The 228,902-nt window shown below is 62.0% G+C and carries 206 protein-coding genes, 7 tRNA genes, 1 pseudogene and 1 riboswitch (1 of these 215 running past the window's edge); of the genes and pseudogenes, 74 read left to right on the forward strand and 140 right to left on the reverse strand.

From position 1 onward, the window contains the following. From tssI to CQ007_RS02570, 3 genes are all read right to left on the reverse strand, one after another. A partial coding sequence (gene tssI, locus CQ007_RS02560) for a type VI secretion system tip protein TssI/VgrG (RefSeq protein WP_146114531.1) occupies positions 1-1,124 on the reverse strand: 1,124 nt, incomplete at its 3' end. A gap of 233 nt (positions 1,125-1,357) precedes the next feature. Continuing rightward, positions 1,358-3,073, reverse strand: a complete 1,716-nt coding sequence (locus CQ007_RS02565; protein ID WP_105643370.1) for a nitrite reductase — start codon at positions 3,071-3,073, stop codon at positions 1,358-1,360. Between the two features lie 52 nt (positions 3,074-3,125). Further along, on the reverse strand, positions 3,126-5,174 hold the full coding sequence (locus tag CQ007_RS02570; RefSeq protein ID WP_105643371.1) for a TonB-dependent siderophore receptor: 2,049 nt from the start codon (positions 5,172-5,174) through the stop codon (positions 3,126-3,128). A gap of 279 nt (positions 5,175-5,453) precedes the next feature. Here CQ007_RS02570 and CQ007_RS02575 point away from each other — a divergent pair, with 279 nt between their 5' ends. The 6 genes from CQ007_RS02575 to CQ007_RS02600 all read left to right on the forward strand — a co-directional run bounded on the left by CQ007_RS02575 (position 5,454) and on the right by CQ007_RS02600 (position 11,068). Continuing rightward, positions 5,454-6,302 carry a CbbQ/NirQ/NorQ/GpvN family protein gene (locus tag CQ007_RS02575; RefSeq protein WP_105643372.1) on the forward strand — a complete coding sequence of 283 codons (849 nt, stop codon included), beginning with the start codon at positions 5,454-5,456 and terminating at the stop codon, positions 6,300-6,302. Positions 6,303-6,340: 38 nt separating this feature from the next. Then, a complete protein-coding gene (locus CQ007_RS02580; protein ID WP_105643373.1) occupies positions 6,341-6,787 on the forward strand; it encodes a cytochrome c in 447 nt (148 codons plus the stop codon). A gap of 40 nt (positions 6,788-6,827) precedes the next feature. Further along, the gene (locus CQ007_RS02585; protein WP_105643374.1) at positions 6,828-8,231 is read left to right on the forward strand and encodes a cbb3-type cytochrome c oxidase subunit I; all 1,404 of its coding nucleotides are present in this window, start codon (positions 6,828-6,830) and stop codon (positions 8,229-8,231) included. 133 nt (positions 8,232-8,364) lie between these two features. Beyond that, positions 8,365-10,203, forward strand: coding sequence for a nitric oxide reductase activation protein NorD (locus CQ007_RS02590; RefSeq protein ID WP_105643375.1), 1,839 nt, complete (start codon positions 8,365-8,367; stop codon positions 10,201-10,203). Next, positions 10,203-10,811 (forward strand): cytochrome c oxidase subunit 3, encoded by a 609-nt coding sequence (locus CQ007_RS02595; RefSeq protein WP_105643376.1) that lies wholly within the window; start codon positions 10,203-10,205, stop codon positions 10,809-10,811. The genes CQ007_RS02590 and CQ007_RS02595 overlap by 1 nt, the downstream gene beginning before the upstream one ends. Positions 10,812-10,822: 11 nt before the next feature. Further along, complete coding sequence (locus CQ007_RS02600; protein ID WP_105643377.1) at positions 10,823-11,068, forward strand: cytochrome C oxidase subunit IV family protein; 246 nt, start codon at positions 10,823-10,825, stop codon at positions 11,066-11,068. A gap of 205 nt (positions 11,069-11,273) precedes the next feature. Here the strand turns inward: CQ007_RS02600 and CQ007_RS02605 are convergent, their stop codons facing one another. The 4 genes from CQ007_RS02605 to CQ007_RS02620 form a co-directional block, all read right to left on the reverse strand. After that, positions 11,274-11,768, reverse strand: coding sequence for an SCP2 domain-containing protein (locus CQ007_RS02605; RefSeq protein WP_105643378.1), 495 nt, complete (start codon positions 11,766-11,768; stop codon positions 11,274-11,276). Beyond that, positions 11,762-12,652 carry a U32 family peptidase gene (locus CQ007_RS02610; RefSeq protein ID WP_105643379.1) on the reverse strand — a complete coding sequence of 297 codons (891 nt, stop codon included), beginning with the start codon at positions 12,650-12,652 and terminating at the stop codon, positions 11,762-11,764. The genes CQ007_RS02605 and CQ007_RS02610 overlap by 7 nt, the downstream gene beginning before the upstream one ends. A 10-nt stretch (positions 12,653-12,662) precedes the next feature. After that, complete coding sequence (locus CQ007_RS02615; RefSeq protein WP_105643380.1) at positions 12,663-13,658, reverse strand: peptidase U32 family protein; 996 nt, start codon at positions 13,656-13,658, stop codon at positions 12,663-12,665. A 227-nt stretch (positions 13,659-13,885) separates the two neighbouring features. Continuing rightward, positions 13,886-15,145, reverse strand: coding sequence for an acyl-CoA dehydrogenase family protein (locus CQ007_RS02620; protein ID WP_105643381.1), 1,260 nt, complete (start codon positions 15,143-15,145; stop codon positions 13,886-13,888). 310 nt (positions 15,146-15,455) lie between these two features. Between CQ007_RS02620 and ahpC the strand changes: the two genes are divergently transcribed. Both ahpC and ahpF read left to right on the forward strand, forming a co-directional pair. After that, complete coding sequence (gene ahpC / locus CQ007_RS02625; protein WP_105643382.1) at positions 15,456-16,019, forward strand: alkyl hydroperoxide reductase subunit C; 564 nt, start codon at positions 15,456-15,458, stop codon at positions 16,017-16,019. A gap of 98 nt (positions 16,020-16,117) precedes the next feature. Continuing rightward, positions 16,118-17,704, forward strand: a complete 1,587-nt coding sequence (ahpF, locus tag CQ007_RS02630; RefSeq protein WP_105643383.1) for an alkyl hydroperoxide reductase subunit F — start codon at positions 16,118-16,120, stop codon at positions 17,702-17,704. 94 nt (positions 17,705-17,798) lie between these two features. Here the strand turns inward: ahpF and CQ007_RS02635 are convergent, their stop codons facing one another. The 3 genes from CQ007_RS02635 to purU all read right to left on the reverse strand — a co-directional run bounded on the left by CQ007_RS02635 (position 17,799) and on the right by purU (position 20,665). Next, the gene (locus CQ007_RS02635) at positions 17,799-19,274 is read right to left on the reverse strand and encodes a helicase HerA-like domain-containing protein (RefSeq protein ID WP_105643384.1); all 1,476 of its coding nucleotides are present in this window, start codon (positions 19,272-19,274) and stop codon (positions 17,799-17,801) included. A gap of 70 nt (positions 19,275-19,344) precedes the next feature. Further along, entirely contained in the window at positions 19,345-19,764 is a 420-nt protein-coding gene (locus CQ007_RS02640) for a CBS domain-containing protein (protein ID WP_105643385.1), read from the reverse strand. Positions 19,765-19,813: 49 nt separating this feature from the next. Further along, positions 19,814-20,665 carry a formyltetrahydrofolate deformylase gene (purU, locus tag CQ007_RS02645; RefSeq protein WP_105643386.1) on the reverse strand — a complete coding sequence of 284 codons (852 nt, stop codon included), beginning with the start codon at positions 20,663-20,665 and terminating at the stop codon, positions 19,814-19,816. A gap of 256 nt (positions 20,666-20,921) precedes the next feature. On the opposite strand from purU, the gene mvaT reads away from it, so the two are divergent. Further along, positions 20,922-21,296 (forward strand): histone-like nucleoid-structuring protein MvaT, encoded by a 375-nt coding sequence (mvaT, locus tag CQ007_RS02650; RefSeq protein ID WP_105643387.1) that lies wholly within the window; start codon positions 20,922-20,924, stop codon positions 21,294-21,296. Positions 21,297-21,363: 67 nt separating this feature from the next. Here the strand turns inward: mvaT and sbcB are convergent, their stop codons facing one another. Next, positions 21,364-22,821 carry an exodeoxyribonuclease I gene (sbcB, locus tag CQ007_RS02655; RefSeq protein WP_105643388.1) on the reverse strand — a complete coding sequence of 486 codons (1,458 nt, stop codon included), beginning with the start codon at positions 22,819-22,821 and terminating at the stop codon, positions 21,364-21,366. A 69-nt stretch (positions 22,822-22,890) separates the two neighbouring features. Next, complete coding sequence (locus CQ007_RS02660; protein ID WP_256582198.1) at positions 22,891-23,292, reverse strand: PilZ domain-containing protein; 402 nt, start codon at positions 23,290-23,292, stop codon at positions 22,891-22,893. A 331-nt stretch (positions 23,293-23,623) separates the two neighbouring features. Here CQ007_RS02660 and CQ007_RS02665 point away from each other — a divergent pair, with 331 nt between their 5' ends. Continuing rightward, the gene (locus CQ007_RS02665; protein WP_105643389.1) at positions 23,624-24,559 is read left to right on the forward strand and encodes a universal stress protein; all 936 of its coding nucleotides are present in this window, start codon (positions 23,624-23,626) and stop codon (positions 24,557-24,559) included. Positions 24,560-24,576: 17 nt separating this feature from the next. On the opposite strand, the gene CQ007_RS02670 is transcribed toward CQ007_RS02665, so the two are convergent. Genes CQ007_RS02670 through edd form a run of 3 tightly spaced genes read right to left on the reverse strand, consistent with a single transcriptional unit; the run spans position 24,577 to position 27,763 of the window. Further along, a complete protein-coding gene (locus tag CQ007_RS02670; RefSeq protein WP_105643390.1) occupies positions 24,577-25,218 on the reverse strand; it encodes a bifunctional 4-hydroxy-2-oxoglutarate aldolase/2-dehydro-3-deoxy-phosphogluconate aldolase in 642 nt (213 codons plus the stop codon). Next, entirely contained in the window at positions 25,218-25,934 is a 717-nt protein-coding gene (pgl, locus tag CQ007_RS02675) for a 6-phosphogluconolactonase (RefSeq protein ID WP_105643391.1), read from the reverse strand. The genes CQ007_RS02670 and pgl overlap by 1 nt, the downstream gene beginning before the upstream one ends. Continuing rightward, positions 25,931-27,763: a phosphogluconate dehydratase gene (edd, locus tag CQ007_RS02680; protein WP_105643392.1), complete on the reverse strand. Its 1,833-nt coding sequence runs from the start codon at positions 27,761-27,763 to the stop codon at positions 25,931-25,933. Before edd ends, pgl begins: the two co-directional genes overlap by 4 nt. 109 nt (positions 27,764-27,872) lie before the next feature. On the opposite strand from edd, the gene pyk reads away from it, so the two are divergent. Next, positions 27,873-29,321 carry a pyruvate kinase gene (gene pyk / locus CQ007_RS02685; protein WP_105643393.1) on the forward strand — a complete coding sequence of 483 codons (1,449 nt, stop codon included), beginning with the start codon at positions 27,873-27,875 and terminating at the stop codon, positions 29,319-29,321. Between the two features lie 61 nt (positions 29,322-29,382). Here pyk and CQ007_RS02690 read toward each other — a convergent pair whose 3' ends face one another. Next, positions 29,383-30,906 (reverse strand): fumarate hydratase, encoded by a 1,524-nt coding sequence (locus CQ007_RS02690; protein WP_105643394.1) that lies wholly within the window; start codon positions 30,904-30,906, stop codon positions 29,383-29,385. Positions 30,907-31,162: 256 nt separating this feature from the next. On the opposite strand from CQ007_RS02690, the gene CQ007_RS02695 reads away from it, so the two are divergent. Beyond that, positions 31,163-32,290 (forward strand): GGDEF domain-containing protein, encoded by a 1,128-nt coding sequence (locus tag CQ007_RS02695; RefSeq protein WP_256582183.1) that lies wholly within the window; start codon positions 31,163-31,165, stop codon positions 32,288-32,290. A 4-nt stretch (positions 32,291-32,294) separates the two neighbouring features. Here CQ007_RS02695 and CQ007_RS02700 read toward each other — a convergent pair whose 3' ends face one another. Further along, the gene (locus CQ007_RS02700; RefSeq protein WP_105643396.1) at positions 32,295-33,452 is read right to left on the reverse strand and encodes a phosphatidylserine/phosphatidylglycerophosphate/cardiolipin synthase family protein; all 1,158 of its coding nucleotides are present in this window, start codon (positions 33,450-33,452) and stop codon (positions 32,295-32,297) included. 262 nt (positions 33,453-33,714) lie between these two features. Here CQ007_RS02700 and CQ007_RS02705 point away from each other — a divergent pair, with 262 nt between their 5' ends. Together CQ007_RS02705 and CQ007_RS02710 are read left to right on the forward strand one after the other, a co-directional pair. Then, positions 33,715-34,473, forward strand: coding sequence for a GNAT family N-acetyltransferase (locus CQ007_RS02705; RefSeq protein ID WP_105643794.1), 759 nt, complete (start codon positions 33,715-33,717; stop codon positions 34,471-34,473). After that, positions 34,473-35,255 carry a 1-acyl-sn-glycerol-3-phosphate acyltransferase gene (locus tag CQ007_RS02710; protein WP_105643397.1) on the forward strand — a complete coding sequence of 261 codons (783 nt, stop codon included), beginning with the start codon at positions 34,473-34,475 and terminating at the stop codon, positions 35,253-35,255. Before CQ007_RS02705 ends, CQ007_RS02710 begins: the two co-directional genes overlap by 1 nt. Here CQ007_RS02710 and CQ007_RS02715 read toward each other — a convergent pair. The 3 genes from CQ007_RS02715 to CQ007_RS02725 are packed head-to-tail and all read right to left on the reverse strand — an operon-like array spanning position 35,189 to position 37,716. Then, positions 35,189-35,824 (reverse strand): ACP phosphodiesterase, encoded by a 636-nt coding sequence (locus tag CQ007_RS02715; protein ID WP_105643398.1) that lies wholly within the window; start codon positions 35,822-35,824, stop codon positions 35,189-35,191. The two genes, CQ007_RS02710 and CQ007_RS02715, sit on opposite strands and share 67 nt — an antisense overlap. Beyond that, complete coding sequence (locus tag CQ007_RS02720; RefSeq protein ID WP_105643399.1) at positions 35,824-36,720, reverse strand: ATPase; 897 nt, start codon at positions 36,718-36,720, stop codon at positions 35,824-35,826. Before CQ007_RS02720 ends, CQ007_RS02715 begins: the two co-directional genes overlap by 1 nt. Before the next feature lie 57 nt (positions 36,721-36,777). Continuing rightward, positions 36,778-37,716, reverse strand: coding sequence for a LysR family transcriptional regulator ArgP (locus CQ007_RS02725; protein WP_105643400.1), 939 nt, complete (start codon positions 37,714-37,716; stop codon positions 36,778-36,780). 91 nt (positions 37,717-37,807) lie between these two features. Between CQ007_RS02725 and CQ007_RS02730 the strand changes: the two genes are divergently transcribed. The 3 genes from CQ007_RS02730 (at position 37,808) to CQ007_RS02740 (ending at position 41,344) form a co-directional block, all read left to right on the forward strand. Next, a complete protein-coding gene (locus CQ007_RS02730; protein ID WP_105643401.1) occupies positions 37,808-38,431 on the forward strand; it encodes a LysE/ArgO family amino acid transporter in 624 nt (207 codons plus the stop codon). Positions 38,432-38,592: 161 nt separating this feature from the next. Continuing rightward, complete coding sequence (gene sodB / locus CQ007_RS02735; protein ID WP_105643402.1) at positions 38,593-39,174, forward strand: superoxide dismutase [Fe]; 582 nt, start codon at positions 38,593-38,595, stop codon at positions 39,172-39,174. A 115-nt stretch (positions 39,175-39,289) separates the two neighbouring features. Next, positions 39,290-41,344 (forward strand): bifunctional diguanylate cyclase/phosphodiesterase, encoded by a 2,055-nt coding sequence (locus CQ007_RS02740; protein WP_105643403.1) that lies wholly within the window; start codon positions 39,290-39,292, stop codon positions 41,342-41,344. Here CQ007_RS02740 and CQ007_RS02745 read toward each other — a convergent pair. Both CQ007_RS02745 and CQ007_RS02750 read right to left on the reverse strand, forming a co-directional pair. Further along, a complete protein-coding gene (locus CQ007_RS02745) occupies positions 41,341-42,270 on the reverse strand; it encodes a GIDE domain-containing protein (protein WP_105643404.1) in 930 nt (309 codons plus the stop codon). The two genes, CQ007_RS02740 and CQ007_RS02745, sit on opposite strands and share 4 nt — an antisense overlap. Then, positions 42,267-42,848, reverse strand: a complete 582-nt coding sequence (locus tag CQ007_RS02750; RefSeq protein WP_105643405.1) for a LemA family protein — start codon at positions 42,846-42,848, stop codon at positions 42,267-42,269. Before CQ007_RS02750 ends, CQ007_RS02745 begins: the two co-directional genes overlap by 4 nt. A 147-nt stretch (positions 42,849-42,995) precedes the next feature. On the opposite strand from CQ007_RS02750, the gene CQ007_RS02755 reads away from it, so the two are divergent. Both CQ007_RS02755 and CQ007_RS02760 read left to right on the forward strand, forming a co-directional pair. After that, the gene (locus tag CQ007_RS02755; RefSeq protein WP_105643406.1) at positions 42,996-44,108 is read left to right on the forward strand and encodes an efflux RND transporter periplasmic adaptor subunit; all 1,113 of its coding nucleotides are present in this window, start codon (positions 42,996-42,998) and stop codon (positions 44,106-44,108) included. Between the two features lie 11 nt (positions 44,109-44,119). Beyond that, entirely contained in the window at positions 44,120-47,176 is a 3,057-nt protein-coding gene (locus tag CQ007_RS02760) for a multidrug efflux RND transporter permease subunit (RefSeq protein WP_105643407.1), read from the forward strand. Positions 47,177-47,259: 83 nt separating this feature from the next. Here the strand turns inward: CQ007_RS02760 and rpoS are convergent, their stop codons facing one another. From rpoS to CQ007_RS02805, 9 genes are all read right to left on the reverse strand, one after another. After that, positions 47,260-48,258 (reverse strand): RNA polymerase sigma factor RpoS, encoded by a 999-nt coding sequence (rpoS, locus tag CQ007_RS02765; RefSeq protein WP_105643408.1) that lies wholly within the window; start codon positions 48,256-48,258, stop codon positions 47,260-47,262. A 166-nt stretch (positions 48,259-48,424) separates the two neighbouring features. Next, positions 48,425-49,225 carry a peptidoglycan DD-metalloendopeptidase family protein gene (locus tag CQ007_RS02770; RefSeq protein ID WP_105643409.1) on the reverse strand — a complete coding sequence of 267 codons (801 nt, stop codon included), beginning with the start codon at positions 49,223-49,225 and terminating at the stop codon, positions 48,425-48,427. An 86-nt stretch (positions 49,226-49,311) separates the two neighbouring features. Continuing rightward, complete coding sequence (locus CQ007_RS02775; RefSeq protein WP_105643795.1) at positions 49,312-50,205, reverse strand: DUF368 domain-containing protein; 894 nt, start codon at positions 50,203-50,205, stop codon at positions 49,312-49,314. 41 nt (positions 50,206-50,246) lie between these two features. After that, entirely contained in the window at positions 50,247-50,882 is a 636-nt protein-coding gene (locus CQ007_RS02780) for a protein-L-isoaspartate(D-aspartate) O-methyltransferase (RefSeq protein WP_371919791.1), read from the reverse strand. A 25-nt stretch (positions 50,883-50,907) separates the two neighbouring features. Next, positions 50,908-51,672 (reverse strand): 5'/3'-nucleotidase SurE, encoded by a 765-nt coding sequence (surE, locus tag CQ007_RS02785; protein WP_105643410.1) that lies wholly within the window; start codon positions 51,670-51,672, stop codon positions 50,908-50,910. Next, entirely contained in the window at positions 51,672-52,736 is a 1,065-nt protein-coding gene (gene truD / locus CQ007_RS02790) for a tRNA pseudouridine(13) synthase TruD (RefSeq protein WP_105643411.1), read from the reverse strand. The genes surE and truD overlap by 1 nt, the downstream gene beginning before the upstream one ends. Next, the gene (gene ispF / locus CQ007_RS02795; protein ID WP_105643412.1) at positions 52,733-53,206 is read right to left on the reverse strand and encodes a 2-C-methyl-D-erythritol 2,4-cyclodiphosphate synthase; all 474 of its coding nucleotides are present in this window, start codon (positions 53,204-53,206) and stop codon (positions 52,733-52,735) included. The genes truD and ispF overlap by 4 nt, the downstream gene beginning before the upstream one ends. 488 nt (positions 53,207-53,694) lie before the next feature. Further along, positions 53,695-54,546 carry an S-formylglutathione hydrolase gene (gene fghA / locus CQ007_RS02800; protein ID WP_105643413.1) on the reverse strand — a complete coding sequence of 284 codons (852 nt, stop codon included), beginning with the start codon at positions 54,544-54,546 and terminating at the stop codon, positions 53,695-53,697. A gap of 99 nt (positions 54,547-54,645) precedes the next feature. Further along, positions 54,646-55,758: an S-(hydroxymethyl)glutathione dehydrogenase/class III alcohol dehydrogenase gene (locus CQ007_RS02805; RefSeq protein ID WP_105643414.1), complete on the reverse strand. Its 1,113-nt coding sequence runs from the start codon at positions 55,756-55,758 to the stop codon at positions 54,646-54,648. A 127-nt stretch (positions 55,759-55,885) separates the two neighbouring features. On the opposite strand from CQ007_RS02805, the gene CQ007_RS02810 reads away from it, so the two are divergent. Further along, positions 55,886-56,806, forward strand: coding sequence for a LysR substrate-binding domain-containing protein (locus CQ007_RS02810; RefSeq protein WP_105643797.1), 921 nt, complete (start codon positions 55,886-55,888; stop codon positions 56,804-56,806). Positions 56,807-56,877: 71 nt separating this feature from the next. Here CQ007_RS02810 and CQ007_RS02815 read toward each other — a convergent pair whose 3' ends face one another. Next, the gene (locus CQ007_RS02815; RefSeq protein ID WP_105643415.1) at positions 56,878-57,258 is read right to left on the reverse strand and encodes a DUF4168 domain-containing protein; all 381 of its coding nucleotides are present in this window, start codon (positions 57,256-57,258) and stop codon (positions 56,878-56,880) included. Positions 57,259-57,449: 191 nt separating this feature from the next. On the opposite strand from CQ007_RS02815, the gene CQ007_RS02820 reads away from it, so the two are divergent. The 6 genes from CQ007_RS02820 to CQ007_RS02845 all read left to right on the forward strand — a co-directional run bounded on the left by CQ007_RS02820 (position 57,450) and on the right by CQ007_RS02845 (position 65,611). Further along, the gene (locus CQ007_RS02820) at positions 57,450-58,946 is read left to right on the forward strand and encodes a sensor histidine kinase (RefSeq protein WP_158256708.1); all 1,497 of its coding nucleotides are present in this window, start codon (positions 57,450-57,452) and stop codon (positions 58,944-58,946) included. Then, complete coding sequence (locus CQ007_RS02825) at positions 58,943-60,319, forward strand: sigma-54 dependent transcriptional regulator (RefSeq protein ID WP_105643417.1); 1,377 nt, start codon at positions 58,943-58,945, stop codon at positions 60,317-60,319. The genes CQ007_RS02820 and CQ007_RS02825 overlap by 4 nt, the downstream gene beginning before the upstream one ends. A gap of 222 nt (positions 60,320-60,541) precedes the next feature. Next, positions 60,542-61,759 (forward strand): efflux RND transporter periplasmic adaptor subunit, encoded by a 1,218-nt coding sequence (locus tag CQ007_RS02830; protein ID WP_105643418.1) that lies wholly within the window; start codon positions 60,542-60,544, stop codon positions 61,757-61,759. Between the two features lie 2 nt (positions 61,760-61,761). Then, entirely contained in the window at positions 61,762-63,711 is a 1,950-nt protein-coding gene (locus CQ007_RS02835) for a MacB family efflux pump subunit (protein ID WP_105643419.1), read from the forward strand. Positions 63,712-63,718: 7 nt separating this feature from the next. Then, positions 63,719-65,074 carry an efflux transporter outer membrane subunit gene (locus CQ007_RS02840; RefSeq protein WP_158256709.1) on the forward strand — a complete coding sequence of 452 codons (1,356 nt, stop codon included), beginning with the start codon at positions 63,719-63,721 and terminating at the stop codon, positions 65,072-65,074. A gap of 99 nt (positions 65,075-65,173) precedes the next feature. Further along, complete coding sequence (locus tag CQ007_RS02845; protein ID WP_105643421.1) at positions 65,174-65,611, forward strand: hypothetical protein; 438 nt, start codon at positions 65,174-65,176, stop codon at positions 65,609-65,611. 11 nt (positions 65,612-65,622) lie between these two features. Here the strand turns inward: CQ007_RS02845 and CQ007_RS02850 are convergent, their stop codons facing one another. Beyond that, entirely contained in the window at positions 65,623-68,496 is a 2,874-nt protein-coding gene (locus CQ007_RS02850; protein WP_105643422.1) for an HD domain-containing phosphohydrolase, read from the reverse strand. 203 nt (positions 68,497-68,699) lie between these two features. On the opposite strand from CQ007_RS02850, the gene CQ007_RS02855 reads away from it, so the two are divergent. The 3 genes from CQ007_RS02855 to ligB all read left to right on the forward strand — a co-directional run bounded on the left by CQ007_RS02855 (position 68,700) and on the right by ligB (position 72,499). Beyond that, positions 68,700-69,671: an alpha/beta fold hydrolase gene (locus CQ007_RS02855; protein ID WP_105643423.1), complete on the forward strand. Its 972-nt coding sequence runs from the start codon at positions 68,700-68,702 to the stop codon at positions 69,669-69,671. Between the two features lie 211 nt (positions 69,672-69,882). After that, on the forward strand, positions 69,883-70,536 hold the full coding sequence (locus CQ007_RS02860; RefSeq protein ID WP_105643424.1) for a 7-cyano-7-deazaguanine/7-aminomethyl-7-deazaguanine transporter: 654 nt from the start codon (positions 69,883-69,885) through the stop codon (positions 70,534-70,536). Positions 70,537-70,834: 298 nt separating this feature from the next. Continuing rightward, positions 70,835-72,499, forward strand: a complete 1,665-nt coding sequence (gene ligB / locus CQ007_RS02865) for an NAD-dependent DNA ligase LigB (RefSeq protein WP_105643425.1) — start codon at positions 70,835-70,837, stop codon at positions 72,497-72,499. Here the strand turns inward: ligB and speA are convergent. After that, positions 72,481-74,397 (reverse strand): arginine decarboxylase, encoded by a 1,917-nt coding sequence (gene speA, locus CQ007_RS02870; protein WP_105643798.1) that lies wholly within the window; start codon positions 74,395-74,397, stop codon positions 72,481-72,483. The genes ligB and speA overlap by 19 nt on opposite strands. Positions 74,398-74,720: 323 nt before the next feature. On the opposite strand from speA, the gene ectA reads away from it, so the two are divergent. From ectA to CQ007_RS02895, 5 genes are read left to right on the forward strand one after another with little or no spacing between them, the layout of a single operon-like run. Continuing rightward, the gene (ectA, locus tag CQ007_RS02875) at positions 74,721-75,257 is read left to right on the forward strand and encodes a diaminobutyrate acetyltransferase (RefSeq protein WP_105643426.1); all 537 of its coding nucleotides are present in this window, start codon (positions 74,721-74,723) and stop codon (positions 75,255-75,257) included. Then, positions 75,254-76,540: a diaminobutyrate--2-oxoglutarate transaminase gene (gene ectB, locus CQ007_RS02880; RefSeq protein WP_105643427.1), complete on the forward strand. Its 1,287-nt coding sequence runs from the start codon at positions 75,254-75,256 to the stop codon at positions 76,538-76,540. The genes ectA and ectB overlap by 4 nt, the downstream gene beginning before the upstream one ends. A 14-nt stretch (positions 76,541-76,554) precedes the next feature. Next, on the forward strand, positions 76,555-76,959 hold the full coding sequence (locus tag CQ007_RS02885) for an ectoine synthase (protein WP_105643428.1): 405 nt from the start codon (positions 76,555-76,557) through the stop codon (positions 76,957-76,959). Positions 76,960-76,970: 11 nt separating this feature from the next. Then, positions 76,971-77,897, forward strand: coding sequence for an ectoine hydroxylase (gene thpD, locus CQ007_RS02890; protein WP_177424261.1), 927 nt, complete (start codon positions 76,971-76,973; stop codon positions 77,895-77,897). Positions 77,898-77,924: 27 nt separating this feature from the next. Next, entirely contained in the window at positions 77,925-79,355 is a 1,431-nt protein-coding gene (locus CQ007_RS02895) for an aspartate kinase (RefSeq protein WP_105643429.1), read from the forward strand. Positions 79,356-79,524: 169 nt separating this feature from the next. Here the strand turns inward: CQ007_RS02895 and CQ007_RS02900 are convergent, their stop codons facing one another. Next, positions 79,525-80,397, reverse strand: a complete 873-nt coding sequence (locus CQ007_RS02900) for an alpha/beta fold hydrolase (RefSeq protein ID WP_105643430.1) — start codon at positions 80,395-80,397, stop codon at positions 79,525-79,527. 127 nt (positions 80,398-80,524) lie between these two features. Between CQ007_RS02900 and CQ007_RS02905 the strand changes: the two genes are divergently transcribed. Beyond that, positions 80,525-81,322 carry an alpha/beta fold hydrolase gene (locus tag CQ007_RS02905; RefSeq protein ID WP_105643431.1) on the forward strand — a complete coding sequence of 266 codons (798 nt, stop codon included), beginning with the start codon at positions 80,525-80,527 and terminating at the stop codon, positions 81,320-81,322. On the opposite strand, the gene CQ007_RS02910 is transcribed toward CQ007_RS02905, so the two are convergent. The 12 genes from CQ007_RS02910 to CQ007_RS02965 all read right to left on the reverse strand — a co-directional run bounded on the left by CQ007_RS02910 (position 81,307) and on the right by CQ007_RS02965 (position 89,885). Beyond that, complete coding sequence (locus CQ007_RS02910; RefSeq protein ID WP_105643432.1) at positions 81,307-82,023, reverse strand: SIMPL domain-containing protein; 717 nt, start codon at positions 82,021-82,023, stop codon at positions 81,307-81,309. The two genes, CQ007_RS02905 and CQ007_RS02910, sit on opposite strands and share 16 nt — an antisense overlap. Positions 82,024-82,450: 427 nt before the next feature. Then, positions 82,451-83,584, reverse strand: a complete 1,134-nt coding sequence (flhB, locus tag CQ007_RS02915) for a flagellar biosynthesis protein FlhB (protein WP_105643433.1) — start codon at positions 83,582-83,584, stop codon at positions 82,451-82,453. Beyond that, positions 83,584-84,360: a flagellar biosynthetic protein FliR gene (gene fliR, locus CQ007_RS02920; protein ID WP_105643434.1), complete on the reverse strand. Its 777-nt coding sequence runs from the start codon at positions 84,358-84,360 to the stop codon at positions 83,584-83,586. Before fliR ends, flhB begins: the two co-directional genes overlap by 1 nt. Further along, positions 84,360-84,629, reverse strand: a complete 270-nt coding sequence (gene fliQ, locus CQ007_RS02925) for a flagellar biosynthesis protein FliQ (protein WP_105643435.1) — start codon at positions 84,627-84,629, stop codon at positions 84,360-84,362. The genes fliR and fliQ overlap by 1 nt, the downstream gene beginning before the upstream one ends. Positions 84,630-84,638: 9 nt before the next feature. Beyond that, entirely contained in the window at positions 84,639-85,391 is a 753-nt protein-coding gene (fliP, locus tag CQ007_RS02930) for a flagellar type III secretion system pore protein FliP (protein WP_105643436.1), read from the reverse strand. Continuing rightward, on the reverse strand, positions 85,388-85,816 hold the full coding sequence (fliO, locus tag CQ007_RS02935) for a flagellar biosynthetic protein FliO (RefSeq protein WP_105643437.1): 429 nt from the start codon (positions 85,814-85,816) through the stop codon (positions 85,388-85,390). The genes fliP and fliO overlap by 4 nt, the downstream gene beginning before the upstream one ends. A 1-nt stretch (position 85,817) precedes the next feature. Then, positions 85,818-86,282, reverse strand: coding sequence for a flagellar motor switch protein FliN (gene fliN, locus CQ007_RS02940; RefSeq protein WP_105643438.1), 465 nt, complete (start codon positions 86,280-86,282; stop codon positions 85,818-85,820). Positions 86,283-86,336: 54 nt separating this feature from the next. Continuing rightward, positions 86,337-87,308 (reverse strand): flagellar motor switch protein FliM, encoded by a 972-nt coding sequence (gene fliM / locus CQ007_RS02945; protein ID WP_105643439.1) that lies wholly within the window; start codon positions 87,306-87,308, stop codon positions 86,337-86,339. Between the two features lie 10 nt (positions 87,309-87,318). Then, positions 87,319-87,753: a flagellar basal body-associated FliL family protein gene (locus CQ007_RS02950; RefSeq protein ID WP_371919784.1), complete on the reverse strand. Its 435-nt coding sequence runs from the start codon at positions 87,751-87,753 to the stop codon at positions 87,319-87,321. 239 nt (positions 87,754-87,992) lie between these two features. Beyond that, a complete protein-coding gene (locus tag CQ007_RS02955; protein WP_105643441.1) occupies positions 87,993-89,618 on the reverse strand; it encodes an FMN-binding glutamate synthase family protein in 1,626 nt (541 codons plus the stop codon). Positions 89,619-89,719: 101 nt separating this feature from the next. Beyond that, positions 89,720-89,796, reverse strand: a tRNA-Asp gene (locus tag CQ007_RS02960). A 13-nt stretch (positions 89,797-89,809) separates the two neighbouring features. Beyond that, a tRNA-Val gene (locus tag CQ007_RS02965) sits at positions 89,810-89,885 on the reverse strand. Positions 89,886-90,205: 320 nt separating this feature from the next. Between CQ007_RS02965 and CQ007_RS02970 the strand changes: the two genes are divergently transcribed. The 3 genes from CQ007_RS02970 to CQ007_RS02980 are packed head-to-tail and all read left to right on the forward strand — an operon-like array spanning position 90,206 to position 93,356. Continuing rightward, positions 90,206-90,652 carry a TadE family protein gene (locus CQ007_RS02970; RefSeq protein ID WP_105643442.1) on the forward strand — a complete coding sequence of 149 codons (447 nt, stop codon included), beginning with the start codon at positions 90,206-90,208 and terminating at the stop codon, positions 90,650-90,652. A gap of 31 nt (positions 90,653-90,683) precedes the next feature. Continuing rightward, positions 90,684-92,867 carry a pilus assembly protein TadG-related protein gene (locus tag CQ007_RS02975; RefSeq protein WP_158256710.1) on the forward strand — a complete coding sequence of 728 codons (2,184 nt, stop codon included), beginning with the start codon at positions 90,684-90,686 and terminating at the stop codon, positions 92,865-92,867. Positions 92,868-92,879: 12 nt separating this feature from the next. Continuing rightward, positions 92,880-93,356: a TadE/TadG family type IV pilus assembly protein gene (locus tag CQ007_RS02980; protein WP_105643444.1), complete on the forward strand. Its 477-nt coding sequence runs from the start codon at positions 92,880-92,882 to the stop codon at positions 93,354-93,356. A gap of 104 nt (positions 93,357-93,460) precedes the next feature. Here the strand turns inward: CQ007_RS02980 and CQ007_RS02985 are convergent, their stop codons facing one another. The 4 genes from CQ007_RS02985 to CQ007_RS03000 form a co-directional block, all read right to left on the reverse strand. Next, complete coding sequence (locus CQ007_RS02985; RefSeq protein ID WP_105643445.1) at positions 93,461-94,477, reverse strand: Rpn family recombination-promoting nuclease/putative transposase; 1,017 nt, start codon at positions 94,475-94,477, stop codon at positions 93,461-93,463. A 192-nt stretch (positions 94,478-94,669) separates the two neighbouring features. After that, a complete protein-coding gene (locus CQ007_RS02990) occupies positions 94,670-95,407 on the reverse strand; it encodes a response regulator transcription factor (protein WP_105643446.1) in 738 nt (245 codons plus the stop codon). A 235-nt stretch (positions 95,408-95,642) separates the two neighbouring features. Continuing rightward, on the reverse strand, positions 95,643-96,026 hold the full coding sequence (locus CQ007_RS02995) for a response regulator (protein ID WP_256582185.1): 384 nt from the start codon (positions 96,024-96,026) through the stop codon (positions 95,643-95,645). Between the two features lie 127 nt (positions 96,027-96,153). Then, positions 96,154-98,877 (reverse strand): PAS domain-containing sensor histidine kinase, encoded by a 2,724-nt coding sequence (locus CQ007_RS03000; protein WP_105643448.1) that lies wholly within the window; start codon positions 98,875-98,877, stop codon positions 96,154-96,156. A 557-nt stretch (positions 98,878-99,434) separates the two neighbouring features. Between CQ007_RS03000 and CQ007_RS03005 the strand changes: the two genes are divergently transcribed. Beyond that, entirely contained in the window at positions 99,435-99,929 is a 495-nt protein-coding gene (locus CQ007_RS03005) for a prepilin peptidase (protein WP_105643449.1), read from the forward strand. Between the two features lie 140 nt (positions 99,930-100,069). On the opposite strand, the gene CQ007_RS03010 is transcribed toward CQ007_RS03005, so the two are convergent. Genes CQ007_RS03010 through cpaB form a run of 8 tightly spaced genes read right to left on the reverse strand, consistent with a single transcriptional unit; the run spans position 100,070 to position 107,925 of the window. Beyond that, positions 100,070-100,351, reverse strand: coding sequence for a DUF3613 domain-containing protein (locus tag CQ007_RS03010; protein WP_105643800.1), 282 nt, complete (start codon positions 100,349-100,351; stop codon positions 100,070-100,072). 8 nt (positions 100,352-100,359) lie between these two features. Beyond that, positions 100,360-101,508, reverse strand: coding sequence for a tetratricopeptide repeat protein (locus CQ007_RS03015; protein WP_105643450.1), 1,149 nt, complete (start codon positions 101,506-101,508; stop codon positions 100,360-100,362). Next, complete coding sequence (locus tag CQ007_RS03020; protein ID WP_105643451.1) at positions 101,505-102,383, reverse strand: type II secretion system F family protein; 879 nt, start codon at positions 102,381-102,383, stop codon at positions 101,505-101,507. The genes CQ007_RS03015 and CQ007_RS03020 overlap by 4 nt, the downstream gene beginning before the upstream one ends. Beyond that, entirely contained in the window at positions 102,380-103,255 is an 876-nt protein-coding gene (locus CQ007_RS03025; RefSeq protein ID WP_105643452.1) for a type II secretion system F family protein, read from the reverse strand. Before CQ007_RS03025 ends, CQ007_RS03020 begins: the two co-directional genes overlap by 4 nt. Continuing rightward, positions 103,252-104,514, reverse strand: coding sequence for a CpaF family protein (locus CQ007_RS03030; protein WP_105643453.1), 1,263 nt, complete (start codon positions 104,512-104,514; stop codon positions 103,252-103,254). The genes CQ007_RS03025 and CQ007_RS03030 overlap by 4 nt, the downstream gene beginning before the upstream one ends. Next, positions 104,511-105,683, reverse strand: coding sequence for a pilus assembly protein (locus tag CQ007_RS03035; RefSeq protein WP_105643454.1), 1,173 nt, complete (start codon positions 105,681-105,683; stop codon positions 104,511-104,513). The genes CQ007_RS03030 and CQ007_RS03035 overlap by 4 nt, the downstream gene beginning before the upstream one ends. A gap of 11 nt (positions 105,684-105,694) precedes the next feature. Next, positions 105,695-106,948 carry a type II and III secretion system protein family protein gene (locus CQ007_RS03040; protein ID WP_177424263.1) on the reverse strand — a complete coding sequence of 418 codons (1,254 nt, stop codon included), beginning with the start codon at positions 106,946-106,948 and terminating at the stop codon, positions 105,695-105,697. 20 nt (positions 106,949-106,968) lie between these two features. After that, the gene (cpaB, locus tag CQ007_RS03045; protein ID WP_105643455.1) at positions 106,969-107,925 is read right to left on the reverse strand and encodes a Flp pilus assembly protein CpaB; all 957 of its coding nucleotides are present in this window, start codon (positions 107,923-107,925) and stop codon (positions 106,969-106,971) included. 240 nt (positions 107,926-108,165) lie between these two features. On the opposite strand from cpaB, the gene CQ007_RS03050 reads away from it, so the two are divergent. From CQ007_RS03050 to CQ007_RS03070, 5 genes are all read left to right on the forward strand, one after another. After that, positions 108,166-108,372 (forward strand): Flp family type IVb pilin, encoded by a 207-nt coding sequence (locus CQ007_RS03050; protein WP_305888509.1) that lies wholly within the window; start codon positions 108,166-108,168, stop codon positions 108,370-108,372. A 500-nt stretch (positions 108,373-108,872) separates the two neighbouring features. Further along, the gene (locus CQ007_RS03055) at positions 108,873-110,438 is read left to right on the forward strand and encodes a PAS domain-containing methyl-accepting chemotaxis protein (protein WP_105643456.1); all 1,566 of its coding nucleotides are present in this window, start codon (positions 108,873-108,875) and stop codon (positions 110,436-110,438) included. A 195-nt stretch (positions 110,439-110,633) separates the two neighbouring features. After that, on the forward strand, positions 110,634-111,290 hold the full coding sequence (locus tag CQ007_RS03060) for a TIGR04211 family SH3 domain-containing protein (RefSeq protein WP_105643457.1): 657 nt from the start codon (positions 110,634-110,636) through the stop codon (positions 111,288-111,290). Positions 111,291-111,414: 124 nt separating this feature from the next. Then, positions 111,415-111,600: a carbon storage regulator CsrA gene (gene csrA / locus CQ007_RS03065; RefSeq protein WP_105643458.1), complete on the forward strand. Its 186-nt coding sequence runs from the start codon at positions 111,415-111,417 to the stop codon at positions 111,598-111,600. Between the two features lie 98 nt (positions 111,601-111,698). After that, positions 111,699-112,640, forward strand: a complete 942-nt coding sequence (locus tag CQ007_RS03070) for a peptidoglycan-binding protein (protein ID WP_105643459.1) — start codon at positions 111,699-111,701, stop codon at positions 112,638-112,640. Between the two features lie 200 nt (positions 112,641-112,840). Here the strand turns inward: CQ007_RS03070 and CQ007_RS03075 are convergent, their stop codons facing one another. The 5 genes from CQ007_RS03075 to CQ007_RS18755 all read right to left on the reverse strand — a co-directional run bounded on the left by CQ007_RS03075 (position 112,841) and on the right by CQ007_RS18755 (position 124,298). Then, positions 112,841-115,180 (reverse strand): hypothetical protein, encoded by a 2,340-nt coding sequence (locus CQ007_RS03075; protein WP_146114533.1) that lies wholly within the window; start codon positions 115,178-115,180, stop codon positions 112,841-112,843. A gap of 4 nt (positions 115,181-115,184) precedes the next feature. Next, entirely contained in the window at positions 115,185-116,450 is a 1,266-nt protein-coding gene (locus tag CQ007_RS03080) for an HlyD family type I secretion periplasmic adaptor subunit (protein WP_256582186.1), read from the reverse strand. After that, positions 116,447-118,615 (reverse strand): type I secretion system permease/ATPase, encoded by a 2,169-nt coding sequence (locus CQ007_RS03085; RefSeq protein ID WP_105643461.1) that lies wholly within the window; start codon positions 118,613-118,615, stop codon positions 116,447-116,449. The genes CQ007_RS03080 and CQ007_RS03085 overlap by 4 nt, the downstream gene beginning before the upstream one ends. Then, positions 118,612-120,516: a TolC family outer membrane protein gene (locus CQ007_RS03090; RefSeq protein ID WP_218278819.1), complete on the reverse strand. Its 1,905-nt coding sequence runs from the start codon at positions 120,514-120,516 to the stop codon at positions 118,612-118,614. Before CQ007_RS03090 ends, CQ007_RS03085 begins: the two co-directional genes overlap by 4 nt. A 146-nt stretch (positions 120,517-120,662) precedes the next feature. Further along, complete coding sequence (locus CQ007_RS18755; protein WP_256582187.1) at positions 120,663-124,298, reverse strand: hypothetical protein; 3,636 nt, start codon at positions 124,296-124,298, stop codon at positions 120,663-120,665. Here CQ007_RS18755 and CQ007_RS19145 point away from each other — a divergent pair. Further along, positions 124,242-125,243, forward strand: coding sequence for a hypothetical protein (locus tag CQ007_RS19145; RefSeq protein WP_256582188.1), 1,002 nt, complete (start codon positions 124,242-124,244; stop codon positions 125,241-125,243). The two genes, CQ007_RS18755 and CQ007_RS19145, sit on opposite strands and share 57 nt — an antisense overlap. On the opposite strand, the pseudogene CQ007_RS19325 reads toward CQ007_RS19145, so the two are convergent. From CQ007_RS19325 to CQ007_RS03110, 4 genes and pseudogenes are all read right to left on the reverse strand, one after another. Further along, a pseudogene (locus tag CQ007_RS19325) lies at positions 125,166-125,429 on the reverse strand (BapA prefix-like domain-containing protein); the annotation flags it as partial. The gene CQ007_RS19145 and the pseudogene CQ007_RS19325 overlap by 78 nt on opposite strands. A 127-nt stretch (positions 125,430-125,556) precedes the next feature. Then, on the reverse strand, positions 125,557-126,363 hold the full coding sequence (locus tag CQ007_RS03100) for an OmpA family protein (protein ID WP_158256711.1): 807 nt from the start codon (positions 126,361-126,363) through the stop codon (positions 125,557-125,559). A 299-nt stretch (positions 126,364-126,662) separates the two neighbouring features. After that, a tRNA-Asp gene (locus CQ007_RS03105) sits at positions 126,663-126,739 on the reverse strand. A gap of 15 nt (positions 126,740-126,754) precedes the next feature. After that, positions 126,755-126,830: transfer RNA gene (locus tag CQ007_RS03110), tRNA-Val, on the reverse strand. A 188-nt stretch (positions 126,831-127,018) separates the two neighbouring features. Between CQ007_RS03110 and rdgC the strand changes: the two genes are divergently transcribed. Further along, entirely contained in the window at positions 127,019-127,936 is a 918-nt protein-coding gene (gene rdgC, locus CQ007_RS03115) for a recombination-associated protein RdgC (protein WP_105643463.1), read from the forward strand. Positions 127,937-128,319: 383 nt separating this feature from the next. Here the strand turns inward: rdgC and bamD are convergent, their stop codons facing one another. The 26 genes from bamD to dapA all read right to left on the reverse strand — a co-directional run bounded on the left by bamD (position 128,320) and on the right by dapA (position 157,857). Beyond that, entirely contained in the window at positions 128,320-128,934 is a 615-nt protein-coding gene (bamD, locus tag CQ007_RS03120) for an outer membrane protein assembly factor BamD (protein WP_158256712.1), read from the reverse strand. A 35-nt stretch (positions 128,935-128,969) separates the two neighbouring features. Further along, a complete protein-coding gene (locus CQ007_RS03125) occupies positions 128,970-129,725 on the reverse strand; it encodes a type II secretion system protein N (RefSeq protein WP_105643465.1) in 756 nt (251 codons plus the stop codon). Next, a complete protein-coding gene (gene gspM, locus CQ007_RS03130; RefSeq protein WP_105643466.1) occupies positions 129,725-130,210 on the reverse strand; it encodes a type II secretion system protein GspM in 486 nt (161 codons plus the stop codon). The genes CQ007_RS03125 and gspM overlap by 1 nt, the downstream gene beginning before the upstream one ends. Beyond that, positions 130,207-131,442: a type II secretion system protein GspL gene (gene gspL, locus CQ007_RS03135; RefSeq protein ID WP_158256713.1), complete on the reverse strand. Its 1,236-nt coding sequence runs from the start codon at positions 131,440-131,442 to the stop codon at positions 130,207-130,209. The genes gspM and gspL overlap by 4 nt, the downstream gene beginning before the upstream one ends. Positions 131,443-131,467: 25 nt before the next feature. After that, complete coding sequence (gene gspK, locus CQ007_RS03140; protein WP_105643468.1) at positions 131,468-132,271, reverse strand: type II secretion system minor pseudopilin GspK; 804 nt, start codon at positions 132,269-132,271, stop codon at positions 131,468-131,470. Further along, positions 132,268-132,900 (reverse strand): type II secretion system minor pseudopilin GspJ, encoded by a 633-nt coding sequence (gene gspJ, locus CQ007_RS03145; protein WP_105643469.1) that lies wholly within the window; start codon positions 132,898-132,900, stop codon positions 132,268-132,270. Before gspJ ends, gspK begins: the two co-directional genes overlap by 4 nt. Continuing rightward, complete coding sequence (gspI, locus tag CQ007_RS03150) at positions 132,897-133,295, reverse strand: type II secretion system minor pseudopilin GspI (RefSeq protein ID WP_105643470.1); 399 nt, start codon at positions 133,293-133,295, stop codon at positions 132,897-132,899. The genes gspJ and gspI overlap by 4 nt, the downstream gene beginning before the upstream one ends. Continuing rightward, a complete protein-coding gene (gene gspH, locus CQ007_RS03155) occupies positions 133,276-133,824 on the reverse strand; it encodes a type II secretion system minor pseudopilin GspH (RefSeq protein WP_105643471.1) in 549 nt (182 codons plus the stop codon). The genes gspI and gspH overlap by 20 nt, the downstream gene beginning before the upstream one ends. Positions 133,825-134,059: 235 nt before the next feature. Beyond that, on the reverse strand, positions 134,060-134,536 hold the full coding sequence (gspG, locus tag CQ007_RS03160; protein ID WP_105643472.1) for a type II secretion system major pseudopilin GspG: 477 nt from the start codon (positions 134,534-134,536) through the stop codon (positions 134,060-134,062). Position 134,537: 1 nt separating this feature from the next. Beyond that, on the reverse strand, positions 134,538-135,749 hold the full coding sequence (gene gspF, locus CQ007_RS03165; protein WP_105643473.1) for a type II secretion system inner membrane protein GspF: 1,212 nt from the start codon (positions 135,747-135,749) through the stop codon (positions 134,538-134,540). Positions 135,750-135,751: 2 nt separating this feature from the next. Beyond that, entirely contained in the window at positions 135,752-137,248 is a 1,497-nt protein-coding gene (gspE, locus tag CQ007_RS03170) for a type II secretion system ATPase GspE (protein WP_371919792.1), read from the reverse strand. Positions 137,249-137,280: 32 nt separating this feature from the next. After that, a complete protein-coding gene (gspD, locus tag CQ007_RS03175) occupies positions 137,281-139,335 on the reverse strand; it encodes a type II secretion system secretin GspD (protein WP_218278820.1) in 2,055 nt (684 codons plus the stop codon). A 7-nt stretch (positions 139,336-139,342) separates the two neighbouring features. Further along, positions 139,343-140,206: a type II secretion system protein GspC gene (gspC, locus tag CQ007_RS03180; RefSeq protein ID WP_105643476.1), complete on the reverse strand. Its 864-nt coding sequence runs from the start codon at positions 140,204-140,206 to the stop codon at positions 139,343-139,345. 382 nt (positions 140,207-140,588) lie between these two features. Next, a complete protein-coding gene (locus CQ007_RS03185; RefSeq protein WP_105643477.1) occupies positions 140,589-142,706 on the reverse strand; it encodes a PhoX family phosphatase in 2,118 nt (705 codons plus the stop codon). Positions 142,707-142,843: 137 nt separating this feature from the next. Next, a complete protein-coding gene (locus CQ007_RS03190; protein ID WP_105643478.1) occupies positions 142,844-144,619 on the reverse strand; it encodes a bifunctional protein-serine/threonine kinase/phosphatase in 1,776 nt (591 codons plus the stop codon). Next, complete coding sequence (locus CQ007_RS03195) at positions 144,616-145,440, reverse strand: formate/nitrite transporter family protein (protein ID WP_105643479.1); 825 nt, start codon at positions 145,438-145,440, stop codon at positions 144,616-144,618. Before CQ007_RS03195 ends, CQ007_RS03190 begins: the two co-directional genes overlap by 4 nt. 22 nt (positions 145,441-145,462) lie before the next feature. After that, complete coding sequence (gene nirD / locus CQ007_RS03200) at positions 145,463-145,861, reverse strand: nitrite reductase small subunit NirD (protein ID WP_105643480.1); 399 nt, start codon at positions 145,859-145,861, stop codon at positions 145,463-145,465. Beyond that, a complete protein-coding gene (nirB, locus tag CQ007_RS03205) occupies positions 145,861-148,419 on the reverse strand; it encodes a nitrite reductase large subunit NirB (protein WP_105643481.1) in 2,559 nt (852 codons plus the stop codon). Before nirB ends, nirD begins: the two co-directional genes overlap by 1 nt. Before the next feature lie 379 nt (positions 148,420-148,798). Then, the gene (locus tag CQ007_RS03210) at positions 148,799-151,207 is read right to left on the reverse strand and encodes a mechanosensitive ion channel family protein (protein ID WP_256582189.1); all 2,409 of its coding nucleotides are present in this window, start codon (positions 151,205-151,207) and stop codon (positions 148,799-148,801) included. Between the two features lie 1,113 nt (positions 151,208-152,320). After that, positions 152,321-152,941: a hypothetical protein gene (locus CQ007_RS03220; protein ID WP_105643483.1), complete on the reverse strand. Its 621-nt coding sequence runs from the start codon at positions 152,939-152,941 to the stop codon at positions 152,321-152,323. Positions 152,942-153,045: 104 nt separating this feature from the next. After that, positions 153,046-153,720 carry a hypothetical protein gene (locus CQ007_RS18995; RefSeq protein ID WP_177424265.1) on the reverse strand — a complete coding sequence of 225 codons (675 nt, stop codon included), beginning with the start codon at positions 153,718-153,720 and terminating at the stop codon, positions 153,046-153,048. Positions 153,721-154,181: 461 nt separating this feature from the next. Next, positions 154,182-154,271, reverse strand: a tRNA-Ser gene (locus CQ007_RS03230). A 44-nt stretch (positions 154,272-154,315) separates the two neighbouring features. Further along, the gene (gene purC / locus CQ007_RS03235) at positions 154,316-155,029 is read right to left on the reverse strand and encodes a phosphoribosylaminoimidazolesuccinocarboxamide synthase (RefSeq protein WP_105643484.1); all 714 of its coding nucleotides are present in this window, start codon (positions 155,027-155,029) and stop codon (positions 154,316-154,318) included. Further along, positions 155,029-155,829 (reverse strand): MBL fold metallo-hydrolase, encoded by an 801-nt coding sequence (locus CQ007_RS03240; protein ID WP_105643485.1) that lies wholly within the window; start codon positions 155,827-155,829, stop codon positions 155,029-155,031. The genes purC and CQ007_RS03240 overlap by 1 nt, the downstream gene beginning before the upstream one ends. 13 nt (positions 155,830-155,842) lie before the next feature. After that, positions 155,843-156,949 (reverse strand): outer membrane protein assembly factor BamC, encoded by a 1,107-nt coding sequence (gene bamC / locus CQ007_RS03245; RefSeq protein WP_105643486.1) that lies wholly within the window; start codon positions 156,947-156,949, stop codon positions 155,843-155,845. Between the two features lie 32 nt (positions 156,950-156,981). Further along, the gene (dapA, locus tag CQ007_RS03250; RefSeq protein WP_105643487.1) at positions 156,982-157,857 is read right to left on the reverse strand and encodes a 4-hydroxy-tetrahydrodipicolinate synthase; all 876 of its coding nucleotides are present in this window, start codon (positions 157,855-157,857) and stop codon (positions 156,982-156,984) included. A gap of 189 nt (positions 157,858-158,046) precedes the next feature. Here dapA and CQ007_RS03255 point away from each other — a divergent pair, with 189 nt between their 5' ends. Both CQ007_RS03255 and CQ007_RS03260 read left to right on the forward strand, forming a co-directional pair. Then, positions 158,047-158,604 carry a glycine cleavage system protein R gene (locus CQ007_RS03255; protein ID WP_105643488.1) on the forward strand — a complete coding sequence of 186 codons (558 nt, stop codon included), beginning with the start codon at positions 158,047-158,049 and terminating at the stop codon, positions 158,602-158,604. A 19-nt stretch (positions 158,605-158,623) separates the two neighbouring features. Continuing rightward, positions 158,624-159,091: a peroxiredoxin gene (locus CQ007_RS03260; protein ID WP_105643489.1), complete on the forward strand. Its 468-nt coding sequence runs from the start codon at positions 158,624-158,626 to the stop codon at positions 159,089-159,091. A 251-nt stretch (positions 159,092-159,342) separates the two neighbouring features. Here the strand turns inward: CQ007_RS03260 and CQ007_RS03265 are convergent, their stop codons facing one another. Beyond that, positions 159,343-159,600, reverse strand: coding sequence for a sulfurtransferase TusA family protein (locus CQ007_RS03265; RefSeq protein WP_105643490.1), 258 nt, complete (start codon positions 159,598-159,600; stop codon positions 159,343-159,345). An 84-nt stretch (positions 159,601-159,684) separates the two neighbouring features. Between CQ007_RS03265 and CQ007_RS03270 the strand changes: the two genes are divergently transcribed. Continuing rightward, the gene (locus CQ007_RS03270) at positions 159,685-161,142 is read left to right on the forward strand and encodes a M48 family metalloprotease (RefSeq protein WP_371919785.1); all 1,458 of its coding nucleotides are present in this window, start codon (positions 159,685-159,687) and stop codon (positions 161,140-161,142) included. A 13-nt stretch (positions 161,143-161,155) separates the two neighbouring features. Here CQ007_RS03270 and nadA read toward each other — a convergent pair whose 3' ends face one another. Next, positions 161,156-162,190 (reverse strand): quinolinate synthase NadA, encoded by a 1,035-nt coding sequence (gene nadA, locus CQ007_RS03275; RefSeq protein WP_105643491.1) that lies wholly within the window; start codon positions 162,188-162,190, stop codon positions 161,156-161,158. Between the two features lie 142 nt (positions 162,191-162,332). Here nadA and CQ007_RS03280 point away from each other — a divergent pair, with 142 nt between their 5' ends. Next, entirely contained in the window at positions 162,333-162,971 is a 639-nt protein-coding gene (locus CQ007_RS03280) for a Yip1 family protein (protein ID WP_105643492.1), read from the forward strand. On the opposite strand, the gene CQ007_RS03285 is transcribed toward CQ007_RS03280, so the two are convergent. From CQ007_RS03285 to aspS, 15 genes are all read right to left on the reverse strand, one after another. Beyond that, a complete protein-coding gene (locus CQ007_RS03285) occupies positions 162,963-164,021 on the reverse strand; it encodes a DNA topoisomerase IB (RefSeq protein WP_105643493.1) in 1,059 nt (352 codons plus the stop codon). The two genes, CQ007_RS03280 and CQ007_RS03285, sit on opposite strands and share 9 nt — an antisense overlap. Positions 164,022-164,037: 16 nt before the next feature. Beyond that, a complete protein-coding gene (locus CQ007_RS03290) occupies positions 164,038-164,496 on the reverse strand; it encodes a PA2169 family four-helix-bundle protein (protein WP_105643494.1) in 459 nt (152 codons plus the stop codon). Between the two features lie 236 nt (positions 164,497-164,732). After that, positions 164,733-164,808, reverse strand: a tRNA-Lys gene (locus tag CQ007_RS03295). Positions 164,809-164,874: 66 nt separating this feature from the next. Next, positions 164,875-165,684, reverse strand: coding sequence for a tol-pal system protein YbgF (ybgF, locus tag CQ007_RS03300; RefSeq protein ID WP_105643495.1), 810 nt, complete (start codon positions 165,682-165,684; stop codon positions 164,875-164,877). An 8-nt stretch (positions 165,685-165,692) separates the two neighbouring features. Then, positions 165,693-166,196 (reverse strand): peptidoglycan-associated lipoprotein Pal, encoded by a 504-nt coding sequence (pal, locus tag CQ007_RS03305; RefSeq protein ID WP_105643496.1) that lies wholly within the window; start codon positions 166,194-166,196, stop codon positions 165,693-165,695. A 44-nt stretch (positions 166,197-166,240) separates the two neighbouring features. Further along, positions 166,241-167,530 carry a Tol-Pal system beta propeller repeat protein TolB gene (tolB, locus tag CQ007_RS03310; protein WP_105643497.1) on the reverse strand — a complete coding sequence of 430 codons (1,290 nt, stop codon included), beginning with the start codon at positions 167,528-167,530 and terminating at the stop codon, positions 166,241-166,243. A gap of 8 nt (positions 167,531-167,538) precedes the next feature. Next, positions 167,539-168,570: a cell envelope integrity protein TolA gene (gene tolA, locus CQ007_RS03315; RefSeq protein WP_371919786.1), complete on the reverse strand. Its 1,032-nt coding sequence runs from the start codon at positions 168,568-168,570 to the stop codon at positions 167,539-167,541. Next, positions 168,567-169,013, reverse strand: a complete 447-nt coding sequence (gene tolR / locus CQ007_RS03320; protein WP_105643498.1) for a protein TolR — start codon at positions 169,011-169,013, stop codon at positions 168,567-168,569. The genes tolA and tolR overlap by 4 nt, the downstream gene beginning before the upstream one ends. 2 nt (positions 169,014-169,015) lie before the next feature. Then, on the reverse strand, positions 169,016-169,690 hold the full coding sequence (gene tolQ / locus CQ007_RS03325; RefSeq protein WP_105643499.1) for a protein TolQ: 675 nt from the start codon (positions 169,688-169,690) through the stop codon (positions 169,016-169,018). Positions 169,691-169,694: 4 nt separating this feature from the next. Further along, the gene (gene ybgC / locus CQ007_RS03330; protein ID WP_105643500.1) at positions 169,695-170,159 is read right to left on the reverse strand and encodes a tol-pal system-associated acyl-CoA thioesterase; all 465 of its coding nucleotides are present in this window, start codon (positions 170,157-170,159) and stop codon (positions 169,695-169,697) included. Between the two features lie 90 nt (positions 170,160-170,249). Beyond that, positions 170,250-171,290, reverse strand: coding sequence for a Holliday junction branch migration DNA helicase RuvB (gene ruvB / locus CQ007_RS03335; RefSeq protein WP_105643501.1), 1,041 nt, complete (start codon positions 171,288-171,290; stop codon positions 170,250-170,252). 50 nt (positions 171,291-171,340) lie between these two features. After that, positions 171,341-171,943, reverse strand: a complete 603-nt coding sequence (gene ruvA, locus CQ007_RS03340; RefSeq protein ID WP_105643502.1) for a Holliday junction branch migration protein RuvA — start codon at positions 171,941-171,943, stop codon at positions 171,341-171,343. 13 nt (positions 171,944-171,956) lie between these two features. After that, positions 171,957-172,484, reverse strand: a complete 528-nt coding sequence (gene ruvC, locus CQ007_RS03345) for a crossover junction endodeoxyribonuclease RuvC (protein ID WP_105643503.1) — start codon at positions 172,482-172,484, stop codon at positions 171,957-171,959. A 76-nt stretch (positions 172,485-172,560) separates the two neighbouring features. Then, positions 172,561-173,307: a YebC/PmpR family DNA-binding transcriptional regulator gene (locus CQ007_RS03350; protein WP_105643504.1), complete on the reverse strand. Its 747-nt coding sequence runs from the start codon at positions 173,305-173,307 to the stop codon at positions 172,561-172,563. Positions 173,308-173,516: 209 nt separating this feature from the next. Then, positions 173,517-175,292, reverse strand: coding sequence for an aspartate--tRNA ligase (gene aspS / locus CQ007_RS03355; protein WP_105643505.1), 1,776 nt, complete (start codon positions 175,290-175,292; stop codon positions 173,517-173,519). Positions 175,293-175,538: 246 nt separating this feature from the next. Here aspS and CQ007_RS03360 point away from each other — a divergent pair, with 246 nt between their 5' ends. Together CQ007_RS03360 and CQ007_RS19330 are read left to right on the forward strand one after the other, a co-directional pair. Further along, entirely contained in the window at positions 175,539-176,009 is a 471-nt protein-coding gene (locus CQ007_RS03360) for a Dps family protein (RefSeq protein WP_105643506.1), read from the forward strand. Positions 176,010-176,158: 149 nt separating this feature from the next. Then, positions 176,159-176,752 carry a cold-shock protein gene (locus CQ007_RS19330; RefSeq protein ID WP_371919787.1) on the forward strand — a complete coding sequence of 198 codons (594 nt, stop codon included), beginning with the start codon at positions 176,159-176,161 and terminating at the stop codon, positions 176,750-176,752. Between the two features lie 15 nt (positions 176,753-176,767). On the opposite strand, the gene CQ007_RS03370 is transcribed toward CQ007_RS19330, so the two are convergent. Together CQ007_RS03370 and CQ007_RS03375 are read right to left on the reverse strand one after the other, a co-directional pair. Further along, positions 176,768-176,980 carry a SlyX family protein gene (locus CQ007_RS03370; RefSeq protein WP_105643507.1) on the reverse strand — a complete coding sequence of 71 codons (213 nt, stop codon included), beginning with the start codon at positions 176,978-176,980 and terminating at the stop codon, positions 176,768-176,770. Beyond that, positions 176,980-177,411 (reverse strand): HIT domain-containing protein, encoded by a 432-nt coding sequence (locus CQ007_RS03375; RefSeq protein WP_105643508.1) that lies wholly within the window; start codon positions 177,409-177,411, stop codon positions 176,980-176,982. Before CQ007_RS03375 ends, CQ007_RS03370 begins: the two co-directional genes overlap by 1 nt. Before the next feature lie 281 nt (positions 177,412-177,692). Here CQ007_RS03375 and CQ007_RS03380 point away from each other — a divergent pair, with 281 nt between their 5' ends. The 4 genes from CQ007_RS03380 (at position 177,693) to CQ007_RS03395 (ending at position 182,122) form a co-directional block, all read left to right on the forward strand. Next, on the forward strand, positions 177,693-178,958 hold the full coding sequence (locus CQ007_RS03380) for an OprD family porin (RefSeq protein ID WP_105643509.1): 1,266 nt from the start codon (positions 177,693-177,695) through the stop codon (positions 178,956-178,958). A 149-nt stretch (positions 178,959-179,107) separates the two neighbouring features. Next, on the forward strand, positions 179,108-180,841 hold the full coding sequence (locus tag CQ007_RS03385) for a proline--tRNA ligase (protein ID WP_105643510.1): 1,734 nt from the start codon (positions 179,108-179,110) through the stop codon (positions 180,839-180,841). Positions 180,842-180,852: 11 nt separating this feature from the next. Next, the gene (locus CQ007_RS03390; protein ID WP_105643511.1) at positions 180,853-181,542 is read left to right on the forward strand and encodes a hypothetical protein; all 690 of its coding nucleotides are present in this window, start codon (positions 180,853-180,855) and stop codon (positions 181,540-181,542) included. Position 181,543: 1 nt separating this feature from the next. Continuing rightward, a complete protein-coding gene (locus CQ007_RS03395; RefSeq protein ID WP_105643512.1) occupies positions 181,544-182,122 on the forward strand; it encodes a lytic transglycosylase domain-containing protein in 579 nt (192 codons plus the stop codon). Between the two features lie 7 nt (positions 182,123-182,129). On the opposite strand, the gene CQ007_RS03400 is transcribed toward CQ007_RS03395, so the two are convergent. Beyond that, positions 182,130-182,567: a TlpA disulfide reductase family protein gene (locus CQ007_RS03400; RefSeq protein WP_105643513.1), complete on the reverse strand. Its 438-nt coding sequence runs from the start codon at positions 182,565-182,567 to the stop codon at positions 182,130-182,132. Next, positions 182,564-183,820, reverse strand: a complete 1,257-nt coding sequence (locus CQ007_RS03405) for a YihY family inner membrane protein (protein WP_105643514.1) — start codon at positions 183,818-183,820, stop codon at positions 182,564-182,566. Before CQ007_RS03405 ends, CQ007_RS03400 begins: the two co-directional genes overlap by 4 nt. Before the next feature lie 103 nt (positions 183,821-183,923). Between CQ007_RS03405 and arsC the strand changes: the two genes are divergently transcribed. The 3 genes from arsC to CQ007_RS03420 are packed head-to-tail and all read left to right on the forward strand — an operon-like array spanning position 183,924 to position 185,279. Continuing rightward, complete coding sequence (gene arsC / locus CQ007_RS03410; protein ID WP_105643515.1) at positions 183,924-184,277, forward strand: arsenate reductase (glutaredoxin); 354 nt, start codon at positions 183,924-183,926, stop codon at positions 184,275-184,277. Then, positions 184,274-184,891, forward strand: coding sequence for an NAD(P)H:quinone oxidoreductase (gene wrbA / locus CQ007_RS03415; protein ID WP_105643516.1), 618 nt, complete (start codon positions 184,274-184,276; stop codon positions 184,889-184,891). The genes arsC and wrbA overlap by 4 nt, the downstream gene beginning before the upstream one ends. Beyond that, positions 184,878-185,279, forward strand: coding sequence for a DUF2069 domain-containing protein (locus CQ007_RS03420; RefSeq protein WP_158256714.1), 402 nt, complete (start codon positions 184,878-184,880; stop codon positions 185,277-185,279). The genes wrbA and CQ007_RS03420 overlap by 14 nt, the downstream gene beginning before the upstream one ends. A 62-nt stretch (positions 185,280-185,341) precedes the next feature. Here the strand turns inward: CQ007_RS03420 and hda are convergent, their stop codons facing one another. Together hda and CQ007_RS03430 are read right to left on the reverse strand one after the other, a co-directional pair. After that, positions 185,342-186,055, reverse strand: coding sequence for a DnaA regulatory inactivator Hda (hda, locus tag CQ007_RS03425; protein ID WP_105643517.1), 714 nt, complete (start codon positions 186,053-186,055; stop codon positions 185,342-185,344). Positions 186,056-186,102: 47 nt separating this feature from the next. Next, entirely contained in the window at positions 186,103-187,275 is a 1,173-nt protein-coding gene (locus CQ007_RS03430) for a DUF2066 domain-containing protein (protein WP_158256715.1), read from the reverse strand. Between the two features lie 268 nt (positions 187,276-187,543). Here CQ007_RS03430 and purM point away from each other — a divergent pair, with 268 nt between their 5' ends. The 3 genes from purM to CQ007_RS03445 are packed head-to-tail and all read left to right on the forward strand — an operon-like array spanning position 187,544 to position 190,034. After that, on the forward strand, positions 187,544-188,608 hold the full coding sequence (gene purM / locus CQ007_RS03435; protein WP_105643519.1) for a phosphoribosylformylglycinamidine cyclo-ligase: 1,065 nt from the start codon (positions 187,544-187,546) through the stop codon (positions 188,606-188,608). A 3-nt stretch (positions 188,609-188,611) separates the two neighbouring features. Further along, a complete protein-coding gene (purN, locus tag CQ007_RS03440) occupies positions 188,612-189,283 on the forward strand; it encodes a phosphoribosylglycinamide formyltransferase (protein WP_105643520.1) in 672 nt (223 codons plus the stop codon). Then, entirely contained in the window at positions 189,276-190,034 is a 759-nt protein-coding gene (locus CQ007_RS03445) for a DUF3108 domain-containing protein (RefSeq protein WP_177424267.1), read from the forward strand. The genes purN and CQ007_RS03445 overlap by 8 nt, the downstream gene beginning before the upstream one ends. 199 nt (positions 190,035-190,233) lie before the next feature. Here CQ007_RS03445 and CQ007_RS03450 read toward each other — a convergent pair whose 3' ends face one another. Further along, positions 190,234-191,454 carry a 3-hydroxyacyl-CoA dehydrogenase gene (locus CQ007_RS03450; RefSeq protein WP_105643521.1) on the reverse strand — a complete coding sequence of 407 codons (1,221 nt, stop codon included), beginning with the start codon at positions 191,452-191,454 and terminating at the stop codon, positions 190,234-190,236. 357 nt (positions 191,455-191,811) lie between these two features. Between CQ007_RS03450 and CQ007_RS03455 the strand changes: the two genes are divergently transcribed. Beyond that, complete coding sequence (locus CQ007_RS03455) at positions 191,812-192,774, forward strand: endonuclease (protein WP_105643522.1); 963 nt, start codon at positions 191,812-191,814, stop codon at positions 192,772-192,774. A gap of 6 nt (positions 192,775-192,780) precedes the next feature. Here CQ007_RS03455 and CQ007_RS03460 read toward each other — a convergent pair whose 3' ends face one another. After that, on the reverse strand, positions 192,781-193,656 hold the full coding sequence (locus CQ007_RS03460) for a YihY/virulence factor BrkB family protein (RefSeq protein WP_105643523.1): 876 nt from the start codon (positions 193,654-193,656) through the stop codon (positions 192,781-192,783). Positions 193,657-193,872: 216 nt separating this feature from the next. On the opposite strand from CQ007_RS03460, the gene CQ007_RS03465 reads away from it, so the two are divergent. Genes CQ007_RS03465 through CQ007_RS03475 form a run of 3 tightly spaced genes read left to right on the forward strand, consistent with a single transcriptional unit; the run spans position 193,873 to position 197,386 of the window. After that, positions 193,873-196,044, forward strand: coding sequence for a TonB-dependent siderophore receptor (locus CQ007_RS03465; RefSeq protein WP_256582190.1), 2,172 nt, complete (start codon positions 193,873-193,875; stop codon positions 196,042-196,044). 11 nt (positions 196,045-196,055) lie between these two features. Continuing rightward, positions 196,056-197,201 carry a PepSY-associated TM helix domain-containing protein gene (locus CQ007_RS03470; RefSeq protein ID WP_371919788.1) on the forward strand — a complete coding sequence of 382 codons (1,146 nt, stop codon included), beginning with the start codon at positions 196,056-196,058 and terminating at the stop codon, positions 197,199-197,201. Beyond that, entirely contained in the window at positions 197,198-197,386 is a 189-nt protein-coding gene (locus CQ007_RS03475; RefSeq protein ID WP_105643525.1) for a hypothetical protein, read from the forward strand. The genes CQ007_RS03470 and CQ007_RS03475 overlap by 4 nt, the downstream gene beginning before the upstream one ends. A 23-nt stretch (positions 197,387-197,409) precedes the next feature. Here CQ007_RS03475 and CQ007_RS03480 read toward each other — a convergent pair whose 3' ends face one another. The 3 genes from CQ007_RS03480 to CQ007_RS03490 form a co-directional block, all read right to left on the reverse strand. Beyond that, entirely contained in the window at positions 197,410-198,372 is a 963-nt protein-coding gene (locus tag CQ007_RS03480) for a D-glycerate dehydrogenase (RefSeq protein WP_105643812.1), read from the reverse strand. 94 nt (positions 198,373-198,466) lie between these two features. Further along, positions 198,467-198,904 carry a CBS domain-containing protein gene (locus CQ007_RS03485; RefSeq protein WP_105643526.1) on the reverse strand — a complete coding sequence of 146 codons (438 nt, stop codon included), beginning with the start codon at positions 198,902-198,904 and terminating at the stop codon, positions 198,467-198,469. A 95-nt stretch (positions 198,905-198,999) separates the two neighbouring features. Then, positions 199,000-199,704: a 2'-5' RNA ligase family protein gene (locus CQ007_RS03490; RefSeq protein ID WP_105643527.1), complete on the reverse strand. Its 705-nt coding sequence runs from the start codon at positions 199,702-199,704 to the stop codon at positions 199,000-199,002. Positions 199,705-199,831: 127 nt separating this feature from the next. Further along, positions 199,832-200,051: riboswitch (cobalamin riboswitch) on the forward strand. A 114-nt stretch (positions 200,052-200,165) separates the two neighbouring features. On the opposite strand from CQ007_RS03490, the gene CQ007_RS03495 reads away from it, so the two are divergent. The 5 genes from CQ007_RS03495 to CQ007_RS03515 all read left to right on the forward strand — a co-directional run bounded on the left by CQ007_RS03495 (position 200,166) and on the right by CQ007_RS03515 (position 205,144). Continuing rightward, entirely contained in the window at positions 200,166-202,034 is a 1,869-nt protein-coding gene (locus tag CQ007_RS03495; protein WP_105643528.1) for a TonB-dependent receptor domain-containing protein, read from the forward strand. Positions 202,035-202,180: 146 nt separating this feature from the next. Further along, positions 202,181-202,900 carry an ABC transporter substrate-binding protein gene (locus tag CQ007_RS03500; RefSeq protein WP_105643529.1) on the forward strand — a complete coding sequence of 240 codons (720 nt, stop codon included), beginning with the start codon at positions 202,181-202,183 and terminating at the stop codon, positions 202,898-202,900. Next, on the forward strand, positions 202,888-203,874 hold the full coding sequence (locus CQ007_RS03505) for an iron ABC transporter permease (RefSeq protein WP_105643530.1): 987 nt from the start codon (positions 202,888-202,890) through the stop codon (positions 203,872-203,874). Before CQ007_RS03500 ends, CQ007_RS03505 begins: the two co-directional genes overlap by 13 nt. Continuing rightward, the gene (locus tag CQ007_RS03510; RefSeq protein WP_105643531.1) at positions 203,865-204,593 is read left to right on the forward strand and encodes an ABC transporter ATP-binding protein; all 729 of its coding nucleotides are present in this window, start codon (positions 203,865-203,867) and stop codon (positions 204,591-204,593) included. Before CQ007_RS03505 ends, CQ007_RS03510 begins: the two co-directional genes overlap by 10 nt. A 5-nt stretch (positions 204,594-204,598) precedes the next feature. Beyond that, positions 204,599-205,144, forward strand: a complete 546-nt coding sequence (locus tag CQ007_RS03515) for a cobalamin adenosyltransferase (protein WP_105643532.1) — start codon at positions 204,599-204,601, stop codon at positions 205,142-205,144. A gap of 159 nt (positions 205,145-205,303) precedes the next feature. Here the strand turns inward: CQ007_RS03515 and CQ007_RS03520 are convergent, their stop codons facing one another. From CQ007_RS03520 to CQ007_RS03565, 11 genes are all read right to left on the reverse strand, one after another. Beyond that, positions 205,304-206,107, reverse strand: a complete 804-nt coding sequence (locus tag CQ007_RS03520) for an energy transducer TonB (protein ID WP_105643533.1) — start codon at positions 206,105-206,107, stop codon at positions 205,304-205,306. Then, positions 206,104-206,538 (reverse strand): TonB system transport protein ExbD, encoded by a 435-nt coding sequence (gene exbD / locus CQ007_RS03525; RefSeq protein ID WP_105643534.1) that lies wholly within the window; start codon positions 206,536-206,538, stop codon positions 206,104-206,106. Before exbD ends, CQ007_RS03520 begins: the two co-directional genes overlap by 4 nt. After that, positions 206,538-207,512 carry a tonB-system energizer ExbB gene (exbB, locus tag CQ007_RS03530; RefSeq protein WP_105643535.1) on the reverse strand — a complete coding sequence of 325 codons (975 nt, stop codon included), beginning with the start codon at positions 207,510-207,512 and terminating at the stop codon, positions 206,538-206,540. The genes exbD and exbB overlap by 1 nt, the downstream gene beginning before the upstream one ends. A 67-nt stretch (positions 207,513-207,579) precedes the next feature. Continuing rightward, positions 207,580-207,951, reverse strand: a complete 372-nt coding sequence (locus tag CQ007_RS03535) for a YbaN family protein (protein WP_105643536.1) — start codon at positions 207,949-207,951, stop codon at positions 207,580-207,582. Next, positions 207,951-208,580, reverse strand: coding sequence for a biliverdin-producing heme oxygenase (locus tag CQ007_RS03540; RefSeq protein ID WP_105643537.1), 630 nt, complete (start codon positions 208,578-208,580; stop codon positions 207,951-207,953). The genes CQ007_RS03535 and CQ007_RS03540 overlap by 1 nt, the downstream gene beginning before the upstream one ends. 752 nt (positions 208,581-209,332) lie before the next feature. After that, positions 209,333-210,640, reverse strand: a complete 1,308-nt coding sequence (locus tag CQ007_RS03545; RefSeq protein WP_105643538.1) for a TolC family outer membrane protein — start codon at positions 210,638-210,640, stop codon at positions 209,333-209,335. Beyond that, on the reverse strand, positions 210,637-211,995 hold the full coding sequence (locus CQ007_RS03550) for an HlyD family type I secretion periplasmic adaptor subunit (protein ID WP_105643539.1): 1,359 nt from the start codon (positions 211,993-211,995) through the stop codon (positions 210,637-210,639). Before CQ007_RS03550 ends, CQ007_RS03545 begins: the two co-directional genes overlap by 4 nt. Beyond that, positions 211,992-213,776 carry a type I secretion system permease/ATPase gene (locus CQ007_RS03555; protein WP_105643540.1) on the reverse strand — a complete coding sequence of 595 codons (1,785 nt, stop codon included), beginning with the start codon at positions 213,774-213,776 and terminating at the stop codon, positions 211,992-211,994. The genes CQ007_RS03550 and CQ007_RS03555 overlap by 4 nt, the downstream gene beginning before the upstream one ends. Then, positions 213,773-214,147 carry a hypothetical protein gene (locus CQ007_RS18765; RefSeq protein ID WP_146114535.1) on the reverse strand — a complete coding sequence of 125 codons (375 nt, stop codon included), beginning with the start codon at positions 214,145-214,147 and terminating at the stop codon, positions 213,773-213,775. Before CQ007_RS18765 ends, CQ007_RS03555 begins: the two co-directional genes overlap by 4 nt. Before the next feature lie 134 nt (positions 214,148-214,281). Then, positions 214,282-214,890: a heme acquisition protein HasAp gene (locus CQ007_RS03560; protein WP_105643541.1), complete on the reverse strand. Its 609-nt coding sequence runs from the start codon at positions 214,888-214,890 to the stop codon at positions 214,282-214,284. A 125-nt stretch (positions 214,891-215,015) separates the two neighbouring features. Continuing rightward, positions 215,016-218,024: a TonB-dependent receptor gene (locus CQ007_RS03565; protein WP_105643542.1), complete on the reverse strand. Its 3,009-nt coding sequence runs from the start codon at positions 218,022-218,024 to the stop codon at positions 215,016-215,018. A 540-nt stretch (positions 218,025-218,564) separates the two neighbouring features. On the opposite strand from CQ007_RS03565, the gene azu reads away from it, so the two are divergent. Beyond that, positions 218,565-219,014, forward strand: coding sequence for an azurin (gene azu, locus CQ007_RS03570; RefSeq protein ID WP_105643543.1), 450 nt, complete (start codon positions 218,565-218,567; stop codon positions 219,012-219,014). A gap of 205 nt (positions 219,015-219,219) precedes the next feature. Here azu and CQ007_RS03575 read toward each other — a convergent pair whose 3' ends face one another. The 7 genes from CQ007_RS03575 to CQ007_RS03605 form a co-directional block, all read right to left on the reverse strand. Further along, positions 219,220-220,209: a FecR domain-containing protein gene (locus tag CQ007_RS03575; protein ID WP_158256716.1), complete on the reverse strand. Its 990-nt coding sequence runs from the start codon at positions 220,207-220,209 to the stop codon at positions 219,220-219,222. A gap of 87 nt (positions 220,210-220,296) precedes the next feature. Continuing rightward, on the reverse strand, positions 220,297-220,803 hold the full coding sequence (locus tag CQ007_RS03580) for an RNA polymerase sigma factor (protein ID WP_105643545.1): 507 nt from the start codon (positions 220,801-220,803) through the stop codon (positions 220,297-220,299). Positions 220,804-220,898: 95 nt separating this feature from the next. Further along, positions 220,899-221,216 (reverse strand): DUF2149 domain-containing protein, encoded by a 318-nt coding sequence (locus CQ007_RS03585; RefSeq protein ID WP_105643546.1) that lies wholly within the window; start codon positions 221,214-221,216, stop codon positions 220,899-220,901. Next, positions 221,216-221,692: a MotA/TolQ/ExbB proton channel family protein gene (locus CQ007_RS03590; RefSeq protein ID WP_105643547.1), complete on the reverse strand. Its 477-nt coding sequence runs from the start codon at positions 221,690-221,692 to the stop codon at positions 221,216-221,218. Before CQ007_RS03590 ends, CQ007_RS03585 begins: the two co-directional genes overlap by 1 nt. Continuing rightward, positions 221,689-225,588, reverse strand: coding sequence for a cobaltochelatase subunit CobN (gene cobN, locus CQ007_RS03595; protein ID WP_105643548.1), 3,900 nt, complete (start codon positions 225,586-225,588; stop codon positions 221,689-221,691). Before cobN ends, CQ007_RS03590 begins: the two co-directional genes overlap by 4 nt. A gap of 2 nt (positions 225,589-225,590) precedes the next feature. Then, positions 225,591-227,546: a TonB-dependent receptor domain-containing protein gene (locus CQ007_RS03600; protein WP_105643549.1), complete on the reverse strand. Its 1,956-nt coding sequence runs from the start codon at positions 227,544-227,546 to the stop codon at positions 225,591-225,593. A 271-nt stretch (positions 227,547-227,817) separates the two neighbouring features. Continuing rightward, positions 227,818-227,908 (reverse strand) — tRNA-Ser (locus CQ007_RS03605). Between the two features lie 289 nt (positions 227,909-228,197). Here CQ007_RS03605 and dksA point away from each other — a divergent pair. Continuing rightward, a complete protein-coding gene (dksA, locus tag CQ007_RS03610; protein ID WP_105643550.1) occupies positions 228,198-228,602 on the forward strand; it encodes an RNA polymerase-binding protein DksA in 405 nt (134 codons plus the stop codon). Between the two features lie 9 nt (positions 228,603-228,611). After that, positions 228,612-228,902, forward strand: the 5' end (the start) of a protein-coding gene (zigA, locus tag CQ007_RS03615; protein ID WP_105643551.1) for a zinc metallochaperone GTPase ZigA. 915 nt of this gene lie beyond the right edge of the window; only the first 291 of its 1,206 coding nucleotides appear in the window; it begins with the start codon at positions 228,612-228,614; the stop codon falls past the right edge of the window.

The raw sequence follows: 228,902 nt of genomic DNA on the forward strand, positions 1-228,902 counted from the left end.
CAGGGGGTGGCGGTGAAGTGGTTGCGGTAGCCTTGGGTGAAGTTGTTGTCGGTTTCCCCCTCTCCCCAGCCCTCTCCCGCAAGGGGAGAGGGGGTTAGAATGTGCGCTCTTGAGGTATTGGTGCCTGATGGATCGGTGATGGACTCTTCGAGCACCTGGGGTTGTTTGCCCTGGTGGTGGATTTCGGTGAGTAGCCACAGGTCGTTCCATTGGCTACAGGGGTGGCCTTGCAGTTCCAGGAAGTGGCCGCTGCGCAGGATGGGTTGGTCGCTGTGGCCGTGGGCCAGGCGGTAGTCGCTGCGGTGGCGTTCCAGATGACGGCGGGCCAGGTGCTTGCCGCGGGTGCGGTCGGTGAACTGGCCGGGGTAGTCGTAGTCTTCCAGGTCCGGCAACTGCTCGCTGCGGGCCTCGCTTTCCAGCAGCAGGCGGGCTTTGTCGTGGTCGTAGTCGCGGCGGGTGACGCGGCTGGTGCGGGCTTCCAGGCGTACGCCGAAGCGCTTGACCACCGGCTCGTCGGCGACCAGGCCGTTGCCCTGATCGAAGCCCGTCGGGTCGAGACGCGGAAAGCCGGTCTGGTCATCGCCGAAGACCAGCAGGTGACCTTCGGGGGCATGACGGAAGTGATAGTGAATGCCCTCTTCCTCGCATAGGCGCTGGATAAAGTGCAGGTCGGTCTCATCGTACTGGGTGCAGTAGTCACGCTCAGGATAGTCGCTGCCGAGCTGGAACAGGAAGGCATCGGACTGGATGCCGTGGTCGTCGAGCACGCGGGCGATGATCTGCGGCACACTGAGGTGCTGGAAGATACGCTGGTTGTGTCGCAGGTCGAGGTACTGCAGCTGGGGAACCAGCTCCAGGCGGTAACGGGTCAGGCGCTTGCCGGATTCGCCGATGGCGGCGTGGTGGATCAGGCCGTGCAGGCCGGTGCCGTTGCCCAGGTCGAGCCAGGCGGTGTGGTGCAGCAGGCTTTCCAGGTCCAGGTCGGGCTGTTCACTGACCAGTTGCAGTTCGATGCGATAGCAATGGCTGATCGCCTCGCGGGCCTGGAAGGCCAGTACCTTGAAGTCGTGCTCGAGGCCGTGCAGGCTCAGGGTGAAATGGGCTTGATTGGCCGGGGCAAACATCCGCTGTCCTCATCTACTTTCGCCAAGGGCAACCAGTAACCGGTTGCCCCATGTGATGGGCAGGCATTGTCACAGAATCATGCTCGGCTGGATGTGCGCCAGTTGGCAGAACCCGCATCTCCGGTGCAATTCACACCCTACAGCTAAACAGTCATCATGAAAAAAGCCCGGACCAAAGGGCCCGGGCTTGTCATTGAATGAATGGGAGCGCCTGGCGCTCCCGTTGATCCAGCTCAATACACGTCGTGCTGAGTGTTGTGGACGTTGAATTTGCCGGTTGGCGTGATCAAGCGCTTGTCACGAATCACCTTCTTCAACTCCAGGGTCTTGTCGTCTACCACCACGATGGCGGATTCCTCGTCTTGGCCACTCCACACCGAGAACCAGACTTCATCGCCCGCCTCGTTGTATTCAGGCTGCACCACACGGCGCGAACCACCCTCGATGCCGGACCACTCGGCGATCGGCAGGACCTTGTAGCCTCCATCCAGGTTGTTGATATCGAATACCGCCGCCGACTGGGCGATATCGGCGCTCGGGTTGAAGGTGGTATCCACATACAGGTTGGTGGATTTCGGGTGGGTCTTGATGAACAACGAACCACCACCCTGCCCTTTCAGCGTCGACACCACCTTCCAGGCATGCTCGGGATGGTTCACCGGATCGGTACCGATCAACGAGATGGTATCGTCACCCAGGTGACTGGTGCCCCAGACCGGACCGAACTGGGGATGCACGAAGTTGGCACCACGCCCCGGGTGCGGGATCTTGCCCACATCGACAATCGCCGCCAGCTTGCGTTCCTTCGAGTCGATCACCACCACCTTGTCCGAGTTGTTCGCTGCGGTCATGAAGTAGCGGTGCGAGCTGTCCCAGCCGCCATCGTGCAGGAACTGCGCGGTACCGATGCTGGTCACGGTCAGGTTGTCCAGGTCCTCGTAGTTGACCAGCAGCACCTGGCCGGTTTCCTTGACGTTGACGATGAACTCCGGATGCGCGTGCGAGGCGATGATCGCCGCGACACGCGGCTCCGGGTGGTACTCCTGCTCATCAACGGTCATGCCTCGGGTCGACATGATCTTCAGCGGCTCCAGCGTCTCGCCATCCATGATCACGTATTGCGGCGGCCAGTAATCACCGGCGACCACATACTTGTCCTCGAAGCCTTCGAACTTGGAGGTCTCCACCGAACGCGCCTCGATACCTACCTTGATCTCGGCCACCTTGATCGGCTCCTTCGCCCACAGGTCGATCATGTCGATCTTGGCGTCACGGCCGATCACCAGCAGGTAGCGCCCGGAGGCGGACATGCGCGAGATGTGCACCGCATAACCGGTGTCGATGGTCTTGACGATCTTCTTGCTGTTGCCGTCGATCAGCGCGATCTTGCCGTCGTCACGCAAGGTCACCGAGAACAGGTTGGGCAGATCCAGTTTGTTCATCTGCTTGCTCGGCCGGTCTTCGGGCTTGACCAGCACGGTCCAGCTGTCACGCATCGCCTGCATGCCCCACTCCGGCGGCGTCGGCGGCTCATGCTGGATGTAGTTGGCCATCAGGGTGATCTCCTCGGGCGTGAGTTCGCCGGAGGTTCCCCAGTTCGGCATGCCGGCGGGCGAGCCGTAGGCAATCAGTGCTTCCAGGTAGGCCTGGCCGCGCTCCTGGGTGATATCCGGGGTCAGCGGCTTGCCGGTGGCGCCCTTGCGCAGCACGCCATGGCAACCGGCGCAGCGCTGGAAGTAGATTTCCTTGGCCTTGTCGAACTCGGCTTCGCTCAGGTCGGGCGCACCCGGGGTACGCATCACCCTGGCCAGGGATGGATCAACGGCGGAGGCTTCACCCTGGTAGGCGGCGGCGGCCTTCTCCGGGTCCGAGCCCTGTGCCAGCGCGGAGGCGGTGATCGTCAGCGCCAGGATACTGATTGCGGCGGTCAACGGTTTGGTCATTTTCATGGTCTGGTCCTTTCCTCGACAATGTAATCGGCTCATCAGGTACAGCAGTGGGTCAGAAGGTCAGTGTTATCTCCGTATCGATGTGGCGTTTCAGTCCGGGCAGCTCATCCAGAGGCCGGTAGGAACGGTTGAGCAGATTGCCCAGCAGCAGCCGGACACCGACCCGCTCCTGATAGTCGAGCGTCCAGGCCAGGTTGAGGGTGGCGTAGCCGCCCTCGCGGTCCTCGACGCTACGATCCGCTCCCTTGCGCTCGGCGCCGCTGGCGGTGCGTACAAAGAAGTCGAATTCATTGCTCACCTGGCCAAGTTGCGCATAGGAGCGCAGCCCCAGGGTGCCCATTGCGGCGGGCAAGCCGCTGTCCCGGGTGGAATAACCATTGCCATAGTCAAACTCACGACGGCTCAGGCTGAGCGCAGCGTGGGGCTGGACCAGCCAGTCCGGGCGCCACTCGAGGGACACCTCCAGGCCGGTGGTGTTGGCTTCGTTGACGTTGGTGTATTGCCACTGTTCAAGAGCGGAGTTGCCGGGCGGCAGGTAGCCATCCGGGGTGGCTCCAATCCGCTGACGGTCGATGTAATCCTTCGCGATGGTGTGAAACAGCACCACATCGGTGGTCACCAATGGCACTTCATAACGCCAGCCCAGCTCCACGACCCGCGCACGCTCGGGCTTGAGGTCGGGATTACCGTAGAAGATGCGTTCCCTCGCCGGGGACACTGAGTACAGCTGGGCCAGCGTCGGGTAGGAGTAACCCTGAGCCAGATTGGCTCGCAGCGCCCAATGTGGCGCCGGACTGTAGACTATCCCTAACGAGCCAAGCACTCGCTCATCAGCACTGTCGACCGCTGTTCGCTCGGTGCTGCGCGCCAGCTCCGATTCAACCCGGTAATAGCGGCCACCCAGATAGGCGGTCCAGCTTTCGGCAAACTGCCACTCCTGCTGGGCGAAGGCCGAGAGTGTCTGCTGATCGGCTTTCTGGCTCGCCGAAGCAGGGGTAACGACGGTGCCTGCCGGCGTGATCCGTGTGGTACTGCCGAACTTGTCACTGTCCAGCTCGTCATCCATGTATTCCAGACCAATCAGCGTGGTCTGCTCGCTGAACAGCTCCAGCTCGGCCTGTAACCCCAACCCGCGGGTGAGCTGCTCATCCAGCGAATTGTTATCGACCATCACCGTTACCGGCAGCACCCGTGTCAGGACATTGTTATTGAAGTCCCGGTCCACCGTCCGCCGATAGGCATTGGCGGACAGCTTCTTCACCACGGGATTCAGGTCGGTTGCCTCATAGAACAACGCATAGTGGCGCTGATCACGCTTGGGAAAGTCCAGATTGAACTCGGAACCCGGCTGGGGCTCCACCCAGCTGCCGGCACTCAGGTCGAAGCGCTCAGCCTTGAACGCCACATAGTGATTATCCCGGCGATATCCCAGGTGCAGCGCCGCCGACTGATTGTCATAGGCGGAGTTGTCCAGTTCGCCATGCCCCCGGGTGCGCCGATCGCCGTGCTCACTGCGTGACAGGCCCAGACGGTAGTCGAAGCCGCCGCTGCTGCCGGACAGGCCGGCATTGCTGCGGTAGCCCTGGGTGGCGGAGTAATAGCCACCGCCAACGTAGCTTTCCAGAGGTACATCGCTACCACGCCGGGTAATGATATTGACCACCCCACCGATGGCGTTCGAGCCGTTGATCACCGACGCCGGACCACGCACCACCTCAACCCGTTCGATCATTGCAGGGTCGATCAACAGGGGCGTACCGTAATCGGTATGGTCAGTCACGGTCTGGCCATCAATACGAATGGTCACCCGCCGTGAACTTTCGCCACGAATCGAAATACGCTTCATGCCGGGGGTATCCGAGTCGGACAGCACCACGCCGGGGATATCACGGAACAGATCAGCGACATCCGCCAGGCTACGGCGGCGAAGATCATCTTCACCAATACGCGTAACGGAGCCGGGGCTCATGAGGCTGGCTACCTCAAAGCCCGTACCCGTAATCACGGTATCGGCCAGGCGTACGGACGGGCCGTCCAGCGCCGCTTGCGCTACCGACAGGCTCAGCAGTGACAACCCGCCGATGAAAATCCTGGCTTTCATCCTGATCGCTCCTCATGACATATCAGCATGATGGAGCGTCTGGGAAGCGGAGTGCTTGACCTCTGTCAAGCGGATATGCGTCATGCTGACGCACCAGACTGGGTGCGACATACCATCGCACCCAAAATCAGGTAAAAACAACCATTATCGGTTTTTTTAACCTACACCAGTCACGGTAATTTCAACCAATATTAAAAATAACCCATTAAAATCAATAAGTTAATAATTGGCACGTTCCTTGATAGAGAAACAGCGAACGCAACTATCAAGGAAGCACCAATGAACGCACCCCGGTTAGACCTTCATCCGCAACAGCAAGGTGGGCTTTTCTACCATGCCAGTGGTGCCGAGGTTGAACTCTTCGAGCAGGCCGACCGCTTCGGCATGCCGGTCCTCATCAAGGGACCGACCGGCTGTGGCAAGACGCGCTTCATCCAGCACATGGCCCAGCGCCTCGGGCGCAAGCTGTACACCGTTGCCTGCCATGACGACCTGACCACCGCCGATCTGGTCGGCCGCCACCTGATCGGCAGCCAAGGCACCTTCTGGCAGGACGGCCCGCTGACTCGCGCGGTCCGCGAGGGTGCCATCTGTTATCTGGACGAGGTCATCGAAGCACGCAAGGACATCACCGTGGTACTGCACCCGCTGGCGGATGATCGGCGCATCCTGCCGCTGGAAGCCACCGGCGAGGAACTGCAGGCCGCGCCGGGGTTCATGCTGGTGGTTTCCTACAACCCTGGCTATCGCAACCTGCTCAAAGGCCTCAAGCCCAGCACCCGCCAACGTTTCGTGGCCATGGCCTTCGACTATCCCGAGGCCGCGGTGGAAACCCGTATTGTGCAGCATGAGTCCGGTCTCGATCCGGTCAACGCCGGCCACCTGGTCAGCCTGGGCAACGCCCTGCGCCACCTTGGCCAGCACGACCTGGAAGAGGCCCCCTCGACCCGCCTGCTGATCCATACCGGCCGCCTGATCGCCGCCGGCATGGACCCGCGCCAGGCCTGCGAAGCCTGCATGGCACAACCGCTTACCGACGAGCCGGTCGCCCAGGCGGCGATCATGGATGTAGTCAGAGCGCACTTTGCCGAACCCGGACAACAACAAGCCAACAGAAGATTCGCCTGACCGGCGAGCATGCTTCCGCACAACCTGAGGAGATCAACATGTCGGAGCGCTTTACCAAGGGCATGGCCCGCAATATCTACTACGGTGGCGGCATGTTTTTCATGCTGCTGTTCATTGGCCTGACGGTCGATACGGTCACGGCAATTCCGGAACGGGAAAACCGCGACCAACTCACCGCCGAAGTCGCCCACGGCAAACACCTGTGGGAGAAAAACAACTGCGTGGGTTGCCACTCGCTCATGGGCGAAGGTGCCTACTTCGCACCAGAGCTGGGCAACGTGTTCGACCGTCGTGGCATGGGTAACGAAGCCGCCTTCAAGGCCTACTTCGGGGCCTGGATGAAGGCCATGCCCACCGGTGTGGAAGGCCGTCGGCAGATGCCGCAATTCAACCTGACAGATGAAGAGCTCGATGCCATGGCGCAGTTCCTGATCTGGTCGTCGCGCATCGATACCAACAACTGGCCGCCGAACAAGGAAGGCTGAGTACGACCGACCCGACTCTGACAGCATAAGGAATCACATCATGAAATACGCTTCACAGGCGGTGGCAAAACCCTACTTTGCCTTTGCCATGCTCTTGTTCGTCGGTCAGATCCTGTTCGGTCTGATCCTCGGCACGCAGTACATCATCGGCGACTTCCTGTTTCCGGAAATCCCCTTCAACGTGGCCCGTATGGTACACACCAACCTGCTGGTGGTCTGGTTGCTGTTCGCCTTCATGGGTGCCACCTACTACCTGATCCCGGAGGAAACGCAAACCGAGCTATGGAGCCCAAAACTGGGCTACGCGCTGTTCTGGATCTTTGCCATAGCTGGCGTACTCACCATCCTTGGCTACCTGCTGGTGCCCTACGCACGACTGGCGGAACTGACCGGTAACGATTACTTCCCGACCATGGGCCGGGAGTTCCTCGAACAGCCGACCATCACCAAGATAGGTATTGCCCTGGTATGTGTAGGCTTCATCTTCAACATCCTGATGACAGTGCTCAAGGGTCGCAAGACCGTCATCAACATGGTGCTGATCACCGGCCTGATCGGCCTGGCGGTATTCTGGATGTTCGCCTTTTATAACCCCGTGTCGCTGGTCATGGACAAGTACTTCTGGTGGTGGGTTGTACACCTGTGGGTTGAAGGCGTATGGGAACTGATCCTGGGTGCAATTCTGGCCTTCATCCTGATCAAGACCACCGGGGTCGACCGTGAAGTGGTAGAAAAATGGCTGTACCTGATCATTGCCATGGCGCTGATCTCCGGCATCCTGGGTACCGGTCACCACTATTTCTTCATCGGTGCACCCGAGTACTGGCTGTGGATCGGTTCGATCTTCTCCGCCATCGAACCGCTGCCCTTCTTCCTCATGGTGCTGTTCGCCCTCAGCATGCTCAAGCAGCGTCGTCGTGAGCACCCGAACAAGGCTGCCGTCACCTGGGCAGTGGGTTGCACCATCATGGCGTTCCTCGGTGCCGGCGTGTGGGGCTTCCTGCATACCCTGGCTCCGGTGAACTACTACACCCACGGCACTCAGCTCACGGCTGCCCACGGTCACCTCGCGTTCTTCGGTGCCTACGCGATGATTGCCATGGCGATCATCTCCTACGCCTGGCCGAAGTTGCATGGCCGTGAGTGCAACAGTCTGCAGGCGCAACGCATGGAGATCTGGTCGTGCTGGGTGATGAGCATCAGCATGCTGGCAATCACCTTGCTGCTGACCTGGGCTGGCTGGATTCAGATCGAGCTGCAACGTCTGCCTTCTGACGCCGGCGCGCTCGGCTACATGCAGACTCAGGACGCCATCATGCATGTGTACTGGATGCGCCTGTTGGCGGGTGTCGGCTTTGCCGTCGGCCTGGGCATGTATCTGTACAGCTTCGTTGTGGCGCGCGCCACCCGCGAGGAATCTCCAGAGCTGATGATAGCTTCCTGAAGCAAACCCGGTGTCGGGAGTAATCTCGACACCCCTTCTCTGCCCGCTGCTGCGCGGATTCCGCCCAGCAGCACCCTTTCTCCGGTTCTGGCCCTTACAGCCAGAACCGACCCTGACCACGGAGCGCAATGCAATGGAAGAAGCCGTAGGCATTCGCTGGCACCGGTTGATCACCCGCCTGGCCGGGGATGGTTTCCCCCAGGCGCGGGTCCGGCTGGAAGACGAAGGTCCACGCCTGGCCATGGTCTTCCGCGCCCTGAGTGGCGACCCCGGCCTGACCATCAAGGCCAGCACCGAGCGCAGCCTCAACACCTGGCGCCCCCTGGCCCACCGCCTGGCCGGCACCGGTCGCCGCCATACGCTGGCCTGGCGCGAGGCCGAGGCCCTGCGGGTACCGCACAGCCTGGAGGTGTTTCCCGAGCAGGCAATGAACCGCGACCTGTATCTGTGGCTCGCAGCCATGGCCAGTCAGGCTGGCGAAGACAGTTCCGGCGACTGGTTGCAGGACAACCAGCAACTGGTAGTGAGAACGCTGGATGCCTTTCCCGGCCTGTACGATCTGTATCGGACCCTGGCCCGCTGCCTGGTGGATATCCGCCGCCAGCGCAAGCTGCCACCGGCCCAGGCGCAACAGGAAGCGTGCCTGCAGGCTGCCCTGCTCGATCCAGGCAGCCTCCGTGAGTGGCCCGATGCATCCGCCGAGCCCTGGCCGGTGCCCTTGTGGCTGTATCCTCTGCCGGAGCAGCCCCTGACGCTGGCGGCGGCCAATGACAGCGACGCGGACGCTGAAGGCCATGGCGGCGGTAAGGTCCGGCAGAGCAAACAGCGTAAGCAGGGTCGTTATGTGGATGATCCGAACAAGCGCAACGGACTGATGATCTTCCGCCTGGAAAGCCTGTTCTCCTGGTCGGAGTTTGTACCAGTGGACCGCTGCGAAGATGACCAGGACGATGAGGATGCCGAACGCATCGCCGAAGATCTGGATTACCTGACCCTGTCGCGCAACCCCAGTACCAGCGCCTCGCGCATCAAGCTGGACATGGACCTGCCCTCCGCCTCGGAGGATGACATTCCGCTGAGCGATGGCTGCCTGTTCCCCGAGTGGGATTGGAAGAAGCAGCAGCTAAGGAGCAATCATTGCCGGGTCATTCCCATGTTGCCACGGGATGCCGAGCCAGCGCCGCTGCCCGAGCGCCTGCGGTCCCTGGCCAGTAACCTACGCCAGCGCTTCCAGGGCCTGCAGCCGCAACGGGTATGGCAGAAGCGCCAGGCCAGCGGCACCCTGCTGGACCTGGATGCCTGCCTGCATCACGCCGCCGACCTGCGCCGCGGCTGCGCCACCTCGCAACCGGCCCTATGGCGCCGCGAGACCGCCCGTCATCGTGACCTGGCGTGCCTGGTGCTCGCCGACCTGTCGTTGTCCACCGAGGCCTGGGCCGACAACCAGCATCAGGTGATCGATGTGATCCGCGACAGCCTGCACCTGCTGGGCGAGGCGCTGGACGCCGGCCAGGATGACTTCGCCATGTACGGCTTTTCCTCGAGACGCCGGGATCATGTGCGTTTCAATCTGATCAAGAACTTCGCCGAGCCCTGGGGCAATGCCATTCATGGACGCATCAAGGCGCTCAAGCCGGGTTACTACACACGCATGGGGGGCGCCATCCGTCAGGCCACCGAAGTGCTCAAGGACAAGCCCGCCGAGCAGCGCCTGTTGCTGCTGCTGACCGACGGCAAACCCAACGACCTGGATGTCTACGAGGGTCGCTACGGCATGGAGGATACCCGTCAGGCATTGCTGGAAGCACGGCAGGCCGGCATCCAGCCGTTCTGCGTGACGATCGACCAGCAGGCCGCCGACTACCTGCCCTACCTGTTCGGCCAGCAGCGCTACCAGTTGATCCGCCAGGCCGCCGAACTGCCTGGCCTGCTGCCGAAACTCTATCTGCTGCTGACCGGGAGAACCACCTGATGCACAGTCCCGAATCCGTACTGGACGACACCAAAAGCCTGGAGCAACCGCGCCAACTGCCCGGTGACCTGGCCATGTGGTGTTTCATCCTCGCCGAGCTGCTGGCCTTCCTGTTGCTGCTGGGCAGCATGGCCTTCGCTCGCGGTCACTGGAGCGAGCTGTTCAGCGCCGGCATCGCCACCCTGCACCCGGAGGCTGGGCTGATCAATACGGTCTTTCTGCTGACCGGCAGCTACTTCGCCGCCAACGCGGTACACCAGGCGCAGGCCGGCAACCGCAAGGCGCTGGTCTGGGGTTTCATCCTGGCCTCGGCCTGCGGCCTGCTGTACGTCGGCGTCAAGGTCACCGAGTACAGCATGCTGTTCGCTGATGGCTACAATCTGCGCAGCAGCACCTTCTATTTCTTCTACTTTTTCACCACCTTTTTCCACATGGCCCATGTACTGATCGGCATGCTCATCCTGCTGGTGGTCGCCTGGCGCTGCCACAAGGGACACTACGCCAACCAGGAAAAAGCCAGGATGGCCAGCGAGTCGGCCGCCAGTTACTGGCACATGGTCGACCTGGTCTGGCTGGTGCTGTTCCCCCTGCTATATGTGTTGCCCTGAGGAGGCTGCTGATGAAACGCTGCGCATTGGAAATCGGCCTGTTCGGCCTGCTGTTGCTGACCGTCGCTGCCTGGCTGCTGGGACACAACTTTGCCGGGAGCTGGGTAGTGGGCTGCGTACTGGCGCTGACCTTCGTCAAGGGCCAGTGGTTGATCGACCAGTTCATGGGTTTGCGTCGCGCGCCGCAGTGGCTGCGCTGGATCGTCAGCGGCTGGTTGCTGCTGGTGGTCGGGATGACCGCGCTGTTCAATATGTGACCGGGCTGACCTGAAACACCGCTGGCCGGGATGGAACCCGGCCTTCCACGGCTCCCAGGAAACCTCTGAACAAGTCAAAACACCGTCATTGCGAGCCCGTAGGGCGCGGCAATCCAGGGCTGGCCGGCAGCTCCGAGCCTGTGGATTGCCACGTCGGCGGATGGCCGCCCCCCCTGCTCCTCGCAGTGACGACGTATTCAGAGGTTCATACCGGGTGAGCTGGCGCCCTGTGTGGCTCCTTCGCCGCCGCCCCCAGCCAACTGATCAGTTGCCACAGGCGCGGCGGCATCAGGTCCGAATCCAGACTGTCGACCAGATTCTTGATCGCCAACCCCAGGTCGGTATCCCCTTCGATCACCAGGCGGCGCCTGAAGAACAGGGTATCGGGGTCTTCCTGTCGGCTGGCCAGCAACAGGAACTCCTTCCAGTTACCGCGAATGCACACATCCACCGGCGAGTCCTTGGCCAAACGCAGCCCCAGCGCATCCCGCGTCAGGCTCCAGGCCATGCCCAGGTCGCTGACCTCGATACGCAGCCAGCGCCCCTGCAACACATCGAATTCGCCGTCCTGCAACGGCTCGGCGAACAGCCGCGCCATGGCCTTCTCGATAACCAGCTTCTGCAGCATGAAAGGTACATGCCGACCCAGCGGCAGTAGTGGACCACCGGCGCGCAGAACCAGATTGCCGATATTCAGCATAACCCCACCTCCTCAACCGTCAGCATGCCCGGTTGGCCATGCCAATAACCATTGCAGCCATCCACCGCCAGCGGCGGATGGCCGCCACGACGCACCTTATCGAACAATTGCACTATCTCACCCATGTTCCCGGCCCGCGGGCTCAGGCGCAGGGCATCGATGCCCATGCGTGCCATGCGCGGATGCTCGGCCAGCAGGTTGCTGATGCCGCCGGACATGGTCTGGATACCATTGAGGGTAAACAGCACCTGGCCTTCCTGGGTGGTCATGGGAATACCCTCGGGGTAGTTCTGGCAGATGAAACCGCAGTCATCCTTGGGCAGGTTCTCCGCCCGGGCAGTGAAGCAGCGCGCCGAATAGGCCAGCGGCAGGTGCCCCCAGGCGAAGACCTCGATTTCCGGCAACGGCACATCCGCCTCCCGCGCCTGCTCCATCAGCGCCGCGAGCAGGTCCGCTGAGCATTCCACCGGTGGCACCCAGCGCGACATCCCGCGACTGACCAGTTCATGCAGCGCGTAGGCGTTGTAGATATTCAGGGCCGGCCCGCCGACGAACTCCACTCCGCGGCTGCTGAGAAACTGCACCGCGGCCATGTCGTTGGCCTCGACCTTGATCTCGCCGTTCTCGCACAATCGGCGCAGGCTGGACAGCTCGGAGGCCGCCTCGATCAGGGTCAGGCCCGACAGTACCACTTCCGCATCGCAGGCACTGCGTACATCCTGGGCCAGACCAATCCAGTCATCCAGCGACAGCGCGCGACGCTTGGAGCAGACGGTCTCGCCCAGATAGATCACCTCCAGCGGCTGTTCCGCCATGTCGGCATAGAAGTCCATGATCTGCTGGCGCTGCCAGTAGAACAGGATCGGCCCCAGGGTCAATTTCATCATCTTTCTCCTACTGCCAGGCGCGGTGATAGGCGCCCAGGGTGGTCTGGCTGCCCTCGGACACGGTGTCCAGTACCCGGCGCCAGCTATCCTGTACGGTGAAGCGTTGCGGGTTGGCCTTGTAGCTGTCCAGCGCCTTGCGCCAGACCCCGGCAACCTGCTCGACATAGGCCGGGCTGCGCTGGCGGCCCTCGATCTTGACCGCCTCCACGCCGATCTCGGTGAGTTGCGGAATCAGGTCCATGGTATTCAGGCTGGTCGGCTCCTCCAGCGCGTGAAAGCGCTTGCCATGCACCATGAAGCGGCCCTTGCACAGGGTCGGGTAGCCTGCCGCCTCACCTTCGGCGTAGCGGTCGATCAACACATCGTTGAGCCGCGAACTGAGGCCATCGGCGCCCTCGCTCCAGCGCACCGCACTGGCCGGCGAACAGACCCCGCACAGGTTCGGCGACTCGCCGGTGACATAGGAGGACAGATGACAGCGGCCCTCGGCCATGATGCACAGGCTGCCGAAGGCGAATACCTCCACCGGCACCGGGCTGGACGCTGCCACCTGGCGCACCTGATTGAGCGACAGCACACGCGGCAATACCGTGCGCCGGATGCCGTACTGCTCGTGATAGAAGCGCAGTGCCGCGGCATTGGTGGCCGAGCCCTGCACCGACAGGTGCAGGGACAGCTTCGGGTGGTGCTTGCTGGCATAGGCCAGCACGCCGGGATCGCCGGCGATCAGTGCATCGGCGCCCAGCTCGGCGGCGCGGTCGACGGCGCGCTTCCAGCGCGCCCAGCCATCGGGCAGCGCATAGGTATTGACGGCGATATACAGCTGCCGCCCTTCCCGGCGGATCAGCTCCAGACCGCTTTCCAGCTGTTTATCGGTGAAATTGAGTCCGGCGAAATGGCGGGCGTTGGTATCGTCGCGAAAACCGGTGTAGATGGCATCCGCACCTTGGCGTACCGCCGCCTTGAGGGCAGGCAGACTGCCTGCGGGACAGACCAGTTGCATGGAAACTCCCTGTGATCGATGTCAGCCAGGGACTGTGCGCCAGTGGGCGGAAAAGGTCATTGATCAAGGTCAAGGCCCATGCAGTCCGGGTTGTCGAGCCTCAGTTCGACGACTGCGCCCCCTGGCAGCCAGCGGCGTAGCGCAGGCGCGCTACACCCCAACTTCCATACCGGGTTGTCGAGCCCCTGCTCAATGTATGACACACCCCGGGGTTTCGCTCCTGCGTGTCAGTGAGGCCGCAGCACATCCGGCGGGGTCAGGTAGTCGCTGCTGCTGCCACGGCGCTCGTGGGCATCACCGATCTCCAGTCGGGCGATACTGCGCAGGTGTACCTCGTCCGGCCCGTCCGCGATGCGCAGGCAGCGCGAGCTGATCCACAGATCGGCCAGGGGCGTATCGGGGGTCAGGCCCATGGCACCGAACACCTGCATGGCCCGGTCCACCACCTTGTTCAACATGCCGGGCACCACCGCCTTGATCATGGCGATTTCCTTGCGCGCCCCGCGGGCCCCGACATTGTCGATCATCCAGGCGGTTTTCAGCACCAGCAGCCGGGCCTGCTCGATTTCCATCCGGGAACGGGCGATCCACTCCGAGATACTGCCATGCTGGTGCAGGTAACGCCCGAAGGTCTTGCGTTCCTGGGCACGGTCGATCATCAGCTCCAGCGCCAGCTCGGCCATACCGATGGCGCGCATGCAATGGTGCACTCGGCCCGGTCCCAACCGCGCCTGGGCCATCATGAAACCGTCGCCCTCGCTGCCCAGCAGATTGCTCACCGGCACTCGAACGTTACGCAGCACCAGCTCGCTGTGCCCTTCGGGGGCGATGTGATGCATCACCGGAATATTGCGCACCAACTCCACACCGGGCGTATCGAAGGGCACGATGACCATACTCTGCTGGCGGCGTGGCTCGCCGTCGGGATCGGTCTTGCCCATCACGATCAGAAAAGCGCAGTCGGGATGCGAAGCATTGGTGATGAACCACTTGCGCCCGTTGATCACATACTCATCGCCTTCACGGCGGATCAGGGTCTGGATGTTGCTGGCATCCGAAGAGGCCACATCCGGCTCGGTCATGGCGAAGGCCGAACGGATATCGCCATTGAGCAGTGGGTCGAGCCAGCGCTGGCGCTGCTGCTCGCTGGCGAACATGTGCAGCAATTCCATATTGCCGGTGTCTGGCGCATTGCAGTTGAATACCTCCGAGGCCCAGCTGACGCGCCCCATGATTTCCGCCAGCGGTGCGTACTCGAGATTGCTCAGGCCCTGCCCCGGCTCATCGGCCCGCAGTGACGGTAAAAACAGATTCCACAACCCCTCTGACCTGGCCAGTGCCTTGAGGTCCGCCATGAAGGACACCGGGAAACTGTCGGCAGCCACCTCCTGTTGCCACTGCCCAAGACGCGGTACGATGTGCTGGTCGAGAAAATTCCGCACCTGCTGGCGCAGAGCTTCGGTTTTGGCGCTATAGGCAAAGTCCATCTGTCATCTCCTCGAAAAGGTATCCGCATTCATTCAACCGACATGTTGCGGGCTTACCTTCAAGGCTAGGTCTGCGTTAAGATTCTGGCTATCTTGTATGAAGAGCTGAATCCATACCATTCACCCAGTGAATGAAAAAATTGATCCAAATCAATTTTATTGATTTTACTTGAATTGCTCCCATACAGATCAGATATAGACAAAAGCTATCCGCCGCTTAGACTAAATTTATTTTTAATATCCATCAGACGGTTCTACTATACGTCCTGTTTCCAACCCCCAAGACACAAAGCTCAACAAGGAGTCTTCAATGTCCGTTATCAACACCGAAATCAAGCCGTTCACCGCTCAGGCGTTCAAGAACGGTGAGTTCATCCAGGTCTCCGACACTGACGTAAAAGGCAAGTGGGCCGTATTCTTCTTCTATCCGGCTGACTTCACCTTCGTTTGCCCGACCGAACTGGGTGACGTTGCCGACCATTACGAAGAGCTGCAGAAGCTGGGCGTGGAAGTCTACTCCGTCTCCACTGACACCCACTTCACCCACAAAGCATGGCACGACAGCTCCGAGACCATCGGCAAGATCAAGTACACCATGATCGGCGACCCGACCATGCAGATCAGCCGCAACTTCGAAATCCTGCGTGAAGCCGAAGGTCTGGCTAACCGCGGTACTTTCATCGTTGACCCCGAAGGCGTCATCCAGGCTGTTGAAATCACCGCTGAAGGCATTGGCCGTAACGCTGCCGACCTGCTGCGCAAGATCAAGGCTGCCCAGTACGTAGCCGCCCACCCGGGTGAAGTCTGCCCAGCCAAGTGGGAAGAAGGCGAAGCCACTCTGGCTCCCTCGCTGGACCTGGTCGGCAAGATCTAAGCCCGACTGACAACCCGGCCCGCCGCGGCGCTTTGCGCCCGGTTGGCGGGCCGGGTTTTTTTTACCCAAAATTCACCACTTTTACAGGACACGCACTTATGTTGGACGCCAATCTGAAGAAGCAACTGGACACGTACCTGCAGAACATCGTTAAGCCGATTGAGCTCAGCGTGTCCGTCGATGACAGCCCCAAGGGCAAAGAATTGCATGAACTGGCGGTCGAAATCGCCGAGATGTCGAGCAAGATCGGTCTGGTCGCCGTAGAGAACCAGCGTACCCCGAGCATGGGCGTGGCCGAAGCCGGCCAGAGCCCCCGCGTGCGCTTTGCCGGCATCCCGATGGGCCACGAGTTCACTTCCCTGGTTCTGGCTCTGCTGCAGGCCGGCGGTCACCCGTCCAAGGCTGACCCGGCGCTGCTCGAGCAGATCCGCAATCTCGAAGGCAAGTTTCACTTCGAGACCTATATCTCCCTGTCCTGTCAGAACTGCCCGGACGTAGTGCAGGCCCTGAACCTGATGGCCACACTGAACCCGAACATCACCCATGTGATGATCGACGGCGCACTGTTCCAGGATGAGGTCGAGAGCCGCCAGATCATGGCCGTACCGACAGTGTTCCTCAATGGTGAACACTTCGGGCAGGGCCGCATGACCCTGGCCGAGATCGTCAACAAGGTCGACTCCGGCGCAGCGCAGCGCAAGGCCGCCGAACTGAACGAGAAAGCGCCCTACGAAGTATTGATCGTCGGCGGTGGCCCGGCCGGTGCCGCAGCAGCCATCTACGCCGCCCGCAAGGGCATCCGCACCGGTCTGGTTGCCGATCGTTTCGGTGGCCAGGTAATGGACACCGTGGGCATCGAGAACTTCATTTCCGTGCCCTACACCGAAGGCCCGAAACTGGTAGGCAGCCTGGAGCAGCACGTCAAGGAGTACGACGTGGATGTGATCACCGAGCAAACCGCCAGCAAGCTGTCCAGCAACGGCCTGGTCGAGATCGCCCTGGAAAGTGGCGCTACCCTGCGCAGCCGTTCGGTGATTCTGGCCACTGGCGCCCGCTGGAGGGAAATGAACGTACCGGGCGAGCAGGAATACCGCGGCAAGGGCGTCGCCTACTGTCCGCATTGTGACGGCCCGCTGTTCAAGGGCAAGCGCGTCGCAGTGATCGGTGGCGGCAACTCCGGCATCGAGGCAGCCATTGACCTGGCGGGTATCGTCGAGCACGTTACCGTGCTGGAGTTCAGTGATACCCTGCGTGCCGACGAGGTACTGCAACGCAAGGCCCGTTCGCTGTCGAACGTCAACATCATCATGAACGCAGCCACCACGGAAGTACGCGGTGACGGCAACAAGGTAGTAGGTCTGACCTACACTGACCGGGTATCCGGTGAAAGCGCCAATGTGGATGTAGCCGGTATCTTCGTGCAGATCGGCCTGGTACCCAACACCGACTGGCTGAAGGACAGCGAGGTCAACCTGACCCGCTTCGGTGAGATCGAGATCGACGCCCGCGGCGCCACCTCGGTGCCCGGCGTATTCGCCGCTGGAGACGTGACCACTGTGCCGTTCAAGCAGATCGTCATCGCCATGGGCGCCGGCGCAACTGCTTCGTTGGCGGCCTTCGATCACCTGATCCGCACCTCGACCGAGAGCGAAGCCGAAGCCGAGCAGGAAAAGGCCAGCGCCTGATCCCGCCGGCAGGCTGTAAACAACAACCGCACCCCTGGGTGCGGTTGTTGCGTTATGGGATAGCGGTAACGGCTGAACCCATACCGCCCGGCTGTCACTTGCGGCCGGTGAGTGATCCCAGCAGGCCCCGCGCCAGCTCCCGACCGATCTGCCGCGCCAGGGTCTGCACCGCCGACCGCACCGTGGTATTGATCAGACCATCAGTCACACTCTTGCCGGAAGCTGTCTTGCGGCCGCCACCTGCACCTCCCTTGCTGTCAGTCTCCGGCTGTGCTGCCCGAGCCGCCTGCTGGGCCCGCTGCGCCAGTATCTCGTAGGCCGACTCGCGATCGATGCCCCGCTCGTAACGCCCGGCCAATGGCGAAGCCTGGAACAATCCGCTGCGCTCGCCCTCGGACAGCACACCGATACGCGACCGGGGCGGTGCGATAAGCGTTCGTTCTACCACCGCGGGACGCCCCTTCTCATCCAGGACACTGACCAGGGCTTCGCCCACTGCCAGTTCGGTCAGGACCTCACGGGTGTCAAAGGCTGGATTGCTGCGAAAACCATCGGCCACCGCCTTCAGCGCCTTCTGCTCCTTCGGTGTGTAGGCGCGCAATGCATGCTGAATGCGCAGTCCAAGCTGGGCCAGCACCGGATCAGGCAGATCGCCAGGGGATTGGGTGACGAAGAAGACGCCCACGCCCTTGGAACGAATCAACCGCACCACCTGCTCGATGCGCTCGTGCAGCGCCTTGGGCGTACGCTCGAACAGCAGATGCGCCTCATCGAAGAACAACACCAGCCTGGGCTTGTCCGCATCGCCCTGCTCCGGCAACTGCTCATGCAGTTCCGACAGCAGCCATAGCAGGAAGCAGGCATAGACCCGGGGCGACTCCTGGATCAGCTTGCCCGCCTCCAGCAGATGGATATAGGCCCGACCGGACAGGTCCCGCTGCATCAGGTCGGCCAGTTGCAGCGCCGGCTCACCGAACAGGCGCTCGGCGCCCTGCTGTTGTAGGATCACCAGCCGGCGCTGGATGGCCTGGATACTCGCTGCGGCAATACCACCGCTGACGCTGGCCAGTTCCTGGGGATGCGCCAGCAGCCAGTCCATCAGCGCATGCAGATCCTTGAGGTCCAGCAACAACAACCCCTGCTGATCCGCCCAGGCAAAAATGCCATACAGCGCAGCCAGTTGGTTATCGTTCAGGTCAAGCAGGCTGGCCAACAGCAAAGGGCCCATCTCGCTGATGGTGGTACGCAACGGGTGGCCCCGATCACCAAGAATGTCCCAGAACACCACCGGCACCGCGCCCGGCTGCCAGGCCAATTCAGGCATCTGTGCCAGACGCCTGTCGATAGCCTCCGATGCGGTGGCCGCTACCGCCACCCCGGACAGGTCGCCCTTGATATCGGCGGCGAACACCGGCACGCCAGCGTTGGCAAAGCTTTCCGCCAGGACCTGCAGTGTGACGGTCTTGCCGGTGCCGGTGGCGCCAGCGATCAGGCCGTGGCGATTGCACATGCGCAGCGGCTGGCCGATCAACCGGCCGCCGGCGCTCCCCAACTGCAGGTAGGTTTCCATCGTTCCCTATTCCCCTGGGTCTGTTCCCGTTTCATTTGCCGCCGCGTCAGCACCTGGCCGGAAGAAAGCATCAACCTTTCTTCGGTGCGCCGTGCTCGTTGAAACTTTTCAGTGCCCGCAGCAGATCCTGCCGGCTGATCTGCCCGACCAGGCGGCCATACTCCATCACCGGCAGGCGCCGTCGGCCACGCTCCACGAAATGCGCCGCAGCCTTGAGTATGTCAGCATCGGCATCGATGGTTTCAACCACCTCGCTCATGAATGCGCCGACCGAACCGCAGGCCTCTTCGAAATAGCTGCCACTGAGGATACCCCGCAGACAGTCGCTTTCCGAAAGAACCCCAACCAGATAACCCTGCTCATCTATTACCGGCGCCCCGGAAATGCGGTGCGCCACCAACAGGTCGATTGCCTTGAACAGATCCATATGCGGAGAGAATGTCACTGGTTCGGTATGCATGTAGTCACGTACTTTCACTGATTTGAACATGCCGTCTGCTCCAATCCATTGTTACCGCAGCATCAGGCAGTCCATGAACTCAGCCGAACACCACGGTCTTGTTGTCGTGTACCAATACCCTGTCTTCCAAGTGATAGCGCAAACCGCGGGAAAGCACCATTTTTTCGACATCCTTTCCCAGTCGAACCATATCATCAGCATTGTGTCTATGACTGATACGCACGACATCCTGTTCGATGATCGGGCCGGCATCAAGTTCTTCTGTCACATAGTGGCAAGTCGCACCGATGAGTTTAACTCCCCGGGTGGCAGCCTGATGATATGGTCGGGCGCCAACAAATGAGGGCAGAAAGCTGTGATGAATATTGATTACCCGTCCGGCATATTGCTCGCACAGGCTGGCCGGCAATATCTGCATGTAGCGCGCCAGCACAATGCAATCAGCCTGCTGCTCATTCACCAGCCGAGTAACTTCATCGAAGGCCGGCTTTTTATCCTTTGCATCGACTGGCACATGATGAAAAGGTATTCCATGCCATTCCACCATGCTACGCAAATCATCATGATTGGAAATAACGCTGGTTATTTCGCAATCCAGTTCGCCACTATGAAAACGGTGCAGCAAGTCAGCCAGACAATGGGATTCGCGACTGGCCATCAGCACTACCTTCTTGCGCTGCGCCGAGTCGCTGACCCGCCACTCCATGCCGAATTCGGTAGCGATCGGCGCGAATACCGTACGCAGACCGTCGGCATCGAAGGGCAGCGAATCAGCACGTATCTCATGGCGCATGAAGAACCAGCCGGTCAGGTTGTCCGAGTGGTGATTGGCTTCGGTGATCCAGCCATTGTAGGTAGCCAGCAGGTTACTGACCTTGGCCACAATCCCCACACGGTCGGGACAGGCAATTACCAGGCGAAAGGTACGCATCAAATCAACTCCAGATGGCCACTGTAATCTGTAACCCACGCCGCGCTCGGCGGCAGCATACAAACCCATGGCGGTTCGAAAGCTGCGTATTCTACTCCGAGCCCGGGGAAATTTCAGCCAGATCACCGCAATGGGAGAAGTTAACAAAAAGAATCACTAATCGACCCAATGAAGCCGGTAACTTCTTGTGCAATTAGCTGGTTATAAACTACCATTAGTCCCACTAATCAGTACCATTAAAAAAGGGGAAACAAACATGTCCATGCTGCAGGAATACCGGCAGATCGAAGATACCATCCGTGAACTGTCCGAGCGTCTCAAATCATTGTCCAATGATGACAAATTGAAGAAAGAAATCGAATTTGAGAAAAAGCTCAACACCTTGATGGAACAGTACGGCAAAAGCCTTAGGGACGTTGTGGCTATTCTTGATCCGGACCATAAGCTGTCCGCTCCAAGCAAGACTGTCAAGGCGCCGGTTGCCAAACGTGCTCGCAAAGTAAAGCAATACAAGAATCCGCACAACGGTGAAGTAATCGAAACAAAAGGCGGGAATCACAAGACCCTGAAAGCCTGGAAAGAACAGTACGGCGCAGAGACAGTGGAAAGCTGGTCCACCATTCTGGATTAAATCCCTGCCCCAACTGGTTGATACCAGAGAAAAAGCCCCAGCAATGGATAAGTGCCGGGGCTTTTCATCAAGATGTAATAATTTCCAGTTTCACCGCCAGCTCAATGGCATATTCACGCCACTGTCCCAGTAATAGGCGCTGCGCTTCATCCGTCTGCGTCAATGCCTGTTGCAAGTCCTGCATGAACCCATCGAAAGTAAGCGCCGCTCCCGGTATCTGCCCCGTCAACTTCTGCCGGCAGAACTGCAGCCACTCCTGCCGCTGCGTCATATCCAGGGATTCGGGAAAGTTGCGCGCACGGTAACGTGGCAACATGTCCGCCAGGCGCTGGTCCGCCAGCGGCCACTGGGCAGCGTTCAGACTCGCGCCGTCCGCTTCGCGGATTCCCGGCAGCAGATTACGATCCCGATCCGAGGTGAAGCCATCATAAAGCCGGGTTTCCGCATCAGCCTCGGCACCCGGCTCCCCTGCAGCCCCTGCTCGGTCGGCGTATATCGCCGCCAGTTTGTCCTGCCCCGATACCCGCCATTGCGCCAGGCGCTGGGCATGCTCGAGCAGCATCGGCATATCCAGCTGTAACCGTTCGATATCCTGCTGGCGCAGCACCTTGGCATCCGCCAGCACCGGGCATTTGTTGATATGCACCAGTTTGAGACCGGGTCTCTGTTCACCTGGGGCCAGGTCCTCGGTCCGCGTGTACAGCCGCTGACACAACTGCTCCGCGGAAAGATCCTGCAGCAGCCCGGGCTCCACTTCCAGATCCCATACGATCAGCGCATTGCGGTTGCTCGGATGCCAGCCCAACGGCAGGACCAGCGCCAGGCCGTGACGTTCGCGGCCGAAACGGCCGGAAACGTGCACCAGCGGGCGCGGGTTCTGCAGGTCGATCAATTCGCTGACCCGGTGTTTACTGCGTAACTCGTAGAGATAGCGGTACAGGCGCGGCTGCGCCTGTTTCAACAACCTGGCCACGGCGATGGTCGCCCGCACATCGGCCAGCGCATCGTGCGCCTGGCCGTGGTCGATACCATTGGCTGCCGTCAGCAGCTCCAGCCGCAAACTGGTAAAGCCATCCTGCTGTGGCCACTCGATGCCATCAGGTCGCAGCGCATGCGCCGTGCGCAGTGCATCCAGCAGATCCCAACGGCTGTTGCCGCCTTGCCACTCACGCGCGTAAGGGTCGTAGTAGTTGCGATACAGGGCGAAGCGTGTCATCTCATCGTCATACCGCAGGTTGTTGTAACCGGCGGTACAGGTGCCCGGAGCGGCCATCTGCTCGTGCAACAGGCGCATGAACTGCGCTTCGGGCAGACCACGCCTGGCCCGATCAGGGTCGATACCGGTTACCAGACAAGCCATGGGGTGCGGCAACACATCCTCGGCGATGCGGCAATCAATGCACAGCGGCTCGCCTACCTCCCGCAGCTCGTCGTCCGTACGGATGCCGGCCACCTGCAACGGGCGATCACGCCGCGGGTCGATGCCGGTGGCTTCGAAGTCGTACCAGAAAATGCTCTTGCTCATGAATCCCCCGATAACCTGCCGTGGCAGGTGCAAACCATGCTGGCATGCAGGGTAACCCAAGGGGCTCGGTCAGGCATCAACCGGGTGCATGAAACTGAAGTAGTGCTGCAGGGCGACCGCGAGGTTGGCGAAGATATGCGCATTATCGAGGATGCTGAATCCAGCGTCGTAGTGACCAGGAGTCAGATCCGGGCGGCACCAGCGGCTGACCGCACGAAAAGGCAGCGTCTGCACTCCATCCCCTGCAGCCGAAGGCAGATGCAACTGCAGGTCGTATTCGGCGCCGAGCATGATCGGCAACGGGCTGAGCAGCATGAAGCCATTGCACGATACATTGCCCAGAGTGCCCATGAAACTGCCTGTATGGCTGTTGTATACGTTCAGGTAGGCGTGCAACTGATGCCGCGCTATACGACGATTGAACTGCTCGGAATGTTCGGGTTTTGCACCCTCGAAAGGCATGCCTTGCATAGTCAACGGTGCTCCTGTTCGTAGGTCAGCGCAGCTCGATGCTGGGGAGCGCGACGAGGTTTCGACTGGTGATCGAATCGCACCACAGCGCCAGTGAGTGGCCATGGGGCGGATCTGTCCGGAGAATAAACATAGCTGAGCGCCTCATGCCGCTTCCCTGTGCCGGCTCATCCCTGGGGTCTGTTGCCACAGAATAGACCAGCGATTTCACCAGGCCAAGCCCTGGCTGACAAAATGCCATCCCCCATTCGAATGATTTGATCTGCATCAGCGCTATACTGCGGAAAGTGGCTTACGCTGAAGAAAACCATCGGCAACCAGGGGACAGCGAATGAACATCCAGCACATCATGGTGGTGATCGACCCCACCAGCGACACCGACCAGCCCTGCCTGCGACGCGCTGAGCAGCTGGCGACATACTACCCTTCGGCCCGTTTCACCCTGTTTGTCAGCGATTATATCGCCGCACTGGACCGCGGCCAGCTGTTCGACAGCGAGTCTCTGGCCAAGGCCCGCAGCTCTCTGCTCGGTCATCGCGAGGAGCTACTCGACCGCCTGGCCAGGCCCCTGCGTGAGCGCGGCTTCACGGTCAACACCCAGGCGGTATGGGGCAAGCGCTACGAGCGCCACATCCTCCGGGCCATCCACGAACAACAGCCGGATCTGGTGCTCAAGACCACCCATCATCACGGGCTGCTGAAGCGGCTGGTGCTGAGCAACAGCGACTGGTATCTGATCCGCCATTGCCCGGCACCGCTGTGGCTGGTCAAGCAGCCGGACAACGCGCTGAAGGTATTCTGCGCCAGCGTCGATCCGCTGCACGAGGCCGACAAGCCGGCGGCGCTGGACAACAAGTTGCTGACCACCGCCCGCTCGCTGGCCGAGGCAACCAGTGGCGAATTGCAGGCGGTGCATTGCTACAATCCCCTGCCCCACACCCTGGCTTTCGATACCGGCCTGGTCGCCGACTATGACGGCTACGCCGCCGAGGTGCACAAGCACCATGCCGAGGCCTTCCGCGAGTTTACCAGCCAGGCCCAGGTGGCGCCTGACGCACAGCATCTGCTGCGGGGCTATCCGGAACAGGCGATTCCCGAGTTCGCCCTGCAGCACCGGGTCGACCTGCTGGTGATCGGGGCGATCTCCCGCTCACGGCTGGAAAGCGCGCTGATCGGTCATACCGCCGAGCGCCTGCTCGACCATGTGCCCTGCGACCTGCTGATCGTCAAGCCCGACGGCTTCGTCGATCCCTCCAAACCGTCCTGAGCGATACGCCCCGCCGTTCAACCGTGCGGGGCGAACTGCCGACACAGACGGGTGATGCCAGCCCAGTCACCGGCCTCCATCAGCGCGGGCGGTGCCATCCAGCTGCCGCCTGCGGCCACCACATTGCCCAACGCCAGGTAATCGGCCAGTTTCGCAGGGGTTATTCCGCCAGTGGGGCAGAAACGCACATCGTGAAAAGGTCCGGCAAAGGCCTTGAGCAAAGCCACGCCACCGCAGACCTCGGCCGGGAACAGCTTGAAGCATCGATAGCCCATGCGGTATCCACGCATGATCTCCGATGCCGTGGCCACCCCAGGCAACAAGGGCACCGGGCTGTCCAGCCCCAGGGTCAGCAACTCGTCTGTGCAGCCGGGGCTGACCACGAAGCGCGCTCCGGCATCCAGCACCGACTGGAATTGCCGACCATCCAGTACCGTACCGGCACCGACACACAACTGCGGACGCTGTTCGGCCAGCAGGCGAATCGCCGCCAGGCCCAGCGGTGTGCGCAGGGTGATCTCCAGGTTGGTGATACCGCCAGCAGCGAGCGCATCGGCCAGGGGCAGCACATCACTTTCACGGTGAATGCTGAGCACCGGCAGGATGCGTTGGCCACTGAAGATACTATCCAGGTTGCTGCTGTTTTCAGCCAATCTCATTACGGTTGCTGTTCCTTGGTGAAAAAAATGTCCATGGGTGGGGTGAGGAAGGCTGCAATCGGCCAGCTCAGCGGGTCCGCCGCCTGCACCGCAGCGCCCAGCGTCTGTCGCTTATCCTCACCGGCAAAGACCAGCATCTTCAGCCGCGCGCTCTGGATCGCCCGTGCCGTCATGCTCAGCCGTGCCACCCGCTCGCCTTCGGCAGGCACCGCGATGCAGACAGCAGGGGTCTGCGCGGAAAGATATTCGCTCAACCCCGGCATGTGCGGGAACAACGAGGCGGTATGGCCGTCCGGCCCCATGCCCAATACCACCACATCCAGCGGCAGCAGCGGCTCCAGCATGGCGTGACAGTGCTGCGCATCCGCTTCCAGCCCGCGGCCCTGATACATCGGCAACCAGGTGGCGCGCTGCAGCACCCTGGGCATGCACTGCTGGATCAGCCGCGCATTGCTCTGCGCATCCTGCGGCGGCACCCAGCGCTCATCCACCTGGGTGACGGTGACCTTCTCCCAGGCGAGGTCAAGCTGTTCCAGGCACCGCAGGAACAATGCCGGCCCTCGCCCTCCGGACAGTGCCAGGCTGGCACGACCACGTTGGGCGATGGCCTGCTGCAGCGCCATCTGAATATGCACTGCGACCGCCCCGGCCTGCGCCTGAGCCGATTGGCTGTCCTCCCAGCCCAACCCGCGCTCTGCAATCCACGTTTCGATCACACTGCACCTCCATCAGCCTGGATCAGACTTTCAGTAAAACAACTGGCGCCCTGCTCAGCCGCGCTGGCGCCCTGCCGGGCGAAGGCGAACAGCTCGCGTCCCCAACCACGCCGTACCGGCTGGGCATGTGTGGCTGCCGTGCGCGCCTGCCATTCGGCCTGCTCGACATGCACCTGCAGCACACCCCGCCCGGCATCCAGGCTGAGCCGGTCGCCGTCGCGCAGATAGGCCAGCGGCCCGCCCGCCTGTGCTTCGGGGGTAAGATGAATCACTGCGGGAACCTTGCCCGAGGCGCCGGACATGCGCCCGTCGGTCACCAACGCTACCCGCTGGCCGCGGTCCTGCAGGATGCCCAGGTAGGGGGTGAGCTTGTGCAGCTCGGGCATGCCGTTGGCGGCCGGCCCCTGAAAACGGACGACGACGATCACATCGCCTTGAAACTCGTTGTTCTGGAATGCCTCGACAAAGGCCTCCTGGGTCGCGAACAACCGGCATGGCGCACTGACCTGCCAATGCTCCGGCTTGACCGCTGACACCTTGATCACGCCACGCCCGAGCATGCCATCGACCACCCGCAGGCCGCCATCGACGCTGAAGGGGGCGTGCCGGCTGCGCAGGATGCTCTCATCCAGGCTGGCGTTCGGCCCATCACGCCATGCCAGCCGCCCCTCCCGCAGCATCGGTTCGTGGGTGTAGCGCTGCAGGCCCGGTCCGGCGATGGTATTGACATCGGCGTGCAGCAGGCCGCTGTCGAGCAACTGGGCAAACAGAAAAGCGGTACCGCCGGCGGCCTGGAAGTGATTCACATCAGCCCGCCCGTTGGGGTAGATCCGCGCCAGTATCGGTACCACCTCCGACAGCATGGCCATGTCATCCCAGTTCAGTTGCAGGCCGGCGCACTGGCCGATGGCAACCAGATGCAGGGTCAGGTTGGTCGAGCCGCCGGTTGCCAGCAACAGCACCAGGGCATTGACCAGTGCCCGCTCATCGAGGATCGACGCCAGACTGCCTTCTCCCGTGCGCGCCAGACGGGCCGCCTGTTCGGCCACCGCCACCGTCAGCGCATCGCGCAGCGGTGTGTTGGGGTTGATGAAGGAAGCACCTGGCAACTGCAGGCCCATGGCTTCGAGCAGTATCTGGTTGGTATTGGCGGTGCCGTAGAAGGTACAGGTACCCGGGGCATGATAGGCCTGACATTCGGCGTCGAGCAGCTCTTCCCGGCTGGCCAGCCCTTCGGCGTAACGCTGGCGCACCATGGCCTTTTCGCTGTTGGGCAGCCCCGAGGGCATCGGTCCGGCGGGCACGAACAGCACCGGCAGGTGGCCGAAACGCAGCGCGCCCATCAACAACCCCGGCACTATCTTGTCGCAGATACCCAGGCACAGCGCCGCATCGAACATGTTGTGCGACAGCGCCACTGCCGTGCCCATGGCAATGACATCGCGACTGACCAGCGACAGTTCCATGCCCGGCTCGCCCTGGGTGATGCCATCGCACATCGCCGGCACACCGCCGGCGACCTGCCCGGTGGCGCCCACGGCACGCAGCGCTTCACGGATCCGCGTCGGGAAGACTTCGTAGGGCTGGTGCGCCGACAGCATGTCGTTGTAGGCGGTGACCATGCCGACGTTGACTTCATCAGGCAGGCGCAGGCGCTGTTTGTCAGTCGCCGGACACCCGGCGATGCCATGGGCGAAATTGCTGCATGACAGGTCCCAGCGGCCACGCGGGCGCGCCGCCGCCTCGGCCATCTGTTGCAGATAGGCTGCACGCGATAGCCGGCTGCGCTGGCGCAGACGCTCGGTTACCTCTATTACCCGGGGGTGCATTCCAAGGTCCTCCTGCGGAGCGGGTGAATCGTCCGCTTCTGCCTGTCATGAATAAAGGGGTATGATCTCATTGTAAGCCACTGAATTGTCATTGAAGGGGAAAACATTCATGACCCTGCGTCGTACCAAGATCGTCGCCACTCTCGGACCCTCCAGCAGCACCCCGGAACGTATCGAAGCACTCATCAAGGCCGGCATGAACGTCGCCCGTCTGAATTTCTCCCACGGCACCCACGACGAGCACCGCGCTCGTGCCAACCTGGTACGCGAGACTGCTGCCCGGCTGGGCACCCATGTGGCACTGCTCGGCGACCTGCAGGGCCCGAAGATTCGTATCGCGCGCTTCAAGGACGGCAAGATCCAGCTGAATGTCGGCGACAAGTTCCGCCTGTCCACCAGCCACCCGCTGGATGAGGGCAACCAGCAGGTGGTCGGCATTGACTATCCCGAACTGGTCTCCGATTGCCGCGCCGGTGACGAGCTGCTGCTCGATGACGGCCGCATCGTGTTGCGCGTGGATGCCATCACCCAGGATGAAGCGCAGTGCACGGTGACCGCCGGCGGCGCGCTGTCCAACCACAAGGGCATCAACCGCCGCGGTGGCGGCCTCTCCGCTGCAGCGCTGACCGACAAGGACCGCGCCGATATCGTGCTGGCTGCGGAAATGGCAATGGAGTACGTAGCGGTGTCCTTCCCGCGTGACGCCAAGGATATGGACCTGGCGCGCAACCTGCTCCAGGAAGCCGGCTCCCAGGCCTGGCTGGTGGCCAAGATCGAGCGCGCCGAGGCGGTGGCCGACGAGGCACTGGATGGGCTGATCGATGCCAGCGACTGCGTGATGGTGGCCCGTGGCGACCTGGGTGTGGAGATCGGCGACGCTGAACTGGTCGGCATCCAGAAGATCATCATTGCCCGTGCCCGGCGCAAGAACAAGACGGTGATCACCGCCACCCAGATGATGGAATCGATGATCAACAGCCCGCTGCCGACCCGCGCGGAAGTCTCTGACGTAGCCAACGCGGCACTGGACTATACCGATGCGGTCATGCTCTCAGGGGAAACCGCCGCCGGCGACTTCCCGGTGGAGGCCGTCGCTGCCATGGACCGTGTCTGCCGCGGCGCCGAGAAGAACCCCACCAGCCAGCAGTCCAGCCACCGGCTGCACATGGAGTTCGGTCGCTGCGACGAGACCATCGCCCTGGCCGCCATGTACGCCGCCAACCACTTTCCCGGCGTCACCGCGGTGATCTCCCTGACCGACAGCGGCTACACTCCGCTGATCATGTCGCGCATCCGCTCGCATCTGCCGATCTACGCCCTGTCGCCCAACACCCAGACATTGGGTCGCGTGGCATTGATGCGTGGAGTGCAGAGCATCGCCTTCAACCCCACCGAGATGCCCTCCAGCGAGGTGAACCAGCACGCGGTCAACAAGCTGCTGGAGCTGGGACATGTGAAGCCCGGAGATTGGGTGATACTGACCAAGGGTGATGTCTACAACTCGCGTGGCGGCACCAACTCGATGAAGCTGCTGCACGTGGGTGAAGCGCTGGTGTGATCCACAGGCAATAAAAAACCCGGTTCACACCGGGTTTTTTGTTTCTACCGAAAGCGGAAAGTCACTGCACTTCCACCGCCAGGCTGTCGGCGATCTTCTTCTGCCAGATCTGCGGCCCGGTGATGTGCGCCGACTCACCCGTGGTGTCCACCGCCACGGTGACCGGCATGTCCTTCACCTCGAACTCGTAGACGGCTTCCATACCCAGTTCCGGGAATGCCAGTACCTCGGCCTTCTTGATCGCCTGGGCCACCAGATAGGCCGCACCACCCACCGCCATCAGATAGACCGCCTTGTAATCCTTGATCGCTTCGATGGCGATAGGACCACGCTCGGACTTGCCGATCATGCCCAGCAGGCCGGTCTGGTCGAGGATCTGGCGGGTGAACTTGTCCATCCGGGTGGCAGTGGTGGGACCAGCCGGCCCGACCACCTCGTCACGAACCGGATCGACCGGACCGACGTAGTAGATGAAGCGGCCCTTGAGGTCCACCGGCAGTTGCTCGCCCTTGTTCAGCATGTCGACCATGCGCTTGTGCGCCGCATCACGACCAGTGAGCATCTTGCCGGACAGCAGTACGGTTTCGCCGCTCTTCCAGCTCTGGACCTCTTCCGGGGTCACGGTGTCGAGGTTGACCCGGCGCACACCGCTGCCGACCTCCCAGGTGATGTCCGGGTAGGCGTCCATCGGCGGCGCTTCGAGCACGGCCGGACCACTGCCATCCAGTACGAAATGCGCATGGCGGGTGGCTGCGCAGTTGGGGATCATGCACACCGGCAGGCTGGCGGCATGGGTCGGGTAGTCCTTGATCTTGATATCCAGCACCGTGGTCAGGCCACCGAGGCCCTGGGCGCCGATGCCCAGCGCGTTGACCTTGTCCATGATCTCCAGGCGCAGTTCCTCGACGCGGTTCTGCGGGCCGCGCTGGCGCAGCTCGTGGATATCGATGGGGTCCATCAGCGACTCCTTGGCCAGTACCGCAGCCTTCTCCGCGGTACCGCCGATACCAATGCCGAGCATGCCCGGCGGGCACCAGCCAGCGCCCATGGTCGGTACGGTCTTGACCACCCAGTCGACGATCGAGTCGGAGGGGTTGAGCATGACCATCTTCGACTTGTTCTCGGAGCCGCCACCCTTGGCCGCAACATGGAACTCGATGGTATCGCCGGGGACCACCTGGTAGTGGATCACCGCCGGCGTATTATCCTTGGTGTTGGTGCGCTTGCCTGCCGGATCGGCAAGGATCGAGGCCCGCAGTACGTTTTCCGGGAGCTGGTAGGCACGCCGTACGCCCTCGTTGATCATGTCGTCGAGGCCCATGGTGGCCCCATCCCAGCGAACATCCATGCCGACCTTGACGAACACGGTGACGATACCGGTGTCCTGGCAGATGGGCCGGTGGCCAGTGGCGCACATGCGCGAGTTGATCAGGATCTGCGCCATGGCATCGCGCGCCGCCGGGGACTCTTCACGCTGGTAGGCTTCGTGTACCGCCTGGATGAAGTCTACGGGGTGGTAATAGGAGATGTATTGCAGGGCATCGGCAACGCTCTGGATCAGATCATCTTGCTTGATTACGGCCATTCTCGGACAGGCTCCTCTATAGGCTTGCTGGCCGCAGAATTACCGGTGCAAGGCAATGCGGCCAGGTTCACGGAATGCTTAGGCCGGGCCGAAAAGACCCTGGCAGAATGAAAGCAGGCGACAAAGTATACCCGAGCTTGCGAATCCGGGTCAGCCGTTCGGCTGATAGCTTTGCGCTATCGGCTGACAAAAGGGTGGGCAAACCCCTTGGCGACAGCTACAGTGATATCATCGTGACATCAATGGAAAGTGTATCGTGACCGACACGGACTTCGAGCAGCAGGCCCGTTTCCAGGCGCTGCGCCTGCAACGATTCTACCTTGCGCAGACGACCTATCTGATTGCCTATGTGGTGATTGCCGTGGCTTGGGCCACCGGCAGCTATATCGGCAGCAATGCCATGGCGCTGAGTCATTATCTCATCGGTTTCGTCACCCAGGTGGTCTTCTTCCTGATCTTCAGCAGCGGCTTCAACCTGCGCTTCAGTGACCCCAGCCTGACCAGTGCCCAGATCATCGTCGCCCTGCTGTTGCAGACCTACCTGCTGGCGCTGGTCGGACCGATTCGCGGTACCGTGCTGGTGGCCTACTGTCTGATCCTGCTGTTCGGCGTCTTCCAGCTGTCACGTTTGGCCTATCTGGTGCATGCGACCCTGGCGCTGCTGTGCTACGGCAGCCTGATCGTGTTCAACCAGCTGTTCCACATCTATCCCCAGGAGCTGTCCCTGGCTTTGCTTGAATGGTTCGTGCTGGCCTGTTTCCTGCTCTGGTTGACCATTCTGGGCAGCTATATCCGGGAGTTGCGCGAGCGCCTGCAGCAACGTCACAGCACACTCCAGCAACACCAGCAGACGCTACGCAGCATGATGGATCAGTTGCAGAACCTGGCTGCCACCGACGTACTGACCGGCCTGCCCAACCGCCGCCATTTCATCGACGAGGCGCAGCGCCGCATGACGCTGCTGGGCAATGGCCAGACCCTGGGCCTGGCACTGATCGATCTGGATCACTTCAAGCGCATCAATGATCTCTATGGCCACTCCGCCGGGGACGAGGTGCTGCAGGGCTTCGCCCGCATCGTACGCTCCAGCCTGCGCGGCGAGGACATCGTGGCGCGGTTCGGCGGGGAGGAATTCATTCTGCTGCTGAGTCATTGCGACCTGCCCACACTGCAGCATTGCGTCGAGCGCATTCGCTTGGCATTGGCCGCCTTCCGCTTCCCGGCGCTGCCCGAGGAGGTGTACTGCACGCTGTCAGCTGGGCTCTGCCTGATTCATCCGGAGGATGATCTGGAGTGGCGCATCAGCCAGGCCGATGAAGCCCTGTACCGGGCCAAGGCCGGAGGTCGCAATTGCACCCAGACCCACCATGAGGCCTATGCCTGAGCGATCAACTGCGGATATCCAGCCAGAGAATGGCGATCCGGTTGATGGTGCCCCACAGCCGTATCTTCATGCGGTGCGTCCAGGGCAGGGCCAGCCAGTCGTTCAGGGTCCATTCCCGTGACTCGGCAAAGTCGGCGGTGAAGCTCTGCTCCACCACCAGGGTCAGGCGGCTGTCGACGATGTTCTGGTTGGCTTCCAGATTCCAGTGCAGGGTCCAGTGATCGAAGTTGGACGAGCCCAGGCTCACCCAATCATCCACCAGTACCGTTTTCAGATGCAGGAAGCGCGGCTGATACTCGAAAATGCGTACGCCAGCCGCCAACAGGCGCCGATAGTAGCGCTGACCGGCGTAGCGCACCGGTGGATGATCGGTTACCTCACCACACAACAGCAGGCGCACATCCACGCCACGCCGGGCGGCCCGGGCCAGGGCCCGGCGGATGCGCCAGGTCGGTGCGAAATAGGGCGTGGCCAGCCAGACCTGGCGCTTGGCGCGGGCGATATTGGCCAGCAGCGCCTGCACCAGCTCCCGGTGGGTGCGGCCATCGGTCAGTGACACGCGCGCCAGGCCGTCGCTGCCGGACGGGTGTGGCGGCAGGCGTACCCGGCGCAGCCTTGCCGGCTGCCGACCGCCACGACGTTCGGTGACCTGCCACTGGCGCTCGAATATCGCCACCCAGTCCGCCACCACCGGCCCCTGCACCTCCAGCATCTGTTCGTGCCACAGACAGCGCCCTTCGGTTCCGGGAATACAGAAGGCATCGGTGAAGCCCGCACCACCGATGAACACCACACCGCCATCGACGATGACCAGCTTGCGGTGATCGCGATGCAGGTTGGAGCGGCCGCCCAGCAGGTTCAGTGGGTTGTAGAAGCGCAGATCGACACCACCCTGCAGCAACCGCTGGCGGTCGCTCTCCTGCAGTTCGCGACTGCCCAGGCTATCGAAGCGGCAGCGCACCCTCACTCCACGCGCCACCGCCTGCAGCAGGATATCCATGACCTTCTGCGTGCTGTTGCCGGACTCGACCAGATACAGTTCGATATCGATGCTGCAGACGGCCTGCGCCATGGCCTGCAGCATCCGCGGGAAGAAACGGTCCCCGTCCATCATCAGTTCAAAGGTGTTGCCTTCACGCCAGGGATAGATCGGGGTTGCCATGGGTACCTTTGCTGTCAGGGTCTGTTGCCATTTCATTGCAAAGCGCGTTGCAGCTGACTGATCCAGTCGAGAAACTCAGTGAGCATAGCAGTCTCGACAAACGCCCGAGCATGCTGCGGCTCATCATCGTGAACACGGGCCGGCGACAGGCGTCTGTCAAACACCCACCGGTGTCATCCAAACGCCACCAATACGTCATGCAGGTGACATGGCCTCTGGTCAGCATAAGCCTCAGATCAAGGATGCTGCGCTGGAGGTATCGATGACATATTATGTAGCACAGGCAACACAGCAGATCAGCCAGTCTCCGCTGGTGGTCGAGCTGACCACCGCCCCCGCCGCCCTGAGGGAAGCCCAGGCGCTGCGCTACCGGATCTTCGCTGAAGAATGCGGCGCCCGGCTCGACAGCCCCGTCGAAGGACTCGACCTCGATGCGTTCGACGCCCACTGCGAACACCTGCTGGTCCGCGACCGTGATAGCGGTCAGGTGGTCGCCACCACCCGCCTGCTCGACAGCAATGGCGCGGTACAAGCCGGTGGCTTCTACAGCGAGAGCGAGTTCCACCTTGTCGGTCTCACCCACCTGCGCGGGCCGATCCTGGAGATCGGTCGCACCTGCGTGCATGCCGATTATCGCAACGGCGCCACCATCGCCGTGCTCTGGTCAGGGCTGGCGCAACTGATGAACGAGCGCAATTACAGCTTCCTGATGGGCTGCGCCAGCATCGGCATGGGCGATGGCGGCATCCAGGCCCACGCCATCATGCAACGCCTGCGCGAACGCTACCTGAGCCGGGAATGGCTGAATGCGGTGCCACGCCTGCCGTTGGCGGACATCGATCTGCCGGCCAACGTCACCGCGCAGATACCGCCGCTACTCAAGGCTTATATGCGCCTCGGCGCGAAGATCTGCGGCGAACCCTGCTGGGACCCCGCATTCAACGTCGCCGATGTCTTCATCCTGCTGCGCCGGGAACAACTGTGCCCGCGCTACGCCCGCCATTTCAAGGCGGTCAGTTGATGCCCTGGCGGCGCCGGCTATGGCGCGTGCCGGCGGTCGCCGGCTGGGTGGTGCTCGGTCTGCTGTTGGCCAGCCTGCTGCAATTGATACCCATGCGCTGGCGCACCGGCCCGCGCCAATCCCTCACCAGTTGGTGGATGCGCAGACTGCTGCGCCTGTTGCCGCTGCGTATTCGTTGCCACGGCCAGCCAACCCGCGAGAGTGCGCTCTGGGTCGGCAACCATGTTTCATGGCTGGATATCATCCTGCTCGGCGCCCAGGCACCGGTACGTTTCGTTGCCAAGGCCGAGGTACGCCAGTGGCCGCTGCTGGGCTGGCTGGCGCACAGTGCCGGCACCCTGTTCCTGCGCCGGGGCCAGGCCAGCGGGGAGAATGCCAGTCAGCAGATGGCTGCGGTGCTGGAACGGGGGCAAAGCCTGGTATTGTTCGCTGAAGGTACCACCACAGCGGGAGATCAGGTACGTACCTTCCATGGGCGCCTGCTGGGTTGGGCAGCTGAATGCAAGGTGCCCATCCAGCCGGTCGCAGTGGCATACCGCCGCCATGGCCGGGTGGATACCATCGCGCCCTTCATCGATGACGATGAATTTTCCCGACACCTGTGGCGTCTGCTGGGCTCCGCCACAATCGATGTACAGCTGCATTTCCCGCCGCTGATTGACAGTCATGGCCTCGAACGCAACCAACTGGCCCGTCGCGCCCGCCATGCAGTGGTTCAGGCATTGGGGCTGGAGGACAGCAGCGACCGCCAATCCGCTGCCTCCCTGAGCGCCGCCGCCTGAGACTCGGCAAACTCGATCACCTCGGGCATGAACGCCAGGAAATCGTTCTCGAAGCCCTGATAATCCCGCTCCAGTTCGTCGACCGCACCCGGCAGAGGATTGCCTGGCCGCAGCCGGCGGGCCATATTGTCCAACGCCTGGTGCAGGTTCTGCAGTTCGGCGTAACTGCCCAGCCAATCCTGCTCGGCCATACGCACCAGCACCGCCCTCGCCCGCTCCGGCATCAACGCCTGCTGGCTCAGCACCGCCTGATACATCTGCGCGGTAAACATCGCCAGCGGCTGATCAGCGAATTGTGTCCAGTTACGGGCCAGCAGATGGTCATAGAACATATCGACCATGATGCCGGCGTAGCGCCGCCGCTCGCCGCTGATTCGCGTCTTGCTGCGCAGCACCAGCGGATGCCGATCGGTGAACGCATCGATACGCCGGTGCAGCCAGATACCCTGGCGCACCGGGTCCGGCAAGGCAATGGAGACCACCGGTCCCCTGACGAAATCGCCCAGCAGGCCACCCAACGCCTGCTGCGGATCGGCGGGGCCCAGGCGCAGGTGCGCGAGGAAGTTCATCAGCGCTGATTCATCTGCTGCTGCAGATTGCTGAGCTGGCTCTGCAGGGTGGAAATGTTGCGATTGGCCTGCAGGCGGAAGCTGTCGATCGCCCGCAGTGAATCCTCGGTACTGGCCAGCCGCTGATCGATCTCGCTGCGCAGTACCAGCATTTCCTGCTCCACGCTGGTGCCGGAAGAAGCTTGCAACAACGCCTGTAACTCGCCGCGCTGGCGTGCCAGTTGGGTACCCTGCTCCTCCAGCTGACGCTCCAGCTCGGCCAGCCCCTGCAGCCGCTCAGAGGCCTGCGTCAGATCGTTGCGCAGACCGGCCTGGGCTTCGCTGGTCGACTCGACCTGCAGGGTCAGCTCGGTCAATGACTGCTGCTGCCGCTCAACCTGTTCACCCAGCGTGCCGGCCAGCCCATCCAGGGTCGTCAGCCGCTGCGTGTGGGTTTCCATCGCCTGCTGCAATCGCTGTTGCTGCTCCTGTAGCGCCTCTTGCTGTGTCTGCTGGATGGCTGCCAGTTGCTCCACCTTCTGCTCCAGCTGACTGAGTTGCTGTGCCCGGCTCTGCTCACCCTGGCTGAGATTGGATTCAGTGGCGATGACCTTGCCACTGATGTCCTGCAGACGACCCGCTGCCTCCTCGCTGATCCGCGCGAAACTCTCCTGGGTTGCCACCAGTTGGCGTTGCAATCGACTCTGCTGCTGGTGACTCCAGTAACCAAGCCCGACCAGCGCGATCAGCAGGCTCAGGCATACCGCCCACAGCGCGCCGTTGCGCTGGCGGCGCGGCGTGGGTTCACGCACCGCACGCACCACAGGTGGCTCCGCCGCGCCGGGGCGTTCCGTCACCCGGTCATCGTCGGTCGCCCGGATCCGCGGCAGGTCCCCGTCGATATCATCATTGCGCATACATTCCCCCCTGTTAGCCAAAATGTCGTTGACCGCGCTGGTAGTTGAAAGTGGCAATCATTCTGCGTCCTGGCCAGGCCACTGACCAGTGGCAATCCGCCCGTCATGGATGGGCCCGAGGCTGTGCGGAGCCTGCTGCTGCAACTGTCGAGTCAATTGCTCCAGCAACTGTCCGCCGCTGCGCCAGTAATGCCAGTACAGCGGCACATCCACATGCTGACCGGGCAGCAACTGCCGCAGCCGCCCGTCAGCCAGCTCGGCACTGATCTGCAGCGCCGGCACCATGCCCCAACCCAGGCCGGCACACAACAGACGGACGAAGCCCTCCGACGAGGGGCACAGGTGATGCGGAAAGTCCCCGCTGAAGCCACAGCTCGCCAGAAACCGATGTTGCAGACGGTCATCCGGACCGAACACGATCGCTGGCGCCTTGCTCAGGGTAGCCTCGGTCACTCCACTGGCGAAATAGTGCTCGATGAAGTCGGCGTGGCCCACCGCGAGATAACGCATGGCGCCCAGCGGTATCGCACGGGCCCCGGCCACTGGCTGCTCGCTGGCACAGACGCAGCCCACCACCTCTCCGGCACGCATGCGGCGCAGCCCCACATCCTGATCGTCGACCAGCAGTTCCAGCAGCAATTCCTGACGCTGGCACAACCCGGCCACGGCATCGGCCCACCAGGTCGCCAGGCTGTCGGCGTTCAATGCCACCCGTAGCCGCGGCGGGGCATCGCCTTCTCCCTGCATGGGTACATCGTGCTGCAGATCGCGCTCCAGCAGGCGCACCTGCTGAACGTGGTTGAGCAGACGCTGGCCGGCCTCGGTCGGCATCGGCGGCGAGGCTCGGAGCAGTACCGGCGCGCCCACCCGCGCTTCCAGCAGCTTGATGCGCTGGGACACCGCCGACTGGGACAGGCCCAGCAGCCGCGCCGCACGTTCGAAGCCGCCCTGTTCGACGACACTGGCCAGCGCCTGGAGAAGCTTGTAGTCCAGCATCAGTTAAGCTTATACCCCATTAGTAACATTTGTTTCTCTTATACCCGTCCTGCCCGCAGACTACCAGCCTTTCCCTGGCCGGAGCCATTGCATGAACTATCTCGCAAGTTACCTGAACGGGCTGCTGGTCGCCGCCGGGCTGATCATGGCCATCGGTGCGCAGAATGCCTTCGTGCTCGCCCAGGGGCTACGCCGTGAGCATCATGTGAGCGTGGCCGTGGTCTGCATGAGTTGCGACGCCTTGCTGATCGTGGCCGGCACCTTCGGCCTGGCGGTACTGTTGCAGCAGCATCCGCTGGCAATGGAGGTGACCCGCTGGGGCGGGGTTATCTTCCTGGTTGGTTATGCGCTGCTGGCCATTCGCCGCGCGTTCGGTACCCAGGCCCTGGCCACCCACGCTGCCAGCCGTCCGCAGCGCACCCGCCGCACCGTACTGCTGGCAACCCTGGCGATCACCCTGCTCAATCCCCATGTGTATCTCGATACCCTGGTGCTGATCGGCTCGGTCGGCGCGCAGCAGAGCCTGCCGGTATTGTTCGCCCTGGGCGCCGCCAGCGCCTCGATCCTGTGGTTCTTCAGTCTGGCGCTGGGAGCAGCCAGACTGGCGCCCGTCCTGCAACGCCCGATGACCTGGCGACTGATCGACCTGGCGGTTGCCGCGATGATGCTGAAGGTGGCATGGACACTGCTATCACCGGCATTGCAGAGCACATGAGCGTAGCCAACTGCGGTTGCAACATGGCTAGCCCCGCCACAGAATGCTATGATCTTGCTGCTAAATAGAGGGGCGGCGCCCGCAGTCATCATCTGGCGCAAGAGACCCCAACCGGGACTGCTCACCCAACCGCCCTGATAACCTGAAGATGGAGAGAGACCATGCCTTTCGAACTACCCGCACTTCCCTATGCCCAGGACGCTCTGCAGCCGCATATCTCCGCCGAGACTCTGGAATACCACTACGGCAAGCACCATAACACCTACGTGGTCAACCTGAACAACCTGATCGCCGGTACCGAGTACGAAGGCAAGACCCTGGAAGAGATCATCAAGACCTCCAGCGGTGGCCTGTTCAACAACGCCGCCCAGGTCTGGAACCACACCTTCTACTGGAACTGCCTGAGCCCCAATGGCGGCGGCGAGCCTACTGGTGAACTGGCCGAAGCCATCAACAAGGCATTCGGTTCCTTCGACGCGTTCAAGGACGAGTTCAGCAAGGTTTCCATTGGCACCTTCGGCTCCGGCTGGGGCTGGCTGGTGAAAAAGGCTGACGGTTCCCTGGCCCTGGCCAGCACCATCGGCGCCGGCAACCCGATCACTTCCGGTGACACCCCGCTGCTGACCTGCGACGTATGGGAGCATGCCTATTACATCGATTACCGCAACGCTCGTCCGAAATACGTAGAGGCGTTCTGGAATCTGGTCAACTGGGATTTCGTGGCGAAGAACTTCGCTGGCTGAAGCCTGGCTTGATACCGACAAGACACCCCGCTACTGCGGGGTGTCTTGTTTTCAGCTGTTGCGCCGTATCATTTCCGAATGCATGATGCGATAAACGGAGAAAAGGACGGCCCGAGTGAAAGTGGATCCACGGCACAGTCTTTCGGTCAAGCTGTTGCAGTTGGTGCTATTGTGGGCGCTGCTGGCGGGCATGTTGCTGAGCCTGGCACAGATATTGTTCGACTTGCGCACCGTGCGCACATCCATCACCCAGGATGCCGACGAAATTCTGACGATGTTCCATGACCCGGCCAGCCAGGCCATCTTCAGCCTGGACAAGGAAATGGCCACCCAGGTCATCGAAGGTCTGTTCGCCAACCGCGCCGTGCACTTCGCCGCTATCGGCCATCCCGACGAAGCGCCGCTGGCCAGCCGTGAACGCCCGTTGAGCAAATTTCCCTACCGGTATCTCACCGACCCGCTGTTCGGTATCGAGCAGCGCTTCAGCATTCCCCTGCTTGGCCGCGCGCCCTACAACGAGTATTACGGCGATCTGCAGCTGACCCTGGAAACCGCACCCTATGGCCAGACCTTCCTGCGCAACTCGCTGATCATCCTGATCACCGGCCTGCTGCGCGCCCTGGTGATGGCCGGTGCGGTCTATCTGGTCTATCACGTGCTGCTGACCCGGCCGCTGGCCCGGATCATCGAGCACATCAGTGAGATCAATCCGGAGCAGCCCGGCAAAATGATGGTGCCCATGCTCCCCGGCCAGGAAAAGAACGAACTGGGGCTGTGGATCACCAAGATCAATGAGCTGCTGGACGCTATCGAGCGCAACCGCAGCCAGCGCCACGAGGCGGAGGCCAGCCTGCTGCACATGGCCCAGCATGACCAACTGACCGGCCTGCCCAACCGCAGCATATTGCTGGAACAGCTGAGCCGGGTGCTGGCCGATGCCCGGCGGCGCCAGCGCAGCGTGGCGGTGCTGTGCTGCGGGTTGGATGATTTCAAGGAGGTCAATGAGAAATTCAGCTACCAGGCGGGCGATAAACTGCTGGTAGCGGTCGCCGAGCGCCTTCAATCGCATAGCGGACGCCTGACCAGCGTGGCGCGCCTGGGCGGCGACCAGTTTGCGCTGATCGTCACCGACGTGGCTGAGCCCTATGAAGTAGCCGAACTGGCGCAGCAGATACTGGATGAGTTGAGCCAGCCGTTCCCGCTCGATGATGCCAGCGTGGTTCTGCAGGCCACCATCGGCATCACCCTGTTCCCGGAAGATGGTATGGACGCCAGCAAGCTGCTGCAGAAAGCCGAACAGACCATGATGCTGGCCAAGATCCGCTCGCGCAATCGCTACCAGTTCTATATCGCCAGCGTCGACAGCGAGATGCGCGTGCGCCGCGAGCTGGCCTCGAGCCTGCGCGAGGCGTTGCTGCGCAACGAGTTCCACCTGGTGTATCAACCACAGATCAATCTCACCGACCGCCGGGTGGTGGGCGTCGAGGCGCTGCTGCGCTGGCATCATCCCGAGCGTGGGCTGGTACCACCGGATCTGTTCATTCCGCTGGCAGAACAAAGCGGGGCGATCATTGCCATCGGCGAGTGGGTACTGGACCAGGCCTGTCGGCAATTGCGCGACTGGCAGCAGGCCGGCAGACCGGACCTGCGTATGTCGGTCAATCTCTCGACCGTGCAGCTGCATCACCCCGATCTCAGCGCGATGGTCACCCGTGTGCTGCAGCGCTACGCCCTGCCGCGCAACAGTCTGGAGCTGGAAGTCACCGAAACCGGCCTGATGGAAGATATCCAGGCCGCCGCACGGCACCTGAACGAGTTGAAGCGTACCGGCGTACAGATTGCCCTGGACGACTTCGGCACCGGCTACTCCTCGCTGAGCTACCTGCGCGGTCTGCCGCTGGACAAGATCAAGATCGACAAGAGCTTCACCGGTGACCTGCTGGTCGATCATGATGACCGCAATATCGTGCGCATCATCATCCAGTTGGGGCGCAACCTGAACATGCAGGTAATCGCCGAGGGCGTGGAGTCGGCAGAGCAGGAAGCCTATCTGAGCGCCGAGGGTTGCCATGAGGGCCAGGGCTACTTCTACAGCCGCCCGCTGACAGCGGCGGCGCTACTGGAGTGGATGCGCAACTACGAACAGACACTCAGCAGCGTAAGCGATTAGCCTCGGATCAGCGCCAGCCACAGCCAACCGGCCACCCCGCCCGCCAGCAGCATGCCGGCCAGACTCCAGCCCGACTGGCGCCGTAGCCGACGACTCAGATGCTCCTCATGATGATCGGACAGTAGAAACGGCAGGCCCCGGTGCGGCGGCTTGCCCAGCACATGCACCGCCGGCGCCTGGGCGGCGCTGTGCATCTGCCGCTGCGCCTCGCTGGCTGCAGCGGCGCGCACCTGCTCCCATTCCAGTTGATCGAGCTGCCCATCACGGTTGCGGTCAAAGCGCGCCAGCAGGTCGGCATAATCGGCCTTCCAGCTACTGATGACCTGCCGCGCGATCCGCTGTGGGTCCATGGCCTCGCGCCCGCCGCCGCGACTCTCGAACCAGCCCAAGGCATAGAGCACATCATCCTGCTGCAGCCATTCCTCGGTATAACGGTAGCGGCGTCCGAGCAACGCGCCCAGTACGCCGGTCTGCGCCCCGGTCGACAGCGGCCAGCGGCGGCGGCCCTCCCAGCGACGGCGCAGGCGCGGATGTATCTCCGCGTCCCTGGGCTGTATCCAGCACTGGCCGGTATCATCGCGCAGCAGAAATGGTCGATCGGACACCCCGCGCTCGACGGTACGCCACTCCCGGCTGCGGCCACTGCGCCGATACTCCTCCACGGTGAAGCGGTACCACAGGCAGCTACGTCCGCCCAATGGCGATATCAACGGCGCATGTCCATCGGCATCCACCCGGCCATTCAGCTCAACCAGCCCCTGTGCCGCGGAACGGATCTTCGAAGTCGGCGTATCCTCTACCCAGCGGGCACGGCGCAGCCGGCTGAACATGCGATACAGCAACCACAGGGTCAGCAGCGAGGTGAGACCGGTGGCGATGGCATGGAAGGTGCTGGACAGGACCAGCCCACCGGGCAGCTCGATCATGAAAACAGCTGGCGAAGATTCACGTCGGCCTTTTCCGCCTCGGAGAACTGCAGCAGCTCGGCGGGCCGAAAGGAGAACAGACGCGCCACCAGCACATCGGGGAACTGTTCGATACGCACGTTGTTGATGTTCACCGCGGCGTTGTACAACTCACGCCGGTCGGCAATACCGCTTTCCAACCCGGAGATGCGCTGTTGCAGATGCTGAAATGAGCTATTGGCCTGCAATTGCGGATAGTTCTCCGCCAGCGCGAACAGTTGACCCAGACCGCTGCGCAGTGCGGTCTCGGCCTGGCCGAGCTGTTTCAGATCGGAGCGGTCGCGCGCCTGGCCGACCGCATTACGCGCACTGATCACTCGTTCCAGCGTCGCCTGCTCGTATTGCATGTACTGCCGGCAGGCCTCCACCAGCTTGGGCAGTTCCTCATGACGCTGGCGCAACAGCACATCGATATTGGCCCAGGCGCGGCTGACGCCATGCTTGAGATTGACCAACTGGTTATACAGAGTGATGCCATAGATCAGCAGTACCACCAGGGCTGCCACCAGCACAAATCCCGTTACATCGCTCCAGTCCATTTCACCGCACTCCTTTTTTTTGTGGCCAGAGACATTCCAGCGCTTTGTTTCAAATGCCAGACCCGGTAATCTTCGCACATAATTCAACAATAGCTGTACGGGGCGAAGGCAGATTTCGCTACCGTCATCATTGCAGGGCTGCTCTTCATGCTGCGTAGACTCATCTTGATGCTGGTCGTGTTCATCCTTGTCGTGGCCGCCCTCGGGGCCTGGAAATTCTGGTCGATCAAGCAGCAGATAGCCGCTTTCACCGCTCCCAAGCCACCCATTCAGATCAGCGCCGCGCCAGCCGAGACCCTCGACTGGCAAAGCCGCCTGCCAGCCATTGGCACCTTGACCGCCCACCTCGGGGTGGAACTGACCGCGGAGATCTCCGGTACCGTCGAGCAGGTGCTGTTCGAGTCCGGCCAGCAGGTGCAGGCGGGGCAGAAACTGCTGGTCATGCATAACGCTGTCGAGCAGGCCAGCCTGGCCACCGCCGAGGCGCAGGTCACCCTGGCGCGCCTGGATTTCGACCGTCAGCAGAACCTGCTGCAGCGCCAGAGCATCTCCCAGGCACAGTTCGACCAGGCCAGCTCAACCCTGCGCCAGGCGCAGGCCCGGGCCGATGAGCTGCGCGCCATCCTGCAGAAGAAAACCATCAGCGCACCCTTCTCCGGGCGCATCGGCATCAGTCGGGTCGACCCCGGCGACTACCTTTCCCCCGGTACACTGATCGCCACGCTGCAGGACCTGTCCAGCCTGTATGTGGACTTCAGCCTGGCGGAAAAGCACTACCCGCAGTTGACCACCGGGCAGCAGGTGGAACTGAGCGTGGCCGCCTTTGCCGATCAGACCTTCAGCGGTGAGATAACCGCCATCAACCCGCGTGTCGATACCAGCACCCGTACACTGCTGGTGCGCGCCCGGGTGAGCAATCCCGAGGAGCAATTGCTGCCGGGCATGTTCGCCGAACTGAACGTCCTGCTGCCGGATATCCAGCCCCGGATCGTGATCCCGGAGACCGCGGTCAACTTCAGCCTCTACGGTCATTCGCTGTATGTGATCAAGCCAGCACCGGAGGCTGCCGAACAAGGTGAGCAGGATGCCGAACAGCCGGCCCTGCAGGTCGAACGGCGCTTCGTCACCACCGGTGAGCGACGTGCCGGCCAGGTTGTCGTGCTGCAAGGGCTGGAGGATGGCGAGCAGGTGGTCAGCGCCGGGCAACTGAAGCTGGATGACGGCTCAGCGGTCATCATCAATAACAGCAACCCCCTGTAAGGCTTCCGGACATGGCATTTACCGATATCTTCATCCGCCGTCCGGTGCTGGCCTCGGTGATCAGCCTGCTGATCATCCTGCTCGGCATGCAGGCCTTCAACAGCCTCACCGTGCGCCAGTATCCGGAAATGGAAAACGCGCTGATCACGGTTACCACCTCTTATCCGGGTGCCAATGCCGAAGTGATCCAGGGCTATATCACCCAGCCGATCCAGCAGAGCCTGGCCAGCGCCGAAGGCGTCGACTACATCAGCTCGGTGAGCCGGCAGAACTTCTCGGTGATCCAGATCCATGCCCGTCTCGGGGTGGACACCGACCGGCTGTTCACCGATGTGATGTCGAAGACCGCCGAGGTGCGCAACCAGCTGCCAGCCGAGGCCCAGGAGCCGGTGATCAGCCGCCAGGCGGCTGATACCACCTCGCTGATGTACATGAGCTTCTACAGCGAGACCCTGAGCAATCCGCAGATCACCGACTACCTGTCGCGCATCGTGCAACCGCGGCTGGCGACCCTGCCCGGCATCGCCGAGGCCGCCATCCTTGGCCGCCAGACCTTCGCCATGCGCCTGTGGCTGGACCCGGTGCGCATGGGCGCTCTGGGGGTGACCGCCAGCGACGTCAATCAGGCAGTCCGACGCTACAACTTTCTCGCCGCCGCCGGAGAGACCAAGGGCGAGTATGTGGTTACCAGCGTCAACGCCTTCACCGACCTGCAGGACCCCGAGGAGTTCGCCGCTATCCCGGTACGCACCGATGGCGACAATCGGGTCCTGATCGGCGATATCGCACGGGTCGAGATGGGCGCCGAAAGCTACGACGCCATCAGCTTCTTCAATGGCGTGCCGTCGGTGTATATCGGCATCGAGGGCACCACCACCTCCAACCCGCTGGATGTGATCGCCGAGGTGCGCGCGGCGCTGCCGGAGATCGAGGCGCAACTGCCACCTGAGTTGAAACTGTCGATCGCCTACGATGCCACCGTCTTCATCCAGGCCTCCATCGACGAGGTGATCAAGACCCTGATCGAGGCGGTGATCATCGTCATCATCGTGGTGTTCCTGTTCCTCGGCTCGGTGCGCTCGGTGATCATCCCGGTGGTAACCATTCCGCTGTCGATGATCGGCGTGCTGTTCTTCATGCAACTGATGGGTTACTCGATCAACCTGCTGACGCTGCTGGCCCTGGTGCTGGCCATCGGGCTGGTGGTGGATGATGCCATCGTGGTGGTGGAGAACATCCACCGGCATATCGAGGAGGGTCAGCCGCCCTACCAGGCAGCGCTGCATGGTGCGCGGGAGATCGCCATGCCGGTGGTGGCGATGACCATCACCCTGGCGGCGGTGTATGCGCCGATCGGTTTTCTGCAAGGCATCACCGGCGCGCTGTTCAAGGAGTTCGCCTTCACCCTGGCCGGTTCGGTGATCATCTCCGGCATCGTCGCCCTGACCCTGTCACCGATGATGTGCTCGCGCCTGCTGCGCCCGGCGCATGCCTCGCGCGGCCTCGCAGCCCGCCTGGACCATCTGTTCAATGCCCTGCAGCAGCGCTACCAGCGCACCCTGCACAGCAGCATGGATACCCGCGGCGTGACCATGACCTTCGGCGTGCTGGTACTGCTGCTGATTCCGGCATTGCTGATGTTCACCCGCAGCGAGCTGGCGCCCGAGGAAGACCAGAGTTTCATCTTCATGCTGGCCAACGCGCCGAAGACCGCCAACCTGGAGTACCTGACCCATTACACCGATGAACTGAACCGGCGCCTCAAGGAGTTCGACGAATACGAGGGACATTTCCAGATCAACGGTATCGACGGTGTCCAGAGTGGCGTCGGCGGCTTCATTCTCACCCCCTGGGACCAGCGTGAGCTCGGCCAGAAGGAGTTGCTGCCGAAGGTCCAGAGCAGCCTGGATGAAATCGCCGGCCTGCAGGTGTTCGCCTTCAACGTGCCGGCGCTGCCCGGAGCCGGTGAGGGCCTGCCCCTGCAGTTCGTCATCGGTACCCCGGGCGATTACGAAACCCTGCTGCAGGTCACCGAACGCGTTGCCGAACGGGCCACGGAAAGTGGCAAGTTCGCTTTTCTGGATGTGGACCTGGCCTTCGACAAGCCGGAGATCGCCCTGGAAATATCCCGCGAGAAGGCCGCACAGATGGACGTGGCCATGGAAGACATTGGCATCACCCTGGCGTCGCTGCTCGGCGAGGGCGAAATCAATCGCTTCAGCATCGAGGGCCGCAGCTATCGGGTCATCGCCCAGGTGGAACGGGCCTACCGGGACAACAGCAGTTGGCTGAACCAGTATCAGGTGCGTAACCGTCAGGGTGAAATGTTGCCACTGGGCTCTCTGATCAGTGCCAGCGAACATGCCCGCCCCACTCAGCTGAACCAGTTCCAGCAGCTCAATGCCGCCCGCATCCAGGGCGTACCCCTGGTCAGCATGGGTGAAGCGCTGGCCACCCTGGAGCAGATCGCCAGGGAGGAACTGCCGCTGGGCTACACGATGGACTATGCCGGCGCCTCACGGCAATTCAAGCAGGAAGGCGCCGAACTGTATGTCACCTTCGCCCTGGCGCTGGCGTTGATCTACCTGGTACTGGCTGCGCAGTTCGAAAGTTTCCGCGATCCGCTGGTGATCCTGGTCACCGTGCCACTGTCGATCTGCGGCGCGCTGGTGCCGCTGTTCCTGGGAATCTCCAGCATGAACATCTATACCCAGGTCGGGCTGGTAACCCTGATCGGAGTCATCAGCAAGCACGGTATCCTGATCGTCGAGTTCGCCAACCAGTTGCAGCGCGAGAAGGGCCTGGGTGTGCGCGAGGCGGTGGAGGCGGCGGCGGCCATCCGTCTGCGGCCGGTACTGATGACCACCGCGGCCATGGTGTTCGCCATGGTTCCTTTGCTGTTGGCGCGGGGCGCCGGTGCGGTGAGCCGATTCGATATCGGCGTGGTGATCGCCAGCGGCCTGACCATAGGCACGCTGTTCACCCTGTTCGTGCTCCCAGCGGTGTATGTGGCGATCAGTGGCAAGGCCAAGACGCAGCAGCTGGATGCACCTCAGGTGGCGCCATGAGTGAGTGTCGCGGATAACGCAGCGCCATGAACGACAACGGGAATCCACTGGATTCCCGTTGTCGGATGCTCAGACCGAGCGAGTCACTGGAACAGCGACTCCCCGCTCAGGCCGTGCTGCTCGAAGATATCGCGCAGCCGCTTGAGCGCCTCGACCTGAATCTGCCGTACCCGCTCACGGGTCAGGCCGATCTCCCGGCCCACCTCTTCCAGGGTGCTGCTTTCATGTCCGCGCAGACCAAAGCGCCGGGTAACCACCTCACGCTGCTTTTCGCTGAGCTCCGACAGCCATTTGTCGATACTGGCGTTCAGATCCTCGTCCTGCAGCAGATCGCTGGGATCGCCGGCCATCTCATCCGGCAGCGTATCGAGCAACGTCTTGTCCGAGTCGGCGCCCAGCGGCACATCCACCGAAGCTACCCGCTCGTTCAGCCCGAGCATGCGCTTGACGTCCTCTACCGGGCGATCGAGCAAATGGGCGATCTCCTCAGGGGTAGGCTCATGGTCGAGCTTCTGGGTCAACTCACGGGCGGCGCGCAGGTAGATATTCAGTTCCTTGACCACATGGATCGGCAACCGTATGGTCCGGGTCTGATTCATGATCGCCCGTTCGATGGTCTGGCGAATCCACCAGGTGGCATAAGTGGAGAAACGAAAGCCGCGTTCGGGGTCGAACTTTTCCACCGCGCGGATCAGGCCGAGGTTGCCCTCTTCGATCAGGTCCAGCAGGGCCAGGCCGCGGTTGACGTAGCGGCGGGCAATCTTGACCACCAGCCGCAGGTTGCTCTCGATCATGCGCTTGCGGCCGGCGGCATCGCCCTTCTGGGCCAGCCGGGCGAAGTAGACTTCCTCCTCTGGCGTGAGCAGAGGCGAGAAACCGATTTCGTTGAGGTACATCTGGGTGGGATCGAGTTGTCGGGTGAACTCGAATGCGTTTTCGCGCTGATGATTGCGAGGAGTCGTCACCCGGGTCCGGGCTGGTTCGTGCGTATCGTCGCAGGTATCGAGCCTGACCTGGTCCACTAGCTCCGTATCGTCGCTGGTGTGCCGATCAGGTGCATTATTATTAACTGCCATGTGCATGCCCCATCTTCAGTCGAAACACGATCGGATTGCGCCATGCAATCCGGTGCGCGTCAGTCTCCGCTGACTACCGCCGGGAATGACAACCCCGCCTCGCCATTCCGATGCTTCCTGCAGTGTGCCTGGAAACTATGACAATGCTGATACAGTTTTGTTTTGAACAAGTTCACAATTTGGGCAAATAGCCAAGCGGATCCACGGGTTGACCACGACGACGGATTTCAAAGTGCAACTTGACCCTGTCGGTGCCACTGCTGCCCATTTCAGCGATCTGCTGCCCAACCTTGACCTGCTCTCCTTCCTTTACCAGCAAACGGCTGTTGTGAGCGTATGCGCTGAGATAATTTTCATCATGCTTGATGATGATCATGTCCCCATAACCGATCAGCCCTCGCCCCGCGTACACCACCGAGCCGTTTGCCGCGGCTTTCACAGGCTGACCCAATTGACCGGCAATATCAATCCCTTTATTCAAACTGGCGTTCGACTGGAAACGCGCAATCAACGGGCCTTGGGCAGGCCATTGCCAGCCGGTAAGCGCAGCGGGGGCAGCAGTGGTTGCCGGATTTTTTGTAACAGCTTGTGTCTGAGCGGGACGGGAACTGGGCGCCGGAGCAGGTGCCGGCGTGGCCGGACGCGACTGTACCGGGGTTCCGGCAGGCGGCCTCGAGGCGGTGACCGGCGTGCCAGGGCGGCTGGCACTGGCATGGGTAGCGCCTGAGCGACTTGCCAGGCTGATGCGCTGCCCGGGATAGATGGTGAACGGCTCGCGCAGACCATTATTCGCGGCCAGCGCTTTCCAGTCCCAACCATAGCGGAAGGCGATCGAATACAGCGTCTCACCACGCTGAACGACATGGGCGCCACTGGTGACCTGTGCGGCGCGGTTGCTGCCGCGGCTGCGGTCGTCCACCGGCACCGTGCCCGCGGGACCCGCGCAGCCAGCCAGCAGCGCCACCACGAGCATGACTGCGGGTAATCCAGCGCTGCCGATACTCCATTGCCTCACAGTCGTCCCCCCTGTTCGGTTCGGGCAAATCCCTGGCCGGTCATTCAGTGCTGACGCATACGCTGACCGATCCACTCCAGGGCCAGCACCAGGATAATCGCCAGCAGCATCAAACCCAAGCCAGCGACCCAGTAGGAAGGCTCCCCGGTCAGGCTTTCATAGTTGCCCGGCAGCAGGTTGCTCTGCTGCATCGGCTCCATCAGACCCTTGCTGTTTTCGCGCCAGCTCAGCGTCTGCTTCCATGGCCAGACCTTGTTCAGTGAACCTATCAGCAGGCCGGTGGCCACGGCCATGGTGGCATTGCGCGCACGCAGCAACAACCAGGACACCAGCCGCGAGAAACTCAGCAACCCCACCACACAGCCCAGCGCGAACACCGCCAGCAGCGCCAGATCGAAGGATCTGACCGCCCCCAGTATGGTCGCATACAGCCCCAGCAGCACCAGCACGAAGCTGCCCGAGATGCCCGGCAGGATCATCGCACAGATGGCAATCGATCCCGCCAGGAAGATCATCAGCGGCGTTACCGACCATTGCAGTGGCCCAGCCACGGTGATCATGTAGGCAAAGCCGGCTCCCAGCGCTGTCAGCAGCAGCATCCAGACATTCCAGCGCCGCACTTCCCGGCCGACCACATACACCGAGACCAGGATCAGTCCGAAGAAGAATGACCAGATCAATCCCGGATGCGCTTCAAGCAGGTAGCCGATCAGGTTGGCAAAGGCGGCAATGCTGGTCAGGATACCGGCCAGCAGCGATACCAGAAAAGTACCATCGATGGCCTGCCAGGCTTCCCGCACCCGCCCGCGCACCAACCACAGCAACTTGTCCGGGGTGCAGGCGCTGATCGCCGCCAGCAGGCGCTCATAGACACCGGCGATCAGCGCGATGGTGCCACCGGAAACACCCGGCACCACATCGGCGGCGCCCATGGCCATGCCCTTGAAGAAGATCAGCACATATTCCGAGAAGAGGCGATTCAAAAGCGTATGGCTCCTGTCAGTAAAGGGACAAAACGTACCGGTTCGACCTGCTGGCGGATGAATTGATCCCCTTCCCGGGTCACCAGGGTGAGAAATTGTTCGCGCTCACCCACTGGAATCACCATGCGCCCGCCTTCGGCCAGTTGCCCCAGCAGTTCATTGGGCACCTCGGCCGGGGCTGCGGTGACCAGGATCGCGTCATAGGGGCCGTACTGCGGCCAACCCCAGTTGCCGTCGGCATGGCGGAACACCACATTGCGGATGTCGATATCCTTCAATACCGCCTTGGCCCGCTCCTGCAGCGGCAGAATGCGCTCGACACTGAACACCCGCTCCACCACCTGGGCCAGGATCGCTGTCTGATAGCCTGAACCGGTGCCGACCTCCAGCACCTTGTCCAGCGGCCCACCGCCCAGCAGCAGCTCGGTCATCCGCGCCACTATGTAGGGCTGCGACAGCGTCTGGTTATGCCCTATGGGCAGCGCGGTATCCTCATAGGCGCGGTGCGCCAGCGCTTCATCGACAAACAGGTGCCGGGGTGTACGGCGAATGGCTTCCAGTACATGCAGATTGCGGATGCCCTCTTCGAACAGCCGTTCGAGCAACCGCTCGCGGGTGCGCTGCGAAGTCATGCCGATACCGCTTTTCATCAGGTCTTCACGCACCGTGCAACACCCTCAGATCGCCCAGCCAGCCATCCAGGTGATCGAACACCTCATAGTGCGTCTTGTCGATACGCAACGGTGTCACCGAGACATAACCTTGCATCACCGCATTGAAATCGGTTCCCTCTCCGCCATCCTCGGCGTCCCCGGCCACCGATATCCAGTAGCCCTCCTTGCCCCGCGGGTCGGTCCACTTGACCGGCTTGGCGGCGCGCTCGCGGTGCCCCAGGCGGGTCAGCACTATGCCCTTGATGCGTTCGAGCGGCAGGTTGGGAATGTTCACGTTGAGGATGGTACGCGGCGGCAGTTCCAGCTGGCCGTGGGCCTCGACCAGGGTACGAGCAATGGCGGCGGCCGCGGGCAGGTTGTCCGGTTGCCGGCTGACCAGCGAGAAAGCCATCGCCGGCTGTGCCAGGAAACGCCCTTCCAGCGCCGCCGCTACGGTCCCCGAATACAACACATCGTCACCCAGGTTGGCACCCAGGTTGATACCGGAGACCACCATGTCGACGCTGTCGGCGAACAGCGAGTTGACGCCCAGGTGCACACAGTCGGTGGGCGTGCCATTGAGGCCGACGAAGCCGTTCTCCAGATAGAACGGCCGCAGCGGCTTGTCCAGGGTCAGCGCGCTGCTGGCGCCGCTGCGGTCTTCGTGGGGGGCGACCACCACGCAATCCGCATAGTCATCCAGGGCACCATGCAGGGCCTTCAGGCCCGGCGCCAGAACACCATCATCATTGGCAATGAGAATACGCATCAGATTTCGCTTTCCAGTCCGCCGCCCGGCTCATCAGTCAACAGCACCAGCTCGTGCAGTACCGCCGTGGCAAAACAGCCGGTGGGCAGGGTGAATTCAATTTCAAGGCTATCCGGTGCGGGATAATGCCACGTCAGGCCGGTAATGGGGAGCCGAAGAATACGCCGCTGCTGCTCCAGTCCGGCACTTTCCAACCATTGACACAGCTGCGGCTCGGCTACTGCCAGGCGCTGCTCCAGCTGCAGCACCTCGGCAGCCACCGGCGCAGCCCCCGTGCCCCACAGGGGGCCGGTAGCATGCACGTCCAGTTCGTCGAAGCGCCGATCGTCGGCAGCCAGACGCTCGGCAGCGAAATGGCTGCGACTGTCGGTGAAGGCCAGACAGTCGCCGGGTAGCATGCGATTCCAACTGCCATCGGCTACCCGCTGTGCCAACAGCTGATTGAACAGCAGACTGCGCGCCGTGGACAGCAACCGCGAGCGGGTACCACGGGCCGGCGGCAAGGCACCGCGCTCGGCCCACTGCCGCGCCTGCTGGACATTACCGCCATCACGACCGAAGCGCTGCGGGCCAAAATAGTTCGGCACACCGAGTTCGGCTATACGCCGCAACCGCACATCCAGCAGCTCGGAGTCGGCCTGCAAGCTGCTCAGGCGGATGACGAAGCGATTGGCCCGATGGGCGCCGCGTTGCAGCTTGCGCGAATGGCGACCGCTGGCCAGACAGCGCAGGTTTTCATGCCACACGGCAGACAGATCCGGATCGGCGCGACCCGGCAGTTGCAGGCTGAACCACTGGCTGGTGACGGCACGACGGTCCTTGAGCCCGGCATAGCTGACATCCTTGAGCTTGATGCCCGCCTGGCGGGCCAACAGCCTGGCGACCTCCTCGGTATTCAGGTCACACTTTTCGATCAGCAACCACAGGTGCTCGCCCTGCCCACTCAACTCGATATCCAGCACCTCGGTGACCCGAAAGTCCGCCGGCTGCGCCTTGAGCACCGCCTGCCCGCAGGGTTCACCGTGGGCCCGCGGCCCCAGCCATTGGCTGTCGCTATCGCTCACAGCGCCAGCAGCAGGGCTACCGCATGTACGGCGATCCCCTCCTGGCGACCGACGAACCCCAGTTTCTCGGTCGTGGTGGCCTTGATGTTGACCTGATCCAGTTCCACCTGCAGGTCGGCCGCCACCCGCTCACGCATCGATTCGATATGCGGTGCCAGTTTTGGTGCCTGTGCCGCAATGGTGACGTCCACATTGCCGACCTTCCAGCCCTTGGCATGCACCAGCGACAGTGCGTGGCGCAACAACACCCGGCTGTCGGCACCGGCAAACTGCGGGTCGGTATCGGGAAAATGCCGGCCGATATCCCCCAGCGCCGCAGCGCCGAGGATCGCATCGGTCAGCGCGTGCAGTACCACATCACCATCGGAATGGGCCACCAGCCCGCGGTCGTGCGGGATCTGCAGCCCGCCCAGGGTGATGAAGTCGCCATCACCGAAACGGTGAACGTCGTAGCCGTGACCAATACGCATGAAAGACCTGCCCTGCTGAAAACGAAGGACAGATCTTACAGTGTGCAGATGACGGGCAGAAGCACTTTGCTCAGGCTGAGGTGATCCCTGATAACTGGCCATGCTGTTCGCCCAGGTTTGGACGCTCACTTGATCCGCGGCATGTTCCGAGTGTCCTATGCACCGGGAACCACCTGTCTGCGACACGCCGTGAACCCATCCCTGGGGGCTCGTTGATGCCATCCCTGGCATCAAACGGTCGCAGACAGGTGGTTCCCGGCGCATAGGTGCAAGCATTGAGTGGCTGAAGGTTTGAAAACCATCAGCAGCATGAAATTTTGCGGAACAGGTTGGCCGGCAGGGTTGGGCCGACCGTCTGCCGCCAGGGATGGCGGCAGCGAGCCTACAGGGATGTATTCACGGCGTGTCGGCACGGCCCTGCCGGCCAACCTGTTCCTTGCAGGTTCTGGAAACAACCAAGCCTGGAATGAACGATATTACCAACCACCCTACCCCTTGAGCGCCCGGGCGTGATGGCGCAGGTGATCATCGATAAAGCTGGCGATGAAGAAGTAGCTGTGGTCGTAACCGGGCTGGCGTCTCAGGGTCAGCGGGTAGCCGGCAGCTTCCGCGGCGGCCTCCAGCACCTCCGGCTTGAGCTGCTCGGCAAGGAAGTTGTCGGCCTCGCCCTGGTCGATCAGCAGCGGCAGGCGCTCGCTGGCGGTGGCGATCAGCTCGCAGCTGTCCCACTGCTTCCACTGCTCGCGGCCATCACCCAGGTAGTTGCTAAAGGCTTTCTGGCCCCAGGGGCAGTTGATCGGATTGACGATCGGCGCGAAGGCCGATACCGACCGGTAGCGTCCCGGGTTCTTCAAGGCGCAGACCAGCGCACCGTGGCCGCCCATGGAGTGGCCGCTGATGGCGCGCCGGTCCGACACCGGGAAGTTGGCCTCGACCAGCGCCGGCAGCTCGTCGACCACATAGTCGTACATCTGGTAGTGCCGGGCCCAGGGCTGCTGGGTGGCGTTGACATAGAAGCCGGCACCCAGGCCGAAGTCCCAGGCCGCCTCGGGGTCATCCGCCACGCCTTCGCCCCGCGGGCTGGTATCGGGCGCTACTATGGCCATGCCCAGTTCCGCCGCCAGACGTTGGGCGCCAGCCTTCTGCACGAAGTTCTCATCGTTGCAGGTCAGCCCCGACAGCCAGTACAGCACCGGCAGCGGCTCGCCCTGGTCCGCCTGCGGCGGCAGGAAGATCGCGAAGACCATGTCGCACCCCAGCACCTGCGAGCGGTGCCGGTAGCGCTTCTGCCAGCCACCGAAACACTTGTTGGCTGACACCAGTTCAATAGCAGAGTCCATCTTCAAACTCCTCAGCAAAATGCAGCAACCCATTGGACGTACGGCACGTTGCCGCCGCCCCCGGCCAGGGCGGGCCAGCGGCCCGCCCTGCAGCTCGGATCAGAAATGGATCACCGAGCGGATGCTCTTGCCTTCGTGCATCAGCTCGAACGCCTTGTTGATGTCCTCCAATCCCATGGTGTGGGTAATGAAGGTATCCAGCGGTATCTCGCCCTTCTGCGCCTTTTCCACATAGCCGGGCAGCTCGGTACGCCCCTTGACGCCGCCGAAGGCGCTGCCGCGCCAGACACGACCTGTGACCAGCTGGAACGGACGGGTGCTGATTTCCTGGCCGGCACCGGCCACGCCGATGATGGTCGATTCGCCCCAGCCCTTGTGGCAGCACTCCAGCGCCGCACGCATCAGTTGCACGTTGCCGACGCATTCGAAGGAATAGTCCACGCCGCCGTCGGTCATCTCGACGATCACCTGCTGGATCGGCTGTTCGTGATCCTTCGGGTTGACGAAGTCGGTGGCCCCCAGATCGCGGGCGATATCGAACTTGGACGGATTGATATCGATGGCGATGATGCGACCAGCCTTGGCCATCTTGGCGCCGATGATTGCCGCCAGACCGATGCCGCCGAGCCCGAAGATCGCCACTGTGGCGCCCTCTTCCACCTTGGCGGTGTTGAGGACCGCACCAATACCGGTGGTGACACCGCAGCCGAGCAGGCAGACCTTTTCCAGCGGCGCCTCCTTCGGGATCTTCGCCAGGGACACTTCCGGCAGCACGGTATATTCGGAAAAGGTCGAGCAGCCCATGTAGTGGTAGATCGGCTGGCCCTTGTAGGAGAAGCGGCTGGTACCGTCGGGCATCAGGCCCTTGCCCTGGGTCTCGCGCACCGAGCTGCACAGATTGGTCTTGCCGGATTTGCAGAATTTGCACTGGCGGCATTCGGCGGTATACAGCGGAATCACGTGGTCACCGACTTCCAGCGAGGTGACGCCCTCGCCCACCGCTTCGACGATGCCCCCGCCCTCATGGCCGAGGATCGCCGGAAACACGCCTTCCGGATCCTCCCCGGACAGGGTAAAGGCATCGGTGTGACAGACGCCGCTGGCAACGATGCGCACCAGCACCTCGCCGGCCTTCGGCGGGGCCACGTCCACTTCAACGATTTCCAGGGGTTTGCCTGCTTCGAACGCCACAGCGGCGCGGGACTTGATCATGGGACCCTCCGTCTCCTGATGAATGAAACACCAGAGAGGAGTGTAGTTGACCAGCCAGGTATGGATAATAGGCCTCCAGACAAAACATTAATGCTACATGGGGATAATCAATGCGGGTTTCGCAAACATGAGCCGCTGGAGCGGGCTGGATGAATTCGTCTGCGTAGCCGAGCTCGGCCATTTCAGCGGCGCAGCCACCAAGCTTGGCGTCTCCTCCTCGCATGTCAGTCGGCAGATCGCCCGGCTGGAAGATCGCCTGCAGACCCGGTTGTTCTACCGCAGCACCCGCCGGGTAACCCTGACCGAAGCCGGGCAGACCTTCCTGCAACATTGCCAGCGTCTGCAGGATGCACGGGACGAAGCCGTGCAGGCGGTCACCGACCTGTCCAGCGAACCCAAGGGGCTGCTGCGCATGACCTGCTCGGTGGCCTATGGCGAGGAGTTCATCATGCCGCTGGTCAACGATTTCATGCAGCAGCATCCCCAACTGCGCATCGAGATGACACTGACCAACCAGACCCTGGATCTGCTGCATGGCCAGTTCGACCTGGCCATCCGCCTGGGGCGACTGCAGGATTCGCGACTGGTCGCGACCCGCCTGGCGCCGCGACGCATGTTCCTGTGCGCGGCACCCGCTTATCTCGAGCGTCATGGCGCGCCACACAGCCTCTCCGAACTGCCGCGGCACAACTGCCTGATCGGCAGCAGCGATACCTGGAGCTTCGCCGAATCCGGACGCGAGGTGCCGGTACGGGTCCAGGGCGACTGGCGTTGCAACAGCGGTCGTGCGGTACTGGATGCGGCACTTCGTGGCTTCGGCCTGTGCCAATTGCCCGACTATTATGTGCAGGAACATCTGCGCAGCGGCGCATTGCGCGCCCTGCTCAGCCACCACCAGCCACCGCATACGGCGGTCTGGGCCCTGTATCCGCAGCAGCGGCACCTGTCACCCAAGGTCAGGAAGCTGGTGGAGCATCTGAAAAACGGACTGGGGCAGCGGCTGGAGTATCAGCTCCTGCCACCGGCGACGGTCCCGACCACAAAATAGCGCAGGCCATGGCCTGCGCGTAACACAAAAAAGGGAGCCCGAAGGCTCCCCTTGTACTGTACTGTTCGACCTTACTTGAGGTCTTCAGCACGCTGCTGCAGTTCCGGGTCGGTCTGCATGCGAGTGGCGATTTCGTTATAGGTAGGCACGTCCAGGTCGGCGTCCTGTACCGCTTCGACCATCTTTTCCTGTGCTTCGAGCTGCAATTGCTGCGCTTCTTCCTGATCTTCGGCCTTGCTCAGCTTCTCGGAGAATTCGTCACGGATCTCCGATACCTCGTCATCGGCCTTGACGAACTTCTTCAGGTTGTCATCGCTGATGGGGGCAGCAGCGGGCTGACCCTGTTCGTATTGCTGAGGAGCAGTACCCTCGGCCTGGGCCATGACAGCGGGCGCACCGATACCGAAGGTGGCAAAAGCGATGGCGGCGGTCAGTGTCTTGAGGTTGTTCATGGGTGCATCTCCTTCTGTTGAAAGTAATCTGATCTATCCATGAACCGTGCCAGAATGCATGAAAAACCTGTAACACATTGATTTATAAATATATAAACTCAAATAAGGGAAATTTAAAGCTGCATCAAAGCTGCGTCTTCCGCAAATAATGTGTATACATACTGCACATGAGCAAAAAAGACCCGGTCAAAATGAACACATCTTCGACCTCCCGCTATCACTTCGGCATCAGTGGCCTGCAGCGAACCCTGCTGCTGTTCGTGGTGCTGCCGCTGGTACTGTTCACCGCCCTGGGTATTCGCTTCGGTCTGGGGCAGGCCAGCCAGTTCCAGGAACAGCGCCTGAAGAACGATCTGGAGCTGATCGGCCGGGCCATCAGCATCCCGGTCGGCACCGCCCTGGACAAGGGCGACATGCACGCCGTGGAGCTGGCACTGGGCTCGGTGTTCGTGCTCGGCGAGGTCTACGGTGCCTCGGTGTTCGATGTTGCCGGCAACCGCATCGCCTCGGCCGGGATTACCGAAACCGACCTGACCGGCACCACCATTCCCGATCGCATCCGTACCACCGGGGAAGGCCAGGAAGCCTTCAGCCGGGTCGCCGGACGCAGCCTGTTCTCCCACTTCCTGCCGCTATTCGATGCCGCCGGGCAGATCCAGGGGCTGATCCAGATCACCCGCCGGGCCAGCGATTTCGGCCATGCCCTGCAACAGCTGACCATCATTGCCTGGCTGGTATGGGGCTCGTTCAGCCTGGTGATCCTCGCCGGCGTACTGCTTGGCCATTACGGCGGTGTCGGCCGCCATGTCGATAAGCTGCTGAAACACATGCAACGTGTTGCCGGTGGCGACCTGTCGCACCGCGCCGCACTGGACGGACCGAGTGAAGTGGCCAGTCTCGCCCGCGGCCTGAACCATATGCTCGACAGCATCGAGCAGGCGCACCGCGACCTGGACGAGCACCGCGCCGCAGAAACCCAACTGGTGGCGCGACTCAAGGATAACGAGAAGATGGTTGCCATCGGCAGCATGGCCCGCGGTATCGCCCATGAACTGGGTGCCCCCCTGAGTGTGATCGATGGTCGGGCCCGGCGCCTGGAACGCTCCGGCAGCCTGGATGAACAGCAACTGCGCAATGTTGCCGGCATCCGTAGCCAGGTCGGGCGTCTGACCCGTACCGTGCGTCAGTTGCTGGACTACTGCCGGCCCGCCGCCACCCAGCCCCGGGAGTTGACCCCGCAGGTACTGATCGAGGGCGTCATCGAAGCCATCCGTCCGGAACTGGAAGCCGGTGACCGCAGCCTGCAGACTCGCATCCCTGCGGACCTGCCCGCCTTCTGTGGGGACGCCGGACGCCTGGAACTGGCGCTGTTGAACCTGCTGCGCAATGCCCTGCAGGCCTCGACCAGCCAGATCGGGATCGCTGCCGAGGCCGACGCCCAGAGCCTGACCATTCGCGTCAGCGATGACGGCCCCGGCCTGCCAGCGGAACACGACCTGTCCACCCTGCTCGAACCCTTCTTCACCACCAAATCACCCGGTGAAGGTACCGGCCTGGGCCTGGCCATAGTGCAAGCGGTCGCCGAAGAGCATGGCGGCCATCTCAGCCTGGCCAACCAGGCCGGCGGTGGTTGCGAAGCACGCCTGCAACTACCACTGACCGGCAATACCAAGGAAGCCACAGCATGACCCATAGCGAACATATATTGCTGGTCGAGGATGATCGCGGCCTGCGCGAATTGCTGCAGGAGGAGCTGGAAGCCGAAGGCTACCGGGTCAGCGCCTGCGCCGACGCCGAAACCGGGGTGCAACTGCTGCACAAGCAGACTCCCGATCTGCTGGTCAGCGATCTGCGCCTGCCCGGTGCCGATGGCCTGAGTCTGCTGCCGGCCTTGCGCCAATGCAGCATGCCACCGGCGGTACTGATCATCACCGCCTTCGGCTCGGTACAACAGGCGGTCAAGGCACTGCAGGCCGGCGCCGATGACTTCCTGACCAAGCCACTGGAAATGGACCACTTCCTGCTGACGGTCGGCCGCCTGCTGGAGAACCGCCGGCTGCGCAACGAGGTTCAGCACTATCGCAGCCTGCTGGCGGTGGAGCAGTTCAATGGCATCATCGGTCAGAGCCCGGCCATGCAGCAGCTGTTTCACCAGATCCGCCAGATCGCCTCTGCCGATGGGCCGGTGCTGGTGCAGGGTGAAAGCGGTACCGGCAAGGAGCTGGTGGCCCGCGCCCTGCATGACCAGAGCGCCCGCCGGGACGGCCCTTATATGGTGGTCAATTGCGGGGGCATTCCCAGCGAGCTGATGGAAAGCGAATTCTTCGGCCACGCCGCCGGCGCCTTCACCGGTGCCCGTAACCAGCGCGCCGGACTGTTCCAGCAGGCCGATGGCGGCACCCTGCTGCTCGACGAGCTGGGCGAAATGCCGCTGGCGCTGCAGGCCAAGCTGCTGCGGGTACTGCAGGATGGCAAGCTGCGCCCGGTCGGCAGCGACCATGAGATGCAGGTGGATGTACGCATCATCGCCGCCACCAATCGCAACCTGACCGAGGCGGTGGCCGATGGCAGCTTCCGAGAAGATCTGTTCTACCGCCTGGAAACCTTCGCCCTGCAGGTACCACCGCTGCGTGCCCGCGGCGACGATGTCCAGCGCCTGGCGGAATTCTTCCTGACCCGCTTCAATGCCCGCCAGCAACGCCGTATCCAGGGCTTCAGCGACGCGGCACTGGCGGCGCTGCAGCGCTATGCCTTTCCCGGCAATGTACGCGAATTGCAGAATGCCGTGGAGCGCGCCGCGACGTTCTGCGACACGACGCTGATCGAGGTGCGCCACCTGCCCCAGCGCATCGTCGAACATCCCACGGAGCAGCCGGCCATGCCGCTGGCCGAAGCCACTCCAACGCTGCCCGGCGACGGCGAGGCGGGCGATCTGCCAAGCCTGGAAACCGTGCAGCGCAACTATATCCACCAGGTGCTGCAGGCCACCGGCGGCAACAAGCGTCGCGCCGCCGACATCCTCGGCATCACCCGCCGCACCCTGTATCGCTGGCTGGAATGAGGTCGGGCAGCTCGCTCAGCCACCATTCCGGGCACTGATTGCCAGTTCGCTGGCGCGCCACACCCCATACCGGGTTGTCGCGCCCCTGCGCAATGACATCCAGGGCACCGCCCCATGGAATGGGTGGGCTTTACAGTTTCTTTACCCAGCCGGCGCCCCGATTGACACTCGCCCTCGGTACACTGTGCGCCATTGCCCCAACTGCAGCTAAGGAATCTCTGTATGGCACCTTCCCGGCGTTTTCTCTGGTTGCTCGCCGCCCTGGCGATCATTGCCGGATTGCTCTGGTATTTCTGGCTTGGCGCCAACAACAAGACACCCGAGCTGGTCAGCGCCCCGGTCGAGCGTACCGATATAGAAGACAGTGTCACCGCCCTCGGCACCCTCGAGCCGCTCAACTATGTCGACGTCGGTACCCAGGTCTCCGGTCAGCTCAAGGTGCTGCACGTGATCGAGGGTGAACAGGTCGAGGAAGGTCAGTTGCTGGCGGAGATCGATCCGACCATCTATCTGGCCAAGGTCGAGGCGACGGAAGCCCAGCTGGAAAACCTCAAGGCCCAGCTCACTGACCGCGAAGCCACCCAGGTGCTGGCGCGCCTGCAGGCCGAGCGCCAGCGCAACCTGATCAAGCTCGATGCCACCAGCCAGGAGTCGGTCGAGCAGGCCGATGCCAGCCTGCGCTCGGCCACCGCCCAGATCGCCGCGCTCAAGGCACAGATCCGTCAGCTCGAATCCCAGCTCAAGGAAGCCCAGGCTGACCTCAGCTATACCCGCATCTATGCCCCGATGAGCGGCACCGTGGTCGACCAGTTGGCCAACCAGGGCCAGACCCTGAACGCCAACCAGACCGCCCCGATCATCGTGCAGATCGCCGACCTGAGTACCATGACCGTGCGTACCCAGGTGTCCGAGGCGGACATCACCCAGCTGCGGGTCGGCATGCCGGTGTGGTTCACCACCCTCGGTCAGCCGGACGTGCGCCGTGAGGGCATACTGCGGCAGATCCTGCCAACTCCGGAAGTGGTCAATAACGTGGTGCTGTTCAATGCCCTGTTCGATGTACCCAACCCCGATGGCAAGCTGCTGCCACAGATGAGCGCCCAGGTCTTCTTCGTCAAGGCCGCTGCCGAGGGCGTGCTCAGTGTGCCGGTCGCCGCCCTGCAACCAGCCAGCCGGCGGCCGGGGCAAGCCCCCGCCTCTGGCGCCGCGCGGGGTGCCAATGCCGAACGTGCCGCCCCCCCTGAAACCGGCAGACGCTACCGGGTGCAGGTACTGGAGAATGGCCAACCGCAGGAACGCATGATCACCGTCGGGGTCATGACCCGGGTCAGTGCCGAGGTGCTCGATGGCCTGGAGGAAGGTGAAGAAGTGGTGATTGCCGGCGGTAGCCCGGGCCCTTCGGCGCCACAGGCCAACCGTATGCCGCGGCCGAGATTCTGAGCATGGACCAACCCCTGATCCGCCTTGAAGGCATCGGCAAGACCTACCGCAACGGCGAACTGTCGACCACAGTGCTACAGGATGTGTCACTGGATATCCATGCCGGCGAATTCGTCGCCATCATGGGCGCCTCCGGCTCCGGCAAGTCGACCCTGATGCATCTGCTCGGCTGCCTCGACCAGCCGAGTACCGGCCGCTATCTGTTCGAAGGCGAGGACATCGCCCGGCTCGACAGCGACCAGTTGGCCAGCCTGCGCAGCCGCACCTTCGGCTTCATCTTCCAGAGCTACCACCTGATCTCCTCGGCCAACGCCACCGAGAACGTGGAAGTGCCGGCGATCTATGCCGGATTGCCCCGCGACGCACGCCATGCCCGCGCCGAGGAACTACTCACCGGACTGGGTCTGGGCGAGCGCCTGGGCAATCGGCCCAACCAGTTGTCCGGCGGCCAGCAGCAACGCGTATCCATCGCCCGTGCGCTGATGAACGATGCGCGCATTCTGCTCGCCGACGAACCCACCGGGGCACTGGACAGCAAGAGCGGCAGCGACGTGCTGCAATTGCTCAAGGACCTGCATGCCCGTGGCAAGACCGTCATCGTCATCACCCACGACCGCGAAGTGGCCAACCACGCCGATCGCCTGATCGAGATCCGCGATGGCCGCATCATCCATGACAGCGGGCGCAAGACCGGCTCCCAGGTCAGCGCCGAGACCGCCCCGCCCCGCCCACCGCGTAAGCAGGGGCTGGCTGCGTTCGACGATACCAACGAAGCGATCCGCATGGCCCTGCGTGCTCTGCGCGCCAATCTGTTTCGCACCATCCTGACCCTGCTCGGCATCGTCATCGGCGTGGCCTCGGTGGTAGTGATGCTGGCGGTCGGCAACGGTGCCCGCCAGGATGTGATCGAGCGCATCAGCGACATGGGCACCAACCTGCTGCTGGTACGCCCCGGCGCCCCGAATACGCGTCGCTCCGCCGATGGCAGCACCAACACCCTGACCCCGGAAGATGCGCTGGTCGCGGCGCGCATCGACAATGTCATCGCCGCCGTGCCGGAAGCCGATACCCGTGCCACGGTGCGCGCCGGCAATACCGATGCGCAGACCCAGGTCACCGGCACCACCGCCGACTACGTGGTGGCCAAGAACTGGCCGCTGGCCTCGGGTGTGTTCATCAACGACGAGGACAACAGCCGCTACGCCGCGGTGGCAGTGATCGGCCGGACCGTGGCCACCAACCTGTACGGTGACAGCGATCCGCTGGGCCAGTACATGCTGATCCGCAACGTGCCGTTCCTGATCATCGGCGTGATGCAGGAAAAGGGCGCCACGCCCTGGGGGCAGGATCAGGACGATATCGTCTTCGTCCCCCTGAATACCGCCAGCAACCGGCTGATCGGCTCGCGTCATCTGAGCAACATCAGTGTGCTGATCGACGACCTGAGCCTGTCCGATGCCACCCAGGAAGCGGTGCGCCAGGCGGTCATGGCCAACCATGCCGGGGTCGAGGACTTCCAGATCCGCAACATGGCGTCGCTGCTGGAGAACGTCGCCAGCACCCAGAACACCTTCACCGTCCTGCTCGGCTCGATTGCCGCGATCTCGCTGCTGGTCGGCGGTATCGGGGTGATGAACATCATGCTGGTGAACGTCTCCGAACGCACCCGGGAGATCGGCATCCGCATGGCTACCGGCGCACGCACGCGTAACATCCTGCAGCAGTTCATCGTCGAGGCCATGGTGGTCTCGGCCATCGGCGGCGCCATCGGCGTGGTGGTCGGCCTGGGCTTCGGCAGCATGCTGCAATACTTCGGCACGCCGATACAGTTCACTGCCGGCCCGGTGCTGCTTGCCTTCGGCTGCGCCTTCGCGACCGGCCTTATTTTCGGTTTCATGCCTGCCCACAAGGCAGCACATCTTGACCCAGTGGTGGCCCTCAGTGCGGACTAGAACCTCCTTGACCCTGGCCCTCGGCATCGCCCTGCTGAGCGGCTGCAGCCTGTCCACGCCGGTACCGCAGAGCACGGTGCAGGCACCCAGCCAATGGAATAGCACAGCCGACTCGCTAGTCTGGCCGCAAGCGCGCTGGTGGGCTGAGTACGATGCTCCTCAACTGTCCAGGCTGATGGCCCAGGCACGTACCGGCAACCTCGACCTGGCCACTGCCGCCACCCGCCTGCTGCAGGCCGATGCACAGCTGCGCCAGAGCGGCGCCAGCCTGCTACCGAGCGTGGATGGCGGCGCCAGTGGTCGCCGCGGGGGCAACAGCGGCGACGGCGATGTCAGCAACAGCTTCGGCGCTACCCTCAGCGCCAGCTATGAGGTGGACTTCTGGGGTCGTAACCGCGCCACCGTGGCAGCGGCTGCCGCCAACCTGAATGCCAGCCGCTACGACCTCGAGGCACTGGCCATCAGCACCGATGCCAGCGTCGCCAGCAGCTGGTTCCAGCTGGTGGAGAATCAGGCCCGCCTGCAACTGGCCCGGGACAACCTGGCCGCCGCCGAACGGGTGCTGACGATCGTCGAGGCGCGCTACCGCTACGGCGCCGATGACAGCCTGGCGCTGAGTCCGCAGCGTGCCCTGGTCGCCCAGTTGCGCGCCAATCTGCCGGCGCTGGAACAGCAGACCCTGCAACTGCGCAACAGCCTGGCCCTGCTGCTGGGCCAGGGGCCGGACTTCGCACCAGGTACCCTGCCGGACATGGCAGCCATCCGGGTCCCGGAGCCAGGTGCAGGCCTGCCCTCGGAATTGCTCAACCGGCGTCCGGATATCCGCGCCAGCGAACAACGCCTGCTGGCAGCCAATGCCAACCTGACCGCCGCCCGCGCCGCACTCTATCCGAGCATCCAACTGACCGGCAGCTACGGTGCGCAGAGCTCGGTACTCTCCGAGCTGGTCAGCAATCCGCTGAACCCCTGGAGCCTGGCCGCCGGGCTGACCCAGCCGATCTTCGATGGTGGCCGTCTGCGCGCCCAGGTCGAGATCAGCGAAGCCAGCCAGCAGGAAGCGCTGATCGGCTACCAACGCGCGATTCTCGACGCGCTGATCGATGCCGATACCGCGCTCGGCGCATTGCAGCAGGCCCGGCTGCAGTATCAGCTGCAACAGGCCGCCACCGAGGAGGCGCAACTGGCCTTCGAGCTGGCGGAAGCGCGCTACAAGGCCGGTGCCATCGACCTGCAGAACCTGCTCGACACCCAGCGTTCGTTCTTCCAGAGCCAGGACAGCCTGGTGCAGCAACGTGCCGCCTGGCTGCAGGCGACCATCGACCTGTATCGGGCACTGGGTGGCGGTTGGCAGGACTTTGCCTGACCACGCCACTCGCAACACCACCCGGCAAATTGGCCAATCCCCTGCAAAAGCCAGTACCATGGGCACCGAATCATCCGCATCAGCCTACGGGAGTGCCCATTGTCCGCCCTGCGCCTTGCCACCCTGGAACAACGCCATTTCCACCTGCACAACACACCGCTGCAGCAACTGACCGAGCACATGACCGGCCTGGACACCCTGTGCAGGACACTGGGGGTCACGCCGCTGAGCCGCTTTGTCGATGTCACGGCGCTGGAGTTTTCCGAAGCCAGCAGACTGTTGCCCGCCGAGGACTTGCCGCTGCAGGCAGACCCGGAAACCGGTCTGCCGTGGAGCATCGAGGACATGGCCTGGTTCCCTGCCAGTACCGGCATGACCACCCTCGAAGCCCTCAGCGGGCACCTGCAACGCAACCGTCCGCGGGAAGTGTCCGGCGCCAATCATGGGCAGTTGCTCGACGCGCTGGCTTTCTGCGAGAGCCACCTGCGTCCGCTGGAAGCCGAAGGCGGGCAGTTTCATCTGGCGGCCGGGCACTGAGCCGCCTCCTCTCAACTTTGCTCGACCGCTTCACAGCCGCGTAGCTGCGCCAGGCAACCGTCGATGTCTACCTGATCGATCTGCTGCGGCTGCAGATACTGCCGGGCGTAGTGCAGGTAGGCCCCCGAGGACAGGAACAGCGCGAACAGTTCCGCATCGATGTGCTGCTCGTGGGCCATCCGCATCATGATCGCAATCGACTCGGACAATGTCTTGGGCGTCTTGTAGGGCCGGTCCGCCGCGGTCAGCGCCTCGAAGATATCGGCAATCGCCATGATCCGCGCCGGAATGCTCAACTGGCTTGCCCCCAGCCGCCGCGGATACCCGGTGCCATCGAGTTTCTCATGGTGGTTGGCGGCGATATCCGGCACCTGCCGCAAGGCCCTGGGAAATGGCAGGGTGCTGAGCATCACCAGGGTGTGCACGATGTGTTCATTGACCTTGAAGCGCTCCTCGACGGTCAGCGTGCCGCGGCGCACACTGAGGTTGTGCAGCTCACCGAGATTGTAGGCATACTCCGGCAGCTGCATGTCGAAACCCCAGATATTGCGCGGGTCCCCTCGCTGCACCGGCGGTTTGCGGCTGCCCCAGGCGATCAGCTGTTCCGGCCGGTCCGCCAGCAGACATTCCTCGGCAGGCAGCGCAGCCGATGGCTGCTCCGCCAGGCGCAGACACTCCTCGGCTGACAGCCCCAGGCGATTGTCGAAATGCCGCAACCAGGTTTGCCCGCCGATGCGCTGCAGCTCCGCCACAAGCTCGTCGGACATGGTCTCGCGGCCGATATTGGCCGAGGCGACAATGGCGAAATCGCGCTGCAATTGCTGCTGGCGCTGCTGCAGCGCGGCGCCCAGCCGCTGCTCGTCATCCCCGGCACAACGCCCCTGCCAGTACAGCAGTTGCGCATCGCGGTGCAGCACCTCGAAGCGGGTGCGTATCTCATGGATGCGGTTGTACAGGGTCTCCAGTTTGGTCGCCTTGTCGACCACGTATTCCGGGCTGGTGATCTTGCCGCAGTCATGCAGCCAGGCGGCGATGCGAAAGGCATAGCGCTCTTCCTCATCAGGCTGATAATCGGCAAGCGAGCCGCTCTGCGCCGCGGCCGCCTGCGCCAGCAGCAACTCGGCCAGTTGCGGTACCCGTTCACAATGCCCGCCGGTATAGGGCGACTTGGCGTCCACCGCATGGGCCAGGACCTTGATCACCGACTCCAGCAGCGCCTGCTGCTGGTCGAACAGCTGCCGGGTTTCAATGGCCACCGCCAGCGCACCGGACAAGCTGTGCAGGAAGTGTTGCAGATAGTCCTGACCATGCGCATCGATCTGCTCGCTCAGGCGAATCGACAGCACTCCGAGCAGCACCTGCTTGCGGTCATGCAGGGGCAGAATCAAACGCTTCGGGTAGCGCTTCAGTACCTCGGCCAGGGCCTGTTCGATACTGCCAGGCAGCGCCTCGGAGAGCACGAAGCTGGCCGGATAGCGGTCTTCACCATATACCGCGGCACGTTCCAGCCGATCATTTTCCTCGTCGCACAGGTACACCACCCCGCTGATACCCTCGGCCACCTCAACCAGATGCTGGAGTACCACCGGCAACATGCGCTCCAGCTCCAGTTCACGACTCAGACACAAGGTGATCGCCTGAAAATGCCCGATGGCTTGCGCCAGATGGGCAGTGGTCTGCTGCAGATCATTGACCTCGCGAATATGCGAGCGCAGCCGTGGTGCCGGGGAGAAATCGAAGTTGCCCAGCGCCTCTACGCGGCCGGCCAACTGCTTGATGGAACGGCCGAGCCGGTGACCCAGGGTCAGGCCCAGCAGCAGCACGGCGCAGATCAGCATGCCTGCCCAGATAGCCTGGCGCACCAGCAGTTCCCGTGCCTCGCTGAGCAGCTCCCAGGCCGGGATGGCAATCAGGATACGTGCCTCGGAGTGGTCGAAGCCGCGCAGTGGCAGATTCAGGCCGTACCAGATGTCGCCATCGATGGCGAACGGCACCGGCCCGTCGCCAATCGGCATCCCGGCCAGCCGCTCCAGTGGTGCCACACCCAGCTCCTGCAGGCTGGCCAGGCGGAAACCGGGTCCCTCGCGCCGGATGATGCGCTGCGGCTCCGGATAGGCGATCACTCCCACCTGCTCATCGAAGATGGCCAGCTCGGTCCCGGAAGTCAGGCGCAGGTCGCGCACCTCGCTGGTCAGGTCGTCGACCGCCGCATCCATGCCGATCACCGCCGCACCGGCATGACTCCGCATAGCCAGGCTCATGCCTATCTCGCCAGTGGTGAAGAACACATAGGGATCGGTCATCGCCACCTGTCCCGGCGTTTCGACCTGCTGGTACCAGGGACGCTGCCGCGGATCGAACCAGTAGTCAGGCGTGCTGCGTTCGGAATGCAGTTGCAGTTCAGCATCGAGGAACAGCCAACGGCCGTGCAGTTGTCCCTGCTCATCGAAGGCGATGCTCTGCAACAGGAACTCGGCATCCTCCGGCGCGTCGGCAATCCGGGGCGTCTCACGTTGCAGCGGGCGCAGCAGCAGGAACTCGCCGTTGTCGTAGCCGATGTAGACGGCACTGAGCATGGGGTTGGAGCGCAATGTCTGCGCCAACACCGGCAGTTGCAAGCGCCGTTCCTGCAACGTGCCCGCCGCCCCGATACGATCATGCGCCAGCACATGGATGACATTCTCGGCGGGCACGATCAGCCGCCTCGCACGTTCATTCAGCAGCGCCGCCAGTTGCCGCGCCGAATCGTCCGCCGCCGAGACCATCGCTGTGCTGACACCGCGATACCCCTGGACTATCACCACCGACAGCATGGCCAGCAGGCACAGGATGATGGTCGACGCCATGAGCCATTGAATGGGTATACCCTTGCCCGATCTGTGCATGCCTGCCCCGCCTGGTTGTCGGTCGTCCGATGAAGTCACATTGACATCAGCTTAGCCGATACTGGCCGAAACGCAGGTAATCCGGCTTAACCATCATGGTGGATAAGCCGGGGCACTCGGGCGGTATTTATCCGGCCAATGGGCAAGCCAGTATCCAACGAATTTGTCATAGTGAGCGCACGACAAGAGCGGAGAACATCGCCATGCTGCAGACCGAACAACGCATTCTGGATGTCAATGACATTCAGCTGAGCATTCACATCGCAGGACCGAAGCAGGGCCAGCCGGTATGGCTGCTGCATGGTTTCCCGGAATGCTGGTACTCCTGGCGCCACCAGATGCAGGCCCTGGCCGACGCCGGCTACCGGGTGTTCGCACCGGAGATGCGCGGCTACGGCCGCAGCAGCGCTCCCGCCGCGATCGAGGCCTACGACATCATCACCCTGTGCGGCGATATCCAGGCCGCCATGGACGAGTTCGGCCATACGCAGGTGGCCATGGTCGGGCACGACTGGGGGGCGAACCTCACCTGGTACCTGGCCCTGCTGGAGCCCGAGCGGGTCAAGGTGGTCTGCGGCATGTCGGTACCCTTCGGCGGCAGGCCGAAACGACCAGCCATCGACATGATGCGCGAGCGGTTCAAGGACAGGTTTCTCTACATCCTGTATTTCCAGACGCCCGGCCCGGCCGAGGCCGAGCTGGAAGCCGATATACCGCGCACCCTGCGCATCCTGATGCACGGACGGCCCATCGCCGGCAACGGCCTGATCTCGGATAAGCCGGCCAACTCACGCTGGCTGGATGACTACATCGATCCAGAGGTACCGCCGGCGTGGTGCCCACCGGAGGCGTTCGACGTCTATGTGGAGACCTATATCGACAACGGCTTCCACGGCCCGCTGAACTGGTATCGCAACTATGAACGCAACTGGGAACGCACCGCCGACCTGGCCGGCAAGCAGATATTGCAGCCCGCCCTGTTCGTGATCGGTGACCGTGATCCGGTGGCGAAACTGGAGAGCTACACCATCGAGCGCATGCCCACGGTGGTGCCCAAGGTCGAGCAGCACGTCATCGAGCGCTGCGGGCACTGGGTCCAGAGTCAGAAGCCGGAGGAAGTGAATCCGCTGCTGCTGGACTTTCTCGAGCGTCATTATCGCCTTGAGCTGCCTTGAGGGCATTGTTGCGAGGCTGTTGGATAACCCTGCTGAACATCGCCGAGCCCCCGGTGCGTCCTGCGGACGCGGTCGGGCCGGATCGACCCTCCCACACAGACACAGCCCCCAGCGTCGGGCTGGCCCCGCTTCTCGCTGTCCGGTATAGTACGCGCCGTCGTCATTCCGGCGGCATGGGTTCCCTAACCCCATCCATCAAAAAGGTGACATCATGCATTTCGCATCGCCCGCGCGCTGGCGCATGGCTCTGTCGAGCCTTATCGCCTTCCATATCGCCATCATCATTGCCAGCAACTATCTGGTACAGCTGCCGATAACCCTGTTCGGCTGGCATACCACCTGGGGCGCCTTCAGCTTCCCGTTCATCTTCCTGGCCACCGACCTGACCGTGCGTCTGCTCGGCAAACAGGCTGCCCGCCGGGTCATCGCCCGGGTCATGCTACCGGCACTGGTGGTGTCCTATATCGTCTCGGTACTGTTCCAGGAAGGCGCCTTCCGTGGCTTCGAGGCGTTGGCGCAATTCAACTCCTTCGTCCTGCGTATCTCGCTGGCGAGCTTCATGGCCTATGTTGTCGGGCAGTTGCTGGATATCCAGGTGTTCGACCGCCTGCGCAGACTGCAGCACTGGTGGGTAGCCCCCAGCGCCGCGATGATCGTCGGCAACCTGATCGATACCTTTGTGTTCTTCTCCGTGGCCTTCTGGCGCAGCAGCAATGACTTCATGGCGGCCAACTGGATCGAGATCGCCACTGTCGACTACGTCATCAAGCTGGCCATCAGCCTCATGCTGTTCGTGCCGCTGTACGGCATCGTGCTCAACGCCATCCTGCAAGTGCTCGCCGGGCGCAAGGCCACTGCTGCCTGAGAGCCTTCCCGGGGCTGCTTCGGTGGACTGCCAGACCCCAGGCGTAGCGCAGGCGCGCTACACCCCGATATTGCGCCCGGATCACTGGACCGGAGCCCTTCGGGAGATCCGGGTCGTGCTGGAGTGCCGCTATCGGGAACTTCATGGGGTGTAGCGCGCCTGCGCTACGCCTGCGGCTTCACAGCGACAAAACAGTCCGCGCAGAATGCCACCTGCGCCACAATTCCCGCCGCCTCCGCTTGTCTGAACGGCCCGACTTCCTACACTGCGATGGTGTTCAACCAGCAGGGAAGCGGTCATGGCATACAGCAGGTACTTGTGGATTCTCTGGATCTGGGCCGGGGCCGCGGGTGCCCAGTGCCCGGAGTGGCCGGAGAAACAGGTGCGCATCGAACTCGACCGCCTCGCCAGCCAGATCGAACACTGGGACCGGGCCTATCATGAACAGGGCCATTCACAGGTCCCCGACGAGATCTACGACCAGGCGCTGATCCAGCTGCAGCAATGGCAGGCCTGCTTTGCCCATCAGCCAGTCACCGCCTACCAGCCACCTGCCGGCAAGCAGGCCCATCCGGTGGCGCAAACCGGACTGGCCAAGATCCACACTTCCGACCAGGCGCAGGCCTGGATCGCCCGCCGCCAGGATCTGTGGATACAGCCCAAGGTCGATGGTGTGGCGGTCACCCTGGAATATCGCCGGGGCCGCCTGAGTCGTGCCATCAGTCGCGGGGATGGCCGGCAGGGACAGGACTGGACCGCTACCGCGCGTCTGCTGCCTGGCGTGCCGCAACACTGGCCGCAACCCCGCGATCTGGTACTGCAGGGCGAGCTCTACTGGCGACTGTCCGAGCATGTGCAATCCCGCGATGGCGGCGTCGGCGCGCGCAGCCGCGTTGCCGGCTTGATGAACCGCCTGCAGTTGAGCGAGGCAGAACGGGAACAGATTGGCCTGTTCGTCTGGGATTGGCCAGACGGCCCGGCGCAGATGCCGCAGCGGCTGGCGCAACTGACCGAGGCTGGCTTGGACAGCGCCCGCTACACCCTGCCGATCAACGACCTGTCCAGCGCCCAGGCCCTGCGTCAACAGTGGTTCAGCCAGCCACTGCCCTTCGCCACCGATGGCGTGGTGCTGCGCCAGGGCCAACGGCCAGCAGGCAATCAGTGGCAAGCCGCGCCGCCACTCTGGGCAGTGGCCTGGAAGCATCCACCGCAGCTGACACTGGCCCGGGTGCAGGAGATCGATTTCGGTATTGGTCGCAGTGGCCGTATTACCCCGGTGCTGCGCCTGCAGCCGGTGCAACTGGATGACCGCCGTATCAGCCGGGTCGGCCTGGGCTCGTTGCAGCGCTGGAAGCAGCTTGATGTGCTGCCCGGTGACCTGGTGTCGATACGGCTGTCCGGACAGGTCATTCCGCAACTCGAACAGGTGATCAGTCGCCCCCCCAACCGGTCGTTGCCGAGCGTGCCGGATCCCGGGCGTTATCACTTTCTCAGTTGCTGGAACATGGAGCACGGCTGCCGCGAGCAGTTCCTGGCGCGCCTGGCCTGGCTGGGCGGCCGCCAGGGGCTGGACCTGCCAGGTATCGGCCCCGGTACCTGGGAATGCCTGCTGGAAGCCGGCCAACTGCGGGGACTGCTCGATTGGCTGACGCCGCAGGGATTGCCGCGCCAGTGCGGTACGCAGCTGGCCGAGCGCCTGCAACCGGCACGTAAGCGGGACTTTCATCAATGGCTGCGGGCGCTCGGCATGCCGTCTGCCGGCACTGCCGAGCTGGCGGCGGATTGGCCCAGCCTCGCCGCGCGCAGCCCAGCCGACTGGCAGGTGCAACCGGGTATCGGCCCGCAGCGCGCCCGCCAGTTGGCCGCGTTCTTCAACCACCCGTCACTGGCGGCACTGCGTGAGCAACTGGCGGAAGCCGGTGTGGACGGCTTCGCCGGGGCCGACTACTCGGCGGTGAGATAGGAGGAACGCGTCAACCCCAGCCGCAGGATATCCAGGTAGCGTGCCCGTTCCGCCGCGCTCAGCCGCGCCCCGGCAACCTTGTCGCGGTAACGCGAGACCAGCTCGTCCGGCTCGAAGTGCACATAGCGCAGCATGTCCTCGATGGTGTCATGGGTCTCGATACCACCATGCACCACCCGGCCATCCTCCAACTGGTAGATGTTCACCGAGTCGGTATCGCCGAACAGGTTGTGCATGTCACCAAGAATCTCCTGGTAGGCACCGACCATGAAGATCCCCAGCAGATAGTCCTCGCCCTCGCGCAACTCGTGCACCGGCAGGCTGTTCTCGATGCTCTGTTCATCCACGTAGTGACGGATCTTGCCATCGGAGTCGCAGGTCAGATCCTGCAGCACCGCGCGGCGCAGCGGCTCCTCGTCCAGGCGGTTGAGCGGCACGATCGGCAGCACCTGGTCGATCGCCCAGGTATCGGGCAGGCTCTGGAACACCGAGAAGTTGCAGATGTACTTGTCCGCCATCTTGTCGTTGAGCTCGTCCAGTACCTGGCGGTGCGAGCGCTGACGGGCCTTGAGCAGCGCATGCAGCCGGTTGCACAGGGCGAAATAGCACTGTTCGGCCAGCGCCTTCTGTGACAGCGTCAGCTTGCCCTCGGCGTACTGCCCGGCCACATCGCTGAGGTAATGGGTGGCGCGCCAATAGGTTTCGGTGACCATCTCGATATCGGTCTGGCCCAGCAACCCGACCAGCGCCCGCACCACCTGCGGCAGCTGCTCCAGATCATCGATCGGCGGCACCGTATCGTTATGCCGCTCGACGTCGGTCACCTGCACCACCAGCAGCGCATGGTGGGCGGTCATCGCCCGTCCGCTCTCGGAAAAGATATGCGGATGCGGCAGGCCCTGCTCCTCGCAGAACTCGCGCAGCATCAGCACCACGGTGCGGGCGTACTCCTGGATGTCGTAGTTGATCGAACTGGCGTTGCGTGAATGGGTGCCGTCGTAGTCCACCCCCAGTCCGCCACCGACATCGATATGGTCAACCGGCAGCCCCAGCGCACGCAACTCGCCGAAGTAGCGGATCGCCTCGCGAAAGCCATGCTGGTAGTCCGCCAGGTTGGCGATCTGCGACCCCATATGGAAATGCAGCAGGCGCACCCCGGATTCCAGCCCCGCCGTACGGAACTGCTCCACCACGCGCAACAGCTGCGCGGCGGACAGGCCGAACTTGGACTTCTCACCGCCGGTGTCAGCCCATTTGCTCGAGGCCAGCGAGGACAGCCGCACCCGCAAGCCGACCTGCGGCGTCAACGCCAGCGCAGCGGCCTCCTCGATCACCAGCGCCACCTCGGATTCCTTCTCGATGACGATGAACACGTTATGGCCGAGCTTCTGCCCGAGTAATGCCAGGCGGATGAACTCCCGGTCCTTGTAACCGTTGCAGACAATGGTCCCGCCCTTGGGCGCCAGCGCCAATACAGCCATCAGCTCCGGCTTGGAGCCGGCCTCCAGACCGATGGCCACGTCCTCGGTGGCGATGATGTTCTCCACCACCGCCTCCTGCTGATTGACCTTGATCGGATACAGGGCAGTGTAGCCATTGTCATAGCCCAGTTCGGCAATGCTGTGATCGAAGGCGCCAGTCAGTTGCCGCACACGATCCTGGAGAATATCCGGGAAACGCAGCAGCAACGGCAGATCCAGCCCGCTATCACGTAGCTGGGCGACCAACTGGTGCAGATCGATCGGCGCATCCACCCCGGCCCGCGGCCGGACCTCGACATTACCGCTGTCATTCACATTGAAATAGCCCGCGCCCCAGTGGCGAATGCCGTAGATACTTCGACTGTCTGCAACCGTCCATGCGGACGCATCCTCTTTGCGCGAACGCCGCGGTGACACCATGAAAAGCTCCTCGGACCGTAGTTATGCTTCTCAGCATAAACCAGTTTCCTCTCGTGGACCGCTTTTCCCCCCGGTGCGTTCACCGAAGAAATTTTTTTGTTCGAATAAAACGCCCAGTCGGCAGTCAAAAAGGCAACCTGCAGGACTTGCGCAACGCCTATCAGCATAGGGGTTACAGCGGAATACAGTGCAAATACATAACAGCTGTAAATATCACCGCATAACGATACCTGGCGCACAAGCCATGTAAATTGCGGGTTGTTCTCATTTTTTGGATGTGTTTATTATAAAAATGAATTTACAAGTAAACATTAGAGAACATGTCTTCCAAACCTTTTTCGCTACGCAAACCGCGGGCGACCGATGGATACGCCCTCAACCAACTGGTCGAGCGCTGCCCTCCCCTGGATACCAACTCCGTCTACTGCAACCTGCTGCAATGCACCGATTTCTCCGCCACCTCGATCGCCGCTGATAACAGCCAGGGCGAACTGGTGGGCTTCATTTCCGGTTACCGGCCCCCTGCCCGTCCCGACACCCTGTTTATCTGGCAGGTGGCAGTGGACAGCAGCATGCGCGGCCAGGGGCTGGCGCTGAGCATGCTGCTGAACCTGGTTGAACGGGCCGCCGCCGACGGCGTGCGTTGGCTGGAAACCACCATCTCCCCGGGCAATACCGGCTCCGAAGCACTGTTCGCCAAGGCCTTCCGCCAGCTCGGCGTAGACGCCCAGACCCAGGTGCTGTTCAACCGCGCCACCCATTTTCACGGCCAGCATGATGATGAAGTGCTGTATCGCGCCGGTCCTTTCGCCCCCTTTGCACAACTTGCTCATTCCAAGAATCAGGAGACTGCATGAACACCTTCGCCCAGTTTGAACAACACGAGTCCGGTATTCGCAGCTACTGCCGTTCCTTCCCCGTCATCTTCAACCAGGCCCGCGGTGCCGAGCTGATCACCCGCGACGGCAAGTCCTATATCGACTTCCTCGCCGGTGCCGGCACCCTGAACTACGGCCACAACCATCCGGTGCTGAAGAAGGCGCTGATCGAATATCTGGAAAATGACGGCCTGACCCATGGCCTGGACATGTACTCCGATGCCAAGGAGCGTTTCCTTGAAACCTTCAACCGGGTCATTCTCGCGCCCCGCGGCCTCGGCGATTATGTCGTCCAGTTCAGCGGCCCGACCGGGGCCAACTCGGTCGAGGCGGCGCTGAAGCTGGCGCGCAAGGTCACCGGCCGCAGCAATGTCATCAGTTTCACCAATGGCTTCCATGGCTGCACCGTGGGCGCACTGGCCGCTACCGGCAACCAGCATCACCGCGGCGCCGCCGGCGTACCGCTGACCGACGTCAGCCGCATGCCCTACGCCAACTACTTCGGTGACAAGGTCAACACCATCTCGATGATGGACAAGCTGCTCAGCGATCCGAGCAGCGGCGTGGACAAGCCCGCCGCGGTAATCGTCGAAGTGGTCCAGGGCGAAGGCGGCCTCAACGCCGCATCGGCCGACTGGATGCGCAAGCTGGAGAAACTCTGCCGCAAGCACGACATGCTGCTGATCATCGATGACATCCAGGCCGGCTGCGGCCGCACCGGGACCTTCTTCAGCTTCGAGGAAATGGGCATCAAGCCGGACATCATCACCCTGTCCAAGTCGCTCAGCGGCTTCGGCCTGCCGTTCGCCATCGTGGTCATGCGCCGCGAGCTGGACCAGTGGGAGCCGGGTGAGCACAACGGTACCTTCCGTGGCAACAACCACGCTTTCGTCACCGCCGCCGCCGCGCTGGAGCACTTCTGGACCAGCGACGAGTTCGCCGCCAGCATCAAGGCCAAGGGCACCATGATCCGCGAGCGCATGCAGAAGATCGTCCGCCGCCACGGCCCCGACTCCCTGTTCGTCAAGGGTCGCGGCATGATGATCGGCATCAATTGTCCGGACGGTGACACCGCAGCAGCTATCTGCGCCGAGGCCTTCGCCAACGGTCTGGTCATCGAGACCAGCGGCAATCACAGCCAGGTGGTCAAGTGCCTGTGCCCGCTGATCATCAGCGAGCAGCAGATCACCCAGGCCATGAACATTCTCGATGCGGCCTTCGCCAAGGTCATGGCCGCCGACGTCACCAACAAGGCATCCTGAGGAATTCGAAGAACATGATCGTACGTCAACTGAAAGACTGTGAAGCATCCGAACGCAAAGTCGTTACCGAGACCTGGGACAGCACCCGGCTGATCCTGAAGGAAGACAAGATGGGCTTCTCCTTCAACATCACCACCATTTACGCCGGCAGCGAAACCCACATCCACTACCAGAATCACCTGGAGTCGGTGTACTGCATGAGCGGCAACGGTGAGATCGAAACCATCGCTGACGGCAAGATCTACAAGATCGAGCCGGGCACCCTGTACATTCTCGACCAGCACGACGAGCACCTGCTGCGCGGCGGCACCGAGGACATGAAGATGGCCTGCGTATTCAACCCGCCGCTGACCGGCCGCGAAGTGCATGACGAAAATGGTGTTTACCCCGCCGACCTCAGTGTGGCCGAACCCGCATAACAGGAGAAATAATGTCTAGCGTGCAAGCTGACCTTTACCCGTCACGCCAGCACAATCATCCCCGCTGGCAGGAACGGTTAGACCCGATCACCTACGGCAAGGATACGCACAACGCGCCGCTGAGCGCCGAGCAACTGTCGCGCTTCGAGCGCGACGGCTTCCTGGTGCTGGAGAATGTCTTCAGCATCGAGGAAGTGACGCTGTTCAAGCAGGAACTTGAGCGCATGCGCCACGACCCCGAGGTCCTGCAATCTCCGACCGCCATCCGTGAACCCGACAGCGGCGCGCTGCGCTCGGTGTTCGCCATCCATCGCAGCAATCCGCTGTTCGCCCGGGTGGCACGGGACGAGCGCACCGCCGGACTGATCCGCCATCTGCTCGATGGCGACATCTATGTCCACCAGTCCCGACTGAATCTCAAGCCGGGCTTCAAGGGCAAGGAGTTCTACTGGCACTCCGACTTCGAGACCTGGCATACCGAAGATGGCCTGCCGCGCATGCGCACCATCAGTTGTTCGGTGCTGCTGACCGACAACCACCCCTGGAACGGCCCCCTGATGCTGATCCCCGGCTCGCACCGGCACTACATCAGCTGCATCGGCAAGACCCCGGAAAATCACTACGAGAAGTCCCTGCGCCGCCAGGAATTCGGCATTCCGGATGACGACAGCCTGGCCCGACTGGTCGAGCGCTACGGCATCACCCAGGCGACCGGCATGGCCGGCAGCGTGGTGCTGTTCGACTGCAACACCCTGCACGGCTCCAACAGCAACATCGCCCCGAGCCCGCGCAGCAACCTGTTCTTCGTCTACAACCACGTGGACAACCGACCCACCGCGCCGTTCGACGGCATGCCGCCGCGCCCCGAGTTCGTGGCCGAGCGCGGTCCGGTCGAGCCGCTGCAGATCAGCCCGCAGCAGTATTGCGAGAGCAGCTGACATTCATTAGAAAAAGACATGAGAACTATGCATACAGTAGAAAAGATCGGTGGCACTTCGATGAGCCGCTTCGATGAAGTACTGGATACCATCTTCACCGGCCAGCGCCGCAACAATGACCTGTACAACCGCATCTTCGTGGTCTCGGCCTACGGTGGCATGACCAATCTGCTGCTGGAACACAAGAAGAGCGGCGAACCCGGCGTGTATGAACGCTTTGCCGATGCGCATAACGAAGACGCCTGGCTTGAGGCCCTGGAGCAGGTCAGGACCAGCATGCTGGCGAAGAATGCCGAGCTGTTCACTGACGACTATGAACGCCAGGCCGCCAACCGCTTCATCGGCGGGCGCATCAATGACGCCCGCGACTGCATGCTCAATCTGCAGCAGCTGTGTTCCTATGGCCATTTCCAGCTCGGTGGGCACCTGATGAAGGTGCGCGAGATGCTCGCTTCCCTGGGCGAGGCGCACAGCGCCTTCAATACCGTGCTGGCCCTGAAGAAGAGCGGTGTGAGTGCTCGCCTGGTCGACCTGACCGGCTGGAACCAGCAGGAGCCCAAGACCTTCCAGGACATGATCAACGACAGCTTCGCCGGCATCGACTTCAGCCGCGAACTGGTGGTCGCCACCGGTTATACCCATTGCAGCGAAGGCCTGATGAACACCTTCGATCGCGGCTACAGCGAAATCACCTTCGCCCAGATCGCCGCCAGCACCGGCGCCGCCGAAGCCATCATCCACAAGGAATATCACCTCTCGAGTGCTGACCCGAACCAGGTGGGCGTCGACAAGGTGGTGACTATCGGTCGTACCAATTATGACGTCGCCGATCAGCTGTCGAACCTGGGCATGGAGGCCATCCATCCCAAGGCGGCGCGCACCCTGCGCCGGGCCGGCATCCAGCTGCGCATCAAGAATGCCTTCGAACCCGACCACGGCGGCACCACCATCAGCCAGAACTACTGCAGTGAAAAGCCCTGCGTGGAGATCATCGCCGGGCGCAAGGATGTGTTCGGGCTGGAGGTCTTCGACCAGGAGATGCTCGGCGACGTCGGCTACGATATCGAGATCACCCGCCTGCTCAAGCAACTGAAGCTGTACGTGGTGAACAAGGACTCCGATGCCAACAGCATCACCTACTACGCTTCCGGCTCACGCAAGATGATGAACCGCGCCATCCGGCTGATCCAGGAGCGCTATCCGATGGCCGAGGTGCATGTCCACAACATCGCCATCGTCTCGGCCATCGGCTCCGACCTCAAGGTCAAGGGCATCCTGGCCAAGACCGTGGCAGCGCTGGCCGAAGCCGACATCAGCATCCAGGCCATCCATCAGTCGATCCGCCAGGTGGAGATGCAGTGCATCATCAACGAGGAAGACTACGACGCCGCCGTGGTCGCACTGCACCGTGCACTGATCGAGCCGGAGAACCACGGGGATGTGATAGTGGCTGCCTGATGGCAGCCAGTGGAGCTTCTGATAGCCCCCATTGCGGCGAGGCGCCGCTCCTACCCCAGGGTTGTCGAGCGCCTGCTCGACGACGGGGTTGATGTACTTGTCCCAGTGGGAGCAGCGTCGGACCGCCTGCCGCGATAGCACAGCCAGAGGTACGACCAGCCCCCCCGACTCACTCCCCGGCGAGCAGAAACGCCCTCACCCGCTGCGCCGTCAATTGCGAATGCTCCTGCATGAAGCAATGCCCGCCTGGCAACTGTTCGACGCTGACATGGGCATTGGCTGCCGCCAGCCGGGCGGCGGACTGGCGGACGAAGGGATAGGTATGATCACCATGGATCAACCGCACCGATGTGCGTATCCGCCCCAGTGCTTGCCACAGACCACGCGGCCAGGACTCGAATACCTCGGCCTCGCGGCCGGGCTCGCACCGGAGGACCACGCCCTGCCCCGGCTCGTCACGCAGCGCATGCTGGATATGCGCCTGCAATGCCGCCGTCTCCCAACCGCGGAAGATGCCACGCCCCTGAAAGCGCTCGAATACTGCCTCGCGGTCCGGCCAGTGCCGCCGCCGGTTCCGGGCGCCTTCGGCCATGGGGTTGCGCAGCAGCCAACCGAGCATATGCCGCAGCAGGAGCTGGCGGCGCGGGAACAGCACCGGGTCCAGCAATACCGCACGCTGAAACAGTTCGGGATGCTCGGCCAGTATCAGACTGCTCAACACGCCGCCAAAGCTGTGGCCGCAGGCATACCGCGGTACCTCACCGAATATTCCGCGCCCGGCGGTAAATGCCTCCACCGCCAGTTCCGCATTGCGGTTCCAGCCAACGAAGGCGCCACCATGTTCGCTTTCGCCATGGCCCTGCATGTCACACAACCAGAGATCGAAATGCTCAGCCAGCTGTGCCAGCATCGGCTCGTAGGTGCGGCAGCAGAAGCCGTTACCGTGAATGAAATGCAGCAGCGGCTTGCCACTGGGGGCCGAGTGCCAGCCACGCAGGGTGAAGCCGGCGGAGGATGGGTGAGACCAAGGCAACAACGTCATGTGCAGAACATTCCTGAAAACGAGGTGGCCCAGTCTATTACGCACGGCCAGCGCTGTCAGTTCACGCTGCGCTTATTGATGCCATGGATTATGCTGGCCAACTCTGACATCAATCACTGGAGCATCCATGCTGCATAGCGTCATACAGGGACAAGGCTGGCCGCTGATCTGGGGGCACGGGCAGATGGGCAGCATCGCCCTTGAGGATGCCAGCGGCTGGTTCCACCACTCCGGAACGCAACTGATCCGCCGTATACGCTATGACGCCTGCGGCCATGGCCGCTCCACCGGCAGCAGCGAGGCAGCCCGCTACCGCTGGCCGCGGTTGGCGCAGGACATGCTGGAGATTGCCCAACTACACAGCGGTCAGCCGCGCTTTGCCCTGGGTGGGCAGTCGATGGGGTGCGCCACCGCGTTGCACGCCACTGTCATGGCGCCTGAGCAGGTCAGTCATCTGGTGCTGGCGCTGCCACCCTGTGCCTGGGAGCAGCGCCCCGGACAGGCACGGCGTTCGCGGCAGATGGCAGAGCTGATCGATCGGCGCGGCCTGGCTTCGCTGGTGCGTCTGGCGGCAGGCGACTCTACCCTGCCCCCGTGGCTGCGTCAGGCTCAGCCCCAGATGGGCGAGTTGAGCCGCATAGCCATGGCCGGGTTCGATGCCCAGGTGTTGCAGGCGGTACTGCTCGGCGCCGCGGAATCCGATTTGCCCCCACTGCAGCGCCTGGCCGAACTGTCGATACCGACACTGATCCTGGCCTGGCATGACGACCCGTTGCACCCGATGCGCGGCGCCGAACTGCTGGCCGAGCATCTGCCGCAGGCGCAGTTGGTGGTCGCCGAAAACATCCAGCAACTGAGCGACTGGCCCGAACGGATCAGCCGCTTTGTCGCCTCAGTGCCGGAGCCAGCTCAGCGCAGGATATAGTCGACGCTGGTCACTACCCGCACCTTCTTGGTTTCGGGCGTGTAGGGATCGACATCCTCGATGCTGAAGTAGCCCTGGGAAGCGCGGCGGATACTGCCCACCTCGGCCCCGGCATCGCGGGCGAACTGGTCCGCCGCGGCACGGGCTTCCTGGGTGGCCAGGGCGATCATCTCCGGCTTGATCGCATTGAGCTGGGTGAAGATGAACTGCGGTTGGTGCTCATAACTCTGCGTCAGCGCGACACCGGACTTGACCAGGTCCCCCACGCTTTGCATGCCGCTCTTGACCCGTTCGATATCCCCGGTGCGCACCAGTACGGTCACTTCGGCGCGGTAGCGCTGCGGCGGCATGTTCGAGCCGTACAGGTTGGCGTGCTGATCGGTGATCTTCGGCATCGATAACTGTAGATCGCCTTCCTCGAAGCCCTTGAGCAGCAGGAAGGAGCGAATCAGGTCCTGCTGGGTCTCAATATCTCCCTGCAGTGCATCCAGGCTGTCGCCCATCACCGTGAAATTGATCGGCCACAGCGCCAGATCCGCCTCCACGGTACGCTCGGCCAGGCCCTTGACGCTCACCACCCGGTCGGCATCGCGGAACTGCAGCAGGCCGGTCTTGATGCTCACCGCCATGAAGGCCAGCGCCAACGCCAGCAGGGCCGCCGCGATAACGGCGAACAACGAAACCCGCGAACTCTCGGACATCAATCTGCTCCTGTTTATTGAGGATCACCTACGGATGATAAACCTGTTCCGAATATAGCGCGCTCGCGCTACGCCTGCGAACTCCCAGCCAGCACCATCCTGTCGCCGCGCGGCGGCGCGATAACCCGAGCCAAGGCGCATACTTTCGGGGTGTAGCGCCCCTGCGCTACGCCTGCAACCTCCCAGCCAGCGCCACCCTGTCGTCGCGCGGGGCGCGACAACCCGAACCAAGGCGCATACTTTCGGGGTGTAGCGCCCCTGCGCTACGCCTGCGACCTCCCAGCCAGCACCACCCTATCGTCGTGCGGGGCGCGACAACCCGAGCCAAGGCGCATACTTTCGGGGTGTAGCGCCCCTGCGCTACGCCTGCAACCTCCCGGCCAGCACCACCCTATCGTCGTGCGGGGCGCGACAACCCGGAGCTTTCTCACTCATCCCGACGCAGATCATCCGGAATCGGCGGCTCCGGCATCGGGCCGGGGCGCTTGCCCTTGCCCTCCTGGAATTGGCGCACCTGGTAAACATAGGCCAATACCTGGGCCACGGCCAGATACAGGCCCGCCGGAATCGGCTGCTCCAGCTCGGTGCTGTAGAATACCGCCCGCGCCAGCGGCGGCGATTCCAGCACGATCACCTCATGTTCGGTAGCGACCTCGCGGATCTTCTGCGCCAGAAAGTCCGCCCCCTTGGCCACCACCACCGGCGCGCCGGAGTGCACCGGGTCGTATTTCAGTGCCACCGCGTAATGCGTCGGGTTGGTGATGACCACATCGGCCTTGGGCACTTCACCCATCATCCGCCGCTCGGCCATCTCCCGCTGCAGCTGGCGCACCCGCGACTTGACCTCGGGCTTGCCCTCGGAATCCTTGTACTCGTCGCGCACTTCCTGCTTGGTCATGCGCGTCTTCTGCTTGTTGTCCCAGATCTGGAATGGCACATCCACCGCGGCGATCAGGATCAATGAACTGGCCAGCAGCAACAGCGAGGTACCCAGCACCCAGCCGCTGTGGAAGATCGCCCCCGGCAGCGCCTCGTTGCCCAGAGCCAGCAGATCATCCTTGCGCATGCGCAGTACCACCAGGGCCATGGCCAGCACCACCAGAAACTTGGCCAGCGCCTTGAGCAGTTCGACCAGCGCCTTGATCGAGAACATGCGCTTGAGCCCGGCCAGCGGGTTCAGCCGCTCGCCCTTGGGCACCAGCAGCTTGGCACTGAACAGCCAGCCACCGAGCAGCACCGGGCCGACCAGCGCGGCGACCAGCAGCATCAGCAACAGCGGCCCCAGGGCGCCGAAGCCCTGGCGTATCGAAGTCAGCAGGTGCAGCCCCATGCTATCGGTGCTGTACAGCACCTCGCGCTCCAGGGTGAAGTTGTAGACCATCAGGTCCATCAGCTTGCGCGCCATCTCCGGGCCAAGCATCAGCAGGCCCACGGCGGCAACCATCACCACCGCCAGCGTGTTCAGCTCCTTGGAACGGGCTACCTGGCCCTTCTCGCGGGATTCCTTCTGGCGTTTCGCCGTGGGGTCTTCCGTGCGTTCCTGACCGCTGTCTTCGGCCATCAGCGCGCCCTCACCATGTCCCGCAGCCAGATCAGCGTATCGGAAGCCAGCAGGTGATATTGCCCCGCGGTACTGCTGAGCAATACCCAGAGGATGAACAGACCGAACACCAGGGTCAGCGGAAAGCCGATGGAAAAGATGTTCAACTGCGGTGCGGCGCGCATCATCACGCCGAAGGACAGGTTGACGATCAGCAGCGCGGTGATCGCCGGCAGGCCGATCAGCAGAGCCGATGCCAGCACCCAGGAAAAGCGCAGCACCAGCGTATGGAAGTCCCCGGCCTGCAGCGTCTCGCCGATGGGCAGCGTGGTGAAGCTCTCGACCAGCACCTCGATCACCACCAGATGCCCGTTCATCGCCAGGAACAGCAGGGTCACCAGCATGGTGAACACCTGTGCCACCACCGCCACGGAAATACCCATGGCCGGGTCGTTCATCGAGGCAAAGCCCAGGCCCATCTGCATGGCGATGATCTGCCCGGCCACCACGTGGATCTGAAACAGCAACTGCAGCAGAAAGCCCATCGCCGCGCCGATCAGGATCTGTTCGGCGATCACCACCCAGGTGCTCAGTGCCAGCGGCTCGAGGTGCGGCACGTCACTGATCTGCGGCGCCACCAGCAAGGTCAGCGCCAGCGCCAGATACATGCGGATACGCATCGGCAGCAACTGCGTACCTATCACCGGCATGGTCATCAGCAACGCCCCGATGCGGAACAGCACCCACAGGTAGCCGGCCACCCAGCGGCCGATGTCGCTGCCGGCCAGCTCGATCATCAGCCGATCAGCCCGGGAATGTTACGGTACAACTGTTCGGTGAATTCGATCAGCTGCCGTACCAACCAGGGGCCGAGCGCGATCATGGTCATGAAGGTGAACAGCAGGCGCGGCAGAAAGCTCAGGGTCTGCTCGTTGATCTGGGTGGCAGCCTGGAACACCGCGACCATCAGACCGACCAGCAGGCTCGGCACCACGATCACCGCCACCATCACGGTGGTCAGCCACAGGGCCTGGCGAAACAGGTCGACAGCGACTTCGGGGGTCATGGAATCTCCTTACGTCACGGCGAAACTGGCAGCCAGGGTGCCGATGATCAGCGCCCAGCCATCCACCAGCACGAACAGCATGATCTTGAATGGCAACGAGATGATCAGCGGCGACAGCATCATCATCCCCATCGCCATCAGCACACTGGCCACCACCAGATCGATCACCAGGAATGGAATGAAGATCATGAAACCGATCTGGAATGCGGTCTTCAGCTCGGAGGTGACGAATGCCGGCACCAGGATATGGAAAGGGACCTCTTCCGGGCCGGTCAGGTCGGTGCGCTGCGCCAGCCGCACGAACAGTTCCAGGTCGGTTTCCCGGGTCTGCGCCAGCATGAATTCGCGCAACGGTACGCTGGCCTGTTCCAGCGCCTGCTGTGGTGCCAGTTGCTCGTTCAGGTAGGGCTGCAGGGCGCTCTCATTGATGCGTTCGAACACCGGTGCCATGACGAACAGGGTCAGGAACAGCGCCAGTCCGACCAGGATCTGGCTCGACGGGGTGGACTGCAGGCCCAGCGCCTGACGCAGGATGGCGAAGACGATGATGATGCGGGTAAAGCTGGTCATCATCATGACAAAGGCCGGGATGAACGTCAGTGCGCTCATCAACAGCAGAATCTGCAGGCTGACCGAATAGGTCTGCTGCCCCTCCGCATCGGTGCTCAGGGTAATCGCCGGCAGGCTCAGCGGATCGGCCGCGGTCTGGGCGAAGGCCATCGGCGCCAACAGGCCCAGCAACAACAGGCTCCAGCGCATCATGGCTTGTCCTCCCGCTTGAGCAGGGCCTGCAGCTTGCGGGCAAAATCACTGTTGCCAGCCCCATCCGCAGCGTCGGCTACCGGCTCAGCGAACACATGCAGGGTACTGATACGGCCCGGTGAAATGCCCAGCAGCAACTGCTGGCCACCGACATCGACCAGCGCCAGGCGATCGCGCGGCCCCAGCGGGTAGCTGCTGATCACCCGGATATGCTGCCCGCCCTGCGGTGCCAGCGGTCCGACCCGGCGCATCAGGTAACCGAGCACGAAGATCAGCCCGACCACGATGATCAGCCCCACGCCCAACTGGGCCAACTGGCTGAACAGCTGCGTACCGGCAGCGCCGTCCGCGGCAGTCGGGGCGGCGGCCAGGGGCAATGACAGCCCAGGCAGTGAAACGGCTGTCAGCCAGCGCAACAACCGCATATCAGCTCAACTTCTTGATACGTTCGGACTGGCTGATCACATCCGTCAGGCGAATGCCGAATTTCTCGTTGACCACCACCACCTCGCCATGGGCGATCAGCGTACCATTGACCTTCACGTCCAGCGGCTCGCCGGCCAGGCGGTCGAGCTCCACCACCGAGCCCTGGTTGAGCTGCAGCAGGTTACGGATGGTGATGTCGGTATTACCCACCTCCATGGAGATGGTCACCGGAATATCCAGGATCACATCCAGGTTCGGCCCTTCGGCACCACCGAACAGATCACCGCCCGACTGGCGCTCCGGCGCGTTGAACTCCTCCATCGGCAGCGGCTTGGAGGTATTGCCCGCCAGCATGGCATCGATGTCATCCTGACTGGCGTTGCCTGCCTCATCCAGCGCGGCGGCCCATTCATCGGCCAGCGCCTGTTCTTCCGGACTGATCTCGTCCTTTCTGTCCTCAGCCATCTTGCCTGATCCTCATTTACCTGTAGTACGCGGAATACCGCGGTTTCGGGGTGCTCAGCGCGGACGCGTGACCGGCCCCAGAATCTGCAATGCCAGATTGCCCTTGACCGAGCCGAGCCGCGCCTTGAAGGTCGGCACGCCATTGGCGCACATCACCATGTGCTCGGGCATTTCCACCGGAATCACGTCGCCGGCCTGCATGCTCAGCAGGTCGCGCAGCTTGAGCTCGCGGCGCACCACGGTAGCGCTCAAGGGTACCCTGGCAGCGGTGATTTCCTCGCGCAGGGCACGCACCCAGCGCTCATCATGTTCGTCCACATCCGATTGCACCCCCGAGTCCAGCACTTCACGCAACGGCTCGATCATCGAATAGGGCATGGTCACATGCATCTCGCCGCCACCGCCGTCGAGTTCGATGTGGAAGGTCGATACCACTACCACCTCGCTGGGGCTGACGATGTTGGCCAGAGCCGGGTTGACTTCCGAGTTGACGTACTCGAACTGCACATCCTTGACCGCCTGCCAGGCTTCGCGCAGATCGGCGAAGGCCTGCTCCAGTACCATGCGTACCACCCGCAGCTCGGTCGGGGTGAACTCGCGCCCCTCGATCTTGGCATGCCGACCGTCACCGCCGAAGAAGTTGTCGACCAGCTTGAATACCAGGCGCGCGTCCAGGATGAACAGTGCGGTGCCACGCAGCGGCTTCATCTTCACCAGGTTTAGACTGGTCGGCACGTACAGGGTATGCACGTATTCGCCGAACTTCATCACCTGCACACCACCCACCGACACATCCGCCGAGCGGCGCAACAGGTTGAACATGCTGATACGGGTGTAGCGGGCAAAACGCTCGTTGATCATTTCCAGCGTCGGCATGCGCCCACGCACGATGCGATCCTGACTGGTCAGGTCGTAACTCTTGACCGAGCCCGGCTCGCTGTCCTGCTCGCTATCGATGACACCCTCGTCAACGCCGTGCAACAGCGCATCGATTTCATCCTGGGACAGCAGATCCTGAACCGCCATAATTGTTTTCCTATTGCAGAACCAGGTTGGTAAACAGTACCGACTCGATGGTCGGCTTGCCGAGTTCCTGTTCCATCAGGGTCTGTACCGCAAGGGTAGACTGCTCGCGCAGTGCCTCCTTGCCTTCTGCGGTCATCAATTGGTCGAAATCCGCACTGCTGAACAACATCACCAGTTGGTTGCGGATCAGCGGCAGGTGTTCGGCCGCTGCGGCCATTGCCTGGGGATCACGCCCCATCAGCACCACATTGACCTGCATGTAGCGCTGCCTGCCGCCGTGAGCATAATTGACGGTGAAGGCCGGCTCCAGCGGCTGGTACAGCGCCGGCAGTTTGGCCGGCTCCTGCGCTACCGGTGCCGCGCCGCCACTGTCACGGTTCGACAGCAATGCGTACGCCAGCCCGCCGGCCGACAACAACAGCGCCAGCAAACCGACACAGATCAAGATAAGGAGTTTGCGATTACCTGCTGCCGCTGCCTGCGGAGCCGGTTCTTGAGCCCCTGCCTGATTTCTCGCCATGACAAAATTCCGTCGCCAGTACCGGGCCACGCCCGTTTACATGAATTATCTGCATTGATCGTGCCAGCAATGACATATCACGGCCTTGCTGATTGCCAATGCCTCGCTAGGATAAAGCCAAGCGCGGAAAATGTCTTAACTTCAGTGCCTGCCCGTCAGCAAAACTAACTGGCCGCCATCGGCGCCACTGGCTCGAAACTGTCGGCCCGCGCCATTGACCACATGCGGTTGTAGAACTCTCCCTCCACCTCGCCGCTGAGCAGGGCACCCGGCGTGAGGAACACATGCATCTGCGAATACAGCTTGATCTCGGTGGCCGACAGCCGGTGCACCAGGAACCGCGGCTCCAGTTGCGCCGGATGCGATAGACCCGCCGCCGCGAGCATCTCGGATAGCGCATGCATGGTACTGCGATGGAAGTTGTAGACCCGTTGCGCCTTGTCCGGTACCACCAGGGCGCGCTGGCGGCGCGGATCCTGGGTGGCGACGCCGGTTGGGCATTGATTGGTATGGCAAGACATCGACTGGATGCAGCCGATGGCGAACATGAAGCCACGCGCGGAATTGGCCCAGTCGGCACCGATCGCCAGTACCGAGGCGATATCGAAGGCACTGATCAGCTTGCCGCTGGCACCGATGCGAATCTGCTCGCGCAGGCCGACACCCACCAGGGTGTTATGCACGAACATCACCGCCTCACGCAGTGGCACACCAATATGGTTGGAAAACTCCAGCGGTGCGGCGCCAGTGCCGCCCTCCTTGCCGTCCACCACGATGAAGTCCGGCACAATGCCGGTTTCCAGCATGGCTTTGGCGATCGCCATGAACTCCCAGGGATGGCCGAGGCACAGCTTGAAGCCGACCGGCTTGCCGCCGGACAGCTCGCGCAGCCGCTGGATGAAGCGCAACAGCTCGACGGGCGTGGAGAAAGTGGCGTGCCGCGCCGGTGAAACACAGTCGCGGTCCCGGGGAATGCCCCGGGTCGCGGCGATTTCGGCGGTGATCTTGTGCTTCGGCAGAATGCCGCCATGCCCCGGCTTGGCCCCCTGACTCAGCTTGATCTCGATCATCTTCACCTGCGGCCGACTGGCCTGCTCGGCGAAACGCTGCGGATCGAAGGCACCATTCTCGTCCCGGCAACCGAAATAGCCGCTGCCCAATTCCCAGATCAGATCGCCGCCGTGCTGCAGATGGTAAGGGCTGATACTGCCCTCCCCGGTATCGTGGGCGAAACCGCCCAACTGCGCCCCCTTGTTCAGCGCCAGAATCGCGTTGGCACTGAGCGAGCCAAAGCTCATCGCCGAGATATTGAAGATCGACGCCGAATACGGCTGCAGGCACTGCGGCCCGCCGACCTGCACGCGGAACTCGTCAGGGTTGCCCGGCACCACCGGCAACATCGAGTGGCTGATGAACTCGTAGCCGATCTGATTGACATCCTTCAGCGTGCCGAATGGCCGATCCGAGGTCTCATTCTTGGCCCGGGCATACACCAGCGAGCGCTGGGTGCGGGAAAACGGCAACTGCTCGTTATCACTCTCGATCAGATACTGACGGATCTCCGGGCGAATGCTCTCCACCAGATAACGGACGTTGCCGAGAATCGGATAATTGCGCCGCACCGCGTGATTGGGTTGCAACAGATCGTAGATCCCCAGCAGACTCAGCGCCGCCGCGATCAGCGTCAGCGGCCACAGCCAGCCGACACTGCCCAGCAGCGGTAAGGTGATCAGAGTGAAGACGATGCAGACAATGAAGAAGGTATAACGATTGAACAGCGAAAGACTCATCCCGATTCCCCGGTGGCAACACAATAGCTGACCGAGTCTATCAGTTGCGGGGGACGGAAACGAAAAAGCCCCCGCATCGGATGATGCGAGGGCCTCGTATATGGCGCAGCGGACGGGACTCGAACCCGCGACCCCCGGCGTGACAGGCCGGTATTCTAACCAACTGAACTACCGCTGCGCGTTACCCCGAGTGGTGGGTGATGACGGGATCGAACCGCCGACCCTCTGCTTGTAAGGCAGATGCTCTCCCAGCTGAGCTAATCACCCTCTCTCGAAGCGAGCGCGCATTCTAATCACCTTTTATCATTCTGGCAACATCTCGCCTAAGCCGATGAGCACATTCACTTCGTAACTCAGACATCGCGTTGAGTATTCACGCCGCACGCCCCCTTCTGACACCACGCCGGCAACCGCTCAAGCAGATATGCCAGCAGCCGTCCGCACCGAACCCAAACCTAAGACATAGTCACAAGTCATTATTTCCACCTCCACAAGCATGCCTTATAAAGCAGGATAGCGTTAAGAATCCATACACATCAGCGACTTCAGACAGCCTGCCAAGCAGTTTCCTGGCAGCGGGACAGGATATGCAGCAACGTACAGCAGGGACGAAGCAACGGGGCGCAGCCAGTATCGAGTTCGCCTTTGTTTTCATTCTTGTGTTCATGTTGTTTTACGGAATTGTCGGTTACGTCATTCCACTGCTGTTGCTGTCCAGCTACAACGAAATCTCAGCCGAGGCTGTCAGAGCCAGCCTCCTGATACCTACCAATCAGGAGAATTACCCTGACCAAGTCAGGCAAACCGTCCAGACCGTCATTGATGAGTCCTGGCTCGGTGCAAGAAGCGACAGCTGGAAAAACCAATGCGAAGGCTACGAGAGTGGTTATGTCACTTTTTCCACTGACACCATCAGCGTATGCATAGCTCACAATAACCCAAAGCAAATCATCCCACCTATTACGCTGTTCGGCTGGACCTTTCCCCAGCTGCCTGATGCGTTGATCGGCGAAGCAAGAATCCAACTCAGATAATGACCACTTTCCAGGGAACAGCATAATGTCCATGAACAGGAGCAAGTACGCTAGTAACTATCGGCAGCGCGGCGCCTTTTCGATCATGGCAGCGGGTACGCTGGCACTGGCATTGCTGTGCCTGGTCCTGGTAGTGGACAGTGGCCGCCTGTATATGGAGCAGCGCTCATTGCAACGGGTAGCGGATATGGCTGCGCTGGAGGCGGTGTCGCGGGGTGGCACCTGTCTCAATGGCACAGCTGTTGACTTCGCTACCCAGGCAGCAACAAGCAACGGGCTCTTCCAAAATGGCGGGGAACTCTCCAGCGTTGATTGCGTCGACCTCACAACCAACGATCAAGGTATACGGGTATTCCAGCGCATCAACGAAGATAGCCCGACTATCCGAGTCATAGTTGAAAAAACCACACCAGCCAGCCTGGTGATTCGTGCGGGATGCCTGTTCACCTTCTGCGATAGCGATATTCGACTACAGGCCAGCGCCGTAGCCGGCAAAGAAGAACCCATTGCCGCTTTCTCGGTTGGCTCCCGGCTGATTCGTTTTGATAATGACTCGGTACTGGGTGGGGTGTTGGGGCTGGTTGGCGCTGATCTGAATGACACCATGATCGCCGACTACAACGGCTTGGCCCAAGTGAAAATCACCCCCAGAGGGCTGCTCGAAGCCCTCGGCCTGCCAATCACCAGCGATCTGACCATCGGCGGCCTGAATGAACTGCTGGCAGCCAGAGAACTCGGCGTGGGAGAGATTCTGGACGCCGTGGTGACAGTCGCCGGAGAAAGCCAGCTTATTGACGCAAATACCAAAATACTTGGCGCTCTGCTGGATGCCGGCCTGTCCAGCCTCGATCTGACACTCCTTCTATTGACCCAGGCCGATGGCACGCCCGGCCTGTTTGCCGAGATAATCGGCCCGGCCACGCAAAGCGCCGAGGCCGCTCTCAACGTAGGCGTCAGCGCCCTTGGCCTAATCGAGACAGCGCTGGGCCTGGCAACCCGCGAACACGCGCTGAGTATCGATCGTCTGAATCTCAGCCTGCTGGGCCTGGTCAATGTCACCACCCAGGTGGGCGTGGTTGAACCGCCCTCCATAGCCATTGGCGCCCCCACCAGAAGAGACGCCAGCGGCAATGTCATTCAAGAAGGGATCAGCGCCTATACCGCACAGATCAGAACCTATATCCGTGTTCAAACGGGTAGCGTTGTAGATGCCTTGAATAATCTTGTCGGTCTGCTGGGTATCAATCTGATCAAGATCGACCTACCCATCGCATTGGATCTGGTAACTGGCAGGGGCGTGCTGGAAGACAAAACCTGCACTGCCGCTGCCGATATCAACAATACGGGCAAGGATCACGCAGAAGTCGTCGTTAGCGGCGAAGTGGGCAAACTCTGTATTGGCCTGCCTGTGGATGAAGGACAACTGTTCAGCAAAAGCTTCAGTTGCGAAATAAATACGCGAGGCATCAAACACCTGGATATTCTAAGCTTGGTAAAACTTGACCGGACAAATCAATCCCCCCTGACACTGAATCTTCTGAATATTCCCGAAGAAGATGTCTACCTGTCGCTGGACCCTGCAGAAATCCCCCTCGACTGGTCCGAGATGGAAGGTCGATCCGATTTCAACACTGTTGGCAGCAGTTCACTCAATGCAGGAGACTTGGTTGAGGATCTGATCAACCTTTTACTGAACGCACTGATCGGGCCAAGTACCGTGAGCGGCTCCAGCAATGAAAGCAAGAAAGCCATCGCCACTGAGATATGGAAAGGAGTATCACCGGAAAGCTGCAATACCAGAGGCTGCAGAAAAGACAAGATGGAAGAGATAGGCCAACTTGCCGGTAAGGTTGAGGGAAGCACTGGCCTGCTGAGCGGGCTGGTAAACGGCCTACTCAACCTGGTAGGAGGGCTGCTTGAAGGGTTGCTGGCCGGCAATGGCTGTACCACCAACGGTCTGTTGGGCGGCCTGCTGGGGTCCGGCACCTCAGATAGCAAATGCATAGAGCTGATAGCAAGCGAACTGCCCAACTCCCCCAGCAACAGCACCAATCCGGACAACCACCTGGGCCTCGGCATTCTCCGGGATCTGCTCAACGCCCTGGGCAGCAGCGTACTCACCCCCCTGCTGCAGAACCTGCTGGGCCTGCATGTCGGTGAAGTGGATGTTCACCTGCAAGACCTCAACTGCGGTCATGCCCGGCTGCTGCAATAAAAAGGAGTCAGCATGCGCCCACCGGTTTTCCATCGAGATCAGCGCGGCGCCGTGGCCATTGAGTTTGCCGTGCTGTTCAGCATCTTTTTCGCCGTGCTGTACGCCATCATCGCCTACAGCCTTCCCCTGCTGCTGATGCTGACCTTCAAACAGGTAGCCGCCGATGCAGCCCGCGCCACCATAGCCGTCGATCCAGCAGTTGAAAACTATCGGGACAATCTGGAGACTCAGGTCAGGGCAGAGATTGGAAAGTCCTGGATAGCCAATACTGAGTGGTATACCCATTGCCCTCCTTCGGACAATGAATCGAGCGGTGATGATGGTTACAGCAAGCTGGCCGCTAACGGCAGAACCCTGACCGTCTGCATCCGCTACACGAGCGACAACTACAACGACAACCCAATTGTCCCCACCCTAACCCTGCCCGTCATAGGCCAGATCCCCCAACTACCGATGCTGATCGAAGGCACATCCACCATCCGTCTATAATTCCGGGGTGGTCCGCGCTCGGGCGCTACGCCTACAGACTGTCAGCCGCGCCAACCCCGTCGCCGAGCAGGCGCTCGACAACCCCAGCAGAGGGTGGCTCAGCGTTAGGTAAACACCTCGTCCAGTGTTCGGGCGTCCAGAATATTGTCTGCCCAGCGCTCCAGGTCAGCTGAGCTGGCCTCCTGCAGGCGTTGCTGGGTAACTGCGTCCAGCGGACCAAAGCGGCGGGTCAACAGACGTTGCAGGACACTCTGCTCCCCTTCCTTACGTCCTTGCTCCAGTCCTTGCTCCAGTCCTCGCTCTAGCCCTTGCTGCAATCCCTGTTCCTTCCAGTTCCTCGTCCAGCTCTTGCTCTGTTCTGAAAGCATGGTGCTGATCTCCTGCAACTCATTCAACTGCTCAAAGTTTATACCATCCATTCTTGACGGAAGCAGCACCCGCTTGATCCATACGATGAAGTTCCGGCGCAGGCTCATTTGCTCTGGCAGCGTCAGCCAGTCGATCAGACGGCTCAGCAGCTGTTGCATGTCCTCCGGGGTGCGGCTGTTTTCCAGGCCGAACAGTGCTGCAACCAGGTTACGCACCTGAGGTATGGGGGCGTCGGCATAGGCATTTTCATCCAGCAACAGGTACTGCAGGCTTGGACGGTATTGATCCAGACCACCGGGTACCCGGTCAATCAGGTCGTCAATACTGGTGGTGGCCTGCCAGGAGTGCTCGCCATTGTAGAGCACTATGGGCAACACCGGCGGCAGCTTGCCAGTACTGGTCAGTTCTCCGCCCTTGACCAGATCCTCATAAAGCAGCCCGAGGTAGGTAAGAATGCGTAACGCCATATAGCGATCGATGGAGGACTGAAATTCCAGCAGCAGGTAGATATAGAGCCAGCGCTCGTCATCAGCCCAGCGTACCCGCCAGATGATGTCGTCTTCCCGCTCACGCAGGTCGCTGGATACATAGCTGTCGGGAACACGACTCAGGGTGCTGAAATCCAGCTGCTCCACCCAGGGTTGATCGATATAGCCACGCAGCAGGTCTGCGACCATTTCCGGGTGGCTGAACAGGAGTTTGTAGCTGCGGTCATGTCCGTTGTGCTGGGGTGCCTGACGTTTCCGCGCCATGGGCTGTCTCCATGTGAATCAGGGTGGACAGCATTGGTGCTCATGTGGCGGTGATCAAGCGCTCGATTGAAGGAATGTGCAGGAACTCTCAATCCGTGAGGGCACGACGCGCCGACCCCGTCGTCGAGCAGGCGCTCGACAACCCAGGTTCAGCGCCACTCATTGAGTTGGTGCTCGCCCGTACTTCAACAACTACCGGCGCCCACCCAAAGCCAGTGCCAGCAGGGTGCGGTTGTGCATGTTGGTTGCTCGCAATATCTGGGAGACGTAGAGCTTGACGGTGTTTTCCGAGATTCCCAGCTCGCAGGAGATCTGGTAGTTGGTCAGCCCCTGGGCCAGCAGTTCGGCCACTTCGACCTGACGTGGGGATAGCTTGGTACAGCCTGGCAGGTCGGTCACCGACAGCTTGCCGGCAGCGGGTTCCGGCTCGGCGGGAAGCGGGTTGCCACTCAGGGTTTCCACGCCCTGTTGCAGCTCCTGTAGAGAGTGGCTCATTTCCTTGAGCCGATCGCCAATCGCGCCCAGCTTCTGCTCTGCAGCGCGCTGGCGTACCGCAGCTTGCAGCCGCTTGACACCCTCCAGCAATGCCTGCAGGTCCAATGGCTTCTGGTAGTAGTCGGAAATACCTGCACGCAAGGCATCGATGACGTCTTCCTTGTCGGCGTCACCGGTAAACAGAATGCTCTCGAAAGGCCGCTCCTTGGGCTTGGTTCTGTCCAGCGTCCGGATCAGCTCGATACCATTGATACCCGGCATCCGGTAGTCGCTCAACACCAGACCAATACCCTCATCTTCATGGAACAGTTTGATTGCCTCTGTGGCATCAATACAGCTGACGCACACCATTCCATGCGACTCCAGAAACTCCTTCAACTCTTCGACAATGAACAGCTCATTGTCGACAATCAGTACTTTATTCAAATCATTCATGTTACCGCCAACTCCACCCGGCCCACCCGGCCTGCGCTTGTCAAACAGGCCAACAGCCAGACCAAGAACGCTGAAAAACGCAGGATTGCGGCCATTCTAGCGCACCGATGATCAACGTACGGATAATTTATGATTCAACATCTTGAATGAATCCTCGGCCCTCGCCGAGGCTCAGGTTGTCCGGGCCATACGCAGAAACCTCAAGTAAACGCCATTCGGAGCAGACCCTGAACGATCAGCTCATCGGGCGCTCCGGGAACAGCTTCTGCAGCACGCTGACCAGATGGTCGTAGTGGATCGGCTTGGGCAGAAAGTCCACCGCGCCATTGCGGAACAGGGTGATCACATCGTCCATGTCAGCGTGACCCGAGGTGATGATCACCGGTACGCTGTCCTTCCCCTCGTTATGCTCGGCCAATATCTGCAGCAGGCGCAGACCGCTCTGGTCCGGCATGCGCAGGTCGGAAATGATGAGTTTGATATCCGCATGCTGGTCCAGCGCGGCCAGCGCCTCACTGGCGTTGTGTGCGCACAGGCAAGAAAAACCAAGCTGTACCATCAACTCCTCCAGCTCGATCAGAATATCCTCATCGTCATCAATCAATAGAATCTTTTTCACCGGTGGCTCACTCTTCAACGAATGATGGACCCGAGCGTCAAAGGCCTGCGCAACACCTGCCGCATAGCCGACGCTCCCCAAAAAATGCCACAGCATTACCCATCCATATGACCGGCAACAGCATGCTTTATCTTTCAATCTCCCCCAGTTGGAGCTCGGGTTGGTCCACATCCCTCGCCCGCAAAACTATGGAAAAGCGCGCTCCCTGCCCGGTATTCTCCACCGTGAGTTCGCCACGCATCTGGTGGATGATGCCGTAACTGACCGACAGGCCCAGCCCCGTACCTTCACCCACCGGCTTGGTGGTCACGAAGGGCTCAAACACCCGGTGCAGCAGTTCCGGGCTGATCCCTCCGCCATTGTCTTCAATCTCGATGATCACCGTACCTCCACGCTCCCTGGCGCGAGCCTTGACCCAGGGCTGATGATCAGGCTCGCGGTTGCGACGCTCATTCACCGCGTACTGCGCGTTCAACAGCAGGTTGATCAGCACCTGCTCCAGACGGTCATGATGGCCTTTGATAACGCCCACGGGTGACAGTTCCATTTCCAGAGCGATGCCTTTCTGCAGCATCCCTTCGTATACCAGGGATACCGCCTCCTCCAGCGATTTTACGGGATCGAACAGCACACCCCGGCTCTCCGAGCGACGTCCGAATATGCGCACATGATCGACGATCTTCGATGCTCGATTTACCTGGTTCTCCACCCGTTTGAGCTTTTCCCTGAGGTATTCGATGGTCATTCCGTCATTATCCAGACGCTTGCCGAGATTGGTCAGCGCCATGCGCATCACCGTCAGAGGCTGATTCATCTCGTGCGCCAGGCCGGTGGCCATTTCCCCGAGGGTGGCCATCTTCGCGCTTTGGTACATCTGCTCCCGCGCATCATGGATTTCCGTATCGTCACGCCCGACTGCCTGCACCTCGATCAACCGGCCCTCCTCATCGAAGACACCACGCTCGACCCATACCCACCAGGCACGGCGTTTACCCGGCAACTGCGGGCAGAACTCCATATTGCTCACCGGAGCCTCCGGCGTCATGCGTGCCAGGCGCCGCAACACCGCTTGGCGGTCTTCGGGTAACAGGAATTGCCCCAGATCGATACCCTCCAACGGTGCTTCCTCCAGCCCCAGGGCCTCGACCATGGGGCGGTTGGCGAAGGTCAGTGTCAGGTCGGGCAGGTAGCGGCAGATGATGGCGGGCGAGTCCTCGACCAGAATCCGATAACGTTCCTCGCTCTTGCGTACCTTTTCCGAAGCCTGGGTGGCCTCGGTCACATCCATCAGCAGCCCGACCACTTCGACCGGAGTGCCCTCGGCGTCACGCAGCAGCTTGGCTTCATCCAGCAGCCAGTGCCAGGCATGTTGACGATCCCTGACCCGATAGCGGCTGCTGGCATAGCCGGTCTGCAACAGGGTTCGCGTGCGGTCGTAATACAGGTCCCGGTCGTCCGGATGGATAAAGCTGGCGAAGCTGTTGTCCTGCAGGTCCTTCAACGTCCAGCCCAGCAAGCGAGACAGGCTGGCGCTGCAGAACTCGAAGGTCAGCGCACCGCCCTCGTAGCGCTGCACGAAGATCACCGCCGGCGCATTGTCCAGCAGCCCTTCCAACCGCGCCCTGGCGGTCGCGGTCTCGGCCTGCAATTGGCGCAGGTCGCTGATGTTGATCGCGTAGCCGATCACCTTACGCTCGCGCTTGCCCAGCGCCTCGGCGCGTAAGCGGAACCAGTGCTCCTCCCCATCGGCGCTACGCAGACGAACCACTTGACTGAAGGCCTGGCCCCGCTCTACTGCCCCTTCCAGTCGCCATCTTATCTGCTCACGATCAAGCGGAGCGAGCATGGCCAGGGCGTCTTCCAGCGCCAGGGTGCCGGCGGCGTCCAACTGCAAGCCCAGCATCGCGGCCAGGCTCGGTGCCAGGCTGATGCGCTGGGTCGAGGCGTGAAACTCCCACCAACCGCTATCCAGGATCTGCTGCACTACAGCATGGCGCTGCAGGCTCCGCTGTAATGTCAAGTGGCGCACGCTCGAGCTCAGCGGGGCAGCGAACAACATCAGCATGGCGACCCAGTCCGCCTCAGTGAAGAAAGGTACCTGGCGCTGGGTGTCCACTCCGGCAACCACCAGCCAGGCCTGGACACCATCATGCTCCCGATAGGGGACCAGCCAGGCACGCTCAGTGCTTCTCCAGCACAGCCATACCTGAGGCTTGGCCTGGTCTGCACTCTGCAACAGGCACTGCAGATCGTCATCCTCCCAGGGAAAGGGCTCACTGCCCGGCAGGCCACACTGGGCATACAGCGACCAGCTCCGTCCGCCGGGCAGCAACAGCCCCAGCCAGGGCGCCTGCAAACGCAGCGCCAGGCCCTCCAGCCACTCCACGGTCAGGCCATGCATATGGCCCGGCGGGGCCTCACGCATGCGTATGGCCTGGCTCACCGAGAAATCCAGCACCTGACGCCGGCGTTCCTCATGCTGTAACCGCAGGACCAGCGCGGTATTGTCCAACAGGCACAGCAACCAGCCCTGCGCATTGGGTAGCAAACCACCCTGGAAATACAGTGATTCACCGCTGCGGGCACGCAGGACCACGGATGACAGCTGCGCCGGCCAGTGCTCCGGCGAGCCGCTTATCTCGGCCAGCGGCTGCGCCAGGCAACCAGCCAGGGGAACCGGACCGATCAACAAGCCATCGGGCAGCAGGCGCCGCAGCTCCGGGCTGGCATCGACCACCCGGCCCTGCACATCCAGCTGGAACCAGCACCCACCGGAGCCCTGCAGCAACTGCGGGGCAGCAGCCTTGCCGGACGATTCATTCTTTCTGCCCCGATGCCAGAACCAGTTCATGTTCAATTACTCCTGTACCTACCGCCATCAGAAGCTGGCAAAGGCAACGAAGCCGCGGCACAGGTTGAGTCGATACTCACCCGTACAAGAGAATTGCTTGGGGAATCATTGCCTTGCAGCTTTCTCATCGTCCTGCCAGCGACAGCCGGATGGCACTGAGGCATTGGTCATTTATAAATGCGGGATCTGCGAAGGCCACCGTGACTGACAAACCAACCGGTGTCACCTGTCAGCCAATATCGGGTAGCGAGATAGAACGCCTGCCATCGACCCATGTGATAGCTGACAGCTTTGCCATATGCCCAGCACCACCCGTGTTTTGAACTACTCATCATCAACTGCCGTATTCATCTGCCACATTGCGAAGATCATCACTGACGCAAAAAAGCAGCCACTGGAATGCCTGCGAGACTGCCGAAAGCATTCTAAGGTGCGCAAACCAGCGGGACATTATGCAATTAGTACTAAGCAGATCGATTTAAGCCGATGTGATAACTATCCTGCTCCGGCCAATCGCCTACCATGTGGCTCCATTCTGAGCGATCAACGGATGCCCCATGCTGCAAACCGCAACAGCCTGCCTGGCCTCGGCGAGCCTGCTCATCTGGGCACTGTTGTGCGCCATCCAGGATAGCCAGCACAAGCGCATCAGCAATTGGCTGACCCTGGCACCTGCTGCGCTGGCCGCAGGGTGGCTGCTCTGGCACGGTCAAAGCCTGACCGGCAACGCTCCAGCAACAGTCCTGCCGGGCCTGGTGGTGGCTCTGGCGCTCAGTCTGCCGGGCTATATGGGTGGCAGTATGGGCGCCGGCGACGTCAAACTGCTCGCCGCCCTGGCGCTGGCCAGCAGCCCGCTGCATGTGCTCGGCAGTATCGCCGGTGCCGCCATCGGCATGCTGGCCTGGACCCTCGGCGGCCCGGCCCTCTGGCAGCGGCTGCCTGCCAACGCCCGGCACCGGCTGAAACTACTGGACCCCAGCCAGAAGGACGGACTGCCCTACGCCCCGTTCTTCTTCTGCGGCTTGCTGACCACTATCTTCATCCTCGCGTAACCAGCCGGGTTGTCGAGCCCCCGCTCGACGACGGGTTTGTGTGGTGCTGCAGGTAATGCAGGCGTAGCGCAGGCGCACTACACCCCGGACTCGCGGAGCGGGACGCTACATCCAAAATACCGCCCCAGGCAACATCACTGTCAACGCTCAAAGCTGCCGCCATCGTCCTGGCCGAAGTATTCCGGGATCGGGTGGCTGTAGCTGTCCAGCAGGCGCTGCATGCTCAGCTCGCGTTCAGCAGGTGTCGCGGTCTGCACGCGCTGGCGGGCGGCGGCGTTGCCTTCGCGCTGCAATTGCAGCCACATCTCGGTCTGCCCCTCGGGCCGCTCCGCCACCAGCGGTGCCGCAGTATCGCCGGCGACCAGGGCGCAGGAAGTAACCGCCATGGCCACACCGGCCAGTATCCGGGTATACATAGTCATCTCATCCTTCATTCGGGTTGACACTGCATGACCGTCAGCCCAGGCGTACTGGCCTCCGTTGAACGGCACACAATGGGACGAGCACCAGCAGATGGTGCCGGCTGCGCGTCGTGGATCGACTCAGGCATATCGCCGGCCACCGTCGTAGCTTGCTCTCCGGACCAGGCGCGCACGGCAGCCGACAGCGACATCGGCGCCACATTGCGCGCTGACGACGCCGACTCTGTGACGAACGCACGGAGCGGGGCTGGCGTTGGCACAGCAACCGGAGCAGGTGCCGCTGCCGGGGTTGGCGCAGCAACCGGAACCGAAGCAGCTGCAGCCACAGACTCACCCGCTGGCGCGGTCGCTGACCGCACCAGCGGGCCTGCCGCCGCCGGGGTGGGCAACGAAGCCAGCGCTGCTGCCATCCCCGCTGGCTCCGGCGTGGCCAACAGCTGGCCATCCGGGGCCTTGGTGGACGTCAACGCCCTGGCATCCTGCTCACGCATATCCCTGGCACGTTGCTCGGCACGCTTGAAGTCCTCACTGCTCAGGCCCCTGGCGCTGACCAGCTCGCGCGCGCCCTGCCAGTTACCCTGATATACCAATAGCACCAGCATATTCTGTGCCGCACGCCTGGAGTTCCCGTCCAGTTCCATGGCGGTCAGCAATTCGAAGCGCGCCTCAGGCAACTGCCGCTGGTTCATGTACACCACGCCCAGATCGTTGCGGATCGTCTCGTTGGCTGGCGACAGGCTGGCGGCGGCGCGCAGGTGCTGCTGCGCCTGCGGGTAGTTCCGCCGGCTGGCTTCGATCTGCCCCAACCCATGCTGCGCATCAGCCACCAAACAGCTGTACAGCAGGCTGCCGTACAGCGCCTGCGCCTCATCGACGTGGCCCAACAGACGCAGCAGGCGAGCCTTGCTCAGACGTACCTGGGGTATATCGCTGGGCAGCCGTTCGAGGTTGGCCAGCGCCGCATGCCAGCGGCGCTCATTGGCCATTTCCTGGGACAGCCCCAGTACCAGCTCCTGATCGGCGGTCAGTGGCTCACAGCGCTTCGGCGGACTGATATCCTGCTCCACCCGCCAATGCGACAGACTCGGCTCATTGGCGCTACTGGCGCACCCAACCAAGCTCCCAGCCAGCAGCAGCACCGTAGCGACTCGTCTCATCCCATATCTCCCAACGCCTGAATAATTGCCACGAAGCCCGGGCCAGCCAGTACGATCAACAGCGCCGGGAACAGAAACAGCATCATCACCACGGACATCTTCGCCGACATCTTGGATACCCGCTCCTGCAGCGTGGTCATCCGCCGGTCGTCCAGCAGCTCCTTCAATGACAGCAACGAGGCCATCGCCCCACCGCCCTGGTACACCAACTGCTCGAGAATCGCGAAGCAATCGGTCATGTCGTCCACCTGCATCAATACCGCCACATCACGCAGCTCCCGCCCCAGCTCCAGCCCCGCATCCACGCGGGCCAGCACCTGGCGCAGCTCCCGGGACATCTGCGGCAGAATGCGCTGCCCATCGCTGGCCAGCACCCGCAGCGCCTGCTCCACGGTCATGCCGACATCGAACAGCATGCGCAGCATGGGGATCATCAGCGACACTTCCTGAGCCAACTGCTCCTGCCGCCGCGCCACCCTGGCTGCCAGTACCCGCTTGGGAACCAGATAACCGACCGCGAAGGCGAAGAACGGCGCCAGCCAGGGCATGGCCGGTGGCTCGTCCATGTTCAACTGGATGAACAGCACCGCCAGCGTCAGCAGCAACGGCACAGTGATCTGCATGATGAAGAACAGCGTGCGCCGCTGGCTGCTGCGCCAGCCCAGCTGGTTCAGCAGTATCACGGTTTCCGGATCGGACTTGCCCAGCCGCTCCGCGCCACTGCGCTCGCCCAGGTGCTGCAGCGCCGAACCGGCACGGCCGCCGCCCAGACGGGCCATCATGCGTCGCGCAACCAACTGTTCGCGTATCACGCTGTACAACATCAGGCCGCCGGCCAGCAGCAGCAACAATGCACTGAGCAATAACGGATTCATTTGGTAATGCTCCTCATCATGCGCCACAGCAGCCAGCTGCCCACCACCTGCAACCCGAACGCCACCAGCAGCACCATGCGGCCACCGGACTGTTCCCACATGTTCAGCAGCATCTGCGGATTGCTGAGGAAGATATAACCGCCCATGGCCAGCGGCAGGCAGCCCAGCACCAGTGCACTGATGCGGGTTTCCCCGGTCAGCGCGCGCAGTTGCCGCGCCGCCCGCTCACGGTCGCGAATCATGCCGATCAGGTTGGTCAGCAACTCGCTGGCGTTGCCGCCATAGCGCTGGTTGACCGCCACTCCCATGGCCAGGATATGGAACTCATCACGCTCATACAGCTCGGCGAAGTCCTGCATCGCCTCGGCCAGCGGCATGCCACGCTGCACCGCATTGTGGGTGCGCTCCATCGCCCCATGCAACGGCTGTTGGCAGCTCTGCATGCTTAGTAACATGCCGTCGCCCAGGGTTCTGCCAGACTTGAGACTGCGCACCACATGATCGAGAAACTGCGGCATCTGCCCGACCATGCGCTGCAAGCGGCGGCCGTACTGCCACAGCATGTACATGCGCAGCAGGACCGGCGGCACCAGCAGCACCACCAGCAATGCCAGCCAACCGCCGAGCAGCGCCGTCAGCGCAGCCACCAGTGACCAGACACCCAGCAGCAGCACCGCCAGCCAACTGGGCATCCGCAGCCCGGAGCGCAACAGCTCCCGCTGCAATGTGCCCATCCGCACCCGCTCCGGCAACGCCTGCCCCTGGGCCAGACGCTGCATCACCTGCTCGGACTGCGCGTCGCGCAGGCCCCGGCGCAGCAGCAGCACACCGCCGATCAACAGCAGCAGACACAGTAGCAGCGCGATGTTCATCGCCTTGGCATTCCGGGCTGGCTGGTGTCCGGGCGCAGCTTGTCGCCCGCCGGGTTCAGAGCCTCACGCATGAAACCGCCGTGCACGCCCTGCTCCAGTCGAAACAGCGTATTGGTCACATACTGATCATCACGCAGGCTGACCACCTCCAGCACCTCGGCCACGCAGCGCCGGCCATCGGCGGTACGGGTCAGTTGGATGACCACATCGATCGCTGAACAGATGGTCTGGCGCAGGGTACGCTCGTGCACCTGAATACCCGACAGGCCGACCAGGGTTTCCAGCCGCAGCAGCGCATCCTGCGCGGTATTGGCGTGTACCGTGCTCATCGAGCCGTCATGCCCGGTATTCATCGCCGTCAGTACATCCAGAACCTCGACCCCGCGAATCTCCCCCAGCACGATGCGATCCGGACGCATGCGCAACGCATTGCGCACCAGCTCCCGGGCACTCACCTCGCCGTGACCATCGGCATTCGGCGGACGGGTTTCCAGACGCACCACATGATCATGCTTGAGCTGCAGCTCGGCGGTATCCTCGATGGTGACGATCCGCTCACGCGGACTGATCATCTGGCTGAGCAGGTTCAGCAAGGTGGTCTTGCCGGTACCGGTACCGCCGCTGACCAGCACGTTGCAACGCTTGCCGACCATCAGCTGGAAGAACTCCAGAATCGCCTGGTCCAGCGAGCGCGACGCTATCAGATCGGCACCCTTGAGCATGTCGCGGCTGAACTTGCGCACCGACAGGCATGGCCCGTCCAGCGCCACCGGCGGAATCACCGCATTGATCCGGCTGCCATCGGGCATGCGCGCATCGACCATCGGCGACGACTCATCCAGCCGCCGCCCCAACGGCGCAAGAATGCGCTGAATCACCCGCAGCAGATGCTGGTCGTCCATGAAGCGCAGGTCGCTGTGGTGCAGCACTCCCTGGCGCTCGACGAAGATCCGCTGCGGCCCGTTGACCAGGATCTCGGTCACCGCACGGTCACGCAGCAGCACTTCCAGCGGGCCGAAGCCGGTCAGTTCATCGACCAGCTCCTCGGTCAGCCGGTCGGCCTCATATCGCGACACCGCAAACTGCGCGTGCCGGGTGTATTCGCCAACCTTGCTCGCGACGAAGCGCACCAACGCCTGGCGCGGGCCTTCCAGCAGGTTGTCGGTCTCATCTTCAAGCTGGTCGATGATGTAACGATGCAACTGCGCCTTCAGCTCAGCCACCCCCGGCCCCAGGCCGGCCTGCAACTGGCGGTTCATTTGGTCATTCCGGCAAAACGTTGCAGCAGGCCACGCCTGGCGCCGCTACCGGCAGCCGGCACCAGCAGAGTCACCAGCTCGCCGATGGCCTTGCTCAGCGCATCCCGTGGCGCCATCTGGAACAGCGTGGTGCGCTGGTTGCGCACCTTCAGCCGCAGCTCGGCGCTGGCCGGCAGGGTCGCCAGCAGTGGCATCTCGAAGGTGCGACCCAGGGCCTTGGGTGCCGGCGCCACATTGTTGAAATAGCGATCTATAAGCAGCCGCGCATGCTCCAGCTTGACCCCATCGGCCCGCCACTTGAGCAGCAGATCCAGATTGCGCCGGCAGCAGGACACACTCGGGTCCACATACCAGCACAGCTGATCGGCCTGGCCGACCATATTGCGCAGCATCTCGCTGTCCGGCTGACCGGTCAGGTTGATCAGCACCTGGTCGAAATTCTGTCGCAGCGCCGCGGTCAGCAGAAACAGCTCGGACGAACTGTACATATCGATCTGCGCTTCATTCGCTCCCGCCGGCAACACCCGCAGCCCGCTGTCATGCTCGATGAAGGCGCTGTCGATCAGGCTGCGGTCAATGCGCCGCAGATTGCGCACCGCATCGGAAAACACGAAGCTCGGCTCCAGCCGCAGCACATCCTCGCTTTCCCCATGCGGCACGCCCAGATCCACCAGCAGAGTGCGCTGATTGTCCTTCTGCATCAGCAGCGCCATATGCGCCGCGATCAGCGCCGCATCCGGGTCCGGCTGGGTGCCGAACAGCAGCGTCAACCTGCCCTGCTGCTTGCGCACCGGCAGCGCCGGCAGCCGCTCGGTGATGCGCCGCACCAGCCCGCTCACCTCACTGGTGCGCAGCCCGTAGGTGACGAAATCCCTGGCGCCAGCGCGCATCGCAGCGATCACCAGATCATTGTCGAAACCATCGCCCACCACTATCACCGCCAGCAGCGGCCGGGCTTCCAGCAGACTTTCGATCAGCGCGCATTGCGCCGACAGGTTGTCGCGGTCCATACCGACGAACACCAGCGTCGCTCCGGTGGCATCGATCAGCCCGAACAGCTCATCCAGGCTCTGCGTGGAACGCAGCACCTGCCCCATCGGCGCCAGTGCGCTCTGCAACCAGGTGATATCGGCATCCAGATTGGTACACGCCAGAAATGTCTGTGTCATTACCTCGCCCCTCACCAGGAAAGTCCAGTTGCACCATCGAAATCGCCGTTCTCGAACAGCAGCATCTCGAATACCGAGGGGTCGTAGTTGCGCAACTGCTCGCCGGGCAGCTCCGGCAGGCGGGCATCCGCCGCCAGCGGGTTGACCAGCCGCGGCGTCACTATCATCAGCAGCTCCTTTTCCTCCCGGCGCATGCCGGAATTGCGGAAGAATGCCCCCAACACCGGGATGTCGCCCAGCCCCGGCAGTTTATCCACCTCCGAGCGGTTGCTGGTATTGATCAGGCCGCTGATCACGAAGCTCTCGCCATCGGCCAGCGAGATACTGGTATCGGTACGCCGCACGTTCAGCGCCGGCACCTGAGTACCGGCAATCACCACGCCAGCGCTGTAGTCCAGTTCACTCACTTCCGGAGCCACCTTCAGATGAATGCGATTGCGGTCGATTACCGTCGGCGTCAGGTTAAGGCGGATGCCGTACTCCTTGTACTCGATCGACAGCGAGTCGCTGCCGCTACTGGGGATCGGCACCGGGAACTCACCACCCGCCAGGAAACTGGCGCTCTGGCCGCTCAGCGCCACCAGGCTGGGGCGCGACAGGGTATAGGCGAAACCGCTGTTCTCCAGCGCATTCAGCGCACCGAGGAACTTGCTGCTACCGCCGCCCCAGACGATATTGAAACCATCCGCCGACAGCGGCACCTGCGCCCCCGGCGTCAGCCCGCTGACCCCGCCCACCGGCACGCTGCCGGGAGAGGTGCCGGGCGAGCCGAACAGGAAGTTGTTGGACTGGGTACCGAAGATGCGGATACCCACTTCCTTGAGCTTGGTGCGGTTGACCTCGACAAAGCGGATATCGGTCTGCACCTGACTCGGCAGCCCCAGCTGGGCGCTATCGGCCAGCTGGGGACGAGCCAATGCGGCAGTGGCCTCGCCCTCGACGAACAGCATGCTCTGCTGCGGCATGCTGGCGCAGCGGGTCCACAGACTGACAGTGGTCACCCCCGGGCCCTTGCCCAGCAGCAGCACGCTATCTCTATCCAGCAGCCGCGCCTCGGCCACCTCCGGGCTGCCCACCGCGATGCGTGTGACCGGCACCGGCAACTGCAACTGCCGGTGCTGGCCCTGGCGCACCTCGAAGGTCGCCGGCCACTGCGCCAGCGCCGCGCAGCCGCTGACCTGCTGGGCCAGTGATGAGGTACTGACCAGGCCGGCGGCCAAGGTGCCCAGGGCGAACAGCGTACGTTTGGTATTCTTCATCAGCATGGTCTGCATCCTTGGCTGGCTCAGGGGTATTGGCGTGCAACATCACTGCCGTGGTAGACCGGAATGCCGGCCGGACGCACCGGCACCAACCCCGGCTGCGGACGCTTGGCCTGGCGCAGCGCCAGCTTCTCGAACTGGAACAACTGTCGGTTCAGATCTTCGACCTTGTCCTCCAGCGCCTTGCCGGCCTGGTATTCGGCCAGCAACTTCTCGTCGATACTGCGCACCGCCAGGCGCAGCTTGCCCACCTCGCTGGCCAGCATGAAGCGGGTCATCAACCCCTCCGGCAGCGCCAGTACCGCCGTGCGCGCCTGCTCCACCCGGCGGTTGGCGCGGCTGTCCTTTTCATCTTCCGCCACCGGCGCCATCAGCGGTTCACCGGTACGGTCGGCGCCCAGCGCGCTGCCCACGGTCAGCACCCGCAGTGCCGGCACCACCACCTGCACAGTACGGTCGCTGTTGCGCTCGTCCTCCTTCAGAAACAGCAGCACGTCCACATAATCGCCGGGCTGGATATGCCCGCCGCCACTGACCACTTCATCCACCTGGATCGCCAGCGCCCGCTCCTCGGGGCGGATCATCCGCGCCAGCGGCCCGCCGGTCTCGAAACTTGATTCATTCAGCACGGTGCCGGCCGGCAGATCACGCCAGACCACCCGGCCAACCAGCGCTTCGCTCTCGGCAAAGCTGCCCGGCGGCGCCACGCGCAACTCCTCGACCAGCAGATCCTCGGCGCTGATGGTGCTCATCGCCGTCACCGCCTGGGCCAGCACCACCACCGGCACCCGCTCCGGCTCATCCTCCTGGTTTATCAGCGGCAGGCTCGGCAGTGTGATGGCCGGCACCGACTCGGGCGGCTCGACTGGCTCCGCGACAACCACCTCCGGCTGCCGACTCAACGACAGCCCCCAATAACCGGCAATGACTGCCCCCACCAGCAACAGGCCCGCCAGGACCATAGTTACACGACTGTTCATTGCGGCACGCTCCTTGGTAGCCGTAGTGCAGAATCGAAAGTGCAAGATCGAAAACAGGATATCCGCCCGGCCGGCGAAGTAGAGCCCAGGCACAGGGGTGCGGTGATTCTAGCCGTGGGCAGCCGGGCATCACATCAACAGATGTATATAGTCCCAATTGGATAATGGGCGGCAACTTAGGGAAACATTATCATCGGGTTATAAGTGCGATTCTTCTGCCCATGCTAAGGGGATGTAGTTGTGAATACCAAGATGATCATGCTGATGGAAAGTGTGCGTTCCTTCTTTAAGAAGGAAGAAGGGGCTTCGGCTATTGAGTATGCGTTGATTGCGGGGTTGATTGCGGTGGCGATTATTGCTGGCGCATCCACACTTGGAGAAGGAGTTGGCGAACTATTTACGGAAATCGCAACTCGACTTGGCCTCGTAGAAGTTGACAGTCCGTAAAGGGATCAGGAAAAAGGGGTCAGGTACTATTTAATTCCAATCTAGTTTCCTGGCCCCTCTTCCCCAACTCCGGTAGGAGCGGCGCCCCGCCGCGATAGCGAACCATCATGCAACAAACACCGTCATTGCGAGCCCGCAGGGCGCGGCAATCCATTGGCTCGGCGTACTGGATTGCCGCGTCGCTTCGCTCCTCGCAATGACGAGATGCGGGTAATGGCGGGATGCGGGATGCGGGATGCGGGATGCGGGAATGGCAGGATGCAAGGATATTCGACGGGAATACCGCCCCACGTTTACCACCAGCTCCAGGCAAACCCAAACCGGCAATCTCAGGTAACACAGTGTCAGCCCTTATCAGCACTGACCAAAACGCCATCATCTACTACCTTGGTACTTATGACCCCGAGTCTTCTACCGGAAAGTTGCATTGCATCTATGGTCAGCCCACTGCCACCCTGTATCCACCGGGCTGAACACACCAAACGCATGGAGGCTCTGTCTTGAAAAACAACCAGCCCGTCACCCAGAACGAAGTCAGCTTCCCCGTCAGCCAGCGGCTGATCTCCGCGACCAACGCCAAGGGCGTGATCGCCTACTGCAACGACGAGTTCGTGGCAGTCAGTGGCTTCAGTCGCGACGAGCTGATCGGCAGCCCGCACAATATCGTGCGCCACCCGGATATGCCCGAGGCGGTGTTCGAGCATATGTGGTCGTACCTGAAAAGCGGCAAGAGCTGGATGGGCATCATCAAGAACCGCTGTCGCAACGGCGACTATTACTGGGTCAATGCCTACGTCACGCCGATCCTGGAAAACGGCCAGATCACCGGTTACGAATCGGTGCGGGTCAAGCCCGAGCCGCAGCAGGTAGAGCGCGCCGCTGCCCTCTACCAGCGCTTGCGCCAGGGCCAGCAACGGCCGCCTGTGGGCCGGCGCCTGCTCACCCGCAGCGCGACCATCGCCGCACCATTGGCCGCCACCGCCATTGCCGCCGGCGCGCTGTATACCGGCAACTACTGGCTCAGTCTGGGCAGCGTCGCGGTGTTGCTGTTCGGCCAGCAGGCCCTGGCCCGCCACCATGAACGCCAGACCCTGGCAAGCCTGCGCAACACCGCCGGTGACAGCTTCGACAGTGAACTGATCGCCCAGGCCTACAGCGACGCGCCGATCCCGCTGGCACGCCTGCAGCTGTGCATGATCAGCGAGCAGGCGCGCATCCGCACTGCCCTCAGCCGCCTCAACGACTTCGCCATCCGCACCACGGACCTGGCCTCGACCAGCGGCCAGCTCGCCAGCCAGTCGGCCCAGGCCCTGCAGAAGCAGCGCGACGAAGCCGACATGGCCGCCACCGCGATGAATGAGATGGCCGCCTCGATCAGCGAGGTGGCGCGACATATCCACGATACTGCCAGCGCCGCGCAACAGGTCAATGGCCTCAGCCAGACCGGTTCGCAACAGGCGCAGAACACCCGCCAGGTGATCGAGCGGCTGGCCGACACCGTGCGTGACATCAGCCACTCGGTGGACAGCCTGGCTGCCGAGTCCCAGTCCATCCAGCAGGCTGCGGACATGATCCGCGCCATTGCCGAACAGACCAACCTGCTGGCGCTGAACGCCGCCATCGAGGCCGCCCGCGCCGGTGACCAGGGCCGCGGCTTCGCTGTGGTCGCCGACGAGGTACGCGCCCTGGCCGGCAAGACCCAGGAATCCACCGAACACATCCAGCGCATCATCGGCTCCCTGCAACAGGTCGCCGCCCAGGCTGTGCAAGTCGCCCATCTGGGCAGCCAGGAAGCCCAGGCCGGCGTCGAGCATGTGGTGGATACCCAGCAGGCGCTGGACGGCATCAACCAGGCCATCGAACGGATCCACCAGATGGGCCAGCAGATGGCCGTTGCCTCCGATCAGCAGGCCCATGTCGCCGAGGACATTTCCCGGCAGATCACCAATATCGCCACGGTCTCCGACCAGAACGCCGACCTCGCCCAGCGCTCCGCGCAAACCGGCAAGGATATGGAGAACACAGCCCAGGCCTTGCATGCGTTGGTAGAGCGCTTCAACCGCTGAGTAGCCGCGACTATGTCCCTACCTGAGTCATTGCGAGCTGCGTAGCGGCGTGGTCATCCAGTGTGGGCGACGGCTCGATGTCCTGGATTGCTGCACCCTGCGGACTCGCAATGACGCCCTTCTACCGGCGGAGCAATGAGAAACATGTATCACACCCGCTGGCTGGGCCTTGTTTTTGTCAGATGAAGATTACCTATGCACCTATACCGCCGTACCCCACTCCTTTCCTCACTGCAGATACCCGCACTCGGCGCCTGCCTGTTGAGCATGGCCCTGCCAACCCAGGCCGGGGAGGCCACCAACAATACACGCTGGGTCAGCGACAGCCTGACCAGCTACGTGCGCAGTGGCCCGACCGACGGTTACCGCATCGTCGGCACACTCAGTTCCGGGCAGCAGGTCGAGCTGCTCGGCAGCCAGGGCGACTACAGCCAGGTGCGCAGGCCCAATGGTAATGCCGTATGGATTCCCAGCCGTGACCTGCAGAGCATCCCCGGGCAGGCTGAGCGCCTGCCACAACTGGAACAGCAGGTAGCACAACTGTCTGCCGAGCTGGCCGGCATCGACGGCCACTGGAAGGCTCGCGTGCAGGGCATGCAGGAAACGCTGGACTCACGCAAGGCGCTGATCGGCGACCTGCAGGCCACGCGCGCCACGCTGGATACCGAACTGGCCAGCGTTCACTCCCAACTACGCGATGCCCAGGCGCAACTGGGTGCTGAACAGCAACAGGTGCTAATGCGCTACATGGTCTACGGCGGCGGCATAGCCGGAGCCGGCCTGCTACTGGGCCTGATCCTGCCGGGCCTGCTACGGGTGCGCCGCCGCAAACGCAACGATCAATGGATATAAAGGAGTGTAGTTCCAGCTCGACACCAGCGCGTGCCAGACACTGCATCAGCCGTGACCGCACCACATATATAGACCGAGTCCGTTAAAAAATGTGCTCCGACTAAACCAAGCAAGGAGAAATGCAATGCTGATTCTGACTCGCAGGGTGGGTGAAACCCTGATGGTAGGCGACGATGTGATGGTAACGGTGCTGGGCACGAAGGGTAATCAGGTACGCCTCGGTATCACTGCCCCGCAGGACGTTGCGGTACACCGCGAAGAAATCTACCAGCGTATCCAGAAACAAAAGGATGATTTATCAAACAGCTGATCTGTTAAATTTTTCATGGCGCAACTGCCTGCCTTGTGATTCAGCGATTGAGCCAATACCATGCAACGCTTGGATTGATGTAACTCAGGATAACCCGTATGCGCTCCCTTTTTTGGCTGCCCCCGTTGTTTGTTACCGCATCCCTTTCTCTGCTGGCGGAGGCTGCCACCGAGCAGCCGGATCAGAGCGCCACCTTCTCTGCCGGGCAATGCTGGGTCAACGCACCTATCAAGCCACGCCCCCTGCACGAAAAGGTGGAAGTCGTGTTACAGGAACCCAGCATCAGGTATTCGATTGCCCCTGCACAACTCAGGGAAGGCGTGCAGCAGGTGGTCACCCGTGAAGGCGTGAAAGCCTACCGGGTGGTACCCGCCACCTTCAAGGAGGTGACCGAGCAGGTACTGGTCAAACCCGAGACCCAGCGTTCCGTGGTGGTGCCCGCCGTCTACGAGGCCCGGGAGGCCGTACTGATGATCGAGGCAGCCAAGACCATACTTGAACCTTGCCAGGCCGCTGGTACCCGTTACGGCAACACCGGCGCAATGGCGTTCTGCACGAAGGAAATCCCCGCCCGTGAAGAGAAGGTCATGGTCAATGTGCTGGTCGAGCCGGAGACCACCCGCATGATCACTGAGCCTGCGGTATACGAGACCGTGACTCGCTGGGTGGTTGATCAACCGGCGCGAGTAGTCGAAGTGACCACTGAGCCGCAACTGGCCAACGTTGCCATCGTCGAGACAGTGAACCCGGAAAAAGTAGAGCAGCGCACCGAACCGGCGGTAACCCGCACCATGCATATCACCAAATATGAAGGCGAACCGCAGATCGTGCTCAGACGTGCGGTATGCGACTCGGACCTGCAACCAGCCCTGATCGGCCGACTGCAGGCCGCGCTCAGTTCCAGGGGCTACAGCCTAGGCAACATTGATAGTCGTCTGGGCCAGCGTACCATTGCCGCGCTGTCGGATTACCAGGCTGACAATGGTCTGGCCATTGGTGCGGTGACTTATGAGAGTCTGGAGCAGTTAGGGGTGCGCTGACAGAGATGGGGTGGGCAGCTGCCCTTTTCCCCTCTCCCCAGCCCTCTCCCGCAAGGGGAGAGGGGGCTTGTCTGTGCTTTCTGATAGTTCTGGGTGTACTTGATGTAATCGGTGCTGCGGGATAACTACGCTATCTCGACCAGCACATTCTGCTCCCTCTCCCCGGGGAGCAGACCGTCAGCGGCACCACCCTTGCCTTATTACACCCCCATTGCTGCATCCGCCAACATTTCCCGTGACGGTATCTTCCCCAGCCCCATCAGCAGATGAACCCTGGCATCCGCCCCCCCAGCAGGGTTGATGGCCCGATGCATCACATCCACCCGCACCAGCCAGGCGGAGCCGTCCGCCGGCAAGTGCATGCTCTTGATCCGGCCATCGGGCAATTGCCACTGAAACAACGCATCCGGATTGGTCACCAGGGGAATATGCAGGCGCCAGGTTTCCCGCGCGGCGTCGATATGAAAGGGCATTTCCTCGCCCTCGCTTTCAAGTTGCATGAAACGCGCCCGATAGGGGGCGAGAGCGGTGGCCTGGAGATCGTCCATCACCTCGGCCAGGTAGCCATCGCAGATCGGAGTGCGCGTCTCACCACGCTTGTTACCCTTGCCGTCCGCCACCTTGCCTTTTTCGTTGCTGGTAGGGATACGGCGTACACCATCGTCCAGCGAACCGTCGCGACTGGTCACGGCCCAGCCCAGATAATCGACTCGATTATCCCGGTAGGGGGTGGGTTCCACAGCCTTCACCCTGTGTTCGAAATGTTCAAGCAGGCGCGCCACGTCCACCCGGAAGTTCGCCAGCCTGGCACACAGCACCTGTTCAGCAACAGACGGCCCGACACATTCGCCGGATGAGTCCATGCCAGCGGTGCTATCGGTCCTGGCTCCAGCTTGCAGATGATGGAAATAGGCTGCGTACCCGGATAGATAGTGCTCGACATCGTCGATCCGCACGCGAAACGCCTGATGACGAATGAAGAAGCTGCCAAGTATTCTGGCCGGGTTGCGGAAGTACATTGCGTATTCCGGCCAGAAATGGCCGTTCATCAAGTAGGCGGCGCGGTGATGCAGGGCCCGGTCGAATTTTTCGAGGTCGATCTCGCCCAGCAGGTGGCGATGCTCCGGGCTCTGCGCGAGGCGTTCGAGCATGCGCCGTGCCGCCATCATCAATTCAAGCAAGGTCGGGAAGGTGGTGATGCGCTTGAGCACGAAGTCGAGATGGCCAGCGACATTCTGAATGCCGAAACGAAAGTAGCGTTCCTCCGGGCGGTACCGAACCAGCTCGTTGACGCAGTAACCCAGCCAGTGATCGTGGGCCTGCCAGTGTTTCCGCGCTATGAAGCTGTCGAAGGCCTTTTCCACCATGGCCAGCCAGCGCTCATCGCCGGTCAGACGGTACAGGCGCATCAAGCCGAAGGCCGCTTCGCCGTCGTAGTAGATGATGCGGAACGCTGCCTTGGCGTCGAGGGCGGGATAATTCAATACATGCACGAACTCCCCGGTGGCCGGGTCCTGCATGTGGCGGATGCCGAGCGCCAGCTCTTCCAGCAGCGATAAATGCTGCTCGCCGCCGAACAATTCGCTGTGTTTGACCAATGCCAGCAGGCACACGGCATTGCCGCCCAGTTTGATCTCATTGCCCACATCCAGCAGAAATGCCGCCCGCTCACCTGTCGGCAACACCACGCGCTGGATCAGTGCCGAGCACAGGTAGCCGAGCCCTCGTTCTATCGCCTGCGCCAGGGCCGGTTCGCGGGTGATTTCCCAGGCCTCGAGCATGGCATACAGCGTGCTGGCGTGGCGCAGCGCGTTGTAGGCTTTGATGGGGCGGTCGAAGCACGGATGCCAGCCGTAGTGGAAGCGCCCGCCCTCCCCGACCTGGGACGCTAGATAGCTCCCGCCCCGCTCGATCAGGCCGCGCACCGTGCCGGTATCGCAACCAACCACTCGCCGCCCAGCATCCCGGCCTGTGGCGTGGAGCGCCAGTGGCGCCGTGTCCAGGTCGCAGAACAGCCCCTCGGTCGTCAGCACATACACCGGTGCGTCATCGGCAAAATCCGGCACTGCACCGGCGAAACGCCGGCCCGCATACAGTCTGAAATTCTTTTCATTGAGCAGCGCGTGGCTCACCTGGCTACCGCCGTACAGCATGGCGTTGCCGTTGAGTTCACCTTCGAGAAATGCCTGCTGGAAATTTGCATCCAGGGCCAGTCCGTAGCGGAAATAATTGCGCTTGAACATCTTAAGGCTGCCCCGCATGGCCTTCCATGTCAGCGGCTGCGCCCGCGTTACCCAGTCCGCCCGCAGCCAGCACACCGTCATATTGCGGCGCGCGGCGAGCCGCTGGCAGGCGGCGCTGACTTCGCTCCACAGCACCTCGACATCCGCGCCGCTGCCATGCACCACCGCGGCACGTCGGCGGCCGTCGCTGAACGACAGAAACAGCGTATATCTCGGCCAGGGCGACGGCAGCGCGGCGATTCGTTGTTCCAGCGCCGGTCGCATCTTATCCAGCAGTTGCAAAAGTGCTTGACTCATGGCCTTACCTTTCCCTCAACGCTTCGCCGGCGGAATTGATGGGCTTCATCAGATAATCGAACACGGTTTTCTGCCCGGTACGGATATCCACCGTGGCGATCATGCCGGGTACGATGGGAAAGTGGGTTCCGACCCGATTCACCAGCGCATCGCCGTTGGTACGGATGAACACCCGGTAATACACGCTGTCCGGTTTGGCCTCGTCACGAATGGTGTCTGGGGAAATCAACGTCACCTGGCCGTCGAGACCGCCGTATACCGTGTAGTCATAGGCAGTGATCTTCACCTTGGCAGGCTGGCCGGGATGGATGAAGGCGATGTCGCGGGGTGATATCCGCGTCTCCACCAGCAACTGGTCGCCCAGCGGTACGATTTCCATCAGGCGCCCGTTGGGCGGAATCACGCCGCCGCGCGTGGTCACCTCTATGTCCTTGACGATGCCTCGCACCGGCGAGCGTATGGTCAGGCGCGTCAGGGAATCGAAGCGACCGCGCACCACCGATTCCAGCGACTGCGCCTCGGAACGCGCCTTGGCCAGTTCCTCGCGCGCCAGAATCATGTACTCGGAACGGATGTCTCCCGCCTTGAGCTCCAGCTCGGCAATCTGGCGCCGCAGGCGCAGCACCTCCACGTTGCTGGCTGCGCCGATCGCCATCAGGGATTCGGTGAGGCTCAACTCCTCACGCACCAGGTCCAGGGATTTCCTCACCCCTGCCAGCGTCTGGCTAAGACCCTCTCGGCGGGTCTGGTAAAGACGGGTTTCGCTGGCAATCAGTGCCGGATAAGCGTCCAGCTCGGGGGGGAATTTCAGCGGCGTACCGTTGGCTTCCGCCTCCAGCCGCGCTACCGAGGCCAGGGTAGCGCGGTAACGGGCGGCGCTCTCCTCGACGTTCGACTCGGTCTTGGTGAGATCCATCTGGGCCAGGATCTGGTCCGCCTCGACGATGTCGCCCTCACGCACCATCAAATCGAGCAGGATGCCGCCTTCCAGGGACTGTATGACCTGCTCGCGGGAGATGGGAATCACCCGGCCATCGCCAGTGGACACTTCCACCACCTCGGCGAAGTAGGACCAGAGAAGCAGTGCGGCGATCGCCAGCGCCGACAGCCAGGTGATCCGCGTGGCGCGGCCGATGCTGGCATCGTCGACGTCATCGTTATAGTGACACTGCGCGCCATCCTGGCCAGCAAAAGCCGAGGCCGGCCCCGGCGCGCGGGCAGCGTTCCGTACGGCCCGTCTCTGGCGCAGGTTCATCAGTGGGTTTTTCATGACTCGCTCCGCGCGGTGGTTTCAGGCCTCGCTGCGGCGCCTTGCGCCAGCCGGCCCAGAATCTGGAGCTTGGTGCCGTCACGCAGTATCTGGCCGTTGTCCACCACGATGATGCGATCCACCAGGCTGAGAATGCTCTGGCGGTGGGTCGCCACGATCAGGGTGCGCCCCTCCAGCCAGGGGCCGAGACGCTGGATGAAACGCTTCTCGGCAACCTCGTCGAACGACGCGGTGGGTTCATCCAGCAGCAACACGCGAGGCTGGCGTACCAGTAGCCGTGCCAGCAACAGCGTCTGGCGCTGGCCGCCGGACAGCCCCAGCCCGCCTTCCTGAATCATGTGGTCCAGCCCGCCCCGCAATTTTTTCACCACCTCGCCAGCGCCGCTGATATCCAGCGCGGACAATAGTTCCTCGTCGCTGGCGTCGGGTGCCCCGAGCAACAGGTTGTCGCGCAGGGAACCGTGGAACAGGCGCGCGTTCTGCCCCATCAGGCTGAGGTCGCGGCGCACATCGGCGGGATCGATGTGGGACAGCTGTACGCCATCCACCATGACCTCTCCGGCAGACGGCTCGACCATGCCCGCCAGGGCCTGCAGCAGGGTCGACTTGCCGGCGCCGTTGCGCCCCAACACGGCTATGCGCTCCCCCGCCGCGATATCGAGCTGCTCGACGCGCAGCGCCGGCGGCGCCCCCTCGCCGTACTGGAAAACGGCCTGGCGCAGGGCGAAGTTACCCGCGATGACGGGGCGGTGGATACGACGCTCGGCGCCCGGATCATCCACCGTCAACGCCATGATATTGTCGAGACTGGCCAGCGCCAGCTTAGCCTGCTGCCACTTGCTCAGCACCTGGGTGACCTGCGACATCGGCGCCATCATCCGCGACGCCAGAATCGACGCTGCCACCAGCGAACCGACCGTGAGATCGCCGACCATCACCAGCGGCGCGCCAAACAGCACCACCAAGGCGAACACGCCGTTCTGCAGACTGTAGGTCCACACCCCCAGGGTGTTGACGAGAAAACGCAGCCTGAGATTCACGTCGGCGGTCACCGCGTTGTAATGGTTCCACTGGCGCTGGAAACGCTGTTCCGCCTGCAGGCTCTTGATGTCTTCCACACCCTGAACCGACTCCACCAGCATCGCACTGCGCAGGGAAGATTCGCGCATTGCTTCGCTGGCCAAGCGCCGCAGCGGTTTCTGCATCAGCAGGCCGGGGATCACCATCAGCAGCAACGCGACTACCGGCACCCACACCAACGGGCCCGCGATGTACCAGAGGATGCCACAGAACAGGAAGAAGAATGGCAGGTCCGCCAGCGCCGTCACCGTGGTGGAGGTCATCAATTCCCGTACGTGCTCCAGCTCGCGGATCTGGGAAATGAAGGTGCCGGTGGAGCGTGGTCGCTGGCTGTTCTTGATGCGCAGGGCGTGGCCGAACACCCGGTCGGAGGCAACCATGTCGGCGCGCTTGCCCACCAGGTCGGTGACACGCACCCTGGCGCAGCGCAGCACGAAGTCGAACACCATAGCTACCAGCACACCGCCGAACAGCACGTAGAGCGTGGCCATTGATTCGGCGGGAATCACCCGATCATAGACCTGGCGGGAAAACAGGATACCGGCCAGGGCAAGGATGTTCGCCATCAGCGACGCCAGCATCACATGTCCGTAGGGCCTGAGGTCACCCAGGGCGATGGCGTGGAACCAGTGAGGCTGATGGGGCTTGATGTAATCGTCGACCCGGGCATCGGGCACCGCCCGTGCCGGGCGCAGCACCACCATGGTCCGCGCACGCGCCGCCAGTTGCTCACGCGGCAGCGTACTGCGCAGGCCCGCATCACCGCTCAGCAGCACACTGAGCTGACCGTCGCTGGCAATGGCTTCCACCACCGCCACCTGGCCGTCATCCAGCTGCACTGCCAGCGGCAGTCGCCAGGGCGTCAACTGACCTGCGTCGAATGCGCTCACCCGGCAACTCAGGCCGATCTGGCGTGCCAACCTGCCGAGCACTTCCGCCAGGGGACGCCCCTCCGACCAGGCGGCCTCCAGGCGGATGTTTTCCTCGGAGCAATCCAGGCGGTAATGGCGCGCAACCGCCAGCACGGCATCGATCCAGGGGTCGAAAACGGCACGCTGACCGGCCAATGATGACTGTTCGGTCATGACCGCACCTCCGCTCTGCGGCTCACTACTCTGCGATTCAGCGCATCACCGGCGCGGAACGTCTCCCGCAGCCCGCCGACGCTGTAAAGACAGTCGATCTGCAAGCTGCGCAGATCGAACAGGGTATTCTGCTTGTCCACCTGGGTCTGAAAGATTTCCTGCTCCGTATTGAGAATATCCAGCAAGGTGCGGGTCCCCAGCGACAGGTACTGGTGACGATACAGCTCCTGGGTCTTGACGATGCTGTCGTGGCGCTCGTCCTGCAGCGCCAGGCTGGACGTCAGGCTGCGCGCGCGGTCGCGGGTTTCCCGGTAGAGACGCGACAGTTCCAGCAGCGCCCTGTCCCGGGCTGCGGTGGCGCTGTGCAAGGCGTGATCCGCAGCCCGGCTGCGGGCGCGCAGGGCTCCGCCCTGGAACAGGTTGCTGGTCAGGTTGAGACTGACGACAAACTCCTGATCGTCGAGTCGCTGCAAGCCCTCGGTATCGCGGTTCAGGTAATGCTCGAAATCCGCATTCAACGACAAGGTCGGTCGCTGTTCAGCGCGCGCCTGCCGGATCGCAGCCTCGGCCTCGGCGCGCTCGGCCTCTGCTATCACTACCCGGGGAGCGCTTTCGAAATTTTCCGGCAGCTGCGGACAAAGCCTTTCCAGCGGCTCGGGATAGGCATCGTCCAGGGTCACTACCTGACGGCTGCCGATCAGGTTCTCCAGGGCCCGATGCCACTGGTCGCGCTGCGCCTGCATCTGCAGTTGCGTGGCCCGCGCGGACTCGCGGCGGGATCTGGCCTGCATCTGATCGGACACTGAGCTCGCGCCCAGTGCCGAACGCTTGGCCGCCAACGCTTCCAGTTCGGCAATGGCATCGATCTGCTCCGTGGCGAGGTCCAGCAATACTTCGTAGCGCCGCGCCTCGATGAACGCCTGGGCGGTGTCGCGGATCAGATCCTCCGCCGCCAGCAATACGCTGGCCTCTTCCCGATCCACCCCGCGGGCGGCCGCGTCCACGGCACTGGACACCTTGCCAAAATCGTACAGCATCTGCGACGCGGAGACGGTAAAGGCCTCCTCGGAGCGCCCCGTGGTGTGGCGGTAGCCGGTATTGATTCCGGATCTCAGTTGCGGCCAGTAGCCCGCCCGCGCGACGCTGATCTGTTCCTGTTGCGCATCGAGACGGCTGAGGGATTCGACGATGGCAGGATGCTCGTTCAAGGCACTGCGCACCGCATCGAATAGCTGCAGCTTGCCTGGCTGAACCGCATCGTCCTGCACGGGTGGGGCTGCGGTGGGTGTGCTCAGCGGCAGCGCGAGCGGTACCGGGTCAGCGCTGTTGGCGGTGTGTTGGGCAAGGCTTGCCGGTGGTACCAGTCGCCCTGTCAGCGTGGCAGCATCACTGGATGCAGGAAGCTCCACATCGCCTGTGGCAGTGTGCTGTTGTGCAGCAAGCTGAGTGCTGTCAGGTACTGTTGTGGGAGGCGGGATCGGAGAGGAGCTTGCAACCAACGGCTCAACGACCTCGGTTTGCTCGACTGCCTCGGCCTGCTCCGCAGCAAACTGGGTGCTGTCAGTTTCGGTTGCTTCCTGCCCGATTTCACTGGCTACCAGATCCACCAGGGAAATCCTCGGCACCTCCCCCGCAGTGCCCGCTGCGACCGCCTTCTCGACAAACTCCACCAGCGAGAAAGACAGTACCCGCCGCTCGCCGGTCTCCTTGACGGGAGAGTCGCCCTGCTCGTGAGCCAGACTCTCCGCCGTTCGCGCCGGCGCATCCGCTGTCCTGACGGATACCTCGTCGTCATCGCCCAGCTTGACGAACTCCGCCACCGACAGTGCAAGCGACTGCGGTGCCTGCCCTGCCTGAATTTCAGTTTCAGCAACGGCGATCGAGCTGCCCGCCGATAACACAAGCCCAACCGCAAATGACAATTTTGACTGCCACATCCCTATCGCCCCAGCTCTGTTCCCGGCAACGTTACCGGTAACGACGAATGGCGCCGGGCTTTCACCCGACGCCATCGCGTCTTCCTCAGTCAAATGACGTGTGGCAACAGTTACATCACCGACACATTCTGCTGGGTCAACAGATCGTTGAGACTGGAAGGCTCCAGCACAAAGACCACTTCGCCCGGGACATCCACTGCAGCCAGCGCGATATCCTCCGGCACTTCCTGGCCGACCTCCGCCTCCGACTGGATATCCGCTACAGCCTCCGCGTCCTCTGCGTCCTCCTCCTGGGCTTGTTCCGCCAGCACGTCTTCGAGAAGCTCATCCACCAGCATGTGCTGATCCGACGCGTCTCCCAGCAGCTCGTTGATCAGACCGTCGTCCGCGGCAGCCGCTGCGATCATGGCCTCAGCATTGGCCGGATCATTCGCGGATTCGGACACCACCTCGTCGGCGCCGCCCAGGATATGGTCGAGCAGGCTGATTTCAGCAAGCACTCCACCAGTGGCGGCCAGCCCTGTCTCATCGAGCGCGGCTTCCCCGGCTGCCGGCAGATCGGTTTCAGCCAACACGGCACTCAACAGACCGCCGGCAATACCATCCTCGGCGGTAGCGCTGAGCAGGCTGAATGCAGTTGCCTGGGCGCCATTACCGGCGGCGGTGGTGCCGCCGCCAAGCAAGCCACCCAGCAGACCGCCGAGCAAGCCGCCAACCAGACCATCCGGGCCCAGCAGACCATCAAGCAGACCGCCAACCAGACCTTCGTCACCCAGCAGGCCGCCCAACAAACCACCCAGCAAGCCACCCAACAGGCCATCATCGCCCAGCAGACTGCCCAGGATGCCACTGGTATCCACATCCTCACCCAGCAGACCATTACCAACCAGGCCAGTGAGCAGGCCACTGACCAGGCCGTTCTCGCCGACCAGGACATCCAGCAGGCCGCTGGCACCCTGTTCGGTGTTCAGCAGACCACCGAGTACACCGCCTATCAGGCCATCGGGCCCCAGCAGACCGTCGAGCAGACCGCCAAGCAGGCCAGCGTCGCCCAGCAGCTCTTCCAGCAACGGGACATCCACCAATCCGTCGCCAGTGAGCAGGCCACCGAGCAGGTCGCCACCCAGCACAGTGTTCAACAGGCCGGTGACCAGGCCGTTCTCACCCAGCAGGCCTTCGAGCAGACCAAGGCCATCGTCGCCACCCAACAGGCCGCCGAGCAGGTCGTTGTCCCCCCCCAGCAGGCCATTGAGCAGGCCACCGACCACGCCGTCCTCACCCAGCAGAGTGCTCAGCAGACCCACGCCGTCGCCTTCACCCAGCAGGCCGCCAAGCAGACCACCGTCACCGCCCAGCAGGCCATTCAGCAAGCCGCCGAGCAGACCGTCTTCGCCGAGCAGGGCACTGAGCAGGTCGCCCGCCGGCAGGTCACCATCACCGCCCAGCAGACCGCCACCGAGCAGGCCGTTCAGCAGACCGGTGACTACGCCGTTTTCACCCAGCAGGCCATTCAGGATGCCATCACCGCCGAGCAGGTCGCCGCCGAGCAGGCCATCACCCAGCAGACTGTTCAGCAGCCCGGTGACCACGCCATTCTCGCCCATCAGGGTGTCCAGCAGACCATTGCCGCCCTCTCCGCCCAACAGGCCGCCAAGCAGATCACCGCCCAGCAGGCCACCGTCACCGCCCAGCAGACCGTTCAGCAGGCTGGTGACCAGGCCCTGTTCGCCCAACAGGCTGTCCAGCACACCGCTGCCCAGCAGACCGCCATTGTCGCCGCCCAGCAGACCGCCGAGCAGATCGCCGCCCAGTAAACCTCCGAGGAAACCCTCCTCGCCAAGCAGACCGCCCAGAAGTCCCTCACCGGTCAGGCCGTTCAGCAAGCCGCCGTCTTCACCACCAAGCAGACCGTTGAGCAGGCCGGTGACCAGACCCTGTTCACCCAGCAGGCTGCCAAGCAGATCGTCCAGCAGCTCGTTCTTCAGCAGGCCATCTTCGCCGAGCAGGCCGCCCAGCAGACCGTTTTCACCCACCAGGGTTTCCAGCAGACCGGTGACCAGGCCATTTTCACCGAGCAGACCAGCCAGAAGCTCCTCAGGCAGCAGTGCCCCCAGCAGCTCATTATTGCCCAGCAGCCCTTCCAGCAGACCGCCGACCAGACCGTCGCTGCCCAGCAGACCATCCAGCAGCTCACCACCCAGCAGCTCATCACCGAGCAGACCGCCCAGCAGGCCTTGCTCACCCAGCAGGGCATCGAGCAGACCGCTGACCAGGCCGTTTTCGCCGAGCAGGCCTGCCAGCAGGTCTTCGCCTACCAAACCACCGAGCGGACCGCTGTCACCCAGCAGGGTATCCAGCAGGTTGCTCAACAGGCTGTCCTGGCCAAGCAGACTACCAAGCAGGGCGTTATCACCGCCCAGCAAGCCATCCAGCAAGCCACCTTCATCACCCAGCAGGCCCTTCAGCAGACCGGCCACCAGCCCTTCGCTGCCCAGCAGCTCAGCCAGCAGTCCCTGATCTCCAAGCAGGCTTTCCAGTCCAGCACCACCCAGCAGGCTGTTCAGCAAGCCGCCGACCAGGCCATCTTCGCCGAGCAGGCCAGACAACAGATCGTTATCGGTCAGGCCGCCACCCAGCAGGCCACCACCCAACAGGCCGTCCAGCAGATTGCTGATCACACCGTTGTCACCCAGCAGGCCAGCGAGCGCGTCGCTGCTCAGCAGACCGTCCTGCCCCAGTACCGTATTCAGCAGTTCGGACACCAGCCCGCCCTGGCCCAGCAGGGCATCCACCGCCGGGTTATCTATCAGGCCGCTATTGAGCAGGCCATGCAGCAGGTGCGTCACCGCGCCGTCTTCGCCCAGCAGCACACTCAGCGCACCGTTGGCGCCCAGCAAGCCAGACTCGCCGGTCAAACCGGCCAGCGCGCCATTGCTCAGCAGGTCGTTCAGCAGGTTGGTAACCAGACCGTCGTCGCCAAACAGGGTGCCCAGCAGCTCATCACCCAGCAGACCGTTTTCACCGGTCAGGCCACCAAGCAAGCCATTCTGGCCCAGCAGGGTATCCAGCACATTGCCCAGCACCCCTTCAGAGCCAGTCAGCAGGGCCAGCAGGCCGGTCTCACCCAGCAGGTCACCGATAAAGGTGGATTCACCCAGCAGTTGGTCGATCAGGTTGATATCGCCGCCCAACAGGTTCGCCAGCAACTCGCTCAGCAGCCCTTGATCACCGACCAGGGTGCCCAGCAGCTCGCCCAGCACCGTGCCTTCGGCCAGCACATCCCCCAGCAGACCGCCCTCATCCAGGATGCCACCCAGAATGCCGTTTTCAGCCAGCAGGGCCCCCAGGGCGCTGTCTTCAGCCAGCAGACCGCCGATCAGGCCTTGTTCAGCCAGCAGGCCACCGATCAGACTGCCTTCGCCCAGCAAGTCGCCCAGGAGATCGGACAGTGCGCCGTTCTCGTCAAGCAGGCTATTCAGGACGCCGCCCAGACCCAGACCTGCCAATACACCACCCAGCAAGCCTTCTTCATTCAGCAGGTTGGCAAGCCCATCGGTGACGAAGTCAATCTGCCCACCCAGCAATTCATTCAGCAGCGTCAGAGCCACATCCTCACCGAGGATGTCGGTGACCAGCGGTGCCAGGAGCCCGCCAAGCTCGTTCCCCAGGCTGCCCAGCGTCTCGTCCAGTTGGTCCAGACTGTTCGGATCATCCGGATTGAACTCACCACCCAGCAATGGCTTCAAGGCATCGTTGAGGCGATCCGTCAGGCCTTCGGTTGCTCCAATCGCAGGAGCCAGCGCACCACCCAGCCCGAGAGCGTCGTCCAGCGCCGGCACCAACGCCCCCAGAATCACATCTGCAGGATCCAGCAGCTCATTACCGTCGGAGTCGGCATCTGCATCGGCATCTGCGTCAGCATCAGCATCGGCGTCAGCATCGGCATCGGCATCGGCATCGGCGTCAGCATCGGCATCAGCATCGGCATCGGCGTCAGCGTCGGCGTCTGCATCGGCGTCTGCATCTGCGTCAGCGTCGGCATCGGCATCGGCGTCGGCGTCAGCATCTGCGTCAGCATCTGCGTCAGCATCCGCGTCGGCATCAGCATCAGCATCAGCATCAGCATCAGCATCGGCATCGGCGTCAGCATCTGCATCTGCGTCCGCATCGGCATCTGCGTCAGCATCCGCGTCGGCGTCGGCGTCGGCGTCGGCGTCAGCATCGGCATCGGCATCGGCATCGGCGTCAGCATCCGCATCCGCGTCGGCATCCGCATCTGCGTCGGCATCGGCATCTGCGTCCGCATCGGCATCTGCGTCAGCATCCGCGTCGGCATCCGCATCAGCATCGGCGTCAGCGTCAGCGTCAGCGTCAGCGTCAGCGTCAGCGTCAGCATCTGCATCTGCATCGGCATCTGCGTCGGCATCACCGTCATCCGGCAAGGGAGTAGAGGAGGACGAGGAGCGATTGTCATCAATGATTGCCGCCAGGGCACCTGCGCCAAGCAACCCAAGCAGCAGCCAACCCCAATCCGGCATGCCACCGCCCGCAGCAAGCTCGGATATCTCGGCAAAATCGAAATCCGCAATCGACGAGTCGTATTGGCCAAGCCATACAACGCCGTTTTCATCCTCGAGCATCAGCTCACTGCGCTCTTCCGCGCCGGGCACGCCAAAGAAGTTCTTGATTAAAACCTTCTCGCCGCTTTTGAGGACCACCTCCAGGTCGTTACCCACCCTGCTGGTCGATGCCAACTGTTCAGGCCCGAAAGGCAGTTTTACGACGCCGGCCTTTTCCATCGTGATGACACTACCCATCGGTAGACTGACCGAGGAATCGCCGGTTTTTGCAATGATATCGATTGTGTTGGCTGCCATGCTGAGTTACTCCAAAACGAATTTCTAGCTTCTTGTTAGCGCTGAACCTGTGCACCCAGAACTATCTGGCTGGCGAGCAAGGGCGGCATATCGAGCCGCCCTTGCTGACGCGAGGCACATTCCTTTTTCAACGCTGGCCGTAGATCATGATCTGCACACGCCGGTTGGGCTGCAGGCATTGCTTGAGAGATGCCGTAATTCTGCTGCCCTGGCACTCGATGAGCGGCTCTCTGGCACCACGCCCCTCGGCGGAAATCAGATGGCTGTCGATCCCTTTGGAAATCAGATGATGGCGAACCGCCTCTGCGCGACGCTTCGACAGGGCATCGTTATAGCTGTCAGAGCCAATGCGGTCTGAGTGGCCTACGACAACGACGCGCTCGAGCTGCATCATTTTGTTGGCGACCACATGGGCAGCGAGATCCAGTTCTCTCAGCCCTTCGGGGGAAAGCGTCGCGCTGTCGTAGCCAAAAAGCACGTCGCTGAACAGTGTGATCTCTTGCACATCCGGAACCTCCGGGCGGACAAGTTCTTCATAGCGCGCGCTACACTGCGGCCTGCGCCACTTGGTGCTGGATACCTGGCCCGCGGGATCAAACGCGACGCCGAACTGGCACACCAGATAATCACCCCTCGCATCCAGGGGCAGGTTGATATTGTAGAGCCACCACCGCTGACTGGTTTCATTGGCAGGACTTCCCAACAGCCCCCTGACGTCACTTCTGCTGCTGCCGGGAACCACCTGGGAGATAGCCTGGGGCGTAATGGCTGTGCCTTGACGTACATAGCCGGGGCCAAGGTCCTTCACTTTCACCTGGACATCATCAAATTCCAAAGGCCCCCGGGGCTGCCCACCCTCTCCATCGTTTACGCTCGCGCACCCAGTCAAAAGCGCCAGGGCGCACAGGGCTGTTACTCTCATCACGATTCCCATGGGAACTCCATTATCCGAATCCATAGCCAACGGCGACACCTCGCCTGGTACCATCCCGGGCGAGGGCTCTGTATCGCAGCATCTTAAGCAGTACCCAGAAAGAAGAAATATCGAATTAGTACTAATCGGAATGGCATTTACCTGGCGACCAAGAGGTAGAGGTCGTTAAGCCAAGGGACTGATGGGAGGGGGGTATAAGCGGGGCGATGAGCAAGGCTGGAGGCGGCGACGAAACTGCACCAGAAGTTTCCACACACAACGAAAAAAGCCCTTGAGCGTGAGCTCAAGGGCTTTGTATGTGGCGCAGCGGACGGGACTCGAACCCGCGACCCCCGGCGTGACAGGCCGGTATTCTAACCAACTGAACTACCGCTGCGCGTGACCTCGCGAGTGGTGGGTGATGACGGGATCGAACCGCCGACCCTCTGCTTGTAAGGCAGATGCTCTCCCAGCTGAGCTAATCACCCTTTACTCTCGAAGTGGGGCGCATTCTAGGCAGGTTTTACCCTTCTGGCAATACCTTTTGTGAAAAAAATCCCACTTCTTTTCAATACCTTATACAACCATCGGGTAAGACTGGCTGAAATCATCCCTGCGCGCAATAATGCCCGCCCTTTCCATATCTTCTATTCATGCATCATCACAAGGATTGCCCATGTGGTTTCGTAATCTATTGCTCTACCGTTTCAGCCAGGACGTTCCTTTTACCGAAGCCGAGCTATTGGCCGCACTGGAAGCGCGCCCTGCCCGCCCCTGCGCCAGTCAGGAAACCCACACTCTGGGCTGGACCATGCCCTTCGGTCGGCATTCAGAAAACCTGCTGCAGGTCGCCGAGGGCTATTGGCTGATCGCCATGCGCAAGGAGGAACGGATCCTGCCTGGTAGCGTGGTAAAGGATGCACTGGCTGAAAAGGTTGAGGAGATCGAGGCTCGCGATGCACGCAAGGTGTACAAGAAGGAGAAGGACACGCTGAAGGACGAGATTGTCATGTCCCTGTTGCCCCGTGCCTTTACCCGCAACCAGACCACGCTGGCCCTGATTGCGCCCCGGGAAGGCTGGATTGCCGTGGATACCTCCAGCGCCAAACGTGCCGAGGATATGCTCAGCCTGTTACGTGAAGGTACCGGCAGCCTGCCGGTACGGCCGATGAACGTGAAGATTGCCCCTGCCGCCTGCATGACCGATTGGGTCAAGACCGGCCAGGCGCCCGAAGGCCTGATCATCTCCGATGAATGCGAACTGCGCGATACCGGTGAAGACGGCGGCGTGATTCGTTGCAAGCGCCAGGACCTGTCCAGCGAGGAAATCCAGCAGCATCTGACCGTTGGCAAGCAGGTTAGCCAGTTGGCCTTGCACTGGCACGACAAGCTGTCCTTCACGCTCGATGACAAACTGGCGGTCAAGCGCCTGCGCTTCGAAGAGCTGTTGCGTGACGAGGCCGACGATCAGGGTGGTGATGATATGGCCGGCCAGTTGGACGCCAGCTTCATCATCATGTCACGCACCCTGTCGGAGCTCTTGCCGGCCCTGACTACCGCCCTCGGCGGCGAGGATATACCGCAGGGAGTGTGACCATCCGGTCAGAGAGTGTTCGGGCAAGCTATCCACAAAAGCTGTGGAAAACTCTGTGGATAGCCTGCCTAAAACTCGTTCCGTGGCAAGTAATACGTGGCCGCCAGTCAGAATGCTCAAAATATGACCAAATAATTTATCAACTAAATCAATGACTTATACTAGTACATTGATTTTTCAGAGACTTACGACGGTTTTGTTGCAGAACGTTCAGGATGTTTTTCGTGCTGTGCACAATGTCAAGCGTCAATGTCTCAATCTTGTGGAAAAAAATACCGCCAAGGTATTGCTCCCCCTATTGACGCCCGCTTGATTTTCCTGCGGCGGGCCACCCCGCCAGACAACACCGCCGCTATGCTGGCGGCGGTGAATCATGAGCCTGCTCAGGGTTGGGGGAGCCTATCCAGCCACTCATTGGCATTGCGCCCCGATTCGGTATGCGGATAGTAGCGGGCGATATAACGCATGCGTGCCTCCCCGGCCTGCAGATCACCGGCTTCAACCGCCTGCATGGCCAGCCGGTACTCGGTCACGGCCATTTCCTGCAACAGTTCGTACAGGCGCGGTGCCACCTCGCTGCGGTATTCGGACTCGGGGTAACGCTGCACGAACTCGGCAAAACGCGCATGCACCTTGCGCCCTTCCTGCAGACGCATGGCATCATCCTCGGCAGCCAGTTCGAAACGGCCGTATTGGGCCAACGCCACCAGATAGGCGGAATAGTCCGGATAGGGCGGGTCCACATGCCGCTTGGCGTAATCCTGCAACAGCGTCTCCACGGCCGCTACCTCCCCTTGCTGCAAACAGACATAGGCCGCCTGCTGCTCCAGCTCCGGCGCCTTGTAGCGGCGCAGGTCCGCCACCAGACCGTTATCGCAGCGGCCCAGGCTGATCTTGGCCCGGGCATCGGTCAAACCGGTCTCATTGCCCTGCTGCGACGCCATACCGGCGCACCCCGTCAATCCCGCCAGCAACAGCAGCAATACACATGAACGCATCAGATATCTCCCAGAAAAACCGCCATTGTCCTGTTTCATTGCAATTGCACCCGCCAGTTCACCCAGCCCTGTGCATCAGCTCTGCCGAGCAGCCCGAGACCACCAGCCAGCGCCGGGTCCGCATCAGCCCGCGCCTGCAGCTGCGCATTGATGTTCATCGGCTGGCCGGGACGCCAGCGTGCATCCCCGCGCAGACCGAGCGGGCCACCCTGGTCCTGCAGCTGCAGTACCAGCCAGCCATCGGCATCGCTCAGCGCCGCCGTCAGATGCCCGAACGGCATCGCCTGCGGCAGACCGCCGGCAGCATCCTGCCATACCAGCCGGCCATCGGCAGCCGTTACCGAGTCGAACTCCTCCAGCGCCAGCTCCGGCACGTCCAGCAGCCAACTGCCACCCAGCACAAAGGGGGCGCTATTGATCGCCGCCATGCTCGCGGCATCCAGGGTGCCATTGATATCGCGCAGCACCAGTGAGCCCATACCCGCCGACAGCTGTGCATTGACCCGGCCATTACGCGGTTGCCACAGCAGATCCAGGCCGATACGCCCGCGCAGCAGCTGGGCAGGCTGCCATTGCCAGCGCAGCAGCCCCTGGTTGACTCCATCGACCTCCAGTTGGCCGACCTGGCCGGACCACAGCGTGCCCGTCAGCCCGTGCAGGGTTACCGGCACCGGCAGTTGGTGTTGCAGGCGTTTCCATACCACCGCCGCCGGCAGGGTCCACAGCAGGGTGAGCAGATACAGCAATACAGCACAGATCAGCGTGGCTTTCAGATTCCATCGTTTGAGCATCAACGCGGCTCCACCTTGACCCGGGCACTGACCAGCCCCGGCGCGTTACCCGCATCCACCGCCAGCTGACTGACCTGCAGCCCGTGGCGCTGCTCCAGTTCGCCGAGCCAGCCGAGCAGGGCATCGAATCCGGTTTCGTTGAACCACAGCCGGGCGCCCTGCCCCTCGGGCTGCACCCGCTCCAGCGAATCACGCAGGCCGGCAGCACTGGCGGAGACCTCCACCAGGGTCAATACCGACCCGCCGGCAGTGGCACCATTACCCTGGGTTTGCTGCTGTGCAGCACGGCGCTTGACCTGCCCGGCCACTTGCTGCATCCAGGCCAGGTCAGCGGACAACGCGCTGATATCGGTGCGCAGGCTCTCGCGCTTTTTCGCCAGCGGCTCCCAGATCGCCAGCCACAGCAGCAGCAACACCAGTACGGCCACGCCAGCGCCGAGGATCACACGTTCACGCGGGGCCAGCCCCGCCCACCAGGCATTCATGATCCATCCCTCTGTATTCTGAGTCGTGCAGTAACTCCCTCGCTGCCGGAATCGGCACCCTGCAAGGTCTCATTCAGGCCGGGGCCAGCGGCCAGCTTGCCGCGGATACTCTCCAGCTCGGCGAACGACGGCAATTGCAGCTCCAGTTCCACCTCGGTGGGAGTGGCGCGAAATTGCCGGATGTCTCCCTTGCCGTCTTCCCGCACCGCCGCCAGCACCTCGTACAACAGGCTGCCAGTGCCGTTCTGGCTCGCTTGCGCACCGCCGCCCTCCAGTACCTGGCGGAACTGGGTCACCGGATCCACCCGTCGACTTTTCGGCAAGGTGCTGTCGAATACCTGCTCGATCTGCGCCTGCAGCCGGTCCCGCTCGTTGCTCAGAGCGATGCCCTCGAGCATCTGCTGACCCACCACCACCGCCAACAGTACCCCGGCGGCGATCATCACCGGGCGCAATTTGCGCCAGGGCGGCGTGGCCATGCCGCTGGCGTAAGCGCCGCAAAGCAGATTCAGCGCTCGTGTCGGTTGCTGGGCACACCTGAGCGCGGCCTCCAGAGCCGGCACCGGCTCCGACTGGCGTACCTCGCAGTCGGTTTCCGACAGCCCCAGGTCGGCCAATGTGTAACCCTCCAGCTCGACGATGCGCTGCTCCTCGTCCAGTTGCGCCAGTCGCTGCCTGAGCCAGAAGCCAAGCAGGCCCTGCTCGATCAGTACCGGCTCCTGGTCGGTACTGCTGACCAGCGCCTGGTCACTTTCCCCGGGCCAGGGCGAGGGCTGAACCCGCAACCCGGCGGCCGGTGCCAGATCGTCATGCAGGCTGGCCTGGGGCAGCAAGGCATCCAGGCGCCAGCCGGCCGCCTGGCACAACTGCAGCCAGGCCTCCATGCGCTGCCGCTCGGTGACAGCGGCAACGAAACGACCATCGGCGCGCCGTGGCCCGGCCACCAGATGCAACTCCTCGAGTTCCTGCCCCAGCTGGTCTTCCAGGGCGAAGGGCAAAGCCGCGCGTACCGCGGCGGAACGGCGTACCGGAATGGCCACCCGATACAGATTGACCGCCGCAGCAGGCGCCAACGCCCGCAGGCGCTCACCGGCAAAGCGGGCGCGCAACGTCTCCAGGTCGTCCTGGCCGGACTCCAGCAGCGCTCCCTCACGGCTGGTACGCCACCAATGCAGCCGGGTCGGTTCCAGATCCTGCACCTCAGGTGCTTCCGGCAATAGCACTATCAACATGTTCTGATCCGTCTGTTCCGTATGTTCATGGCTCGCAGGCCGTTTGCTCTCGGAGAACCACCTTGCCGTTGGGTGCATCCAGCAGCGTGCATTGATAAAACCGTCGTTCGGCGAACTGCGCCATGATCTGCAGGCGCATGTACCAGGGTGCATTCTCACCGACCGGTCGATCGGCGAATACCTGCTGCATCAACTCGGCGCTGCGCTCCAGATCGATGGGGCTGGTCGTGCCCGGATAGGCCGTCACCCAGGGAGCCAGCGCCTGCCAGGCCTCGGCGTTCATCCCGGCCACGGCGTTGAGTTCCGAGGCCACGACCATCGGCCGGTTGGCCGACACCCGGGGCGGCGTTTCCAGCCGATATACCGGATCATCGGTTTCCCTGTCCATCCAGTCGCTCACCGCCAGCGCCAACTGCGCCCCCGGCGGCATGCGCACACCGCTCTGCTGACCGACCTGATCCACCAGCCGGGCGAAATAACCCTGCTCGGTTTCATCAGCGCCGGCCAGCGCATTCAGGTTGTAGCGGCAACGCATGTCATCCAGCGTCGCTTCCAGCCGTACACCATCGACCTCGAATGGCAGCACCGGCGAGCGACAGGTATCCCACAGCAGATCTTCCGGCCCCTTGGCACGCTCCAGCAGTTGCAGCACCATGTTTTCCGCCCCCACCGCCACCTGCCGGGAGAAGTCCCGCTCGAACACCGCACTGGTGCGGCGAATATCCGCCTGACCACGCATCGCCATGCCGACGGCGGCGACCACCGCCAGTGCCATCACCAGCAGCGCGGTGATCAACGCCACGCCACGCTGCTGCCGCCGCCCGTTCATAGGCCCACCGCCATCAGCCGGCGAATCTCGCCCAGGCCAGGCATATCCAGCACCACCTCGACCGCCACCGGCAGGCCGCCCCCCTCCGGATCGGCATCAGGCAATGGCCAGGCATCCACTCGCTCCAGCCCCGACGGCGTGCGCACGATGAACAGGAAGGCGCTCTCCATACCCAACTGCTGGCCCTCTTCCACCAGCTCAGCGAAAGGCCGGATGCGCATGCTGTCGACATCGACAATATCCACCCCCGGCCACAATCGCCGCTCCAGCCCGCGCTCGGTGATCTGCCAGGCGGTTCGACGCAGACGCTGTTCACCACCTGCCCCGGCACGCACCAGTTCCAGCAACTGCTGTTCGCCGCCGGCGCGCAAGCGCAGTGGCGGCAACGGATCACCGAACTCGTCACGCACCTGCACATCCACCACCTGGGCCAGATCACGCTCCAGCACACTGAGGGTAACCTGCAGGTCAGCCAGCCGTTGCGCCTGCTCGCGGGTGATGTGGTCGGCATTCAGAACCGCGCGCAGCCCCTGGTAGGCGACCATGCTCATCACCGCGAACACCGCCATGGCGATGAGCATTTCCAGCAAGGTGAAACCACCCTGCCGCCCTGTGCGCCTGCCGATCATGGCAGCATGAATCCGGATACGCTGGCCCGCTGCGCCTGCTCGCCCTGGTCGGCCAGCCACAGGCGGATATCCACGCGCTTCACCGCCGGCAGCGGAAACGGCGTGGTGGCAGTGTAGTCACTCATCTCCACCCGGTAGGCGAAACGGTACGGCCCCATCAGCACATCGCCGGTACGCCCGCCTTCGGCAATCGCACGCATGCCGGTCTGAAACTCGGTCAGCAGGTTCTGTCCGGCCCAGTGCGCCAACGTGCGCTCCTGCAGGTAGGCCGTGTTACGCGCATGGTCGGCACCGGTCTTGACCAGTGCCGCCAGTGCCACCGCCAGCACGGTCAGCGCCACCAGTACCTCCAACAGGGTGAAACCGGCCTCGCGGCTACGGCGATTCAATCGCATCCAGCACCTCGACACGGCCTTCCAGGCCGACTTCTATATGGCGTACCAGATCCTTGCCCGGCACCCGCAGGGTAATCAGTGCCGGGGTCATTTCCCCGGTATTGCCCAGCCGCACATGCGGCTCCCAGCCGCGGGTCTGGGGCAAGGGAGTACGTTCGCCATCCAGGTCCAGCTGTAGCTCGATCAGACCCTGTTCAAACTGCCGCGGCCCCAGCTGCGGGTCGATCAGCGGGCGCCATTCGCGGGTGCTGTCATCCAGCATCACCAGCTCGAGAAAGCTGTAGCCATCGCGGCGCAGGCCCAACGCCCGGTCCGATTCGCCGGTGATCAGCAGCTCATCCCGGGCCAGGCGCAGGGTGGCAGCCAGCCGCTCAGACTCGGAGCGCAGCTTGCGCTCGGCGCCATCACCCAGCGACAGGGTCGCCAGCCCGGCGACGATGCCGATCAGCACCAGCACCACCAGCAGCTCCATGAGGGTGAAGCCGTGCTGCAATGCGCTCATGCCACGCTGCGACTGGCGGACACTCATACTTGGGACGTCCTCCTCATGTGTTTTGGCCTCACCCTGATTCGGGTTATCGAGCGCCTCGGGCCGCAATCGGCTCGACAACGGCTTTGGTGTCGCTGCAAGGTTTCAGGCGTAGCGCAGGCGCACTACGCCCCAATCTCGAGTAGCCCCCAAGTACCGGGGCTGCTGCAAATATCTCTAATCCAATGCGCCGGACCAGGTTGTCGAGCGCCCGCTCGACGACTCAGCAACCCCGTCAACGCCCCCGATTACCCTCGGGCTCCTCCACATTCCAGTTGCCGATATCGGCATTGGCATCGGTGCCACCGGGCCGGCCATCGGCGCCCAGGCTGTAGATGTCATATTCACGATCATCGCGCCCCGGACGCAGATATTGATATTCGTTACCCCAGGGGTCCTTCTGCAGGCGGTCGATATAGCCGCCGGCGCGCCAGTTACGGGCGGTGTCATTGCCGCTTGGCCGCTCCACCAGCGCGCGCAGGCCCTGCTCGGTGGTCGGGTAGTTGAAATTGTCCAGTCGATACAGGTTCAGCGCGCTTTCCAGCGCGCGGATATCATTCTGCACCTTGGTGATCCGCGCCTGGTCGGGGCGGTCCATCACCCGCGGTACCACCACTGCCGCCAGAATACCGAGGATGACCACCACCACCATGACCTCGATCAGGGTGAAGCCGCGCTGGGCAAGGGATGCTTTTCGTACGTTATGGGACATATCAATTAACCAGTTGGTTGAGTTCAAAGATCGGCAACAGGATGGCCAGCACGATAAGCAGTACCACGCCCCCCATCGCCAGGATCAGCAAGGGCTCGAACACGCCCATGACCATGGCAATCCGTGCCTCCAGCTCCCGTTCCTGAGTCTCCGCTGCCCGCTCGAGCATCTTGTCCAGCGTGCCGCTGCTTTCGCCACTCTTGATCAGGCTCAGGGTCATCGGTGGGAAGTAGCCGCTGCGCTCCAGCGCATGGCCGATACCCGAGCCCTCGCGGACCTTCTTCGCCGCGTCCATGACCGCTTCGCGCATCGGGGTGTTGCTGATCACGCTGGCGCTCATATTCAGCGCCTCGAGCAGTGGAACCCCACTACCGGCAAGGATATTCAGCGTACGCGCAAAACGCGCGGTATTCAGGCCACGTACCAGCCGCCCGATCAACGGCAGCCGGAGCAAGCCGTTGTCCCAGCGGCGGCGGGCACTCGGTCGTTTCAGGATCTGCCGGGTCAGGATCACCAGCCCGACGATCGACAGCAGCATCAGCCAGCCCCAGTGGCGGACCGTGTCACTGGTGGCGATCAGCGCCCGGGTCAGCCAGGGCAGTTGCTGGTTCATCCCGGCGAAGACCTGCACCACCTCCGGCACCACATAGGTCAGCAGTGCCACCACCACCAGCAAGGCCACCACGGTGAGGATCGCCGGATAGAACATTGCCAGCTGGATCTTCTGGCGCATGGCGTTCTGCGCCTCGACGTTGTCAGCCAGGCGCTCCAGTACCAGATCCATGCGCCCGGCCTGTTCACCGGCGGCAATGGTGGTGCGGTAGATGGCCGGGAACACCGAGGGGAACTCCCCCATGGCGTGGGCCAGTGGCAGACCTTCCATCACCCGGGTCCGCACTGCGGACAGGGTCGCCTTGACCTTGGGCGCTTCGCTCTGCCGGGCCACGGTGCCCAGCACTTCCTCGATCGGCATGCCGGCCTTGGCCAGGGTTGCCATCTGCCGGGTCGCCAGGGACAGCTCCAGCGGCTTGATGCGCCGCTGCAGGACCGGCATGCGCAGCAGCGATGGCTTTTCCGCCACCTCGGTCACCGCCATCGGCATCAGCCCCTGCTCGCGCAGGCGCGAGCGCACCTGGCGGGAGGAATCGCCCTCTTCCACCCCCTTGCGGGTGCGGCCGGCTGGATCCAGGGCAACGTACTCGAAAGCCGGCATGCTCAGTCCTCCCTGGTCACACGCAGGACTTCTTCCAGCGTGGTATCCCCGGCCAGTACCCGGCGCAGGCCATCCTGGCGGATACCCAACTGCGCCAACCGCGCATGCCGCACCATGGCCTGCTCGCTGGCCCCGTCATGGATCAGGCCGCGCAGGGTGTCGTCGATCTCGATCAACTCATAGATACCGGTACGCCCGCGATACCCGCTGCCGTTGCACTGCGAGCAGCCGACCGGGCTGTACAGCGTCGGCGCCTGCTCCGGTGCGATATCCAGCAGGCGGCATTCGCTGGGCGTGGCGACATGCGCCTTGCGGCAGTCCGGACACAGGGTGCGCACCAGGCGCTGGGCCAGCACACCGTTGAGCGTGCTGGCCAGCAGGAACGGCTCGACGCCCATGTCCCGCAGACGGGTAATCGCGCCGATGGCGGTGTTGGTATGCAGGGTGGAGAACACCAGGTGACCGGTCAGACTCGCCTGGATGGCGATCTGCACGGTTTCCAGGTCGCGGATCTCACCAACCATCACCACATCCGGATCCTGACGCAGGATGGCGCGTAGACCACGGGCGAAGGTCATGTCGACCTTGGTGTTGATCTGGGTCTGGCCGATGCCATCGAGGTAATACTCGATCGGATCTTCCACGGTGAGGATATTGCGGCTGCGGTCGTTCAGCCGCATCAGCGCCGAATACAGCGTGGTGGTCTTGCCCGAGCCGGTCGGCCCGGTGACCAGCACGATGCCATGCGGGCGGCTGATCACCCGCTCCATGGACTGGTAATGCTCATCACACATGCCCAGCTGGCGCAGCTCCAGACGCCCGGCCTGCTTGTCCAGCAGACGCAGCACCACCCGCTCGCCATGCCCGGACGGCAGCGTCGAGACCCGCACATCCACTGCCCGCCCGACCAGCCGCAGGCCGATACGCCCATCCTGCGGCAGGCGTTTCTCGGCGATGTCCAGCTTGGCCATGACCTTGATCCGCGAGACGATGACCGGCGCCAGCGCCCGCGGTGGCTCCAGCACTTCGCGCAGTACACCATCGACCCGCAGGCGGATCGACAGCCGGTTCTCGAAGGGTTCGATATGGATATCCGAGGCGTTCTCCTTGACCGCTTCGGACAGCAGCGCGTTGATCAGGCGAATGATCGGGGCTTCATCCTGGGATTCGAGCAGGTCTTCCGGCTCGGCCAGCGACTGGGCTACCGACATCAGATCGGCATCCTCGCCCAGCCCCTCGACGAACTGCATGGCGTCGTTGGCCGAGCGCTCGTAGCGGTCACGCAGGCGGGCGGCAAAGGCGTCGTCATCCAGCAGTTGCGGGCGCAGCGGATGGCCGGCCAGACGGCGCAGCTCCAATAACGCCTGGGGATCGCAATCGGCACGCACGAATACATCCAGCTGGTTGTCACGCAGCTGGTCGGGCAACACGCCGAAGCGGCGGGCAAACCGATAGCCGGTTTCGGCCTGCAACCCTGCCTCGGGCAGTACCGTGCTGATGTCATTGTCGATCACGGGCACCTCCCTGCTGGTCATCGTGCCCCCGGTGGCGCAGGAATCGGGTTTCTTACCGCAAGATTGTCCTGGCTGGCATTCTCGAAGGGCGGCGGCAAGGTCAGCAGGTAGTTCCAGTCGGGCAGCACCGGCATGTCGCGGCGCGGCAACAGGCTGTCATTGCGCCCCTGCTCCTTCAACTGCTGATCACGAATATAGCTGTATTTGGCGTGGGTCAGGCTTTCCGCCACCGCGGTATCACGCACGATGACCGGCCGCAGGAACACCATCAGGTTACGCTTTTCAACGCTGGCGGTGTCATAACGGAACAGCCGGCCGAGGCCAGGGACATCACCGAGGAAGGGCACCTTGTCCCGGGTCTCCACCATCTGGTCGTCGATCAGGCCACCCAGCACGATCAACTGATTGTCATCGACCATGACATGGGTATTGAGGCTGCGCTTGTTGGTGATCAGATCCGCGGCGCCACTGGCGCCGGGGGCGATCTGTGATACTTCCTGGGCGATCTCCAGACGTACGGCATTGCCTTCGTTGATCTGCGGACGAATGCGCAGCTTGATACCCACGTCCTCGCGCTGGATGGTGTCGAACGCCTGGCCGGAGTTCTCCACCGAGCGACCGACGATGAACGGCACGTTCTGACCGACGACGATCTCCGCCTCTTCGTTATCCAGCGTCAGCAGGCTCGGCGTGGACAGGATGTTGCTCGAACTGTCGCCCTGCAGGGCGTTGATCAGCAGGCCGATCTGGGTGCTGCCGATGGTACCGACACCACCCAGTGTGGCACCGTCGGACAGTGACGGCGGTGTGGTGATGTCCCCTTCGAGAAAGCCGTTGATGCCGGCGGCGAGGTTGAGAATACCGCCACTGCCGCGGGCAAAGTTGATGATGCCCACACCTTTGCCTTCATTGGCAAAGCCCCACTGCACACCCAGTTCCTTGGCCCGGTCATAGGACACCTCGGCGATGACCGCCTCGACCAGCACCTGCGCCCGACGGATATCCAGTTGCCGGATGATCTGCGCCATTTCCCGGCTCAACTCCGCCGGACCATAGATCACTACCGAGTTGGTGCTCTCATGGGCCTGGATCCGCACCCGCGTTTCCCGGTTGCCGTAACCGTAGGAACTGGAGCTGCCGGTACTGCTCGAAGAACTGCTGCCCACCGCACCGTTTTCCGTATCCCGGCCCTCGGCGATGCCGCGCAGCACTTCGGCCACGTCCTCGGCCTTGGCATAACGCAGGTAGTGCACCTGGGTGTTGCCCTCATCCCCCGGCACATCCAGTTGGCGGATCATGGCGCGGTAGGCCAGGCGCTTCTGCGGATCGCCCAGCAGTACCAGCGCATTGGTACGCTCGTCGGCGATCACCCGCACGCGCTTGGCAACGTTCTCCTCCGGTCTGGCGATGTTCAACCCTTCGGTGATGCGTACCAGTTCCAGAGCCGAGGCGTGCTCCAGTGGGATCACCTCGAAATCTTCCATCGATTCCTGGTCGATACGCTGGATCAGACCTTCGATACGGCGCACGTTGGCGGCAGTATCGGCAATCACCAGCGAGTTGGATTCGGCAGCCGCCGCCAGATGCCCGCCCTTGGGTACCAGCGGGCGCAGGATACGTACCAGCTGGCTGGCATCCAGGTGGCGCACACTGATCACATGGGTGATGAACTCGTCACCCCGGCTGTGGCTCTCCAGCGAGCCCACTTCGTTTTCCTTGGCCTGCACCTCGGGGACGATACGCACCGTGCCCTCGGCACCGGTCACCGCGGCGAAACCATAGGATTTCAGCACGCCGAGAAACAGGTCATACAACTCGCCCCGCTTGATCGGCTGACCGGAAACCACATTGACCTGCCCGCGCACGCGCGGGTCGACGATGAAGTTGATCCCGGTCTCCTGGCTGACGATCTCGATCAGGCCATTGATATCGGCATCGCGCAGATTCAGCACCAGCTCTTCACCGCTGTCCTGCGCGACCGGGGTCTGGGCCATCACAGCGCTGCCCAGCAGGCTCAGGGTCAGGGCCAGCGGCAGGGCGTAACGGGTCTTGGGCAACAACATCATAGGCATCCTGGTCTCAATCCATGCTAATCGTTATGTTCATCGGTTCTCCGTTACGCTCCAGAGACACTGATACCGAACTGGCATCGGCAAGCTCCTTCAGCAGGTCGCGGTAATCGTTGATCTCGGATACCGGACTGCCGTTGACCTCGGTGATCACGTCGCCGGCAACCAGCCCGGCTGCTTCGAACTCCCGGGCATTGCGTGCCGGACTGACTTCCAGCCCATAGAGAGCGCCATCCTGCATTACCGGATTGGCACTGATGACGTCGAGAAAACGTTGGGGGTTGTCGACCCAGGCATCGCGATCGATACGCGGCGCGGCACCACTATCAAGTGCATCGCTGGCCGCCGCGGGCAAGGCCGGCGCACCGCGGCGACTGGCCGGTGCCGCAGCGTTGTCGTAACGCTTGAGACGCAACGTTTCCAGGCGGCCACCGCGATTGAGGATGACCCGGTCAGACAGCACCTCCTGCAGCGTGACATCACCCGGCAGGGAGGCACCCACGCGATACAGTTTTTCCGATTGTCCACGCGGTAGCAGAATGGCCGCGCTGCGACTCGGGTCGGGATCGGACAGTACACCCTTGAGCGACCAGCTCAGCGAGGTTTCCGGGACATGTACCGCACGACTGGCGCTCTTGCTCGCAGCGCTGCCGAACACGGAAAGACGAGCCAGTTCCTGGAAGCCGCCACGTTCACCGGCAGCGGGCTCGGACTGGATGATACTGGAAGGGGCATTGGCGGCAGCAGGCAGGATGCTCGAGGGCTCCAGCACCGCCCAGGTCAGGCGTCCCAGCAAGATAGCAGTGATAGCCACCAACACAAAGGTTGCAAACCTGACCACAGAATCCAATGTGAAACGGGCTACCAATGGCATGCATTCTCCTGGCAAAGTTCGCGGCCGGCTGGCCACATGATCAGCCGCCAGAGGCTACCGACCTTTCTTTGCAGTTTTATTGTTATGTCCCTGAAATATTCTTTCAGCCGACCGATTGTCACGAATTTGCCATACACCAGCAACCCCTCAATCTCAAATAACGGAGGCGTAGCACGCTACCGGTCGATGGAGACCGCTCTCAATAACCTGTTTGGGTGAGTCAGAAACGCAGAAGTGTCCCATCCAGAGCTGTTTCACACGCGGCATGGGCGGCGGAGGATCAAGGCTGACAGCGGACTTGCAGAAGGGAAATAACGCAGAAATCGTCAGGGTGACCGCGGCGAGATACACCGCGGCCACCCTGTCCGATCGTCGGGATGGATCAGCTACCGATCACACCGCCATCGTCTTTCCAGATCACCACAGTGGCCGAGCGCGGCGGCACCCGCACCGGATTGCGGTCCGGCCAGCTGCTGCGCACGTAGCGGCGGTCGGTACCCCACTCCGCCGGCGTGGTGGTGGCGCCAGGGTGCTGCACGTTGATGAACATGGTCTTCTGGTCAGGCGTGGTAATCACACCGGTGATTTCCTGGCCAATGGGGCCGGTCAGGAAGCGACGCAGTTCGCCGGTGGCGGGATCGGCACAGAGCATGGCGTTGTTGCCGAAGACCTCGAACACGCCGGTGTTCTGGCTGCCTTCACCGATATCGGTCTGGATCCAGACCCGGCTGTCCTTGTCGATCCACAAGCCATCCGGCGAGCTGAGCAGGTTGTCAGCGGTCAACGCGACATCCTCGGAACCATCCGCCGCCTCACCCGGGATCCTGCCCTTGAGATTGGCCTGGCCACTGATGCCATCATCACCACCGAACAGGAAGATATCCCACTCGAACGTGGTTGAGGCATGCTCACCATTGGCCTCCTGCCAGCGGATGATATGGCCATGCTGGTTATTGATACGGGGGTTGGCACCGATTTCGGTGGAGCGCCCGCTGTTGTTGGTCAGGGTGAAATAGACATCACCGTTGTTCGGGTCCACCGCACCCCACTCCGGGCGATCCATCGGCGTGCCGCCCATGATGCCAGCGGCGAGGCGGGTATTGACCAGCACGTCGGCCTGATCGGCGAAGCCATTGGCAGCATCCAGACCATTCTGGCCATAGACCAGCGGCAGCCATTCCCCGGTGCCGTTGTCGTTGAACTTGGCGACATACAGGATGCCGGTATCCAGGATCGAACCATCGGTGGAGCCTTTCACGAACGGCTGCTCGCTGACGAACTTGTAGATGAACTCGTTGGCAGAGTCATCGCCGGAGTAGCAGACCACCGGCTGACCTTCGATTGCCGGACCGAAGACCACGCCCTCGTGGCCGAAGCGGCCCAGGCTGGTGCGCTTCTTCGGTGTGCTGGTCGGATCGAAGGGGTCGATTTCCACCATCCAGCCGAAGCAGTTCGGTTCGTTGCGGTAGTCTTCGGTGGCGCTGGCGCCAGTGCTGGTGGCATCGAAGCGGGTGAACTCCTCGCCACCACCATTGGCCAGCGCCCAGCGGTAGCGGCTGTCCTGCGCACCGATACCATAGCGCGCATGCTCGCGGGGCAGCGGATTGTCCCTGTTGCCGAAATAGCCGGCCCAGTTCTCCTCGGCGGCCATGTAGGTATTCCATGGCGTCACACCCATGGCGCAGTTGTTCAGCGTGCCGCGGGTGGCATGGCCCTCTGGGCTGTATTTGGTCTTGACCAGATTGCTGCCGCGCACCGGACCATGCAGTTCCATCGGTGTCAGGCCGGTAACTCGGCGGTTGTAATCGCTCTGCACCAGCTCCCAGCGGTTGTCCCCACGCTTTTTCACGTGTACCACCGAGACGCCGTGGGCATTCAGTTCCTTGAGCGCCTGATCACGGTCGCGCGTGCCATCACCGCGCATGACCACCGCACCACTACCCAGCGCCACGCCAATGTGATCGAGGTGCATGAAGCGCGGCTCGACGTATTCGTGGTTCATCACCAGCAGACCTTCATCGGAGCTGCCCTCGAAAGGCTCTTCGCCCTCGATCGGGAAGAAGTGCATGCCGTCATGGTGCGAACCCACCTGCATGCCCTGCTCGGCGCCGGTATTCGCCAGGTCGAAGGCCGGATACTCGCCGGTGATCGGCGTGCCCCAGGGTAGAATCACCTGATAGCTGTACCCTTCCGGCACCACGATCTCATCCGACTCGCTGGTCGGCACCGCGGTGAAACCGATCAGCGGTCCGGTCTCGCCACCACCATTGCCTGGTGCATCGTCATCATCGCGGCTGCTGGAGTTGCTCAGGCACCCGGCCAGACCCAGGCTCATGAACCCGAGGGCGGTCGCGCCGGCACTGCCCTTGAGCAGGGTACGCCGAGCGAGCCGGGCTTCCAGTACGCGGGCAAAGGGTTTGTTGTCCGTGTAGCTGAGTTGCGGCTCGTCACCGTTACCATTGTCAACGATGGTGATGTTGTTGCGAATTTCATCAGACATCCGTACTTCCCTCTACAGGCTATGGTTATGATCGGTAGAGGATGGAGTCCGCAGATGAAAGGGAGGCGACTGTCCGGTGAAGGTTTGACGACGGAAAAATGACACTGGGCGATGCTGCCAGCCGGGGACGGCGGACCCTAGCCTGCTCCAGTCCCCAGGAGCACTATCACCAGCGCCACCGCCAGCAGTAACGAGATACCCTGCCAGACCGCCACCGGATTGCGCTCCAGCAGCGGCACACCCTGCCCCACCAGGTTCCTGCTGCTGGGTTGGCAAAGCGCGAAGGTGAACTCCGAAAGCGCGGCGTAACGTTTGTTCGGGTCGGGCTGCAGCGCCTTCTTCAGCACCTCATCCAGCCACACCGGGAGATCCTGGCGGCAACTGGTCACACTGCGGTACTTCAACCGCAATTGCGCTGCGCGGGTAGTGGCCTTGGCCACATCGGTGCCGTAGGGAAGCCTGCCGGTGAGCATCTGGTAGGTCATCACTCCCAGCGCGAACAGGTCCGAACGGGAGCTGCCTGGGTAACCGAGAAAATACTCCGGTGCCGAGTATTGCAACGTACCCAGCAAGGGGGCTGCGCTGTCATCGAGTTCCATTTCATCGAGCCCGGCCACGTAGACGGAGCCGAAATCGATGATCCGGACCGTGCCGACACGATCGATCATGATGTTCTGTGGCCGCAGATCCTGGTGCAGCATGTCGAGCCGATGGAATGCCCTCAACCCCTTGGCGATCTGCTCGACGATATCGCGCACGGTCTGCAGGTCCGGCCTGGGATGATCGAGCATCCACTGCTGTAGCGTCTGGCCCTCGACGAATTCGCTGACGGTATAGAGATGCCGCCGCGGGCGCCTCTGCGCGGCGGCCTTGAGCACATGCGGACTGTCAATCCGCCGGGCGACCCACTCCTCCAGCATCAGCCGCTCGAGGTAGGCACGATCCCCCCGCAGGTCGATGGATGGCACTTTCAACACCAGGGACTCGCCAGTGTCGTTGTCCGTGGCCAGATATACATGGCTGCGACTGCTGGCATGCAGCTCGCGCTCTATGGTGTAACCTTCGAACACCGTGCGACTTTCCAGTAGCGGCGCCGGCGGCAGGTCGGCGAGATGCTGGCTGAACTCGCCCGCCGTGGGTGCTGGCAGATCGTCCACGCGCACCAGCTGTACGGTCAGGTTGTCAGCGCTGCCCTGCTGCAGGGCGTGTTCAACGATCCGCTGCGCAGCACCATCCAGATCGTCAGCCTGCTCGGCAAGCAGGGAGCGGAGCGTCAGGGCGTCGATGAATTCATGCACCCCGTCAGTGGCAAGGATGAAGATGTCGTCCTGCTCGATGCCAAGCGAGAGATGATCGATCTCCAGATGCGGGCCGATGCCCAGGGCCCGGGCCAGATAGCTGATATCCGCTGACACCCGCAGCCGGTGATCGGTAGTCAGCTGTTCCAGATCCCTCCCGCGCAGACGATAGATCCGTGAGTCGCCCACATGAAACAGATAGGCCGTCGCGGACTTGATGATCAGCGCGCTGAAGGTGCAGACATAACCGCGATCACTGTCATAGCGGTATTCGCTCTGGCGCGTCTGGGAGTACAGCCAGGAGTTGGTCGCCGCCAGTACCCGCTGGGCCGACTTGCGTACCGACCAGGCGTCCGGCGTACAGTAGTAGTCCGCCAGGAAGCCAGCCACCGCGGTCTGGCTGGCGATATGACTGACGGCACTGGTGCTGATGCCGTCGGCCAGTGCGACCACGATCCCCTTTGAACCCAGTTGGGGCTCCCGCGGAATACAGGCGCCATGGAAGTCCTGATTGAGCTCCTTGCGCCCCCGCTCCGAAGCCTGGCCGAGGGCGATACCCAGACGTCCTTGCAATGATGCCCGGGCGGAATCCGCCCGGGCCTGGCGCAGCTTCATGCCGGCTGGCGCAACTGGGCCCGCTTGGGCGCGGTCTTGATGTGCGTGGTATACAGGGTCAGCCCGGTGAATGCCAATCCACCCACCAGGTTGCCCAGTGCGGTGGGGATCTCGTTCCAGATCATGTAGTCCATTACCGAGAAATCACCGCCCATGATCATGCCGAAGGGAAACAGGAACATGTTCACCACCGAATGCTCGAACCCCATGTAGAAGAACAGCATGATCGGCATCCACATGGCAATCGCCTTGCCACCAACGGTGGTGGAGATCATCGCGCCCACTACCCCCATCGAGACCATCCAGTTGCACAGCATGCCCCGCAGGAAGATGGTCGCCCAGCCGGCCGCGCCGTATTCGGCATAGCCCAGGGTGCGGCTCTCACCGATATGTGAGATCTTCTCGCCCACCTCACCCGCATCGATGGAAAAGCCATAGGTAAAGACGAAGGCCATCATGAAAGCGACGGTCAGCGCGCCGGCAAAGTTGCCGAGGAACACCCAGCCCCAATTACGCAGGATCGTTGCCGGAGTCACTCCTGGGCGCCGATCGAGCAAGGCCAGCGGCGTCAGCATGAAGACCCCGGTCAACAGATCGAAGCCCATGAGATACAACATGATGAACCCGACCGGGAACATTACCGCACCCAGCAAGGGAGAGCCGGTCTGTATGGTCACGGTGATGGCGAACACCGCCGCCAAAGCCAGGATCGCCCCGGCCATGAAGGCCCTGATCAAGGTATCCCGGGTGGACATGAACAGCTTGGACTCGCCAGCGTCCACCATTTTTGAGACAAACTCGGCCGGTACAAGATAGGACATGGATGCTTTCCTTGTTGGGGGATCAGTTGGCTGCGGCGTTGGTGCCGACTGCGAGAATCTCTACCTGGTCACCCTTGATACGGGCAGGCCAGACCTTGAGTGACTGCTCCGGCTGCTCCAGACAGTGTCCGTCCTCCAGCCGGAAGTGCTGCTTGTAGAGAGGTGAGGCAACCACCACCGCCCCGTTGAGCTGACCGACAATACCCCTGCCGATCACGTTGGCGCCGGACTGCGGATCACGATTATGGATCGCGTATACCTGCTCGCCACCTTGCGCCTGGGGCAGGTGGAAAAGCGCTATCTGAGCCCCGGCAAACCAGGCAACGACGCCGGAGTTGGCCACCAGGTCCTGGCGGCGGCACAACGGCTGCCAACTGGCGGCGGGGTTCGATGTAACGGTGACGGCATTGGCCTGGCTCATCAGAGTACCTCCTCGGTGACGGGAATCAGTGTCAGTTCAGCATCGTTCGCCGGGCGACGTTGACCGCGCTCGGTGACAAAGCGGATATCGGGATCTGCACCTGCGCTATTGACGAAGGTGCGAAAACGCTTGAGTTTTTCCGGGTCCTGGATGGCGTTGGCCCATTCGCATTCATAGCGGTCGACCACCAGTTGCATCTGGGCTTCCAGCTCTGCTGCCAGCCCCAGACTGTCGTCGATGATCACCTGACGCAGGTAGTCGAGCCCGCCGTCGAGGCTTTCCCGCCATACCGAGGTGCGCTGCAGGCGGTCGGCGGTGCGCACGTAGAACATCAGGAAGCGGTCGATGTAGCGCACCAGGGTCTGGTCATCCAGGTCGGTAGCGAACAGCTCGGCGTGACGCGGGCGCATGCCACCGTTACCGGCCACATACAGGTTCCAGCCCTTGTCGGTGGCGATCACGCCGATGTCCTTGCTCTGCGCCTCGGCACATTCACGGGTGCAGCCGGAGACGCCGAACTTGATCTTGTGCGGGGCGCGCAGTCCCTTGTAGCGGTTCTCCAGGCTCAGGGCCATGCCCACACTGTCCTGTACGCCGTAGCGGCACCAGGTGCTGCCGACGCAGGACTTCACCGTGCGCAGGGATTTGCCGTAGGCGTGGCCGGTTTCGAAACCAGCGGCGATCAGTTCACCCCAGATCGCCGGCAGTTCATGCAACTGGGCGCCGAACAGGTCGATGCGCTGGCCACCAGTGATCTTGGTGTACAGGTCGTACTTGCGCGCCACCTCACCCAGCACGATCAGCTTCTCGGGGGTGATCTCGCCGCCAGCGATGCGCGGCACCACCGAATAGGTGCCGTTCTTCTGCATGTTGGCCATGAAGGTATCGTTGGTATCCTGTAGCGGCACCAGCGACGGGGCCATGACCGGCTCGTTCCAGCAGGAGGCCAGGATCGAGCCCACCGCCGGCTTGCAGATATCGCAGCCGATGCTGCCCCGGCCATGCCGGGCCAGCAGATCCTCGAAGCGGGTGATGCCCTCGACCCGGACAATGCCATACAACTCCTGGCGGGTATGGGCAAAGTGTTCGCACAGGCTCTTGTCCACGGCGATGCCGCGGGCGCCAAGCTCATGCTCGAATACCTGCTTGAGCAATGCGCTGCACCCACCGCAGCCGGTACCGGCCCGGGTGATCGCCTTCAAGGCCCCCAGTTCGGTCACCCCGTCCGCGACCTGACAGCACACCGCCCCCTTGCTGACGTTATGGCAGGAACAGATGATCGCCGCGTCCGGCAGCGCCTCGGCACCCAGTGCCGGCGTGCCGTCGGACTGCGGCAGAATCAGGCTCGATGGGTCCTGCGGCAGCCGGATACCGTTCTGTGCGTACTGCAACAGCGTATCGTAGTAGCTGTTGTCACCGACCAGCACCGCGCCCAGCACATGCTTGCCGTCCGCCGACACCACCAGCCGCCGGTAGCTGGCGTTCAGCTCGTCGATGAAGCGGTAGCTGCGCGAGCCCGGCGTGGCACCCTGGGCATCCCCGATGGAACCGACATCCACCCCCAGCAACTTGAGCTTGGTGGACATGTCGGCACCGGTGAAGCTCTCGAACGACTGCCCGACCAACTGCGCGGCGACGCTGCGTGCCATGCGATAACCCGGCGCCACCAGGCCGAAGATGCTGCCATTCCAGCTGGCACATTCGCCGATGGCGTAGATATCCTCATCGCTGCTGCGGCAGTGATTGTCCACCACCACCCCACCCCGCTCGGCAATGTCCAGGCCGGCCTCCCGCGCCAGCACATCCTGCGGACGAATCCCGGCCGAGAACACCACCAGGTCGGTTTCCAGATGCTCGCCATCGGCGAACTGCATGCGCCAGCGGCAGCTCTCACCGGGCGTGATCGCCGTGGTCGCACGGGACAGATGCACCCCCACCCCCAGCGCCTCGATCTGCGCACGCAACGCAGCGCCGCCCTGGTCATCCAGTTGTACCGGCATCAGGCGTGGGGCGAACTCCACCACATGCGCCTGCAGTCCGAGGGACTTCAGCGCATTGGCCGCCTCCAGGCCGAGCAACCCACCGCCGACCACCACCCCGCAGCGCGCGCCCTCGGCGGCCTGGCGGATGGCATCCAGATCCTCGAGGGTGCGGTAGACCAGCCGCGCCGTGCCTTCGGCACCGGCAATCGGTGGTACGAAGGGAAAGGAGCCGGTAGCCAGAACCAACTGGTCGTAGCGGGTGCGGCCCTCGGCGGTAACCACTTCCTTGCGTTCGCGGTCGATCTGCAGCACCGGCGTGCCCAGGTGCAGATGCAATCCCGACTGTTCATACAGCGCAGCGGAGCCCAGCGCCAGCGACTCGGCATCACGACCGGAAAAATACTCGGACAGGTGCACACGGTCATAGGCCCGCTGGCGCTCCTCGCCAAACACGTGGATCTCATAGCGAGACAGAGCGCCCAGCTCAATCAGTTGCTCGACACAGTGATGACCGACCATACCATTGCCGATCACCACCAGTGTTGCGCTGCGGATCGATGTGACGTTACCGCTCATACTCTTCCCCTTGATAGTCCAGCTGACCAATAGCAGGGATAGAGCAAACGGCGTGCCAGGTATGAGATCAAATCAACCAGGCACCACCAACTACCGGGCTTGACGCTCTGCAGCGATAACGACCGCGGGCATGGTGGTGCAGTGCAGCACCACCCGATTGAACCACGACAGGGCAACCCGGCGGCCCAGGGAGCCTATTTTGGTGCGCCCGCCAGGCAATGAAGAAGGTCAAACCGGAACGGTGCCTCGCATCACATCGTCATTTTCGGTGCAGGCCGTGGATGACGGTGCGAGGGTGACAAAGTGCCATTCGGACGGTGAAAAGACGGGGGCGAAGTCAGTGTCTCCGGCCACCCGGCGCGACAAGCGCGCCGGTTATTCAGCTATCACCCGATGACGGGCTGGCCGCCTGAGATACCGGCATCAACGGCCGTTCACGCGGATCGGCAATAACGATACCCAACTGCCGGAAGCGTTCCAGCATACGCCGGTTGATCTCCCGCTGCACGCCCCAGCGGCCCTTGTCGATACAGCGCATCTGACCGGCCAGGGTGACCATGGAGCCATCCACCGCATCCACTCCCCAGATTTCCATATCCGCCAGAATATTCGCTGAGAAAGCCGGGTCCTTGCGCAGCTCTGCGCCAATGGCCCGGAGTTCGCTGATGGCCTGATTGATGTCGGTGTTATAGGCGACACTGATGCGCACAGCGGCGTTGCCGAGGCCCCGATGGGCATTGTTGACCGTGGTCACCGAGCTGAACGGTACGATATGCAGGGAACCATCGCCGGCGCGCAGGCGCACGGTACGGATCGACAGGTTCTCCACGGTGCCCGACACGCCTGCCACCGTCACCGAGTCGCCGACCTGCATGGCATTCTCCATCAGCAGGAAGATCCCGGTAATGAAATCCTGTACCAGCTTCTGCGAACCGAAGCCGACGGCGACGCCGATGATACTGGCGCCGGCGATCAGGGGTGTGGTGTTGACGCCGATCTGGTTCAGCGTGGTCAGGCCGACGATCAGGGCGATCACCAGAAGCAGACCTGCGCGGAGCATCGGCAGCAGCGTATTGAGCCGCGCGGCACGCAACATATCGCCCTGCTCGCGCCAGCGGGTAATGCGCCGTTCGATGGAGGAGTTCGCCACTTGCCAGACCACCAGCGCGATCGCCACGGCGATGACGATGGTGACGAAGGCGGAGGCCAGGCTGCTGCCAAAGGTCCCGGGCGCGAACCATTGCAGTGCATTCAGCCCCCAGGCCTCGAGCAGTGCCACTACCGTTGCTACGGTAATCACCAGCGAGACCAGCCAGCGCAGCAGCGGATAGTACTGTTCGACAAGCTGGCTACGCAGGTTGGCATGGCTGGCCGGCCTGCGTTCATCCTGGTCCTCGGTAATGCCAGCCAGGCGGCCGAGGGCACCCAGTGCCAGTACCGCAGCCAAACGACCCAGCACGATGATGGCTGCGGAAATGCCGATGAATTCGAGCAGTCTGGTAAATCCATCCTCGATGCGCAGCGCCCAGACTACCCAGACGCCCATGATCAAAACCGCCATCAGCAGCGGCCAGACACCGGCCAGCCAATGCCTCAGCGCGTGCACTGCGCCGTGACGGGTGGGCGGACCGGCAATCCACAGCGCCACTGGCTGGCGAAAACGGAATACCAGGAAGATCAGATTCAAGTGAACCAATAAGGATGTGGTCTTGACGATCACCAGTTGGGCGGCTGGATCGGTGCCAAGAATGCCGAGTGCATTACCAATCGCCACACCAAAGGTGGCGAGGATGACCAGTCGGCGTGTCCATCGGTGTATCTGCTCTGCACCGACATCACCCACCTGGACGATACGCAGGCTGGCATCGGCTGGCGACAACAGCAGACGTACCACGGCCATGACCACACGGGTGATTACATAGGCGTAGATGAATTCGCGGGTAACCAGGTGGGTGCGCGCATCCAGCCCCGGCAGCAGTTGCAGGACCAGAGCCGCAATGCCGAAGAACAGCCCCAGCGGCAACAGGTCCAGCACGAAGCTGGCCAGGGCAAAGGGCAGTCGACGCAATGCCTTCAATTCGGATTCGACCGGGGCTGCGGCAGCCGGGGGCGGGACCGGTGATGCGGTACGTGCCGCAGCTGGATCGAGCCATTCCTCAGCGTCGGGCGCTGAATCCGCGCCGGAATCATGGGCTCCGACCTGCACCTCTTCCACATACTCAACACCGTCGCGCTGGGTCTGGACCAGCGCAGTGTTGCTGTCGAGCGGCCGCAGCGCAGCCTGGGCCGCGGGGTCGATGGCTTCCGGAACCGGCGCTGGAGCAACGACAGCTGGTGCCGGCACTCGCGATTCCGCCTGGTTGGCACTGGTCATCAGACTGATCACGGATTTGCGCAGCAGACGGCGCAGCAGCCATTCCAGACACAACCCGGCACCAAAGACGATGGCCAGATCGATCAGCGTCTGCAGCAACAGCATGCGGCCCACTTCATTGAGAAAGGTGGTCTGGAACCAATAGGGTAGCTCGCCCGCCGCCTGGGCAATCCGCACCAGTTGCGCACGCAGCCCATCAGCCCAGTCGCCGACCTGATCCAAGGTGCGGGCGACCAGGCCGCCGGCCTCCAGGGGCACTATGGTGCTTAACGGCGACTCCTCTTCCACTGCGGATGTTTCATCATCAGCAGGCTCGACCGGTTGGGGGGTGTCGTCCGGTACCTCACTGGCAATGGCCTCCAGTGCCCGTACCACCTCGTCCCGCCGCTCATCGTCCTGCAGTGTATCGAGCACTTGCCGCGCCTGCGTCGGGCTCAACTCTGTCTGGTCGACAGTCTGTGCGGATACCGCAGCAACCGGCATGAACAACAGAGCCAATAACAACGTAACAAACCCTGGCAGCTTCGTTCTCAGCATAGTGTCCGTCCAATTCCCCGTGGAGATGCCCGCTCAATATAAACATTGCCGGGCCTGCGGCCCAGCTGTTCATTATTCGAGCCCATGAATGCCGTTTGGGTTCATCTTTCGATAGTGGGTGAATGACTGTCGCAGAGAGATGCGCCAGAGAAGAGCTCGGCGATGGCGTTCCTATGTCTGTGCTGCAGGCGTAAGCCGGACGAGGATAAAAAAACCCAGCCGAGGCCGCCCGAAGGGTAGCCGCAACCGTCGCACGCTGGCCCGTGAGGCGCTGCAACAGGCGTACCCTGATGGGGAACTGGGATTCTGGGAAGCCGTCGCACAGCAGGCCGCTGATGGAGACTTGCAAGCCGCCGCCATGATTGGCGACCGCCTATACCCGAAGCTGAAGCCGACCAACGAGCCGGTGGAGCTATCGGAAGCCCTAGACGGCAGCCCCGGCGAAGTGGCCCGCGCAATCATGTGAATGGCTGGTGCTGGAGAGCTGACAACAGATCAAGCCAGGGAGCTGCTATCCACGCTGGCGGACATGTGCAAGATCGTTGAGGCAACCGAGCTTGAGCAGCGTATTGAGGAGCTGGAGGCGATCCATGAGCAAGTCCCGGTGAAGATAGCAGCGATTACATGAACCGCGTACCACCGGAGTCACTGGAAGGGCTGCTAGTTGCCTTTGGAGTAATGGAGCCATGAAGCGAATCAAGCAACGGCTGATAACACTGGAGCAGGCATCGACCAGCGGGGGCCAGCGTATCACCCGCATAGAACTGGTGAACGCTATGACCGGCAAAGTAGGAGCAGTTATCCATATTGGTGGCCCGGAGAGCGACGCTGAAGTGCTACAGGTGCTGACGTATAAGCATGAGACAGACCCGCCCCGGAAGCACACCCCAGCAAAACTAGCTCCGCCGCCTCAACGCGCCAGGGATTTACGGGACATGCTTTACTCCAGGCAAAAAACGCGGGAGCGGGTTCAAATAAGTTAATTAGGTGTTATGGCACGCAGCGTTTTGAGTATTGATAAGCAACATCGAAGCCAAAGGCACTATAAGTGGCGTCTCTAGCCACGCCCGAAGGCCACTCTACGTATCTGGTAATGAACTCCCGGCCATGCCGGAGCTGGCTGATAATTTCAGCACTAGCCGCTTTACCTGCCGATACGTTTTGGGCTGGGTGTGAATCAACTCTTACGGTCTCGGGGTGACCAGGATATGTCTCGCCCATGACACCGACCAGCTCCATATCCCCCATCCGACTCACGGACAGGTTACCCTTCACAATCCGGGCGATCCTGTCGTCAGTCACTTTGTCCTCACGACATATCACAGTCCACATCGAACCATCGGGGCCGCCAGAGAACTCAGCCCGGCCAGAAGAGTGATCAATCCTATAATCCATTTCTCGATACCTGCCGCGTTCAATCGGTAGACAACTGCCGCCGAAGTCTTCCATGCGCACAGACCCGCGCTCATCCAGAACGCTTACTGTAGGCGGCTGACTGTTAACGCACGCCTGCTTCTCAGCCGCTATTTGCTGCATTTGCAGTTGGTACTTGCTTGGGGCGCAACCATAAGCCACCGCGAGTACGCCGCACAAAACCAAGAAGCGATACATGTCTACCCTCCTAAAAAGACTTGAGCATACCAAAACGCCAGCATCAAAACCCGGTCCCACAATGCAAAACCCGAAGCGGGTTTTTGGACTTCTATTATCCGCCGCTACTTCCTAGCTACATTTGCAAGCTCTCCACTGGGGCCGCAAAGCATGCTCCACGCCTCATCAAAAGCCCCGGCCGCCAGGTCTGGGTCTCCATCAATAAAAACCATGTCGCCACCAGACACCATAAACCTCTTGAATCCTACATATGCCCCGAATGAATTCTTTGCATTGACTTCGCCACAGCCTCCCCGCTGATTTCTAAACTGAGCAGAGTTGGGGTCTTTGATTATGCCTTTGATCTTCTCTCGGGCCAGTCTGTTTATTTTTATCTCTTGAAGGCTTGTCGAAGCCTCGCGTTCTTGCTTGGGCGCTTTTAGTGGGGCAGTGGGTGCAGGCGGAGTGACAGGCTCGCTCCCGGCCTTCTCGCTTCCCTTAACCTCCTCGGCCTGGCGCACCTCTGTCTCACTCGCAACAGAAGCGCCGCGCTCACCAGGCTCGGGAATAAAGCTTGTGGCCCATGCAAACAGTGCAAACACCAGAAAAAACCTTGCCACCCCAGGGATCTTTATATTCGTGCGCTCAAAAGCTGCAGACCTGACGGGCGGAAGCAATAAAGCGGTAGCGAGCACCAGCATGAGCGTAGAAGTCGCCGTTCCATTAAACATGGAGCCGATCGCCAAGGAGGTCATTAGCACCCCAAATACCCAGCCTACTATTCTGTATGTCTTGCTCACCTCTGCCCCCTTCGATCTTTTATGAAGTGCAGAGCATACCAAAGCGCCAGCACCAAAACCCTGCCCGGCGACTGGTTGTTGTTTCTTTATGCCGACAGGCTGGGTAAGCATCGTATACGCGTGTAGAGGTCAAACACCGGTTTGTACTATGGCAAACGAGTATTTGGGGGGGAAAGGTATCCCGAAAGTCTGGAGGCGCCGTGCCCCCAAGATCACGCCAAGGTCAGAGTCACCGCCCGCCCTGAGTTTCTTGACCAGTATCGGCGCTAGGGCGATTTTTCTGATCGCCACGCGAGCCATGATTTATGTATGGTCATGCGTGGGGAGCCGGCCAGCGTGCGCTGCAAGGAGTTTCCCGCCTATCAAATAGCGCCAGTCACCTGCAAAGGTGTCTACCACAGTGTCTACCGCAAACAGAAGGAACAAAAAAGCCCTGTAAAACAGGGCCTTAGTGTTTTATATGGCGGAGAGCCAGGGATTCGAACCCTGGGTACCCTTGCGGGTACAACGGATTTCGAATCCGTCCCGTTCGACCACTCCGGCAACTCTCCAAGTCGGCGCGCATGATAGCAGCTTCGCTGCGGCCGATAAAGCGTTAAGACAGGGGCACACCCAGTCTTTGCGCCACTTCCTCGTAGGCTTCGATAACACCGCCCAGGCCTTGGCGGAAGCGGTCCTTGTCCATCTTCTTGCGGGTTTCCTTGTCCCACAGGCGGCAACCGTCGGGGCTGAATTCATCACCGAGGACCACTTCACCGTTGAACAGGCCAAATTCCAGCTTGAAGTCCACCAGCAGCAGGCCGGCATCGTCGAACAGCTGCTTGAGAATGTCATTGACCTGCAGGGTCAGTTCGCGCATGCGTTGCAGTTGTTCGGCAGTGGCCCAACCGAAGGTGACCACATGGGATTCGTTGATGAAGGGGTCGCCCTTGGCATCGTCCTTGAGGAACAGCTCGAAGGTCGGCGGCAGCAGCTCCTTGCCTTCCTCGATGCCCAGACGCTTGACCAGGCTACCGGCGGCATAGTTACGCACCACGCATTCGACCGGAACCATGTCCAGCTTCTTGACCAGGCATTCGGTGTCGGACAGCAACTGGTCAAACTGGGTCGGGATGCCGGCCGCTTCCAGCTTCTGCATGATGAAGGCATTGAAGCGGTTGTTGACCATGCCCTTGCGTTCCAGCTGTTCGATCTTCTTGCCATCGAAGGCGGAAGTGTCGTTGCGGAACAGCAGGACCAGACGGTCTGGATCATCGGTGGTGTAAACCGATTTGGCCTTGCCGCGATAGAGTTCAGTGCGTTTTTCCATTATCGGCTCCCGATGCAGGCGAATTGAGGATGGGTGGTGACACCCGTTATGTCTTGCCAGGGCAGCCCCTGGTTCTGTACTGCCAGCCGCAACTCGCCCGACCAGCCATCCAGCACTCTGGACAGCTCGGCAAGGGCCAGTTCCGGCCTGTTGTTCTTTTCACTGATATGCGCAATGGCGACATGGCGCAACGTGCTGATGTCGATCGCCTCGAGCAGCCCCGCCGCCTGCTGGTTGCTCAGATGCCCGAGACTGCCCCCTACCCGGGCCTGCAGAAAGCGCGGATAAGGCCCGCTGGCGAGCATCTGCGGATCATAGTTGGCTTCCAGAAAAAGCGCATCCAGGCCGCTGTACATTTCCACGATCAACGGGGTGATGGTGCCGGTATCGGTCAGCACACCCAGGCGGTGATCACCACTGTCGAAGATGAACTGGCAGGGCTCACGGGCATCGTGCGGCACCGGCACCGGGGTAACCCGGATATCACCGATGACCAGGTCCTCACCGAAGCGGATCAGTTGCACCGGCAGCCCGGTATCACCCAGGGCATGGTAAGTGCCCGCGGTCATGTACACCGGCAGACCATAGCGCTGCGCCAGTCGCTCCACGCCCTTGATATGGTCCGAGTGCTCATGGGTGACCAGTATCGCGGTCAACTGGTGCGGGTTCAGCCCGGCCAGCGCCAACCGCTGCTCGGTGGTGCGCAGGCTGAAACCGCAATCCACCAGCAGTCGGGTACGCTGGTATTCGATCAGCGTGGCATTGCCCCGACTGCCACTTCCGAGGGAGCAGTAACGCACGTCAGAACCGCCCTCAGTTCAGGTTGTCGTGAATCCGGCGGAGCAGTTCCCTGGCCTGGCTGGAGTCGCTACTGGTATCGATGCTGTCTTCCACGGTGACCTGGATACGGTTGCCGATCGGCGTCAGACGAATCTGCGTGCGCTGGGCCTGGGCGTTGTCCGCCTGCTTGCCGCGACCGAACAGCCGGCCGAAGAAGCCCGGCTTGCTGTCACTGGCACTCTGCTGCGGATTGACATAGTACACGCCGGCACTGCGGTTGAGGTCATCGACCAGGATATCGGCTCTGGCCAGGGCCTGACCCACAGCGGCCCAGGCGCGGTTGAAGTCGGTCTGCAGTGTGAGCACCGGATTACCGGCACCATCCTGCTCCAGGCTGCTGCGGCGTGCTGCCGGCGCCTCGTCGACGGTCGACAGCGCGGCCGAATCCAACCCGTCGGCCTGGCTCAGATAGGTTTCCAGTTCGGCCAGCACCGCACGCTCGAGATTGCTGTTGTCCGAGACCGTGGGCCACTCGGCACGATCACTGCCCTGCGCGCGCTGCATGTGCAGGACCTTGACCTCGCTGCTGCCGGACTGCACACCGGGCTCGACCCGCACCCGGAAGCGTTGCTCCTGGCCGTCGGTACGGCGATTGGATCCCACTGCAGTCAGCAGCCGGCGCATCAGCGGGTTGTCGGCGTCGCTGTCGAAAGCCAACCAACCGGTCTCCATCTCGCCGAGGGTAGCGGACTCACGGGCCACAGGCACCTGATAGTCACTGAGGAACTGACGCACCTGAGGCCACAGGCTGGCCGGTGTACGCTGTGCCAGCAGCCAGCGCTCACTGCCGTTCTGCTGTTGGGAGAACTCGCTGAAATCGCCCCCCACACTCAACCCTTGCGGACGGGGCACGCGGTACTTGCTCGCATCAGCGGTGCGGATCTCGCCGGGCACCGGCAGCAGGTCACCGATCGGCTTGCTGTTCAGTTCGGCCGGCACCGTCATGCGCGGCTCCACGACCGCGGCCTGATAGTCCGAACCGCGGTCACGGAAATAACCGTCCTCGCCGAACAGATAACCGCAGCCGCTCAGGCCAACACTCATCACTACCAGGGTCAGTGCATTGAGCACAGGCTTCATTTGGAATTCCTTGATTGTCTGGTTCCTCGGAGTCACAACAGGCCGCACTGCTGCAGGGCCTCACGTACCACCGGCCGGCAGCCTTCACTGAGACTGGTCAACGGCAGGCGCAGGCCATCGTCGATCAGGCCCATTTCGTGCAGTGCCCATTTCACCGGAATCGGGTTGGACTCGATAAACAGCTTTTTGTGCAATGGCATGAGCATTTCATTCAGACGCCGGGCGGTGTCGGCATCGCCGTTCAGGGCCGCGACGCACAGATCATGCATGGCCTTGGGAGCCACGTTGGCGGTCACCGAGATATTGCCCTGGCCGCCCATGAGGATCAGTTCCACCGCAGTCGGGTCGTCCCCGGAGTAGATCGCCATGCGGCCGGCAACGCGGTCGATCAATTCACGGGCCCGCTGCAGGTCGCCGGTAGCTTCCTTGATGCCGATGATGTTGTCGATATCGGCCAGGCGTACGACAGTGTCCGGCAGCATGTCACAGGCGGTGCGACCGGGGACGTTGTACAGGATCTGCGGGATGGCCACCGCCTCGGCGATGAACTTGAAGTGCTGGTACAAGCCCTCCTGGGTGGGCTTGTTGTAGTAGGGGGTAACCAGCAGGCAGGCATCGGCACCGACGCTGCGTGCCGCTTCGGTCAGCTCGACAGCTTCGCTGGTGGAGTTGGCACCGGTGCCGGCGATGACCGGAATCCGCCCGGCCACCCGATCGACCACCCGGCGGATGACTTCCTTGTGCTCGTCCATGTCCAGCGTGGCCGACTCACCGGAAGTGCCGACCGCGACGATACCGTCGGTGCCCTGCTCCAGATGAAATTCGATGAGACGGTCAAGCGCCTGCCAATCCAGGTTGCCATGCGAATCCATAGGGGTTACCAGCGCCACAAGGCTGCCTGAAATCATGCAAGGGGCTCCACGAGAAACATATTGATCGGCAATGGTACTTTCGCCATTGATTCAGCACAAGGGACGCAAGGCCGCGAGCCGGCAAACGGCGAAAAAACTGGTGGTTGAACCGCCGACGACAGACGGGGACAATAGGCAGCTTGCCGGCAGTGTTCCGGCCCGGCAATCCAGTCTTCGAGGAGTCTTATGTCCACAGTGCCCAGCCCACGTGAGCAGTTTCTGGTGATCAACGCCATGGGGCAGCAAACCACCGCCCTGGCCAGCATGCTGACCCGCCTGTGCATGGAGCAGCGCTGCCTGATCGTCAGCAGCCGCATGAGCCGGCACGGCACCTGCACCGCCTTGCTGTTGCAGGTCAGCGGTAATTGGGACGCGCTGGCAAGGCTCGAGACGCTGCTGCCGCCGCTGGCCAAGCGCGAGCATTTCACACTGTCCATGTACCGCAGCAGTGCCCTGGAAGAGCGCCCCTCGGCCTTGCCATACAACGTTTTCGTGACCGCGGCCCAGCGCCCGGAGCTGGTCGCCGAGCTGTGCACCTTCTTCCAGCACCTGGAAATCGATATCGAGGAAATGTTCAGCTTCACCTACATGGCCCAGCATACCGGCACCGCCATGCTGAACCTGACACTGACCATCGCCATCCCGGTCAAGACCCAGCTCAGCTGGCTGCGCGAGCAGTTTCTCGATTTCTGCGACGAACTCAACCTGGATGCCGTGATTGAACCCTGGCGTCCACTTCACTGATACCGATAATGAGGCTGTCATGAGCATCAAACTGGATTCCACCCTGCCCGACTTCACCGCGCAGGCCACCAGCGGCAAGAGCGTCACCCTTTCGGAGTTGGCCGGCAACAAGGTGGTGATCTACTTCTACCCCAAGGACCATACGCCGGGCTGCACTACCGAGGGGCAGGACTTTCGCGATATGCACGAGCAGTTCCTGGCGGCCGATACCCTGGTATTCGGCGTCTCGCGCGACAGTCTGCGTACCCATGAGAACTTCCGTGCCAAACAGAGCTTTCCATTCGACCTGATCAGCGATGCCGATGAAAGCCTGTGCCGCCTGTTCGATGTGATCCGGCAGAAGCAGCTGTATGGCAAGCAGTACGAAGGCATCGAGCGCAGCACCTTCCTGATCGACCGCGAAGGCGTACTGCGCCGGGAATGGCGCAAGGTGAAAGTGCCCGGGCATGTTGCCGAGGTGCTGGAAGCGGCACGCCAACTGGGCTAGGGCCTACTAGCGCCGCCTGACCATGTGAGAATCGCGCCCCGCGGCAATCCAGTGCTTCTCGCCCACCTCCGCGTCATGGATTGCCGCGGCCTTCGGCCTCGCAATGACGACGGGCGGCTACCGATCCCGCAAGGATAACCAGTACCAGAGCATGTCATTGCGAGCGTAGCGCGGCAATCCAGCGCTCCCAGGCCAGCTCCGGAGCATCGGCTGCCGCCTTCGGCCTCTAATCAAGGAGGCCAGGAACGAACCTACTCCGCCCCGGCCTTGCGCAACCAGTAATGGAACTCCCCATCTCTCTCATCGGCACGCAGCAGCGCATGCCCGGCCAGCTCGGCAAACCGGGCGATATCCCGCTGCGAGCCCGCATCGGTCGCCGATAGATGTAGTATCTGCCCAACGGTCATGCCGTTGAGCGCCACCTTGGCCCGCAGTAGTGGTAGCGGGCAGGAAAGCCCACGGGCGTCTACCGACTGGTCAGCCTGCAATTCACTTTTTTCATCAAACATGCTTACACTCCCAACTGGCCTGCGAGTATACCTGCGCAGGACGAGCGGCAGACCATCCAGGCAAAAAAGGGTTAAAGTGCATCCATGCAATGTATCAGAGCGGTTCGGGCGCCTTTCAGAGCCCTGTTGTTTTCGCTGATGGCGGTTACTGCGGTACCGGTCAGCGCCGCCGAATTCAACCTGCCTTCCCTGGGCGATACCAGCTCCTCGATCATGTCCCGCGAGCAGGAGTATCAGCTCGGGCGTGCCTGGCTGTCCATGCTGCGTGGCTCGGTGCGCACCCTGGAAGACCCCCTGCTCAAGGACTATGTCGAGACGCATGTGTTCAGCCTGGCCGAAACCAGCCAACTGGATGACCGGCGGCTGACCTTCGTCGCCATCGACAGCCCCCAGCTCAACGCCTTTGCCGCACCCGGCGGGGTTATCGGCGTCAATGGCGGGCTGTTCCTGCATGCCCATACCGAGGCCGAGTTCGCCTCGGTCATGGCCCACGAACTGGCTCACCTGTCGCAGCGCCACTTTGCCCGCGGCCTGGAGCAGCAACAACAGACCCGTATCCCGCTGATGACCGCCATGCTTGCCAGCATCATTCTCGCCGCCAGTGGCGGCGGTGATGCCGGGTTCGCGGCGCTGGCCTCGACCCAGGCGGCTGCCATCCAGGAACAACGCCGCTTCTCGCGCCAGAACGAGCAGGAGGCCGACCGTATCGGCCTGCTCAACCTCCAGGGCGCCGGTTATGATCCCAATGCCATGCCGGACATGTTCGAGCGGCTGGCCCGGCTGAGCCGCTTCAGCCAGACCCCGCCGGAATTCCTGCTGACCCACCCGGTCAGTCAGTCACGGATCGCCGACTCACGCAACCGCGCCGGACAGCTCAGCGTCGAGGGCCGCCGCGACAGCCTGTATTACCAGATGATGCGTGCCCGCGTGCAGCTGTTCTATGAGGATAGCCCCGGCCTGGCCGCGCAACGCTTTCGCGCTCTGCTGGATGAGCATGACGGCGAGCATGCCGCAGCCCGCTACGGCCTGGCGCTGGCCCTGATCCGCAGCGGGCAGCAGGATAGCGCCGAGCAGGAACTGGAACCCCTGCTGGCAGAGTACCCGGACAATATCGCCGTGCAGCTGGCCCAGGTCGAACTGGACAGCAGCCGCAACCGCCTGGACCAGGCCCTGACCCGCCTCGATCAGTTACTGCGGGCACAGCCTGACAACTATCCGCTACTCAATGCCAAGGCCGATGTGCTGCTGCGCAAACGCGACTACCGCGCCGCCGAGCAGGTCACTGACCGGCTGGCACGGCTGCGCAGTGATGATCCGGATGTATGGTACCTGGTATCGGAAATCCGTGGTCTGGCGAAGAACATCCTCGGTGTGCACCAGGCACGCGCGGAGTACTTCATGCTGGCCGGGGACCTGGATCAGGCCGATCAGCAGCTCGACCAGGCCCTCAAGCGGGCCGGGGACAATTTCGTGATCAGTTCCCGCATCAACGCGCGCAAGGATGAAATCGCGCGTCGGCGGGAGATCCTCAAGAACTTCTGATCAGCCTCCCTGATCAGAGTGCTGCAGTGAAATCCAGCATTCTCTGCAACGGGCGCACCGCTGCGGGGATCAGTTGCTCCGGCACCAGAATTTCGTTGGTGCCCTGCTCCAGGCTCTGCAACAGGCGCGGCAGGGTATTCATCGCCATCCATGGGCAATTGGCGCAACTGCGGCAGGTAGCGCCGTCACCGGCAGTGGGCGCATCGATCAGCCGGCGGTCCGGTGCCGCCTGCTGCATCTTGTAGAAAATGCCCTTGTCGGTCGCCACGATGAAGGTCGGGTTCGGTAGCTGCTGAGTCGCCTTGATCAACTGGCTGGTGGAGCCCACCACGTCAGCCAACTCCACCACCGACGCCGGCGACTCGGGGTGTACCAGAATTGCCGCCTCCGGATAGACTGCCTTGAGGTCCAGCAGCGCCTTGGCCTTGAACTCCTCGTGCACGATGCAGGCGCCATCCCACAGCAGCATGTCGGCCCCGGTCTGCTGCTGGATGTAACCACCCAGGTGCTTGTCCGGAGCCCAGAGAATCTTCTCCCCCTTGTCCATCAGGCTCTCGACGATCGGCAGTGCGCAGCTGGAGGTCACCACCCAGTCGGCACGCGCCTTGACCGCCGCCGAGGTGTTGGCATACACCACCACGGTACGATCCGGGTGCTGGTCACAGAAGGCGGAGAACTCGTCGATCGGGCAGCCGATGTCCAGCGAGCAGGTGGCATCCAGCGTTGGCATCAGCACGCGCTTCTCGGGGCTGAGGATCTTCGCGGTTTCGCCCATGAAGCGTACACCAGCCACCACCAGCGTGGTGGCTGGATGGTTCTTGCCGAAACGGGCCATTTCCAGGGAATCGGAAACGCAGCCGCCAGTCTCCTCTGCCAACTCCTGCAGCAGCGGATCAGTGTAGTAATGCGCGACCAGCACAGCATCGTGCGCCTTCAGCGCCGCTGCGATGCGAACCTTGTAATCGGCCTTCTCGACATCGGTCAGCGGGGCAGGTTCCTTGGCGGCCAGATGGGCCTGCACCAGCAACCTTTCGGAAATCTGAGACATCTAACAACCCCTCCGGGAACAGAATGCCCACATCATACCACGACCGCCGATTTCTACCGATGCGTGGCCGGCAAAGCCAACCGGAACTATCGCCTGTGCACCCAGTCAAGATTTACAAGGACCCCTACAAGGCAGGCTGCTCATGTTCAAATACGTACCCGGTCTATTCTACGCGCCCAACACCACCTGGAAGCGCATCCACGATGATATGGAGCACAGCCCCTGGGGCTTCGTCCCGCTGCTGCTGATCGGTTCTCTGGTTCCCGCCCTGAGCGTCTACTATGGCAGCAGCGTGGCGGGCTGGGCGCTGTTCGGCTCGGAGGAGCGACATTTCCTCAGCACCACCAGTGCCGCCTTGCTGGCCGTCGCCGTCTGGCTGGCATTCGTGAGCAACGCCATCATCATGGGTTATATCGTGCGCTGGGTCCTGTTTCGGACGCCTTTTCGCCCGTCGGCCCTGCAAGGCATCGCCTTCGCCACCTTTCTATCGGTGCCCTTCATGCTCGGCGGGCTGGTAGCGCTGTACCCCGAGCGCTGGCTGGTGGTGCTCACGCTCCCGGTGATGGGGTTCTTTTCTGCACTGCAGCTGTACTACGGCCTGCCCCGCTTCATGCGGCTGCACCAGGACAAGACCTACTTCTATGGTGCCTGCATAGTGGCCGCCGGGCTGCTGGCCCTGATCAGTGTGGGCCTGTTCTATCTGGAAAGCTGGCGGGCGATCTCCCCGCCCGGGGAATACCAGGGCATCGAGGAGCAACGCCAGGAACAACGGCTACCCTGACGCCTGCTCGCTCTGGCAGAGCTGTAGAAACACCATCAGATCCACCTCCTCCGGCTTGAGCCAGCGCCTTCTGGCTCGGCCGGCGCTCCATTGAACCGAATCCAGGTCGCTGCACAGATAAGCCTCGATGATGGCTGGATGGATGTAGCATTTGCGGCAGACGGCAGGCGTATTGCCCAACTGCCGCGCCACCTCCTTCACCATCTCGACCGCCGTCTGCTTGCTCGGCGCCTGCCCCTCGGCAAGACTGTCACGCAGGCTGGCCAGTGCCAGGGCGCTGCCGGCCCAGGTGCGGTAATCCTTGGCAGTGAAGTCCGCGCCTGTTATCTCCCGCAGAACGGTGTTGATATCCGAGGAACTGACCGAGCAGGGCTGCCCTGCCTCGTCCAGATACTGGAACAGGTGCTGGCCGGGCAGTTCACGGCAACGGCGCAATATGGTTGCCAGACGCGGATGCCGCAGAGCCACCTGCTGCTGCACCCCGCTCTTGCCACGAAACTGGAAACAGATATTGGCGCCCCGCAGGTTCAGGTGGCGATTGCGCAAGGTAGTCAAACCATAGGATTTGTTCTGCCTGGTGTATTCCTGGTTGCCAACACGGATGCAGGTCTCATCCAGCAGCATGATCACCGCGGCGATTACCCTGTCGCGACCCAGGCCACGCATGCGGAGGCGTTTATCCAGCTCTCGCCGCAGCCGGGACAGGGCGTTACCGAAGGCCAGCAGACGGTCGTATTTCGCTGTATCGCGAACCTCCCGCCACAGTGGATGGTAGCGGTATTGCTTGCGACCCCGGTCATCACGGCCGGTTGCCTGGAGATGGCCCAGCGGATCACTGCAGATCCACACCTCACGATAGGCAGGCGGAATGGCTAATGAATCGATACGGCTGATGATCCGGGCATCGACAATACGTCGGCCCTGTTCATCGAAGTAGGCGGGTTTGCCCCGGAGGAATCGTCGGCTGAAACCAGGCGTGGCGTCAGTGACATAATGCAGAGCCGGCGGGCAGCTGGCGGCAGATACCGCAGCAGCTGGCGCCGGCTTCATGAACTTGCTGGCCGGATCAGCTGCGGGCCCGCTCGGCGTCGCGCAACATCTTCACCTGATCGTGGTTACGCAGCACGCCATCGTACTGCCGCTGCACCACCTGGCGGATGTCCTCGGGCAACGCCTTTTCCAGCGCCTTGTGGTAACTCTTCTTGGCGACGTCCTCGCCGCGCTCGCACTCATTGAGTATCGCCTCGTCATTCTTGCCGGTAACCAGCGATTTGAGATCGACCCAGCGACGGTGCAGATCACCTGCCACGCTGGTGCTGTCCTCGGGATCACCACCCAGGCGAATGACGATCGCCTGTAACTCCTGAGCTGCCTGCGCGCACTCTGTGGCACGCTGGGCAAACAGGGTTTTCAACTCTGGCCGCTTGATGTCTTCGGCACAGACGCGGAAGCCTTCCTCACCATCCTTGCAGGTTTCGATCAGATCGTTCAGGGTGGAAATCACTTCCTTCGAATCAGTATTCATGAAGTAGCTCCTACTGGTATTGCAAATGAGTGGTAAAACAAGTGACCGTAGCGCTTGAATGGTGGTTCAACCTAATTTCACAGGAACGGCCGGAGCATCACATCGAAGGAGAAGAGCAGGAAATGACTGAATAACGAAGCGGAATTGCGGACGTTTGACAGACAAAGGGAAGAAAAGAAAATCAAACTGATGAAGAGAGCGGCCTGGCGGCCAGGAGAGTATCACGGGGGAAAAGATGGTGGGTCGTGTAGGATTCGAACCTACGACCAATTGGTTAAAAGCCAACTGCTCTACCAACTGAGCTAACGACCCGTTGAATGCGCGATATCTTACTGATTTGAAAAAGAAACTCAAGAATTTTTTTTACTTTTTACCGCATTATTGCAAGGCGTTCAGTTCCCGCCTGGCCAACTGGGCTGCCGATGCATCAGGATGCTTGCTGAGCACTTCCTGATAGAGCTGTGCCGCCTTGTCCGCATTACCCATACGCCGCTCCACTTCCGCAAGCTTGTACAGTGCGTCAGCTTCCTTGCGATGGCCGGCGTACTGGCTGATAACCTTGGCGAAGGCCTGCCCGGCCGATTCCAGGTCCGCCTGTACCAGATAGACCTCGCCCAACCAATACTGGGCATTGCCGGCATACTCACTGTTGGGGTAACGCCGCAGAAAGGCATTGAACGCCATTTCCGCCTTTTCGAAGTCCCGCGCCTTGACCTGGTCGAAAGCGGCTTCATACAGCAGCTTTTCACGCGCCGGGTCAGCGGGTTCTGCAGCCTGGTCGGCACGCTGGCCGGAGGGGGCCGGTGTTATCGGCGGCAGGCTGTGTTCACTGGCAGATCCGTTCGCGCTGGTCGGCGCCGACGAACCTGTGGAAATCATGGAAAGTCGGCGATCAAGATCCTGATAACGATCAAGCTGATCCTTTTCCAACTTCTTCAGTCGATGTTCCTGCTCTTCCAGCAGGCCACGCAGCATCGAAACTTCCTGCTGCATCTGATCCAATTGCTGCATGAGCTGGCCTTCCATCGAAAGGCCAGCCGAGGAAGATCGGGTATCAGGCAGTGATTGGGCCTGCGTCTGGTAGTTACGGGCATTGCTGCCCGAACTGCCTTCCATTACCGGAACCTGAGCCAGTGCCGTCACCGGCACCAGCAGACAACCCAGAACGAATCCCTGATACCCTTTCATGCGACCTCTTACTTACGCAGTTCGACGCGACGGTTCTGAGCCCAGGCTTCTTCGCTGGAACCAGTGGCAGCCGGCTTTTCTTCACCGTAGGAGATCAGCTCCAGCTGTGCAGGGGAAACACCCTGCAGAACCAGGTAACGCTGAACGGCAGCGGCACGACGCTCACCCAGAGCCATGTTGTACTCGCGAGTACCACGCTCGTCGGTGTGGCCTTCCAGCGCTACACGGTTACCCTGGGCCTTGAGGTCCTTGGAGTGTACGTCCAGGGCGCGCATGGCTTCAGGCTTCAGCTCGGAGCTGTCGAACTCGAAGTAGAAAGTGGTGATGGCGCGCAGAGCCGCTTCTTCGCTGCTGACGCTGCTGCTACCTGCCGAAGAGGTGGAGCTGTCATAACCAGCGTTCGGGTCGACTGCACCTGTGCCGGCTGCATCACCGCCCTTGGAGGAACAGCCAACCACAACGCCGAAAGCGACAACCAGAGCTGCAAACTTGCCGAACTTGATAACTTCCATCATAGACTCCTGATAAACCCCGTTTGGTTTAGTATTGGTATACCCTATGGCAGGTATGGGGACCATGATGGTACGCGCAGGTCTGTGAACTTCGTCGGAATCTCCGACCGTGCACGACCATTGGTCGAAACCAGCATAAGTACACCCCGTCCCTGTTGACGGGTAGCGTAAATTAACATAGTGCCGTTAGGTGCGACAGTAGGCGACTCATCCAACGACGTTTCTGTTAAAACTTTCAGATTGCCCCTTTCCAGATCCTGAGTTGCAATATGAAAATTCCGGTAGCCATCCTGGCGGTGGACCATGACCATGGTTCGCCCATCAACTGACAGTTTGGCATTGGCATTATAGTTGCCCACAAAAGTCAGGCGTTCTGTAGTGCCATTATTCAAGTTCTGCTTGTATATCTGTGGCCGCCCTCCGCGATCGGAGGTAAACACCAGCGTATTGTTATCCAGCCAGGTCGGCTCGGTATCAATCGCATAGTGGTTGGTTACCCGCCGCATCTGCTTGCTATCCATATCCATGACGTAAATTTCCGGGTTGCCGTCACGTGACAAGACAAATGCCAGGCGCTTTCCATCCGGTGACCAGGCCGGGGCACCGTTCAGACCTTCAAAACTGGTAATACGCTCACGCCGGCCGGTCTGGATGTAATGCACGAAGATTTCCGGACGCCGCGATTCGAATGAGACATAGGCGATACGCTGCCCATCTGGCGCATAGGATGGCGTCAATATCGGCTCCCGTGACTGCAACAGGGTGACCGTACGAGCACCATCGTAATCCGCACGCTGCAGAGTATAGCGGATATTGTCCGCAGAGAAACGCTCGGCAGCGACATACAGCAACTTGGTGCTGAAGGCGCCCTTGATACCGGTGATATGCTCGAACACCTCATCGCTGATCCGGTGAGCCATATCCCGCAGCTGGTTCTGAGTGCCACTGACGGTGCGCGACATCAGCACCTCTTCACGGGCCACATTGTACAGGTGGTACTGCACCTGATATCCCGCCTCCGTACCGGTTACCTGGCCGGCCAGAACATACTCGACACCCAGCATCTTCCAGTCCCGGGGGAAGATTTCCTCGGCACGGGTGGGGTGACTGAGCATGTTCTCCCGGGCGAAAGGCTGGAACATGCCGGAGTTGCGCAGGTCATTACCGGTGATCTCGGCCAGGTCCTCGGTCAGCGGGGTGCCTCCCTGCCAGCCGAAGGGCACCACGGCGATAGGCGTGGCCCGGTCGCTGCCCCGGGTGATTTCGATGGCCTCCTGGGCCAGGGCAACCTGGGCCAGGAGCAGCATGGCGGCACATGTCAGCCAGTACTTCATTGTTTTCATCAAAATGCCAAATCCTCTGGTTTGAAGCGCAATGTACGCTGTCTGTACAAACGATCGAAGGTTGCCGGATTTTCCCTGGATAGCTGTTGCATTTCCGGAATGCGACCCACATTCCGCACCGCCTGCAGGGCTGACTGGTCGAAACCGGCGTCGCCACTGGAGCGCAGGATGACTGCATCGGTAATGTCACCCGATGGCAGCATGCTGATGCGCACTTCGACAACCATGCCATTGCGCGCGGTAGGCGGCCGACGCCATTGCTCACTCACATAGCGACGGATCACATCATCAAAGCTGGCGGCGACTTCATCGCCCATCTGGTCCGCCTGCGCCCGCTGATACTGCGTCTCGCTGGCCAGCAGATCGGCCAGCGCCTTGGCCTTGGCCTCCTCCTGCTCGCGTTTCAATCTGGCGACGCGATCCGCCTCGGCCTTGGCAGCTTCATCCGCCTTGCGTTTGGCCTCTTCGGCGGCACGGCGCCTGGCCTCTTCTTCCTTGCGCTTGGCTTCCTCAGCCGCCTTACGCTTGGCCGCTTCCTCGGCTGCCTGCTTCGCCGCCTCTTCTTCGGCCAGCTTCTTCGCCGCGTCAGCCTTGCGCTTGGCCTCCTCCGCCTTCTGCCTTTCGACCTGCTCAGCCTGCCGACGTTCCTCGGCCGCCTTATCTTCCGTTGCCTTGGCAGCGGCTGCAGCGGCAGCAGCCTGGCGCTCCTGCTCGGCAGCAGCGCGCCGCGCGGCTTCCTGCTCCTGTTGCTGCTGCTCCTGCTGGCGTTTCAGCTCCTCGGCCTCATGCCGCTGAGCCGCGGTGCGTTCAGCCTCGCCAGCGATCTTCTGGTCGGTCTGGGTGGTCGCCGGGCTCTTCGAATTCAACTGCACCAGGGTCGCCTGCACGATCGGCTTGGCCGGCTCGAACTCCGGCGCTGTGCTGAATGACACGAACAGAAAGATCAGCACCAGCAGGTGCAGCCCCAGCGCCTTGATCACCGGCGCGGTGAAGCGATCCTTACCCGGATCCGGCATATGCTCGTTCTTCACGGGGCCTCGGTAATCAGGCCGACGTTAGGCACGCCCGCCTGTTGCAGCGAGGCCATGGCGGTGACCACGACACCGTAGTTCACATCGCGATCACCACGAATGTAGACCAGGGTATCCGGGCGCGCGCGCATGATCTTGGTCACACCGTCGGTCATCTGTTCCAGGGACACGGCCGTATCGCTCTGGTTCTCGGTGTCCACCGTTTCGCCCAGATTCCAGTAATAGGTGCCGTCAGCCAGTACCGACAGGGTCAGCACCTGCTGATTCGAGTCGGAGGGCAGCACTTCGCTGGCGACCTGTGGCAGGTCGACCTTCACGCCCTGGTTGAGCATCGGCGCGGTCACCATGAAAATCACCAGCAACACGAGCATCACGTCGATATAGGGGACGACGTTCATCTCCGCTACCGGCTTGCGCTTCGGACGTCTGCCTCTGGGTTGCATGCTCACTCCCCTTCGTTGGCATGCACGCGGCGATGCAGGATGCTGGAGAACTCATCGGCAAAGGTATAGTAATGACCGATCAGGGTTTCCGAACGAGCCGAGAAGCGGTTATAGGCGATCACAGCGGGAATCGCGGCGAACAGGCCGATCGCGGTGGCGATCAGCGCCTCGGCGATCCCCGGCGCGACGGTGGCCAGGGTGGCCTGCTGCACCGTTGCCAGCCCACGGAACGAGTTCATGATGCCCCACACGGTGCCGAACAGACCGATGTAGGGGCTGGTGGAACCGACGGTAGCGAGGAACGGCAGGTGCTGATCGAGCTTTTCCTCTTCCCGGGAGATGGCCACACGCATCGCACGCTGCACCGCATCCATGATCACTTCCGGCTCCATGCCCGGCTGTTGGCGCATGCGCGAGAATTCCTTGAAGCCGGCACGAAATATCTGCTCCAGGCCGGAGTCCGGGTCAGGGTTGCCAGTCACCTGGCGATACAACTTGGACAGGTCGATACCGGACCAGAAGCGGTCCTCGAAATCATCCAGGGTCTTCTTCGCCGCACGGGTAACCGCACTGCGCTGGAAAATCAGCACCCAGGAGGCGACGGACGCCGCCAGCAGTGTCAGCATGACCAGCTGCACCAGAACACTGGCACCGCTTATCAGGTGCCACATCGACATTTGATCAGCTTGCACTCTTTGCCACTCCTTGATCTTGCTTCTCTTGGCCGCCCTGCATCGCCGCGAAGGCGCTGCTCAGGGCCGCTGGAATAATTCTGGGCTTGTAACGATCGGCGCTGACGCAGGCCACCAGTACTTCCCCCTCACACAACAACACCCCATCCGCCCTGCGCACTTGCTGAGCGAAGCGGACACTCGCGCGCTTGAGTTCCAAGACAGCGGCACTCACCACAAGTTCATCGTCCAGGCGCGCAGGAGCATGGTAGCGGGCACTGACCGAATGGACGACGAAGATGATGTTTTCGCATTGCAGCGCGCTTTGATCAAACCCCAGGGAACGGACCAGCTCGGTACGGGCACGCTCCATGAACTTCAGATAATTGACGTAATAAACAATGCCACCGGCATCGGTATCCTCGAAATAGACTCGGGCCTTGAGCACGAATGGCTGCCCTGGATCAGCCGCCATAATGTAGAGCCAAGTTGGTGGTTTGCATAGCGGGGGTTGCCTCCAAATTGAAAATATTTTTAACCGGCGCGACTCTGTCGCCAGCCCGGATCACGGGCTGAACAGATCACCGGCCTGCTGCGCCATGGCCGCCGGCAGGTTCAGGCCGAAATGCAGGTAGGCGTGCCGGGTGACGACACGGCCCCGCGGGGTCCGCATGATGAAACCCTGCTGGATAAGAAAGGGCTCCAGCACGTCCTCGATAGTGTGCCGTTCCTCGCTGATGGCCGCGGCCAGGCTGTCGATACCCACCGGTCCACCATCGAACTTGTCGATCATCGCCAGCAGCAGACGGCGATCCATGTGGTCGAAGCCCTGGGCATCCACATCCAGCAGATCCAGCGCCTTGTCGGCGATCTCCTGGGTGATGCTGCCCTGCCCACGCACTTCGGCATAGTCACGTACCCGGCGCAGCAGTCGGTTGGCGATACGGGGCGTGCCACGTGAGCGGCGGGCGATCTCGAAGGCACCTTCGGGATGAATTTTCAGGCCGAGAATACCGGCGGAACGGGAGACGATGGTGCTCAGATCCTCGACACCATAGAACTCCAGACGCTGAACGATACCGAAACGGTCGCGCAGCGGATTGGTCAGCATCCCGGCACGGGTGGTGGCACCGATCAGGGTGAAGGGCGGCAGATCCAGCTTGATCGAACGGGCAGCCGGCCCCTCGCCGATCATGATATCGAGCTGGTAGTCCTCCATCGCCGGGTAGAGAATTTCCTCGACGACCGGAGACAAACGGTGAATTTCGTCGACGAACAGCACATCCCCTGCTTCCAGGCTGGTCAGCATCGCTGCCAGGTCGCCGGCACGCTCGAGCACCGGCCCCGAGGTACTCTTGATCTTCACGCCCATTTCCTGGGCCACGATATTGGCCAGCGTGGTCTTGCCCAACCCCGGCGGCCCGAAGATCAGCACGTGATCCAGCGCCTCGCCGCGGCCTCTGGCCGCCGCCATGAACAGCTCCATCTGCTCGCGCACGGCAGGCTGACCGATATAGTCGGCCAGACGGTACGGGCGGATGGCCCGATCGATGATTTCTTCCTGCTGCCGAGGTCCGGCGGCGATCAAACGGTCTTCTTCCAGCATAGGGATTCCGTGGTGCTTGCGTTAAATGTGCCGCCGACAGTCTGAGCCAATCAGCCCATGCCCTTCAAGGCACGACGGATCAACTCTTCGCTGCTCAACCCTTCCTCCTTGATGGCACTGACAGCCCGACTGGCTTCCTGCGGCTTGTAGCCGAGCGCGATCAGCGCACTGACGGCATCGGCAGTATGCGAGACTCCACCCGCTGCCGGGCCCGATGCCAGCGGGACGGCTGCCCCCGGCAGGCTCTCCCAGGCCTTGAACTTGTCCTTCAGTTCCACCAGTAGCCGCTCGGCGGTTTTCTTCCCGACGCCCGGCACCCGCACCAGCGCACTGGTATCCTGCGCCTGCACAGCAGCAATCAACTCATCCACTTCAAGCCCGGACATCAGCGCCAGCGCCAGCTTCGGACCGACGCCGTTGAGCCGGATCAGCTCACGAAACAGCGTACGATCACGCTTCTCGGCGAAGGCATAGAGTAGCTGGGCATCCTCCCGCACCACCAGATGGGTATGCAAGGTAGTCTTTTCACCCAGCGCCGGCAGGCGATAGAAGGTGCTCATCGGCGCCTCCACCTCATAGCCGACGCCACCCACGTCCAGCAGAATCTGCGGCGGTTGTTTCTCCAACAGGATACCCGTCAGCCGACCTATCATCTCTTCCTCTCCTTCAGCGTCGCCGCATGCGACCGTTGCGCAGCCCCAGCAAGCCACCACCAAGCTGCTCCTTGAGCCCGATGGAATGGGCATGGCACAGGGCGATGGCCAGTGCGTCGGCGGCATCGGCCTGCGGCGTGCCGGACAGCCCGAGCAACTGGGTCACCATATGCTGCACCTGAACCTTGTCCGCAGCCCCGGTCCCCACCACCGCCTGCTTGACCTGGCGTGCGGTATATTCGTGCACCTGCAGCCCGGCATGCACAGCCGCGACGATCGCCGCGCCACGAGCCTGCCCGAGCTTGAGCGCGGAGTCGGGATTGCGCGCCATGAATACCTGCTCGATGCTCAGTATCTGCGGCTGATAATTGCCGATCAGCTCACCAAGACTGTCGAAAATCTGTTTCAGGCGCTCGGGAAACGGCCCATCTCCCAGCCGAATGCAACCAGAGGTCACATACTCGCAACCGCTACGCCCTTCACGGACGATACCGAAACCGGTAATCCGGGAGCCTGGGTCTATACCGAGAATCAGCGCCATAGTGTCAATTGTCCTGTGCCTGACATGCAAAAGGGAGGCACCGCCTCCCTTTTGCGAAGTGCCTCGAATACGCCGGTCACTCCATCTGCGCCAGTACGTCGTCCGGAATGTCGGCATTGGAATAGACGTTCTGCACGTCATCCAGATCTTCCAGCATATCGACCAGCCGGATCACCTTCTGCGCGGTCTCCAGATCCAGCGTGGCGGTAGTCGAGGGAACCATGCTGATCTCCGCTGCCTCACTGGCGAAGCTGGCGGCGTCCAGCGCGTCCTTTACCGCCCCGAAATCCTCGAAGGCCGTGAACACGTCGAAAGAACCATCCTCATTGCCGACCACATCTTCGGCACCGGCCTCCAGGGCCGCCTCCATCAACGCATCCTCATCGATGCCTGGAGCGTAACTGATCTGACCACGACGGGTGAAAAGGTACGCCACCGAGCCGTCGGTGCCCAGGTTACCACCACACTTGCTGAAGGCATGCCGCACTTCGCTGACCGTGCGATTACGGTTGTCGGTCATTACCTCGACCAGCACCGCCACACCACCAGAGCCGTAGCCTTCATAGGTCAGCTCTTCCATGTTGTCGGCGTCGTTGCTGCCGGCACCACGCGCAATCGCGCGATCGATGGTATCGCGGGTCATGTTGGCCGTCAGCGCCTTGTCCACGGCAGCACGCAGCCGCGGGTTATCCGCCGGCACCGGGCCGCCGAGCTTGGCGGCTACCGTCAGCTCGCGAATCAGCTTGGTGAAAATCTTGCCCCGCTTGGCATCCTGAGCCGCTTTGCGATGCTTGATATTCGCCCATTTGGAATGGCCAGCCATAGAAACCTCCTGACAACAATCATCTTCTACTGCAACGTCTGCGCCCTGGCCTGGATTGCCACGTCGGCGATGCCGACTCGCAATGACGGTGAGTGATAGGGACCAGTCGCTGCCCGCCCAACCTCACTCTCCATACTCTCCATAGCCCCACCCCTCGTCATTGCGAGGGCCGCAGGCCCGCGGCAATCCATGGGCCTGCCGGCAGCGCCTTACTCGACCTTCGGCTGCTCGCGCAGGCGAATGTTCAGTTCACGCAATGCCTTGGCATCCACCGCACCAGGCGCCTGGGTCATGACGCAGGCCGCACTCTGGGTTTTCGGGAAGGCGATGACCTCACGAATCGACTGCGCACCGGTCATCAACATGACCAGTCGATCCAGACCGAAAGCCAGGCCACCATGTGGCGGCGCACCGTATTTCAGCGCATCCAGCAGGAAGCCGAACTTCTCCTGCTGCTCTTCGGCACTGATGCCGAGGATATCGAATACGGTCTGCTGCATTTCCTTGCGATGGATACGGATCGAGCCGCCACCCAGCTCGGTACCGTTGAGCACCATGTCATAGGCGCGGGACAGAGCCGTGCCGGGATTGGCCTGCAGCTCCTGCGGAGTGCACTTGGGCGCGGTGAACGGATGGTGCAGCGCACTGAGGCTACCGTCGTCGTTTTCCTCGAACATCGGGAAGTCGACCACCCACAGTGGGGCCCACTCGCAGGTCAGCAGGTTCAGGTCATGACCCAGCTTGATACGCAGGGCGCCCAGCGCCTCGGAAACAACCTTCGCCTTGTCGGCACCGAAGAACACGATGTCACCATCCACTGCACCAACGCGGTCGAGAATGATGTTCAGATTGTCTTCGGGAATGAATTTGACGATTGGCGACTGCAGCCCCTCGACACCCTTGGCGCGCTCGTTGATCTTGATATAGGCCAGACCCTTGGCACCGTAGATGCCGACATACTTGGTGTAGTCATCGATCTGCTTGCGTGCCAGGGACGCACCGCCCGGTACGCGCAGCGCGGCAACGCGGCCCTTCGGGTCGCTGGCCGGGCCACTGAACACCTTGAAGTCGACTTCAGTCAGTTGATCGGCCACATCCACCAGCTCCAGCGGGTTGCGCAGATCCGGCTTGTCCGAACCGTAGCGGCGCATGGCTTCCTCGAAGGTCATGTGCGGGAAGTTACCCAGGTCCACATCCAGCACTTCCTTGAACAGACCACGAATCATGCCTTCGGTCAGCCCCATGATGTCCTGCTCATCAAGGAAACTGGTTTCGATATCGATCTGGGTGAATTCCGGCTGGCGGTCGGCACGCAGGTCCTCGTCACGGAAACACTTGGCGATCTGGTAATAGCGATCGAAGCCGGAGACCATCAGCAACTGCTTGAACAGCTGGGGTGATTGCGGCAAGGCAAAGAAGCTGCCGGGATGGGTGCGGCTGGGTACCAGATAGTCGCGGGCACCTTCTGGCGTGGCACGGGTCAGGATCGGCGTTTCCACGTCGAGGAACCCATTGTCGTCCAGATAACGGCGGATACTGCTGGTGATGCGCGAACGCAGCTTCAGCTTGGCAGCCATCTCCGGGCGACGCAGGTCGATGAAGCGATAACGCAGGCGAGTCTCCTCGCCGACGTCGGAATACTCGTCCAGCGGGAACGGCGGCGTCTCGGCCTGGTTCAGCACGTCCAGTTCGTAGCCGAGCACTTCAATGGCACCCGAAGCCATATTCGGGTTGACCGCCCCAGCCGGACGCGGACGCACCTTGCCACGCACCTTCACGACGTACTCGCTGCGCACACGGTCGGCCAGGGCGAAAGTCTCTTCGCGATCCGGATCGAACACCACCTGGGCCAGACCTTCACGGTCGCGGATATCGAGGAAGATCACCCCACCATGGTCACGGCGGCGATGAACCCAGCCGCAGAGGGTAACTTCCTGGTCCGCCAGTGTTTCGTTCAACTGGCCGCAATAGTGGGTACGCATCATGAGTGTGGAATCCTGTTGTCGACAGAGCGGCTGCGTCTTGGCCAATCGCCTTGGCTCATCCGTCAGCGCGGATAGATAAAAGCGCCATAATATACCCGAAGTGACCCACTACAGGCGAGCACTGCCGGCGCAATGCGACCGGTCATAGCCTGTAACAATACCGACGATTGGCAAACAGGGCTTGAGCATGGCCGGCCAGGGCATATACTGGTCCCACGCATTCCCCGTTCAACCATCGGAGTCCATATGAAAATAGATATCGGTATCAGCCAGAAGGATCGGGAACAAATCGCCAATGGGCTGTCCCTGTTGCTGGCAGACACCTATACCCTGTATCTGAAAACCCATAACTTCCACTGGAACGTCAAGGGCCCGATGTTCCAGACCCTGCATACCATGTTCGAGACCCAGTACAACGAGTTGGCACTGGCTGTAGACGATATCGCCGAGCGCATCCGCACCCTGGGCTTTCCCGCCCCGGGCACCTACAAGGCCTTCGCCGAGCTGAGCTCGATCAAGGAAGAAGAAGGCGTGCCTGATGCCACCGACATGATCCGCCTGCTGGTCGAAGGTCAGGAAGCCTGCGCCCGCACCGCCCGTGAGGCCTTCCCGGCCTGCGAGAAGGCCAGCGACGAGCCCAGCGCCGACCTGCTGACCCAGCGCATGCAGGCCCATGAAAAGACCGCCTGGATGCTGCGCAGTCTGCTGGAAAAGTAATCTCTTCCGGGGCGGATAATCCTCCGCCCCACCCCTTTATCCCATCCTCTTTGTCGCTGCAACGATTTCAGGTTAGAGTGCGCACCCGGCTATGACACAAGTACCGCCGGAACCACGTCAAAGACACAGTTGCAACAGGATGAATCGTTTTGAACAATATCCGTTACCTTCATTTAATTGTTGGCCTGGCAGCCCTGCTGTGCGGCCTGTATTTCAGCACTCCCTTTTTCACCCAGAACGGTCCCATTGATCTGTCGGCCATCACCGCCCTGTTGTTGGGGCTGGTCAATATTCAGCAGTTCAGCAATAACCTCAGCAGCCGCTCCGGCATACGCAGCGCCTTGTCCATGCTTGCCTCGCTGCTGCTGTTGGTAGGCGCCCTGACGCCCCTGGCAGTGTTGCTGGTCAGCCCGATGGCCGGTCCACTGCTGACCTTGGCCGTAGGCATCAGCGTGGCCGGCGTTTGCCTGTTTGCCGTGCTGACCCTGACCGGCATGCTGTCCCGCTCGACCGGCGGCAGCCGCCTCAAGGCCAGCCCACGCGAAACGGGCACGGTCAAATGGTTCAACACCAGTAAAGGCTTCGGCTTCATCTCCCGGGATCAGGGTGAGGATGTGTTCGTACACTTCCGCGCCATCCGTGGCGAAGGTCATCGTGTACTGGAAGAAGGTCAACGCGTCGAGTTCATCGTCGCCCGCCGTGAGAAGGGCCTGCAGGCCGAAGACGTCGAACCCTTCGACTGAGCATGACCCAATAGATCAATAATGGGGCGGAGGCTGATCGTCCTCCGCATCCCCCGGCATGGATGCCGCCAGATCGGCCTGCCGGCGCGCCAACAATTCCAGCGCCCGCTGCAACCTCTCCAACTCCAGCTCCTGACGACTCACAACATCGTTCAATGCCTGTATGGTGTCATCCTGGAATGCCAACCGGGTCTCCAATTCGTCCAGCCTGGCTATCAGTTCATTCATCAGTTGAACCGCTCCGCATAGCGAAAGTTGGACGTCAGCACCGCTTGCAGACGGGCGACACATTCGTTCAGTTGTTCTTCGGTATAGGCCTGCGCTGGCAACTTGCCCCATACTGGCGCAGGCCATGCAGGATCGTGCCGATAGCGGACAATATGATGAACATGCAGCTGACTGACCATATTGCCCAGCGCCGCGACATTGATCTTGTGTGCAGCGAAACCATCTTTCAGGGCCTCGGCCAACCAGCAGGATTCGTTCAGCAATTGAACCCTATCTGTTTGATCCAATTGGAATATTTCGGTGACATCCTCCCGGCGTGGCACCAGAATGAACCATGGGAACTGATGGTCATTCATCAACAGAAGAGTACTTAACTCGAAGTCTCCTATCCAAATGCCATCATTGACTAGCTGGGGGTGAAGATTGAACATATGCGGATCCTTAAAAGAGCCTTGTTTGGTTATAAAGAAAAGCAACATCATGATGCATATCAAGGAAACAGCGGATGAATGCGCTAAGCTTGCAGGGAATAATAATACATCAGGCGCCCGAAGATGCTGCGAGATGCATGCGGATAAGGCTGCATTTTCAACTTGCAGCTTTCGCATTTGCGGCTTTACTGCTTTACTAAATGCGATATGAAAATTGAAAAGAATCTGCTTAGTGACAGATCGAAGCACATTCTCTTGTTTACTGGAAAGGAGCACACGATATGAAAAATGTTGCCAAATGGAGTTCTGTTGCCCTGGCTGTGGCCATGGGGAATGGTCTTATCGCCACTCAAGCTGTCGCCCAGGGTGAAGGGTTCGTTGAAGGTGCTTCCGCCACGCTGAGCAACCGCACTGGCTACTTCAACCGCGACTTCAGGAACAATATCCCCACCCAGAACAGCAAGGCCGAAGAAACCGCCACCGGCTTTGTTCTCGACTTCCGCTCCGGTTTCACCCAGGGCAATATCGGCCTGGGTGCCGATGTAATGGCACTGGCTGGCATCAAGCTGGACAGTGGCCGCGGTCGTGCGGGTACCGGCTTGCTGGCACAAGACAATGACGGCCGTGTTCCGGATGAATATTCCGAAATCCGCGGCGCGGTGAAAGCCAACATCGCTGGCGACACCGTACTGCGCTATGGCTTCCACATGCTGGAAAACCCGATCCTCAACTATGAGGACTCGCGCCTGTTGCCAAGTCACTACTTCGGCTACAGCATCACCAATACGTCGTTCGATGGCCTGATGCTCGAAGCCGGTCGCATGACCGACCGCGGGGACATGGATGGCTCTTCCCAGTATGACGGCCCCTATCGCCACGATGGCCTCAATATCGACCATGACAAGGTAACCTACCTGGGCGGTACCTATGATTTCGCTGACAACCTCAGCGCCTCGCTGTACACCTCCAAGTCAAATGACCTGTGGAAGCGCCATTACGCCGGCCTGACCCATGTATGGGACTTCGGCAATGGCCTGGACCTGACCACCGACCTGTCGCACTACCAGACCTCTGATGACAGCCCGGCTGGCAATGAGTTCGACAACAAGGCCTCCTCCCTGGCCCTGACTCTGGGTGCCGGCTTCCACGATTTCACCGTGGCCTATCAGCGCATGGGCGGCGATGCCGGCTTCGCGTATGACGACTACGGCATCTATCTGGCCAACTCGGTGCAGGTCATCGACTTCAACGCCAAGGATGAGCGCTCCTGGCAGGCGCGCTATGACTACAACTTCGAGGGCGTAGGCATTCCCGGCCTGACGTTCATGACCCGCTACGTCAAGGGCAGCAACATCGATACCGTTCCGGGCGTCAGCGACACTCGCTGGGAGCGCAGCACCGATATCCGTTACACCGTTCAACAGGGCTTCCTGCAAGGTGTCGACCTGACCTGGCGCAATGCGACCGTACGTCAGGATTCCGCACTTGACGGCGGTGATATCGACGAGAACCGTCTGTACGCGTCCTACACCTGGACCCTGCTCTAAGCAACTTCGCAGTAGCAACCTGAGAAACCCGGCTCCGGCCGGGTTTTTTCTGTTTCAGCGGCGGCTTTGTGCCAGGCTATACGCGGCCTGGGGACAAACGTACAATAAGGCCCATTCTCCGACCTTCTATTCCAGGACGTTCTCCACCCATGCGTACCAGCCAGTATCTTATTTCCACCCTCAAGGAAACTCCCGCCGACGCTGCCGTGGTCAGCCACCAGTTGATGCTGCGCGCCGGTATGATCCGCCGGATCGCCTCCGGCCTGTATACCTGGTTGCCGATGGGGCTGCGCGTGTTGCGCAAGGCAGAGAGCGTTGTCCGGGACGAGATGAACAAGGCCGGCGCACTTGAGGTATTGATGCCGGCGATCCAGCCGGCAGAACTGTGGCAGGAGTCCGGGCGCTGGGAAGAATACGGCCCCGAACTGCTGCGCCTGAAAGACCGCCATGACCGCGAGTTCTGCGTCGGCCCGACCCATGAGGAAGTGGTTACCGAACTGGCGCGCAACGAAATCACCAGCTACAAGCAACTGCCGCTGAACCTGTATCAGATCCAGACCAAGTTCCGTGACGAGATCCGGCCGCGTTTCGGCCTGATGCGCTCCCGCGAGTTCCTGATGAAGGATGCCTACTCCTTCCACCTGGACCAGCCATCGATGCAGCAGACCTATGACACCATGTACCAGGCCTATTGCAATATCTTCAGCCGGCTGGGCCTGGAGTATCGTCCGGTAGTGGCGGACAACGGCTCCATTGGTGGCGAAGGCTCCCATGAATTCCATGTGCTCGCCGAATCCGGGGAAGATGCCATCGTCTTTTCCAATTCGGGCAGCTACGCCGCCAATATCGAGAAGGCCACCGCCCAGCCGCCCCAGGGCGAACGTCCCGCGCCGACCCAGGACAAGGCTCTGGTGGACACTCCGGATCAGCGTACCATCGAGGCGGTGTGCGAGCTCCTCGGCTTGCCTGCAGAGCGTACCGTCAAGTCGCTGATCGTGCTGGGCGCTGCCGAGGAAGACAAGCCCCAGCCACTGGTGGCGCTGGTGCTGCGTGGCGATCATGAGCTGAACGAAATCAAGGCCGAGAATCATCCGGCCATCCAGGCGCCGCTGACCTTCGCCAGCGAAGCACAGATCCAGCAGGCCCTGGGTTGCAAGCCCGGCTCCATCGGCCCGGTAGGCATGAACATCAGGGTAATCGCCGACCACAGCGCTGCCCACCTGGCGGACTTCGTCTGTGGCGCGAACCAGGATGGCAAGCACTTTGTCGGCGTGAACTGGGAGCGTGACGCACGCTTCGATGAAGTGGCCGACCTGCGCAATGTGGTGGAAGGCGACATCAGCCCGGACGGTAACGGCACCCTGGTGATCAAGCGCGGCATCGAGGTCGGACATATCTTCCAGCTCGGTCGCAAGTACAGTGAAGCCATGCAGTGCACAGTACTCAACGAGCAGGGCAAGACCTCCACCCTGCTGATGGGTTGCTATGGCATCGGTGTTTCCCGCGTGGTCGCCGCCGCCATCGAACAGAATCATGATCAGCGCGGCATCCTCTGGCCGGACGCCCTCGCACCCTTCCAGGTGGCGCTGGTGCCGATGAAGATGGAAAGCTCCGAGGCAGTACGCGAAGCCACCGAGCGGCTGTACCAGGAGCTGCAACAGGCCGGCGTCGAAGTACTGCTGGATGACCGCGACAAGAAGGTCAGCCCCGGCGTCAAGTTCGCCGACATGGATCTGATCGGCATCCCCCATCGGGTCGTCATCAGCGATCGCGGCTTGGCCGAAGGTCAGCTGGAATACAAATACCGCCGCGACCAGGAAGCCAGCAGCGTGCCTGTGGCCGACATGCTCGATTTCCTGCTCCAACGCACAGGTCGCCAATGAGGAACGGCAGTATGCGGCAGCCACTACTGCCCTGGCTGCTCTGGCTGTGTGCCGGCATAACACTGACTGCCTGCAGCAGCCAGCCGCAGCAACCTCCCGGAGCGGTGGCGGTGCGGGTCGAACGCACACTGGTCAGTCACAACCTGCGCATCGATGCCGGAGAGCAACTGGTGCTGACCTCGCCCCAGCGCAACGTCCGGGTAACCGAGCAACAGCTGCACCAGGTCACCGAATTCGACGCCGAGGACCGGCCGGTCAACACTCATGAGAGCTATCAGGCTCTGCCATGGGATGCCCAGCCGGTCACCCTGATCGCCGAAGGCAAGCGCTTTTCCCTGCTGACCGACCATGACGGCGTGCTGCGCCTCAACCTGCTGGACGAGCAGTTCATCGAACTGGATTTCGAGAGCCTGCGCGTGGTCCAGTTGGTAGTCCGGGCCAGCCCGTCGGTCGTCGCCGAACAGAACCTGCTGGTCAGCCGGGAGCTGCGCGCAGTGCTACAGGAGGCGGTTGCGCTGGTGCATGACAGCCTCGAGGAAAGCGATGTCGAGCAATGGGTCTACCGGGTCAGGCGCCTGAACGAACTGGGCCTGAACGAAGAGTCCACCCAGCTGGAGAACATGCTGATCCTGCTGACAGTAGGCGACCCCGAGCTACAGGCCGAATTCACCCACACCCTGGAACACAGCGAACGACCCTGACATGCCGCGCAACACATGGATCGTGTTCTGCCTCGCCCTGGGCCTTGCGCCCCCGGTGCTGGCAATCAACCAGAACCAGCCCGTCGACCCCGAGCTGCGGGCCCTGTTGATGCAGGCCGTGTCACAGGCCGATAGTTTTGCCGATGCCTTCGATGCCCAGGTCTGGCTGCTGGACATGTCCACCCGGCTGCGGCGCTATATTCCCGATGAGCAGGAACGCCTGCGTTTTCTGCGCCTGGTCCACCGGGAATCTCGCAACGCCGGCTTGAAACCCGACCTGGTGCTGGCGGTGATCCACGTGGAGAGCCTGTTCGACCGTTACGCGCTGTCCCGCGTCGGTGCCCAGGGCATCATGCAGGTGATGCCATTCTGGAAGGCAGAACTCGGCCGACCAGAAGACAACCTCATCGATCTGGCAACCAACCTGCGCTATGGCTGCACCATCCTCAAGTACTACCTCGATATTGAAAAGGGTGATCTGCGCCGGGCGCTGGCACGCTACAACGGCAGCCTCGGCAGCCACCGCTATCCGGACAAGGTGCAGGACTACTGGTATCGCTATTGGTATGTGAAGGAATAACGGCCGATCAGTCCAACAGCACCAGCAGACTCTGCTCCGTCTGCGGCCCCGGCAGGCTGTGCTGCAGCTTGCCCTGCGGGTCGAATACATAGGTGGTCGGCAGTACCTGCGGACGTTCCAACCCCATGCTGTCCACAAAATCCTGCCCCATCACCGCGAACTGGATATCCATCTTCTGCGCCAGCTCGAGCAAGGCATCACCGCTGACACCATCGTAGTTGACACCCAGCACCGTGACCCCGGGATGCTCCGCCAGGCGGTTGAACTCCGGCAACTCGTGCAGGCAGGGTGCGCACCACTCGGCCCAGTAGTTCACTACCACCCAGCGATCTTCCAGGTCTGTCTGGCTCAGCGAATTACCCTCGTGATCCAGCCATTGCTGCTCACTACAGCCCCCCAGAACCAGACCGACAGCCAGCATACCGCTGCAAAGCCATGTCTTCATGATGCCTCCTCAGTCTCGGCCACGACCTTGCCATCGCCACTCAACCAGCTTTTCACGCTGCCGACCATGATCTGTCGGCGGCAACTCTCCAACTCGACCAGCGCTTCGCGAATCGGCGGATACCAGCTGTCACCACTCTCCAGCGACAGGGGCAGCGAGGCTGCGGCGGGCAGCGCCTCCGGAAGCTCCTCCAGCAGGCCCGACAGCTCCAGCAGATCCAGATCCCGACTCAGCACATAGCCCCCCTGCTGTGCACGGGCGATGAATCGGCGGCTTTCCAGCCAATCGGTCAGTTGCAGCCAGAGATCCTCGGGCATGGCCCAGCCCGCGGCATTGACCCGTGCCAGATCCACCACATCACCGCTCTTCTGTGCCTGCAGAAAAATGCGCAGCAACGCCAGCAGGCTGACCAGCCAGGGATAGGCCGCACGCTGCCAGGCGGTACTGTTGCCCAGATTGCAGACCAGCTCGGCGCCAAACAGGATGATCATCCAGCTGACATAGATCCACAGCAGGAACAGGGGAAAGGTGGCAAAGGCGCCGTAGATCAGCTGAAAACTGGGGAACAGCGCCACATACAGCGCAAAGCACGCCTTGGCCCCTTCGAACAACAGGGCCACCAGCAGCCCGCCGGCAAGTCCATGCTTGAACCGCACCCGGGTGTTGGGTACCGCCACGAAAATCAGGGTAAAGGCGGCAATGCTCAGCAGCAGCGGCACCCAGCCCAGCAGCTGCTTCCAGGCCGAGGCCAGCACCGCATCACCGGAGAGGAACGACAGGGAAGCCAGATAGGTACTGACCACGAACCCCGCACCCAGCAACAACGGTCCCAGACTCAACACTGCCCAATACAGCAGGAAGCTGGACAGCCCCCGGCGGGGCTGGCGAATGCGCCAGATGGCATTGAAGGATTGTTCGATATTCAGCAGCATCATGAAGGCGGTCACCATCAACACCGCTACACCAATACCGGTCAGCTGCCGGGCCTGCTGGGAAAACTCACTGAGGTACTCACGCAGCGCCGCACCGGTCGAAGGTACGAAGTTGTCGAAGATGAACGCCTCGATCTGCCCGCCGACCTGGTTGAATGCCGGTATCGCAGCCAGCATCGCATAGGTGACGGTCATCACCGGGACCACGGCGAACAGCGTGGTGTAGGTCAGGGCAGCAGCATTCTTCGGGCAGTTGTCATCGAGGAAACGATGGAACAGATAACGGCAGAAATATACCAGCTGTTGAATTTGACGCGGCATTAAGGCTCCCTGACAGCCAGTGCTTTAGGGCTTAGAATAGCCGGCATGCCCCGCATAAGCCACCGGCTTGGCGGACCCCACCGGATCTGATCGGAGATTTGCCATGTCCCGGGTACGCATCTATCACAACCCCCGCTGCTCCAAGTCGCGCCAGGCCCTGGCCCTGCTCGAACAACAGGGTGATGAGTTGGAAGTCATCCATTACATCGATACTCCCCCGGATAGCGCCACCCTCAGCGCCCTGCTGCAGCAGCTCGGGCTCGGCGCCCGTGATCTGATTCGCAAGGGCGAGGATACCTACAAGGAGCTGAAGCTGGACAACCCCGACCTCAGCGAAGCCGAACTGGTCCAGGCCATGGTCGATTACCCACGCCTGATCGAGCGCCCCATCGTCATCCGTGACGGCAAGGCCATCGTCGCCCGGCCACCGGAAAAGATACTGGAGTTGTACGCATGAGTGATCCCTACGTTCTAGTGCTGTATTACAGCCATAACGGCGCCACCGCCAAGATGGCCAGGCTGATTGCCGAAGGGATCGAGCAGGCTGGCCTGGAAGCCCGACTGCGTACGGTACCGAAGGTATCTACGGAGACCCGGGCCAGCGCACCGGAAGTGCCCGCCAGCGGCGCCGTCTACTGCACCGAGGATGATCTCAAGCATTGCTCTGCGCTGGTGCTCGGCAGCCCCACCCGCTTCGGCAACATGGCCGCACCGCTGAAATACTTCATCGACGGCACCAGCAGCCTGTGGCTGTCGGGCAGCCTGTCCGGCAAGCCGGCAGCGGTATTCACCACCACCGCCAGCCTGCATGGCGGACAGGAAAGCACCCTGCTGTCCATGCAACTACCGCTGCTGCACCATGGCATGCTGCTGGTCGGCCTGCCCTACAGCGAAAGTGCGCTGACCGAGACCCGGGGCGGCGGCACGCCCTACGGCGCCAGCCACCTGGCCGGCAGCGATGGCGCGCGTCCGCTGGATAACCACGAGACCGTACTGTGCCGAGCCCTGGGCAAGCGCGTGGCCACGGTCACCCGACAGCTGCTGGCCGGAGCCGCTCATGTCCAGAGCTGACAAGCCGCTGCCGCCGCTGCACTACCTGCTGCCGCGCATACGCCTGAGCCGGCTGCTCGCGGCCCTGGCCTATGCCGGACTGCTGCTGTGCCTGTTCATCTACAACGCCTTCTTCGCCGACCTGCATGGTGCCAATCCGGTGGTCATTCTCGGGGTATTGCTGGTGCCGCTGCTGATCTTCCTGCCGGGCATCGCCATCGGCAACGTGCGCGCCCATGCCTGGCTGTGCTTCGCCATCAACCTGTATTTCATCTATGGGGTGCAGAGCTGCTTCGTACCGGGAAAAGAGGCCTACGGCGGGATACTGGTAGGCACCAGCGTGCTGTATTTCATTGCCGCGCTGGGCTATGTGCGCTGGAGTTTCCAGGCGCAGCGAGTGCGTTCATAACCCCCGCCGGAGCCTGTTTTTGTGTGGAGCAAAGCAGCGCCGCACAAAAACAGGCCCGGCAGCTACCAGCCCATCACCCGCTTGACGAAGGGAATGGTCAGTCGATGCTGGGCCTGCAGGGATGCCTGGTCCAGCTGTTCGAGGGCGGCAAACAGTTCGCTCATGCCCCGCGCGCCGCGACTCAGGATGTAGCGTGCGACCTCATCAGGCAGCTGCAGGCCACGCCGCTCCGCGCGCATCTTGAGCATCTGCTGCTTGCCCTCATCGTCCAGCGCCTGCAGCTGGAACACCAGCCCCCAACCCAGGCGCGATATCAGATCCGGCAACTGCAGTTCGAGCCCCCGCGGCGCGGCACTGGCTGACATCAGCAGCCGCCCCTGGCGTTGCTGGATGCGGTTGTACAGATGGAACAGGGCCTCCTCCCAGTCCGCCTGGCCACCCAGCACCTCCAGGTCATCAAGACACACCAGATCGAGCTCTTCCATGCCGTCCAGCAGCAAAGGACCATGATCCAACACCTCGCGCAGCGGCAGATACATGGCCACAGCACCCGCCTCGGCCATGCGGTGGCAGGCCGCCTGCAGCAGATGCGAACGCCCGCTGCCAGGGGCGCCCCACAGATAGATGCAGCGTTCCGCCGGCACCTGCGACGGATCGGCGAGCCCGTGCAATGCGGCCAGCACCGTGGTGTTGGAGCCGGTGAAATAATTGTCGAAGGTGGCCTCATCCCTGAGTTTGATACCCAGGGGGAGTTGTGTGGGCTGGCCTGAGGACATCAGTTGCCCTCCGCCTTGTCGTCTGCACTGCCGCGCATCGACCGTCCTTACCCGCGCCAGCGGAAGTAGAGTGTCGGTAATGCCGGGGCCGCTGGCTCGACTGGCTGCACCTGCTCTACTGGCAGCACATCCATGTCTTCGGTAGTGTCCGTCAGGGGCTCTTCGACGGTCCACTGTTCTGCCGGATCGGAAAGCTCACCTTCGGACAGCGGGACCGGGGCCTGCGCTTCGAAAGCCGGCTCGGGCTCGGGAATCGGCTCAGGCTCCGGTTGCGGCTCGGGAATGCGCTGCAGGCGCATGTCCAGATTCAGCATGCGCTCCAGCTGCGCTTCGCTGCCAGGAAAGCTGACCTGCAGCAGCATGGTGTCACCATCGATCGCCAGCAGCCTCGGCTGCTGCTGGGTGCCCAGTTGCCGCAGCATGCGCAGCAGGCCGGAATAGGCTGCCACGCTATCGATCCCTTCGACCTGCAGTTGCCAGCCGGACAACTCACCAGCCACACCGGCGGGGATCGCATATTGCTCGAATACCGCCTTGGCCAGGCGCCGCATCAGCTCATCAGCGGCCTGCTCGGCGGTCCCGGTGATGCGCCCGGACTCATGCTGGTCATTGAGCCACAGGGTCCAGTTCAGCGTCGTCTGCTCATCCTCTCCGGCGATGGTCAGTGCCAGGGTTCCTTCCGCCGGGTAGCGTTCGCTGGCTTCGAGCAACGCCTCCTGGCTGGCCTGGCGAATCTGTTCTTCGCTGACCAGCGCCATGTCCTGCAGGTCGCCCAGCGGAAAACTCAGGGCTACCGCGCGGTGTTCCGCCGCCTGCTGCAGGCGCTGCGCCCAGGGTGCTGCCGGACTCAACGTCCGCTCACCCAGCTCACCGGTTTCCACTGCCCACAGCACTATCCCCGGCCGGTTACGACCCAGTGCCGGCTGGCCAGCCTCGCTGAGCACCTTGCCCACCGCATCGGGTTCGAACTCGATGCGCAGCTGGCCGCCCTCGGCCGAGCCTATCCGCCGCATCAATTCCTGCGGCGTCTTCAATGCGTTGGCAATGGCCGAACGCTGCAGGTCGACATCATTGCCGGCCAGGCGTTGCAGCATCACGGTGGTGGCCTCGCGCATGAGGTCCTCCCGGCTCTGCCCCTCTTCCTGGGTCACCTGTACCCGATAGAGGTTATCCAGCACCGCAGCCGGAACAGGGAGTGTCGCCAGAACGGCAGTACACAACAGGAGCGCGCGGACTCTTTGCTTGAAACGCCTGGGCTTGAAACGCATGGTAATCCCGTCTGGTGTCTGCTGCGTGCCCCAAAGCGGCCATAAACAGCGATCATAAAACGCATACATTAAACAAGCACTGCTGCGGCGGCAACCGCAGTCGGCCAAAGTCACCCGGGCATGGTCGCGCCGGGCATGAATTTGCTACACTAGCGCGCTATATCGCGACAGCCTCCCGCAAGGCCTATCGCCTCTCCCTTTGATCACTCGAGACCCACGCATGAGCAGCCAAACGCCCTCCAAGCCTTCCATCAGTTACAAGGACGCCGGTGTCGATATCGACGCAGGAAATGCGCTTGTCGACCGCATCAAGCATGTCGCCAAACGCACCGCCCGCCCGGAAGTCATGGGTGGCCTGGGCGGCTTCGGCGCGCTGTGCGAAATCCCGGCGGGCTACAAGCAGCCGGTGCTGGTGTCCGGCACCGATGGCGTGGGCACCAAGCTGCGCCTGGCGATGGACCTGAACAAGCATGACCAGATCGGCATCGACCTGGTGGCCATGTGCGTCAACGATCTGGTGGTATGTGGCGCCGAGCCGCTGTTCTTCCTCGATTATTACGCCACCGGCAAACTGAATGTCGACGTGGCGGCCCAGGTGGTCACCGGCATCGGCGCCGGCTGCGAGCTGGCCGGCTGCGCCCTGGTCGGTGGTGAGACTGCCGAGATGCCCGGCATGTACGAAGGCGATGACTATGATCTGGCCGGTTTCTGCGTCGGCGTGGTGGAAAAGGCCGACATCATCGATGGCAGCAAGGTGCAGCCTGGCGATGTACTGCTGGCCCTGCCCTCCTCCGGCCCGCATTCCAACGGCTATTCGTTGATCCGCAAGATCATCGAGGTGGCCGGGGCCGACATCCAGAATGTACAACTGGACGGCCAACCGCTGACCGACCTGCTGATGGCACCGACCCGCATCTACGTCAAGGCGCTGCTGCAGTTGATCAAGCAGACCGGCGCGGTCAAGGCCATGGCCCACATCACCGGTGGCGGCCTGCTGGAGAACATTCCGCGGGTGCTGCCCGACAACGCCAGCGCCAGCATCGACCTGAGCAGCTGGCAGCGCCCGGCGGTGTTCGATTGGCTGCAACAACAGGGCAATGTGGATGAAACCGAAATGCACCGCGTGCTCAACTGTGGCGTCGGCATGGTCATCTGCGTGGCAGCCGAGCAAGCCGAGCAGGCCATGCAGGTGCTGCAACAGGCCGGTGAGCAGCCGTGGGTCATCGGCAGCATCGAGGTGGCCGATGCCAGCAGTGAGGCTGTCGTATTGCGTAACGGCCGCTGATACGTGAGTTGCCGCACCGTTATCCTGATTTCCGGGTCAGGCAGCAACCTGCAGGCATTCATCGACACCCTGCATCCGCAGCAGGCCGATATCGTCGCGGTGATTTCCAACCGCGCCGATGCCTACGGGCTGGAGCGCGCTGCCCAGGCCGGCATACCGACCCAGGTTCTCGATCACCGCGATTTCCCTGACCGGGCCAGCTACGATCTGGCGCTGGCCGCGCTGATCGATGCGCATACCCCCGAGCTGGTGATTCTGGCCGGCTTCATGCGCATTCTCACCGCCGGCTTCGTCGCCCGTTATCACGGGCGGCTGCTGAATATCCATCCCTCGCTGCTGCCCAAGTACACCGGCCTGCATACCCATCGCCGGGCACTGGAAGCCGGGGACCAGGAGCACGGGGCCACCGTGCACTTCGTCACCGAAGAGCTGGATGGCGGCCCGGCGATCATGCAATCGCACGTGCCGATCCTGGCCGATGACACCCCCGAGAGCCTGGCCGAGCGCGTACGCGCGACCGAACACAGGCTCTACCCGCTGGCTGCTATGCTGTACATCAGTGGCCGCCTGCGACTGATGGATGGTCACGCCTGCCTGGATGGCAACGCTATCGCACCCTGTGGCCTCAGGCTGGATCAATTCGAAACAGACATGCGAGGTCACCGCAATGACTGACAGCAGTTCGCGCTTGTTCCGTCGCCCCACCCGCTGGCTGGTCGCGGCCGCCCTGGGTCTGGCCAGCAGCCTGGCCATGGCACAGGAGCTGGTGCCCTTCACCGCCAGCTACGCCGCCGACATGAAGAATATCCCGGTCAACGGCGAAGCTGTGCACAGCCTGCAGGCCAACGCCGACGGCACCTGGAAGCTGTCATTCCATGCCAGCATGTTCGTCGCCAGGCTGACTGAAGAAAGCATGCTCGAACTGGACAATGACCAACTGCTCCCGCTCAGCTACCGCTACGAACGCAAGGGCCTGGGGCGCGGCCGGGTGACCACCCAGACCTTCGACTGGGAGGCCGGCGAGGTCCGCGGCGAACACAAGAAAGAAGCCTTCAGCCTGCCGACCGAGCCCGGCCTGCTGGACAAGACCACCTATCAGCTGGCACTGCAGCGTGACCTCATCGCCGGTAAAAAGGAAATGAGCTACCGCGTGGTGGATGGTGATGAAGTCGAACAGTATCAGTTCCGCGTCATCGGCGAGCAGCGCGTCACTACCCGTAACGGCCAGTTCGATGCGGTGGAAGTGGAGCGCGTACGTGAGCCCGGCGCCAAGCGTGAAACCACTCTGTGGTTCGCCAAGGACTGGCACTACCTGCTGGTGCGCCTGAGCCAGGTGGAAACCGACGGCCAGCACTACCAGATCGTCCTCAAGGAAGCGACCCTGGACGGCAAGCCGGTGATCGGCAATCCAGTCAGGAGTAACTGAGCAGCCCTGCGGTTGGGCTGACGGCGTAGCGCGGGGGTGCTCCCCGGTTCGGGTTGTCGCGCCCCTGCGCGACGACGGGCCGGCGCGGATGCTGCAGATATTGCAGGCGTAGCGCAGGGGCGCCACACCCCATGCAGCGGCCACAATCAACAAAAAAGGCGCCACGATCGGCGCCTTTTTCATTGTCATATCAGCACATTCAGCCAATGAACTTCTCACCCGCCTCGGCGCGCTTGACCAGGCCGGCCGCAGGCTTCCAGAACTCACCCTGACGGGCTTCCAGCTCGCGGATCTGCTGCAGCACCACGTCCAGACCCAGGCTGTCGGCATAGGCCATCGGCCCGCCGCGCTCGGCTGGGAAGCCGTAGCCGAAACGGTAGACACGGTCGATATCCTCGGCGCTCTCGGCAAAGCCTTCATCGAGAATCCGCGCACCCTCGTTGACCAGCGCCAGGATGCAGCGCTGCACGATTTCCTCGTCGGCCACGTCACGCTGGGTATAGCCCGCTTCTTCAGCCACTTCGCGGGCCATCATGTCGGTTTCCGGGTCGTGGATGGCCTGCCGGCTGCCCGGCTCGTAACGGTAGAAGCCATGGCCGCTCTTCTGACCGAAGCGCTCCATTTCGCACAGCCGGTTGTCCAGCCATACGATCGGCTCACCACGGCCAAGGCCGGCCAGTTGCCGGGAGCGCCAGCCCAGGTCCACACCGACCACGTCATACATGCGGTAGGGACCCATGGCCATGCCGAAGCCCTGCAGCGCCTGGTCCACCTGCCACGGCGTGGCGCCTTCCAGTACCACTTCGCGGGACTGACGCGAATACATCGACAGCATGCGGTTGCCAATGAAGCCATGGCAGTTGCCGGCCAGTACCGCTTCCTTGCCGATCTTCTTGCCTACCGCCAGACAGGCATCCAGCACATCCTGGGTGGTGGCCTTGCCGCGCACCACTTCCAGCAGTTTCATGATATGCGCCGGGCTGAAGAAATGCAGACCCAGTACCTGGGCAGGACGCTGGGTGGCCGAGGCGATCTCGTCGATATCCAGATAGGAGGTATTGGTCGCGAGGATGGCCGAGGGTTTGACCGCCTTGTCCAGCTCGGTAAAGATGGATTTCTTCAGGTCCATGTTCTCGTAGACGGCTTCGACCACCAGATCCATGTCCGCCAGATCGGCGTATTGCTGAGTAGTGGTGATCCGCTCTACCCGCGCCTGGGCTTCGGCCTCGTCGAAGCGCTGCTGGGCTACCGAGCGCTTGTAGACATTGGCGATCTCGACCAGCCCCTTGTCCAGCATTTCAGCGTTCACGTCCAGCCAGACCACCGGATAACCGGCGTTGACGAAGTTCATGACGATGCCGCGCCCCATGGTGCCGGCACCAATCACACCTACCTTTCTGATGTCCTCGAACGAAGCCATAGCAGCCCTCTCCCAGTTGTATTCATGTCGGAAATGCAATGGAGCAATACATTACGGAAAAGCGCTGGTGAATAGAAACGAAACCCGCCGATAACAGGCATTCACAATATGAATACTTCCCCCGTCATCGGGAACTCTCCTATTTCGTCATTGCGAACCGCAAAGCGGTGAAGCAATCCACAGGCACGGAGTCGCCGATATACCCTGGATTGCCACGCCCTGCGGGCTCGCAATGACGAGCGGGGCTGGGCCAGGCTAAACCGCAACGGATACGGTTTTCCCTAACTGATTCAGTCGCTTACAATACTTGGCCCGCAGTATCGGATTTCCCGGTTCTCCATTGCTATAAGTCGTTCAATGTTCAGATCCTGTCGCAGTACCGTACTCGTTGTTCTTGCTTGCCTGTTTTGTCTTCCGCCCTCTCTCGCCGCGGCACCGGCCACCTTCGAAGCAGCCAAGGTTCAGGCCCGTCAGCAGGTCTACCATGACCGCAATGACCATGGCACCTTCTATTGTGGCTGCACCTGGGAATGGGCCGGGCGCTCCGGCGGCGTGGTGGATCATGCCAGTTGTGGCTACCAGGTCCGCGCCCAGCCCAACCGTGCCGCGCGCATCGAATGGGAGCACATAGTGCCAGCGTCACTGTTCGGTCAGCAGCGCCAGTGCTGGCAACAGGGCGGACGCAGCAACTGCAAGAGCAGCGATCCGGCGTTCAACATCATGGAAGCCGACCTGCACAACCTCACCCCGGCCATCGGCGAAACCAATGCCGACCGCAGCAATTTTCGCTTCGGTATGCTGCCGGGTACGCCATACCGGCATGGCCAGTGCGATTTCAAGGTGGAGTTTGCCGAGCGCGTGGTGGAACCGCGGGATCAGGTGAAGGGACAGATCGCCCGGGTCTGGTTCTACATGCATGACCGCTACGATCTCAACATGTCCAGCCAGCAACAGCGCCTGCTGATGGCCTGGGACAAGCAGCAGCCACCCAGCGAGTGGGAGCGCGAGCGTGACCGGCGCATCAGCCGCTTGATGGGGCATGGCAACCCCTTCGTCAGTGGCGAACGGCAGTGGACGCTGAATCACCGCAACAGCGGAGAAGGCCTGGCGGCAACCCGACCGGTCTCCAGCGCCTCCCGTGGCAACAGCACGGTCCAGGCCCCAGCGGCACGGATCATCGGCAATCGCAACAGCAAGCTCTACCATCTGCCGGCAGGCTGCCCCGGCTATTCCCAGGTGGCGCAAAAGAACATCGTCTGGTTCGACAACGAAACCGAAGCCCAGGCCAATGGCTATCGCAAGGCCGGCAACTGTCGTTGAAACAGGCTACTGATCCACCACCTTTTCGCCGGGCTCCTTGCCTTCGGTCGAGGCGTGTTCGATGGCGGCGTTCAACTCGCCGCCCAACAGCAGAACGGCGGCACTGATATAGAAGTACAACAGCAATACGATAATGGCCCCGATGCTGCCGTAGGTCGCGTTGTAGTTGGCAAAGTTCTGCACGTAAATACCAAAACCGATCGAGGCAACAAGCCAGACGATCACCGCCACTACCGAGCCGGGGGTGATGAAACGGAACTCCTGCTCCACATCCGGGGTGGCGTAATAGATCAGGGCGACCGCCAGCATCAGCAGCAGGATCGCCACAGGCCAGCGCAACCAGGCCCAGATGACCACAAGCACCTGCTCCAGACCGATCTGCGCCGCCAGCCAGGTCATCACCTGCGGCCCCAGGGTCATGAAGCCAGCCGCCAGCAGCAGCATCACGGCGATGCCAATGGTGTAGAGAATCGACAGGATGAACAGCTTCCAACCGGGACGGCCCTCCTGTACGGCATAGGCCTTGTTCATCGCATTCATCAGCGAGCGCACCCCGATCGATGCCGTCCACAGTGCCAGCAATATCCCGAATGACAACAGTCCACCCTGGCTGCGCTGCAACTGGTCGATCACCGGATTGACCTGATCCAGCGCAATCGGCGGCAGTACCAGCGCCGCTTGCTCACGCAGCCAGTCGAAGAAATCAGGCAGGTGCAGAAAGCCCAGCACCGCCATGAGAAACAGGATGAAAGGAAAGATCGAGAACAACGCGCGGTAGGCCAGGGCCGCTGCGTAAGTGGACATGTCGTGCTCGCTGAAACCCCGAGCGGTCCGTTTCACTATACTCACCACACCCGCATTGCGCAGTTTCAGAAAAGACATATTCACTCCCCATTCGTCATGCTTCCCTTATGTGGGACGACCGCACCGGTCAAAAGTTTGCAGAACCTTACGCCTCAGACCAGCGGCATGAAGCAAATGTAGCAATTTATTACACCATGAAATTATAATGATAAGGATTTACATTTACCCTCAAGCAATCAACCACTCAACGCCACCACCGATATCGGCGCCCCGTGCTCCCGCACCGGTGGGGTGATGACAAGATCAGAGCGCACCTCCATGCATCTACCCCGGCTGACCTTCACCGCCTTGTCGCTTTCCGTCGTCCTCCATCCGCATCTGGCGATTGCCCAGGACACTGACAACCCGGACGATGCGCTGGCCCTACCCTCGATGGAAGTCCGCGCCAGCGCTGATGCCTCTGCCGGTGGCCTGCCGCCGGCGTATGCCGGAGGCCAGGTTGCCAGCGGTGGTCGCGTCGGCCTGCTGGGTAACCAGGACAATATGGAGACGCCCTTCCAGCTCACCAGCTACACCCAGATGCTGATCCAGGATCAGCAGGCCGCCAGTGTCGCCGATATCGTCGAGAACGACCCGGCAGTCCGCAGCGCCCGGGGCTTTGGCAATTTCCAGCAGGTATACATGGTGCGCGGCCTGCCGATCTTTTCCGATGACATGTCCTATAACGGGCTGTACGGGCTGTTGCCCAGGCAGTACCTCGGCGCAGAGCTGATCGAACGGGTGGAGGTACTGCGCGGCGCCAATGCCTTTCTCAATGGTGCCGCACCAGGTGGCAGCGGGCTGGGTGGCGCCATCAACATCGTACCCAAACGCGCGCCTAATCAACCGCTGAACCAGATCAGCGCCGGGGTCCGCTCGGGTGATCAGACCTATATGGCCGGTGACTTTGCCCGGCGCCTGGCCGATGACCGTATTGGTGTACGGCTCAATATCGCCCGCCGTGATGGTGGTACCGCCATCGATGGCGAATCCACCGAACTGAGCCTGTTCGCCCTGGGCCTGGATTACCGTGGCGAGCGCCTGCGCATCTCCGCCGACCTGGGTCACCAGGACCATCAGCTCGATGATATCCAGCCCAGTATTCGCCTCGCACCGGGGCTGGATATTCCCTCGGTCCCGGATGCCAGCAAGAGCATCGCCCAGCCCTGGAACTTCTCCAATGCGCGCGACACCTTCGGCACCCTGCGCACCGAATATGATTTCACCGACCACCTGACCGGCTGGCTGGCCGCGGGTATGCGCAGCGGCGATGAGTCCGGCTCGTTCAGCAGCCCAACGGTGAACAATGCAAACGGCGACAGCACCGCCACTCGCTTCAGTAACGTGCGTGAAGATCGGATCAGGACCGGCGAAGCGGGCCTGCGCAGCCGTTTCGATACCGGCAGCATCGGCCATAATGTGACGCTGTCCGGCTCGGTCTACCGCATGGATTCGCGCAATGCCTACGAATTCTCCGACCCCTTCCCCGGGAATATCTATCAGCCGATCGACGTCCCCTCGCCCCCTGCCACATTGGTCGGCGGCAACTTCGATCATCCGCTGGTGACCGACGAAACCCGAACCTCCAGCCTGGCGCTGGCCGATGTGCTGTCGTTCATGGACGAGCGGCTGCAGATCACCCTTGGCGCGCGTTACCAGAAGATCCGCAGTTATGGCTACGACTACAACAGCGGTGCGCGCAACGCGGCCTACTCGGAAAGCGAGATCACCCCGGTGGCCGGTGTTCTCTACCGCCTGACACCCGAGGTATCAGTCTACGCCAATCATATCGAGGGGCTGGTCAAGGGTGATGTGGCGCCGGCCGAGAATGTGCAGAATCCCGGCGAGATACTGGCGCCATACAAGACCCGGCAGAATGAAGTCGGAGTGAAGTATGACGGCGGACGTCTCGGTGCCAGCCTTGGCCTGTATCAGAGCCGCAAACAGATGGCCGGGGTGGAAGATGGCATCTTCGGTGTCATCGGTCACCAGCGCAATCGCGGACTGGAACTCTCGGTCTTCGGCCAGGCCACGCCCGGCCTGTCGATCCTTGGCGGCCTCAGCCTGCTGGACAGCGATGTGGAAGGCAATGATGCCATCGGTGCGCCGGAACTGCAGGCCAACCTTGGCTTCGACTGGATGGTGCCAGCCGTCAGCGGCCTGTCGCTGGACGCCCGTGCCATTCACACCGGCAGCCAATATGCCGATGCCGAGAACCAGCAGAAACTGCCGTCCTGGACCCGCTTCGATGCCGGCGTGCGCTATAACCTGCTGCTCGATGGCGACCAGCAACTGACGCTGCGTGCCAGAGTCGAGAACCTGGCCAACAAGGAATACTGGGCGACCGCAGGCGGCTATCCCGGTGACGGTTCGCTGATGATCGGTGCGCCACGCACCTTCATCCTGTCCACCACCCTGGACTTCTGAAGAGAGTTGGAATGATGTCTGCTGGATCGCTGAAAGTCTGGTCCTGGTTGCACACCTGGACCAGCCTGGTCTGTACCCTGTTCATGCTGTTGCTGTGCCTGACCGGCCTGCCGCTGATATTTCACCACGAGATCGGCCACCTGCTGGGCACCGAAATCGAAGCCCCCGAAATGCCGGCGGACACACCGCATATCAGCCTGGACAAGGTCATGCAGATCGGTGAAGCCCGGCATCCCGGCCAGGACGGCATGTTCATTTCCCGCGAACCCGACGACGACCGGGTCTGGTATCTGACCATGTCCGACACGCCCACCTCCACCAGCGGACTGCATCAGGTGGCAATCGATGCCCGGACCGGCGAGATCCTCGGCGAGCCGCAACTGGAGAGCGGCTTCATGTACATCGTCAATTCGCTGCACATCGACCTGTTCGCCGGGCTGCCAGGCATGCTGTTCCTGGGTTTGATGGGAGTGTTGCTGCTGATCTCGCTGGTATCCGGCGCCGTGCTGTATGCCCCCTTCATGCAGAAGCTGGGCTTTGGCGAGGTGCGCCGCCAGCGCACCACCCGGCTCAAATGGCTGGATCTGCACAACCTGTTGGGCATAGTGACGCTGGTGTGGTTCTTCGTGGTCGGCGGCACCGGTGTGCTCAATGCCTGGGCCGACCTGATCGTCAAAGCCTGGCAGAACGATCAGCTCAGCACCATGCTGGCGCCCTACCAGGACCAGCCACCGCCGCAGCAATTGGGCTCGCTGGAAGCCGCCGTGCAATCGGCCCGGCAGTATCTACCGGAGATGGACATCCAGTTCGTCGCCTTCCCCGGTACCAGCTTCTCCAGCCCGCATCACTACGGTGTATTCATGCGCGGCAACGAGGCCCTCACCGCGCACCTTTCGCAACCGGTACTGGTTGATGCCACCACCTCAGAGGTAACCGACAGTCGCCCGCTGCCCTGGTACTTCACCGCGCTGCAACTGTCCCGCCCACTGCACTTCGGTGATTACGGCGGCAAGACCCTGCAGATCATCTGGGCGGTACTGGATGTGATCACCATCATCCTGCTGTCCAGCGGCCTGTACCTGTGGCTGGCGAAACGGCGCCGGAAGAAGACCGCCGCACCAAACACCTCCCCATCAGCGGCACAGCAGACCCCATGAAAAACACCAGAAACTCACCCATGCAGATCTGGCTGTGGCCAGTTCTGTTCGGACTCCTCAGCGCAGCCGGGCTGATCGTCGCTCTACTCGGCGAAGGCTGGTATGACCTTCTCTCGTGGCTGGCACTGGGCCTGGTGGCGGCCGTGTGCATCTGGTTCGGCGCCATTGTCAGGGGGCAGTCCTGAGCGGCGCGGGCCGCTCGGACGCATCAGCGCTCGCGCACCTGCGGATTGACCATATGCAAAGGCGTATCACCCTGCAGCGCCAGTTCCAGATTGCACACCGCCAGTTCGGCCATGGCCCGACGCGTTTCATGGGTGGCTGAACCGATATGCGGCACGGCAACCACATTGTTCAGGGCAAACAACGGCGACTCGGATAACGGCTCGCGCTCGAATACATCCAGGCCTGCGGCGCGGATCTGGCCCTGCTGCAGCGCCTCCACCAACGCGGCTTCGTCGATGATCTGGCCACGGGCAATATTCACCAGAATCGCACTGGACTTCATCAGTCCCAGTTCCCGCTGGCCGATCAGCTTGCGGGTCCGCTCACTGAGCGGTACCACCACGCAGAGGAAATCGGACTCGGCCAGCAGCGCATCAAGCTCCCGGTACTGGGCGCCCAGTTCCTGCTCCAGGTCCGGTTTGCGACTATTGGCGGTGTACAGCACCTGCATACCGAAGCCGAACCGCCCGCGCCGGGCGATGGCCGCGCCGATATTGCCCAGCCCGAGAATCCCCAGGGTCTTGCCGTGCACATCGCAGCCGAAGTAATCCGAGCCCAGCCCGGCGCGCCAGTTGCCGGCGCGCAGCCAGTTGTCCAGCTCGACGATCCGCCGCGCCGCTGTCAGCATCAGGGTGAAGGCCAGGTCAGCGGTGGTTTCGGTCAGCACATCAGGGGTATTGGTCAGCAGCACCCCGCGCTCGTTCAGATAATCGAGGTCATAGTTGTCGTAGCCTACCGAGATAGTGGAAATCACTTCCAGCTCACTGGCGCCAGCCAGTTCCGCCGGCCCCAGCTGACGCCCAGCACCGATCACCCCATGCACCGGACCCGTCAGGGTCTGCGCCAGATCGGCACCCGGCTGCAATTGCGTGACGTTGAAGTTGTTGGCCAGACGCTCGACCAGATCCTGCGCAAGACGATTCAGAATCACTACATTCTTTTTCATGGACATGCTGTCTACCTTGAGTCCGAAAACCTGAGAGTCCTGAGTATAACTGCTCTGGTTCCTGACTCGGCTCTGCAGCAGCCCGCTCGGCAACCTACACTTCGCCGCGAATATACTGCTCCAACTGCTGGATCAACTCTTCCTGCTCGGCAATGGTTTCCTTGACCAGGTCACCGATCGACACCAGGCCCACCAGTTGATCATTCTCGATCACCGGCAGGTGACGCAGATGGCGGGCAGTGATCAGTGACAGACATTCCGGCACGCTCTGCTGCGGCGTCACGGTAATCACCGGGCTGCTCATGATCTCACGCACCATGGTGCCCACCGAGGCCCGTCCCCGCAGTACACACTTGCGTGCGTAGTCGCGCTCGCTGATGACACCGACCACCTTGCCATTCTCGGTCACCGGCAGCGCACCGATATTGTTTTCGGCCATCACCTGCAGCGCCTTCAACACAGTACTTTCCGCATCGATGGTATGTACCATCTGGATCTGCTTGGTCTGGATAATCTGTGCCACGGTTTTCATCTGCTGCTCCTTTTATATGTTGATCCCGTCATGACAACGCGCCATGGTCGAGCTAATCGATAGACAACGCAAAGCAAGAAAAGCTATCGACCCGATCAGCGTTGCTTGTCTGTGCTATCCAAACCGGCCGGCCGGAGCACGGGTACAGCATTCCTGCTCGACCTTCCACCGTCCGTGGGCACCTGCTGCCGACACTCAAGCGGACCGAACATGTCATTACTACTGTAGGTGGCGTATTGCAGCTGTTCAACTGGCAGGCACAGATCATCCGGCACCGACAGCTGGACCAGGCGCTGGCGCAGCAGTTGGGCACTGATGCTGCGCCGATACAGCCCCAGGGTGATATGCGGTACATAGGCCGCCTGGCGGACCTCGGTACAGCTTATGCCCAAGGCCTCACGCCAGCACTGCAGATGCCCCTGCGGATCGCCCACCGAGAGGAAGGCAGCACTGGCAAAACTGTCTGGCCGGCCTACCTGCAAGGTGCAGGGCGGTAAATTCAGCTGACCGAGGTCGACCTGCTGTTGCTGAAGTTGAGCAGAGGTAAAGTCATCATCATGGATCTGGCGCTCCTGCTCGAAGCCACAAACGAACAGGGTGATATGCGGCTGGCGGCGAGTCGGATGCAACAGGTCCGCCAACTGTACCGTCAACTCGTCGATATGGGCCAGTACCCTGGGGCAGTCGATGGGAATCATCCAGATTCCATAGCGGCTCCGCCCACGGTGCCATTCGGGATAATCGCGTAACGACGCGACCATGGTCTCGGCAAAGGGCAGATCGGTATCGGATAGCAGCATGGGGCAGGCACGTGAGGGCAGATGCTGGAAGGGCAATGAGTATGCCGTGATCGGCGCCACTGCTCCAGCCCATGGCGGCGTCGTGCCATGACGTTGCTTGTGTTTGGCCGGTCATCGGCATACCATTCGCCGCGTTATTCATGCAGGTGTGCCTGATCATCAGGCATGAAACGGAAAGCCGGTGCGTTCCCAATCGATAGGGAGAACAATCCCGGCACTGCCCCCGCAACGGTAATCGCCCCCGATCACGGATCGGCGTCCGCTCAAGAACCACTGTGCTCCGGCATGGGAAGGTGAACGGATGAGAGTCGAGAGTCCGGAGGCCGGCCCGCATGCAATCTCGACTGGTGTTGCGGAGGGCATCACCGTCAAGTGCCGTGCCGGTTTGTCTGTTGTCTGCCCCCGTCCGCACTTGCTTATCTGCCCTCCTCGAAAGTCATCCGACCTTTTGAGGATTCACAATGAAACTGTCCCGTCTTGCCCTTGCTGTCGCCCTGGCCCCGAGCCTGGCGCTGGCTGCCCAGCCCGCTTCCCATGAAGAGGCGCTGAAACTGTCCGATACCCTGATCACCGCCAACCGCGATGTGGAACAACGCAGCGACAGCAGTGCCGCCAGCACCGTGTTCACCCGCGCTGATATCGAGCGGCTGCGTCCGGCCAGTGTGCCGGCGTTGCTGACCCAGGTGCCGGGTGTGCAGGTTTCCAATTATGGCGGTCGTGGGGCCCTTTTCAGCCTGAACATACGTGGCACCAGCAGTGCCCAGACTCTGGTCCTGATTGATGGTGTGCGGGCTGGCTCAGCCACTGCCGGCGGGGCAGCCCTGCAATACCTCAGCGTTGATCAGATCGAGCGTATCGAAGTACTGCGTGGCTCGCGCTCGGCCATTCACGGCGCTGACGCGATGGGTGGAGTGATTCAGATTTTTACCCGGCGCAGCGAAGGCGAAGGTCTGCGTCCCTATGTACGCCTGGCTGCCGGTAGCGACAGCACCTTTGAACGCAGTCTGGGGCTGTCCGGCGGCAACGAGCGCACGCGTTTCAGCCTGTCCGCCGGGCTGGAGGAAACTGCCGGTATCGACCGGACCCGAATCGCGCCCGCCCCTGATGCGGATGACGACGCCTATCGAAACCGCTCACTGGCCCTCAGCCTGAGCCACCGTTTCAATGAGCGACTGGAAGCCGGTTTCACCGTACTGGATCAGCGCGGCAAGACCGAGGTAGACAGCACCTGGATGGACTCCTTGCCTTACGATGAATACAGCCTCAGCACCACCAGCGCCTGGCTCAATGGCCGCGTCAGCGATATCTGGAGCAGCCGCATCGAGCTGGGTCACAGCGAGGACAGGCAGGAAAACCTCGACAAACTGTTCCCCGGTAGTACGGTCAACAACAGCTATCGTGATTCGGTGAACTGGCTCAACACCCTGGCACTGGGTAACGGCCACAGCCTGCGCATGGGCCTCGACTACCTGAATGACAAGGTGCGCAGCAGCAACGACTTTACCGTCAGTAACCGCGACAACAAGGCGGCATTTGCCCAGCACAGCTTCCAGGGCGAGCACTTCGGCACCGAGCTGGGCATGCGCCACGACGACAACCAGCAGTTCGGCAGCGAGAACACCTTCAATGGCGCCCTGAGCTACCAGCTCGATCCCGATAACCAGTTGATCCTGTCCTACGCAGAAGGCTTCCGCGTACCGACCTTTGCCGACCTCTACTGGCCTGCTGGTTGGGGTTATCAAGGCAACCCGAACCTGAAACCGGAGAAATCCCGCAGCTACGAGCTGCAATGGCGCAGCCAGCTTGGTCCAGCTACAGAACTGGAGGCTTCTCTGTATCGGACGGACTTCCGCAATCTGATTGCCGGCACACCGGACTGGAGTACGGTGGACAATATTGACCGCGCCCGTGTCAATGGCTTTGAGGCCACCCTGAAACAGGAACTGTTCGGCTGGCACGGCGATCTCGGCATCAGCATTATCGACCCACGCAACCGCGAAACAGGCCATACACTGGCCAACCGGGCCAAACGCACCCTCAATCTGAATCTGGACCGCCAATTCGGCAGTATCGGTGTCGGTGCCACTTTCACTGCTGTCAGCAGCAGCTACGCCAACGCAGCCAATACCACGGAGCTGCCCGGCTACGGCGTGCTGGATCTGCGCGCCAGTTGGCAAGCCAACGAAGAACTGGCCTTCGACCTGAAACTGGCCAACGTGCTGGACAAGGATTATAGCCGTCTGGCATACGCCTATAATGGACAGGAATACGGCTACCGCGAAATGCCCTTCGCCGCCATGCTCGGCGTAACCTGGACTCCCAACCTCTGAATGGAATGAGCAAACGCCCCCGCCATCAGCCACAAGCTGAGCACCGCCTCCCCCCCCCGGCCTTGGCCGGGGCATGGGGTCGGCTGCGCCGGGGGCTGCTTTGCCTGTCTGCGACACTCCTTTCCGGCGGCCTGCCAGTATCGGCGATGGCCACCGAACCACCACAACGCATCGTCTCTCTCGATCTGTGCATGGACTGGGCCTTGGCTCATCATGCCGATCCGGCCCGGGTGGCGGCCCTTTCTCCCCTGCATCTGCGCTATCCGATCCACTGGATTGGCGATCACTGGCCTTCCCACGATGGTTCGGTGGAACAGGTGGTACGCTTGCAACCCGATCTGGTGCTGGCCGGTCAGTACAGCGCACTGATGCTGCGTGAGCGCCTGCTGACCCTGGGTTATCCGGTGCAGGTGCTACCACTGCCCACCACCCTGGAACAGGTGGAATCCTACGAGCGGCGCCTGCTGGAACTGATCGGTCGTGATCCTGACCTGGCACAACCTGCACCGGCTCGGCGCACTCCGCAGACCGATGCCAAACGCCTGCTGCTACTGGGCTCCAATGGCATAGGCACTGGCCGGGATACCTTCGAGCACCAGATCATCGAGCAGGCCGGCTGGCGCAACTATCTGACCGACTCCGGCCATGTGCAGCTTGATCTGGAGCGCATCGCCAGCGATCCACCCGATGCCATCCTGTTCGCCGCACCCGAACACCAGGCGCTGGCCAACCGTTTCGCCGACCACCCGGTGCTGCGCCGCAGCATACCGACGGATGGCTGGCTGACCACCGACTACTGGCGCTGGCAATGTCCCGGCCCCTGGACCTGGGATCTGATAAGGCAGTTGAATCAATGGCTAGACTGATTACCCCTGCCCTGCTGGTACTGCTGGTGGGTACCGCGCTGGCTTCCCTGGCGACCGGTTCGACCTCGGTGGCAGTGTTGCCGGGCCTGTTCGACTGGCTGCGCGGCGAATCCAGCCTCGATGCCATCGTGATTGGCGAAATCCGTTTGCCACGCACGCTTATCGCCCTCGCCGTTGGTGCGGCACTGGGCCTGAGCGGCGCCGCTCTGCAGGGCCTGCTGCGTAATCCGCTGGCGGAACCCAGCCTGACCGGTGCCAGCCAGGGTGCGGCGCTGGGCGCGGCCAGCGTGTTCTACTTCGGTCTGTTCCCCAGCCTCGGCGCTGCTGCACCCGGGGTTGCCGGACTGATCGGTGCGGCTATAGCACTGATGCTGATGTTGATGCTGGCCGGTTCGGCCCGTTCGCATATGGTGATCATGGCCGGCCTGGCGATCTCCACCCTCAGCGGTGCGGCGCTGGCCACCGTACTGAACTTCGCTCCCAATCCCTATGCCATGCAGGAACTGGTGTTCTGGCTGCTCGGCTCGGTCGCCGAACGTGGCCTGGAGCACCTGTGGCTGCTGTTGCCGGCACTGCTGATCGGCAGCATGCTGATTCTCAGCCAGCGCCGGCTGCTCAGCGGTCTCAGTCTCGGCGATCAGGTGGCGCGCAGCATGGGGCTGAACTATCGCAACGGCAGCATCATGATCGTGCTGGGCGCGGCCATCCTGGTCGGTGCTTCGGTGGCGGTAGCCGGCAGCATCGGCTTTGTTGGCCTGCTGGTACCCCATCTGCTGCGCCCACTGGTACACCATCGCCCTGAACGCCTGCTGATACCTGCCGCGCTGGCCGGCGCGATCCTGGTGTGCGTGGCCGATATCGGCGTGCGCATGCTGCCGCCCGGCCGTGAACTCAAGCTCGGTGTACTGACCTCGCTGCTGGGGGCGCCGCTATTCATCTGGCTGGTGTGGAAGGAGCGCAAACGGTGGATCTGATCGATATCCAGGACCTGAGCGTCGGCCGGCGGCTGATGGGGGTCAGCCTGAATCTGGCTGCCGGTGAAATGCTCGGTATCATCGGCGCCAATGGCGCCGGCAAGTCCACCCTGCTGCAATGCCTGGCCGGCATCCAGTCCTATCACGGGGCAGTCTACGTTGAGGGCACTGCCCTGGGCGCACTGAGTGACCGCCAGCGGGCGCAGCAGATCGGCTTTCTGCCACAGAGCAATCACAGCGCCTGGGCGCTGTCGGTACGCGATGTGATCGCCCTCGGGCGCTTGCCCTGGGGTGATAGCAATGCCGAAGCGATACATCATGCCGCAGAGGATGCCCAGGTCAGCGATTGGATGGAGCGCAATGTCGCGCAGCTGTCCGGCGGACAGCAGGCCAGGGTCTGGCTGGCCCGGGTACTGGCCGGCCAACCCACCGTGCTGCTGGCCGACGAACCGGTGGCCAGCCTCGACCTGTATCACCAGCAGAACGTACTGCGCCTGCTGCGCCGCTACGCCCACGCCGGGCGTGGCGTCATGCTGTCGATTCATGACCTGTCACTGGCGGCACGTTACTGCGACCGCCTGTGCCTGCTGCACGAAGGTCGCCTGCTCGCGCTGGGCACACCGGCCGAGGTACTGACCCCGCAGCATCTGCAGCAGGCATTCCATATCGATGCGCATATCGACCTGGACAGCAACCCACCCATCATCATCCCGAGGTAAGCGCCATGGCCTTCAAGTTCGGCAAGAACATCGACGAGATGTGCTACCCCTTCATGTATGAAAGCTCATCGCTATGCGACTTCGAGATTATCACCGACGAACTCTGCGGCCATATCGGCGCGATTCTCGCGCACCTGCTGCCGGAGGATGCGCCGGACATCGCTGCCGACCTGGAGCAGGTGCAGCCGCTGGCCTTCCACATCAACGGTTCGATCCGCGGCCGGCTGGCCGTCAGCGAGGACGATATCCAGTGGCTGCAAGAACGGCTGAATCACTACAAGGCCGAGGTGGCCGAGCGGCTGAATGCCTTCGTGCTGCCACGCGGCACACCGCCAGTCCCACAACTGCATCTGGCCCGCTCGGCCTGCAAGAAGGCGATACGGGCGATGGTCAAGGTCGATCAGGAAGGCAAGGAAGTACCCATGCTGCTGCCTCGGATGTGCAATATGCTGTGCAACTTCTTCTTCGTGCTGACGCTGGTGATCAATCAGCGCCGCGGGCTGGTCGAGCCGGAGTTCATCAGCCGAAGCTATGGCCGCCCGGACCGGTAGAAAAGGCTACCGATCACCCGCCGCCAACGTCCACGGCTGTCGGTGATTTCCCGATAGTGTCGCTTGCGGGGCGCGTAGGCCAGTCGCCAGCAGCGCCAGACATACCATCTCATGATCGTCCCTCTGCTTATCTGGAATCGCCCGGTAGCAACGCTGTACTTACAGATTGAACTGGATCGGCAGCGTCAGGGTAAGTGTAGCTCCTGGCAGCACGCCGTCCGGCGGGGATGGCAGGGGATCGGCGCGGCGGATCGTTGCCAGTGCCTCACGGTCGAACATCGGTACTCCGCTACCCTGCTGCAGATTCATCGACAGCACCCGCCCCTCTCGATCCATGACGAAGGTCACCACACTCACACCCTTGCGCCGCCCATCGCGGGGCGAACGTTTATTGCGTTCCAGGTGCGCCTGCAAAGCCTGCTGCCACTGCTGCTGTGCATCCATGATCTGCTGGCTGAATGCGCCCTGCATCGGTGCGGTCACCTGGTCACTGACCTGCGCCACATCCATGCTCGGCGGGGCGGTGGTTTCCGCTGCGGATACCTCACTGACCTCCTCAGCCGGCTCTGGCTCCGGCTCGACTTCCGGCTTGGGTTCGGGTTTGGGCCTTTCTGCCACGACCGGCTTCTGGATCGGTACTTCGGCGGGCCGCTGCACCTTCGGCAGCTCCGGCAGCTTCTGCTCCACCACCTCGGGCGGTGTCACTGGTGCCTTCTGCGCCTGCACCTGCTCTGGTCCGGGTGGCACTTCCTTCGCTGCGTCCTCGGGTGCGGCCATGAACATCGCCAGTTCCACCACAAAGGGTGCAGCGGCAGGCATCTCCGGCGGGGACGGTGCCGCAGGGCGCCACATATACAGCGCCGCTACTGCGCCATGCAGTGACAGCGCGAACAGCCCAGCCAGCGACCAGTACAGCGGTCCCCGCCTGGATGCCCCACGCTGCGGGCCGGCCAGGGGTGTCACAGCACACCCTCCGCAGGCCGCTCCAACCCCACCAGCGCGACCTTCAGATAGCCCGCCGTGCCGAGCAGGTTCATGACCTCCATCAGCTCCCCGTAGGGCACCGACTGATCGGCGCGCAGGAAGATGCGCTGCTCGTCGTCGGGGGCCAACTGGCGCAGGCTGTCCGCCAACCTCTCCCGTTCCACCTTCAGATCATCCCCGAGCGTCAGCGACAGGTCGGTCTGGATCGTCAGGTACAGTGGCTCATCCGGAGCCGGTTGCGGTGTCGCCGAGGACGCTGGCAGGTCGACCGGCACACTTACCGTCGCCAGCGGCGCGGCGACCATGAAGATGATCAGCAGTACCAGCATCACATCGATGAACGGTGTGACGTTGATCTCATGGTTGTCCGGCAGGTCCGCGGCGCTGGTGTCCTGCATGCGAAACGCCATCAGCCTGCACTCCGCGCCATGGGTACCACGGTCTGCCGCTCATCGCTCAGGCTTCTACCGCCGGGATGCCTGCGATCCAGATCCCGACTGACCAGGATCAGCAGCGCCGTGGCGATGTCCCCCAGCACGGAACGATACACCCCGATGGCCCGGGCAAAGTGGTTGTAGATCACTACCGCCGGAATCGCCGCCACCAGGCCGAATGCCGTTGCCAGCAGCGCCTCGGCGATACCCGGTGCCACCACCGCCAGGTTGGTGGTCTGGGACTGGGCAATGCCGATAAAGCTGTTCATGATGCCCCACACCGTACCGAACAGCCCCACGAAGGGCGATACCGCACCGATGGTGGCAAGTACACCGGTACCACGACTCATGTGCGAGCCGGCAGATACCTGCACGCGGTCCAGGCGCGCCGCCACCCGCTCCTTGATGCCGTCATCGGATGCCGGCCCCTGGGCCGACAGCTGCAACTCATGAGCGGTAGCCCCCAGCAGATCCACGCCCACGCCACGCTGCTCGGCACAATACTGCCGCGCATCGGCAAAGCTCTCGGCATTCACCAGTATCTGCAGAATGCTGCGCGCCCGATGGCGCGCCACGTGCAGTTGCAGCGCCTTGAATATCCAGATCGCCCAGGTCAGCACCGACGCCAGCAACAGACCGATCATCACCGACTTGACTACCCAGTCGGCAGCCAGGTACATGCCCCAGGGCGACAGGTCATGTGGCAGCCCCGCCGCCGTCTCCTGCTCCGCCGCAAGCTCGCTCAGACCGGCCTCTTCGCCCGCAGCCCCGGGAAGCGGGATCAATTCGGCACCCGTCTTCGCATCCACCGCCGCACCAGCCGCAGCATCGGATGCCGCCGCCGTCACCGGCGGTTCATCGGCAAGCGGCGCAACCGGCTCATTCGCACTGGCGATTGGCACCAGCAGCAAGGCAACCAGCAAGCCTAGAATGCGGGCTTGTATTTTCATGTGACTACACCTTTGAACTCAGCTGTGCAGCCGGGACAAGCGCCCGGCTGACATGACATTGACCGCTTCAGGAGCGGGTTACGACCAGCTCGGGACGAGTACACAACCACAGCAGCACCACACACATGACCGACGGTACCAGCCACTGCACCCACAGCACATTGGCGCTGATGCAGATCAACGGCATGCTTATCAGCATGCTGATCGCCGCCAGCCACTTGGCCCGACGGGGAATCGCCCGATAGCGATACCAGTTGTCGATCGGCGGGCCAAAGCGCGGATGCGCCAGCAACCAGGCGTTCAGTGCCGGCCAGCCCTTGCCCGAGGCCCAGGCGGCCAACAACATGAACACCGTGGTCGGCATACCCGGCAGTACCACGCCAATCAGCCCCAGCGCAACGAACACCAGGGCAAGGAAGCGCCAGCACAACGCTCGCATCAGACCGCGTCCGCAGCTCGCTCAGCGGCCATCAAGGCTTCGACCGACGCCCGCACGAAGGCGAATGCCTGCCGGGCACCGGCCAGCGCCTGCTCCCGCTGCTCGGCGGTCAGCTCGATGGCATCCAGCTCATCCTTGAAACGCCGCCAGTGCAATCCACGTCCCTCGGTATGCCCCGCCAGATGGCGTGCTCCAAAGGTTTCGGAAAGACCCAGCTGATCCCGGGCATGCTTGAGCAGAAACGCCGCACCCAGCGTCGAACCTTCATGGGTATAGAGCCAGCCCAGTGCAGCATCGCCCTCCTCGACCCACACCGCAGCGGCAGCGCTGCGATCCTCGGCCAGTTGCTCCTCGGTGACGGCAAAGTCGGCACAGTCTGCGAGGATGGCATCAACCCGATTACGCTCACCCAGCCCCGGCAACCGCTTCTGCAGTTCGGCGCTCTGATACAGCGGCGAAGTCACCAGATGCAGACGCAGCTGCATGCGCAGAAAGCAGACAAAGCGCTCCCGGCTGGAGAACGGCGCCAACGCCATGATCCGCTGGTCGAGGCTTTCATGCAGGGCGGTGGTGCCGCTCTTGAGATGGACGGAAAGCGGTTCTGTAATGCTGTCTAATACCGAGGTCATGTCGACTCCTGGCTGATCAAAGCCATCCGGGTAGGTTGCGGATACTGGCTGATGGGGTTCATTGGCTGATGCGCCATGCTGAACGCATCACTCTCTTATATATGACGTATGAGCGGGACAGATTCGGTAATCTAAATGAGAATTTTTCTGAAAAAGGTTCATCAAACCTGAATCTACGTTTTCCTCTCCTTGGGAACATCGAGCACCAGCTCGATAATCCGGCCCCCTGCCAGCCCACAAGTCCCAGGCGTAGCACCCGAACACTGGCTGAGGTGCCCCCCGGGAGCACCACCCGGGTTGGCGAGCGCCTGCTCGCCGACAGGGTTTGTGCCATGCGCATACCCCGCAGGCGTAGCGCGGGGGCGCTACACACCAGGGTAGTACGCGGCCCCCTTGCGTGAGCATCCATCCGGGTTGGCGAGCGCCTGCTCGCCGACGGGGTTTGTGCCATGCGCATACCTCGCAGGCGTAGCGCGGGGGTGCTACACACCAGGGTAGGACGCGGCCCCTTGCGTGAGCATCCACCCGGGTTGGCGAGCGCCTGCTCGCCGACGGGGTTTGTGCCATGCGCATACCTCGCAGGCGTAGCGCGGGGGCGCTACACACCCAGGGGGGACCGGAAACTTCGTCCTCGCCCCCTGGGAACGTCAAGCACCAGCTTGATGTGCGGACTGGTTCGAAACACCGCACTACCCGGCGACTCCGCGGACGAGCTGGTGCTCATCCCTCCCAGGGTTGGGTGCTACATCGCATTACTCCAGATCTCCCACATCCACCACCCCCGCCAGGTACTTCAACTGCAACCGAGCCAGCCGGGCCTGGTGACGGGCGTCGGCCAGGTCGCGGCGGGCGCTGTAGAGTTGATGCTGGGCGTCGAGCACGTCAAGGTTTACCCGTTCACCACCCAGTACGCTCTGCCGTGTGGCCTCGACCAGGGTACTGGCCGACTGCACCGCCATTTCATAGGCGTGGGTGCGGGTGGCACTGGTCTGGTACAGGTTGTACTGCCGGCGCAACTCGTTGAGCAGACTGCTGGTCTGTGCATCCAGTTCATGGCTGGCCTGCTCCAGCCGGTAAGCAGCCTGGCGTGACAGTGCACTGACCCCGCCGCCGGCAAACAGCGGCACGGTCAGCTGGATGCCGATGCTGTCGGTGTCATAGGTCTGGTTGAAGCTGGTTTCCGAGTCGGACTTGGTCTTGCGGGTGCTGGCATACAGGCTGAGTTTGGGTAGATGGCCAGCGCGGTGGCGTCTGATCGCCTGTTCGGCCACGGTCAGCCCATGGCGCTGCGCCGCCAGCTCGGGGTTACCGCTCAGCAGCAGATCGCGCCAGGCCTCGAAGCTGGCCGGCTGCAGCGGCGCGGGGGTGTCCAGGTGGGTCAGCGGGCTCAGGCTGGCCAGCGCCACCGGCTGGCCGATGATGCTTTCCAGCTCGCGCAACGCCGCATCCACCTCATTCTCCGCCTCGATCTCCTGGGCCAGCGCCAGATCATGGCGGGCGCGGGTTTCCAGCCAGTCGGTGCGGGTACCCTCACCACCCTCCAATAGCCGCTGATTGAGGGTCTGGCGTTCAGCGTAGGCTTCACGCTGACTGCGTGCCAGGCGGGTCTGCTCGCCAGCCAGCAGCGCTTCGCTGTAACTGATGAACACCCGCAACAGCAACTCCTGGCTGCGACTGCGAAAACGCTCATTGCCCAGCAGCGCACGGGCCACGCCCTGGCGATACTGGGCCCAGGCGGCCATGTCGAACAGCGGCTGCTGCAGGTTGAGTACCGAGGAATAGCTGCGGTAATCACGTTCGATGGTCTGCTCGCCGAGCTGGGTGTCCTGGGTCACATCCGACCAGTTCTGCGCGTTGGTATAGGTGTAGTTCAGGCTCGGCAGCAGCGCCGCACGGCCAATCGCCTTCTCCTGCTGGTCTGCCTGATACTCCTCCACTGCCGCCAGGAAAGTCGGATCGTGATGCAGCGCCAGGGCATAGGCATCGGACAGTTCCAGGCCCATGGCTGGCAGGCCGGGCACTGCCAACAGCAATAACAGAATGATCTTCCGCACCCTCATTCCTCCACCAACGCCATGTGGGTGCGGTCCAGCAAGGGCTTGAACAGGTAGTTGAGCAGCGAGCGTTCACCGGTACGCACAAAGGCATCCACCGGCATGCCGGGACGGATATCCTGCCCACTCAGTTGAACGATGCCCTCATCACTGACGCGGATCTGCATCTGGTAATACGGCAGGCCAGTGCGTTCGTCCATCAGCCGGTCAGCCGAGACCAGACTCACCTCCCCTGCCACCCTCGGTGTACGGTTCTGGTTGAAGGCGACAAACATCAGTTCCACCGGCAACCCCGGGTGCAGTTTGTCGATCAGCTCGACCGGGGCCTGCGCCTCGACCAGCAGCGGCGCATCCGCGGGTACCACCTCCATCAGCGACTGGCCGGGGCTGATCACCCCGCTTTCGGTGAACACGTTCAGTCCCACCACCGTGCCGCTGGCCGGGGCGCGGATCAGCATATTGTTCAGCTCGAACTCGGCCTGCTTCAGACGGCTGGCCAGATCATCACCGCGCCACTGCACATCCGCCAGTTGCTCACGCACATCACGCTGATATTCCTGCTCGCGCTGGCTGGCATTGAGCCGCAGTTCGCTGATCTGGCGTTGCAGGTTGGCGATATTGCCCACGTCCTGGGATATGTCGCCGCTCAGTTGGGCATACAGACGCTCGGTTTCCAGCAACCGGTTACGCGGGATGTAGCCATCACGGGCCAGGTCACGCAATCCCTGCAACTGCTCATCCAGCGACTGGCGCTGGACCTGCTTGTGGGTCAGTGTCTCCTGCAGGCTGGCCAGCATCGACTGGCTGCCCGCGATGCTTTCCTGTATCGCCGCCTGTTCCATGTGCTGCGCCTGCTGGCGGTTGTGCAGCAACTGGCGCTGTAGCGCCATCAGCGGATCGAGCGCCGCACCCTTGTCCGGGCTCGCGAACAGCGCCGGAAAGTCGATCTCCTGTAGCCCATTACGCTCGGCGGTGAGCCGCGCCTCGGTGGCCAGCGTGCTGACATACTGGGCATACAGCGATTCGTACTGGCTCCGGGTCTGGGTCACATCCAGCTGCAGCAGCACCTGCCCGGCACGTACCTGATCACCCTCGCGCACAAAGATCCGCTCGACAATGCCGCCGGTCGAATGCTGTACCACCTGGCGATTGCCCGACACCATGATATTGCCGGATACCGCCACCCCCTTGTCCAATGGCGCCATGGCCGCCCACAACAGAAAGCTTCCGAACCCGGCCAGCACCAGCCACAGACCCAGCCGGGTATAGCGCCGCTCATCCAGCGGCAACACCGGGGCGGTGGAAGGCGCAGCGTCCGACTGCACCCCAGGACTGGGAGCCACCAGAGGATGAACGCTCATGCGGGATTCTCCGAAGAAGCAGCCGTCACCGGCATGCCGTAAGTCATGTTGAAGCCCGGACGCCGGATTGCCGCCGGGGCCGGGGCCGCAGCGGCAGCCGGTTTGCCCAGCTCCTGCAGCACCCGCGCAGTCGGGCCAAAGGCCTGCATCTGCCCATTGCGCAGCACCAGCAACTGATCGGACGCCCCCAGCAGGGCCGGCTTGTGGGTGATCACCACCAGCGTCCGGCGGTGCTGCTTGAGCGCAGAGAAGGTGTCCAGCAGCGCCTTCTCCCCTGCTTCATCCAGATTGGCATTGGGCTCATCCAGTACGATCAGTGCCGGCAGGCCATACACTGCCCGGGCCAGGCCGATGCGCTGTTTCTGTCCACCGGACAGGCCGTTGCCACCATCCCCCAGGCGCGTGTCATAGCCCTGCGGCAACTTGAGGATCATCTCGTGTACCCCGGCCAACTGCGCCGCATCGACCACCGCCTCGGCATCCACCTCGCTGAAGCGGGCGATATTCTCGGCGAGGGTGCCGGCGAACAACTGCACATCCTGCGGCAGATAACCGATATGCGGCCCCAGTGCCGCCTTGTCCCAGCTATGCAGGTCGGCGCCATCCAGACGGATCTTGCCGGCCACCAGCGGCTGCGCCGCCACCAGGCAACGCGCCAGACACGACTTGCCCGACCCCGACGGCCCCAGCACCCCCAGCAGACTGCCGGCCTCCAGCGCAAAACCGACATTGCCCAGCACCGGCGTGCGCCCGCCCGGTGCGGTGGCGACAATCCGCTCCACCTGCAACTGGCCCTGGGGCGTCGGCAACGCCATACCCGCCACACGCGGCGGCATGCTGCCCAGCAGCTGGCTCAGCCGTTCATAGGCCTGGCGCGCGGAACTCCATTGCTTGAGCGCGGTAATCAACTGATCCAGCGGGCTCAACACCCGACCCACCAGAATCGAACCGGCGATCATCATGCCCGGCGAAATCTCCCCGGAGATCGCCAGCAACGCGCCCAACCCGAGCATCATCGATTGCAGCCCCAGGCGAATGCCCTTGGACCAGGCGCTGACCACCGCGGTCCTCTCGCTGGCCAGCCCCTGGTACGCCAGAAACCCCTTGTGTTGCTCCAGCCAGCGGGCACGCATCTGCCCCAGCATGCCCATCGCCTCGATCGCCTCGGCATTGCGCAGATCGGCCTCGGCATGCTGGGTCGCCTGGATCGACAACCGCCCGGCCTCGCGCAACGGCAGCCGCGCCATGCGCTGGTTGAGCCAGGCCAGCGCCATGAGCACCACCGCACCGGCCAGCGCCAGGCCGCCCAGCCACGGATGAAACAGGAAAATCACCAATAGATAGATCGGAAACCACGGCGCATCGAACAGCGCGAACAGTGCATTGCCCGAGGCGAACTGGCGCAGACTGGTCAGATCCTTGAGCGCCTGCCCGGCCGAGGTGCGGCCGGTTTTCAGGTTGGTCTCGAACGCCGCTGCATACACCCGCTGGTTGAGCTGCATGTCCAGCCGCGTGCCCAGGCGGATCACCACAAAGCTGCGCAACCACTCCAGCAGGCCCATAAAGCCATACATCGCCACCACCATGATGGTCAGCATCAGCAGCGTCATCTGGTTGCTGGAGGCCAAAACCCGATCGTAGACCTGCAACATATAGAGGGCCGGGGCCAGCATCAGCATATTGATGATGGCGCTGAACAGACCAATGCTCCAGAACCCGCTTTTATAGGTCTTGAGCGCGACAAGGATTTCCTTGCCGGGCACGGCGGTGGGCGTGCTCATGGTTTTTTACCTGCCGGCGACTCCTCGCCAACCTCTGCCTTGGCGACCGGCTGTGCGGGAGCGGGTGAATAACCGCCCGGCACAGCTGACTGCCAAGCCGTCACTGCCGGATGGGAAGTGGCCGGAGCCGACACACGGGCACGCTGAGCGCGGGCGGTGGCAGTACTGAAAAACCAGCGACCCAACACCGGCGGAATGGCCCCGCCCTGCCCCGCCAGCACCGCCGCCGTCGGCACCTGTCCCACTTTGCGTTGAAAAGGCGGCTGACCGGCGGAAACCTCCGGCATAACCGCCTCATCCAGATAATGAGAATTATTAACACTTAATTTCGGCGAAAAACCCGTCTTCTTGCGGGATTTTGCAGTTTTCATGATTGACCCACTCATGGCTATCCGGGAAAATCCCGGAACCGGCACAACCCGCGTCCGCGAAAACTCAGGTTGTGCCGGGTGTTTCAGAGGCGGATAAAAGAGCGATCTTTTATCCGTTTTTTATTGCCTGGCGATCAGGCTGCCAGCAGGTAGTCATCGAACTCGGGAATGCCGACCAGTTCAGAGAGGGATGCAACGCCAAGATCTTCGATGCTGTCGTTCAGGTCGATGCCATAGATATCTTCCAGAACAGCGAACAGGCCGCCATAGCCAGGCGTACCGTGCAAACCGCTCGGGTAACCTTCCAAGGAAGAGTTCATCAACCCCCAGATCACATCGTGAACCGAATACTGCCCGGTATCTCCAATCGCGCTGACCAGCGGATCATCGAAGTTGATGGTCAGGAACGGGTCTACAACATTCCCAACAGCATCCAGGCCACCACCGAAGGAAATTGCATCCACGGTGCCACTCAGGACATGGGTCGGGAAATCATAGGTGATACTGCCATAAACCGAGATGGCGTAGCCGTTTCCGGTCGTGAACCCATAGGTGTCCCCCGAGAAACCGGACGCCACACCACCGGTAAAGAAACCACCAGTATTGCCAGGGTGAGTCCCAGGAACGCCCTCATCAGCCCAAGCTTCGAGTACATCCTTGAGAGAGTCCTCGTAGCTATACCCTGCCGGATACAGGGTGCCATTCTCGCTGTAGTCGATTGTTGCATTAAAAGTAGTAGTCATAGTGAAACTCCACCTTTCTTCAATGTGGCCATTGACTGGCCGATTTAAAGTTGCGCCAAAACGCTCGTTTCAGTGGCTTTATCGAACGCCACTATTCCCTCTGGGTGACCAACAGCATCACCCATTCAGAATTTCAACTCCAACCCGGCTTGTACCGTACGGCCGGGAGCGTAAGTGCGTGACATCGAGTCCGAGTAAGCACTGAGGTAATTCTCGTCACGGAGATTCTCCACTGCCAGGCTGATGGCAAAAGTGTCCACCGGCTGATACTTGGCGTAGAAGTCCCAGGTGGTATAGGAATCCCACAGGTCATAATTACCCTCATAGTGGCTGACGGTATCGCCCTTGGCACGGCTATAACGGATACCCATATCCAGTGTGCGATTGAACAACCGGATACCGGCATGGGCACCATGCTGGTCCAGCGGCATATAGGCAGCGGTGTTCAGCACCACATCGATACCGCAATAGCTCATGGCATCCAGCTTCTCCTGGAAGGAGCCATAGCCTTCGGCTATTGCTTGCAGATGCTCCGGTGTCATGCTGCCATCTTCATTGGGTTGATCGTATCGGATACTTTGGCTACCTACCGGGAAGACCTTCGAACAGAATTTGTTTTCACCACTCAGGTATTTTGTATAGTTGAGCCCGCCATACCAGAGGCCTGCGTCGTAATTGGTTTCCAGCTCAATGCCTTTGAACCGGGTTTCCGTCAGGTTGTTCTGGAAGAAGGTGTTACCGAGCCCTATACCAGCAGGCTGCCCAGGCAGCGTATTACTCATGATGGTGGTGATATAGTTATCTGCCTTGGTGGAGAAGTAAGCCATCTTCAGACCCAGGCGATCATTATCCTGGAGCAGGTTCTGGCGCAGAATATTGAAGCCCAGTTCCCAACTGGTGGAGCGCTCGGCATCCAGTAGTGGGTTGGGATACATATAGGAGCTGGAACTACCACCATGGTCCCCTTCCCATAGAGTTTCAGTCAGCGACGGAGGGCGGAAGCCCTTGCCCCAGTTACCGAAGAACTCAAGCCATTCCAATGGTTTATAAGCTGCAGACAGGAATGGAGAAAACCGTCCCATACTGCGGTCTACGTCATATTCATAGCGATGGTATTCATCGGCCCAAAATGACTTGAATCGGTCAGAATCCTGATAGCTGGGCTCAGCGCTGGACTTGATCGTTTCAAACCATGCTGCAACTGCAGCCTCATTCCCCTGTCGTCCTAATGCACAGCCAGTTGCATTGACGGCGTTATTCTGATTTCTTCCACAGAAATAACTGGTAAAAGTAGCAAGCCTGTTTCCTGAGTAGACACTTTGCGCCCCCGGAACAGTCGTATTTCCACGTAGGTGATACCAGTCATAACGCAACCCGGCCTTCAGGGTAAAAGGCTCTCTCTGGAAAGTCAGCGAGGCAAAGGCGCTCGCCACATCGCGCAGACCATTGGGATTCAGGTTGTTGCCCACCTGCTCATCCAGGAAAGGCGTACTAACCCCGTCCCGATCAGCTCTGTTGCTGGACTTCCCCTCATCCTGAAACCACTCAATGCCATAATTGGCCGACAGTTCTGCGCCCGGCATATTGATCTGGAAAACCGAGGTGTTTTCCAATTGAAAACCCAAGGTGTCAGTGCGGCTGGTAGTAGTCTGACGCATACCGGACAGGCAGGTATTCTTGGCAAAGTCATCAAGCTCTCCCTGGCATAGATTGTATTGCCAGTAAGTGTCCGCCATGGCATTGGGGCCAGGGTTGTTGACCCGTTCATTCTCGGTACTGACAAAATAGATCTTGGCATTCAGGTCAATCAGCGGATTGCTTGGAGAGAAGGCGTAGTCCAGCGCATAGGAAGAGCTGTTGGCCTCTGCCCGCCCGAACCCTCGATAGGGCTCATCCCTGTTGAGGCGATAGAAAGTGTCGGAGACATTGTTATAGGAGTTGCTCGTATCCACATAGGTGAATTGCAGACTCTGCTCATCAGTCAGCTTCAACCGAGCCTTGGCCAGCCAGGAGTCCTGTTGTTGGTCGGAATAGCGTACCTCTTCGATACCTTCTATATCCCAGACGCCTGTCGTAGGGCTAGGGTTGCCTCGACCCCGGTTGCCCATGCTGTACTCGCCCAGTTTTTTCTGACTACGTGCCGCCAATAACTCAAGACGATCCGAAAGGCGACCGGCTACCGCCACACTGCCGAGAAAGTGTGCACCATTGGCGTCACCGCCGATTCCTGTTCCGCCACGCAAACGCACGCCGTGATCCTGACCCGGCAGGATAATATCGTCATAGTCCAGCGTCTTGAAGTTGGCGCTGCCGGCAATGGCGTTGGCGCCGTATACCCCGGCACTGGGACCTTTTTCTATGACCACGCTGCTGAGCAGTTCAGAGTCGATATACATCTGACCATTGCGCTGCTGATGGCCGCTTTCCACGTGGTTCTGGCGCATACCGTCGATCATCATATTGACCCGACCAAAGTCCTGCATCCCGCGGATATTCACTGACAGGCCCGGATCATGGCGGTTGACCGCACTGGTCACGCCGGGGGTATCCGCCAGCATATCGGCAGCATGGCGTGGCGGGCGCTTGTCGATCTGTTCGCGGGTGATCACTGAGACGGAACGCGGCTCCTGGTAGACCCACTCCCCATCATTGCCGGCCGGGGTGCCATGCACGCTGATGGGCGCCAGTTCGAGTGCCTGGCCCTGCGCCAGCAAGTGGATGGTTGGACGGGCACTTTGCGACTGCGGCTGGTAACGGAAACCCACGCCGGTACCGGCCAGCAACTGCTGCAGGCCCTCATTCAGACTGAGACGACCATGCACACCGGGGCTGGCCAGGCCGTTGAGGCTGACGCCCTCGGTGAACACATCCGCACCGGTCTGGCTGGAGAACTGTGCAATCGCCGTGGCCAATGACTGCGCCGCGATATTGAAATCATGCATTGCCTGCAATGGCTGGCCCTGGCTGACGGCCGTAGCAGGCGCCGCTTGCTGGGCCTGCACCTGGCCCGCCCCCACCAGCCCCAGCACACCAACCTGCACGGCAATGGCCAGCAATCGCCGGGTTGGCGGCCAGATGGCCTGGGAGATTGTCGCATCATGGGGAGGCTGGCTCTGGTTGTTGCTCCGCTTCATTACAAAACGCCCTTTCCGGTTAACGATAATAGTTATCAGTTGTATATGTATTACCGGATGAGGAACGAAAAACGGTAAAAAACACCCGAACTTTTTTGCCTGATTTCTTATTCCCCAGTCAAAAAGTCATCAGAATAAATATAAGCCTTTGTTTTTAAGCAAATAAAACAAAAACCAACCGAGCTCAGAAAACTGTAAAAATCCCAGGACACCCTCAGGATGGCCTGCCAGTACTGCAGGCTACTGCGCAGCCTGGCGGGCCAGGAACAGCTGCTGGTGTGTCACTGACGGGGAGAGGACAGGGAAATATTGTGGAACAACGGCAGTGCTTTCCGAGACCGGGCAGGTGCCTGGTACAAAGCGACCCGCTGTGGGCATAATGGCACGCAGAATCTGCCATTGCAGGCAGGCATCTCCGTGAATAGTCGCATGAGGCAGGGTCACTGGGCCCGCTTGGGCATACTGTCGCCAACTGGCCTATCCTAGGTAGGGCTTGGACAGTTTCCAATTACGTCACTCATTCAATCCACAGGAGTTGTCATGATCCGTACACTCGTCGTTGCCTCCACCCTTCTCTTCGCCGGCACACAGGCCTTTGCCGCTGATTGCGCCGTTACCATCGACTCCACCGACCAGATGACCTGGGATACCCCGGCAATCGAGGTCAGCAAGAGTTGCGAAGAGTTTTCCGTCACCCTGCACCATTCGGGCACCCTGGCCAGCAACGTCATGGGCCATAACTGGGTACTGACCAAGGCCGCCGACCTGCAAGCCACCGCCACCGATGGCATGGCTGAAGGTCTGGACAAGGATTACGTGAAACCCGACGATGAGCGGGTCATTGCCCATACCAAGATAATCGGCGGTGGCGAGTCCGATACTGTCACGTTCTCCGTATCAGATCTGAGCGAGGGTGAAGAGTACGCCTATTTCTGTTCCTTCCCCGGCCACTTCGCCATGATGCGCGGCACCCTGACCCTGGTGGATTGACCGAGGACACCAGCTCCAGAGCCAAGTCAGCTTTAGTTTGATAAAACCGCTTGACTTGCAAATGATAATCGTTATTATTGAGGCGTCATCGCGAGATGGCTGTGATAACAGAATGCCAAGCGGCGGACGGTTATCTCCTCATCAGGCTAATCACGGATTGGGCCCGTTCTCTGAACGGGCCATTTTTTTGCCTGTCATCTCAAGATCAGTAAACCAGTTTGATACCACCTGGAAGATGGGCGATACGCAATTGATGTTGCTCACTCAGCAGTTGCAGGGCCTTGTCGAGACTGTCGAGATGGAATGCAGCGGTAACCGGCTGCCCGGCAGCATGCTTGTCGAGCAGGATGATCCGCTCGCGGCTGAAGTTGTTCAGGTCGTCGATGACGCCGCCCAGCGGGGTGTCGTCATAACTCAGTAACCCTTTGGTCCAACTGGCAGCGCTGCTTGCCGGCTGGGCAAGCTTCTCGATATCTCCCGTGCGATGGTAACGGACGCTCTGCCCCTCATGCAGAACCTGTCGTCGAGGTTCACCTTGCGGCTGATATTCCGGCAGGCTGATCAGCACGCTGTGTTCCAGGACGCTGAGCAGGCCATGATCGGCATCCTCACGCTTGAGCAGAAACACCGTACCCAGCGCCCGGTTGGTCCCACCTGCGGCTTCGACCACAAAGGGGCGCGGCTCCTGGGCATTCTGCGGCACCGGGCTGAACAACGCCTCCCCTCGCAACAAGCGGACATGCCGCTCCTGCTGGTTGTACTCCACGGCAATGGCGGTTCGCCCGCTGAGCATGACGCTGCTGCCATCATGCAGCTGTATTTCCCGGATCTCACCCTTGGCCGTGTAATGATCGGCGCTTATGTGCAACCAGGCGGGTTGCCAGCCCAGCGCCAGCCCACCCAGCAGCACCAGGCAGGCCAATGCCTGGGCGGGACGTGCGCCAGGCAACCAGCGCCATGATGGGCGCCAACGCTGGCGCGGCGGACGGGGGATCTCTGCGGTAAGCAGCGGCGGCAATTCAGCACTGACTTCCCAGGCCCGCTCCGCCTCGGCGAGGGCCATGCCATGCGCGGGATCGAGCCGCAGCCACTGCTCCAGCTCCCGCTGCTGAGCGGGGCCGAAGGTATCGAGCTGTTGCTTGATCACCCAGTCAACGGCTGTACGCCGAATGAGTTGCTTGTCAGACAGGTTCACGGTTGCGGCTCTTTTAGGTATATGAAGAAATTCAAGCATTCTCTTATATTTGACGGATGGCGCTCCACTTTCGATAAAACACGCTGTCTACCGGTCATCTTCCAGATGCCGCATAACCAGTTCCAGGGCAATGGCCATGTGTTTCTGTACCGAGCTGACAGAGATATCCAGGCGGGCAGCCACCTCCTTGTAACGCAAACCCTCGATACGCCCCAGCTGAAAAACCTGTTGGGTACGCAGTGGCAATTGCCGGACCACGTCATGCAGGCGCTCGATGGAGGACAGGCTCATCACCTGCAGCGCCGGATCGGCCAGCGGGTCCTCATGCACATGCAGGTCCTCCGGCATCACCGTATCGGTTCTGCTGACCGCATGGCTGCGCAGATGATCGATGACCAGATGATTGGCTACCGTATACAGATAGGCCAGGGGCTTTTCCACGCCGCCCTTCTGTTGCAGCAGGGCAAACAGTCGGGCGAAGCTTTCATGGGTCAGATCGGCGCTGAGTTCCGGATCATTGGTTTTCAGCAGGATGTACCGCGTGACTTTGCTGGCGTAGGCCCGGTAATACTGGTGTGCCTGATCGATTGCCATGCTCTCCCTTGGCCAGTCGAGGAATGCAAATAGATGATATTGTTTATCATTTGCATGCGGGTAGCAAGACGCCACCTGCGTCGATCAGAGTGCTTTCACTGACTGATCCGCTCCTCCGGCACATAGATCATCCGCCCATCATTGAGCCGATAGGTAATTCCTGCCCGGCTGCCCTGCCCTTCGCCAATGTCGCCGCTGGCCTCGTAGCGGGTCAGCTCCTCACCGTCCTTGATGGTCATGCGCATGTCACTCTGCCCGGGGTTCTCGATGACCACCACATTGTCCTGGGTAAAGGGGTTGAGCGGGTTCTGCACGATAATGACCAGCAGAATGCCGATCACCACCAGAAACAGGTCGATCAGGTTGACCATGGACAGCAGCGGATCATCTTCATCCTGTTCGAGAAAACGCATCAGCCACTCTCCCCAGCACGCTCCAGCGCGCGCAGTTCCTGCAACAACCAGCGTCGGCGAATGGTGAGAATGAAGAAGCTGATGCTGGCCGCCAGCAGCGCCAGGATCACTGCGGAGAAGGCCACCACCAGATTGTCGCCAATGCCCTGGGCATCGCTGCGGGTCAGGGCCAGCAAGGCCGGCCCCATGGGAATCATGGTGGCGACCAACCCCAGCATCGGGGCACTGCGGGAGGTGATGCGCAACCATTCCAGGCGCTGCATGATGTGCAATTCCAGGTCATCGCTGGTGCCACCATGGCGTTGTTGCCAGACGGCCAGTAGTGGCCGGTAGCGGCCCCGCTGGCGTTGCCAGGCTTCCATGACGAAGCTGCCCAGGGCGATCAGTGAGTAGATCAGCGCGAGGATGATCAGCAGCAGTACCGGTGTGAGGAACCAGCGGGTGAGTTCATAGAGGGTGACTTCCAGCGCGTTCATATTGTTTCCGCTTCAGGTGTGTTCATGGAGGTATTGCGATTGGCTCGCTGCTGTCGCCAGGCGCCGACCAGGATGCAGCCAAGCATTCCCAGCAGCCCGGCCCAGATACGCCAGGGTGTCTCCATCTCGCTTTGGGGCGTGACCTCCTGTAGCACCTGGCCGCGCACGGCGGTACTGTCAGCGGGCTGGTCGATGGCCTGCTCCGCAGGGCGATCCCGGCTCTGCGGCTCACTGGCGGCGGCGCCGCCGAGGCCGAAGCCGGCGGCCATGTCGTTGATGAACTCGACGGTCAGTGCCGCGCCGCTATCGGCGCCATGCTGCTGGGTCAATTCCTGCCAGCGCTCGACCAGTTCACGGCGGGTCTGCTCATCGGCATCCCAGTAGTCCTTGCGAATTGCCTCGACCATCCGTTCGATCAGCTGCGCCTGGGCGGTCGGGTTGTGCTGCTCGAACCATTGGCCCAGGCCCAGTTCGCGCTGGTCCTGCACATAGGTGTCATGCACCGCCTGCCATTGGTCGGCACGCACCATGGCGCTGTCCGCCGCCTGCCAACCCCACAGGTTGTTGACGATGTTCAGCAACTCCAGCGTCCCGGCATAACCTTCCTGCTGCATGGCATCGATCCACTGGGGATTGAGGTAGCGGCTGCGCAATTCACTGGCAAGGAACCGGGCCGCGCCGGTGGTGCGCGGTGCGTTCTGGCGCAGATCGGCGATATACAGCGCCGGGGCTTCGCCATTGAGTTGCCGCACCGCCTGGGACAGCCCACCAAGGTATTCGAAGGGATGGTCGGTGGACAGCAGCCCGTTGACCGTGGAGGAGCGGGCGAGCACCGCGGCCTGCACCCCCTTGAGCTGTTCGGCAAACAGATTGCCCCCGGGCAATGGCCCGACCGGCCCCGCACTGCCGTAGCCGTGTTGCAAGCGCTGCAGGAACTGCTCGGCCAGCACCGAATCATCCTCCCAACGGGTGGAATCCAGAGCCAGCTGACTAACGCCGCTACCGTAATCACCGGGTGCGTTACCGAAGATGCGGATGCTGGCCAGCTGGCTTGCCGGTTCGCTGTCCAGCCCCTGCTCTTGCAGGCGTGCAGCCAGCGCCCGACTGTTGGCCGCCACCGGGTTGTCCGCTTCGTCCAGTTGCGCCAACCGTTCGATGGCGTCGGCCAGCAGGTTCATGAATCCGTCGAACTGATCGCGGTACACGCTGGTGACCTGCAGCACCACATCGATACGGGGCCGCCCCAGCTCGCTGCGTGGAATGATCTCCAGCGCGCGCACCCGGCCACCGTCGTCCCACCGCGGGCGCAATCCCAGCGCGTGCAGCACCTGGCTTTCGAGAATACCCAGATGACGCATGGCTTCGGAAGACCACAGGCTGAAGGCCAGCTTGTCCGGTGTCTGGCCATGATGCTCATCGCGGTAGGCTTGCAGCAACTGCTCCAACGCCTCTTCGCCGGCGGCGTAAGCCGTTGCCGTGGGCAACTTGTCGGCTTCAAAGGCGTACAGGTTGCGACCGCTGGGCACCTGCGGATTGCGCACTGGGTCGCCCCCCGGCCCCGGCGCGACAAAACCGCCGCCCAGCCCGTCCAACAGTGCCTCGACCTCGCCTGTCTTGGCCAGATTGCGTTCATGCTCGCGGGCCTGCAGCAGCCAGTCGCGCAGCGCGGCATCCTCCACTCGTTCGATGGGCGCGCCTTGCAGCAGGTGATGTTCGAGCAGACGGTAGGCTGGCGTGTTCTGCAGCTCGGCAAAGTCCAGTGCCTCCGGCTCACCACTGTCGAACGGCGCGCCGCTGGCTACCGCTACCGCCTGCCGGAAAGGTTCGCCCAGTTGCTGCAGCACGGTACTCAACCGGTGTTCGGCTGCAGCTGGCTCTCCGTAGGTATGCAGGCCCAGCGGCAGGCTATCGGCCGCCAGCTCATGCAGATGATCGTGCAGGATGGCGAAGAAAGCGGTGAAGTCTTCCTTTGCTGTCCCTGCATCCCAGCCCAGGTCAGCCAGCATGCCCTGCGCAGCTACCTGTTCGAGAATGGCATCGGCGGTCTGCTCGCGTACCGCGCCCTCTTCCAGTTGCTGGTACTGGTGGATGAGGTCATGCAGATCACGCAGCTCGTCGTACAGTCCGGCCGGTGCAAAGGCGGGTGTCTGGTGACTGATCACCACCGCCCGGCCACGTCGCCGCGCCTGGATGGCTTCGCCGATGTTGTCCTGGATATAGGGATAGAACACCGGCAGATCACCCAACGCCAGAAACGGATAATCCGTTACCGCCAGCCCGCGGTCCTTGCCCGGCAGCCATTCCTGGGTGCCATGGGTGCCGAAGTGAATCAGCGCGTCGGCCTGCCCACGGATCAGCAGATAGGCCGCCAGATAGATATGGTCCGGCGCTACCGCCGTATCATGATAGGCCTCGCCGGGTCGGCCGGCCCGGGGCGGCTGTGGCATCAGCAGCAGATTGCCCAGCTGTGCGCGGGGAATGATGAAGTGCGGCTGCCCATCGATCTGCTGCACGGCCCAGTGGCTGGCCGGATCCCCCCAACGCTGCTGCAATTGTTGTTGCAGCGCTTCGTCCAACCCCTGCAACCACTGCTGGTAGGCACTCAACGGCACCGCAGCGGCCAGCCCATCGCTGTGCAGCGTGGCCAGGGTCTCGGGGCGGTAATAGCCCCCCAGCAGCCGCTGCCCGAGGGCGATGAACTGCTCTTCATCGACCGCGGGTATCCGATAGCCGGCCTCGGCCAATGCCGTGCTCAGCGCCGCCAGGCTGCGCGGCACATTCAGGTGGGACGCCGCCAGGTTGCGCTCGCCGTCGGGGTGGTTCCAGAACAGCAAGGCCAGTTGCTTCTGCGCTGGCGGCAGATCCTGCAATCGTACCAGGCGGTCGATCTTGTCCAGCAGCGCTGCGGCCTGCTCCCGGATCAGCTTTGGTTCACCCTGCTCCACTACGCCGATCACCAGGGGGTCGCTCAGCCCCCAGGTTTCCGGTACCCCCAGCAGCGGCGCTACCGCATGGGTGGCAATACCGGAGGGCGACTGACGCCAGTCTTCCAGGCTGCTGCGTTGAATGAAGCTCTGCAGCACCGGAATACCCAGCGCCAGGAATTCGGCCTGACGCGCCGCGCCGTTTTGCAGGTGGGTGAGATTGACCAGTGCCCGCAGCTCGGCGGGCTCGGCTACCTGGCTCAGCGCCTGCGGGTCCTGGCCGTCGACCCAGAACACCAACGGCGCCTGACCGCGGCTCTCGCTGGCGTCGATCAGCTCATCCAGCAGCGCCAGTTCGGCGTCGGCAATACTACTGCCGTGGATGATGAAGCCGACCCGTGGCGCCTGACCTGGCCAACGCGTACTGCCCCAGCGCAGATAATCCTGCACATCATCGAACAGTATCGGCGCCGCGGGATGGTAGAAGCCGACTGTCGGCAGCGACTGCGGTGGCGGCAGTGCGGAAGGATCTTCTCCGCTGCGCAGGGCCTGCCAGTAATCGAACATCCGGCGCAGGTTGGTCTGGCCGCCATTGCCGTAGTAGCCAATCAGTTGCCTGGCGTGCTGGGGCGGCAGGTTGCCGAAAGCCGGCGGCCCGCCGCCAACCCGAATCCACGGCGTGGCCACCTGCTCGAGCCGGTCGCCGAGAAAGGCCTGCATCTGCGCCAGGTCGTTGGGCCGGGGGGTATCGAGGATCAGCAGCCCAGCCGCCAGCTCGGCCGAATCGGCTTCCCCGCTGATATAACGGTTATCCAGCGTCAGCCCGACATCCCCGGCCCATTGCTGCAAACGCGCCACCTTGCCCGGTAGCACGAAGTCGTTGCTCAGCACGCGGATATCCGCTGCGGCCTCGGCCCACGCCTGACTGCCGCCACCTGTCAGCAGCAGCAGGATCAATATGAGTCTGCCCATGTTCAGAAACTCATGCTCAGACCGACGTGAAAAGTACGCCCGGGCTCGGGATAGTTGAACAGCGCATTGTCATCGGCCAGGCGCTCATCACCGATGTTCTCGATACCACCACGCAGGGTCAGGTCAGGTGTCAGTTGCTGGCTCAGTTCCAGGTGCCAGAGGCTGTAGGCCGGCAGGCCATAGGCAACATTGCGACTGTAACCGAGCTGGCTGCCGACGTACTCGCCACGCAGCTGGGCGCTGAAGCGGTCATGGGGAGCCCACTTCAGGTGGGTATTGGCCAGATGCCGCGAGCGCCCGGCCAGGCGTTGATCGGCACTACGGTCGATGGCATCCAGGTAGGTGTAGTTGATGCCCCAGTGCAGGGACGCCGGCAGATCGAGTTCGCCGCCCAGCTCAAGCCCACGGATGCGGGCCCGGTCGACATTGTCATAGTTGCGCAGCTCCTGCCCGCGAATGCCGCAATCAGATACACAGATAGTCTGGATCAACCCCCGCAGGTTGTTCTGAAATATCCCGGCCGAGGCCGACCAGCCACTGCCGACATAGTCTGCAACCAGCTCATAGGTGGTATTGATTTCTGGTTTGAGGTCGGGGTTGCCACGGATGGTGAACTGGCCACCGCCGCCGATCGCCTCGTAGCCGGGCGCCAACTGCTTCAATGTCGGCGCCTTGAACCCGCGCCCACCGCCGCCCTTGATGGTCAGACCATCCTCCCGGCTGTACACCAGATAGGCGCGCGGGCTCTTCTGCCAGCCGTAGTCCTGGTGCTGGTCGAAACGGCTGCCCAGCAGCAGCGACCAGTCCTCATGCAACTGGATCTCATCCTGCAGGAACAACGCCCGATGCACCGCCTTGGCCTTGCCGGCGGTCAAGGTCAGGCTGTCATCCTCCAGCTGTTCACGCCGCCACTCGCCACCGAGACTGAGGAGGTGACGGCCATCCAGTGGCAGGGTGACGCTGGCATCGGCGATATCATCGGTCATGGACTGCCAGGGGTTGGTCGGCGTCTGCCCCCGGGTATAGCTGTTCTCACGCTCGAGTGTATTGCGATAGGCACGCAAGGTGGTCTTGCCCCAGCTCCAGTTACCGGTATGGCTCAATGAGAGCTGCTCACGCTCGATATCATCCTGCGATTCGTACTCCGGGGCGGTCGGCGCGGCACTGCGCATATTGCGCCAGCGATCCTCACGGCCACGCCCCAGGGAGAGGTCGATCTGCTGTGCGGTATCCGGGGTCCAGCTCAGGGTCACACTGGCGCTTTGCGACTCGCGCCCTTCCAGTTCGGACAATGCCGGGTCGTCCCGGTCGGCGGTCTCCTGGCGCTTGCGGCTTTCACCGGTAAAGGTCAGCCCCAGGACCTCCGGCACCAACGGGCCACCGGCGTACACCCCCAACTGGTGGGTCTGACCACCATGACTGTGATCGGGCACACCGCCATTGAGCGTTATGTTGCCCAGCCACTTATCGGTCGCCTTGCGGGTAATCACGTTGACCACCCCGCCCAGCGCCTCGGAGCCATACAACGCGGACATCGGGCCCCGTACCACTTCGATACGCTCGATGGCCTCCACCGGCACCCAACCCAGATCGAAGTCGGCATGGGCAATGGCGCTGGCGGCGGTATTGATCCGTTGGCCGTTGATCAGCACCAGCGTCTGCTCGGCATCCATACCGCGGATGCTGATCCCCCGTCGTCCCAGGCCGATACCGCTGAACTGCACGCCGGGCGTGCCACGCAAGGCATCTTCCAGATCCTGCACCGGACGGCTGGCCAGATCCTCACGGTTGATCACCGTGATACTGGCCGGTGCATCCTGCAGGGAGCGCTCGGTATTGGTGGCTGTCACCACCAGCGATTGCAGATCGAGAACATCGGCATTGGCGGCTACCGGCAACAAAGCCAAGGTTGCAGACAATGACAACAGCGATAAACGGCGAGAGGGAATTGACGTCATGGGCCCATCCTGATGGCTGTGGAGGAAAGGGCCGAAACACTATCATGTTATACTATAACAAAACAACAGAGTAAGATGTCATCGCCGAAGACGCGTGCCTGGGCGTCCAGTCGAGACCAACCCTGAAGACATGTTGGGGGGCGAGACGTGATATTGCCCTGGAACGGGCGTTGTTTAGGGAGGAGAAACGCTGGATAGAAGCAGACAACCGATTGACGGCGACCCTGAACGCAAAAAGCCCAGCTTTTCAGCTGGGCTTTTTGCGTTTGTCTGGCGGAGAGCGAGGGATTCGAACCCTCGATACGCTATTAACGTATACACACTTTCCAGGCGTGCTCCTTAAGCCACTCGGACAGCTCTCCGCAATCCCGGTACTGGAGCTTGCCAGTTCCGAGGCGCGCTAATGTACCCAAACGAGGACAGTTTGGCAAATCCTATTTGCAGACATAGCCCCAGCCAACCTGGTCGTCTCGCTTGCTCCTCTTTCCATAGGTAAAGCAGCCCGGCCCTACAAGCCTGATCGGCACACCGGGTATCTCGGTGGGCAGCGTTCCCGGAAGCGGTTGATGCTGAGCGTCGAATGGAGGGCTACCTCTTCCGGGATCTTCGTGGCTATAATGTTACATTATTACATTATACATGCGTGATCCCATGACCGAGCAAGAACTGCTTCAACAGCCCTCCGATGCCTACATGAACGACCAGCAACAGGCGTTCTTCCGCGAGCTACTGCTGGCCGAGCGGCGCGATCTACAGACACGTATTGCCAATGAGTTCGACGGGCTCCGCCACCACGAGCCAAGCAGCGATCCCGCTGACGTCGGCAGCGCGGAAGAGCAACGCCAATGGCAACTGCGGATGCTCGAGCGCGAAAAGAAGCTGCTCGACAAGATCGACCAGGCGCTGGAACGGCTGGCCCGTGGTGAATACGGCTGGTGCGAGGAAACCGGCGAACCGATCGGCCTTCGCCGATTGCTGCTGCGCCCTACCGCCACGCTGTGCATCGATGCCAAGGAGCGGCAGGAAAAGAAAGAAAAACATCAACGTGATACCTGAGGCTTGCCAATGACTGATCGACTCCCTGTCACCGTGCTGTCCGGCTTTCTTGGCGCCGGCAAGAGCACGCTGCTCAACCATGTACTGAAGAATCGCGAGAACCGCCGCGTCGCGGTGATCGTCAACGACATGAGCGAAATCAACATCGACGGCAGCGAAGTGCAGCGCGATGTGAGCTTGAATCGTGCCGAAGAGAAGCTGGTGGAAATGAGCAATGGCTGCATCTGCTGCACCCTGCGCGAAGACCTGCTGGAAGAAGTCAGCCGGCTGGCGCGGGATGGGCGGTTCGACTATCTGCTG

The organism is Pseudomonas sp. MYb185, assembly GCF_002979975.1.
Lineage (GTDB): Bacteria > Pseudomonadota > Gammaproteobacteria > Pseudomonadales > Pseudomonadaceae > Halopseudomonas.

What these genes read in the sequence shown, in the direction of transcription:
- wrbA (WP_105643516.1), top strand. Translation starts at nt 184,274, where the DNA reads ATGAGTGATCCCTACGTTCTAGTGCTGTATTACAGCCATAACGGCGCC.
- CQ007_RS03380 (WP_105643509.1), top strand. Translation starts at nt 177,693, where the DNA reads ATGAAAAATGTTGCCAAATGGAGTTCTGTTGCCCTGGCTGTGGCCATG.
- gspK (WP_105643468.1), bottom strand. Translation starts at nt 132,271, where the DNA reads ATGAACGGGCGGCGGCAGCAGCGTGGCGTGGCGTTGATCACCGCGCTG.
- CQ007_RS03555 (WP_105643540.1), bottom strand. Translation starts at nt 213,776, where the DNA reads ATGAGCACGCCCACCGCCGTGCCCGGCAAGGAAATCCTTGTCGCGCTC.
- CQ007_RS03005 (WP_105643449.1), top strand. Translation starts at nt 99,435, where the DNA reads ATGCTGCAAACCGCAACAGCCTGCCTGGCCTCGGCGAGCCTGCTCATC.
- CQ007_RS02970 (WP_105643442.1), top strand. Translation starts at nt 90,206, where the DNA reads ATGCAGCAACGTACAGCAGGGACGAAGCAACGGGGCGCAGCCAGTATC.
- CQ007_RS03190 (WP_105643478.1), bottom strand. Translation starts at nt 144,619, where the DNA reads ATGAAGCTGCGCCAGGCCCGGGCGGATTCCGCCCGGGCATCATTGCAA.
- CQ007_RS03010 (WP_105643800.1), bottom strand. Translation starts at nt 100,351, where the DNA reads ATGACTATGTATACCCGGATACTGGCCGGTGTGGCCATGGCGGTTACT.
- CQ007_RS02835 (WP_105643419.1), top strand. Translation starts at nt 61,762, where the DNA reads ATGGACCAACCCCTGATCCGCCTTGAAGGCATCGGCAAGACCTACCGC.
- CQ007_RS03070 (WP_105643459.1), top strand. Translation starts at nt 111,699, where the DNA reads ATGCGCTCCCTTTTTTGGCTGCCCCCGTTGTTTGTTACCGCATCCCTT.
- thpD (WP_177424261.1), top strand. Translation starts at nt 76,971, where the DNA reads ATGTCTAGCGTGCAAGCTGACCTTTACCCGTCACGCCAGCACAATCAT.
- CQ007_RS02820 (WP_158256708.1), top strand. Translation starts at nt 57,450, where the DNA reads ATGAACACATCTTCGACCTCCCGCTATCACTTCGGCATCAGTGGCCTG.
- CQ007_RS03185 (WP_105643477.1), bottom strand. Translation starts at nt 142,706, where the DNA reads ATGTCTGATGAAATTCGCAACAACATCACCATCGTTGACAATGGTAAC.
- tolB (WP_105643497.1), bottom strand. Translation starts at nt 167,530, where the DNA reads ATGAAGTACTGGCTGACATGTGCCGCCATGCTGCTCCTGGCCCAGGTT.
- CQ007_RS02860 (WP_105643424.1), top strand. Translation starts at nt 69,883, where the DNA reads ATGCATTTCGCATCGCCCGCGCGCTGGCGCATGGCTCTGTCGAGCCTT.
- CQ007_RS02895 (WP_105643429.1), top strand. Translation starts at nt 77,925, where the DNA reads ATGCATACAGTAGAAAAGATCGGTGGCACTTCGATGAGCCGCTTCGAT.
- CQ007_RS03535 (WP_105643536.1), bottom strand. Translation starts at nt 207,951, where the DNA reads ATGCGAGCGTTGTGCTGGCGCTTCCTTGCCCTGGTGTTCGTTGCGCTG.
- CQ007_RS03580 (WP_105643545.1), bottom strand. Translation starts at nt 220,803, where the DNA reads ATGGCAATCGATCAGGCACACCAGTATTACCGGGCCTACGCCAGCAAA.
- ectA (WP_105643426.1), top strand. Translation starts at nt 74,721, where the DNA reads ATGTCTTCCAAACCTTTTTCGCTACGCAAACCGCGGGCGACCGATGGA.
- CQ007_RS02900 (WP_105643430.1), bottom strand. Translation starts at nt 80,397, where the DNA reads ATGACGTTGTTGCCTTGGTCTCACCCATCCTCCGCCGGCTTCACCCTG.
- nirD (WP_105643480.1), bottom strand. Translation starts at nt 145,861, where the DNA reads ATGAGCCAGGCCAATGCCGTCACCGTTACATCGAACCCCGCCGCCAGT.
- fliR (WP_105643434.1), bottom strand. Translation starts at nt 84,360, where the DNA reads ATGATCGAGCTGGCCGGCAGCGACATCGGCCGCTGGGTGGCCGGCTAC.
- CQ007_RS02715 (WP_105643398.1), bottom strand. Translation starts at nt 35,824, where the DNA reads ATGAACTTCCTCGCGCACCTGCGCCTGGGCCCCGCCGATCCGCAGCAG.
- CQ007_RS03600 (WP_105643549.1), bottom strand. Translation starts at nt 227,546, where the DNA reads ATGACGTCAATTCCCTCTCGCCGTTTATCGCTGTTGTCATTGTCTGCA.
- CQ007_RS02910 (WP_105643432.1), bottom strand. Translation starts at nt 82,023, where the DNA reads ATGTCCGAGAGTTCGCGGGTTTCGTTGTTCGCCGTTATCGCGGCGGCC.
- CQ007_RS03505 (WP_105643530.1), top strand. Translation starts at nt 202,888, where the DNA reads ATGGCTAGACTGATTACCCCTGCCCTGCTGGTACTGCTGGTGGGTACC.
- CQ007_RS03060 (WP_105643457.1), top strand. Translation starts at nt 110,634, where the DNA reads ATGCACCTATACCGCCGTACCCCACTCCTTTCCTCACTGCAGATACCC.
- CQ007_RS03460 (WP_105643523.1), bottom strand. Translation starts at nt 193,656, where the DNA reads ATGTCTTTTCTGAAACTGCGCAATGCGGGTGTGGTGAGTATAGTGAAA.
- CQ007_RS02615 (WP_105643380.1), bottom strand. Translation starts at nt 13,658, where the DNA reads ATGCAACTGGTCTGTCCCGCAGGCAGTCTGCCTGCCCTCAAGGCGGCG.
- CQ007_RS02805 (WP_105643414.1), bottom strand. Translation starts at nt 55,758, where the DNA reads ATGATCAAGTCCCGCGCCGCTGTGGCGTTCGAAGCAGGCAAACCCCTG.
- CQ007_RS02670 (WP_105643390.1), bottom strand. Translation starts at nt 25,218, where the DNA reads ATGAGATTGGCTGAAAACAGCAGCAACCTGGATAGTATCTTCAGTGGC.
- CQ007_RS03040 (WP_177424263.1), bottom strand. Translation starts at nt 106,948, where the DNA reads ATGCTGATGAAGAATACCAAACGTACGCTGTTCGCCCTGGGCACCTTG.
- CQ007_RS03195 (WP_105643479.1), bottom strand. Translation starts at nt 145,440, where the DNA reads ATGTCCTATCTTGTACCGGCCGAGTTTGTCTCAAAAATGGTGGACGCT.
- CQ007_RS02710 (WP_105643397.1), top strand. Translation starts at nt 34,473, where the DNA reads ATGCCCTGGCGGCGCCGGCTATGGCGCGTGCCGGCGGTCGCCGGCTGG.
- ahpF (WP_105643383.1), top strand. Translation starts at nt 16,118, where the DNA reads ATGTTGGACGCCAATCTGAAGAAGCAACTGGACACGTACCTGCAGAAC.
- CQ007_RS03565 (WP_105643542.1), bottom strand. Translation starts at nt 218,024, where the DNA reads ATGAAGCGGAGCAACAACCAGAGCCAGCCTCCCCATGATGCGACAATC.
- CQ007_RS02620 (WP_105643381.1), bottom strand. Translation starts at nt 15,145, where the DNA reads ATGGACTTTGCCTATAGCGCCAAAACCGAAGCTCTGCGCCAGCAGGTG.
- CQ007_RS02565 (WP_105643370.1), bottom strand. Translation starts at nt 3,073, where the DNA reads ATGAAAATGACCAAACCGTTGACCGCCGCAATCAGTATCCTGGCGCTG.
- CQ007_RS02990 (WP_105643446.1), bottom strand. Translation starts at nt 95,407, where the DNA reads ATGAATGATTTGAATAAAGTACTGATTGTCGACAATGAGCTGTTCATT.
- CQ007_RS02955 (WP_105643441.1), bottom strand. Translation starts at nt 89,618, where the DNA reads ATGAGTCTTTCGCTGTTCAATCGTTATACCTTCTTCATTGTCTGCATC.
- CQ007_RS03490 (WP_105643527.1), bottom strand. Translation starts at nt 199,704, where the DNA reads ATGCTGCTATCCGATACCGATCTGCCCTTTGCCGAGACCATGGTCGCG.
- hda (WP_105643517.1), bottom strand. Translation starts at nt 186,055, where the DNA reads ATGTCCTCAGGCCAGCCCACACAACTCCCCCTGGGTATCAAACTCAGG.
- CQ007_RS02830 (WP_105643418.1), top strand. Translation starts at nt 60,542, where the DNA reads ATGGCACCTTCCCGGCGTTTTCTCTGGTTGCTCGCCGCCCTGGCGATC.
- gspD (WP_218278820.1), bottom strand. Translation starts at nt 139,335, where the DNA reads ATGCCTATGATGTTGTTGCCCAAGACCCGTTACGCCCTGCCGCTGGCC.
- CQ007_RS03400 (WP_105643513.1), bottom strand. Translation starts at nt 182,567, where the DNA reads ATGAAGACATGGCTTTGCAGCGGTATGCTGGCTGTCGGTCTGGTTCTG.
- ectB (WP_105643427.1), top strand. Translation starts at nt 75,254, where the DNA reads ATGAACACCTTCGCCCAGTTTGAACAACACGAGTCCGGTATTCGCAGC.
- CQ007_RS03390 (WP_105643511.1), top strand. Translation starts at nt 180,853, where the DNA reads ATGCGGCAGCCACTACTGCCCTGGCTGCTCTGGCTGTGTGCCGGCATA.
- mvaT (WP_105643387.1), top strand. Translation starts at nt 20,922, where the DNA reads ATGTCCATGCTGCAGGAATACCGGCAGATCGAAGATACCATCCGTGAA.
- CQ007_RS03420 (WP_158256714.1), top strand. Translation starts at nt 184,878, where the DNA reads ATGTCCAGAGCTGACAAGCCGCTGCCGCCGCTGCACTACCTGCTGCCG.
- gspI (WP_105643470.1), bottom strand. Translation starts at nt 133,295, where the DNA reads ATGCGATTGAATCGCCGTAGCCGCGAGGCCGGTTTCACCCTGTTGGAG.
- fghA (WP_105643413.1), bottom strand. Translation starts at nt 54,546, where the DNA reads ATGGACTCTGCTATTGAACTGGTGTCAGCCAACAAGTGTTTCGGTGGC.
- CQ007_RS03035 (WP_105643454.1), bottom strand. Translation starts at nt 105,683, where the DNA reads ATGACACAGACATTTCTGGCGTGTACCAATCTGGATGCCGATATCACC.
- CQ007_RS03125 (WP_105643465.1), bottom strand. Translation starts at nt 129,725, where the DNA reads ATGCTCAAACGATGGAATCTGAAAGCCACGCTGATCTGTGCTGTATTG.
- CQ007_RS02700 (WP_105643396.1), bottom strand. Translation starts at nt 33,452, where the DNA reads ATGGCAACCCCGATCTATCCCTGGCGTGAAGGCAACACCTTTGAACTG.
- CQ007_RS02640 (WP_105643385.1), bottom strand. Translation starts at nt 19,764, where the DNA reads ATGTTCAAATCAGTGAAAGTACGTGACTACATGCATACCGAACCAGTG.
- CQ007_RS02775 (WP_105643795.1), bottom strand. Translation starts at nt 50,205, where the DNA reads ATGGCCATGGGCGCCGCCGATGTGGTGCCGGGTGTTTCCGGTGGCACC.
- rdgC (WP_105643463.1), top strand. Translation starts at nt 127,019, where the DNA reads ATGTGGTTTCGTAATCTATTGCTCTACCGTTTCAGCCAGGACGTTCCT.
- CQ007_RS03290 (WP_105643494.1), bottom strand. Translation starts at nt 164,496, where the DNA reads ATGAATACTGATTCGAAGGAAGTGATTTCCACCCTGAACGATCTGATC.
- CQ007_RS02720 (WP_105643399.1), bottom strand. Translation starts at nt 36,720, where the DNA reads ATGCGCAATGATGATATCGACGGGGACCTGCCGCGGATCCGGGCGACC.
- CQ007_RS02760 (WP_105643407.1), top strand. Translation starts at nt 44,120, where the DNA reads ATGGCATTTACCGATATCTTCATCCGCCGTCCGGTGCTGGCCTCGGTG.
- CQ007_RS02770 (WP_105643409.1), bottom strand. Translation starts at nt 49,225, where the DNA reads ATGCTCGTGGTGGCGCTGCTGGCTGGCTGCGCGGGTCCCGCGGGCACG.
- CQ007_RS02730 (WP_105643401.1), top strand. Translation starts at nt 37,808, where the DNA reads ATGAACTATCTCGCAAGTTACCTGAACGGGCTGCTGGTCGCCGCCGGG.
- CQ007_RS02690 (WP_105643394.1), bottom strand. Translation starts at nt 30,906, where the DNA reads ATGGCCGTAATCAAGCAAGATGATCTGATCCAGAGCGTTGCCGATGCC.
- fliM (WP_105643439.1), bottom strand. Translation starts at nt 87,308, where the DNA reads ATGGCGGTTCAGGATCTGCTGTCCCAGGATGAAATCGATGCGCTGTTG.
- aspS (WP_105643505.1), bottom strand. Translation starts at nt 175,292, where the DNA reads ATGATGCGTACCCACTATTGCGGCCAGTTGAACGAAACACTGGCGGAC.
- pyk (WP_105643393.1), top strand. Translation starts at nt 27,873, where the DNA reads ATGACCCTGCGTCGTACCAAGATCGTCGCCACTCTCGGACCCTCCAGC.
- CQ007_RS03265 (WP_105643490.1), bottom strand. Translation starts at nt 159,600, where the DNA reads ATGTTTGATGAAAAAAGTGAATTGCAGGCTGACCAGTCGGTAGACGCC.
- ahpC (WP_105643382.1), top strand. Translation starts at nt 15,456, where the DNA reads ATGTCCGTTATCAACACCGAAATCAAGCCGTTCACCGCTCAGGCGTTC.
- CQ007_RS03545 (WP_105643538.1), bottom strand. Translation starts at nt 210,640, where the DNA reads ATGAGGGTGCGGAAGATCATTCTGTTATTGCTGTTGGCAGTGCCCGGC.
- CQ007_RS02595 (WP_105643376.1), top strand. Translation starts at nt 10,203, where the DNA reads ATGCACAGTCCCGAATCCGTACTGGACGACACCAAAAGCCTGGAGCAA.
- sodB (WP_105643402.1), top strand. Translation starts at nt 38,593, where the DNA reads ATGCCTTTCGAACTACCCGCACTTCCCTATGCCCAGGACGCTCTGCAG.
- gspF (WP_105643473.1), bottom strand. Translation starts at nt 135,749, where the DNA reads ATGCCGGCTTTCGAGTACGTTGCCCTGGATCCAGCCGGCCGCACCCGC.
- csrA (WP_105643458.1), top strand. Translation starts at nt 111,415, where the DNA reads ATGCTGATTCTGACTCGCAGGGTGGGTGAAACCCTGATGGTAGGCGAC.
- CQ007_RS02575 (WP_105643372.1), top strand. Translation starts at nt 5,454, where the DNA reads ATGAACGCACCCCGGTTAGACCTTCATCCGCAACAGCAAGGTGGGCTT.
- ybgC (WP_105643500.1), bottom strand. Translation starts at nt 170,159, where the DNA reads ATGGCGGCTGATCCAGGGCAGCCATTCGTGCTCAAGGCCCGAGTCTAT.
- CQ007_RS02725 (WP_105643400.1), bottom strand. Translation starts at nt 37,716, where the DNA reads ATGCTGGACTACAAGCTTCTCCAGGCGCTGGCCAGTGTCGTCGAACAG.
- edd (WP_105643392.1), bottom strand. Translation starts at nt 27,763, where the DNA reads ATGCACCCCCGGGTAATAGAGGTAACCGAGCGTCTGCGCCAGCGCAGC.
- exbD (WP_105643534.1), bottom strand. Translation starts at nt 206,538, where the DNA reads ATGGCGTTTCGCATGCAGGACACCAGCGCCGCGGACCTGCCGGACAAC.
- purU (WP_105643386.1), bottom strand. Translation starts at nt 20,665, where the DNA reads ATGCGTACCTTTCGCCTGGTAATTGCCTGTCCCGACCGTGTGGGGATT.
- surE (WP_105643410.1), bottom strand. Translation starts at nt 51,672, where the DNA reads ATGCGTATTCTCATTGCCAATGATGATGGTGTTCTGGCGCCGGGCCTG.
- pal (WP_105643496.1), bottom strand. Translation starts at nt 166,196, where the DNA reads ATGGAAGTTATCAAGTTCGGCAAGTTTGCAGCTCTGGTTGTCGCTTTC.
- ybgF (WP_105643495.1), bottom strand. Translation starts at nt 165,684, where the DNA reads ATGAAAGGGTATCAGGGATTCGTTCTGGGTTGTCTGCTGGTGCCGGTG.
- cpaB (WP_105643455.1), bottom strand. Translation starts at nt 107,925, where the DNA reads ATGAACAGTCGTGTAACTATGGTCCTGGCGGGCCTGTTGCTGGTGGGG.
- CQ007_RS02850 (WP_105643422.1), bottom strand. Translation starts at nt 68,496, where the DNA reads ATGCACAGATCGGGCAAGGGTATACCCATTCAATGGCTCATGGCGTCG.
- azu (WP_105643543.1), top strand. Translation starts at nt 218,565, where the DNA reads ATGATCCGTACACTCGTCGTTGCCTCCACCCTTCTCTTCGCCGGCACA.
- CQ007_RS03495 (WP_105643528.1), top strand. Translation starts at nt 200,166, where the DNA reads ATGAAACTGTCCCGTCTTGCCCTTGCTGTCGCCCTGGCCCCGAGCCTG.
- CQ007_RS03270 (WP_371919785.1), top strand. Translation starts at nt 159,685, where the DNA reads ATGCAATGTATCAGAGCGGTTCGGGCGCCTTTCAGAGCCCTGTTGTTT.
- CQ007_RS03030 (WP_105643453.1), bottom strand. Translation starts at nt 104,514, where the DNA reads ATGAACCGCCAGTTGCAGGCCGGCCTGGGGCCGGGGGTGGCTGAGCTG.
- CQ007_RS03465 (WP_256582190.1), top strand. Translation starts at nt 193,873, where the DNA reads ATGACAAGATCAGAGCGCACCTCCATGCATCTACCCCGGCTGACCTTC.
- CQ007_RS03285 (WP_105643493.1), bottom strand. Translation starts at nt 164,021, where the DNA reads ATGAAGCCGGCGCCAGCTGCTGCGGTATCTGCCGCCAGCTGCCCGCCG.
- CQ007_RS03025 (WP_105643452.1), bottom strand. Translation starts at nt 103,255, where the DNA reads ATGAACATCGCGCTGCTACTGTGTCTGCTGCTGTTGATCGGCGGTGTG.
- gspG (WP_105643472.1), bottom strand. Translation starts at nt 134,536, where the DNA reads ATGTCCCATAACGTACGAAAAGCATCCCTTGCCCAGCGCGGCTTCACC.
- CQ007_RS02570 (WP_105643371.1), bottom strand. Translation starts at nt 5,174, where the DNA reads ATGAAAGCCAGGATTTTCATCGGCGGGTTGTCACTGCTGAGCCTGTCG.
- CQ007_RS03375 (WP_105643508.1), bottom strand. Translation starts at nt 177,411, where the DNA reads ATGTTCAATCTTCACCCCCAGCTAGTCAATGATGGCATTTGGATAGGA.
- arsC (WP_105643515.1), top strand. Translation starts at nt 183,924, where the DNA reads ATGTCCCGGGTACGCATCTATCACAACCCCCGCTGCTCCAAGTCGCGC.
- gspM (WP_105643466.1), bottom strand. Translation starts at nt 130,210, where the DNA reads ATGAATGCCTGGTGGGCGGGGCTGGCCCCGCGTGAACGTGTGATCCTC.
- CQ007_RS03350 (WP_105643504.1), bottom strand. Translation starts at nt 173,307, where the DNA reads ATGGCTGGCCATTCCAAATGGGCGAATATCAAGCATCGCAAAGCGGCT.
- CQ007_RS02815 (WP_105643415.1), bottom strand. Translation starts at nt 57,258, where the DNA reads ATGAACAACCTCAAGACACTGACCGCCGCCATCGCTTTTGCCACCTTC.
- flhB (WP_105643433.1), bottom strand. Translation starts at nt 83,584, where the DNA reads ATGGCCGAAGACAGCGGTCAGGAACGCACGGAAGACCCCACGGCGAAA.
- tolR (WP_105643498.1), bottom strand. Translation starts at nt 169,013, where the DNA reads ATGCAACCCAGAGGCAGACGTCCGAAGCGCAAGCCGGTAGCGGAGATG.
- gspL (WP_158256713.1), bottom strand. Translation starts at nt 131,442, where the DNA reads ATGTTGATAGTGCTATTGCCGGAAGCACCTGAGGTGCAGGATCTGGAA.
- CQ007_RS03515 (WP_105643532.1), top strand. Translation starts at nt 204,599, where the DNA reads ATGGCCTTCAAGTTCGGCAAGAACATCGACGAGATGTGCTACCCCTTC.
- CQ007_RS18765 (WP_146114535.1), bottom strand. Translation starts at nt 214,147, where the DNA reads ATGAAAACTGCAAAATCCCGCAAGAAGACGGGTTTTTCGCCGAAATTA.
- nirB (WP_105643481.1), bottom strand. Translation starts at nt 148,419, where the DNA reads ATGAGCGGTAACGTCACATCGATCCGCAGCGCAACACTGGTGGTGATC.
- dksA (WP_105643550.1), top strand. Translation starts at nt 228,198, where the DNA reads ATGACCGAGCAAGAACTGCTTCAACAGCCCTCCGATGCCTACATGAAC.
- CQ007_RS02610 (WP_105643379.1), bottom strand. Translation starts at nt 12,652, where the DNA reads ATGAAATTGACCCTGGGGCCGATCCTGTTCTACTGGCAGCGCCAGCAG.
- CQ007_RS02825 (WP_105643417.1), top strand. Translation starts at nt 58,943, where the DNA reads ATGACCCATAGCGAACATATATTGCTGGTCGAGGATGATCGCGGCCTG.
- CQ007_RS02745 (WP_105643404.1), bottom strand. Translation starts at nt 42,270, where the DNA reads ATGATCGAGCTGCCCGGTGGGCTGGTCCTGTCCAGCACCTTCCATGCC.
- CQ007_RS03445 (WP_177424267.1), top strand. Translation starts at nt 189,276, where the DNA reads ATGACTGACAGCAGTTCGCGCTTGTTCCGTCGCCCCACCCGCTGGCTG.
- CQ007_RS03550 (WP_105643539.1), bottom strand. Translation starts at nt 211,995, where the DNA reads ATGAGCGTTCATCCTCTGGTGGCTCCCAGTCCTGGGGTGCAGTCGGAC.
- CQ007_RS03255 (WP_105643488.1), top strand. Translation starts at nt 158,047, where the DNA reads ATGTCCACAGTGCCCAGCCCACGTGAGCAGTTTCTGGTGATCAACGCC.
- CQ007_RS02635 (WP_105643384.1), bottom strand. Translation starts at nt 19,274, where the DNA reads ATGGAAACCTACCTGCAGTTGGGGAGCGCCGGCGGCCGGTTGATCGGC.
- CQ007_RS02660 (WP_256582198.1), bottom strand. Translation starts at nt 23,292, where the DNA reads ATGCAAGGCATGCCTTTCGAGGGTGCAAAACCCGAACATTCCGAGCAG.
- CQ007_RS03260 (WP_105643489.1), top strand. Translation starts at nt 158,624, where the DNA reads ATGAGCATCAAACTGGATTCCACCCTGCCCGACTTCACCGCGCAGGCC.
- CQ007_RS03585 (WP_105643546.1), bottom strand. Translation starts at nt 221,216, where the DNA reads ATGCGTTTTCTCGAACAGGATGAAGATGATCCGCTGCTGTCCATGGTC.
- CQ007_RS02855 (WP_105643423.1), top strand. Translation starts at nt 68,700, where the DNA reads ATGCTGCAGACCGAACAACGCATTCTGGATGTCAATGACATTCAGCTG.
- CQ007_RS03485 (WP_105643526.1), bottom strand. Translation starts at nt 198,904, where the DNA reads ATGAAAACCGTGGCACAGATTATCCAGACCAAGCAGATCCAGATGGTA.
- CQ007_RS02590 (WP_105643375.1), top strand. Translation starts at nt 8,365, where the DNA reads ATGGAAGAAGCCGTAGGCATTCGCTGGCACCGGTTGATCACCCGCCTG.
- purM (WP_105643519.1), top strand. Translation starts at nt 187,544, where the DNA reads ATGAGCAGCCAAACGCCCTCCAAGCCTTCCATCAGTTACAAGGACGCC.
- CQ007_RS02605 (WP_105643378.1), bottom strand. Translation starts at nt 11,768, where the DNA reads ATGCTGAATATCGGCAATCTGGTTCTGCGCGCCGGTGGTCCACTACTG.
- ispF (WP_105643412.1), bottom strand. Translation starts at nt 53,206, where the DNA reads ATGCGTATTGGTCACGGCTACGACGTTCACCGTTTCGGTGATGGCGAC.
- CQ007_RS02985 (WP_105643445.1), bottom strand. Translation starts at nt 94,477, where the DNA reads ATGGCGCGGAAACGTCAGGCACCCCAGCACAACGGACATGACCGCAGC.
- ligB (WP_105643425.1), top strand. Translation starts at nt 70,835, where the DNA reads ATGGCATACAGCAGGTACTTGTGGATTCTCTGGATCTGGGCCGGGGCC.
- CQ007_RS02780 (WP_371919791.1), bottom strand. Translation starts at nt 50,882, where the DNA reads ATGACTTCGCAGCGCACCCGCGAGCGGTTGCTCGAACGGCTGTTCGAA.
- CQ007_RS03395 (WP_105643512.1), top strand. Translation starts at nt 181,544, where the DNA reads ATGCCGCGCAACACATGGATCGTGTTCTGCCTCGCCCTGGGCCTTGCG.
- CQ007_RS03360 (WP_105643506.1), top strand. Translation starts at nt 175,539, where the DNA reads ATGAAAATAGATATCGGTATCAGCCAGAAGGATCGGGAACAAATCGCC.
- CQ007_RS03370 (WP_105643507.1), bottom strand. Translation starts at nt 176,980, where the DNA reads ATGAATGAACTGATAGCCAGGCTGGACGAATTGGAGACCCGGTTGGCA.
- exbB (WP_105643535.1), bottom strand. Translation starts at nt 207,512, where the DNA reads ATGAAAATACAAGCCCGCATTCTAGGCTTGCTGGTTGCCTTGCTGCTG.
- CQ007_RS02905 (WP_105643431.1), top strand. Translation starts at nt 80,525, where the DNA reads ATGCTGCATAGCGTCATACAGGGACAAGGCTGGCCGCTGATCTGGGGG.
- gspJ (WP_105643469.1), bottom strand. Translation starts at nt 132,900, where the DNA reads ATGATCGGCAGGCGCACAGGGCGGCAGGGTGGTTTCACCTTGCTGGAA.
- CQ007_RS02665 (WP_105643389.1), top strand. Translation starts at nt 23,624, where the DNA reads ATGAACATCCAGCACATCATGGTGGTGATCGACCCCACCAGCGACACC.
- CQ007_RS02755 (WP_105643406.1), top strand. Translation starts at nt 42,996, where the DNA reads ATGCTGCGTAGACTCATCTTGATGCTGGTCGTGTTCATCCTTGTCGTG.
- gspC (WP_105643476.1), bottom strand. Translation starts at nt 140,206, where the DNA reads ATGCCATTGGTAGCCCGTTTCACATTGGATTCTGTGGTCAGGTTTGCA.
- CQ007_RS02580 (WP_105643373.1), top strand. Translation starts at nt 6,341, where the DNA reads ATGTCGGAGCGCTTTACCAAGGGCATGGCCCGCAATATCTACTACGGT.
- CQ007_RS02750 (WP_105643405.1), bottom strand. Translation starts at nt 42,848, where the DNA reads ATGGACTGGAGCGATGTAACGGGATTTGTGCTGGTGGCAGCCCTGGTG.
- CQ007_RS03100 (WP_158256711.1), bottom strand. Translation starts at nt 126,363, where the DNA reads ATGGGAATCGTGATGAGAGTAACAGCCCTGTGCGCCCTGGCGCTTTTG.
- fliO (WP_105643437.1), bottom strand. Translation starts at nt 85,816, where the DNA reads ATGCGGTTGTTGCGCTGGCTGACAGCCGTTTCACTGCCTGGGCTGTCA.
- CQ007_RS02980 (WP_105643444.1), top strand. Translation starts at nt 92,880, where the DNA reads ATGCGCCCACCGGTTTTCCATCGAGATCAGCGCGGCGCCGTGGCCATT.
- ruvA (WP_105643502.1), bottom strand. Translation starts at nt 171,943, where the DNA reads ATGATAGGTCGGCTGACGGGTATCCTGTTGGAGAAACAACCGCCGCAG.
- CQ007_RS03500 (WP_105643529.1), top strand. Translation starts at nt 202,181, where the DNA reads ATGGCCACCGAACCACCACAACGCATCGTCTCTCTCGATCTGTGCATG.
- dapA (WP_105643487.1), bottom strand. Translation starts at nt 157,857, where the DNA reads ATGATTTCAGGCAGCCTTGTGGCGCTGGTAACCCCTATGGATTCGCAT.
- gspH (WP_105643471.1), bottom strand. Translation starts at nt 133,824, where the DNA reads ATGAGTGTCCGCCAGTCGCAGCGTGGCATGAGCGCATTGCAGCACGGC.
- CQ007_RS02705 (WP_105643794.1), top strand. Translation starts at nt 33,715, where the DNA reads ATGACATATTATGTAGCACAGGCAACACAGCAGATCAGCCAGTCTCCG.
- CQ007_RS03450 (WP_105643521.1), bottom strand. Translation starts at nt 191,454, where the DNA reads ATGGCTTCGTTCGAGGACATCAGAAAGGTAGGTGTGATTGGTGCCGGC.
- fliP (WP_105643436.1), bottom strand. Translation starts at nt 85,391, where the DNA reads ATGATGCGCTGGAGCCTGTTGTTGCTGGGCCTGTTGGCGCCGATGGCC.
- CQ007_RS03475 (WP_105643525.1), top strand. Translation starts at nt 197,198, where the DNA reads ATGAAAAACACCAGAAACTCACCCATGCAGATCTGGCTGTGGCCAGTT.
- sbcB (WP_105643388.1), bottom strand. Translation starts at nt 22,821, where the DNA reads ATGAGCAAGAGCATTTTCTGGTACGACTTCGAAGCCACCGGCATCGAC.
- nadA (WP_105643491.1), bottom strand. Translation starts at nt 162,190, where the DNA reads ATGTCTCAGATTTCCGAAAGGTTGCTGGTGCAGGCCCATCTGGCCGCC.
- fliQ (WP_105643435.1), bottom strand. Translation starts at nt 84,629, where the DNA reads ATGACCCCCGAAGTCGCTGTCGACCTGTTTCGCCAGGCCCTGTGGCTG.
- tolQ (WP_105643499.1), bottom strand. Translation starts at nt 169,690, where the DNA reads ATGTCGATGTGGCACCTGATAAGCGGTGCCAGTGTTCTGGTGCAGCTG.
- CQ007_RS03560 (WP_105643541.1), bottom strand. Translation starts at nt 214,890, where the DNA reads ATGACTACTACTTTTAATGCAACAATCGACTACAGCGAGAATGGCACC.
- CQ007_RS03470 (WP_371919788.1), top strand. Translation starts at nt 196,056, where the DNA reads ATGATGTCTGCTGGATCGCTGAAAGTCTGGTCCTGGTTGCACACCTGG.
- CQ007_RS02585 (WP_105643374.1), top strand. Translation starts at nt 6,828, where the DNA reads ATGAAATACGCTTCACAGGCGGTGGCAAAACCCTACTTTGCCTTTGCC.
- CQ007_RS03590 (WP_105643547.1), bottom strand. Translation starts at nt 221,692, where the DNA reads ATGAACGCGCTGGAAGTCACCCTCTATGAACTCACCCGCTGGTTCCTC.
- CQ007_RS03220 (WP_105643483.1), bottom strand. Translation starts at nt 152,941, where the DNA reads ATGTATCGCTTCTTGGTTTTGTGCGGCGTACTCGCGGTGGCTTATGGT.
- rpoS (WP_105643408.1), bottom strand. Translation starts at nt 48,258, where the DNA reads ATGCACATGGCAGTTAATAATAATGCACCTGATCGGCACACCAGCGAC.
- CQ007_RS02810 (WP_105643797.1), top strand. Translation starts at nt 55,886, where the DNA reads ATGAGCCGCTGGAGCGGGCTGGATGAATTCGTCTGCGTAGCCGAGCTC.
- CQ007_RS03080 (WP_256582186.1), bottom strand. Translation starts at nt 116,450, where the DNA reads ATGAAAAACCCACTGATGAACCTGCGCCAGAGACGGGCCGTACGGAAC.
- purC (WP_105643484.1), bottom strand. Translation starts at nt 155,029, where the DNA reads ATGGAAAAACGCACTGAACTCTATCGCGGCAAGGCCAAATCGGTTTAC.
- CQ007_RS03480 (WP_105643812.1), bottom strand. Translation starts at nt 198,372, where the DNA reads ATGAAAAAGAATGTAGTGATTCTGAATCGTCTTGCGCAGGATCTGGTC.
- CQ007_RS03385 (WP_105643510.1), top strand. Translation starts at nt 179,108, where the DNA reads ATGCGTACCAGCCAGTATCTTATTTCCACCCTCAAGGAAACTCCCGCC.
- CQ007_RS03405 (WP_105643514.1), bottom strand. Translation starts at nt 183,820, where the DNA reads ATGCCGCGTCAAATTCAACAGCTGGTATATTTCTGCCGTTATCTGTTC.
- CQ007_RS02975 (WP_158256710.1), top strand. Translation starts at nt 90,684, where the DNA reads ATGAACAGGAGCAAGTACGCTAGTAACTATCGGCAGCGCGGCGCCTTT.
- bamD (WP_158256712.1), bottom strand. Translation starts at nt 128,934, where the DNA reads ATGCGTTCATGTGTATTGCTGCTGTTGCTGGCGGGATTGACGGGGTGC.
- cobN (WP_105643548.1), bottom strand. Translation starts at nt 225,588, where the DNA reads ATGGGCAGACTCATATTGATCCTGCTGCTGCTGACAGGTGGCGGCAGT.
- CQ007_RS03540 (WP_105643537.1), bottom strand. Translation starts at nt 208,580, where the DNA reads ATGACCTCGGTATTAGACAGCATTACAGAACCGCTTTCCGTCCATCTC.
- ruvC (WP_105643503.1), bottom strand. Translation starts at nt 172,484, where the DNA reads ATGGCGCTGATTCTCGGTATAGACCCAGGCTCCCGGATTACCGGTTTC.
- CQ007_RS03455 (WP_105643522.1), top strand. Translation starts at nt 191,812, where the DNA reads ATGTTCAGATCCTGTCGCAGTACCGTACTCGTTGTTCTTGCTTGCCTG.
- CQ007_RS03015 (WP_105643450.1), bottom strand. Translation starts at nt 101,508, where the DNA reads ATGAGACGAGTCGCTACGGTGCTGCTGCTGGCTGGGAGCTTGGTTGGG.
- fliN (WP_105643438.1), bottom strand. Translation starts at nt 86,282, where the DNA reads ATGGCTGAGGACAGAAAGGACGAGATCAGTCCGGAAGAACAGGCGCTG.
- CQ007_RS02885 (WP_105643428.1), top strand. Translation starts at nt 76,555, where the DNA reads ATGATCGTACGTCAACTGAAAGACTGTGAAGCATCCGAACGCAAAGTC.
- bamC (WP_105643486.1), bottom strand. Translation starts at nt 156,949, where the DNA reads ATGAAGCCTGTGCTCAATGCACTGACCCTGGTAGTGATGAGTGTTGGC.
- CQ007_RS03075 (WP_146114533.1), bottom strand. Translation starts at nt 115,180, where the DNA reads ATGAGTCAAGCACTTTTGCAACTGCTGGATAAGATGCGACCGGCGCTG.
- CQ007_RS03085 (WP_105643461.1), bottom strand. Translation starts at nt 118,615, where the DNA reads ATGACCGAACAGTCATCATTGGCCGGTCAGCGTGCCGTTTTCGACCCC.
- CQ007_RS03020 (WP_105643451.1), bottom strand. Translation starts at nt 102,383, where the DNA reads ATGAATCCGTTATTGCTCAGTGCATTGTTGCTGCTGCTGGCCGGCGGC.
- CQ007_RS02600 (WP_105643377.1), top strand. Translation starts at nt 10,823, where the DNA reads ATGAAACGCTGCGCATTGGAAATCGGCCTGTTCGGCCTGCTGTTGCTG.
- CQ007_RS03280 (WP_105643492.1), top strand. Translation starts at nt 162,333, where the DNA reads ATGTTCAAATACGTACCCGGTCTATTCTACGCGCCCAACACCACCTGG.
- ruvB (WP_105643501.1), bottom strand. Translation starts at nt 171,290, where the DNA reads ATGCTGGAAGAAGACCGTTTGATCGCCGCCGGACCTCGGCAGCAGGAA.
- CQ007_RS03000 (WP_105643448.1), bottom strand. Translation starts at nt 98,877, where the DNA reads ATGAACTGGTTCTGGCATCGGGGCAGAAAGAATGAATCGTCCGGCAAG.